Source organism: Pedobacter sp. B4-66, from assembly GCF_018492665.1.
GTDB lineage: Bacteria > Bacteroidota > Bacteroidia > Sphingobacteriales > Sphingobacteriaceae > Pedobacter.
In genome coordinates, this window is record NZ_JAFVME010000001.1 from 57,672 (window position 1) to 288,357 (window position 230,686).

Genomic DNA, 230,686 nt, shown 5'->3' on the forward strand with positions numbered 1-230,686 from the left:
AATTACTTCCTTTAAATTTCCAGCCATATCAAAACGCTTAAAGCAATTGCGGGTACGATCTGTAACCAGTAAAGTTGCTTCACCTTGTCTTTTATCTATACATACACCATGCGCATTATCCAGATTTTTTGTTTCCGTACCTCTTCCACCAAAAAAGCCTTGCAGTTTACCTGCGGCATTATAATGCATAACATATTGTAAGCCGTAACCATCTGCGATGAAGAAATCACCATTATCAGCAACAGCTACTTCAGTAGGTACAAATTCTTCATTCTTTTTATACACTCCGGTTTCCATTGGACAATCAAGTGTCATCAATATCTTCCCATCTAAAGTGGTTTTAAACACCTGATGTCTGTTTGTATCTGTAATAAAAAGAAATTCCTTATTGCCCTCTTTTGCAAGCGTTAATCCATGTGCTCCAGGAAATTCATGACCCCAAGAATCTAACAACTTACCCGATTTATTATAAATCAGCACATTATTTTTAGTCTCATTTGTCAGCAAAATAATCCTGCCTTTCTTGTCCTGTACCATCTCATGACAATCATTTACCGGATTTTTTAACGGGTTCAATTGTCCCCATTTATTATCCATGGTATAACGCATGTTATTATGACCATATTCAGGTCCTTTTGACTGAGCTAATGTATCCTTCATAATAAAAAATCCTGCAGAAACTGCCGCTGTAGTCTTAATAAATTCTCTTCTTTTCATAAAATATCGTTTATGCTATAATGTCTTTAATTACTGTGCCCGCTACATCCGTTAATCTATACCTGCGGCCTAAATGTTTAAATGTAAGCTTCTCGTGATTTAATCCCAATTGATTAAGAACGGTTGCATGAAAATCGTTAACATGCACTGGATCCTTTATAATGTTATACCCGAATTCATCCGATTCACCATACACTCCAGGTTTAATTCCGCCACCTGCCATCCAAATACTAAAGCAGCGTGGATGATGGTCACGACCATAATTATCTTTGGTCATTGCACCCTGACTATAATTGGTTCGTCCAAATTCGCCTCCCCATATTACCAAAGTTTCATCAAGCAACCCTCTTTGTTTCAAATCAGTGATTAAAGCTGCTGATGCCTGATCAACATCTTTAGCCTGACCGGCCATTTCGTTAGGTAAATTACCATGCTGATCCCATCCCTGATGATACAGTTGTACAAAACGCACTCCATTTTCACTTAACTTACGCGCCAGTAAACAATTGGCTGCAAAAGTTCCCGGAACCAAACAATCTGGTCCATAAAGCTTTATAATATCATCTGGTTCTTTAGAAATATCGGTAACTTCAGGAACAGCAGTTTGCATCCTATAGGCCATTTCATATTGCTGTACTTTGGCATTAATCTCCGGATCATTAAATTCCTGATACGACATTTCATTCATCTCGGCCAGTTTATCAAGCATTTTTCTACGCTCAAATCTGTTCAGCCCTTCCGGGTCTTTTAAATAAAGTACCGGATCCTCGCCACTGCTAAACTGAACCCCTTGATGTGTTGAATCCAGGAATCCATTTGTCCACAGTTTCGAGTATACACCTTGTCCGTTACCCTTACCACGTGAAAGCAGTACAGTAAAGGCAGGTAAGTTTTTGTTTTCGCTACCTAAACCATAGCTAAGCCATGCACCCATACTTGGCCTGTTTCCTTGCTGTGCACCTGTCTGGAAAAATGTTAGTGCCGGATCATGATTGATCGCTTCGGTATGCATCGATTTAATGATGCAAATGTCATCTACAACCTTGGCGGTATGGGGAAACAGATCACTAATCCATGCTCTTGATTGTCCGTACTGTTTAAAATCGTAATACGAGCCTACCAAAGGAAACGACGATTGACCTGCAGTCATACCGGTAAGGCGCTGATTTCCTCTAATGGATGCAGGCAACTCCTGCCCCATCATCTCTCTAAGCTTAGGCTTGTAATCAAAAGATTCCAATTGTGACGGTGCTCCATTCTGAAACAGATAGATCACCCTTTTTGCCTTAGGCGCGAAATCAGGAATCCCCGGAGGAAGACCAGCTTCTTCCATAGCTCCTGTAAACAAATCTGGAATTAATAACGATCCCAGTGCAACACTCCCTAATCCTAAACTTAATCTTGAAAGGAAACGACGTCTGTTAAAATTAAGCCCATGCTCCAAAATATTCTTTTCCATAAATCAGGATTTTGTAATGGTTTCTTCTAAATTATATATTGCGGCTATTACTCCCATCATTGCAGCCAATTCAGTTTTATTAGCTTTTGCAGAAATCGGATACTCTCCAACTGCCAAAACTTTATCGGCATTTGATTTTTGCTTAAATACCTTCACCTGATCTGCATAATACGATGCCAGAAGTTTTATTTCTTTATCCTTTGGTTTTCGACATACAATCTTTCTAAATGCTTTGCTAATTTTCGATTCAGCTGTTCCATTCTCCTGTAATAACCTATCTGCCAAAACACGCGAAGCTTCCAACACAGTTGGATCATTCATCATGACCAATGCCTGTAGCGGAGTATTGGTATTTAATCTTTTCACCTCACACTGATCTCTGTTACTGGCATCAAAAATTCCCATGGTAGGTGGTGGTACTGTTCTTTTAATAAAAGTATACATACCTCTACGGTATAAACTCTCATTATGATCTTGCTTATAATTAGCTAGTATTCCACGACCAGATGTAGCAGCTTCCCAAAGCCCTGCTGGCTGATATGGCTTAACACTTGGGCCTCCTATGGTATTCACCAACAAACCACTGCTTGAAAGTACCACATCACGAACCAATTCTGCAGCAATACGATAACGCGGCGCCCTTGCTAAAAGGATGTTATCCGGATCGGTTTTTAGTTTTTCAGGCGAGACTACAGCCGATTGCCTGTAGGTAGCAGATAATGTAATTTGTTTCACCAAACGCTTGATATCCCAACCATGATTCATGAAATCAACCGCAAGCCAGTCCAGCAATTCCGGATGAGAAGGCAGTTCTCCCTGCATACCAAAATCTCCGGAGGTTTTAACAATACCGCGACCAAAAAACTCTTGCCATACCTGATTTACAAATACTCTTGAAGTAAGCGGGTTTTTCTTATCAAACAACCACTGGGTAAGTCCTAATCTGTTTTTAGGATATTTCTCGTCGAATGAAAGCAATGACTTTGGAGTTCCTGCCTTTACTTCTTCTCCATGCGCATCATAAACACCGCGGTTCAGCACATAAGTTTTACGAACCGTGTCCTGATCGCCCATTATAGAAACGATTAACTTACCTGTATCCTGCTTATTTATGAATTTCATTATATCCTTTACATCAGCATTGCTGATTTCCATAAGAGGTTTCTTAGCATAAGTCTCCGGTCCACCAATAACCGATTCAAGACCTACCTCCTTTACATTATTAAAAAAGGCAAATACCTGATAATATTCTTTTTGTGAGAAAGGATCGTATTTATGATCGTGACAATGAGCACATTCAAGTGTAACACCTATAATAGCTTTGCCAAAAGTATTGGTACGATCAGTAACATATTCAACGCGATATTCTTCATCAATAACCCCGCCCTCTTCAGTGATTTTATGATTTCTGTTAAAGCCTGTAGCTAAAAGTTGTTCTTTAGATGCATTAGGCATCAAATCTCCGGCAAGCTGCCAGCTCACAAACTTGTTGTAAGGCATGTTTTCATTAAAAGCATGAATTACCCAATCTCTCCATGGCCATTGAGTACGGTAACCATCATCCTGATAACCATGAGAATCGGCATACCTGGCAACATCTAACCAATGCAAAGCCATTCTTTCGCCGTAAGCAGGACTTGCCAATAATGCTTCAACCGCTTTATCGTAAGCATTACTACTTGAATCAGCTAAAAATTTATCCATCACCTCAATTGAGGGAGGTAAACCTGTAATATCCAGACTAACGCGCTTCAACAATCTTTCCTTATCAGCCTCTGGGTTAGGTGCTATTCCCTTATGCTCCAATTTATCCAGCACAAAGTAATCTATTTCATTTTTAGTCCATTTAGCATCCTTAACCTTAGGCATTTGTGGTGCTTTTGGAGGAGTAAATGCCCAGTGCTTTTCATATTTAGCACCTTGCTTAATCCATTTCTCTATAATAGAAATCTCATGAGCCGTTAACTTAAGGTTTGAATCTTTTGGAGGCATCATGTATGCCGAATCTTTGGATGCAATTCTTAAAAATACTTCGGATGCATTAGGTTTAAAAGGAACAAGGGCATGTGCCGATGGGTTTTCTTTTAATGCCTTATAAGCCTCTTCGGCAATATCCAGTCTTAAATCTGCTTCCCGTTTATTAGGATCGGGGCCATGGCAAATAAAACATTTGTCTGAAAGAATTGGTCTGACATTAAAATTATAGCTAATGGTATCCGGCAGCTGTTCCTCAACAACCTGGCCGGTAGACGGGCTGTTGCACGCCTGTATAATGTATACAATAGCAAACAACGTCAGCATTAAATAAAAAAGCCTACGGTACATACGATCTAAGTTTGGTTTCAATTGTACGGACAAACTTTCGCTTGCCCTGTTTTATAAAGTTAAAACAAATACTTTAAATAGCAATTATTATTTCTATAAAACTTAAAAAAAGAACTTTTAAACGTTTAAATTGTTACAATATATATAGCACTAAATACTATAAAAAATGAACATAGAATTTAACGATTTACCTCTAACAAAAAATGTAGAGAAAAGCAGGTTTGAGCTTAAAACAGATGATTATGTGACTTTTATAGATTACAAAGAACATGCAAAAAAGATATGGCTAATCCATACCGAAGCTCCTGAAGAACTTAAAGGAAGAGGAACTGCAACTGCAATAGTAGAGAAGGCATTAGCTTATATAGAAGACAATGACTACAAACTAATCCCTTTATGTCCATTTGTAGTAACATACTTAAAAAGACATACGGATTGGAATAGAGTTTTGGATGAGAGCGTAACTCCTTTTTAAGCTTACCTGATAAAATATTTGGCTCCTTTAACCGTATTAAAGCTAACCAGGTTACTGGTTTCGGTATTTAGTGCCATCTTTTTACCTGTGTTATTGTAAACCGAAGTACCTGCGGGCAACTGAACATAACATTCAGCTCCACTCACAGACAATATTTCGGCTTTGACTAATTTACTATTCCTCCAACTAAAACTAAGCTCAAAACCGTTTCTTGCACGCATTCCCTTTACATTACCACTGCTCCAATCAGCATTTGTTGGCAATGCAGGCAATAAGCGTATCACAGAATGATTACCGTTACTTTGCAACAACATTTCTGCGATGGCAGCCGTACCGCCAAAATTTCCATCAATCTGGAATGGTGGATGCGCACAAAACAAATTGGCATAAGTTCCGGCACCACTGGTCATAGAAATCGTACTTCCGGCAACGGCAGGTGCCAGTAGTGCTTTAAAAACCTTCCATGCATGATCACCATCACCTAGTCTTGCCCAGAAGTTCACCTTCCAAGCTCTCGACCAACCAGTTCCTCCATCACCTCTTCTCTCCAAAGTCTTTCTTGCTGCAGTCATCAATAAAGGTGTTTCTAACTGCGTGATTTCATCATAAGGATATAAGCCATACAAATGGGAAACATGACGATGTGTTATCTCAGGATCTTCATAATCTCTAATCCACTCTTGGATACCGCCTGTTCGTTTACTAATCTGATTAGGAGCTAAACGTGCTTTCAATTGTTGTAAACTATCTGCCCAGCTTTTATCTACACCTAACAGCTTAGCCGCAGCGATGGTATTACTCATCATTTCTCTTCCAATCTGCATATCCATAGTTGGCCCCATTGTAGTTTGTCCCTCAAAGCCATCCTCAGTTTTATAGGAGTTTTCAGGAGAGTTAGAGGGTGCAGTTACCAGCCATTTGGTTACCGGATCTTCAATCAAGATATCAGTATAAAACTTTGTTGCTCCTTTTAGTACCGGATAAATCTCGGCTAATGTCTTTTTGTTTGGGTTATACAGATAATGTTGCCACAAATGACTGCTTAACCATGCACCACCAGAAAGTACTGAACCCCATGAGGCATGCTCGCCGGGAGCAGTAAATCCCCATGGATTTGCGATTACATGCGCTACCCATCCTGTGCTATTATAATAGGCCTTTGCCGTTTTCTGTCCTGGTGCAACCAAAAATTTAGTAAACTCAATTAGGGGTTTATGTACGTCAGCTAAATTTGTATTCTCAGCTAACCAGTAGTTCATTTGAACGTTTATATCTAAGTGATAATCTCCATTCCATGGAGTTTGATACTCTTCAGCCCAAATCCCTTGCAGGTTGGCAGGTAGGCCGCCAGGGCGGGAACTTGAAATCAAAAGGTATCTTCCAAAATTAAAATACAGTGCAGGTAAAGTTACATCACGATCTCCTTTAGCAAAACGCACCAATCTTTCGGCTGTAGATAACCCTGCAATACCGGCATCCTCTTTATCTCCAAGCTGAATCTTACAACGATTGTAGTAAGCTTGAAAATCTTCACGTTGCTTTGTCTGCAAAGTTAGCCATGGAAGTTTACTTGCCTCATCAACGTATTTTTTAGCTACAGGCAAAGGTGCAGGACCACGTTGCGTTACATTTGGCCAGTTCATATCTGTTGCCGCGCTAATTACAATAAGGCATTCGGTTGCACCATCAACTGTAAGTAAATTATTTTTAGCGGTTATTTTTCCTGTCGATGAAATGGCTTTTGCAAAGGCTGCGAAAAGAATTCCTTTGTCGCCGTCTCCAGCAGGTAATTGTCCTGTCATGGTAAGTCCATTTCCCTGCGCTGAAAACTCGGCATTTTCTTTTCTGCTTAACGACAGATCAAAATTTAATGCTTTTGCTTTGCTAGACGTTAAACGAATAATAATGGCTTGTTGAGGAGCACTTACAATTACTTCTTCTTTAAAGTTCACACCAGATCTGCTCCATTCTGTAACAGAAATGGCTTTGTCTATATTTAAAGTTCTTTTGTAACCCGTTACTTTTGCAGTGGTATCTCTCCAGTTGATGAACATATCTGAAAGTATCTGGTAACATCCAAACTTTACGTTTGCTCCATTACCAAAACCAGAACCGGCTCCAGCGCTTGTAAAATACTTCTGTAACAGCTCTTGTGCCTCTTTATTTTTACCATCCTTCAATAATTGCTGAATAACCGGTAGATGAGTGGCAGCATCGTTCCTATTCGGATTTTCTACCCCACCCGACCACATAGAAATTTCGTTTAAAACAATCCTTTCTTTGTTTGGATTACCAAATACCATAGCGCCTAGTCGACCATTGCCAACAGGGCTTGATTCGGTAAAATGGTTAGCCGGTGATTTAAATTTTACTTCCTGGTCGGTCTGTGCGAATAGCGACAAACCACCTAATGTGAAGCAGAAAAACGAAATGCAGGTCTTTTGGGACAAATTCATCTTTAGTAATTATTTTATTTGGTACTCAAAGAAAGGACATTACAGCTTTAGAAATTAGCTGTATTTGTCAAATTATTAAGCAATATTGGCATTCTTAAGAGCGCACTTATTCATAGCCATTTTTCAACACCAATACTGCACCTGGCTTAGCCGTCAATTCCAAAAATCCATTTCCATCAGCCTTTATTTTAAAATCATTGTTTGAGGCAATAAAATGTGTCTTAAATGGGAGCTTCAATTTTGTTACACCGCCTTTTTCGGAAACTATTTTAACTTCATCTACCTGTCCATCGGCTTCTTTAGCGCTTACCAAAAATGCCCCCTCAGTGCGTAAGTTTTCAAACGAAGCATCTTTCCATTCAGCAGGTATGGCAGGCATAATTTCAATAAATCCGGCGTAACTCTGTAATAGCATTTCTTGCATACCAGCTGCAAATGCAAAATTTCCCTCAAGCGTAAAAGGTCTGTATTGAAATTTCGACAAACCTGTTTTTGTTTGATCCCCGTTTAAATGAAAGCTATTTATAGAACAAAAGGCCTTTGCAAATATTTGCAGATTCTTTGCAGCCCCCTCTCCATCTTTGGCTCTTGCCTTCATATTTGCAAGCCAGGAATAAGAATATCCACACCAGTAATCTGGTCCGATTTTATCTAATAGCTGAATTGTATTTTTTATAACAGACTGTGCTTTCGCTCCATCTTCCCATTTTATTAACCCCAATGGATGAATTGCCATCATATGAGAAAAATGCCTGTGCGACTCTTTGTAATTTAAGCTAGGTGCAAATTTAAGTTCATCGTTATCCGTTATTGAAAAATCATCAAACTCATTTAGCAATTTGGTCCATTTAGCGGCCTCAGCTTTTAATCCAAGTTCAGTGGCTAATTCTGCCGCTGCCTTAAAGGTAAACTTCATTAGAGCAAGGTCATAGTTTGTATTCTCTGAAAACCATGCACTAAGGTCATTATCGTTAATTTCAGGACTTGAACTGATCTTTAATTTCCTGAGTCCATTTGCATCTTTAACAGTTATATTTTCCAGAAATATGGCGGCTTCTTTGATCCATGGATAAGCTTTATTTTTAAGAAAACCTCTGTCCATACTGTATCGCCATTGCAGGTAATAATGCTGACCTAACCATGAAGAAACAGTAGGTGATAATGAATATTGTATCCATCCGCCCATTTCTGTGCCATCCAAAGTAGTTACTCCGGGTACTGCAATACCATCTGTACCAAAATAAAGCTTAGTATAACGTTTATAGTTTGCTTTATTCTCCTCCATGTGATTAATGTAACCCATCGCCTCATCAAGGTGGTTACCGCTATAAGAAGGCCAATAACTAAGCTGGGTATTTAAATCATGATGATAATCACCTTTCCATGGTGGTATCCTGCCATTGTCTGCAGTCCACACAGCCTGCAATGAAATCGGCGGTGCATCGGCTCTGGCCACCGAACCAAACTTATACTGTTCTAAATACCATTGTTTTTCTATCAAAGTATCAGGCACATGAATTGCCGACTTACTCCAAAAATTACCCCACCATTTAGTATGGGCAATTAAGTCCTTATTAAAGTTAGCTGAAATGGCATCTTGAGTAACTACCGCTGCCTTTTTATTGACAGGTTTATTAGGATACTGTGAGGAAATGCTCCAAACCCCTTCAACAGTTTTGCTGTCAACCCTTTTCCATCTAACGTTAATATCGTAAGTAAACCCGCCCCATCCCTCTTGATGATAAGTGATGCTGTTCCCCTCTTGTTTAATCGTTCCCTGCTTATATCCTAATCTCGACAGGTCATCCCCGCCCACCGGATCACCGGAAACTTTAACTTCTCCCTGATATCTAGGTGCTATTAAATGTGGTTTAAAATAACCACTTACATTTTCAAATCTGAACCAGCCTAGTGGTTTTGCCGCATCAACAAAAGTTTTAAGTATAACTCCGTTTGCCCATTTAACTTCACAAACTGCATCTTTTATAGATAAATGAACATCTTGCGCCTTACCCCAATCTTTGGTTTCAAATTCAAGGGCACCGCCCGGTATTTTTGATGGCGCAGGCTCGTTATCATAAGGCGCATCAAAATACTGCTGTACAGGACTATAATCCTTTTTATTTACCTGATCTATTACCCATTGATAGCTGAATTCTTTGCGGTGTAAGCCTTTCATAGGGCGCATATCCCAAACATCCACCCTATCTAAAGAAAACCTCAATCGCTCTCCTTTTTGCCAAATTAAAGCACCTAATGTTCCATTTCCCAAAGGGATAGCCTCATCCCATTGGGATGCCAGTTTATTGAAACGTAAATCATGTTTTGGACTTTGCCCAATTGTGGTGATTGACGCAAAAGTAAAAAGGAGTAATGCAATTGTTTTGTTCATAAGATTTCCTAACCTATATTAAAAGTAAGTTATTTTCTTTCATTTTCATCATCATCCTTGGTTTCACTCAATTCTGTTTCTTGCTTGGTTCTCAAAACCGGTATTACTGGCGGAGTACCGCCTAATCCTATTCCAAAACAAGCCAATATTATCAATACAATGAGTCCCGAAAAACGCACTGCTTTTTTAAAGCGTTTCATAAAAAAAAATATAGGGAAAAGCCTTTCGGCTATAAACCTTCCGTGAAAAAAATAATTAATAGTATTTGAAAACTACACTAAAGCGGAAGGTTTAGTTTGATGTGCCAGATAAAAAAGAAATAGCACAGAGAATAGAAAACCTATTAGAAAATTGATGAATAATACTAGCAAAGAATTTGTAGTGAATTGAACATGGACGATATTGTCCTTCAGTATTACCAGATTTTTAAAAGCACTTTTTAATGAGATGAGATCAGGATAAACCCTGTTGAGCTTGTCAACAAAACTCTTATAAAATATATTGGCACCAGCTACAACCCTATTAACTACTTTTAATTCAGTTGTAGTACGCGTTAAGTTAACATAAGAAACACGGGAAACAGCACCAGAAAATGCAAATACATTTATCAATATAAAAAGCCCTGCTATCCAGCGAAACAGCAAAACTTTATTATCCATAGATTTGATTTCCATCATATTGCCACAAAGATAATCAATTTTAAAAACCTAAAGATGGTGTTAATTCCTCGCAATGAAAACCTTTATCTTTTAGGATGTAGTTGACCATTGGAGCGCATGGAACGGAACTTACTACACTCAATATTCTATCAATGCCATCAGTTTTGAACGACCAGTTACTTTCGCCAAATATGATATCCAATATAGGTCTGATAGAAATCAACTCATATTTATCTTTTACCGAGGTTTTAAAACTAATTGTGTTCATCGCTTTATGATCTGTCAAATGAATAACTTACCCTAAAGATGAGGGTAATTACCAAATCATACCAGCGGTATCCGGCCAAAACAGACAAAAAACTCGACGAATGGTAAGAAAACGTCGGTGAAAAAATTAGGCTGCAATTGAATTATTCAATTACAGCCTTTATGTTACTTTGCTTGTTTTACGGCTTTAGGAAAATAGTCTGTAGAGCTTTTACGCTTGTTGTTAAAAAACAAAGCATAACGAATTACCTCACCTTTTTTTAATGCAACCGGTTGCTTATATATTGGAGATTTCTCATTTACATCAGATCCATCGGTGGTAAACCTGATAGTGCTCGCCTTTGTAGGATCGGTTAGTGTTACTTTAACCGAGCTATCAGCGTTTACAACTGTTTCTCTAACCGGAACTGGAATTCTAAACTGCAATCCCTGTTTATCGTATCTCTGATATTGAGTAGTCAACCTGTTTTTAAAATCATCAAAATTTCTCAATGCTTTTGGTGTCCAATCAATTTCAGCCAAAGCTGCAATACGAGGAAAAACCATGTATTCTAAATAATCTTCAGTTCCGATAAATTCTGTCCACAAATTGCCTTGAGCGCCTAAAATATGCTTGGCCTCAGTTTCGGTTAACTCAGGGTGTACAGGTTCAAAAGCATATACACTGTCGAGCGGAACCCAATACCCAATGGCCATTGGCTCAATCTTAGGGTCTGCCTGATAGCCATCAATATACAAATGTGAATATGGCGACATAATTACATCATGACCACTCTTAGCAGCTTTTAAACCACTTTCAACTCCTAACCAAGAGTGAACGGTAGCATTATCAGCAAGGCCTCCCTGCATAATTTCTTCCCATCCAATTATCTTTTTGCCTTTGCTGTTGATGAATTTCTCCATGCGCTGAATAAACCAGCTCTGTAGTGCCGCCTCATCTTTTAAGCCTTCCTTTTTTATGCGAGCCTGACATTTCGGACAAGTATGCCATGCATCATGCGGAGCTTCATCACCACCAATATGGATATATTGAGAAGGAAACAATGGCATTATCTCATTTAGCACGTCTTCCAAAAATGTGAAAACCCTATCGTTTCCTGCGCAATACAAATCCTTAGAAACACCCCATACTTTTCTTACTTCAAATGGTTTTCCGTTTTCAAAACTAACATCACCACAAGCCAAATAAGGATAAGCGGTGATGGCAGCTACTGAGTGACCTGGCATTTCAATTTCAGGAATTACTTCTACAAATCTTGATGTGGCATAAGCAACAACTTCTTTAATCTGTTCCTGGGTATAGTAACCTCCGTATCTTATACTGTCAACATCTTTCTTTCTGTCTGGGCCAATCTGTGTTCCATTTCTGTAGGCCGCTATTTCCTGTAATTTCGGATACTTTTTAATTTCAATTCTCCAGCCCTGATCTTCAGTCAAATGCCAGTGAAACTTGTTTAATTTATGCTTAGCCAGTTGGTCAATAAATTTCTTAATGTAGCCTACAGAGAACATATGGCGACAATTATCCATTAACATACCTCTCCAGCTAAAACGAGGTTCGTCTTCAATGTAAACACAAGGCAGTTTTTTCGCACCGTTTACAGGCACCAACTGCAACAAAGTTTGTATGCCATAAAAAAGGCCATTTTCTGTCCCTGCGGTTATAGTGGCTCCGTTAGCGGTAACTTCAAGATTGTAACCTTCTTTTGCAGTAACCTTTGGATCGATATTAAGTTTTATGGTCTTTGCATTTCTCTGCATCCACAGGCCTGTACGCAACTCTGGTTTTATCCCCGCAGTTTCCTGTATTGATGATTGTGCAAAAATTGCTAATTCTTTTAAATCAGCTGTCGGATAACTGATGTATACATTTTTATCTAAGGTGAAACTCCCCTTTCGCTCTTCTAATTTCGCTGGTAAAGGGATGATAGAAATTTTGGTTTGTGCAGATAATTTGAAGGTGCAAATCATCAGCAAAGCGATTGATAACAGTCGATTCATGTGACGTTGTTTGGTTATTTTAAATTAACAGTTTTTATAAACTAATGCTAGTTAGCTGTTTTATTTTAAAGAATCAACCAAATACAATGCGCAAACCGTTGCGTAAATTTTTAATTAATAATAGACGTTTTCGGGGGATTCGGATTTTTTTTGGATTGAAAAAGGGTACGCTAGCATTTACTACACTTGAAGGGACCTTGTTCGGACCTCGTTCGACCAGGGGCGAACGAGGTCCCTATTAGGTAGGTACGAAAGCCGAGCTAGAACTAAGTATTAAGTAAATTGCAAACACAACCCGAAACCTCCTGAACAGAGGGAAATTTACCACCCGAATTAAATTTGAAAAGCAAGAAAAGCTGCTAGCTCAGAATTGACTTACCTTGTTCCGAAAACTTTATCCCAAATATCGGAGGTAACTCCGTATTTTGTGGTTGAGTCATCGTAATGGTGCAACATGTGCTGCTGTTTAAGCTTTTTCCAAAAAGCACTTTTAAACTGAGCATGGTGCAACATGTAGTGTGTCATGTCGTAGCATAAATATCCGAAAATAAATCCGGTAAAAAAACCATCCAGCATTCCGGGTGCAAGAATCCATTTAAATAGGAAAAAAAACGCCAATGCCAATGGGATACTCGCCGATGGAGGCATCACCAAACGCTGTGCATCATTGGGATAATCATGATGAACGCCATGAAAAATAAAGTGGATTCTTTTGCCCCAGTCAGATTTTGGATAAAAGTGGAATATAAAGCGGTGAAGTACGTATTCAGTTAGAGTCCAAATAAATAAACCCAATAGAAAATGTCCCAAAAAACCTAAAATTCCATTTTTGCTAAATGATTCCCAAGAGAAATATCCCACAACCGGTACATAAACGATAAGTGGAACAAAATATGGCACTTTAGATAAACCCTCAAAAAGTGGGTTTTTGAACATTCTGATTGATTCTTTAGAATTAGATATAAAATTCTTCTTCATCACTATTTATTTTTGAAGTTTTTTAAGCTAGGGAGCTAAATTACGGCTTTTCTTGCATTTCTCATTAGCATAAATAAGTAATTTACCGAATTCTGATACTTCTCAATATCTGAATTTCATAGCTACATAAGGATACCAGCCTTCATTAGAATGCCCCATTACAAAACGAAACACAGTTAATGAAGCAGGAGCAAAATATATTCCTCCTCCATACCCCTGATGCCATACATCAGATTTTTCGCCTTTTTTCCATACCCTACCTACGTCATGAAAACCCAAAAGGCCGAACTGACCGGGAAGTATGTAATTCATAAAGTTTGCAACTTTTATCCTTAATTCAAAATTATTGTACAAACTGTGTTCACCACCAAATCTAAATTCGCGATAGCCAAGCAAATTGCCCTGCCCTCCCAGAAAACTGGATTGATAGAATGCTTGTTTACCTACCGTAACCGCACCTCCAACCCTATCGGTTAAAACAAATCGGCTGTGCTTATCTATTTTTTTATAAACTGAGAATGCAGCGCTAAGCTGCGCCATAGAATTTGATACGCCATTTATGCCTTTATAAGCTTGAAATTTGCTTTCTAAAAAAGTCCCCGATGTTGGTAAAATATCGCTATTGCGGTTGTTGTTTACAAAATTTGCTACCACACCGGCGTACAACTTGTCTTTTGTGATGGTTGCACTATCCGGAGAGTGTAATTCTGAAGTGTTAGTAATAAACCGTCCCTCATTATCGTCCTTGCTATACCTATAATATTGCAAAGAAGGACCTGCGCTAAAGGTAGATTTTGGCGTGCTCCATCTTATAGAAGGATCGATTTGAAACAAGCTAAATCTTGCACGATAATACCTTACAAAATCGCCCGTTTTATTAAAGGTCGTTTCATTACCTAAACCATAAAAATTTTGGGAGTTCTCTGGTGCAAAAGCATCTGCTTGCAATACAATATCGGCATTGCCAAGTACTTTAAACAATTCTGCTTTATAATTAAACCTGAAGCCCGCCGTTGCAAAAGAATGTAAAAATGAAAATGAATGGATGCTTCCGTGGGGTAGTTTTCTAAATCCGGGCTGGATAATTTTATACGACAAACCTAGTAGCAGCCGGTCGTCAATATTATAGCTGGCATTTAAAAGAAGCATGTTTCTTTTATATAGATCTGTGTATACAAAGTGAGTATTTGAAGTATCGTTATCTAGCCGTTTAAGTAGCTTGCTTGTATTTCCGGTAAAGGTAATGTTATCGTCCTTGCCATAAACGCGAACCTTACGAAGTGAGTTTTCTACCTGGAAATTCTTTTTCCCTTCTACACTAATTATCCTGAGTTTAATGGCTGAGGTTTTATTGTTTAATATCAAGCTGTCGTTGCCATCCTTTACATACAACCTGATCTCTTCGGTTACTTTTGGATTAAAAGTTCGGTTAAAAATCACATCCTTAATATGCCCTTCTTTGGATATTTTGCGAATAGTTACATTTAAAGCATTATCGGGAGCATCTGTAATGTTAATGAGTTCATTCTTATTGCTAGCCTGTATATCTACTATCCTGTTAATAAAATGATAGTATTTGCTCATCAATTCCGGAAGGTTCTTCTGCCTTTCTTTGAGTTGGGCAAGTAACCTGTCATGGCGAAGCGAATACCCTGGCTCCGGAAGCTTTTTAAGTGCTTTTTCAAATACCTCGTCGTTTAGAGAATCGCAGAAATCTTTTACGATCTGATTCCATTCCTTTTCATCGATTCCAGAGAAATATTTGCCATAGATTGCTCTTCCTTCCCAAAAAAACCAGTTAATATCGGGCAGGCTCCTTTCGTAGCCCTGTATCATTGGCAATAGCCAGGATGATTGTGCATATCTGGGTACAAGCCCCTCTGACAAGTAAAAAACCTGATCTCGGTCTCTTGGTATGGCAATGTAATTAATGTGGCCTTCAGCGTTCTTTTCCGGCTTCCAACGCCACTGATCTTCGTGCCTATCCCAGTCGCCTAATAAAGCGTCTAATGCCTTTGCTCTTAATAATAACGGAGCATCATATGTGTTGTCGTTATCATCATTTAACTTGCGCATCATCTTTTCCGAATTATCAGTATCGCCGACTGGCTCTCTTTCTTCGAGTAAGCAAAGGGTATTTTGGAACACTTTTGAGAACTCACCTAATGCAGTATCAGGCACCACCCAGCCAATCATAGGATCGCTATGCGGCACATTTACGGCGTCTGCAATATCAGGAACAGCTAAAGCGGAAAAAGGGTTCTGGGCAGACATATTGTCTTTTACTACCGTACCTGCAAATGTTTTTCTGAATACCTCGGGCAACAATATCTCGGGGAATTTCTCTACACTTCTGAGCACCCACTCTTTGCCTTGTTTATCAACCAGTCTGAGCGAATGAGATTGATTACCTCCGCCCCTTTTAGTTGGAGTTAGTCCACCCTTAATAACCGACACCCTAATAATCGGCACTGTTGTGCTCAATGCATATTCTTTACGGTAATTCTCTCCAAACAAAAACCGATGAAATTTACTTACACTATCGTACTTAGGATAAATTTTCACGCTAATAGAGTCCTGCGCACTGGATGCCAGGCTTACCAGCAATAAAACAAGGGAGAGAATGAATTTAATCATGCCTAAATATCTATATCTAAAGTTAAGCATTTCTTAATCTATGGTAAGATTTAAAATAAAAGTTCGTCCTAAATTTGTAGTGTTATTTAATAAATAAGTAATCGAACCATTAAAATAGGTAGTTATGAACAACGAAATTTTAGGCCTGCACCACATTACTGCAATTGCAGGAAACGCAAAAAAGAATTATGATTTTTATACTCGCATATTAGGTTTACGTCTTATTAAAAAAACGGTAAACTTTGATGATCCTCACACTTATCACTTTTACTATGGTGATGAACAAGGAACACCTGGAAGCATTTTAACGTTTTTCCCTTGGGAAGGTATGAGTGCAGGCAGACGCGGTACCAGACAGGTAACCGAAATTGGCTATAGCGTACCGAAAGGAAGTTTAGAATTTTGGCAAAACAGATTTGAGCAAAATAATGTGATTTATAATAAACCTGCTGAAAAATTTGGAGAACGTTACCTTACTTTTTTGGATCCTGATGGGTTGAAGTTTGAGTTGACTGAATCTAAAACTCCAGATACTAGAGCACAATGGACTACGCCAGAAGTTGGCAAAGAAAATGCGACTCATGGCTTTCATCATGTAACTATAACCACCAATAAAATGGATGGTACCGCTAAAGTTTTGACAGATATTTTTGGTTATAAATTAGAAAAAACTGAGGTTAATCGTTCACGTTTTGTTACTGACACCGTAAGTTATGCTGCTATTGTAGACTTAGTTGAAGCACCTGGAGAGGCTGTTGGTCATGTTGCCGCAGGTTCTGTACACCATGTTGCCTTTAGGGTTAAAGATGAAGCGACTTTGATGTATTTTAGAGACAAAGTGGTTGCAATGGGATTGAACATTACGGAAAAAATAGACCGTAACTACTTCTACTCTTTGTACTTCCGCGAACCGGGTGGGGTGCTTTTTGAAATCGCTACTGATAATCCTGGTTTTACGGTTGATGAATCTTTAGAAGAATTAGGATCAAACCTTAAGCTTCCTGCACAATATGAAAGCAACAGAGCTGAAATTGAAAGCATTTTACCTAAATTAAACTAATATGTACACGCATAATAAAAATATTGTAACCGCAGGTGTTCCTGTTGCCGAAGCTAAAAGGGCCGTTGTATTTTTGCATGGCCGTGGATCCTCTGCTGAAGATATCATTTCCTTAAATAATCACTTAAAGATAGATGATGCTGCTTTATATGCGCCACAGGCCACCAATAATAGCTGGTATCCCTACAGTTTTATTGCCCCGGTTGATGAAAATCAACCGGCTTTGGATTCTGCTCTTGCCCTTATTAAAGACCTGGTTGCTGAGATCATTTCATCGGGCATCCCACAGGATAAAATTTACTTTGTCGGATTTTCTCAGGGTGCCTGTTTAACACTGGAATACATCACCAGAAACGCTGCGAGGTATGGTGGCGCAGTTGCCTTTACGGGTGGGTTAATTGGTAAGGAGATAAATATGAGGAACTATAAAGGTGATTTCCAGCAAACACCGATTTTGATCACCACCGGAGATCCGGATCCTCATGTTCCGGTAAGGCGAGTTGAGGTGAGTGAAGGGCTTATCAAAAAAATGAATGCTAAGGTTACTATGAAAATATATGCCGGGAGGGTTCATACAATTAGTCAGAAAGAAATAGAATTAGCCAGACAGCTTATCTTTGATGTGGTCTGATTAGGATTTGCTTAATAAAATTAAAATGGCACAAACAATATTACATAAAGCGGCAACACGCACGCTTGCAGATCATGGCTGGCTTAAAAGCTATCAGACTTTTAGCTTTGGCATGCAATATAATCCTGAAAGAATTCAGTTTGGCGCTTTAAGGGTGTTAAATGACGACTGGGTTAATGGTGGAAATGGATTTGGAGAGCATCCTCATGATAACATGGAGATTATTTCTATCCCTCTTGAAGGGGCTTTAAAACATGAAGATAGTCTTGATAACGAAGGTATAATTGAGGCCGGGGAGATTCAGGTGATGAGTGCAGGTACAGGGATTTATCATAAAGAGTTTAACAAAAACAAGGATATTCCAGCTCAGTTTCTTCAAATCTGGTTGTTTCCAAATCAGCGTAATGTAGAACCAAGGTATCATCAGGAAAGATACGACACCAGGATGAAGCCGAATCAGTTTACCCAAATTTTATCTCCAAATAAGGATGATGATGGGGTTTGGATCTATCAGGATGCTTGGTTTAACATCGGTAAATTTGATAAAGGGACAAAAACAGATTACCGCTTTAAAAACAAAGACAATGGTTTATATGTATTTGTTATTAAGGGGGATGTAAAAGTCAGCGATCAAATCTTGAATGAACGTGATGGATTTGGTATCTGGGATACCGAACAAATAAGCATTGAAGCAGTTAACGAAACGGAAATCCTATTAATGGAGGTTCCAATGAATTATTAATGATTATGAAAAAGACCGAGGTTTTGGTGGTTTGTACCCATCAGGAAATTCTAAATACTGTGGTGAGATTGGTAAATTCCAATACTGAGATGAGTGCTATTGGGGCAAATACCTTGGAGCAGGCAATTACAACATTCAGGTCGGCAAACTTTGATTTGGTATTGGTTGGTGCAGGTTTGGAGAAAACTGAAGAAACCGAATTGGAAAATGTGATTAGAAAAGTAAACAGAAAGATACCCGTTGTACATCATTACGGAGGTGGGAGCGGCTTGCTTTTTACCGAGATCTATGAGGCTTTAAAATAAAAAAGCAGCTGCAAATGCAGCTGCTTTTTAGTATAATCTTTATTGCTTACTTATCCAATTGGTAAAGTCTAAGCGTTCTCATCCTACAATATTGATCATTATGATTTAATGTAGCCACGAAACCAATTGTAATGTCTGATTTTGCAGGAACCTTAAAATATGTAGTAAATTTCTTCTGAGGATCATTCGGGCCATCTCCGGCAGAACCGAATGTTTTTGTAAACCCTAAAACATTAGCATTGTTCTCAATATTAGTAATATCAGGTAAACTCTTACCCTTTGCAGCTACGGTATAGAATTCATTCTTAATTTGATACCCTACAAATTCCTGTGCAAAATAATATTCACCGGCCTCAAGAGGTAATAAAGTTGTTTGCTCAATTTTTCCATTAACAATATCTGGTTCCTGACCCCATGATTCCATCGACATACTGTTATTATCAAACGAGTCCCAGCTTCCCATACCACCCTCACGTTGTTTAACTGCGTCATTAACAGTCCAGTCTGCTATAATTCCCCATCTACCTCCAAATCTTCTAGCAGGAACAAAATTAGGGCCAACGTTCAATAGATGATTGGATGTAATATCTTTTACTGTACCTCCGCTTGCTACTATCCTGGATACTGTAAATACAGAACCTTTTTCTGTTGTTACTCGTACTTTAGAGGTAAACAATTTAGTTGGAGCATACTCCTTAGTTGGAGTAGGATCTTCGGAACCCGCAGAGCCATCTCCAAAATCCCATAACAAACTCTTAACGACAACATTTGTGGTTTTAACACTGAACTTCACCTTATTACTACCTTGTGATTCTGCAACGAAACTCAAACCATCTTCAGGAAGAATTTTGAGGATATGTACCCTTGTTGCTGTTGATCCATCTTCGGCTATTGCCTTTAGATTAATTTCAAAAGTACCGGCGGTAGCAAATACGTGAGTTGGAGTTACCTCACGTGAAACACTATCGTCTCCAAAACGCCATTCAAGACTCTTATACTCTTTAGAGTTGTTCTCAAATGTGAAAGTAAAAGGATCATCACCAGGAACAAGTTTAAAATCAACCAATGGTCGTTTTTGTTCAGCCGGCTCAGCTTCGATGTCCTTATTTTTGGAACATGAAGTGAAAATAACTATGCTTAATAGCAAAATAAAAAGTTTGTTCATACTATTTCAAGTTTGGTATATTTTTTAAACAACAGCGATGAATGTAATATAGCCACCGCTGTTGCTGATTCGTTTATTATAATGTATTTACAAAATTATTATTTCTTTCTGGTAAAGATCCATCCTCTTACATCATACCTGCCATAATCTTCATAGAATTTCATGATATGTCTGCCCTTTTTAAGCTGAACAGTACTGTAATTTGGCTGTTGGTTGCCATAAGCCCCATCTGTTTGCTTGCCTTGTAATACAGGAGTAATAGCAACACCATCCATAAACAAGCTATATCTTCCCGGATCGTCAGGACAACCCAATAAAGTATTCAATTCATACTCACCATCAGCTTCAATATTTACAGTATAGGTTAACCACTCACCTGTATTACACCATCCAACTACACTACGAGGAGTATAATCTCCCACATCAACATTCTCTCCCGGGCGGAAGTTACTCACACCATCTTTACCACCATCATCATGGTATGCCACACCTTCACCGCCTTGATCATAAAATGCTGCTGGGATCATATCAGATACCTGACCAATGCCACCTTTAATTACAAACGGAACAGTATAAGGTCTGCTAAAAGCAACAGGATCGAAAACAACTACCATTGTTGCTTTATTTGCATCAAGTTGAAACTTGGTAGGATTTTTCAATCTCAATCCTATAGCTTTCTTGTTATTAACTCCTCCCATTGCTTCAGAAGTTCTAAGCAAAATTGAAGTTTCAACTTTTGCAGCTCCATCGCTAAATTTAACTTTTCCAACAGGAATGCTAAATTTTGGACCGGTATAAAGAACTGTATTTTTTAATGTTCCATTATTGATCAATTCAGTTGCCACGGCATCATCTCTTACGAAATCAACAGTAAAATCAGGACCGACATCTCCAGTAAGCGCCAATGAAAGCGGAATAGTGATATCTTGCGAACCAATTACGAAATTTCCACCTGTAGGCACTAAAAATGGTGTTTTCCCACCTGCAACAAATGAAATATAATGAACATCTTCAGCCGCTATCGCTTGAGCCGCATCAATAAGCACTACGATTGAATTTTTTCCAGATTCTACCGTGTTTGATTTTGATGGATCAGAAATCTTAACAGCGATTGCCATCTTTTTCTCATGATTTCTCTCCAGAAAGGTACGACTCACTAACAAATTGAAAGTTGTACTTGTTACTCCATAAGGAATATCAACCACCGGTGGGAAATTATACATCTGATCTCCTAGTGCGATTGTACCAGCCGGTAGTACACCGTCAGTAACTAATTTTGGAACTGTATCAATATTACCGGTAATCTGCACGTTAAAAGCTTTGCCTGATGCAGCTGATAAGTTAATAGTTACCGGAATAGTTAATTTATCATTGTCTAATGAATAATTATTACCACTTCCAATATCAATTTTGCTATCTAATGACAAACCTACTGCACTTGGATTCTCTTTGGACAGTACATCCTTCAATTTTTCCTTTTCACATGACACAATCAATGTTGTGATAACAACCAAAAGGCATACATGCATGTGGGTAAATATTCTTTTCATATTTTGATATATATAATGATCTGTTTAAATAATCTGTTGGGACTCTGCTAAAAAAGAGTCCCAACAGATAAGGTTAATTTGATATCCAAACTCTTCCATCCAATCCCCATGTTTCCTGACGTGGAATATTGAACCAACTTAAAATCTGTGTTGGCACATCAGAGTTTTTAGGAACTAGTACGCCTAAATTGGTATTATTAGGAGTACAGATTAAATCTGAAAATGTCTCCCAGGTATAAGTACCATTAATTGTAAAAGGGGCAGCAAAAGGTCCCTTGTCTTCAAATTTATCTCCTGAACCTTCATTTAACGGCCAGTAACCGGCTAGTTCATTGAAATTAGGGTGACTTTCTTCCATTGTTGCATCACAAGCGAATTGTTTAACAACATTTTCAGGCAATGCCACTTTCCAAATCTTAAATTCGGCCATATTTAAGTTGATTATACCAAAATCACCGTCCATTTCTCCATCTGCCCATCCTAAGCGTAACGGTGCATTGTTATCAAAATTAGGTTCCCCTCTAAGTTTAACGTCAACAGATACAGGTGCATCTTTTTTACCTTTAGGCCCATCATACTGACCTACATCACCCGGATCATTTGTAACGCCCTTAACTCCATCAGTATACATTCTAAGGTATCTTTTTCCATCTGCCTTTCTTTCAATTACAAAGGTAAGGTCATGCCAAATATCTCCACTAAAATCTAATCCTCCAACTTCAATACCATTGACAAAATCTTGTCCACCAGCAGCAAAGAAACGCCATCCGTTTTGGAATAAACAAATGTCCCATCCCGGGTTACCCGGAGCGTTATCACCGCCCCAACCTGCTCTATCTCTTTTACCTAAAATAGAAGGCCATTGATAATAATAATCTCCTCTTGAAGTATTTTTAGTTTTACCTTTCTTTACCTTAACAGATACTGAAAAGTCTGATGCTCCAAAATTAAATTCATTTGATATACCAGCACCTAATTTAGCGACGGTTTTTTCCGGATTTCCTCTAAACCTCACCGCATTTCCTGAAATAGGATTTCCAAGGAATGGTCTTGGAATAAATGTTGGGTTATACTTATTGTTATAAATAATGGTAAAGGTATTTACATTTGTATTGCTAAAAATCGTTTTATCATCTTCCGACACTGGCAGTGTATATTGCCCGCCCTTATTAGAAGTGACAATAATTAACCAATTTTCATTTTTATAATTAGCTCTTGATTTAATTGCAGCAAATATTTCTCCTACCTGACTATCGAATTTATTGATAGCAGTTTTATAAGGAGCAAATTTATTGTCGAATCCTGAAGCTTTACCAGCAGCTTCAACACCACCAAATTGACCCAAAATAAGGGATGCTGTATCAGATTTAACAAAATCTACTAATCTTGATGTTAGCGCTTCATCATTTCCAGCAAATGATTCTGTAACATCAGCTCCGCCGGTTAATTTTGATTTAAATAAATCAGATGAAGCAAAAGAAGCAATACGCATATTTGGTCTAAGAGATTTAATACGCTCAAATATTACCGGGTAACTGGCTAAATTATTCCCTGCAAAATTTTCTGTAAGGACATTATGTTTCTCCTTTTTAACCCCAGTCAACATATCAGACCAATTAGTTGCATCAGTATAATTGGTATTATCACTCAAACCTGTCCAGGTATAAACAGCACTGTCTATTAAGCCCCTTAACGTTGTAGTTCCTGCATCTCTTACAGAAGCACCACGTGCTCCATCAACAATAAGATAAAGAACTTTGGGTGCCTTATAAATAACATTCCCATTATTTTCCGGTGATTCAGGTATTACTTTATCGAAATCCTTATTACAGGATGTAGCAAACACCAGCAAGCATAGTGCTAGACTAACAAAATATTTGTATGGATGTTTTTTCATATTCTTTGATTTATAATTCATTTGGTTCAAGTCTGGATTAGACATATCTAATATAATCAATTATTCTAATGTTACCTTAACAAGGTTATTGGTTGTGAGATTGTCAAAAAGGAAGAATGAACCACCTATTACCAATGCTCTCTTATTATCAGCAGACTTGGTTTCAAATGCAGTAAGCACTGTACCTAAAAGATTACCTACGTTGTTATAACCCTCAGCTATTTCTCCTTTATCAGTTGTAATTAAGAAACCTTGTCTGTTAACTCCGTCATAAGTTTTAAAACTTCCACTAACCAAACATAACCCATCTTTAAGCTGCTTAGTAAAACCAGGATAACCACCACCAAATCTTTTAGGGACAAAAGACTGATCTACCGAGCCGTCATAATTCAACATTGCCATGCTTTCTACAGCTACGCCATTTATCTTTTTAAAGACACCAGTAACCAGGTACTTCTTAGTAGTCTCGTTATAACTTACGTAATTTACATAGTAATCTGCTCCTTCAGTCATATTAAATGTCGGATCGATTGTTCCATCAGCATTTAAACGTACCATATAACCTGCCGGTTGATCGTCGAATTTGGTAAAACTACCACAAAGCATAATCTTTCCGTCAGTATGCATAATTGCTTTGCTAATACCACCATTTCCTCCTGCCAAACCTCTTCCCTTAGCACCGCCATAACCAGTAGCATTTGGATCAAATCTCCAGGTTTTATCTAAAGTACCATTAGTATTGAAACGAGCAAGCTGACGCATATCTATAGTATCAATTACAGTACTGTCTTTAAATTTTGAAGTAGGCTGATCATAACGACGGGATACATAATATCTAAAATTACCTATTCCTATTAGTTTATTGTTAACTGCATACAGATCATTAATTGAACCATCAGTTCCTCCATTAAACTTCGGAACATATATCGACTTTTTAGTATATGTTTCAACACCTATTGTATCGATAGTTGCCTGATTACTTACTTTAGTTATATTGTTGATTCCACCTCTTTGAGCATAACCAGTAAATCCACCAGCTAAAAAATACTCTCCATTTACAATGCCTAACGATGTAAGCGTACCTGTTGTAGCGCTTCCACTTAATAATGATCTATCCCAGGTACCATCAGGAAATGTTCTTACAATACTGTTGATACGCTTAACAACACCTTTATTGTCGTAATTGGTAAAACTACCCAGAAGTAGCAAATTACCGGCCGCTACCTCATAAATATTGAAGATCGGTCCGTTTGTTCCCGCTACTACTTTATAGGTAGGATCCTTTTTAACAAAACCGCTAACTGTAAAATTTGGTCCAAACACCAATTGTCCGTCTATTACAAAGGCAGTAACTCCTGAACTGGCTCTTCCTGGTACCTTTACTTTAATCCCTGTTTCATCGATCTTGTCAATTTCCGCCTTTTCTCCATTGAATAAAAACTCTATTTTATCTTTATGAGGCATCAAACCTGTTGCTCTGAAGGTAATTAAAGTCCCCGGTATTCCAACCGCAGGGACAGGTACTTGCTGACGGTCAATTTGAATCCCCAGCGGAGCAATCCCTCCGTCGTAAGGATTCTCAAATGAATTCTCCTTTTCTTTACAACCACTGAAAAGCGCTGTAGTAAGGATCATCGATAGACTTATATATTTAAAAAATTTCATATGCTTATCTTAAATTTCTCTGTTAATATTTTAACTTTTCTAATCCTCTATACTACTTACTTAAGATGACTTCAATCATAAACTCCCTGTTAAATCCAAATACATTTGCACTTAATTGCGCGGGTAGCTCACCAATATCATTTCCAAGTGAAATTGCCAACACATGAACTACGCCATTGCTTGGCTGTATATCTGAGGTTGCCACGGCAGCTGTAATCAGGCTTCTAGGGTCTGAAGGAGCTGAAGGATCAGATAGATAAGAAAGAGCCAACTGACGATAACCCACATACTTAACTCCATTTACCTCATTAAACACAACCCCGATGTTCGAAATTTCACCATCATAGGTATAATAAAAAGAGCCTGGGAATAATTCTCTTAACTTAAAATCTATTTGAGGATAGTCTTTTAATTTATGTGTTCCTTTATAGATATATCTGGATAAAAATCTTTTCCAGATTTGCGGTTGTACATCAGAAAGTGTCTTAATTGTATCTTTTCCTATATCAAACAATTCCTGATTTAGCATGTTTCTCATATTAGGGACATCGGTATTTACCAATCCAATTGTTCTTCTGATCACCTCATCTGTTGGGGCAAAAAATGTAATATTTTCATTTTTAAAAACATCTTCCATTCCTGCCAGTTTAACAATCTGAGCAATCGTATCGAACTTATCATTAGATTCCAGATACTGCATTACATTCCCGTTAAAAACAGGATTAGCTTTACCTCCGTCGTTATAATACTCGTCCTTTTTACAAGAACTTATTACTGTGATCAGCAAAACAGTTAGTATTGCTGCAGGTTTAAAGTATCGTTTAATAATATTTTTCATGTAATTATCTATTATTTAAAATTAAAGACCTGAACCTATCCAATAAGAATTTAGACTCATTTTTGGATTGTTAAACAATGCACCCCCATCAATTGGCCAAGTCCACCCTCCCCTGTTAAACTTATCAGAGGTTAGTGGATTATCTGTCCACTCTTTACTTAATACTCTTTTTGTTCTCACAAGATCAAAGTAACGACTTCCCTCACCCATCAATTCTTTAGATCTTTCCAGAAAAATGGCATCTTTTAAAGGTAAATCATTCCCATTACCGTATTCCCTGGATCCTGCTCTACGTCTAACCTCATTTAAGCAGGCAATCGCTATATCGTCATTACCTAAATTTGCAGCAGCTTCAGCACGCAATAGAATTGCATCAGGGTACCTCATAATTAAATAAGTATTATCCGGATTTAAATCCAAATTAGGATTATTAGCATCGGCAAATGTGTTAAGGGCAAACTTTCTCAATTGGAATGTACTGGCATTCTGATCAAATGGAGCTACAAACCAAACTGATAATCTTAAATCTGTCGGATCATCTTCAGGATATAACTTTCTCATATATTCTGATGAGAAAACAGAGAAGCTATACCTATGTGTATACTCAGGCTGTTTGTATGGGAAGTGAATAAATGCATCTCCAAAAGGCGAATAAGCATTAGCTTGCGCAAAGGGATCATTTAAATCCTGATTATAATTCAATGTTCTGAATAGCTCAAAAAGACTTTCCTCAGAACGACCTTTTGCTACTTTAGCCCATTCATTAATAGGAAGTAAACGGAAAGCTTTACTATCCATGATCTCTTTTCCAAGTGCAGCTGTTTCCTGGTAATATGAAGTTCTGTTGGGAAGATCAAACCCTGCATTCCACATATTCATATTCATCAATAAACCAATTGCGGCACCTCTACTTGCTCTAACCCCTCTTTGTGATGGATCACTAAAAGTCGCAGGCAAATCATTTCTAAAATCTTTTAAATCTGCAATACATTTGGTTATCACTGAAACCATATTCTCTCTTGGCAATGGATCTTTTTGGAAGGCAGCAGTATAATAAACTACGTCTCCATATAACCTAACCATTTGAAAATAACAAAGGCAACGAATAAATTTAGCTTCCGCAATATAACGTTTAGATTCTTCTGCAGTAAGTGCAGGAATTCCATCTTCTACTTTACTGATCAAAAGATTAGCAGATTGGATAACCCTATAATACTCACCCCATCTGGTTAAATCAGAAAAATTATAACCACCCCAATCACCTGGGCCTAATGCTCTTAATAACAACCTGTCATTAACGGTTGTTAATGGCACGTTTTGCTTTTCAGTACTTCCCTGAGGGTTTGGCGTTTGTCGGGTATGGCCGCCTATCAATGCTGAGGCTGAACGTCCTAAACCTCCCTCTGCCGCCGGAATAACCTCACCAGAGCGAAACTCTCCTGTTGCTCCCGCAAATGAAGTTTTGGTATATTTATCAAATAACTCACCATACATATCGGTGATATTTGCCTCCATATCCTCTCTCGTCTTGTAAAAATTATTTCCCGTTAATTTATCAATAGGAGTAATATCCAAGAATTTCTTACACCCATATTGTGAAGCGCTTACAATAATAAATAAGCAAATAATATATTTTTTCATGTCTTATTAGTTTTGTGACTTCAATTAAAATTCTACGTTAAAACCAAGGTTATATACACGAGGTACCGGATAACCACCTGAACCATCTCTACCAATTGCAGTAACACCCTCAGGATTTGGTCCTGAATACGCAGAGAACGTAACTATGTTACTAGCCGAAAGGAAAGTACGGATATTGGCTAATCCAATTCTTTTCGCCATTTTCTTTGCAAAAGAGTAAGAAAGAGTTACCTGATTAATTTTGAAGTAACTTCCAGTTTCCATCCAAAGTGTTTGAGGATACCTGTAATTGTTAACATAATTCTCATGTGCAAAATCATAAACATTAGCAAATCTCGCGTTAGTAGAACCAGGAGTCCACATATTTAAATCATTAACAGGAACTACAGCTAGAGGGTTTCTGCCGGGAACGGCAATATCATTTATCACCTCATACCCGAATGGATCCCTTAATAACCTTAACCTATCTGCTAATGCGTTATTCAAGATGGAACGCTTCGCTGTATACGTAGCGTAAATATTAAATGACATGCTTGCTCCAGATGGGAAAGTATAGCTTATTGTATTAGACATACCACCAGTTAATACTGGCTGTGTATTACCTACAACCTGTAAATCTTCTGAGCCCAAAACATAATCACCATTGGCATCAAAGAAACGGGCATCACCACCCTGGAATGAATTTAAAACATTTGATGAACTATTATTTCTATACCTTAAACCGGTAACAGGATCCACAGGAACATCGCTTGTAGAATTATATACACCTTGATTAACATATAAGAAGTTAGCCAATGAGTTTCTTCCTACTCTTTTTGCCAGATGTTGCTCATAACCAGAATTGAAATCAAATTCAATAAACTGACCATTGTATTCATCAGGAAGTCTGGTTAATACATCATTATTAATTGCACCATTTACTGACACTGTCCAGTTAAATTTACTGTTCTTTGATAACGGTCTGCTGCTTAAAGATAGCTCATAACCATAGTTAGACAAAGCTGCATCATTACTTGTGTACTTTTGAAAAGCAAGTGTATTAGATAAAAAACTTGTAAACAATTCATTAGTAACTTTTTTGTAATAAGTATCAAAAATAACATCCAACTTTCCATCAAAAAGTCCAACGTCAAATCCTAAGTTAAACTGAGTTACGTTTTTTGGTCTAAGCAATGGATTAGGGATATACTCATAATCAATACCTACACGTGGATTGTTATTATAAAATCCTTTAGGACCATATTTACCGTAGATGTCTACCAGGGAACCAACAGGGAAGATATTTCTACCACCTGTTAACCTGATATCACCATAATTTAACCATTTAACATCTTTAAGCCAGTTTTCTTTGTTGAAATTCCATTTCAAACCAACTGATGGATTTTTGGCATATGGATCTTTATTTCCATTATTTGATGTACCGTCAATACGATAAGTAATATCCAAAATATATTTCTTTTGATAATCATAGGTAAAAGCACCAGCAAATGAAATTTGATTCTGATCGTAGAAAGTTGTCAGGATACCACCACCACGAGAAAAGTAACCATCATAACCCAATGGTCCCTGAAACTGATCGTTAGGAGATCTTTCTAATCTTGTAGTACTTCCTTGTCCTTTTTTAACATACATCTCACTAAAAAGGTTGAAAAACAAGTTATGCTTTTCTTCGAAAGATTTTACATAGGAAATATTATTCCTGTTATACAATTGAGATTGATATCCGTAATAAGAATAAATCTTAGCAAACTGACTGTTAGCAGCAGCAGGTGTAAAAGTATCCTCAGTATCCACATTATAGTCATAACTGGCTGCTGAAGTTATATTTAAGCCGGGAATTAATTCATAACGTCCCTCAATATAAGTATTTAAATTCTTAGGCCCGGCATCTGAAACTGTCTCTAACGCCGACAAAACACTACTGGTAGCCTGGAAGAAAGATGGACCAGGTAACAAAGAAGATTTTTGACCATCCTTAGCTACACCGGTTTGTAATAAACCTACACCATTTGCTTTTTTAATCTTACCAACGTTTCCTCTAATGGAACCAAAAAAACTAATTCTGGTAGTTGGTTTATAATCCATATTCATGTTCAAACTATATCTGTCAAAACCGGTATTTTTGATAATACCTTTATCTGAAAAGTAACTCAGGTTGGTTTTGTAGCTAAACTTAGAATCACCACCATCCAATTGAACGTTATGTGTCTGGTTATAAGTATTCTGATAAAAAACGCCTTGCCAATCAGTTGAATTATTATAGTAAGGATTCAAACTATCTGCTAAAAATGGCGTATTAGAAATTCTATAAAGATCATTAAACCTACCATAGTTAATGATTTGTGATAATTTCACATCGCGCTCCTTAGTACCACCTAAAATATTACGAAGCTTAGGGATTGCATTCATGTAAAAGTTACCGGTGTAACGGATACGGGGAATTTCAGAATTACCACGTATAGTTTGAATTAAGATTACACCATATGCACCCCTTGAACCATAAAGAGCTGTAGCAGTTGCATCCTTTAAAACTTCGATACTCGCAATATCTTCTTGTGGAATTAGCGAGATAGGGCTTACACCAGGACCTTGCTGCTGGAATCCAAACTCAGATGCTTTATCAGCATCCATCGGAACACCATCAATAACGTATAAAGGAGAAGTTGGTTGAAGGAAGGTCTCATTACCCGAACCTGTAGTACTGATGGTTGATAAACCACGAATATTTACAGTACCACGTAAACCCGGAGCACCTGTATTTAACTGGATATTTAAACCCGCAACTTTACCTTGAAGCAATTGCTCAACGTTAGATACCGGCACATCCTGAACCTCTTTACCAGAAACTATAAATGAAGATCCAGTAGTTACCTCTCTGGTTCTCTTTTGATAACCACGGATAACCACCTCTTCCATTGTCTTATTATCCTCTTTAAGGGATACATTCACGGTTGTTTGTCCGGGATTTAATTTAACTGATTTATTACTATAACTTACATATGTAAATACTAAAGTTGCACCATCGTCCACAGATATTGAGTAATGTCCCTTAGAATCCGTTTGTGCCAGTACTTTTAAAGGCTTTCCTGTTGCGACACTAACGCCAACCATAGTTTCCTTGGTTGTTGCATCCGTTACTGTACCGCTAACGGTTACTTTTTTTGTTTGCGCCACCAAATCCTTGCATAGAAAAATGCAGCTGAAAAAAATCGATAGCAAAATTATTTGTTTTCTCATTGTATTAATTTTTATCATTAACATTTCTATTCATCTTCAAATTTCGGATTCACTGTTTTAAAGTGAAACACAATCTCCCAATCACCTTTTTCAAAAATGGTGAAGTCCTGTGCAATCACGCCCTGCTCTCTAAATCCGCCAAACCCTTTGCGTGAATAAACAAACTCAACGTGCGCTGAGCCTCCGCCACCAACATTGTTGACACCACCTGAAGTGAAACGAGTAGGTATTCTGGCTACAGGAATAGGGTATGCTACTTCGTATTTTACATACTCATTAGTTTGCTCCTTGTTAAAGCCATGAACTAACTGATCCCATTTTGTTTCATTAAACTTGGCTGGATTGATAGCTACCGAATCCTTATCTAAAAATTTAAATCTTAATGAATTCCCTGTACCTCCTGGTACTTTTCTGATATAAGTATATACAACCCCTCTTTGTCCACCACCATTTGCTTCTAAATCAGCGTTGGTTCCTTCACCTTTCATCCCGTAAATAACTGGATGGTTGTGTTCCAGGGTAGTTCCGTTTGGAGTAGTAGTATTTGGTTTTCCGCTATATCTATTGATATCATTTGACGGCTCATAAGGACGTTCCCTGAAAGGATTAACGAAAAGATTTTTCATGATCCTTGTACCCCCAGAATTCTTAACTTTTACATCAAAGTATCTGATATCTTGTGGATAACTAACTGAATCTCTTGGCTCGAATACAGTGCTAGTAGCCGATTCCCAAAGAATAATATCTCCTGACGCTCTTACTTCAAGCATCGGGCGCTCTTCAATTTTTCTCTTAGCATCTATTTCGGCTACACTTTTTTCGTTTCCGGTATATTCAGCAGTCCATACCAATACCGGTCTTTTAGCTAACATATCATCGGCTGGTCTTCCATCACCGAACCTTGGATTGATAATTTCAAAGGTCATAGGGAACGATGAATTGTCAGCGTTAAAAATTCCCATCGCTAAATTCGTTCTACCCAATGTAACCGGAATCTCATTTATTACATATGCTGCTTTTGTACTTAAATAATTTTTTTCATCAGGCAGGTCAAAAATCTTCCTACAACCTGAAAAAGCAATTATCAAAGTCAAAATTAGAACTACTTTATATTTTAATATGTTGTACATAACATTTGTCAATTTAAATATGTCTCTCATTTTTATTGGTAAACTTTCCTAAAGTTCATTGTCCACTCAGACAATTGGAATAAATCATCACCTGCATTGGTAAGGATTACTATGCGATAATATTGATAAGCCACGTCATTTTTAAAATCATAGATTTTAGTCTGGAAGTTAGCTTCAAACTTCATATCCTGTCTGGTATCAAGTGTAACCCAATTCTCTTTGTCCTGAGAAGCCTCTAATCTCCAAGAAGTAGGATTACGAGGATATTCCTGTGAATCATTTGCTGTAGTAAATGTATACACATTGGACACAGTAGGGAAAGCAGGAGCCCAATTAAAATATATAGGCCTTACTGGTTGCCCATTATAATTATTAAAGTGCGATATAAACTTGGTTAATGAATTGCCATCATATATTTTTTCAAATTTCTCTCCCGGATTAACTATTCCGTCTCTATAACTAGCAAGGCCATAACTAACAGTCTTCTCTCCAATAACCGATTTAAACAAATTGGTAGGTGGCGGGATAAAAGTTAAACGTCTAACAAATTCATCGTAACCAAACACATGATCAGGTTGCACCAAATGAATTATACCATTTTTTGCCTGGATATTAACTGAACTGGTATAAGCAAAAGCCCAGTTGGGTGTAAATACACTTCTCTTGGTATTGGCAAACTCGATAACTTCCGGTCCGCCATTTTGCATACCCTGAGCATCAGCATACTGACGTTTTCCATGCATTGGAAAACTTCCGCGGACACTCAAAAGCTCACGACCATCTCCAATAGAAAAATCGGTAGATTTAAACAGTCCTTTTATGATATACCTGGAAACCATGGTATCAAGGTGAGAACTATCATTTTTAATCTTCTCTTCCTGAGAAGGGATAAGAACTTTACCCGAAGCCAGTTCAGCTAAAAATATAGCCGGCTTGCCATTTGCTCTTCTGGCATCGTTTAAATTTTTAATTGCTATCTGGAAACTCGAATTAGAAACTGCGAATAACGTTATAGCACTGTCTCTAAGTGTTCCTTCCATTTTCAATTTATCAATTACCAATAACAATGAATCGTAAACACCAGGTTTACTTTTCAGGTAATCATAGATGTCTAAATTTGTTTCCTGATTAATATTCTGGGTATCATAATAGCCCTTTTCTTTCTTACAGCCAAATTGAAAAACTATGGCGCTAAACAAGAATGCTACTAAATATCTACTATATAAATTTGATTTTTTCATATCTATCAATGCTTAGTTATTTCCAATAAGAATTTTGTACCAACTCTGGATTCTGATCAATAAGAGCTTGTGCTACAGGCCAATAAATACCTCCTGTATTAATTAATTCCGTGAACTTAGGATCCCTCTGTACTATTTTATTATACCTCACCAAATCAAACCATCTATAACCTTCGCCCATAAACTCCTTATTACGTTCATTAAAAATAGCATTGATAAGGCTTCCACTTCTCTCAGAAGAATATGGGACGTAACTACCAATTACAGCCCCGGCATTATCAACATTATACCTAAATGATCTGACAACGTTAAGTACTTCGATAGCTCCTTGTTTCTCACCTAAAACTGCAAGCGCCTCCGCTCTTAATAAAGCAATATCTTCCAATCTTGTAAAAAGTATAGCACTGGAGAAGATTCTGAAAGTAGGATCACTAGATCCATCTTGCATACATTTTATCTTGCTAAAAATCGGGTACTTACCTAAGAAATTAGTAAAGTAAAGCTGAGAGTGAGTAACACCTGTACTATCAATATTAAACCTACCATCGTTTGGTTCTTTAAATATTGATAAGATTGAATCTTTTGGAACGAAAATATCAGGCAGGTTTTTGTTTACAATTGGCTCCGCAAGTGTTAATGACTCAATATTACCAACAAACGTCGCATCCTGGTGTCCGAAGATAAAACCAAAAGCAAAAAGCTGATTGTTATTTTTATCGAAGAAAATTCCACGACGGTTAGTCAGGTAATCAGTAGTCGAATACCCCATTGCAGCTCTGGGAAACTCATCCAGTACTTTTTTGGTATATACAGTTACATCCGCATATTTACCCTGCCATGCAGCTACCTGAGCCAGAACGCCATAAGCACTTAACTTTCTAACTAATGTTCCATTCCACCTACTATCGCTCTCATTATAATACTGACCTGGTTGCTGAATATCATTCATGCTAAATCTGTACGGTAAAACTTCAGCTGCTGCAAGCATTTCAGCTTGAACAAATTCTAAGATCGCATTGTGATCAGATCTTTTGACATTCTCAAAACTGCCATCACGTGATGAAGTAATGAATGGTACATCACCCCAGATCCTAACCATATAGAAATAGGCAAATGCACGCAAAAACCTTATTTGCGCCACATCGACATTCATATTGTTTTCGGTATATCTTGGATCTTTTTCTTTAACCTCATGGATACGCTCAAGGAAAATATTTGCCGCATTTACTATTCTGTAAAATCTGGTCCAATTCGAAAGATCTTTAACCACTTCATATTCTGCTTTCAGATCATTCTTTATGATTGCTTTTAAATCCTGACGGAGCGGGCTTTCAAAATTACCCATACGGACGTCACCATATATCCAATGTCCGTTGTTATCTGCTAAAGCCGCCCTGGTTAACCCGTATACTCCCAACAATTTAGCTCTGGAATCTTCCAGATTATTCCAGGAATTCGCTTCATTTACCACACGGGTTGAGTTTATATCTAATGCTTTTTTACAGCCACCTGTTATCAGGGTAAAAAAGATAAGACTCAGCAAAACTATTTTTTTCATTTCGTCTATTTTAAATGGTACTTAATATTATTTGTTTATGTGTGATATTGAATTAAAAATCCATTTTAACACCCAACATATAAGTTCTTGGAATTTGCATTCCATATCCTGTATCGTAACCTGTGTAGTTTACAAGCTCTGGATCTTGTCCTGTATACTTAGTAAGGGTGAAAAGATTATGCACACTAGCATAAACATAAAATCTCTCTAGTTTTGGCATTTTCTTTTTCATCATTTGAGTTAAATCGTACCCCAATGACAATGTCCTTAGCTTTAAGAATGAAGCATCTTCAAGAAATAGATCCTGATTTACCTGGTAAGGTGCCGAAGAGCTCCATGGATTATACAAAGGGTATTTTGAATAATCTCCTCTTTTTTCCCAGTAAGTAACCTCTCTTACAGAATTAATGTTATTCAAACCTTCGCGATTAACGAAATCAAAACGGTTAGCCATTTCCTGATTCATTAAATCCCTACCTAAATTGAAATACATATTTACACTTAAAGTCCAGTTTTTATACCCAAAATCATTATTAAATCCACCAGAAACAACTGGAAGTGCATGTCCCATCAATGTTTTATCTTTATTACTGATCACATTATCACCATTAAGATCTTTCCATCTAGGGTCACCTGCTTTTAAAGTAATCGCATTGTAGCTCATTTTTTCGCCATTTGCAGCTACAGGAACTTCAGCATCGGTATTAAAGATACCTTGGTTTGTTAGTAACCAATAACTATCTACAGATTCACCAACTTTTAAAAGTCTATCGCCAATAACCAATTCAGATAAACCTCCTGGCAATGCTTTCAATTTATTTTTGTTGAAATTCAGATTAAGTGAAGAAGTCCACGAAACTTTATTTGTAGACGGTAAAATGTCAGCACTAATTGCAGCATCAATACCTGAGTTTGCAATTGACATTCCGTTTTTAATAATTGTATTATATCCGTATTCAGCCGCACCCGGTACCCCTAACAATTGATTCTTATCTTCTTTCGAATACACGTCAACAGAAGCTCTGATTCTATTTTTTAGAAACGCGAAGTCAACACCAACGTTTAGTTGATCCTGATATGCCCACTCTAAACCGTAAGGAACCGCACCTGCAGAATAAGGTCTTGTTAATGTACCGAAACCATTGTAACCAGGTGCAATTAAGTTACCTGTAAAGCCAATAAAGGCAGTATACTGAGGGCCTTGAGCATAATTATCAAATGCTTCTGCTCTACCCATACGCCCAAAACTTGCACGTAAATTCAAATCAGAAATAAAATCATTCTTATCCAGAAAATCCTTTTTCATATCCCAGTTTGCAGAGAATATTGGTGAATAGAACCAACGGTTAGTTGGTTGCTGATTTGATGATGCATCAGCACGTAACATTGCAGAAAAAGTATATACTTCTTTATAGTTATAGCTAGCTTTTCCTGTAAATGAAATCATATTATTTCTGGTTTTATCCAAAAACTTCCATACAAGCTCTCTTTTAAATACGAAAGGCTCCAAATAACTACCCTTATTCGGATCAGACTCCAATAAATTCAGTTTTACAAAATCATTAGCTCCTTTGTATGCGTAAGCATAATTATATTTATAGGTATCATATTGAAATGAAGAACCAACAGCGAAATTAAATGAATGTACATCGTTCAATTTCAGATCGTAAGTAGCGGTATTATCAAACATAACCCTTCTGCTAAAGCCATAATAGTTTGAAGCATAGTTTGTTGTTTGCAATAATGTTCTTGGATAGAATATATCTCTATATCCTTCATTATTGTCGACGCCAAATACAGAATTGAATTTAAATCCGCCCAAGTCTACACCTACCTTCACTAATCCTTCAACTATATTAGATCTGTTATTATCGAAACCGTTATCAAATTGATTCAGATAGTTTCCATATTTTGCACTATTGGGTGCAATTGGAGAACTTAAATCCGGTATATAATTTACTTGCGATAGCCTATCTCTAACATTTCTATTTCTCTGACGATCAACACGATTCGCATTAATAATAGCTGTAAACGACATCCAGTCAGTTGGTCGCATATTAATTTGAAAACGAGTAGTATAACGATCAGCACCAGTACCATCGCCAACTCCTCCACTTGTAGTGGTACCTACACCGAAACGGAAGTTAGCTCTTTCGCTACCTCCTGATATTCCGGCATTAACTGAGTAAGACAATGCATTTTTGTAATACAAGTCGTTCCAGTCAGCAGGTCCGTAGAAATCGTTATTTAATGAATCACTCAGATATAATGGATAGGTATCAATATCTGAATAACTTCCGTTGGCAGTATACTTATCATAAAATTGCCTTCTAAAGGTATTCTCGAATTTACCATTTACGGTTGTTACAGGACTAGGTGTTGCTACCCCTATATATGATTCAAAATTTATTTTTCTTACCGTAGAATTTCTTTTACTTGTAAGCACAATGACTCCGTTAGCCCCTTTAGGCCCATAAATAGAAGTAGAACCAAGATCTCTTAATATCTGAACAGACTCGATGTTATCCATATTAATATTAGAAAGGCTGTTGGTTGCAGGTCCTATTCTATCAAATTTATATTGTTGGATGTCGTAAGCAAAAGGATGCTCTCCAACTAAAGGTATTCCATCAAGAACAACCAACGGTTGAGTCGCAAATTGTTCGCGTGGAGATACAAGCGGTTGTGATGTTCCGCGAATAAACATATTCTGAACCGTACCTGGCTCACCAGACGATTCCTGAACATAAAGACCGGCAGCTTCACCTTTTAAATACTGCTGCAATGTAAACGCAGGAAAAATGGCGAGCTTTTTAGGGTCGACATTATCACCTTTAGATTCCAACGCCGAAAAAACGGTCCTCTTGGACTTAGGCTGGAAGCGTGTAGTATCTACTTTAAGTTTGGCAGAATCCTCTTCGGTAGAATCAGTCTGTTTTTGGAAGCTCATCTTAAAAGAAGAAACATCCGAATTACAGGCAGACCTAGCGGCATTACCAAATGAACATGTTGATGAACACAACAAACCCAGGAAAGTTATATTTGCAATAAAGCGCATAACAGATAATTAAGTATTAACTGATTGAAAACCTTTTTTTATTTGACTGTACAGAAAGAATAAATTAAATTTTAGATACAAGAATGCCGCCTCACCTGCCGCTCAAGCAGATTGAACAACAACAAGTAAATAATTTAAAATATTTTTTTAAAACGTTTTAGCTAGGGATTTTAGCGGCAATTTGTGCGCGCAGTCCAGCCTTAGCTTTTAAAGTCGGCACGTAATGCCCAAGAAAATAATCGTGTTTACGAGGCAAGAATTCACCCCACAGATTTTTAGTAAAAGTTTGATTCATAGTTTGGCTTATTAGGTTAGTATTTGGTTCCCGATAATGACTTATGGTGCTAAATCGATTATCTATAACAATAATACGAAAGAATATTTATAATCCAAATCTTTTACAACATTTTTTTTACACATTATTATTTTTATGCATTCGATTGTAAAATAAGCTGTTTCTTGCAGATAGAGCTAAACTACAACGATATCGTAACTAGGTGTCATTTATACACCTACTACCATCATTTTCAAGCAGCTACAAGATATAATTTTTTATATACATATATATAAGGTAGCCTTGCAATTTCTGAGATAACTCTAAAATTATCACGTTGTAGTAATTATTAAAATATAAATGCACAAACATTCCCTGTTTAATGGATGAAAATTTGTTATTTTGAAGTATATTAAAAAAGACAGGCCTTTTATATAAAACAGATATGCCAGTTAAGCAAAAAAAAGAAAGCGGAAACAACATTTTATCAATAGATATTGGTGGCACCAGCATTAAGGCTTGCATTTTAAGTTCAAAAGGAGACCTGCTCTCTGAATTCAAAAAACTTCCTACTCCAAAAAACTCAACGCCCGAAGAGGTCATCAAAACCATTAAAGAACTTGTGGCGTCTTTAGATGATAGTTTTGATAGAATATCAATTGGCTTTCCTGGCTATGTTAAATGTGGCAAAGTGGAAACAGCACCTAACCTAGCAAAAAATAAATGGACTAATGTTGACCTTGCTCAGCAGGTAAGTAATTTATTTAAGAGGCCGGTTCGATTAATAAATGATGCCGACCAACAGGCTCTTGGAATAGTTAGTGGCATTGGCTTCGAAATTGTATTTACGGTAGGTACTGGTTTCGGTACTGCACTTGTTTATGATGGCGAACTACTCCCCCACTTTGAACTCGCCCACTTACCGGTTACAAAAACCAAGGACTATGATGACTACATAGGAACTAAGGCTTTAGAAAAAATTGGAAAGAAAGATTGGAACGAACGCCTGGAGCGAATCATTCAAATCTACAAAACTGTATTTAACTACGATACCTTATTTATAGGCGGTGGAAATTCCAAGCACATTACTTTTGAGCTTGATCACAACATCCATTTGGTTACTAACAAAGATGGCATCAAAGGAGGTGCTAAGCTTTGGGAAGTAGCCGAAAAATATCATGTATTCACAACTCGTCCTAACGACAAATAAAATAATGAAGAATAAATATACTTTAGGAATGATCGGCCTCGGAACCATGGGCCGAAATTTATTGCTTAACATGGCCGATAATGGCTTTCAGGTTACAGGTTATGACAAAGATGCGCGCATGCTTCAAAAGCTTGAAGAAGATGGCAAAGCCCATAACTTAAAAGGATTTGAATCATTAGTCGATTTTGTACAAAGCTTAGAGCTTCCAAGAAGAATTATGCTTTTAGTACCTGCAGGTGCTATCGTTGACAGCGTAATTCAGGAAGTTGTTCCTTTGCTTGATAAAGGCGATATGATTATCGACAGTGGAAACTCACACTATACTGACACCAGCAGAAGAGCGATTGAACTTTCTGACAAAGGCATCCATTTCTTTGGAATGGGTATCTCTGGTGGTGAAGAGGGTGCACGTTTTGGACCAAGCATGATGCCCGGAGGAGATAAAACAGCCTACAATGCCGTAAAACCTATCCTTGAAGCTGTTTCAGCAAAAGTTAATGGCGATCCTTGCGTAACATACATCGGCCCTGGAGCATCAGGTCACTTTGTGAAAATGGTACACAATGGTATTGAATATTCAATGATGCAAATCCTTGCTGAAGCTTATGATCTTTTAAAGAATGTGCTTGGCTACAACAACGAACAGATATTCAGCACATTTGAGAAATGGAACAATGGCAGGTTAAAATCTTTCTTATTGGAAGTAACCCGCGACATATTTAAAGTTAAAGATCCAAAAACCGGCGGATACCTAATTGATGTGATCAAAGATCAGGCAAAATCTAAAGGCACAGGAAAATGGACTTCACAAGTTTCGATGGATTTACAGTTACCTATTCCGACTATCAACGAATCGGTAAGTGCCCGTGACTTGTCAAAATTCAAAACCCTTCGTGTTGCGCTTTCAAAAGCACTTCCTCATCAACAAACTAAAGTTGAGGATACAGCAGCGTTTGAAGTACAATTAGAACAAGCGCTTTACTTTGCGATGATCACTTCATATGCTCAAGGTTTACACTTGTTGGAGCAAGCTTCGGCAGAGTTCAAATATGAGCTTAATCTGAAAGAAATCTCTCAAATCTGGCGTGGTGGATGCATTATCCGCGCGGTATTACTTGAAGATATTTATCAGGCTTATAAAAAACAACCTGAGCTTCCTCATTTGTATTCTGATGAGAGCATCCAAAACCAGTTAAAAGAAATTATACCTGGTACAAGAAACGTAGTTATCACGGCATTGAGCAACGGTATTGCAATTCCATGCTTTGCCTCTGCCCTAACCTATTACGATTCTCTTAGAACAGAAAATTCTCCACTAAATCTTACCCAGGCACAGAGAGATTTCTTTGGCGCACATACTTTTGAGCGTATTGATGAAGAAGGTATCTTCCATGCAAACTGGAACGAAAACAATTAATTATATTATAACCTACACTGCATATATAATAACATTCTAATGAAAACTAGCCTCAACGTTAACCCAACCATAGTAGTAATTTTTGGAGGTACCGGTGACTTAAATTATCGCAAGCTTGCGCCCGCTCTTTATAACTTATATTCTGATGGCTATATGCCAGATAAATTTGCCATCATTGGAACTGCCCGCAGGCCACTAAATGATGAAAAGTTTAGAGAAAACTTAATGGATGGCGTAAACAAGTTCTCCAGATCTGGAAAGGTAAAGCAGGATAAATGGGACAAATTTGCAGAAAATGTTATTTATAATTCTGTTGATGTAGAAACTCCTGAAAGCTTTGGTTTACTTAAAAAAAGCATAGAGAAACTTCAAAAAGAATTTGGTCCTAAAACACAGGTTATTTACTACCTGGCTGTAGCTCCAAACTTGTTCCCGCTTATTGCTAAATGCCTTTCTGACTACGGGTTAGCAGGCACTGAAGATAATTGTCGCATTGTAATCGAAAAACCTTTCGGAAGAGATCTTGAAACTGCAAGAGAATTAAACACGATACTTACCGGCATATTTACAGAGAAACAAATCTATCGTATAGATCACTATCTTGGTAAAGAAACCGTACAAAACATCATGGCTTTCCGTTTTGCTAACTCATTCCTTGAGCCGCTTTGGAACCGCACTTATATAGACCATATCCAGATCTCGGTAACAGAGCAACTTGGTGTTGGTGACAGAGGTGGTTATTACGAAAGTGCAGGTGCTTTGAGAGATATGATTCAGAATCACTTGCTTCAACTACTTTGTTTAATTGGGATGGAAACTCCAATTAATTTTGATGCTGATGAAATCAGGAATAAAAAAGTTGATGTATTGAAAGCAATGCGTCCGTTTAGCCCTGAAGACATCCGTTTCAGCACAGTTAGAGGTCAATATACTAAAGGCTGGGTTGAAGGTAAAGAAGTACCAGGATACAGACATGAAAATGGTGTAGATCCTAATTCAAATACCGAAACCTTTGCTGCAATTAAGTTTTTTGTAGACAACTGGAGATGGCAGGGAATTCCGTTTTATGTACGTACCGGAAAACGTTTGTTCCAAACTTCTTCGTTAATCACCATTCAGTTTAAAGATGTTCCTCACCATATTTTCCCATCGGGAGTAACTGAGCACTGGCAACAAAACAGATTGATCATCAGTATTCAACCTGAAATGAGTATCCGTTTACAGGTGCAAGGTAAGAGACCAGGATTAGATATGGTATTGAACCCTGTTGACATGGTATTTGATTACAAAGGAACTTACAGTTCAGATACACCTGAAGCCTACGAAACTCTTTTACTAGACGTTATGACAGGCGACCAGACGCAGTTTATGCGTGCAGATCAGGTAGAAGCTGCCTGGGAATTATTAATGCCTGTAATCAACGCGTGGGAAAGCAAAAAATCGTTAAGCTTCCCTAATTACACTGCAGATTCATGGGGACCGGAAGACGCTGAGGCGTTAATCGCAAGAGATGGTTTCCACTGGTTTGCTTTACCACTAAATAAAGAATAATGAACTTATTAATTTATAAAACTCAAAGCGAATTATTTGAGGATCTGATAGATTACATAGTAACTATTGCCAACAAGTCAATCGCTGAAAACGATTGCTTTAATTTTGTATTAACCGGAGGTAATTCTCCAAAAGCGTTGTACGAATTATTAGCAACTACTTATCGTGATAAAATTGACTGGTCTAAAGTATATTTCTTCTTCGGCGATGAACGTAATGTATTGCCTACCCATGAGAGCTACAACGGCTTAATGGCTAAAAAGGCAATACTAGATCCGTTAAATATTGCTGCAGATCATATATTTTATGTAGATACTACTTTGGCTCCTGAAAAGGCTGCAATTGAATACAACAAAGCTATATCTGCTCATTTTAATGGTGCAGATATCATATTTGATCTGATCCTTTTAGGAATGGGTGACGACGCGCATACCGCTTCGTTATTCCCGGAAACAACAATTCTTGGCAATAAAGAAGTAGAAATCGATTCAGTGTTTGTTGAAAAGCTTTCGACCTACAGAATCAGCTTTACTGCACCACTTATTAACAAGGCTAAAAACATTGCATTCCTTGTTTTTGGAGAATCTAAAGCTCAAGCTGTAAAGCACGTTATTGAGGCACCTAAAAAGAATACAAAATTGTATCCTTCACAATTAATCAATCCTGTTGATGGTAGTGTAACCTGGTTTCTTGATGATGCGGCAGCAAGCTTGTTAGATAATTAATAAGGGCGAGATAGTTAATTCGTTAATAAACAACAATTATACTGAGGCAACACTAATGTGTTGCCTTTTTTTATGCACTTTTTTTTTATCATCGCTATCCTGAATTTACTATCTTGCAATTAAAACACCACCACCCCTATTCGTAATGAAAAAAGAAAACAATGCCCTACCACGCAGACAATTTCTAGGAAACGTTTCAAAAGTTGGAATACTAGGCTCATTAGCTGCTTTTTTACCCGGGAGTAGTTCAGCTGAAGTACTCGAATCCTTTGCTGCAATTCCCGAAGATGGACATGTTTTCTTAACAAAGCCTTATTTGCAATTACCATCAGCGGAAGGCATGACAATAAGATGGGTAACCAACAAACTCTCTTACAGTTGGGTAGAATATGGGGAAGGGATCAACCTAGATTTAAAAGCGCATCACGTAACCGATGGTCTTGTAGATGCCCACAACAGGATCAACTTTGTTAAGTTAAAAGACCTAAAACCAGGTACAAAATATAGCTATCGAGTTTTATCTAAGGAAATTACAGATTTCCAACCCTATTCTTTAAAATACGGAGATACAATAGCTAGCGAAACCTATTCTTTTAACACGCCTAAAACAAATTCTGAGTCAGTTTCCTGGCTTATATTAAACGATATACATGATCGTCCGGCCTCAATTCCACATCTTTTAAAATTAAACAACGAGGACTACGATTACGTATTTTTCAATGGTGATATTTTTGATTTCCAAAAGGACGAACAACAGATAATTGACAATATGCTTAAGCCATCTACAGATGTATTTGCCAGCACAAAACCGTTTATGTTTGTTCGTGGCAATCATGAAACCAGAGGGAAGTTTTCGCGTGAATTAAAGGACTATTTTTCTACTAAAGACGACAAGGGTTACTTTACCTATCAGTGGGGACCTGTTTTTAATATTGTATTAGATACCGGTGAAGATAAGCCAGACGATCACCCAGTATATGCCGGAATTGTAGACTTTGATGGTTACCGCAAAGAACAAGCAAAATGGCTAGAGGAAACCATGAAATCAAGCGCTTACAAAAAGGCAAAATTTCGAGTGGTTATGATGCACATTCCTTTGTATCATTCGGGAGATTGGCATGGGCCAATGCACTGCAGGGAACTATTTGCTCCGTTGTTCAAAAAGTATAAAATAGACCTGGTAATTTCAGGTCACACACATACTTATGGCGTTTGGCCTCCATCTACAGAACACCCCTACCCGGTTATTATTGGCGGTGGGCCAAAAGAGGGAAACCGTACGCTTATTAAAGTAAAAGCTGACAGTAAAACGCTGGATTTAGTGATGTTAAAAGATGACGGATCTGAAGTAGGAAAGTACAGTCTTTCTTAAACTTTTATTCGTTCTAAAACCGCAGCATTGTTTTCAGTGTTGACGCCTTTTAGCTCAACATATCTAACATTTGGAAGCCAAAATGAACCACCTTCTATTCGTACAAAAATCCTGTCGAGCTGAATCTTTTTATTGTTCACCGTAACGTAAACATGAAACTTTTTATCCTTATCAGATCTAAGCAAATACATTGGTAATTTTTTATGAGAAACAAACCTAAGTTCAAAATGATCTTTTCCTATTTCTTTTGCCTGAATTCCATAAGCGAATTTCCTTTGGATATAGTTTAAATCCTTTTTCTCGCCACTATCGCCATAGCGAATCCAATATACAAGAATTGGTTCCGTTCTATCCACTTCACCATTTGTATTGGCATTTAATTCACAAATAATGGTGTTGGTATTTGGATCTCTTTGCAAATAAAAAAGCTGATTCTCAATTCCTTTTGGAGTTGGAAACTTTATAGGAGATGGATCACTTTTATCGGTTGTTTGAGCGTATGTAGATGATGCAGCGAAATTCAATAGTATAGCACTCAATAAACTAAATAAAAATAGTTTATTAATGGTTAGTATTTTGGCGGTTTTCATTGGTAAGAATATTAAGGTTCAAAGATATACAGAGAATTCTAAACTCTTGAAATTCAATTGTCAAATTGCCGACATTATCTTTTACAATTAATTGCTCCAAAAGTTCTCTCTTTATAGCAAAAAAATTGTTTCTTTAACTTTATTAATCAATTAATGAATCTCAAATCCCTATTATTCATATTTCTTCTAGGCTCTTTCAGTTTTGCAACATTTGCACAAATAAAAGAGGAACCAAACGCACTACAATTGTTTCTTCAGGCCAATGCAGATAGCACAATAATTTTTCAGTATGCACCCTACACTGCCCAACTGTCGCCCTATTATATTTTAAGCAAAAAATCGGACACCATAACAGCCTATACCTATAAAGCTCTTCCCCGACTGGATAAGAGAATTAAACTCCCACGTTCTATAGGTTTGAAAATTCGACATAGGAATTATATCGCTATAAGTTCAGCTCCAATTGATGTTAATATTTATTTTGAACCTGTTTATTTTAGCTCTAAAAAATTACTCGATTTTTGGAAAAACGTTGGTAAAGAAAGCCCCTGGCAATTAGCCGATGATTCTGCTGATGGCCATGCGTGTGTTGATAAAGATGGCAATAGAACAGGAAATTATGTTTATGATGGAGGAGGAGTTTACCTGTATCTGATCACAAAAAATGAGATAAAAAAACTGGACTATTATGCGCCTCAGTTTTTTGAAAAAGAAGTATGTCCGGGTAGAAAAGGACGAATCTCCATTCTGAAAATTGAACAACTATTTGATAGACATTTTCAGCTATAGTATAATTTTGAAGCAGAACTGGTATATTGCAACAATTATGGGTTACGCAAAAGAAAGAGGAAAGCTTGAAAAGCTGTCAACAAAAACTGTTGGCATAAACAATTATGATGAAAAGAATTTAGCAATTCTTATTGATATTCATGAGCAGTACTCGCACACTGTGAGGATATTAAAAAATAAAGAACCTGAAACATTTGGTGATCTACACAAAAATGAATTGCAGGAAGTAAAAGATGGCAAAAAAGCACTTAGAGAAAGTGATTCAGAAGAAGCTCGTCTGGCTAATTTTGTGTTGTATAAAGATGCGGTACAACGTGCATTAGATAAAACCATAAAAGCCACATTAGCGTCTTTGTAAGCAAGAAATAACACGTTAATAAAATAATAAAGGCCATTCGCAACTTAAGTTAAGAATGGCTTTTAATTTATGCATTTTCCAGATCTGCTATAACCAATTTTTTCATTTTCATTAACGCCCCCATTACCCTTTGGCTACGTTCAGGATCGCTAACCAATTTACCCAGTGCTTTTGGTATAATTTGCCAGCTAATGCCATACTGATCAGTTAACCAACCGCAGGCAACTTCATGCCCACCGTTTGCTGTTAACTGTTCCCAATATTTGTCAATCTCGGTTTGTGTTTCGCACTCTACAACCAACGATATGGCATCATTAAATCCGAATCGATGGTCGGCAGAGCTATCCATAGCCATCGCTACAAGACCATTAATCGTAAATTGAGCATGTTTCACAAAATCAACATTCTCACCATCGGCTTCGCTATATTTCATGATTCCTTCAACATTCGAATTAGGGAACAATTTGGTATAAAAATGTAATGCATTTGCAGCCTCTCCTACCTTGGCACCTGTAAACATTAATGTAGGACAAAACTTCTGTGGTGCATCTGGTTTGTCACCAGTATACAATTGCCAGGAAACATCATATTTATCTTGTACCCAACCATATTTAGGGCTCCAATCGTAGCTATCAAGGGGCATTAATATACTGCCCCCATCAATTAATTTATTCCAGTATTTTTCGGTTTCTTCTCCGCTTTCGCACATAACCATAAATGAAATAGCCGGATTAGGTGTTGAAGATGGGCCATCATTAAGTAGCATAAACTTTTGTCCACTTAATTCAATTTGAATTACAAATGGTGAGGTTTGACCGACTTTTCCATCGCCAAATGTTTGGATGTAAAAATCAGATGCTTCTGCAATTTTACCTTTGAGCGTTAAGCAGGGATAAATTAAATTTTTCATAGTTTTAAGCTTTAGGGTTAAGCAATTTAACTATACTAAGTTACTACTCTTAAATGCAATTAACAGAGGGCATAACCGACAATTAGAGGGGTAAATTGTGACAAGGTTATTCTCTTACCTCGTATACCTGCATCAGGTAATCTGTAACTCTTTGTTTCATGTTCATTATCTCATCCTTAGTCACCAAAAGACCAGTCTCCTTTCCAAGGTCGTCCCACAAACGAATCTTAATATAAAGTTCCTTCATGGGATCTGCTTCGAAAGCGAGCGCCTCGGTAGCACTCATGGGGCCACCCTGAAATTTCAGGGTGATCTTACTGGCTTCTGAAAGCTCATTTAAATAATTCTGGTCTTTGAAGGTGAGATACCTTTTTGTACTCACATGACTGTTTACCAATTTTGCCAATCGCTCCGGGAAACCAGAATTCAGTAAATATTCTGCACCCAGATGGTCATGATCCTGCCTGCCGTATCCTCCCATATCTTCTTTACCCTCTAAAAAATGGCCTATATCATGCAGAAAAGCAGCAATCACCATTTCATTGGAAGCACCTTCTTTGATTGCACAATTTGCTGACTGCATCATGTGCATCAACTGGGTTACATCCTCCCCGTATTCCTCATTTCCATATTTTTCATACATGCTGAATATTTCATCAACTTTTGCTTCAATATCTGACTGATGTAAATGCATATTTATTGGATTATTCATAATTTAAAAACAACGCTCTATTCCAGCCCAACAGATAGGTTTTCAGGCTCATTAAAACCGACAAAAGCAGCCTTTACAGGACGCGATGTCCATGAATAAGGAACCTTTAGGTTCAAGGCAAATGCCACAGTAGCCGCCACATCATATTGGTATACAGGTTGCTGTATTTTATATCCTTTTTTAACTCCCTGCCCATAATAAATAACCGGGATGGTGATTTCTTCCGCAGATTCTCCGCCATGCCCTTTATTAATCCCTCCATGATCAGAAACAATCATCACCAAGGTATTGTCTTTCATTCCTGACTTTTCAATCGATTTTAAAACCATGCCTATTAAGCTGTCTGCTTTAGCAATAGATTGTAAATAGGCTGCAGACATATGCCCGTTTTTATGCCCTGCACCGTCAACATGATCTAAATGAAGTAATGCAAAAACAGGTTTTTTGGCGACAAGATATTCAGAAAACTTCACAGCTGCTTCTGTTTCTGTCTCAGCATGTTCATAATGATTAACCATTTCTTTTTGTAATAAGCGACCGTAATCATCCCAGTGAAAAACAATCCCTTGCTCCGCCTTAGGGAGCTGTTGACGTACAATATCGTAAATACTAGGTGAACGACCCACTTTATTAACCACAACAGGCTTCATGCCCTTACCATCAGGTTTCCAGTCGTTTGAAGTAATCCCTGTGATTTCAGGGCCTGCGCCAAGAATCATAGCTGACCAGTTCGACGAACTTGAAGATGGTAATACTGTTCTTGCGTCATACTTAAAAGCTCCTTCAGCAATCATCCTATGCATCACAGGAGCATCTGCTTTCATTAGTCCCTCGCTACTGAATCCATCAATTCCGATGATAACTACATGCTCAAACAATGGTTTACCCTTTGGTAGTTGCTGGGCTTGCAACTTCATGCAGCCCAGCAACAAAATCCCACATATACCTAAAATACGTTTCATATCTATTCTTTTATCAGTCAATTACTTTTAGTAAGCTACATAAAGCCCTGCCACTTCAGCCGCACTTAGTGCTTTTTTGTAAATCCTTACATCATCTACTAACCCGGTTAGCGTTTTTCTGGTATCATCACCTGCATTGTAAAGTCCTGTTCCATCTTCCCAAATTGTAAATGGATAATCATTCTTTGAATCCCAAACCGGGCCAAGCAAGGTATTAAGATCGTAGCTGGCAGGCTTCTCGGCCTGTATGTATTCCTTTGCATCAATATACACATGCAATCGTTTAGCTGTCTGATCAAGTACAGCTGTCACCATATGCCATTTATCATCAGACAGTGGAGGGGTTTTTGGTGTAGTTTCACCTGCTCTCCAGTCCATCCGGTTACTTGCTCCGGCAGCATCACCAGTTATCTTAAGCAGCCAGCCTCTACCAGATGTTCCTGTATAGGTGTCTCCTCCGTCAGTGGCTAACACAAAACCTGGGTTACCACCACTATCCCAATTAGAGTTAGAGAAGATTGCCGGATCTGATCCTATACCCTTCACTTTTACCCAAAAACTAAAACTGAAGCTCTGATTAAGTGTAGGTCTTAATAAATTATGTTTAGGTAATACGGCATAAGAGCCTGCAGCAAATGAAGCAACTCTTCCCCTAACAGCATCGGTAACAAAGGTAATTTTCGCACTGGCTGTTTCCCCGAGCATTGCATCTAACTTATTTCCACTAATATCCGACAGATCATTGTCCATCGGTAAATGTGCGATCAATGCGTTTGCACTACCGCTTGTAGTTGTGAAACTCCATGAAGTAGGTTCTGCAAACCCTTCGAATGCTTTTCCGTTGGCATCAGTAATGGTACCCGGATCGGCAAGCACATAGTAACTTGTAGAGAATTCCAAAGGTGCTGGCAGCTTAATAGTTACGCGTTTCCCTTCAATCACAACTGCTGGGCTGGTAACAGCCAATTCTGCAATCTTTTGATTACCTGGCGACTGGAATACCGTGATATTTCCTGCTCCTTTTTTTACATCCGCAGCAAAAGTCATCTCTAGCTTAAGCAATGAACCTTCTGTACTCCCCGGTATAGGATTGAGAGATGTTAGAGGAAGACCACTTTTCCCTACTGTTTTAAAGGTCCACGAGAATCCTTCAGGCATACCCATATAGGCATTCCCCAACAGATCCGTCACTATTCCCTTTTCCAGGCTAACGGTGTACTCTTCATCTCCCTCAAAATCTTCCGGATTAATGATCAGCACGCGCTTATCTGCACCAATCGTAACTTCATCAGAGGCAACATCTATACGTTTTGTACCTGTTTTTCCGGTAATTACAATCCCCCCCGTTCCTTTTTTGATAATCTCGTCAAATGTGATTACCAGATTGCTGGTAATCGCCACAGCTTCCACTCCTGAAGTTGGATTATAACTAATCACAACCGGGTTGCCAGTATCAACTGTATAGTCAAATTTCTCTTTGCATGACGTGAAAAATACAGCAAAAAGCATGATTAATGCTGATGGGGCAACAAATTTCTTGATAGTATTATTTATTTTCATATCCCTGTTTTCTATTGGAATTGGTTCAAAATATTTATTTCAGATCAGTATTACTGACGGGTCAGTGTAACGCTAAAGTTTCCTTTTCCTGTTTCCTTGGTATCCGTATTTTCCCATCCCATATAAAATGAAAGAATCAAGGAAGTTGAGGATACTTTTACATCGAAATCATTAACGGGTTCAACGCTAGTGAGGATAACTTTAGCTTTATTTTCGTCTCCGGATACTCCCCAGGTACCAGTAGTATTACCAAATATTACCGGACAGTCCTGTGCCATGAATTTAGATGGATTACCTGCTTCATCAGTAGTAAATACCAAACGCATTGCACCAAACACATCGGCAGGCACGTTTTTAGGAGTAACAATATCCTTTGGGTTTGCCCAGGTCCCATATATCCTGCCCGCAACGAGCTGTCCCGGATTAAGTCCTCCCTGCTGCAGAAGCTCCTTCTTGCAGGAGCTCATTCCTAGAGTGCCAATCAATGCAACCAGCATAGTAAAGGCGAATTTCAAATTCAATTTCTTTGCCATATCATTTAATGTTAGTTGTTCACTTTAAAAAGACGAAACGGAACGTTTGACTTCAGTACACTTCCTTCCAATCCCCAGCTGCCATCAACACGCATCCCCATGTGACCCAAAATATTTACAGATACATCTGTAAGGCCAATAGGATAATACGGGTGACGTTCACTAGCAGCCCCAACCAGTTCACCATTGTTTCCTTTGCCGCTATAATCTCTCACCACGGTACCTCTTACATCGTCCATTTTCAGATAAAGGTTCAGCGCAGTCCTATTTGGGTGATTGCTGTTTTCAATGTTGCGGAGGTACATATACTTTTGGATAGTTTCAGTAGAAAGTACGTCGGTCCATATCCTTACCTCATTAAAAGAACCAGCCCAGTTTGGTGCTCCACCACTATAGGTCTGTGTTCCATCTTGTGCAAGGCATAGATAATCGAATGGTGAGGCCATATTGTCTCCATCCTTGTAGGTCAGCACTGATTCCGTCACTTTTTCGCCATCTTGATAAATCTTAATTGATTTAGTTTTATCAAACGTAACAGCCAGGTGATGCCAATTACCATCTTCAATCGTTTTTCCCGAACCAACATCATAGCGTTCTGACTTAGTGTTGGCAATGTTGATTTTCCAGTTTGATCCACTTCTACAAATGGTAAAACCCGGCAAACCACCTGAATCCCAGTTTTTATCACCTATAATCGAAGGATCGCTTGAATTAGCGCCCGCTTTTATCCAGGTCTCAATGGTAAATTTATTCATGCCCTGTAGTGCCGTACCCTTAATAGGAATCCGTACATAAGTTCTATCGCCCGAAGCCGCTTTATTGATAGTAAGGATGTTATCAGCGTTTTCACGAGGAGGCAATGCTGCTCCAACCAATTCCTTATTGTCCAGCTCACCTCCAGAAAGAATAATAGGTACATTAACCTCTTCAGGACTAGTGCTCTGAGGCACCCCAGACTCTGTTCCTCCGTGTGTAGAGACAAAGAAAATATCCCAATCTTCATTGGCATAACCGCTACGTGACTGAATAGCAGCTTGTAGTCCTGCCACATACTCGTCGATCTTTTGGATGGCTAGTATATACCTTGCCTGACGAAGCTGGTATCCAACATCCACTCCGACTTCGGATGGACTACTGAACTGTAAGAATACCGCACCCATTTCCGGGAGTTTCAACATCTCAACAGATTTCTTATAAACATCCTCATCAGAACCAAACTGAAATTTATGATCAGCAGCTTGATTTAATAACGTGTTGATTTCAGGTGTCCGAACCACAGAAGCCAAAACAATAGCTGGAGCACCAGACTTAATTCTGCTAACAACAGATGGGTATTGGGCAAACTTGTTCCCAACAAAAGATTTGTTTATTGTTACTCCATGTTTATCAGAAGAAACACCGGTAAGCATTGTTGACCAGCCGGAACTAGCGTATGCAGGAATCCCTCCATAACCATTCATACTGTATGACGCATCTGCAGTAAGCTTGTCGATACCGGGTGTTGAAGCATAATCAATGGCAGAATTAATAATACCATCTACTCCGATCACAAGGATCTTTTTGCTTTTGCCCGTCTGTGCATAAGCAAACTGACCGGCCATCAGACAGACCGTCAGCATTAAGCGGGAATATTTAAAAAAGCTTTTCATTTTTCTTTATTTATATAATCGAATCACATAACTACCAGGAAGGCCTATCACAAAATTGAAGTTGAATGCTTCATAACTTACCGTATTGGTTCCTCCGGCGGAACTAACTATTCTCCATGTACAGTAAGTATCTGCCTCCTTTACCGGAAAATTCACGCTCCATATTTCGCCATCATTTGCGTCGTTCACAAATGTTCCTTTAAAACCTGCTGCACGGTTTTTCGTAAAATCAATCTGGTCGCCGGCAAGTGGGGCACCATCTAAATATCCTACAAACCGAATTTGGTTAGGTGTATCTCCTACCCGCTCTATTTCGGGTTGCTTTAGCATTCCAGACGCCCATGTTTTCACCTCAAACTCCTTAAATTCTATCACAAGTGCATCTTGCAATATCTTACTACCCGATTGGTTAGTTACCTTAATATTAAAATGGTACTCTCCTGCAGGAATCTTGTTGCCCTCCAAAACTTCCACCTGGCCTGTATACTTGTTAATGCTCAACGCAGGGGTCATAACCGTATCTGTTTTCAACGCCAATTCTGCGGGGGTTTCGTTACCTATAATAGGTGCTTTGTACTTAACAATTGGTATATTCTCATTTAAGGCACTTATGCTTTTACCACTAACCTCCTTAATATCTATAATTTCAAAATTCATCGGCAGTGTAGAAGTTGAGGATTGAAAAACACCTATATTCTGCTCTAAGCCGGAAGTTGCGTATTGCTTCCTGTTTTTATAGGTGATATCCGGGGCTATACTTCCCTCCTGTGGGATTTTAGTACAGGCACTCATCAGTAGTGATCCACATACTAAGATGGTACTTGTTAAAACCCTTGCTATTTTTCTTTTGCGTTTCATCTCCTTTACTCTAATTAAATCCAAAAATATGTGTGTTAGAATTCAGTAAATGCAACACCCCGTTTGTAGAACGTAAGTCTGATGTTGCAACATCAACCGGCATATAAAATGTAAACTGCTCTGAGGTACTGAGGTTCAAAGAAAAGATGATGAACTTTGCACCCAAGTTTACATTACCTAAATAATCGCCTTGCACAATATTAAACCGAGCTTTTGTACCACCTAAAGTTGTTACATAACTGTATGTTTTCGACAATTTACTGCGTACTATTTCTTCATTAGGAATGATGTAATTCTTTAGAATCTGAGTAATCTTGGTCATCTCTTCCGCGGGAATAGCATCTAATGTTTCAGGTTGCTTTGTAGGATCCGGGAATATCAATTTAAAATAATTATGTATAGAATAATCCCTTGGTGCCAGAAATGTATTTCCTTTTGCGTTAACAGCTTCTTCCAACCCGGTGAGGGTGATGAGCCTAGACAATGTATCATACTCACTTTTACTTTTCAGGTAATCCATAGTTGATACTCCTAAGACTCCAGATTGATCGATAGGCTGATTATCCCCATCGGCAAAATACTTGTCACTGCATCCTACAATAAACAGGATTCCAATGAATGCGATTGCTTTAATTAATTTTATCATTTCAACTGCGTATTTTGAGGTTATTGATTAAACTGCCAGTAATAAGTTTGTTCCATTCTGGGATTGTTTGCGAAAGCTTCGTCGCTGACAGGAAAAAATCCGGCTCCATCCTTTTCACCTTGCGCGGTGATAAATGGATTGAATTCATGAAGACGACCCACACGAACTAAATCATAAACACGATGAAACTCGCCGATTAATTCTCTCCGCCTTTCTTCGAGAATCTCGTCAATTACTACTGGTTGATCATCTCTTGTGAAGAGTGGAATGCCAGCTCGCAACCGAACCTTATTCAGGTTCTCAAGCGCATCGCTGATGCGGTTAAGTCTGGCATCAGCTTCTGCCTTTAAAAGCAATACATCAGCATATCGGAAAATTGGAACCGGTGCATCCATTAAGTTGTAGGTTCTGTCCTTTACCTTTCTAAATTTAGCAAACATGATTGCGCGCTCACCATTTTGTAGAGGATCAGCCAATACAGGACGAAGCTCACTGTTGCTCACTGAAACATCAATACTTTCAAAAAATGCAGGAACTCTTTTATCCGATTTGTCTTTAGCATAGTCAGGATAGATTTCTAAAATCTTTGATTTAGGCACAGCCAATGACAGTTCTCCTCTTGAAGTATAAGGATTCATTAGATAATAGGTCATAATGTGACCATAGTAGTCTGAATACTCGCCCTTTTTAACATCATAGTACATCTCGAATATTACCTCTTCCGACTCTCCTGTGTTAAATAAAACTCTCAATCCATCCATGGTTACCAGTTTAAAAATGTTGGAATCCATAATTTCTTTAATGGTATTCGAAGCACCCTGGTAATCCTTAAGCCACATCAATGCATGTGCCTTTAAAGCTAAAGCCGCACCTTTTGTACCCCTCGACATCGACTCTTTCCTTGTCCCTTTATACTGCCATGGAAGATTAGGGATAGCTAAATCAGCCTCACTAACAACCATCTCCATCACAGTTTTAAGAGGCTCTCTACCAATAGGATCCACATTACGGGCTTTAAGATTTATAGGTACATCGCCCCAAATTCGTGCAGCATAAAAATGTGCCATTGCTCTCAGGAAATGAGCCTCAGCTATTAATTGCGATTTTCTTTCCTGTGTTAGCCCATCGTTAATATTTGGGATTTTCTCAAGTATAAGATTGCATTGCTCAATTGTACGATAAAAGAGTCTCCAGTTTGTCATTGGCTCCAGCTCAGTTCGCTGGATCAAATGATTTTGGAAACCAGCTTCCCAATCCCCGTCGTTGTTTGGAGTAATCCAATCACCCGAACGTGCATCACCCCAGAAATAATAGTCGCCCCACGACCCATTACGTGTAGTTGATGGGGTATCGTCTTTCGTTAATCCAGACAATCCTCGGCGGAAAATAGCAAAGGCTGAAGCTATTGCGCCCTCAACATCACTTCCCGTCTTCCAAGCCTGGTCTTCTGTAACCGTATTGATAGGGAGCTCATCTAGCCAACGTTTACAGCCTGGCCCTGTAAGGATCAAAATGAGCAAACACATGGTAATTACCTTATTTTTCATCTTTTTATTTTTTTATAAATTATAAGCCTAAAGAAATCCCAAACAAGACCATTCTTCTCATCGGATAGCCTTTAGAATCGTCGAAACCATCTATTGTAACCAATTCTGCATCAGGACCACTGTATTTTTGGAAAGTAACCACATTGTCCATCGTGCAATAAACTCTTGCTCTATCAAAAGGAAGATGCTTCCACAGTTTCTTTGTAAAGTTGTAAGACAAAGTCGCCGATTTGATTTTGAAATAAGACCCGTCCTCAACGTATTCTGAATCATAGTTGATGATCTGCGAAGCATCGCCCCAAGGGTTTAATGTAGGGTACTTGGCGATATCGCCACTTTTCTCCCAGATAGCATAATTATCAAAATTTGGAAGAGAGGAGCCGCCGGCAAAATCCTTTCCTAACTTAAGCCTGTCCAGCAACTGGTTATTGACAATATCTCTACCTATAACAAAAGTTGAAACTACATTCAAACTGAATCCTTTATAGGATAAATCATTAGTCCATCCACCTGTCCATTTCGGATTAGGATCTCCAGAATATACGCGATCGGCAACATCTATCTTGTAATCACCATTCTGATCTTTGAAACTACGATCGCCAACCTTCAAGGCCTTGTTTTGCAATCCAATTAATCTTTTACCTGTTTTAGGGTTTACTGGAATCTGGCTTTCTGCCTGATAAATTCCCTGTGATTCATAAAAAAAGAATCCATTAAGCGGGGCACCTGTACGAACGATCGATCCAAAGTCCTGACCTGAAGTACTGATTTTAATAATGTCAGCATTTCCATCGGGAAGTGCTATAACACGATTTTTATTGTAGGCAAAATTCAAACCTGTGCTCCAGGTAACACTAGGACCAAGTTCCATATTGGTATTTAGCGTAAATTCCAATCCACGGTTAAGCACGTTTGCTGCGTTTCGATAAACCTCATTATATCCTGAAGTGGTGGGTAGAGAGGTGGTTAACAGCAATCCTTTTGTTAGTTTTTCATAAGCATCGAAGATGAATTCAATCTTGTTTTTGAATAAGGATAGATCTAAACCAATATTACCCATTGAAGTTTTAACCCAGGTAAGGTTCTCATTTTTGAATCCATTCTTCCAGGTAGGTGTAAAACCTCCCATTCCACCGTAAGTAATCTGAATAAGGGAATTGTACTGATCAAGTGAACCACCGTCCATGATTCCTAAGGCAAGATAATCATTGTCCCATGTCGTTCCGGATAGTCCATAACTTCCCCGTATTTTTCCACTTGTTAGCCAGCTTAAATCAGCCAACCCTTTTTCTTTGCTGAAATTCCATCCTGCCGAAACAGAGGGAAATACACCCCATCGGTTTGCCTTACCGAATTTAGAAGAACCATCAGTACGAATGGAAGCTCCAACCAAATACTTTTGCTTATAAGAATAATCCATGCGGCTGAAGTAAGACATCAGTGTATTGGCTGTATAATCGCTACTTCCAATGCTGCTTCCATTTGGCCAATTAACAGTTTGGGATAGGGTTTGAGCACTGCTTACACTGCTTACCTTGGTAATTTTAGACTCCAATTTCTCAGCACTTTGCCCTACCAGAATACTAAGGCTGTGCCCATCTCCAAACTTAGGTGCATAGGTTACTGTATTTTGAAAAAGCAGGTTTCGGTTTTCTCCTACCGCACTTCTGTTTGCCACTCTCAGTGTACGTCGGGATTCTCCAACAGAATCCTTCATCGCGCGAAGGTATTCCATACTCAGACTGGCTTTATAGCTTAGGTCCTTTGTTATGTTCAACGTAGCGTCTGAACTAAAACGTACACGGTCATTAACATCAGCGATGTTTCCTGACTCATATACTTCTGCACCTTTCACAGCCGGGTTGTTAGGAAGTGGAAGTAAGGAAGAGTAATTGCTTCCAAGCGCCCCAGGCGGCCTGGTCTTATCTGTGCGCGAAACTGCAAGTGTATTATTTATAATCAAGGCTTTATTAAAAGCATTAAAAGTAGTACTAGCCATAGTACTATATCTTTTGAACCCTGTATTAAACTTGATTCCTACATTATCCATATATCCCAAACTGATACTATACTGACCAAAGTCGCCAGCACCACGAATTGAACCATTGTAATCCTGAGTAATTGATGTATTATACAAGTAACCCTGCCAATCTGATGAATTGTGATAGAAGGGATTGGTTACATCAGTATACATAGCAGGCATAAATGTACCATAGGGTGCATAAAGATTGTAAAGACGTGCTACCTGTTCGCGCTCTTTATTACCACCTGCCACATCAAGCAATTGTGGAACAATATTAACACCTGTACGGATATTGAGGTTGATTTGAGGCTTACCAGTTTTTCCTTTTTTGGTAGTTATCAGAATTACCCCGTTAGCCGCCCTAGACCCATAGATAGCAGCAGCAGAAGCATCTTTCAGAACAACTACATCCTCAATATCACTTGGGTTAAGATCAGCCAGTACGTTGGTACTAGTAACTGCAAACTCACTACTTGTTTTTGAGATGATTGGAATTCCATCTACTACATACAAAGGCTCAGACATCTGAGATGCATCATCGCGGCTTACCGCTGCCAAACCTCTGATGATGATTACAGGAGTAGCACCGGGTTCACCGGAATTTAGCTGAATATTAACACCAGCTACTCTTCCCTGTAATAATGATTCGAAAGACTCAGCTGACTGAGTTTCGGTTATTTTGTCCATCTTCACAGAAGCGACCGAACCTGTGATCTCTGTCTTCGACTGACTTTTATATCCTACAACCAACACATCTCCCAGTGTTTTACTGTCTTCGTTTAAACGGATGGTTAAATCAGCATCACGCTTATAAACCACTTTAACAGGCAGGTAGCCTATATACGAACAGAGTAATACATCACCAACACTCAGCTGCAAGCGGAAATTTCCTGAAGCATCAGTGACGGCTCCTACGTTCTTACCTTGTACCTTAATTGTCGCCCCGACCACCGTTTCTCCGCGTTGATCGATTACCTTACCGGTCTTCACCGATTGAGCCATTACACTCACAGGAATCATCAATACTGCGAAAAGAAAACAAGCTATTTTAATTAATGTCTTCATTAGATTTAATTTTTCGATAACCAATAACTGTTTTGACTCAATGAATTATTCTTTAAGCTGTTGGCTGAAAGCGGCCAATAGGCAGCCCCTTTTTGCACATCGCTTTCGGTAAATACCGGGATATATGTACTTACTTTACCGAACCTGATCAGATCGAAAACGCGCTGTCCCCCACCAACCAACATGCGTCTGCGTTCTTGTAAAAGTGCATCTGGAAATGTTGCTTCGGTTAAGGCAGTATAATCTTCCTTTGCTCCAACCGCTGCCTTTACCAGATACGTTTTCCCTTCTTCCAGGTGCCCGCTCCTCCAGGCTGCCTCCGCAAAAAGCAGATTCAACTCACGTGCAGGCAGGAGTTGCAACATATCCTCATCTTGAATGATCAGCGTAGCTTTCTTATCACTGGTTGAAACATTAAACATTTGGCGACGGGCATCTCCCTCAGGATAAATCTCATTAAACCTATCCAGAGGCATACTAACAACAGATTCATCCAGAGGTAATTTAGGAATCTCAGTCCGCCTATCTACCCCAACCGATAAGCCGAAATTGGATAAACTATCAATGGTAGTTACTGTAAATGTCTTGTTTAGCATGTCGTATGCATTTTGTGATTTACCAAGCCATAATTCCTCTTGAGCCAAGAGTGAGCTAATTGCTGTTTTATTAAATCTCACAACCGTTAAAGCAATGCTTTCTATACCATCATCATTGATCAGCCTCCAAGGCAAAAGTCCTTGAGCTTCTGTAGCCCAAACTGCAGCCTGAGTAACTGACTCCTGAATAGTTAGACGCAATCCGAAATTATTCTTCTCGGCAGAGGGAACCTCTCCCCAGATTCGGGCAAGGTAGAAATAGGCCATAGATTTGAGTGCCAATGCTTCACCTTTAAACAAATTGCGATGATAGGTATCTAGCACACTGGCATCTGCCTTATTTACTATATCCAGTACATCATTTGCATCTTTTATCACGTCGTAGAAATATCCCCAGTCGGTAAGCTGTTTCACATTACGCTGATCAAAAGTAAGCTGCTGGTTTACTACCGATTGCTGGTAGTTAACGGCAACGTTCAGGTCTCCTGTTCGTGCCTCACCATACATTACCCAGGCATAATTAGCCAATAATGCTCTCCTAAGATTAACATACCCCCCAATAACAGCTTGTTCTACGCGTTGCGACGAATTATAATAGCCGCTAGCAACAGTCCTGTTTTCTAAATCATCGATCGTCAGGGAATCCTTACACGAAGAAAGGAGAGTTAGTGCTACGATCGGGATGAACTTCCAAAATTTCATATAGTCCATTTTTTATATCATCAATGTTAAAAAACCAATTTCAAACCCAATACAACCGAAGATGACAGTGGGGTACCAGTAAAACTCAAGTCGCTTTTCCTAATTCCGGCGATATTCTCTTCCGGATTAACGCCGCTATATTTTGACACTGTAAGCAAGTTATCTCCACGAACAAACACTACCACATCACTAATCGATGCCATACGTTTAAACATAGAACCGAAATTGTAGGAAACAGCTACCTTATTCAATCGAATAAAACTTCCGTCTTCAACCTGTCTAATTCCTTGATAAATGGTACGACCGTTAGCATCGGTACTGGTGGTATAATACGGGCTTTCTCCATTTTTAAGTGGAAAGTCGTTGCCCACATTGTCTGCGTAATATTTGCTTGTAAAAGATTCAGCTGAAACATCTGCACCCCATGCATAAGTTAATGTCATGCTGGCCGAAATATTTTTATACCTCAAAGTGTTACTAATACCTCCAAAGGCCTTAGGTTCGCTGTTACCAATTATTTTTAGTTGTTTACCTTGATAGGCAACTAAGGAAGTTAAAGCATCCCCCTCTGTTAGCGTGCTCAGGTGAACTAAATTGGTATTCTTAATATCGGCAGGCATAGTCCGTACTTTATTCTTATAGGCAGCTATATTCAGGTTACTAGACCAACTGAAGTCGCGCTTATTTATCCATTTTCCATCAAGATTAAATTCAAATCCTGATAGGCCAAGTGATCCGCCCATTTCATATTGATAATCAATACCATTAATATTAGGCAAGTATCTTTGGTAGATAAAATCCTTATAAATCTTATTGAAATAATTAACAGAAAAGTTCATAGATCGATTAATATCCACTGCAACTCCGGCATCAAACTGATAAACATTTATACTCTTTGCATCTTGAAAAGCCGGATAAAGCAGGCCTATACCCAATTCATTACCACCGAAATAATCTCCATATCCCTCCAATTGTCCTCTATAAATCTCAGGTTTATTCAATATTCCGGTTTTACCGATTGAAGCATTAACTCTAACTGGTATTTTTAAGCTGTTTTTCAAATCATAGTGAATACCTAACGCCGGATATAACGCCCATTTCTTTTCATAGAATGAACTTCCATCTGTACGAAGAACCATGTTTACCGTCATGTCTTCCTTATATTTGAATTTCCAGATTCCGTAAAAGGAAAATAGCTTTTCCATCTCGTGATCCGAAAATGCATTTGTCTGACTTGCATTGTATCCGGTAACTACTTTTACATAATTAGAGCCTCCGTTTTCCAGACTGCGCTTCCCATCCACCGAAGTCAATCTGTTATCGGTGTTTCTGAGCTCGTTTCCGATCGTCATGTCTAATTTTAAGGCGTCGGAGAAATCATGAAGATAGTTTAAGGAAGTATTTACGGTAAGTAACTGTCTCTTATATGTAGCGCTTGCTGCGTAAATATTGCCATCTAATACAGTTGAAGGAACATACATGTCGCGACTAGCACCTTCATAAGACAATCCGGCTACTGAACTGATTTTAAACTTAGGACTAAACTGATAGTTGAGTGCCATAGAAGAAACCAATCCAACATTTCTATTCTTATTCATGAAGAAACTCTCATCATTAACAACAGGCAGAAGAAGATCGCGATTAAATTCACCTGCATAGCGGCCATTCCTGTTCGCAAGTGCCAGGTTATTAAAGAAATGCACAGAAAACTCCTTTGAAATATTATACTTGGCATTTAGGAATAAAGACTGGCGTCCAAAACCGGAACCCTTTATTGTACCTTTATCCTGATAATTTGTTAAACCAAACAAGTAAGAACCGAAATCACCACCACCATCAACAATTATATTCTGCTCATTAACTACGCCTCCGTTCCCATAAACAGCCCTACGACCGCTGGTATTGAAATTATAGAAAGCATCTTTTTGATGGTCCATGTCCTCCAAGAAGTTGGCTCCGCCAAAAGCACTTCCTCTAACATGAATAGCTCCTGTTTTTCCTTCTTTCATGATGATATTAAGCGCTCCATTTGCCGCCAATACCCCATATTTAGCAAGGAGATCTATCTCCTTAATGACTTCGACTCGTTCAATCTGATCGGAAGAAAAATAACTAAGGGGGTTGATTCCAGTTACATTTGATGGACTTGAAATAATGGGGACACCATTAATCATGATAAGTGGCATCGTAGATTGATCAGTTGGATCCAGGTTTAATCCGCGAAGATTAATGATTGACTGGGCACCAGGAGTACCTGACCAGCTTTTTATCCTTAATCCGGCTATGTTGCCTTGTAAAACATTCTCAAGACCACTTCGGTTGGATAAGACCACACTATCTACCACCAGGGTATCCTGTGCGTGTACTTTCGATATTCCGAGGAATACGAGAAAAAGAAACATAGTTTTCCAAATACATTTGGGTAGTAATTCCATAATTTATTCTTTCAAAATTTGTTTAGGGAACAGGTATACTTTTCTATCAGCAAGAATTCCTTATTCCTTTTATACTTATTACTTGTTACTTATCTAAAGAGCCCTACACTCCTTTGTTTGATGATTGGTTTGGGTTTGTTTGGTGTTTGTTTATTTAGTGTTTGCTTGGTATTTGTTTAGTGGTTGTTTGGTATTTGTTTAGTAAATATAAACTTTATTTGGATTTGTTTAGTAAAAATAAACTTTTTTATTTGTTTAGCAAAACTAAACTTTGTTTATTAAGACAATACATCAAAAAGATTAAAGAATTATAAACTCTTCACCTACTTAAGTCCAGCCCGGTTAACATACAGAAAACACAAAACCACACACAACTCTATTAAACAGGTACTTACAACTAAATAATTAACTTAAAAGGCTATCCTTAATAGGTTCTGATATCAGTAATATATTTCTTATCTTGCTTTGGAAAAATTCTAACAGCTCTTATATTATGAAGCATAATTTCTCTTTTAACACCCACACTCAGGATTTTTGGCCTATTTACGATGCCATTAAGCACATCTACCCCATAGGAATTAAACGAATATCGAATGCATACTTTGATTACCCTGGAATAAAGGAACTGGTTGCCAAATTAGGTAGTGCTATTAATGAAGCAGAAACATATAAGTCATGGACTCAATTCACAGAGGAAATAAGCAAACACTATAATTTGGAAGTAATAGGAACTACCTACGGACAAGCTCCTAGTTATAGTGCCAATATAATAATTGAACAAACCGAAACAGAAACTTTCAAAACCGTAAAAAAGCTGAGCTTCGCAATAAGTTTAGTCGGTAATTTTTTCACAATTTATGGTGTGGATGAGACTTTCATAATAGAGAAAGGCGATGGCTTATACCCGATAAGTTATCCTTCAATAAATATAGTAACAGCATCCCCACTTAAAGAATTCGAATCGATCTTTAAGGAACTTAAAGAAACCATTGAAACTAAATTTAAAGGCTATAAGTTTATACCTTATGCTGTTAATTCTATGGTAATTGATGGGTTGCAAGTAACATATCTTGATGATAAAGAAGAATGCACAATATTTAACGCATTATTTAATCAGTTTCTTGATTCATATAACACCATGTTTTTAAGAGGGGATCAATATTTTGGTTATCAAGATTGGCAAACTGGGAACTCTGATACTTTTAAAAGCGTAACAGTTGTGCTTTCGCCCCCACCCCCACCTTTTTAGTGAAAAAACTCTACTTTTTTCTGCTACTTCTGTTGTGTACCCAGTCGGGACCGCTTGTATTCCCCGTCGCGAATAATGAGGCTTTCCTGAGGGGTTTCTCAGGCTCTTCTCAGGCCAACGTTAGTTAAATCGCTTATAGACACTACCGAAATCCTGCTTCCCCCTCGCTAATCTGTTCTGGCTATCGGCGTGATATCTGATCCTTAATGGATGTAATTATGTTATCAAGATTATGCAAAAAGGTAAAAACAGATTAAAGTTTCTGTCCAAAAAACCACACAATATATTATTCATGTTAACTTTCAATTAAGGAAAAGACATTCCCTTTTTAATTTTCGAAAAATTGCTATAAACTTTCCTGTTTACCCAGAAACGCAGATTTGAATTCTGAACGAAAATCCAAAGCATCTAGTATAATTTAGGCAGAAAATTGATCAACAGAATAAGTGAATAGAGACAACTTTGTCTAGGTTTTAATTGTGAACAAAATGAACAAATTCACAGACAAACTAAAACAATCTGTAAAACAATATATTAAAACAAAAAGAGTCAATTAAAAGTTCATTTACATTCTTAAAGCAGGTAGTCGTAAAGCAACAAAACTGAACGTAATGAACAAAAATCATTCAATGAACTGTAATAAGTTTGTTAAACTATACACCAGTGTAATTTTTTGTCCTAAAAATTATTCATGGATAGTATAGGTTAAACTAATTTACCGCTCGCTGTGTCGAAGATTTGCCGCTCATACTTTCCGCTCATAGCATTACTGTTCACGGTGATGTTATTGGTTTTTGGCGGTGACGTTAAGGGGCAGAGTTGTACCCCCCAAGTAAGGAAATACGCAACTACCACACAAGTTAATGAGGGTTTACTAACTTCGGTAGAAAATCCGAACTTCGCAGTAGATAATATTAAAGAAAATTATTCTAATTTAAATGCACTACTTGCAGTAGGAAATTTAATAACAGTTACCCAATATTTAAAATTTAGTACTCCTGTAGCCGCTGGCACACCTGTAACAGTTAAAGCTACATTCCCAACTTCAATACTAAGCCTTGTTGGAGGAATTGAACTTCAACCTTTTAAAAATTTAAGAGACATTGGGTTTCTTGGTCCAAACTGGATTGCAGACCCAGTCGGTCAGGTAACATCTAACTCAACATTATTAAGCCTAATAAATGGCGCAGGTGATATGGAGATAACCATTGTGCCTCAAACAGGAGGAACTACAAGTACACCACTAATTTATGACGGAGTTTGGATACGTTTATCGGGAGTTGCAATTGGAGCTAATTTAAATTTATTCCACGCATATATAAAAGAAGATGCAGCAGCAGGAAATCAATGCAATACATCTATAGATGTCCTGGCTGGAGTTAGAGCAGGAACTGCAGTCGGAGGAATAGCTAGTGCATTAGGTGCAGTCACCAATAAATGGAACGCCATCGATGGAAATTTATCTACTTATGCAGAAATGGATGTTACAGCGCAAGTACTAAGTGAGACATTTCACACAACCATATTTAAAACTGTAGCTCAACCTGGTGATGCCGTCCAAATTGTTTTACAAAAGCCTGGTGGTGGATTGCTGGATCTCAACGTCCTAAATGGATTCACAGTTCAAATGTACAATGGCAATACTCCTTCGGGCACTCCTTTTTCAAGTAGCTCAGGTTTATTATCTCTTAGTTTACTTCCTGGTAGCACAACTGGAAATGAAAAATACACGTTAACTATTCCTGTTCCATCATCATATGGCTCATTTGATAGAGTTGAAATTAAAATAGGTGGGGTTGCTACTGTAAGTTTGACATCAAAATTAAGGATATATGAAGTTAATCATATTATCTTCCCACTTACTCTTATTGATGGAGTAGCATCCACCTCTAAGTCAATTTGTCAAAACAATACCGCAACACTATCTATTAAAGACCCACAAGACTGCACTACCTATAATTGGTATAAGGTAGCTTCAGGTGGAACGAAAATTACAACATCAACGAACTACACCCCTCAAGTGTCAGATTTAGTTTTGGGGGATAATATATTTTATGTTGAAGCAATAAGAACCAATTGCTCCGAAACTTCCGGAAGAGTACCATTGACAATTAAAGTTAATCCACTACCTGATGCAGGAACTATAACTGGAAACACAGGTGTTTGTGTTACGCAAACAACTATACTTTCTAATCTAATATCTGGAGGCACTTGGACTAGCAGTGATATCACCAAAGCTACTATAAGCGCTTCAGGAGTAGTCACAGGAGTTGCAATAGGGCCAGTAGTTATTACATATACTGTTACTGATCCGATTACAGGATGCACAAGTTTTACTACTAAAAATATAACTGTAAATGCCTTACCAAATCCAGGCACTATTACCGGAAACACATCATTATGCGTAAATCAGACCATACTACTATCTAATACAGTTAGTGGTGGAATATGGGCAAGCAGTGATATTACCAAAGCATCCATAAATTCTTCAGGCTTAATTACAGGTATTGTAGCCGGAACTACCACAGTAACCTACACAGTGACTAATGCAGGGTGCTCTTCGGCTGCTGCAGTAGTTATAACTGTAAATCCATTACCTACTGCCACAATATCTGGGAGTGTAATAGCGTGTCAGGGCACTGCGCCAAAATTAATAACATTTACTGGGGGAAACGGGACCACACCATACACTTTCACTTACAAAATTGACAGCGGGCCTAACAAAACGATTTCAACAACATTGGGGAGTAATACTGCGACAATTACTATTCCAACCAGTACCCTTGGAACATTTAAATATACTCTTTTAAGCGTAATGGATTCCAGCTCAACTCAATGTAGTAATGCACAAACTGGAACTGCTACCATAACAATTAATGCACCGCTTCCGAAACCAATAGTATCTATAAATTAAACAAAATAAATTTCAAATTAAAATCCTAAGAATCATGAACACTAAATTAAAAAGCTTAAAATTAGGAATCTTTATGTTCCTTTTATTTGCACTGCCGATCGGGGCATTTTCTCAAACAGTTACAGCCTATCTTTGCGGTACCGGCACCGCTACTCTTGTTCCCGACTTCGGCACTTACATTCCAGTTAACGGTGACAAAATAGTATGGTCAGAAGTTGGAGGCGGTGCGGTAACTTATACTGTCGGCACAGACCCTACCCTTACCTTTACAACCCCAAGTAATCTATCAAATGGAGATCACAAATATACTGTACATGTTATTCCATTGGATCAAACTGTATGTCCGGGAAGTCCCTCTGATGAGTATCTAATCCATAAATTACCTGGAACAACAGTTGCTCTTGCTTCTCCTATAGCTAACTATTGTACTGATGCACCTTCAAGATCAGTGATCACAGCTACACCAGCTACACCGCCACCAGCAGGGGTAACACTTACTTATACATGGTCAGCAACATCTGGAGGTTCTCCTGTAACCATTACTGATCTAGGTACAAGTGTTGGAAATGTATTTACAATGAAATCAGGTGTAACTGATGGCACTTATATTTTCACTGCTGTAGCTAAATATGATACTGGAAGCGTTCCGTTAAAACCTACCACAAGCTGTGAATATACATCAACAACTCAATCAATAACAGTTACTGCTAAACCAGGTAAACCAACCGTTACAGTTCAGTAATAAGGATATATTCAATAAATTCATGATTAACAGAAAAATAAGTATTGTGTCAAGTATGCTGTTGCTAAGTGCAACGGCATGCTTTGCGCAAGCTGCTGATCCGCAAACCGTGAATCTCCCTCCGGGAGGTACTTTAAAGTTGCGGGCAAATTCTGTTAACGCATCTACTTACCAGTGGTTTAAAGACAACCAAATTATACCGGATGCTACGACTATCGAATACATTGTTACCATCCCTGGTATCTATACCGTAGTATCCTTTAATGCAGGAGGCTGCGAATCGGATGTTTCTGACAAAGTCATTATTTTAGGTCTACCGGTAAACTTACTAAGTGCCGATGTGATGATTACTAAAACATCAGAAAACCGCGCACTATCACTAAACGACGCATTTAACTATTCCATTAATGTAAAAAATAATGGAAGTGATAAGGCGACTAATATCAAAGTTACCGATCAACTACCACCAGAAGTAGAGTTTCAAGAGCTTACCCCTACCGCAGGCAGTAGTGCAAGGTATAGCTTTGCAACCAGAACCGTTCTATGGGAAATAGACAAACTGGAAAACGGTGAATCTGCCGATTTAAGAATAAAAACAAAGGCAGTCAAACCAGGTGCTATTACAAACACGGCAACGGTTTCGGCAAATGAACCAGATCCTATTCTAGCTAACAATACATCTACCGCTACAACATTAGTGTCAGATATCTTTATTCCAAATGTATTTACTCCTAACGGAGATGGAAAAAATGAAACCTTTACTATACGCGGCATAGACCATTATGAAAATGAAATCACCATCCTAAACAGATGGGGAGGAACCGTTTACTTTAAAAAAGGATACAATAATGAGTGGACTGGCCGCGGACTTAATGAGGGTACTTACTTCTACCTGTTAAAACTGAAAATAGGCAATGAGTGGAAAATATATAAGGGATACATCACTTTATTAAGAGGCAGACAATAATGAAGAGAATTTTACTCCTATTTTTTATATCTATCGGAATTGTTTGTACTTCTAATGCACAGCAAGACAGTCAGTTTACGCAATACATATTCAATACCATTCACATTAACCCGGCTTACGCAGGTTATAAAAAAGAACTTTATATACAAGCTTTTTACCGCGCCCAATGGGTTGGCGTAAGAGGCGCACCAACTACAGTTTCTGTAGCAGTAGATGGCGCTATCGAGGAAGGTGATGTTGGTCTCGGATTCATTGCATCAAACGACAAAATAGGTGCTCAAAAGAACCTTTCTGCATATGCCAATTATGCCTATAAAATCCAATTGGGTTATGATGAGAACTCTAAACTCTCGTTTGGTTTAGCGGCAGGCGTAATGCAACTGAGCCTCGATGGTGATAAATTAGACGCTATAGATCCAGGTGATGAAATTATCCCGGATGGAATGCAATCAAGGTTTTTCCCTGATGCCAGAGCCGGAATCTTCTATTCCAATGAAAAATATTTCGCCGGACTTTCTGCAAGTAACCTTATAGCGAGCTGGGCAGCAAAGAGCTATAGTAACAACCTTCTTGTTCCTGTTCCTCAACCGCACATATTTTTAATGGCAGGAACTATGATACCCATTACTTATGGATGGGCTATAAAACCTGTTATTTTATTGAAAGATGATATTAAAGGTCCAACTTCTTTGGACGTTAATGCCTTCCTCTTACTTAATGAAAAAGTATGGATAGGTGGTTTTTACAGAACAACAGTTCCATTGTACAATAAAAAGTATCTGCAAAACAACCTTACTAAAAAAAATGCATTAGGCATGATGTTCGAACTTTTTGCAACAGAGAACTTAAGAGTTGGCTATTCTTATGACTATTCGCTAAACAAGCTACAATATTACAATTATGGTAGTCATGAATTTTCTGTCGGTATTTATTTAGGACCTAGAAACATGAGAAAAATGAGATCATTAAGATGCTATGATTTTTAAAAGTATCTTCCCTACTTTATCACATCTTTAAAAACAATCAATATACACCGACACTTCAGGTGTTGTTTTGTCCGTTTCAGGACTAAACACCTTTAATTGATCCTCTTAAGCATTCATTTTTGTGGAAACACAATTCCATGAGGATTTTATTATTGTCATTATCGTTGGTTACCGGAGCAAGCACTTTACGTGCGCAGGATACACTTGAAAAAACTAAAACGATTCAGAAACGTTATCCTGTTTTTAAACTTGTAACTATTCAAAAAGATTATTTCGGCGATTCTGACTATAAAGTATATTCTAAAAATGGCAATTTGGAGTATGAAGGAGAACTTTCTTCCAATCGTTTCAATATTTCAGCCATCATTCCTCTTTATTCAAAAAACAAACTTTCTATGCACGCAGGTATTACATACACGCGTGAAAACACAACTTACTTTAACAAAACCACTCCTGATTTATACCGTAAATCGCACTGGAACACAAATGATTTTGATGCAGCCTTTTCCGTAATGTATAGTGGTAAATTGTTTAACAGACCTATCTTCCATAGAGTTTCCTTACTGTTTGGAAGCTCAAATTTCATTGGTATTAAAAAACTAACTGGCTCCTTTTCAACTTCAATGATCTTAAAAGCAAGCCCTGAAACCCTAACCACTCTAGGTGCTTTTGTAAATTTAGACCAGTCTAGCCTCATCCCTTTCTTTCCTTTATTCTCTTATTGGCATAAATTCAGTAATAGTCTTTGGGAATTGGATGCTGTACTTCCTCAAAAAATTATATTTAGAAGATCCAGTACATTAAATGGCTGGGTTAGCACTGGTGTTGAACTTAATGGCAATTCCTTTTTTCTGAAACAGAATACTCAAATGCAGTTCAGGGCAGGAAATTACGAATGGCTTTCAACCGATATTTACATGCATCTGGGTTATGATTATCTATTAGGGAAAAACTTGCTATTAGGTTTAAAAGGTGGCTACAAAAACTCGATGTCAACCCGTCTGATAAAAGTAAATGAAAAGGTAAATGATTACAGATCGAGAACTAAAATATCGGCACCCTTTTTTAATATAAACGCAGCCTTTGTTATAAAATAAAAGTTCTTCGCCAATCCTGAATATATTTGTACAAAATGAAAACGAAACTTCCCCTTAAAAATTTAATAAAAATAGGCTGCTGCTTTGCCACTGCGGTTAGTTTATTCTTACTTCTTTCTTCTTTTTTAGAAGATGGGGAACTATATAGCGCCTTGCTCAAATCTCTGTTTTTTGTGCTGCTGTTGATAATGATATTTTTATCTAACATTGGCTTACTAATGATTTTTAAGGATGACAAAAAACCAACTCTAGGTAAGTGTACAATTTGGTTTTATGTAGCTAGCTTTGCTATGAGTTCGGCTGTAATTCTATTCATTTATTGGCTTGGTTCATATCTTACCCGTCATGGCTTTATGCTCCACCAAACCTCCTTTAGGGTTAAAGGTAATGTAGTTTACCTTTACCTCAGTTTACAGGGATTTTTTATTAACGGCATTGTTCTACTCTTACAAAATTTTATCATTGTACAGGATTTCAATAGCCAGGTGCAATTGGAAAACTCACGTTTGGTAGCCGCAAAATCTCAGGCAGCCAATGAATTACTGCTTCAGCAAATCCATCCTCATTTTCTTTTCAATGCACTCAATATTTTAAAATCTTTAATTAAAAAGAGCCCTGAAAAAGCTGAAGATTATTTAATCCGCTTGTCTGACTTTCTACGTGTGTCTATATCAACCAATAAAAGTGGAATAGCACCGCTACACGATGAACTCAAACTCTGTGCTGATTACCTTGAAATGCAAAAAGTAAGGTTTGGTGAGGCATTGAGTTTTAATTTAGATATTCAGGAAGAAGAAAGTTTAGGTCTTGTGCTTCCGATCTTTTCTCTTCAGCCACTTTTGGAAAATGTGATTAAACACAATGAACTTACGGATGCTGCTCCACTTAATATAACAATAAGACAAGATGGCAAATGGATAAGTGTAACCAATAACATCCAACTTAAATCAAATCAGGAGCATTCTACAGGTAGTGGCTTGGCCAATCTTGCGGAAAGATATAACCTCTTATCGGGCGACGAAGTTGACATCAGAGATGATGGACTTACCTTTTCTGTTAGCTTAAAAATATTAAAACATGAAGATTGTAATTATAGAGGATGAGAAAATAACAGCTGAGGATCTTGCCGATCTGATCATTAGATTACAACCTAATGCTCAAATCCTGGTAACCTTAGGTTCTGTAAAAGAAGCTATTCACTATTTTAGAACGCATGCGATGCCTGATCTGATCTTTAGTGATATTCAACTTGGAGATGGGCTAAGTTTTGATATATTCAAATCTGTAGAGGTTACTGCGCCAATCATTTTCTGTACTGCTTATGATGAATATGCATTCAAAGCTTTTCGTACAACTGGTATCGACTATATCTTAAAGCCGATTATATCTTCATCAGTTGAACAGGCTTTAAAAAAATATCAAACCTTACGGAAAGAATTTACTACTTCGGCCGTTTCCTACGATTCGATTCTTGATCTATTTGCAAACAGGCCTCAACAGAAGGCATTTTCTATTTTAGTTACGTTTAAAGACAAGATCATCCCCATAAAAATGGAACATATTGCCTTGTTTTACATTAAACATGAAGAAACCTGCTTATTTACATTTGACGACAAGATGTATGGTGTCAATAAAAAAATGGAAGAGCTGGAACGCATGTGTGGCGATGATTTTTTTAGGGTTAATCGCCAGTGCCTGTTAAACAGAGCTGCTGTTAAAGATGCCGCACACTTTTTCTCTCGCAAACTGATCATAAACCTTTCCGTACCTTTTAAAGAAACCATTACCATAAGTAAAGAAAAGACTCCTCAATTTTTAGATTGGCTTGCCAGGAAATAGTTATTACTATTCAACTTCATTTTTGTCCGTTTCGGCACAAATTATCTTTTCTAATACATACAAATAGATCATCTTTAAATAACTATTAAGTTCAGGTAACCAAGGACTCAATAAATAAAAAATGATGGACATAACTATTTTTAAAACTTCGGTACGGGATATGCATGATCTGAGTACCATAAAACACAAAATGGACGATTTGCTTGGTACAAAAAACTGGACCTTTGCTTTCGAGGATGAGGATAAAATATTGAGAGTAGTTAGTGCCAGATCTTATATTCCTGCTGTGAGAAAAATTTTAATGAGGTACGGTTTTCTTTGCGAAGAGTTGCCTTATTCATTAGATGAGTTTAATGTTTAAGATTCTTAAAATTGAAACATAATTATTAACGAACAATATCGACTTTTATAGTGTTGTAATTACTAAACCCATTACTCACTATGAAATCCGAAAATGACGTAATTATAGTTGGTGGTGGTTTGGCTGGTTTAACTTGTGCCATTCACCTTTTAAAATTCGGGTTTAAGGTTACGCTAATTGAGAAAAACACCTACCCTCATCATAAGGTTTGTGGTGAGTATATTTCTAATGAGGTTCTACCCTATTTAAAATGGCTTGATCTCGACCCTGCTCAACTCGAGCCAACAACAATTAACCAATTATCAATTTCGTCTGCTTCAGGTAAAACAATACACAGCAAGCTGCCGCTTGGTGGCTTTGGAATTAGCAGATTTACGCTTGATAATTTCCTTTTTGAAAAGGCCTTGCAAAATGGGTGTGATATTATAACCGACTCAGTAACCTCTATAGATTTTAAAGATGATGCTTTTAGTATTGGCACAACAAAAAACGGCTTACTCAATGCCAGGATAGTAATTGGCGCATATGGGAAGCGCTCTTCTCTGGATCAAAAAATGGAACGGCTATTTATTAAAAAAAAGTCGCCATGGCTTGCGGTAAAAGCACACTACAATGGAGATTTCCCAGATGATTTGGTTGCACTTCATAATTTCAAAGGAGGGTATTGTGGGGTATCTAAAGTTGAGAATGACGCTATCAACATCTGTTACCTAACAGATTACCAAAGTTTTAAAACTCACAAAAACATTGCAGATTTTCAAAAGCATGTACTTTATCAGAACCCTAACTTAAAAGAAATATTTGAGAACTGTATTCCATTATTTGATCAGCCATTAACAATAAGTCAGGTTTCTTTTGAGAAAAAAGAGTCGGTCTTTAATCATGTTTTGATGATTGGAGATACTGCTGGGTTAATCCACCCCCTTTGTGGAAATGGTATGGCGATGGCCATACATAGTGCCAAAATTTGTGCAGAATTAACCATTCAATTTTTAAACGGAACAATCTCTTTGAGATCTGTATTTGAAACCAACTATAAAAAAGAATGGAATCGGAATTTTAAAAAAAGACTTGCTGTTGGAAAACTCATATCAGGTATTATAAGAAAAGAAAAACTGTTTGCTCCATTGTTAAATCTATTGATTAAATTCCCTTTAATATTACCTGCTATAATAAAAAAGACCCACGGAAAACCAATAATCTAAATGCTTGTAAACACCAGTCGAAGAAGCGAAGAGCCTGAAATAATGGATAATTTCTCTATGGAAGGAGAAATATTAAGGGATGCTTTAGACAAAATAGCAAGCATAAACAGGTTGCTGGGTGGAAATAAAGTGACGCTACAGGGTGTGAATTCTTTAATTAAAAACCATACGCAATCAGAGATCAGCATTTTAGATGTAGGCTGTGGCAATGGTGATATGTTGAGAACATTAGCAAGCTACGCCATCCACAACAACTTACAATTTAAACTAGTTGGAATAGATGCCAACAGCTATACCGTTAATCATGCTCAACAGTTGTCAAAAAACTACACCAACATCAGCTACGTATGTACAGATATTTTCGACGAAATTGAACAATACAAAAGGTATGATGTTATCCTTTGCACATTAACACTTCATCATTTCAAGGATGAGGAAATTCTGAAGCTGATGAGTAGCTTTAGAAAACAAGCAAGGATGGGCATTGTTGTTAATGATCTACATAGAAGTGCTGTTGCATATTATTTGTTTACCCTAATATGCTTTGTTTTCAGGCTCAATAAGATGTCTAAAGATGATGGATTAGTTTCAATACTTAGGGGATTTAAAAAGCATGACCTCCTATCCTATTCCAAAGAGCTAAACTTTAAAAAACATACCATAAAATGGAAATGGGCATTCCGGTATCAATGGATCATTCCAACATTCGATTAATAAAACCATAAAAATCTCCCATGAGTGTCAAGATCAAAACCGTTAGTAAGCTGCTGCCCCAGTATTCAAGAAAAACTGAAGAGATCGTTCCCTTTTTAGATTCATGGTTAAGTGGACAAGATGAACGCTTCATTAAAAAAGTAAAAAAGATATTTGAAAATGCAGGAGTAGATCAGCGCTATTCCGTCATGTCGCCGGAAGAAGTTTTTAGTGATTTGACTTTTGAAGAAAGGAATGATATATATGTTAGAGAAGGAATAAAGCTTGGCACAACATGTTTAAAACAAGCCTTAGAAAAAGCCGAATGGCTACCTCAGGATCTTGATTACTTGATTACGGTCAGTTGTACAGGCATTATGATCCCTTCATTGGATGCGTTCCTCATCAATAATTTAAAATTAAAGCAAGATATAGTTCGCTTACCGGTTACAGAAATGGGTTGTGCTGCAGGTGTTTCGGGCATGATATACGCAAATAACTTTCTGAAATCCAACCCAGGAAAACGAGCTGCTATAATTGCATACGAATCACCTACAGCTACGTTTCAGGTAAATGATTTTTCTATGGCCAACATTGTTAGTGCTGCAATTTTTGGTGATGGTGTAGCCTGTACATTGCTTTCTTCTCATATTGATGATGCAGGGCCTGAAATTATTGCGGATGAAATGTATCATTTCTACAACGCAGAGCAGATGATGGGTTTTAAACTGGTAAATAGCGGATTGCAAATGGTTTTAGATGTTAATGTTCCTGACACGATAGAAAGTCATTTCCCGGATATAATCCATCCTTTTTTGGCAAAACACAATTTGGTGATCGATGATATTGATCATTTGATTTTTCATCCGGGAGGTAAAAAAATTGTACAACTTGTTGACGATCTATTTGGTAAATTAGGGAAGAATATTGAAGACACTAAAGCTGTTTTAAGGTTATTTGGAAATATGTCCAGTGCCACGGTACTTTATGTTTTAGAACGATTTATGGAGGGTGAGCCAAAGCCCGGGGATTTGGGATTGATGTTAAGCTTTGGGCCGGGCTTTTCTGCACAAAGGATATTGTTGAAATGGTAAAGTAACCGTTAGGCAAGGCGGGCGATTTTATTTAGTTTTACATTAATATTAGCAAAGAATATTTTAACATGAATAAAGAAGAAATTTTAGCCCACTTACCTTACTCAAAACCATTTTTATTTGTAGATGAATTACTCCACATAGATGAAAACGGATCAAGTGGTACTTTTAACTTTGATAAAGACCTCGATTTTTACAAGGGTCATTTCAAAGATCACCCTGTTACTCCCGGAGTAATTTTAACAGAAACAATGGCTCAAATTGGCTTAGTTTGTTTAGGCATATACCTTACAGGAAGTGCAGAAGGCGGTGTACCGGGACACGTAATGCTAACCTCTACAGCTATCGACTTCATGAAACCTGTATTTCCGGGAGAAAAAGTAAAGGTTATTGCCGAAAAAGTATACTTCCGCTTTAAAAAATTAAACTGCACAGTACAAATGCTAAATGAACAACATGAAGTAGTTTGTAAAGGCACTATAGCCGGAATGGTAACCAATAAAATGAATGCATAACAGAGTTGTTGTAACCGGATTAGGTGTTGTTGCCCCAAATGGAGTTGGCTTAACTGCATTTACGGAGGCCATTAAAAATGGCACTTCGGGTATCAACCATGATCCACAGTTAGAACAATTGCAGTTTTCTTGTCAGATAGCAGGTAAACCTGAGCTATCAGATGAATTTATTGCACAATATTTTAGTCCTTTAGAACTAAGAAATTTTAATAGTACAGGCATCCTGTATGGCGTAATTGCAGGTATGGATGCCTGGAAAAACGCTGGACTCAACATCAATCAAGATAGTGATGAACCTGCTTGGGACAGCGGAACAATATTTGGAACAGGTACTTCGGGCATAGATAAGTTCAGAGAATCTATCTATAAAGTTGATGAGCTGCAACTAAAAAAACTCGGCAGCACCGCAGTGGTACAAACCATGGCCAGTGGCATTAGTGCTTACCTTGGCGGCAAGCTTGGACTTGGAAATCAAACCACCACTAACTCATCGGCCTGCATTACTGGCACAGAAAGCATTTTAATGGCTTATGAGCGAATTAAAACCGGTCAGGCAACGAAGATGCTTGCTGGCAGCACAGGTGACAGCGGGCCCTATATATGGGCTGGTTTCGACGCCATGAAAGTTTGCACCTATAAGCATAACCAATCTCCAATGCAGGGTTCAAGACCAATGAGTGCCAGTGCAAGTGGTTTTGTACCCGGAAGTGGTGCAGGAGCTTTGGTTTTAGAATCCTTGGATAGTGCATTTAAACGAGGTGCTACCATCTATGCCGAAATACTGGGTGGTCATATCAATTCTGGCGGTCAGAGAGGTTCCGGAACAATGACTGCTCCAAACAGTATTGCTGTGCAACGTTGTATTAAAGGGGCCCTCCAAAATGCTGGTATTAATGCGAGTGAGGTTGACGCGATAAACGGACACCTTACTGCAACCGCCAAAGATGCGACAGAGATTCAAAACTGGAGTTTAGCACTGGATAGAAAAAACAAAGATTTCCCTTACATCAACTCTTTAAAATCAACAATAGGCCATTGCCTAAGCGCAGCCGGAAGTATTGAATGCATCGCGTCAATATTACAATTGCATCAGGATTTTATATTCCCGAACATCAACTGTGAGGATCTAAATCCTGAAATAACTGACATTATAGATTTCAATAAAATTCCACAACAATTGTTGAACACAAATGTTAATATTGTGGCCAAGGCAAGCTTTGGGTTTGGGGACGTAAATGCTTGTATTATCTTAAAAAAATACACTTAAAAATATGGACAGAGCAGATTTAATAGAAAGGCTTACCCCTATTATTGCCACGTACGCGCAGGATAAGGATGCAGTAGCCTCAATAAATGAAACCACAGATTTCATTAAAGATCTGAGGATCAATTCTGCAAACCTGGTTGATGTCATTTTAGATGTGGAAGAGGAATTTGATATCGAGATAGACAACCTCTCGATGGAACGAATGCTTAATGTAACTGCAGCTATAGAAATCATTGAAGATAAACTAAAAACAAAATGATAGGCAATGACATAGTTGATCTGGAACAGGCTGCTATTGACAGCAATTGGAAAAGAAAAGGCTATTTGGATAAGATTTTCAATAACGAAGAGCAGTTTATGATCACCTCTGGTATTTGCTCTTCTCTTATGGTTTGGTTGCTGTGGAGTATGAAAGAATCTGCTTACAAAATCTATTCAAGGGAGATTAAGATTCGAGAGTTTGCTCCCCTTAAGCTTAAATGCAACAACCTGATTATTTATAAAGATAAGGCTACAGGAAATGTTTTTTATGAGAATGAGGTATATTATACCGAAAGCTTTTTCGATAAAAACTATGTTCATACTATAGCTTCTACTAAACAGGAAGAACTTGAAAGGGTTGAGATTAAAATTACCGATCAAACTCCTCCTGATTATAAAATGACTAACCCCAATTCGGTTAGTCATCATGGCGCATATCTTGCGCTTGTTTATCTTTAAGCCTATACGTAGGCCTCAGTTTTTAAGTTCTCTTCAATCAACAAGTTAATTATTCCATCTACCAGTCCAACTTTAGGTACATAGATTTGCTTGATACCTGTCCATTTCATTAACGTGATGTAAATCTCGCAGGCCGGGATAATTACATCTGCTCTATCAGGGTTCAATCCAAATACACTGATCCGTTCCTTTAAAGAATGACCATTTAATTGGTTATACAATCCCTTAAGTTTTAAAAACGACAAAGGCATTCCGTCTTTTTCGTCAGACATTCTGAACAACTTGTTGATGTTTCCACCGGTTCCAATACCTGCTACATTTTTAAGGTTCTTAGTGTTTTCCCTAACCCATAGTCTCATATCTTCCCAGGTTTCATCTTTGTCCTGATTGTCGAGGATCCTGATAGTTCCGATATCAAAAGATTTAGAAGCTACAGGTTCTTTGTTTACAAAAACAGAAAGCTCTGTACTCCCACCGCCAACATCAATATACAGGTAACTCTTTTTAGCGTCAAGATTCTCTTCAATATGGTTTGCATATATGATATTTGCTTCACGCTGACCTTCAATAATCTCGAGGTTGAGGTCTGTAATTTCCTTTATCCTTTTTATTATTTCAGCACCGTTTTCTGCTTCGCGCATTGCTGATGTAGCACAAGCCAGATATTCAGTTACATGATAAACATCCATTAAGTTTTTAAAGGCGCTCATCGTTTTAATAAGGTCTTCTGCTTTACGATCTGACAATCGTTGATCAAGAAACGCATCATCTCCAAGCCTTAATGGCACCCTAACTAAAGTATTCTTTTTATAACTATAGCCCTTTTCCGTTTTTGAGATATCGGCTATCAGTAACCTTACAGCATTTGAACCTATATCTATTGCAGCGTATCTTAACATTGCTTTATTGATGTTTATTTTTTAAGTAATTGTAGGTTTGCACCTGCGCCCTAACTTTTGTTGTGAGTCTGTTTTTATGGTATTTATTATTGTTTAGGCGGGTTATATCTCTTGCTTTTACATTGTCTTGTAACTGAAATTCAATGATATCTCTAATTTCCTGTCTTACTTCTTCATCTAAAACCGGAAAGCCTACTTCTACTCTATGTTCAAAATTTCTACTCATCAAATCTGCTGATGAGAGAAACATTTCTTCTTTATTATTATTGCCGAATATGAATACCCTGGCATGCTCCAGAAACTTATCAATAATGCTGATGACCGTAATGTTTTCACTGAAGCCTTTTATACCCGGAACCAAAGTGCAAATACCTCTAACTATGAGTTTAACAATTACTCCGGCATTACTAGCCTCGTAAAGCTTCTCCACTATACCTTCATCTGCAAGGCTGTTTACCTTTAAGATCAGGTAAGCCGTTTTACCTTGTTTTGCAAACTTTATCTCTCTTTCTATAAGTCCGTAAATTTTGGTTCTTGATTCAAGCGGAGAAACAATCAAATGCTTAAATCCTTTTATTACCATTCTTTTATTCAGCGCATTAAAGAGCTTCAGCAAATCAAGTGTAATTTCCTTTTTAGAGGTAAAGATGCTATGATCACAATAAAGCTTAGCCGTTTTTTCGTTGAAATTCCCGGTAGCTAAATTGGCATAATAAACTGCCCTTCCCTTTTCCATTCTTTTTACGAGGCAAATTTTCGAGTGTACTTTATAATCCGTTAATCCGTAATTAACATGTACCCCCTCTTCTTCTAATTTGCTTGTCCAGAATATGTTTGCCCGTTCATCAAACCTGGCTTTTAATTCTACCAGACAATGAACCTTTTTACCATTTTTAGCGGCATTTATTAATGCATTTACTACCCTGGAATTTTCTGCCAATCGGTACAGTGTAATGTTGATCTCTGTTACTTTAGGATCAATTGCTGCTTCACGTAAAAACAGAATAATATAATCGTAAGACTGATATGGTAAATTGATTAGATAATCTCTTTCACCTAACTTATTGAAAATACTTTCTGTACGATGTAGGCCTGCAACTTTTAAAGGTACGTTTTGTGCATACTCCAGGTCTTTAGACCCTACATTAGGAAAAGCAATAAAATCTCCAAACTTATGATACCTGTTTCCCGGGATTAAACTTTCGGCTTCTACTTTAAGTTTAGTTACCAGAACGGTAAGCATATCAAACGGCATTTCTGTATCATAAAGCAAACGCATCGGTTTACCTTTCTTACGTTTATCCAAACTCAATTTCAAGTCTTCAACAAACTTATCACTTATGTTTTTATCGATATCAAGCTCTGCATCTCTAGTCAGCTGAATCGAATATGCATCTATGACATCATAGTTAAAAACATAAAAAATATCATCCAAACAATACTTAATTATATCTTCTGCAAGGATGATAAATTTAAGTCCATTAGTTTCAGGTAACACAAGAAACCTTGGCAAGTCTGGAGGCAGCTCTATTAACGCATATTTTTCACTCTTTTTTGATGTCTTTTTTGAAAGCCGAACGAAGAAATATAAATACCGATCTTTAAGTTCTGGAAATGGTTTCTCCAAATCAATCATAATAGGAACCAGATTTGATAGTATCCTGTCTCTAAAATGATTACGCACAAACTCTCCACGCGAAACGTTTAGCTGTGTTTCGTTTAAAATGAAGATTCTGTTCTGCGCCAGCTCATTCATTAATGTTGCCTGGAACAGTTGCTCGAACTTACGCTCCTGTTTTACAACAATGTTCTTTATTTCGTTTAAAACCTTTTTGGGGTTAAAACCCAACAAGGCCTTTGCCTTATCATTTAGATTAGATAGTCGACTTAAAGTTGCTACCCTTACCCGATAAAACTCTTCAAGGTTTGATGAGAAGATAGATAAAAATTTTATCCGTTCTATGAGCGGTACTGTCTCATCGGCAGCTTCTTGTAAAACCCGCTCGTTAAAATATAACCAACTGATCTCTCTATTTAGAAACGGCGCCCTTTTTTTCATTAAATATTATTGTTCCTCAAAACTGCGAATTCTATTGTTAAGTAATTGTTAATTATTACTCAATTATTAAATTCAAACTTAACCCTTAATCTGCATACACACTCCAGATTGTTATTTTGTTTTTTCTGTTGTTGCTTTTGGTGTAGCAGGTTTAGTTGCTTTCTTAGCAGGAGCTTTACTAGCAACAGGTTTTGCTGCAGTTGTTTTAGCTGCTGGTTTTACTATAGCTTTTACTGTTGGCTTAGCAATTGCTTTTGGAGCAGTTTTTTCTGCTATTTTAGTTGCCACTTCATGTATTGATTTTGAAATTGCTTTAGCTGCCTTTTCTTCTGTAGCAATTGCTGCTACTTTAACACTTTGCGCAACAGGTTTTGCTTTTGCAACTGCTTTTTCTACAACTTTCTTAGCACTCTTAGCTCCCTTTAATGTACTTTTCTTTAACTCTTCAACCTTTTTAGCTACAGGCTCATTTGATGCAACTGCTTCATCAACTTTATGCTCTACAACTGATTTTACTTCTTTAAATTTTTTCGCTAATTTTTTGGCTACAAACTTACTTGCAATCTCAATATCCTTACCTATCTTTTCAGCATCGTGTCCCAGATGTTTTACAACTTCCAAAAATTTCTCTCTCAAACTTTTCTCTAATTCTTTTTTAGCTGCCTTTTTTGAGCCTTTTTTTTGCACCTTTGAGTTATTGGTTTTCATATGTTCTAAGTTTTAATGTTACAGTTTATGGATTGTCGCAACTATCGTAATAATTTCGTTTTTTTGTACTGGAAATCAATTTTCACTTAAATCTAATATATTTTTCACTATAAAGCTATAATCATGCCCACTTTCGATATTGTAAGTAAAGTAGATGCTCAAACATTTGATAATGCAATGAATAACGCAAAAAAAGAGATCCTTAACCGTTATGATTTCAGTACTTCAAAAAGCACTATTGACCACGATAAAAAGACCAATGTAATTACCATAGTTACAGAGGACGATATGCGCTTAAAAGCTATAGAAGACTCTATAATTTCCAGAATGATAAAGCAGAATCTTGACGCTAAAAGTCTGGACTTCGGCAAAGAACAATATGCATCAGGTAATATGATCCGCAAGGAGATTACCGTTAAAGAAGGTATAGATAAAGAAACTGCAAAAAAGATTGTTGCAAAAATAAAAGCTAGTGGTTTAAAAGTGCAGGCTTCGATGATGGACGATCAGGTTCGCGTACAAAGTAAAAGTATTGATGACCTGCAAGGTGTAATTGCACTTTGCCGTAAAGAAGATTTTGGACAACCTTTGCAATTCATTAACATGAGGAACTAATGGAAATTGAAGATCATGGTTTTATCTTTTCAGATGATAAGAATAAAATAGATCCTATTGCTATTCATCATTATCTGAGCACCCAATCTTACTGGGCAGAAAACATCCCTTTAGAGATTGTTGAAAGATCTATAGAGAACTCTTTGTGCTTTGGAATTTACAAAGACACTAAACAGGTTGGCTTTGCCAGATGGATAACAGACAAGGCAACCTTTGCCTACCTGGCTGATGTTTATGTAGAAGAAATATATAGAGGACAAGGCTTATCAAAAAAGCTGATGTCGCTAATGCTTTTCCATAAAGACCTGCAAGGATTAAGAAGGTATATGCTGGCTACTCAGGATGCCCATGGATTATATGCCCAATTTGGTTTTAAACCAATTGAACATCCCGACAGATTAATGGGAATTGCAATTAAAAACCCATACAAAGATCTATAGTATTTTGTAAAAACAGTTTCTTTTAAACTGTTTTTACATCATCATCACTATAATCCTGAATATCTTCGATATACCCGTTGAGAATCAAAAAGTCAAATAAAGGTTTCGCATCGGGAGTTACCGGCATATTTGCTGATGTAACTACTTCATTTGTTTTCTTATCAAGAAATGGATAAGCGAAAAGCTTTACATTTTTACTAAACATATCACTCACATAACTTAACAGCTGACTGCTATAGTTTTCGCCAAAGTTAGTTGAGTTAAACACAAATTTAAGGTTATTGATGTTGGTAGATATACCTACACTTTTTGGACGACAACGATCCAGATATTTAGCCAATTTATTATGTCGGGTAAAGTTGGAAACAATTACTTTATTTCCGGTTTTACACATTTCCTTTGCTCTTTTAGCAACAGAATTGAGATCTAATTCATGTAACTCATCTCCGGTTGATAACACATTAGTCATCAATACCTCTATCAGTACACTAAGATTATCTTCCTGTACATTTTCAGTCTTCACAAATTGATCGACTGCCTTATTGAGCATGCTAAAGTTAGGATGTGATTTTTGCTCATATTTTGTGCGCAAAATCATAATGTCCTTTTTATACAGCAAATCTTTAGGTAAACAAGGTTGCCCCTGCGAATCAAAAATAGCAGCATCAGAGAACTCCTTAACAATCAAGTAAAGGTTTAGCAAAATATTATCTGCACCTTTAAACACAGGGCCATTTACCGAGATTAAATCAATCTCAACTGAACCAACCGTTAAATTATCTGCCAACGATTCAATCATCGCCTTGCGATCCTGATTGTAGTAAAATGCTGCGTAAACAAGGTTAACACCAATTATCCCCAATACGTTTTGCTGTAGTGCAGCATCGGTATCAAGCAGGCGCACATGGAAAAATATTTCGTTAGGCTCTCCATCCGGCTCCGATTGGAAACGAAGTCCAATCCAGCCATGCGGATCGTTGGATTTGTTATAGTTAAGTGTAGTTACTGTATCTGCAAAGGCGAAAAAAGTTCGGTCATCATACTTCTCTCCGCTTAATCTTTCAGTCAGTAAATCAAACTCGTGATTTAACATCTTCAATAGTCTGGATTTACTTACGTATCTACCAGACTCTTCCACACCGTAAATTGCATCACTAAATGTCATATCGTAAGCCGACATTGTTTTTGCAACAGTACCGGAAGCTGCACCTGCAGTAAAAAAATTACGCGCCACTTCTTGTCCTGCACCTATCTCTGCGAAGGTCCCATAAATCCTGGGATTTAAGTTAATCTTTAGGGCTTTACGCTTGGTATCAAGGATTTCTCTTTCCATTTTGCAAAAATAGCACAATCAGATGGATTTAGACGATAAAATCCCTATCTTGATGGCAATTATTTTCACCCTGAAAATCTGTTCCATTAAATCAATGCTGAACGTTAAAAACCTCGACATACAATTTCTTAATAAAGAGGATAAAACCTGGCTTAAAGCAGTTAACAATGTGAGCTTTTCTATCGAAAAAGGCAAGGTACTTGGCATTGTCGGAGAATCGGGATCTGGCAAATCCGTAACTTCTTTCTCCATCATGAGACTTCATGATCCGCAAAGCACAAAAATTGGCGGTAAAATAGAGTTTGACAAAATCGATCTGCTAAACCTGACGACTGAAGAAATTAGAAAATACAGAGGCAATAAAATTGCAATGATCTTTCAGGAGCCTATGACTTCTTTAAACCCTGTGTTTACATGTGGGGCTCAGGTTAAAGAAGCTATTGTACTACATCAAAAGCTCGATAAATATACGGCAAAGGACAAAACCATAGCGCTATTCAAAGAAGTCCAACTGCCTCGTCCGGAACAAATATTTGATAGCTATCCTCATCAGCTTTCAGGTGGACAAAAGCAAAGGGTAATGATTGCCATGGCGCTTAGCTGCAATCCTGAACTTTTAATTGCTGATGAGCCAACCACAGCACTTGATGTAACAGTTCAAAAAACAATCCTGGAGTTACTGCTTAAACTTAAACAGGAACGTGACATGGCCATGATATTCATTTCTCATGATCTTGCTGTTATTAGTGAAATTGCTGACGAAGTAGCAGTAATGTATAAGGGAGAAATTGTTGAACAAGGCTCGTCTGAACATATTTTTCTCCATCCAAGACACCCTTACACCAAAGGCTTACTAGCCTGCCGACCAGCACCAAATAAACTACTAAAAAGGTTACCTGTAGTGTCCGACTTTCTGAATGAAGATGCTGATCAGGCAATGACCCATTTAATGGAGCAAAATAGTTATACTTCTGCGGAAATAGCTCAGAGAAGAGCTGATCTTTATACTCAAAAACCACTGTTAGAGGTTAAGGATCTTTGCACCTGGTATCCCATTAGGAATGGCTTATTTGGCAAAACCACCGATTATGTAAAGGCCGTTGACCATATAAGCTTCAATGTTTTTCCTGGTGAAACACTTGGTCTGGTAGGTGAATCAGGATGTGGAAAAACTACTTTAGGTCGCAGTATTTTAAGGTTGGTTGAACCTACCTCCGGACAGATTATTTTTGATGGCAACGATATTACTTCTTTAAACAGAAAAGACCTTAGGGGAATGAGAAGGGATGTACAGATAATTTTTCAGGATCCATATTCATCTTTAAATCCAAGGCTTACTATAGGCAATGCTTTAATGGAACCTTTACAAGTGCATCAGATATTTGACAATGATGCAAAACGGAAGAGCCATGTCCTAGGCTTACTAGACCGCGTCGATTTAAAAGCGGAACATTTTAACAGATACCCACACGAGTTTTCTGGTGGCCAACGCCAGCGAATTGTTATTGCCAGAGCCCTTGCTTTACAGCCCCGTTTTATTATTTGTGATGAATCTGTATCTGCACTAGATGTTTCAGTACAAGCCCAGGTATTAAACCTGTTACGCCAGTTACAACAAGAATTTGGACTTACATATATCTTCATCTCTCACGATTTGGCTGTTGTAAAGCATATTTCGGATAGAATGATTGTAATGAACAAAGGAAAGATTGAGGAACAAGGATATCCTGAAGATATTTACAATAATCCGCAAGCCGAATATACACGAAAGCTTATAGCAGCCATCCCTGGTTCAGGGTCTTTAATATAATTAGGGTGTTGTTTCTTTATCAGTTTTCAAAACTGCCGATAGTCTGATCAATGCAGTATTAATTGCCCTTCTTATTTCTCTTTCTTTAACCTTATCATATCTTTTCAATAAGATCATCACTTTAAAAATAACTACATCTTTATTGATTGCTATGGTTTTAACAGTAAGGCCTCCCGGCATCACATTGTCTGAATAATTTTCTATAGCCTTATTTAAGTGGTTTTCTATAAACTCTGGAGTATAGCCATTAGCCAAAGACATCTCAAACTCAATACTTAGCTTTTTGATATTTTGCTTAGACTGATTTACAATAACCGAACTAAAAGCCAAGGAGTTAGGAATGATCACCATATCGCTATCTTCATTTTGCAGAATCATATTGATCAATGTAATGTCCAATATCTTACCCTCATGCTCCCCTACTTTAATGTGATCCCCTAATGAGAGTCTATCTGAAAACATGATAATTAAACCGTTGATCATATTGGCTACATAATCTTTAAATGTAACCGCTAATGCAGCTGCGACAATGGAAACACTAAAAACCAAGTCCTCTAACTTCACATCCCAAAACGAAGTTAAGGCAAGCATAAAAAACACGGTATTTAATATCGACTCAATCCTGTTAATCCCCAGAATGAAATTATCCTTGATATTACTTTTAAATTTATGCTTTTTGATGTACCAATAGATCATTACCAACCTAACAACAGAAATTGCCAGACTTGGACCCAGAAAAATCATCAAACCACTTGTTACTCTTACCAAACGTGGATAGTCAACATAGATTTGCGGCCTATTAACGTAACAATAAACCAACAGCAAATAAATTACTGCCTTTATCAGGATCATTAGCAATTCCTTACCGGTCTTTCTTTCTCTGTCTTCTATCATTTTATGTTGTAAAGCTACCTAATCAAAGGTACAAAATAGAACAATCTATCGGTTCAAATTGTTACCTTCGGGTGATTCATATTTTTACTATGGCAAAAAAGAAATCATCGCACTTAGAACTTGTTTTAATACAATTGATTAGTGATGTTTTGGAGAAAAACAGCAATGGAGCCCTGAACTACAAACAGGTTTCAGCTAAATTAAATATAACAGATCCTGCCGGAAAAGAAACAATTCTTGAAGTGCTTAAAGAGCAATCGAGAAAAGGTATTTTCTTAGAGCCTGAAAAAGGGAAATTCAAACTAAAGGATTTGAAGACTTTTATTATTGGTAAGGTAGACATGACTGCTGACGGCTCTGCATTTGTAGTGCCTGAGGACGAGTTTGAGAAAGATATTTTTGTATCAGCACGCAAACTTCACAATGCTCTAAATGGCGATACAGTAAAAGTTTATATCTACGCCAAAAAGAGTGGCCGTAAAAATGAAGGTGAAGTAGTTGAAATCATTACCCGCGCTAAAACGGATTTCATTGGGGTGATAAAAATCTCTGATCGTTTTGCTTTTGTAAATATCGATGACCGTAAAATGCTTCATGACATTTTTGTTCCATTAAGCGACCTTAATGGCGCTAAAAATGGACAAAAAGTACAAGTAAGCATTACTGATTGGCCTGAAGGTGTAAAAAATCCAATTGGAAAAGTGACCACTATACTTGGTGAGCAAGGTGAGAACAATACTGAAATGAACGCCATTCTGGCTCAGTTTGGCTTCCCTTTGGTATTCCCTCCTGAAGTTGAAAAAGAAGCCAATGCAATACCGGAAGAGATTACAGCAGCCGACTTAAAAGGGCGCAAAGACTTCAGAGAAACGGTAACATTTACCATTGACCCTGCCGATGCAAAGGACTTTGATGATGCCATCTCTTTTAAAACATTGCCAAATGGAAATTATGAAATAGGTGTTCACATCGCAGATGTATCTCACTATGTAACACCTAATAGTCATCTTGATAAAGAAGCATATTCCAGAGCTACTTCAGTTTATTTGGTAGATCGCGTAATCCCTATGCTTCCAGAACGCTTAAGTAACGGAGTATGTTCATTGCGACCTAATGAGGATAAACTTTGTTTTGCTGCTGTCTTTGAGCTTGATAAAGAAGCCAACATAGTTACAGAATGGTTTGGTCGCACGGTAATCCATTCGAACAGACGTTTTAGTTATGAAGAAGCTCAGGAAGTAATTGAAAATAAAGAAGGTGATTACGCTGATGAAATCCTTAAACTTAATGAGCTTGCCTATATATTACGCGACAGGAAGTTTAAAAATGGAGCCATTAGCTTTGAAAGTACCGAGGTTAAATTTAAACTCGACGATACCGGAAAACCAATTGGTGTATACGTTAAAGAACGAAAAGATGCCCATAAACTTATAGAGGACTTTATGCTACTTGCTAACAAAAAAGTAGCAGAGTTTATTGCTAAAAAAGGAAAAGGCAAGCAGAAATACACTTTTGTGTATCGTTCGCACGACTCACCTAACCTTGAAAACCTTGGCAATTTCGCACTTTTTGCAGCCCGTTTTGGTTATAAGATCAACATGAAATCGGATAAAGAGATTGCAAAATCTTTGAATTATCTGATGGAAGATGTTGAAGGCAAAAAAGAACAGAATGTACTAACACAACTAGCCATCCGTTCTATGGCTAAAGCAGTTTATACAACAAAAAAGACCAGTCATTATGGATTGGCTTTCGACCATTACACCCACTTTACCTCTCCTATCAGACGATATCCTGATGTTATGGTACACAGACTTCTGGCTTCGTACTTAAACAATGAAAAATCAGCAAATGAAGAGGAATATGAAATAGCAGCTTCTCATTCTTCAACAATGGAAAAACGTGCTGCTGATGCAGAGCGTGCCTCCATAAAATACAAACAGGCTGAATACCTGGAAGAGAACATAGGAAATACATTCATGGGCCTCATCTCTGGAGTTACCGAATGGGGTATGTATGTAGAGATTATTGAGAACAAATGCGAGGGAATGATTAGACTTCGTGATATCTCTGATGATTTCTATGTACTTGACGAAAAGAACTACTGTATAGTTGGTCAACGTAAAAAGAAAAAGTACCAGTTAGGCGACGAGGTAAAAGTTAAAGTAAAAAAAGTAGATCTATCTAAGCGTCAAATAGATTTCATTTTAGTACAGGATTAGATAACAACAATAAAAAGAATGCATTCTCCTTCAGAATTATTAAAGCACGTAGAGCAAGCAATAAGCGAAATCCAATACCCAACATATCCTGGAAACTTATACGAGCCCATAAGTTATATTATGAGCTTAGGCGGAAAAAGAGTAAGACCAACCATGCTATTAATGGCAGTTGATCTATTTAGTGGCGATATCATTAAAGCATTGCCGGCTGCAATGGCTATTGAAACATTCCACAACTTTACACTTATTCATGATGACATTATGGATAATGCCCCACTTAGAAGAGGCAAGCAAACTGTGCATGAAAAATGGGGCACCAATACTGCCATACTTAGCGGAGATGTAATGATGGTAGAAGCTAACAAACACATCACAAATGTGGATGTAAGCATATTAAAGCCTGCCTTAGATACTTTTAACGCTACTGCACAAGGTGTTTGCGAAGGTCAGCAACTAGACATGGAGTTTGAAAACCGCAGTGATGTAAGTATTCCCGAGTATATTGACATGATACGCCTTAAAACAGCCGTTCTATTAGGCGGGGCTATGAAATTGGGTGCAATTGTAGCAAAAGCTAAATCAGAAGAAGCTGACCTTATTTATACTTTTGGAGAGAACCTTGGGATTGCCTTTCAACTTCAGGATGATATATTGGATGTGTTTGGCGACCCTGAGAAATTTGGGAAGCAAATAGCGGGTGATATTATCGCAAACAAAAAAACCTTCCTGTTACTAAAACTACAGGAACTAGTGAATATAGAGGATCACACCATACTTACAGATCAGTTCGCCAACAAAAACATAGAGGATAAGATCAAAAACATTACTGATTTATATCATAGCTATAAAATCAGAGAGCTGGCCATACAGGAAATGAAAAGCTATCTGGACAAAGCATTTACAGCTTTAAATAAAATTACGGCCCAGGAATCCAGAAAATCAGAAATTATTATGTTAGCAGAAGAGCTAATGAGTAGAGAGTATTAATACTCAGAAACAGTAACACAAAAAAAGGGTTTCAACATATGTTGAAACCCTTTTTTATAAGGTTAATATCTTATTATTCTGCAGATTCAGCTTTAGCTTCTACTTCAGCTTTAACAGCTTTTTTAGCAGGCGCTTTCTTTGCAGGTGCTTTTTCAGCTTTAGCTTCTACATCAGCTTTAACAGCTTTCTTAGCAGGTGCTTTTTTAGCAGGCGCTTTTTCTACAACTTCTTTAGCTACTGTAGGTAACACCGAAACATAAGATTTGTTATCTTGTTTCTTTTTGAAGATTACAGTACCATCAACCAAAGCGAATAAAGTATGGTCTTTACCAATACCTACACCTTTATCTGGATGATGTTTTGTACCACGCTGACGTACTAAAATGTTTCCAGCGATAGCATCTTGACCACCAAAGATCTTGATACCTAAGCGTTTGCTATGCGACTCGCGTCCGTTTCTCGAACTACCGGCTCCTTTTTTATGTGCCATTGTTTTATATTTTATTAATTACCTGATTAACCTGGTAATCCTTGTTTAACAACTAATTATAAACTGATACCAGAAATCTGGATTTTGGTGAAATACTGACGGTGACCGTTTTTCTTTTTGTAACCTTTTCTACGTTTCTTTTTGAAAACGATTACTTTATCACCTTTTAAATGAGACACGATTTTAGCTGAAACTGTAGCACCTTTCAAAGTAGGAGCTCCTACAGTGATTTTACCACCATCTTCAACCAACAATACATTGTCAAATTCAATACTAGCGCCTTCATCTCCTTGCAAACGGTGTACAAAAAGGTGCTGGTCTTTTGCAACTTTGAATTGCTGTCCTGCTATATTTACTATTGCGTACATTGTTAAATATTTATTATTTTAAATTGTTTATTTTTATCGAGGTGCAAATATAGAATTATTTTTTCTAAATCCACAACAGAATTACTTTTTATTCCCATAACGTTCTTCAGCATCAAATATGCTTTGTCCAATAAGCTTTTGCATTTGAGCCGCAACATCTCTAAGTTTAGGTATTTCATTGTAATCAGTCAAATAAATTACTTTCTTAGACTTGGTTTTGTAATTAAACTGGATTTCATAACGCAGTATCTTTGGCGAATTTAAATCCGAGCCACTATTTGCAATTACATCAGGGAAATTCCATAAACCCAACTCATTTGCCTTACTGTGTAAATAGATCATATCATTCTTTCTAAGCTTCACATGGGTCTTAATCAAAGAATCCTTGTCGTTTAGGTATTGATAATCACCGGTAGCAGAATTATAACTATTGGCAAGGATCTTCCCTACTCCCCATTTATACTCAAATGAAACAAAATCAGCTGATCTGAACGGTGCATTTTTTATCATTGGGGTATAATAAACTATGCAATAAATCAAGAATGGTACTACAATGCTTAATGCTAAAAAAATCTTTTTTCCTTTGCTCGTCATAAATTATGCTTCTATTGGTTCCTCATAGTCAGGATTATATTCTCCCTCCCATTTCGCTATTACCACTGTTGCTAAACAGTTTCCTATTACATTTAATGATGTCCTACCCATATCCATCAACTCATCAATCCCTAAAATTGCAGCAATGATAAAAGTCGGAAGGCCAAATTGATCCGCAGTAGCGATCAAAATAATTAAAGATGCACGAGGTATTGCAGCTACTCCTTTACTGGTAATCATAAGCGTAAAAACAATCAACAACTGATCGCCGAACGACAAATGCATTCCTGCAGCCTGAGCCACAAAAATCGAAGCTAATGAAAGATATAGTGTTGTTCCATCTAAATTAAAACTATAACCAGTTGGAATCACAAATGATACAATTTTACGGGGAACCCCAAATTTCTCCATTGCGCTCATTGCTTTAGGTAGTGCTGCATCAGAGCTGGTTGTTGCAAATGCAATAGATACTGGTTCTTTTATTGCATTAATAAATTTCCGTATAGGTAACTTAATATATAAGGCTATTGGCAGTAATACAATAAGAATAAAAGCCAGTAAAGCTACATACAGGGTTGCCACGAGCATAAACAGATGTTTTAAGATATCTACTCCCATGTGCCCAACTGTATAAGCCATAGCCGCACCTACTCCAATTGGAGCAAAATACATGATCACATTTGTGAACTTAAACATCGTTTCTGATAAGCTCTCACAAAAATCAACCATGGGCTTTCTTTTCTTTTCGTCTACCATCGCCAAACCTATGCCGAAAATCACTGAAAAGATTACGATCTGTAAAATCTGAGCATCATAAATAGATTTCGCAATATTCTCGGGGAAAACATTCCTAAAAAAAGCAAGTGTCTTATATAACCAATGTACGCTGTCCGGCAAACTTTGCAAAATACTCTCATCAGCCAGGTCCTTAACTGGTTTTGGTAATTCATTGTGAGGCATATTTTGAATATTTACTCCTACCCCCGCTTGCGAAATATTGATTGCTGCCAGCCCAATAAACAATGCCAATGTGGTGGCACAATAGAAATACAACATAGACTTCCAGGCCATTCTACCTACTTGTTTCAAATCAGAATGACCAGCAATACCATATACCAGGGTTGCAAATAATATAGGGCCAACTATAGTTTTTACCAATTTGATAAAACCTTTGCTTAATGGCTGTAATGCTACAGCTACATGTGGATAATCTATTCCAATAAACACACCTAAAATCATACAAACCAGTATCCAGGTAGTTAGGTTTTTTTTGATAATGGCATAAATAAACAATTCCAAAGCAAGAATCCAACGAACTGCCATCATCATGTTATCCGGAACAGCAACAATGTCAAAATCTTTCAAAACTCCGAGCAAAGTAGCTATTGTAATAAATATCAATGTAATTAGCCCGATACGGTTTTGTTTCATATACTAGTTTTTAGTGGCAACAAAAGTAATTATTTGTGGTAAGCCCGCAAACATTTATTATTTTTGATTGCACCATCAAGTGTAACAATCATTCATAAATGACCTCTAAGGGTTATCAACTTAATTTTAGTGGAACAAAAGGACCAGTTATTTAAACAAATTTTCGACACAAACTCCAAGAAAATATTCCATTTATGCTATGGTTATACTGGCGATGAAGACTCCGCCAATGACCTCCTTCAGGAAACATTTTTAAAAGTTTGGCAAAATTTAGACAAGTTCCGTAATAAATCTTTGATTTCGACGTGGATCTATCGCATCGCTGTTAATACCTGTTTAACCTACTTAAGGTCTGAAAAAAGGCAGGCTAAAGATGAACTTACAGACAATATTATAGAAAACCGTCCGGAGGAATTCTCAGAAAAAAACGAACAGGTTGCGCTGCTTTATAAATCAATATCAAAATTAGAAGAAAACGATCGCCTCATAATTACAATGGTACTCGATGAACTACCTTATAATGAAATAGCAGATATATCTGGTATCAGTGAAGGGAATCTTAGAGTAAAAATTCATCGCATTAAACAAAAACTTACAGAATTATACAATCAGCATGCAGGAATTTGATCATATACAATCGCTTTGGCAATCACATTCGGTTGAAGTAAAAATCTCATCTGAGGAAATGCTTTCGCAAGCAAAAAAAGAGGTATCAGGTATAAAAACAAGATCTCTATTGAACATTTTTGGAATGATTATCTCTTTTGCAGCTTTGGTTGCACTTTTGATATTCTTCCCGTTCACTTCCTGGACAACACAGGCAGGCTTGAGTATCATCATTATTGCCATAGCTGTATCTACCTTTATTCTTTATAAAGACTACAAAATAATATCACGTAATGATTTCACTCAACATCCAAAAGAATTCCTATCACAGCTAAAGATTTACCAGTTAAATAAGTTCTCGATCTACAATAAACTGTATTGGTTTTATGCAGCAGCCTTGTGCCTCGGCTTTATACTTTATTTCTATGAGATGCTGAACAATCTGGACCTTTGGTTTCAAATCGGAATCTCTGCCTTTACAATTTTCTGGATGGCATTATGTGCAACCTTTTTGCGTAAAGCATATTTAAAAAGGGAGAAAGAACGTTTAGATCTCCTGATTGAGAAATTCGAACGTATTAGTAGTCAGTTTAAAGAACAGGCATAAAAAAAGTCATCCTACCTAAGGGATGACTTCTATTATTAACTAACCCAAATTTAAATCTATCCAAATTTACTAGTGGGTTTCCTAATTCAAATATAAGACGGGGTACTTTATTAAGGATAAGCGAAAATCACCAAGTTTCTTTATCCGTTAAATCTGTTGATCTGACTTATTTTCCAAACGCCTTCCTCATCTTTTACAATAGTTACATAATTTTGTTGTGTAAACAGAGGATATTTAAAATCTACCCTTACCATAACCACATTATCGCAACTTGATAAGATTTCGAAATTTGGGGTACAATTCAATGTAATGTCACCTCTTTTTTTGTAAAAGTCCACCAATTCTTTTTTAGTTTGGTCAACAATTTTGCCTTGTCTGGTTATTTTTAACACGGCCTCATTATGCATCACCTGATTAAGCAAAGCAGCATTACAGTGCACATTCGCATCAATGTAAGCCTCTATTACAGAGCTTGATTTTAAATTCACGCTTGCTGCTGGTTTACCATTATCAGCAAATGCAAAAGTGAAGGAGATACTTAGTATCGCCACACACAATAGGATTTTCCTTTTCATGATCTTTCTTTTATTTTTTCAATTAAACATTTGTGATGTGCTGTAAAAGCACCTTGTAATACGGCACAGATTATCTGTACTGGCCGGGAGTAACTTTAAATGAATTTCTAAATAGTCTGATAAATGAACTTGGGCATTCAAAGCCCACCATATCCACAATCTCACTAACAGGATAGTCTGTATTCTTTAAATAGTATTTGGCTTGTTGCAATCTGATTATTGTTAAAAATTGATGCGGCGACTGCTGGTAAGCTTGTTTACACGTTCGCAGTAAATGGTTTACAGACAAGCAAGCCATTTGTGCAATATCATCCAGTCGGATGTTCTTATTGTAATTGCTAATGATATAATCTTTGGCAATAGACAAACGCCTTAATATCTCAGATTTGGTAATATGGCTATGAAACTTTAATGAGGCCGCCCTGTTTACAACTTCTGAATTGTAAACGCTATAGTAATTCAGCAAACAATTATGCAGACAATCATTTAAGAGCAATTGGTTAGTCGAATTACTTTTGATAAGTGACCATAGACTTACCAGATTATCTTTTAACGCCCCTTGCAATGGATAAATAGATTCTACAAAAACCGGAGCTTCATACTTGTAATCAAATGGACTATCCAATAAAAATCTTTCTCCCCTTCTTGAATACTCAAAATCTCGTATAAAATAAGGGTCAAAAAATATGGAAAGTGTATTTACTTTTGTTGTTGAATCAATTCTGCTAGAGTAATTAGTATTGCTGTTTAAAAAAATAAAATTCTCAGGATGCAACCGTAATTCTCGCTTACCCAGTTTAAAGTCAGCCGCTCCATTGAATGTCACATTAATAGAATACTTTCCTGTTAGACCGGTGTAACTGGTATTATAAGAAGTTTCGCTTCTAATTTCATTATTACCAACAAGTATTTTCTTCCTATCCATCACAATTAAATGTCAAAGTTTCTACTCAAAATTAAACCGGGATATCGTGTTTCTTTTCACCCCTAAAGGGGTATTTTGAGGTAAATGAAAAAAATACCCCTTCAAGGGTGATTTTTTAATAGTATATTGATAAATATATTTACAGTCAGATTAACTTACTATTTCTATATCCAGTGGGCAAAAAGCTATTAATACTTTTTCTCATCCTTTTCATCTATTGTCTCGATGGTTTTTCTCAGCGTTACAATTTCGAACAATATGACATAGAGGATGGACTTACGCAATCACAGGTAACTGCAATTACGCAGGATAGCAAGCGTCGATTGTGGATTTCAACACTTGGAGGGCTCAGCTGTTTTAATGGCAAACAATTTATCAATTACACTAAAACAAGTGGGCTAAGCAGCAACTTCATTCTGTCTTTGGCAGCGGGAAAAAACAACGAAATATGGATAGGATCTGCCAGAGGCCTTTCAAAATACAATGGCAATAGCTTCAGCAATTATGCTGATACAAAAAAATGGGTAAATGTATTAGCCACAGATAAAAATGGAATTGTCTACGGCTTAAAGGGCAAGCGTTTGATTAATGCCGAAAAGGATGAGGTAGTAACTATTTCAAATGATACCTCCGAAGTAGTTACCACCCTTAAAACAGATTATTCTGGCAATATTTGGGTAGCCATTTACGGCAAGGGAATATATCATCTGGAAAAAGGCAAATGGTTGCGCTCGCCTTTAAATGATAAAATTAAAAACCTAATCGTCACCGATATTTTAGTAGACCAACTTAATGTAGGAAAAGTGTGGCTATTAACACAACAAGGTATCTACATAGCGCAGAACAACATCATTAACAAAGTCTATAATGAAATCACAACCAAATGCAACTCTATAGCTCAAGATAGCAAAGGCTCGGTATGGATAGGTACAAACAATGGAGCTTATTATATCACCCCAACCAATCTTATCCATTTCAACTCTAACAATGGATTTACCGACAATATTGTTAATGAGATATTTAAAGATATAGAAAACAACATTTGGCTGGGAACAGATGGTTCGGGATTATTTAGGTTTACCAATAACAGCTACGTAACATTTGATGAAACACAAGGAATAGATAGTAGAATTGTAATGTCAATTGCTAATGGACCTACTCCCGAAACAATATGGTTAGGTTCATATGGTGGCCTATATGAATACAAACAGAATCAAAAAATTAAGAGCATAAAAATCCCTTCAGACAACCCCGATTCATACCGCATTAATTTCTTATATAACGATCATAAAGGTAATGTATGGATAGGTACTCCAGGCGGTGGACTGTGGATGCACAATGGCCAGCGAATGGAGCGTATGGATACTGAAAAGGAACATATGGCTTACAATGCAATGATTGAGGATAGCAGCGGCACAATATGGCTATCAACCAATTATGGATGCTTAACCTTTGATGTTAAAAGCAGAAAATTCAACAGAGTAACCAAACAATTTGGAGGCGGATTAATGGAACTGGGGCGCGACTCAATAATTGCAGGCACTCAGGATGGAGCATGGTTAATCGTCAACAAAAAAACAATTACTCCATTAAATATCAAGGGATTATCAGGTTCCAGCATACTTTGTATGCTTAAACACAGAGATTACGTACTTTTTGGAACTGCAGATTATGGGTTATTAATCTGGAATGTCAAAACTGGAACAACCAGGTTCATTAATACAAAATCAGGGCTTGCCTCCGATCATATCTATAGCATATTAGAAGATAAAAGAGGAACAATATGGTTAGGAACCGGAAGAGGTATTAATAGAATTAATAGTAAAGATTTCTCTGTCATACAACCAAACAACCAAGATGAACTGTTAGTAGAATGCAATCAAAATGCGATACTTCAGCAAGACAACAATGTATGGATTGGTACTACCAAAGGCGTTATTGTTTATGGAATAAACCCAAGCTCTGAAAAAAAAGTTAATCCTTACATTTATATCAATTCTATAAACGTTTCACCTGATTACAAACAAGAATACGTTAAGGGGATACTTACACTGCCCTACTACCACAACCACATCAATATCAATTACACAGGCATTTACCTGAGTAACCCTAGCGCTGTAATGTATAAATACAGATTAATTGGCTTAGATAATAAATACAGCCAGCCGAGCAGCAATTCATCAATGAATTTTACCGCCATCCCGCCGGGAAAATATACTTTCGAAGTGAAGGCAGTAACAAAAGACGGACTTTTATCAGTTAATACAGCATCAGTTTCTTTTGAAATACTCATGCCCTATTATCAAACCTCGATTTTTAAATTTTTCACTATCATATTTATCCTTTTATTAATCCTGTTGGCTGTATACATAATCCTAACCCTCAATGAACGTAAGCGTAAATTAAGACTACAGATAAAGCTTGAAGAACAATTTAAGATCAGGAAGCAAACCGCAGAAGATTTCCATGATGACCTGGGCAACAAATTAACCCGAATTACAGTACTATCAGAAGTGTTGGGGAGTATGATCGATAAGGATGACACAGAAAAAAGAAACATTCTAAAAAAAATCCGATGTAATGTGGATGAGTTGTACAACGGCACTAAAGATATATTGTGGTCGCTTAATCCAAAAAATGATTCATTAAGCCAGGTTTTAAACCATATCAAAGATTTTGGCCAGGAGATGGTTAATGAAACCCCTATCCTATTTAAATATGATATTGAACTCAACAATAAAGACACAAAGCTATCATTAGATATGAGCAGAAACATATTGATGATATTCAAAGAATCAATCCATAATGCACTCAAACACGCCAAAGCAAAACAAATTAATTTTGAAGCAAGATTAAACAATGGAATGCTGCTAATTACGCTTCAGGATGATGGAATTGGTTTTGATATAGAACATGCTAAAGATGGACATGGGATGAACAATATGTATGTAAGAGCTAAGAGAATTAATGCCGATTTAAATATTACTTCTAATGACAAGGGAACTAGTGTACTTTTACTTGTTAATTTTTCGACCTTAAAATACTTTAAAAATGCATGACCAGGAAGCAGCAAGAATTGTAATTATTGAGGATGATAAAACCATTAGAGAAGGCTATCACTATCTAATTGACAACACCTCTCCATATACGGTAGTAAATGCATATGCATCATTTGATGCAGCAAAGCTTAAGATTACAAAAGACAATCCGGATGTAATTATACTAGATATACAACTCCCAGGAACAAATGGCATCGATGCTTTGCCTCTGTTAAAAAAGATGCTACCTAATGTTTACATCATTATGCTTACCGTTTATGAAACCGAAAAAATAATACTTGATGCATTGGCAAATGGAGCTTCTGGATATTTCACTAAAAACACTCCTTCATCAAAAATAATTGATGCCATTAAAGAGGTAATGCATGGTGGAGGCCCTATGAGCCCTGATGTTTCAAAAAAGGTCATTATGTCGCTTCAAAAAAATCAACACTCACCACTTACTAAAAGAGAAACACAGATACTGGAATTAATAGCAGAAGGAAAAGATAGAGGACAGATAGCCAATCAATTATTTATTGACGTGGAAACTGTTAAAACCCATGTAAAGAACATTTACATTAAGTTAGACGTCAACTCGAAAGCTGACGCCATAAATGTGGCCAAAACCAATAAATTAATATAGGCTTATTCCTTTACTTCAGAAACTGAGAAGCTATTACCGCTAAGTTTGTATTGAAGCGTTTTTAAAGTACCGTCTTTTTCAGTACTATCCTTTGAATTTACGATAGGAAAAGTGCGGAACAAATCGCCGTTCTTAATTACAAACTTATCATTTCCGGCATATTTCTTTTTCGCATTATCACTTAATCCCGGAAAGGTAATTTTATTAAAATTCCCATCCGCATATTCAATAACATTTAGATCCCGAACATTCGTTTTACTTAACAGTTCAATATAGATCTCCGGATTACCATCATTATCCAGATCCATGTTCCAGGCATCAGTTATAATGCCTTTACGCTCATTAGATAATGATTTGTAATTGCTTTTAAGTGAGTCAGACATTAATATCAGATAACCACCTATACTATCAACACCCTTACCCCAGCTAACAACTTCAAAATTGATACCCGGTCTTATCGCTATATCCTTATAAAAAGCAAACTGACCTTTTGGCTTTTCTACAGCTGTATTATTTTGCTTTACAGTATCATCCTTCTTAGAAGAATCACCACAGGAAGCTAATAAAAGCAGCCCCGAAAACAAAAGGGACTGCTTTATTAAGTATTTCATCAATTTCATCGTTTACTTTTTAATGTAAATACAAAGTTTTACAATGCAAACTACTATTTAGTTTTTACATCCGGAGCACCATTGTTCAAAATTGTTTCAGTAACAACGCTGCGTTTACCACTTGGAGTAATTACAATAGTTTTTAAAACACGTTTTTCTCCTTTAGGAACAATGACTTTAACAGGAGTATTAACTAAAGTAGCTGTTTCAGACGGACGAGTAAGATCTAAAGTATAGTATATTTTTGAACCCGGTATCGGAGCTTTCAAATCAATACTAAAATCTTCGCCATTCATTATTTTATCAGTTGTTAATCCTAGTGGAGTTGGAACCCAGTAATTAGTATTGGTTTTATCTATTCTGGCCAAGTGCACTGGAATACGCTCTTCAGAGAAGTTTTTAAAATCTTTACGATCAAGCTTACTCCATGCAATCTCTGCTAATGAGAACATTCTTGGTAAAATCATATACTCAACTTTTGCAGGAGTTTGAATGTACTCAGTCCATAGGTTAGCCTGTACTCCAACTACATGTTTTTGTTGATCTGGAGTTAACTCTTTTGGCATTGGATCATAAGCATAAGCTAAAGAATATGGTGCTAAACCACCAATATTAGTTGGCTCATCAACAGAATTTGATTGTTTATGGTCAAAATAAAGTCCGATTGGCCCACCTGGAGTCATAATCACATCATGATTTTGTTTTGCTGCTGCAATACCACCTTCTGTACCTCTCCAAGACATTACAGTAGCATTAGGTGCTAAACCACCTTCAAGAATTTCATCCCATCCAATGATAGAGCGACCTTTTGAATTAATGTATTTTTCAATTCTTTGGATGAAATAGCTTTGCAATTCATGCTCATCTTTTAATCCAAGTTTCTTAATTAAGTTCTGGCAAAATTCACTTTCTTTCCAATATTCTTTAGGGCTTTCATCACCACCAATGTGAATATATTTAGATGGGAAAATTGCAATTACCTCATCCAATACATTTTCTAAAAATTTAAAGGTATTGTCGTTAGGAACAAAAACGTCATCAAATACACCCCACTGTTGTTGTACTTGTTTTCCTTTTCTAGAACCAGACCAAGGTGTTTTTGCATCAACAAAAGTATCTCTGTCAGGGAAACAGCTCAACTCAGGATAAGCTGCAATTGCTGCTGAAGCATGCCCTGGCATTTCAATTTCAGGAATTACGTTAATAAATCTTGCTGCTGCATAAGCAACAACTTCTTTAGCTTCTTGTTGAGTATAAAAACCTTTATACTCTTTGTTATCTGTACCAACACCCGGATGGTGACCAATAATAGTACCACTTCTGGTTGCACCAACAGTTGTTAGTTTAGGGTATTTCTTGATCTCAAGTCTCCATCCCTGATCTTCGGTTAAATGCCAGTGGAAATTGTTTAATTTATATTGAGACATTAAATCGATGTACTTTTTAACTAAGGCTACCGGGAACATATGGCGTCCGACATCAAGATGCATTCCTCTGTATTTAAAGCGAGGATAATCATTAATTTCTGCGGCACCGATTGTTACCTCATTGTTTTTCTTTTCCGGCATCAATTGGATCATAGACTGAACCGCATAGAACAAACCTGCCTCTTTACCTGTTACTGTAATCTTTTTATCAGTGATATCAATAGTATAACCTTCTGCAGGTAATTTATCAGCTCCTGCCGAAGTTAACACTATTGCTCTTTCATTAGCTTTTAAAGCTTTTGTCTCTCTTAGTGCAAATCCTGCTTTGGTGGTAATGGAGGCATTTAGTAAATCTGCCATCTTTGCATTGGCTGCATCGGCAGACATCAATACAACCGTTTTATCCAGTTTAAACGATCCACTTTTCTTTTTCACAGATACTGGTGCCGGAATAATGCCCATGTTGGCATCCGTTTGTGCAAAAGCACCAACAGACATAAATGCCACTAGAGCAACTGATAATAGTTTCTTCATGTGTTAGGTTAAATAATTTATTTTAAATCAAGCCCCAAGATAAAAAATCTTATAAAAAGATGAGCAAAAAAAAGGCAGAATCGTATGATTCTGCCTATATATTTATTAAAGTGTATTATATCACTTCTTTCACTTCATGTTCTTTAGCCGCAAGGAAGCGCTCTGCATCTAGAGCTGCCATACAACCAGAACCTGCAGCAGTAACCGCTTGTCTGTAATAATGATCCTGAACATCTCCACTGGCAAAAACACCTTCTATATTGGTTTTAGTAGTTCCAGGGATAGTTTTCAAATAGCCAGTTTCATCCATTTCCAACCATCCTTTAAAGATATCGGTATTTGGTTTGTGACCAATTGCTACGAAGAAACCTTCAACAGGCAAATCAGTTTCTGCACCTGTTTGATTGTTTGCGATTCTTACAGCGGTTACATTTTTACCATTACCTAAAATCTCTTTAGTTTCTGAGTTATAGATTACTTCAATGTTTGGTGTATTCAATACCCTATGTACCATCGCTTTTGAAGCTCTGAATTCATCTCTACGCACAATCATGTATACTTTTCTACAAAGTTTAGCTAGATAGGTAGCCTCTTCAGCAGCAGTATCACCGGCACCAACTATAGCTACGTCCTGTCCTTTAAAGAAAAAGCCGTCACATACCGCGCATGCCGATACACCGAATCCATTATATTGTTGTTCGCTAGGTAAACCAAGCCATTTAGCTGTAGCACCTGTTGAGATAATTACAGTATCAGCAGTGATGGTTTTAATCTCATCAACTACTACTTTATGAGGCAAAGATGAAAAGTCTACAGAACTTACATATCCAAAACGGATATCAGTTCCAAAACGTTCAGCTTGCTTACGGAAATCTTCCATCATCTCAGGACCCATTATACCACCAGGGTAACCCGGGAAATTATCAACATCGGTAGTCTGAGTTAATTGACCACCTGGCTCCATACCAGTATACATAACCGGCTTAAGATCTGCACGGGCTGCATAAATAGCAGCAGTATATCCTGCAGGGCCTGAACCTATAATTAAACATTTAACGTGTTCTATTTCTTCTGACATATATGTTTCTTTCTTATTAAAATACAAAATTACGCTTTATCCTGCTATCCATCAAACGGTAGTACACAACAAAGGCAACATTGTGATTTCTAAATTATAAATCCGATCAAGTCTGTATTACACCTACACTAAACTGCTTCTTTATAGGCGATTGATTAGCTGCCTCTATCCCCATAGAAATTACTTTCCTGGTTTCTGAAGGATCAATAACCCCATCCACCCATAACCTGGCCGCAGCGTAATAAGGTGTAGTCTGACTGTCATACCGATCGGTGATTTCTTTTAATAACTCTTCTTCTTTCTCAGGAGTGATCACCTCCCCTTTAGCTTTTAGTGATGCCTCTTGAATTTGCAATAATACTTTAGCAGCCTGTGAGCCACCCATTACAGCAATTTTAGCACTTGGCCAAGCATAAATCAATCTCGGATCATAAGCTTTACCACACATGGCATAATTACCTGCACCATAAGAGTTTCCTACCACAATAGTAAACTTAGGCACAATGGAGTTTGCAACAGCATTTACCATCTTAGCACCATCCTTAATGATGCCTCCATGCTCAGATCTGCTACCCACCATAAAACCGGTAACATCTTGTAAAAACACCAATGGGATTTTCTTCTGATTGCAGTTCATAATGAAGCGCGTGGCCTTATCAGCACTATCAGAATAAATTACACCTCCAAACTGCATCTCGCCTTTTTTAGATTTAACAACTTTACGCTGATTGGCAACTATACCAACCGCCCAGCCATCAATTCTTCCTAATCCGCAGATGATGCTCTGTCCATATAGCTGCTTATATTCTTCAAATTCAGAATTATCCACCAAGCGATGGATTACCTCCAACATATCATAAGGTTTCTCCCTGTTTTCGGGTAGTATTCCGTAAATCTCTTCCGGATCAAGTTTAGGTAATGCAGGTTTAATTCTATCAAACCCGGCAACCTGAGGCGCACCTAACATGCTCATGATGTTACGAATACTATCCAGGCAAGCCTGATCATTAGGATGCTTATAGTCGGTAACGCCTGATATTTCGCAATGAGTAGTAGCTCCACCCAAAGTTTCATTATCCACATCTTCGCCAATTGCCGATTTAACGAGGTAAGATCCAGCTAAAAACACAGAACCTGTGCCATCAACAATCATCGCCTCATCACTCATAATCGGCAGATAAGCACCTCCCGCTACACAAGAACCCATTATTGCAGCAATTTGTACAATCCCATCAGACGACATCAAGGCATTGTTTCTAAACATTCTTCCGAAATGTTCTTTATCGGGAAAAATCTCATCTTGCATCGGTAAATAAACCCCTGCACTATCTACCAAATAGATTACAGGCAACCTGTTTTCCATGGCAATTTCCTGCGCTCTAAGATTTTTCTTAGCTGTCATAGGAAACCAAGCACCTGCTTTTACAGTTGCGTCATTGGCAACAATCATGCATTGTCTGCCCGACACATAGCCAATGCCACAAACAACACCTGCAGATGGACAGCCACCTTGCTCAGCATACATATCATCGGCAGCAAAAGCTCCGATTTCTAAAAACTCGCTCTCTTTATCTATCAGGTAAGAGATACGCTCTCTTGCCAATAGTTTACCCTTGTCCTTTTGTTTAGCCGCATTCTTCTCCCCTCCACCTTTATATATCTTTTTCAGCCGTGTTTTTAATTCATAAACCGATTGTTTGTTAACATCTTCATTCTTATTGAATTCTATATTCATGTAGCCAAGTTAAATTCTTACGACTAAGTTATATCTTTATTTTTAGGGTAGCAAAATACCAATTCGGGCTTTGGTATAATACTGCATTAAAAAAACAAAAAAGCAGTCTCAAAATTGATAAGCAATTTAGCTAGTCAAAAATAAAACAGTTGTATATTGCCAAAGCGACTTAATCGATTTTTTTATTGTTCAATAATATATTTTTCTTATATTTACTTTGGAAAAGTAATTGAATGTCAGATGGTTGAGAAACGAACTGAATTCGTAGTGTTCTTTCAATGTAATGGTTTGGTTTCAGATCCTATAAGGATCCAATTTTCGACCTAAAATATAGTCGTCTTTTGCACCACCTTTAAACCGACCTTGTTCGTACCTCGTTCGACCAGGGCCGAACAAAGGGCGAACAATATAGGTAGCAAAGCCGAAGGAGAAATAGAACCCAAAAAGCAGCAAATTTCTTTAGCTTATAAATCTTAAATAAATACATAAAAAAAGAGGCTGCCTTTTTTGACAGCCTCGTTACTATGTAAATACTAAAAAAACAGCTACCTACCTACTATGCTTCATATTTTTTAAACACCGAAGTTGCAGTGTGACCACCGAAACCAAATGTATTATTCAGCACGTAATTAACCGGCTGATGAATAGATTTACCCAATACAATATTTAATCCTTGCGGAATTGCAGGATCAAGGTTTTTAGTATTGATAGTTCCAGGAATAATACCATCTCTAATAGCAAGTATGCTAATTACACTTTCTATTGCGCCAGCACCACCAAGCAAATGCCCGGTCATAGATTTAGTTGCACTAATTTTAACAGGCAAGTCGCCAAATATCTTTTTAATCCCGCTTAACTCTCCAGAATCACCTAAGCCTGTAGAAGTTGCGTGTGCATTAATGTAATCGATTTTATCAGGAGTTATCCCTGCATCTGCAAGCGCTTTAGATATGCCTAAAGATGCGCCTAAGCCATCCGGAGGAGTACCAGTAAGGTGATAAGCATCAGCTGCCATACCACCGCCAACAATTTCCGCATAAATATGTGCGCCCCTTTTTTGAGCATGTTCCAGTTCCTCTAAAATCAAAGCACCAGCACCTTCACCTATTACAAAGCCATCTCTGTCAACATCAAACGGACGTGAAGCAGTTTCCGGATCATCATTTCTTTTTGATAAGGCATGCGCTGAATTGAAACCACCTACTGAAGACTCAGTAATACCAGCCTCAGATCCACCAGCAACCATAATATTGGCTTTACCTAAACGAATGGTATCAAAAGCACTGATAATTGCAGTATTAGAAGATGCACAGGCCGAAACCGTAGCATAGTTAGGTCCATGAAGTTTATGACGTATAGAAATTACACCAGCTGCAATATCAACAATCATTTTTGGAATAAAGTATGGGCTAAATCTAGGTGTACCATCACCCAGGTGATACTCTTTTAATTGTTCTTCAAAAGTACCAATACCACCATTTCCTGACGCCCAAATCACACCAACTTCATAGCGTTCAGTTTCAGGCATTGTAGTAAAATCTAATCCTGAATCTTTAATAGCCTGATCACTTGCTGCAATAGCATATTGGGTATACAGGTCATATTTTTTAATTTCCTTTTTATCAATGTAGGCTTCGGCATCAAAGTTTTTCACTTCAGCAGCAAAATTGGTTTTGAATTTTGAGGTATCAAATTTTGTAATTTTAGCGGCGCCGCTTTTGCCGGCAACTATATTGTCCCAAAATTCATTTACTGTATTTCCCACAGGGGTTACAGCGCCCAAACCTGTTACTACTACTCTTTTCATATTCACTTTAAATTTATATTTAACGGTGTGTTGTTTTAAACTCACCGAGTTATTTCTTTATTAATTTGTAATTGCACAAAATTACCATAAATACTTAAATCTGGCAGGCATTTATTTGTTACAATATGCTTTTAATATTCAATATTTCCATTATCCCCTCATTTTCTTTTATCCACATACCCATTCGCTCATCGGTTATACCTTCTTTTAATTTATGAGTAAACATCGGTTTTCCATCAACCATTGAGGTTTCCAGAAAACAAAAGTTAATATTATTGTTTTTATTAAGCTCTTTAGCCACTTCAACAATATGTGTAGAAATGATAAAAAAACTATTTCTGATTTGGCTAAATGCTGTTATAATTGAGAGTGAAGCATCGTAGGCATCCTTTACATTCGTCCCTCTAAACAACTCATCAAATATAACCACCATATTTTTTGATGCAGTTACTTTCTGAGCAACATGTTTTACTCTTAATACCTCATTGTAAAAATGACTATATCCTTGATTTAAATTATCAGAAAGATTGATCGTAGTAATTAAGCCGTCAAAGATACTCGTTTCCATGCTTTCAGCTGGAACAGGAAATCCCAAATGAGCCAGATATATGGATACAGCAGCAGATTTGAGGAGTGTCGACTTGCCTGCCATATTTACTCCTGTAATGAAACAAACATTCTTATCCGTATTAAAATAGATATCATTAGGTACTGGATGTTTCACAAAAAGATGAAATACCCCCTTTATTTCAATTGATCTATGATTTGATTTTATAAATAAAGGAAATGATAAGTTATAAGTTTTTGCAGATTTTGCTACTGATAAGTAAGCATCTAGTGAATAACAAATTTCAAGCAATTCCTTAATTTCTAAAACCTCTAAATTTCTTATTAGAAAATCATATTTCTCCAATTCAAAGAATTTAAATTTTTTAGGTCTTAATTGATTGTGACGCTCAATATCGGCTTGTCTGTTTATAATTCCTTGAATTTTTTCGTTGAGTGTCTGTAATAATTTAGGAGCTATATCTATAATTAATTCACTGCAAAAATCGTACAATAAGTGAATTAATTCCAGTACTTCCTGAGCGCCACGCTGTCTTAAATATTGTTCTTGATTATTCTTTAAGAAAAACCTGGTAGTAACCCCTATAATACCCAAAGTTGATGCCTGGCGGGGCTTATCATTTTGTCGTATATAATACTCAATAAAATCAAGAGATTCTTTATTGAATGCTATAGTTTTATCATACTTCAATAGATATCCAATTAGACTTTTTCTCTCTTCAATAATTTGAATATCAGCCTGAGGATGATTAAAAAGACTTCTTAATTTCTCTTTCCCTCCAATTGTTGATGTAAAATCGAAAAAAGAGAAAATGCTCTTCTCATTGGAAGCACTTTCAAATATCTCCAGATCATTTAAAGTTTGATTATCTATATCAAATAGCCCCATTTACAAAGTATGCTGATTTTTCATCAATGAACATACAATAATTTATACTCTTTAGTTGTATTTATTTTCCAGTTTTTAAAGACTTTTTATAGTACTTCGCTTTGAGTTTCTTCGTAACTTCTACACAGGTAATGTGTTCAAGGATTGCATCAAGAAACAAAAAGAGGGCGCATCATAAAATTGACACACCCTCTTTTACTCTAAAAAAAACTCCGTTTTCTGTACTTACTGCTTACCAGTAAGCATTTTTATAGAATCAACTTCTGCTTTTTTATATGGACTACCATCTTTTCTGAAAATATCATGAAACCAAAGTTTAGGTTCTTTTCCGTCAGGCATTGGACTATCCCATGCATAAATAGTATTGGTTTTTCCGGCAACTAGGCCCCAGTTGTAAGCACCAATATTTTCCTTTTTAAGGATGGGCATAATGTTACTAAACAAGCTGTTTCTTGATCTGGCCATGTATTCGGTACAGATGAGAGGGCGTTTAGAAACACTTCTAAGCGTATCAATCCACTTTTGGTGATCTTTTACATCTCCATAATTATGGTAAGTGGTAACATCAGAATTTTGAATCTGATAATCTGACAATTCTTTCAGGTCAAGCTTCCATACACCCACAGAAAGTGGCTGACTAGGATTAACTGTACGTCCCCATTCAAACACTTTTTTCAGAAGATCCATACTCTTGTTTCCGTATCCTGAATTTCCAGGTTCATTATAAAGATCCCAAAGTACAATCCGCTTATCGTCTTTAAATGTCGTTAATACATCTTTAACATAAGTTTCAAGAGTATCAACCAAGGTTGAATCCTGATAGTACAAATCTCCCGGGTCTCTTACCCAACCAGAGTTGTGGATTCCAACTTTTGGCTCAGGCTGTTTTCCGGTTTTAAAAGTTGGATTCCAGCAATCATCAAATAGCACAAACAAAGTCGACATGTGATGTTTTTCTGCGATATCAAGATACTGCGTTACCCTATCTTTAAACCCAGCTTTATCCTGTTGCCAAGCTGCATGGTGTAAGTAAACGCGCATTGAATTCATTCCTATTCCTTCAGCATAACCTAGTTCTTTATCAATAGTTGTAGGATCAAAAGTTTCTTTTTGCCACATTTCTAATTGATTAATTGCGGAACTAGGTATAAAATCGCTACCTCTTAACCAGCCCCATTGTTCATACCATTTATTGGCCTGTTCAACAGTCCATATTTCTCTGGGTTTTTGTTCTGTTTGCGATGTTTGTTCAGCTTGTTTTTGCACGCATGACTGAAACGTGAGCCCTAGCAGGCATAATGCTAAATAATAGTTTTTTAGGTTTCTCATTTTAAGTGATTCTAGTTAAAATTTAGTAATTTGTTCATTGTATATGGTTATTAAATTTGGTACTATTATTTGGCAGCAGCACTAGTATAAAGAAGCTTGAATGTTGATTCATCAGCCTCCAGCACATCGGTTTCATTTCCGTTTTCTTTGGCAAACTTTACGTCTATAATTCCTGTAGATCGTGGGGATACCTTTACAGAAGAATGATGAGTATGCATTACGTACTTGTAATTTCCGTCTTTGTCAGTAAACAAATCGCCGTGCCCTGTTCCATTATATTTCAGCTTTTCTCTACTTACAATTGGACTGCCGGCATATTTTTTCCACGGTCCTAGAGGGGAATTTGATGTGGCATAACCTACTGCATAATCCTTATTTCGAAAGTCGTTTGCAGAATAGATCATGTAATAAAGATTTTTATGTTTTATTACTGTTGGCCCTTCCGTAACTGGCCAATCTGTTTTCTCTGTATTTTCCCATGGTAGCTCTCCGCTGATACATTCTTTGGTGGTTTGTTGTATTACATCTGAAAGATCAGCCTTCATTTCTGAAACAAAAATCCTATTGCCTTCTTTAAGTTTCACATGATACATGTACGTTTTACCATCAGTATCAAAAAACACAAAAGGATCAATCTGTTTCCCAATGCCCGACAGAGATTTTATCTGTTCCTGCTTAAAGGGGCCAAGTGGACTATCACTTTTTGCTATGGCTATTTGTTCATCAGCAGTATATGCCATGTAGTAGTTGTTTTTATGCTTATAGACTTGCGGGGCCCAAAAGCCCTTGCTACCAAAAGATTCTCCCTTTACAAGAGCTAATCCGTTGTTTTTACCAACAGGTCCTTTCCAGCTTTTTAAATCTGATGATTCGTAAACCTCAAATCCCTTATCACTGCTTGTACCATAGAGATAGTAAGTACCATTGTCCAAAAATATAGTAGGATCGGCAAGTGCTATTGGATCTTGCACCAGACGCCCTTTTATCATCCAGATTTCAGATTGGTTGGAATAAGCATTTGTACTGGTTACTGCAACTATGGTATTATCATTTAAAACAGTTACACTACTCCATAAGCACGATTTGTTTGCCGGAATAATAAAAGGCGTAGATTTTCTATTAAAATTACGAGCCTGATCATCTCCAACAACCACCTTCATGTCTGCAAATTTCATTTCATTGGTACGCCCTTCGGTACCTTGATAAGAAAGTATGGTTTCTCCGGTTTTTAATTGCCTTAAATAAGGCGCACCTGCATAGATTTTGTCTTCAATTTTATCGGCCAATGCATAGCTTCGGTTAGTACTATTGGCATCTACTGTACTTGCCCAATTGTCTTTTATAGAATTTCTGATGATGTAAGGTTTAAAAGCATCAAAGCCATTGTCTTCTATAGCAAATACGATTTCCTTTCCATTATTAAGCAATAAAGGCACAGGCATACCATCCCGCTTCCCTGCCCTGAAACTTACAATTTCAGGCTTTTTAGTCCATGTTAAACCGTTGTCATTGGAACGCAGCATAGAGATATTTTGCTCGTCAGAATTGAGATAATCTCCTTCGTTAGCAAAATATAGCTGAACCTCTCCATCAGGCAATTGTATTGCAGATGGTTCCCAACATCCGTTCTTAAATTCATAACCGGCTTCATAAAGCAGCTCCTCATCTTTCCAGGTTAATCCGCCATCATAGCTTTTCTTGGTACGGATACCGAACTTTCTAGAAGGAGAGATATCGTAAGGTCTTGGATTATAGCAAGCAAGCAAAGAATGATCTTTCAACTCCAATATATCCGGCACTGACATATTGATTCCATCAGCACGCTGGGCAACAGAAACAGGTGCCGACCAGGTAGCTCCAAGATCAGTGCTTTTTACGCTGACAATATTTCCACTTGCCTCATAAATGGCTAATAACGATTGATCGTGCAATTGAATCATCCTTGCATACCCACAATACCTTTCGCCGGCGGCAGATGATGAAACCTTTTTCAAGGTGCTATAATCCCATTCGACATGACTATTGACAGATATTTTTTGCGGAGCAACAACCGTTTCATTCTTTTTACCACATCCAAAAGATAAAAATAGGCAGAACTGTGCTGCCGCGAAAACTTGAATCACAACTCTCATTCACCCGATGGTTTTAAGATTGGCGTATTGATTTTTACAGGTTCACCAAAATTTGGTGTTCCATCGGCATTCCAGGTAAATTTCTGCATCCTAGGACTGCGGTCGTTAGAACATGCTAATCCCCCTCTGGGATTAGCATGATAAAGTATCCAATCTTCCGTTCCATCGGGTGATTTGAAAAAGCTATTATGACCAGGGCCATAAGCTCCATTTTCTGGTTTTTTAGTAAACACCGGTTTATCTGTTTTTGTCCAATCAATCGGTTTCAATGGATCGCCATTATCTTTTAAAGTAATCATCCCCAAAGAATAATCATCGGTCCAGCAACCACTGGCAGAAAAGATAAGAAAAGTTTTTCCTTTCTGGTTCTTCAGGATTTCAGGACCTTCGTTTACATGAGGCAACCCTATCTTTTCCCAATCATATGTAGGAGTAGAAATCTCGACTCTTGCTGTTGCCATCTTCCATGGATCATTAGCTAACTGAGCAATATATAATCGCTGCGTATTATCACTAGCTGAAATATGCCCACTCCAGATAATGTAATTTTTACCATCACTGGAAAATACAGTAGCATCTATAGCAAAGAAATCAGCATTATTATCCTTTATTTGTCCCTTTACAACCCAGGTACCTTTTGTCGGATCGGCATTGCTGTTTTCGAGAACAAACATACGCTGGGTAGCTAAATCTCCTGAGGATCCTGCAGTATAATAGATGTACCATTTATTGTTCAGAAAATGTAGTTCCGGTGCCCATATATTCTTTGAATCTGCTCCCGTAGCTGGTGCCTTATAGGCCACTGTAACCTCTGCCCTATTTAACTGCGAAAGCGTTTTTGTTTTAAGTATAGAAACCTGGCTTCCCTGGGTATTCATGTAATAGTAATACCCGTCCTTTTGGATAACCCAAGGATCGGGGCCACTACTCAGCAAGGGATTTGTGAAGGTGGTTATAACAGGTGCTGGCTTGTCTATATTCGGTTCAGACTTTTTCTGGCTCTTGCTACAACCAATTACAGCTTGCAATAGTAGAATAACGGTTACACTTCTTAAAAACATAGTTTTTGAATTAATAATTAGGGTTCTGTGAAAGATTTGTGTTATTATCTACTTCAACCTGAGGCAATGGTAATCTGATATGTTTTCCTACAACAAAGTTCTTAAAGTCAGGATCGCGTAATGCCACTTTATCTACATTCACTTTAGTATCAAGATCACCCCAACGCTTTAAATCCGCCCATCTAACGCTTTCACCACAAAGTTCTAAACTCCTTTCAACCTTCAATCGATCTCTGAATAGATCTTTATCATTTCCAATTGTGGGGTAAGCAGTAGCCAAAGCGGCCATGTTTGCTCGGGTGCGTACACGGTTTACGTATTGATAAGCATCGGCTGTTTGCCCCAGCTCATTCAATGCTTCAGCATACATTAATAAAACATCGGCATAACGAATCACCCTGTTGTTAACCTGATTAAAATAATCTTCATTATTACGCATATAGTCTCTCGAGTATTTTTTGAACCAAGCTTCATCAGCTCCCCATTCCCAACTTCTGCCATAAATTTTATCGCCAAAATCAGCTTCAAGACCAGGATAGAACAGTGTATATCTTAATCTTGGATCAATTTTATTATCAACAGTTTTTTCTTTTTTAAACTCATTAACCAACCAGAATCTGGCCTGTCCATCTGACCAACCTATACTTCTTGGCGCAAAAAACTGAGCTCGGTTACTACCCATATTAGAACTTGGCCCATCACCTTCACCTGTCTTATTTGCATCAGAAAACTGAATTTCAAATACAGACTCTTTGTTGTTTTCGTTTTCTGCCCTGAAGTTATCTTTATAATCAACAAGATCATAATAATTTTTTCCGGCACCAGTAACAAGATAATCAAAAGTGGTTTTAGCATCAGACCATTTGTGTTGCTGCATTAATGCTTTACCCAATAGTGCCTGTGCCGCTCCCTTTGTAGCCCTTCCGGCTTCATCTCCAGTCCACTGCTCAGGCAAATCGGCACTTGCCTCAGAAAGATCCTTTTCTACCTGTGTCCAAACTTGAGCTAGTGAGCTTTGCTCTGGTAAATCTGTTGGTTTCTGAAGTGTAGTTACTATAGGAAAGTTCTCCCATAATATAGCGGCATAGTAATAGTAAAATCCTCGCAAAAATTTTGCTTGCGCCAATATCTGCGCTTTCTTCTTAGCATCAGCAAATGGTATATCCGGCACGTAAGTGAGTACCTGATTACATCTAAAAATTGCCTTATAAGTATCTCTATAGGTCTGTACATTCCCTTCCCAGAAATTATAATTAATGTATTGAAAACGCGTCCAATCGCCTAATTCTATCCACGGACTATTGCTCCATCCCTCATCAGAAGTCAGATCAAGTCTGAAATAGATCCATCTATTCCAACCTCCATTTTGAAAAAACATTGCATATGCTGCATTTACACCTTTCTGAGCATCACTCTCAGTTTTCCAAAACTGATCGACAGTAAGTGTATTGGGATTATCTTGATTTAACAGATCTTTTTTACAGGAGAACATCAGTGTCAACCCGACTAATATTATTAATTTTGAAGCTATCTTTTTCATCTTTTGTAGTATTAAAATCCGAAGTTTAAACCAAGTGATACCGTTCTCAAATTAGGGAATGCTCCATAATCAAATCCCTTTTCAAAAACACTTTTATTGCTAAATTCAGGATCAAGGCCAGTATACTTAGTAATAGTAATCAGGTTTTGTCCAGACAATATTACTTTTGCATTATTAAATCCTATTTTCTTAAGTAGACTAGTTGGAATATTATAAGAAATACCGATGTATTTCATTCTTGCAAAACTTCCGTTTTCCAGCCAACGATCTGTGTCTCCTCTTGAATTAATTGTACTTGCATAATAAGCACGTGGCACATTGGTGTTTGGATTTTCTGGTGTCCATGGCTGTACTCCTGCACGGTAATTTGAGTTATCAGAAAAGTTATCCATTACACTTCTCGGCCCATTAAATACTTTAGCACCAAAGGAGCCAAACCAATCCATCGAAAACTCGAAGCCTTTATAGGATGCTCCAAAGTTTAAACCCAATTCATAATCTGCCCATGGACTTCCTACTACCACCCTATCTTTGCTCGTGATCTCTCCATCACCATCATTGTCTTTATATCTAATATCGCCTGGTTTAGAAGCCGGTTGAATTACCTTACCATCAGCATTTTTGTAGTTATCAACCTCTTGCTGGTTTTGAAACAAACCATTAGTCTGCAACACATACCACATACCTATTGGTTGCCCAATTTCGGTAACAGTATTGCCTACAAAAGTCTTATTTTTATTATAGCCCAAACTAACCACCTTATTATTGAGTGTAGTTAGATTTGCACTCACATTATATTTAAAATCACCCGAATTTTCGGTGTATGTTGCAGTAAACTCGAAACCTCTGTTTCCAAGCGTACCCCCATTTACAAATGGATTGCCACCATCATTACCGGTTGAAATGGGTAGCGGATAGCGAATGAGGACTCCTTTAGTTTTAGAGATGAAGTACTCAGCATTAATGGAAAGCTTATTATTTAAAAAAGCAGCATCAAGACCATAGTTTTGTTGCTTTACTTCTTCCCAATGAAGATCACGGTTAGCCAATTGTACCTGCGTTGCTCCCGGCTGAATACTTTGGTTCGGACCCATTGGAATTGTAGAAAAGGTATTCACGAAGGCCATGTATTCATACGGTCCGATATCGCTGCTACCTAAAGTCCCATAGTTTGCCCTTACTTTTAAATCATCAATCCATGAGGATTTAAAGAAATCCTCTTTACTGATGCGCCATGCAACCGAAACGGAAGGAAAGCTACCAAACTTATAATCAGGACCAAAACGGGAAACGCCATCCGTTCTGATAATTGCATTCAGCAAATATTTATCTGCATAACTATATTCAAGTCGTCCAAAATAAGAGATCAAATCTGTACGATGTCTAAACCCTCCGGTTAAGGATTCGCTTCCTTGATCCAAAACATCAAAATAATGATTATCAGAAGGGTTTACGAGAATCCCACGTTTTGTTCCCCAGATTTGCGCGTACTTATCTTTCTGATAAGATTGACCACCGATAACAGTAAGGGCATGCTTTCCAAAATCTTTATTAAACGTTAATGTATTTTCAATTAGCATCGACGATGATTCTCCTCTGTTTTCATTTAATATAGATGGATCATATGACTGATTAAGTGTCCAGAACCCATCTTTCTTTAAATAGGTATAATGGTCTCTACTGGTTTCATAACCTAAACTTGTTTTGAATTTCAGAGATTTAAGTAACTGCAGTTCTGCAAATAAATTACCTCTAATCCTCAAGTTCTCATTGATCCGGTCTTCCAGATTGGCAATAGCGAGAGGGTTAGTTCCGAATGTGCGTGCCTTAGCTTCGTCTCCATAACCATATCCCCCGGAGTGACTGGGATCGTAAACGGGAATAGTTGGCAACATACGTATTACATCAATGATAGGATTGCCTGACATCTCATTAACTTTGGCATTGCTAATAGCAAGATTTTCTCCTATGGTAAAAATACCTTTGGTTCCTTTAGTATTAACCCTAAAATTTACTCTATCAAAATCCGTACTTATTACTGTTCCTTTATTTCCAAAATAACCTCCCGATACGTAATAGGTCGCATCTTTAGTTCCCCCAGAAAAGCTCATATTATAATCCTGTATATTTCCGGTTCTAAATGCCACATCCTGCCAGTCAGTATTGGTATTTAGATCTAGACTCTGTCGGTTAACCCCAGCATTATCGTAGGCCATAAAGTTCAATCTTGCAAATTCTTCAGTACCCGCAACATCATATCTTGGGATGGTCTGCAAACTACTCTTTCCAGAAAACTCTATTTTCATTGGACCTTGCGAACCCTTTTTTGTAGTAATAATAATTACACCATTTGCGGCCCTTGAACCATAAATAGCTGCTGCTGAAGCATCTTTAAGAATTTGAATAGACTCAATATCCGCAGGATTAAAATCTCTATTGGCACTGGTTATCAACCCATCAACTACATAAAGAGGTACATTGTCGCCAAAGTTTTTTAATCCTCTGATCTGTATCTGGGCCTCAGAACCAGGCTGTCCTGCTGCTCTTACCTTAATACCGGTAGCCAGCCCCTGTAAAGATTCTGCAACGGTAGTCCCCTGTCTTTTCTGAACATCAGCTGCTTTTACCACAGAGATTGCTCCAGTAAGGTCTTTCTTTTTCTGCGTTCCATAACCAACAACTACTACCTCATTTAAATCTGAAGCAAATTCGATTAAGGATACATTAACGGTAGATCTGCTCTTAACTACAACCTCTTGAGTTGTATAACCGATGTAAGAAAACACCAGAACTGCACTTCCGGCGTCTGGAACTGAAATGGTATAAACACCATTTTCATTCGTGGTGGTAGAGGTGGACGTTCCCTTTACCTGCACCCCAACACCTATTAATGGTCCTGACTTATCAGATACCGTTCCGGTTACATTACTCTGAGCAAACACAGTTTGACAACAGAGGATAAATAATGAACTAAGAATAAAGCAGAGCTTTAACTCTTTGCTAAAGTGTAATTTTTTTTTCATGCTCATTTGTTATTTATATTTGGTTGGTTCAATTCACTGCATAGCGCCACGAATTGTTATGCTAATTGAGGAATTAACATTTGATCTTACTGATCAAACATTGTTCAATTTGTCTCAAATGGCACTAGAATAATAGGAATAGGGAATTTAGATTCCTTATTGCCAATTTTTTCGATCTATCTTTATATTAACCAATATTAAATAGCCTTGAACAAATTTTTATTGATATTATCCTTACTCATGGGTATGCTGGTTTCAGCATTCTCACAATCGTATACCTTCAGACATTATCAAGTCGAAAACGGTTTGTCTTATAATTCTGTGATCTGCAGTTTACAGGATAGAAAAGGATTCTTATGGTTTGGAACTAAAGACGGTCTGAACAGATTTGATGGTTACACGTTTAAAATCTTTAGAAATGACCCCGACAACCCTAAGAGCATTGGTAATAATTTTATACATAGCTTGTACGAGGATAAGAATGAGAACATTTGGGTAGGCACGCTACTTGGTTTATATAAATACAATCCTTTAAATGAAAGCTTTGACCTTATTGCCGCAACAAAAAACAGAGATATAAGAGACATTAGGCTAGATAGTAAAGGCAATATCTGGTACATTGCCGGGCTAATGCTCTGCAAGTATAATGAACAAACCAAAAAGTTAAATACTTTTGAATCAAGAGTACATTCTGGGGCTACATCATTAAGTATTAGTGCAAACGACGAGGTGTGGGTTTCAACAACTGATGGCTTTATCCAAAAATATAACGACGTAAAGGATACGTTTGAAAGCTATAATGTGTTTAGCAACTCCAAACCGACCATCTCTGCCTGGATAGAGAAACTCTATGATACAGGAAAAGGTTTCTTTTTAATTGGAACATCTAATCAAGGTGTAAAATCTTTTGATACCAGCACAGTAACTTACAAGGATATTTTAGTTGCAAACTCAGATCAAACTGCTATTTATGCAAGAGATTTTATTGCTAAAAATGATGATGAATATTGGATAGCTACAGAATCCGGTTTATTCATTTACAATGTAAAAACAGGCAAGTACAGAAATCTGCGCAACCAGTTTAACGATCCGTATTCAATTTCGGACAATGCAGTATATACTTTAGCCAAAGATAAAGAAGGTGGAATATGGGCTGGGACTTATTTTGGCGGTGTAAACTACTATCCTAATCAATACATTTCCTTCGAAAAATTTTTCCCGCAAGGTGGAAGCAATACTTTAAGCGGATATGCTGTTAGAGAAATCTGTAATGACAAAGAAGGTAACATCTGGATTGGCACTGAAGATGGCGGGTTAAATAAACTAAATCATAAAACTGGTCATTTTGAACATTTTAGACCTACAGGAGATAAGACGAGTGTTTCACATACAAACATTCACGGGTTACTTGTTGTAGATGATGAGCTTTGGATTGGTACTTTTGAGCGTGGTCTGGACGTGATGAATATAAAAACTTCGAAGGTTATCAGACATTATAGTGCCGGGCATGCCCCAAATGAATTGAAAAGCAATTTTATTGAAAGTCTGCTTAAAACCCGGTCAGGCGAAATTTTGGTGGGCACCTCATTTGGCTTGTACCGCTATAATAGAACACACAATGATTTCACCTTGTTAAATGAAGTACCTGGAAATCTACACTATTCAAATTTGATTGAAGATAACCAAGGCACTATTTGGGCGAGTTCCTTACGAGATGGATTATACTTTTATAATCCGAAACAGAGAACCTCTGGCTATTATAAACACGAAGAAAACAACAAAAAAAGTTTAAGTTCTAATGCCGTAAATAGCACGTTTGTAGATGCAAAAGGGGGATTATGGGTGGCCACAGAGAATGGTTTAAACCAGTTCAACGAAAAGGAAAGAAACTTTAAAAGATATAACAGCAAAAGCGGCTTTTTAAGTAATGTATTTTATAAAATTCTCGAAGACCGAAATGAAAATCTTTGGATAAGTACCTCAAGAGGTCTTGTATGCTTTAACCCTGCCTCCAATCAAATTAAATCATACACTAAGGCTAATGGACTACTGAGCGACCAATTCAATTATAGTTCTGCATTTAAAGACACTACCGGAAAAATGTATTTTGGCAGTGTAAAGGGGTTAATTAGTTACTTCCCAGACCAGTTCAGACAGAATAATTTTGTCTCACCGGTTTACATTACCGGCTTTCAGATTTATAATAAAGAAATTGAAATTAATAAAAAGGATTCTCCTCTAAGTCGCTCCATTAACTTTACAGACCAGATTGAGCTGGCTCATGATCAATCCACTTTTAGCATAGACTTTGCCGCCTTGGGTTACACTGCACCGGAGATGACAGAGTATACCTTTAAAATGGAAGGGCTAGATAAAAGCTGGACTTATTTAAAAACTAACAGGAAGGTATATTTTACAAACTTGTTTCCGGGCACTTATGTATTCAAATTAAAAGCCACAAACAGCAGTGGTGTATGGAGCAACAAAGTTACCGAGCTAAAAATCATTATAAAACCTCCCCTATGGGCTAGCCCACTTGCTTTTTTATTTTATGCTGTAATAATTGCAATTGGGATATATTATGCTATCCGCTATTATCATCAGCGCATAAGCAATAAGAATAAACGTAAAATTGAGTTATGGGAATCAAAAAAAGAGAAAGAACTGTATCATGCTAAGATTGAGTTTTTCACCTATGTTACTCACGAGATTCGTACCCCATTAACCTTAATTAAAGGCCCCTTAGAGGAAGTAATGAAAAAAGCTGAGGAAATACCTGCTATTACAGACGACCTGGTAATAATGAGAAAGAATACCAATAGGTTAATTGAGCTAACAGACCAACTACTGGACTTCAGAAAAACAGAGATTAAAGGCTTTAATCTCAATTTCGTAAACATTAACGTAAGCAGGTTATTGGAAGAAAACTACTTAAGGTATAAATCTGCTATGGAACAAAGGGGGCTTAGGTTAACTGTTCATTTACCGGAGAAACCACTTTATGCTTATGCAGATCCTGAAGCCCTAAATAAAACACTAAGTAATTTGATTGACAACGCAGTAAAATATTCTTCAGGTCAGATTGCAATTACCTTAAAATCAGATATAGATATATTTAAAATCGAAGTAAAAAGTGATGGAGATCTTATTCCATTTAACCTACATAAAAAAATCTTTGAGCCATTCTATAGAATGCAAAGTAACAAAGACCAAAGAGGCACCGGAATAGGCTTGCCATTAGCTCGTTCATTAGCTGAACTGCATGAAGGAACATTGCAGCTTAGAACTGACGATGGCATTTGGAATACCTTCACACTTATTTTACCTAAACATCACGAAAGGGAATTTAAAATAAATGCTGACTTACAAGACGAAGTTCTAGTAGTTAAAGAGGTTGTCAATGAAAATAAGAACATAGAATCACCAGTTATTTTACTAGTTGAGGATAATATTGAGATCAGGGAATTTATAGCTGATAAATTAATTAAGGATTTTCAGGTGATTCAGACTGGCAACGGAATGGAAGCTTTAAACATCTTAAAAGAAAGAAGCATCCATCTAATTATTAGTGACATTATGATGCCTGTAATGGATGGATATGAATTATGTAAAGCAGTTAAAGATAACCTGGAATATACTCATATCCCGATTATCCTGCTAACAGCAAAAAACACGCTGCAATCTAAAATAGAGGGGTTGGAAGTTGGTGCGGATGCTTACCTGGAAAAACCATTTTCTCCTGATCATTTGCTTACTCAGATTTCAAACCTGCTGGCCAGTCGTGATAAGATTAAGAACTACTTTGCAAGTTCGCCTTTGGTTCATATTAAAAGCATGGCCTACAATAAAGCAGATGAAGCATTTCTTGAAAAATTAAATGAAATCATTAATAAAAATATTGACAATAAATCTCTGGATGTAGATCTGCTTGCAGATGCAATGAACATGAGTAGGCCAACACTGTACAGAAAGATAAAGGTTATCTCTAATCTTTCGCCCCATGAATTGATTAATATAACCAGGCTAAAAAAAGCTGCAGCATTATTAGTAGAAGGGAATTACAAAATATTAAAGATTGCTTCTCTAACAGGATTTAACTCACAGGCACAATTTGGAAGATGTTTTGTTAAACAGTTTGGAATGACCCCATCTGAATACGCGGGATCAAAACACTTGGTAAATAATGAGGCAGAGTAAAAACTCTGCCTCGGCAACAATATCTTTTTGTCCTATTTAAAAAGTATAAATGCAATAATCAAGGTAACTATGATATTAAAACCTTGAGCAATTAAAAACGCATAGAAAGGCTTCTTGCTGTTTTTACCAAACAGATCTGCAAAGTTGGTTTCCAATCCTATACTGGTAAATGCCAATACAAACCAAAGCCCCTGCAAGTTCTTTAAACTGCCCTTAACTTCTGCATTTACCTCTGGGGTAATGAAGAACGAGAACAGTAAAGATGCTCCAATAAAACCGATTACAAATTTCGGGAAACGCTCCCAAATCACTTTAAGTGTTGGTTTAGTTTCTTTGTCCTTACCGGCTGGATGTTGCGTATAAGTCCAGTAAATAGAGATTGCAAATGCTGCAATTCCTAATAATACATTCTGAGAAAACTTAACAATGGTACTAATTTTTAAAGCTTCCTCTCCTACCAATGATCCTGATGCAACAACAGCCCCGGTAGTATCAATACTACCACCTAACCATGCGCCTGTAACAGCTTGAGGAAAATGAAAATAAGAGGCAATATACGGCATAAAGATCATCATAGGTATCGCTGTAATAAGCACCATAGAGATCACATAAGATAGTTTTTTTGAATCGCCTTTAATTGCTCCAGATGTGGCAATTGCTGCTGATACTCCGCAAATAGAAACTGCACTGGAGATCATCATAGTCAATTCATCATCGATCTTTAGTTTTTTGCATAACCAAAAGGCGAAATACCATACCGATAGTACCACAACCAAAGCCTGAATTAACCCTAAAGAGCCTGCTTTTAGCACGTCTGAGAAGATAACGCTGGTTCCCAATAATACCAATCCTATTTTAACAAAAAGCTCCGTAGATAAAGACGATTTAAACCATTCGGGCAAAGTAAAAAAGTTACTGATGGCTAAACCTATAGCCAAACTAAAAATCACTGCTTCTAAATTCAAAGCTTTAACCTGACTGTTCCCAGCAAGCACGAGCGCTATCATTGTTAAGATGTACACTGATGGAAAAGTTAGCACTGCGCTTTTAACAGATTTACCGGTTAAAAAGGCACCTAATGCAGCAATAATAATTACCAGTATAAATTGTAATCCGATATCCTCCAGATTAGAAGCGGTTAGAACTGATGACGTGAGATCCGTAATGCTTGTCCAGTTAAATACAGGAACTGGTAACAGGAGTCCGGAAAGAGTTAAAATAATTGTTAATGCTCCAAGGATAACAACGACCCAGTCTTCATGAATGTTTAGTTTTTTAGTTTCTGACATTAGAATTTTGTTTGATTTGTGTGTTGTGTTTGTTTTGTTTTAAATATTAAATTGAGATTGAAAAAATGTCTTTTAAAGCACGTTTTGCAGCATGATAACCACACATTCCATGTACACCTCCTCCTGGAGGAGTTGATGAGGAGCAAAGATATAAACCCTTTGCAGAAGTACGGTATGGTGAACTACGCAAAGCTGGACGCGTAAAAATCTGCCCCAGATCAATTACACCACCATTAATATCACCACCAATATAATTTGGATTGTAAGCCTCAACCTGTGCGGTATTCATGGTATGTTTTGCCAGTATCCGTTCTCTAAAACCCGGGGCAAATCGTTCCACTTGTTTTTCAATAACTTCAGACATATCTGTTACTGAGCCATTTGGAACATGACAATAAGCCCAGGCAGTATGTTTCCCTTCCGGCGCTCTTGATGCATCAAATAAACTCTGCTGCGCAAGTAATACAAACGGCTTATCTGCATGCTTGCCTTGCCAGCTAAGCTTTTCAGACAAAGTAATTTCTTCGAGGGTATTGCCAATATGCACTGTTCCTGCTCTTCTTGCCTCTTTGGCAGTAAAGGGAATAGCTTCATCTAAAGCCCAATCCACTTTAAAAACTCCCATTCCGTAGCGATACCTTTCTAATTGCCATTTATAAAGGGCAGAAAACTTATGACCAGCTATCTGTAATAATTGCTTAGGTGTTACATCAAATAGCACTGCTTTAGAAGATGGCAATTCATCTAACGACTTTATAAAACGTCCTGTTTCAATTTTACCACCTAAAGAGATAAAATAAGAAGCCAGGGCACTTGCTATTTCTTTAGATCCCCCTACGGGAATTGGCCAGCCTTTTAGATGTGCCGCAGCCATTAACACTAATCCTATCGCTGATGTAGTTAAGTTGGCTAGTGGCTGAATGGAGTGTGCAGCCATCCCTGCCCATAGTCCTCTGGCGGCTGCAGTCTTAAATCGTTTAGCTAAAAAAGTAGCGGAGGTAAGTGCATTTAATCCAAATTTAGCCATAGCAACAGGATGCTTAGGAAAATGCAAAGGTCCCAGGACATCGGCAGCGATATTTGGCCAGTCTTTAACGAGAGGCTTTAATAATTTGAGGTAAGCCTGTTCATCAGTACCGAGCAATCTGGCAGTTTCTTCAATAGAACTACCAAGCACAGCAGCGGTACCATCATCAAATGGATGGGCCGCTGCCAGGTCAGGAAAAACATACGACAGTCCATGATCCTCAAGTGGAAGCGTATTAAAAAATGGAGAGCCAATTGCAAGAGGATGAATTGCTGAGCAAACATCATGTACAAAGCCTGGCAAAGTCAGTTCTGCAGATCTTAATCCACCACCAATCTCATCTTTTCCTTCTATAATTAACACCGATAATCCTTGTTGCTGTAATGCGATAGCAGCCGCTAAACCATTTGGTCCGGAACCAACCACTACTGCATCAAAATCTGGTTTTCCCACCATATTGTATGTCTTTCTTATTGATAATTTATTCTAATTTAACTGTCTTATTACTGCCTTGTGAAGGTAGGAATATATAATTATTGTTCCGAATTACCTTTTCTCCTTTGCAATAATGGATACTTTTTATCAGACTTATCTAACACTACATAAATAGAATCTTTAAACTCATTGGTTCCCTGCAAGATAATTCTGTTTGCATTTGGGCGACTATAGTGCAACACTTGCTTTTGCGCTCTGTCTGACTTGTTTTTATTCTGTAGATATAACACATGATTTATGGTATCAGCCTTGTAATAATACCAAATTCTTCCACTTATACCCGATAATTCCCAGGTAACATTAATGTCTCTTAGTGAATCAGCACGTTTTTTACGTTTGTGAGGCTTACCATATCTTCTAACATCTCCTCTCCAATCTATCCTCCATTTCCCGTCGTAAACTTCCTCTCTTGCAGGATAACTACCTGCTGCAAACATTTCTATATCCTGAGGTCTGTCTGCCACTTTAAAGCTCATAGACGACCAATCTTCGAAAGTTACATCCTGCCAGCGAACAGGATCAAAAGGTGAATAAGGGAGTGTTTTATTATTTAGTTTGAACTCCGTAACCTCATAATAGCCCCTTGATTTAGGTAAGCCCGGTGTATTCGGAATTTTATAAAAATCGTTATGTGTATAGGCATACACTTCAAAAACAAAAAACAGGAAAACGAAAACAAAGTTAAAGGCATATTTTATGAAACGTTTTGTGTATTTCTGCCATTTTGCTTTTAGTTCGGGGTAAAAATGTACAATTCTTGAATCTTGTTCTTTCACAATCAAACTCCATATTCCAGGTATATCGTACCACAAAACAAAAATCGACAACATTGCCATTCCTGCGCTTGGCACCTGTTCACCAATATCATACGCATGATTAGAAATTGCTATGTTTCCGAATACTACGAAGGTGATGGCAGCACCAATACCAGTGGTACGTCTGAACAGTAGTAGAAATCCTCCAATAAATTCTGCAAAGCCTAGAAACACTTCATAACTTGGTGAGACACTGATGACCTCCCAATAAAGTCGCTTCGCAAAGAAATCGATTAGTTCAGTATTCCATAATCCTTCATTCTGAGTAGGCATCTGCATTACAAACAGTTTTTTATAACCCCAACCTATACCTGCGTATGCAACTCTATACCTAGCTACAACCCGAAGCCAGTAATACAACGATCGGTATTCCTTTCTTTCTTTATCAAGTTTTGTCCAGATAAAGCCTCCTAATAAAGCAATTAAAAGTACAAAGGGTAAATTAATATAACTGGCTGGTCCAAAAAAGCCACTTTCAGAGAATATATTAATGAACTGAGGATTAAAAAAGGCAACAATTTCTGTAAGATGCCTGTAATTAAGATGCGCATAATCCATGTTGATGAGCATCTGATAAAACCCCAAATCAAGCGGAATTGAAAACAGTCCGAAGTAGATAAATGCGATGCGAAAAGCTACTTTTTGGAGTTCGGTCCAATCATTATGATCGTGAGGTACCTCCTGAACATGGGATATATATGATGGTTCTGCTATTGCTGGTTCTTTTGCCATTTGATTTTCTATTTTAATAAATGGTTATTTAAGGATTCCAGACAACACCTTGCCTGCGATTTTGATAGAGCGGATATGTTTTATCTTTCTTATCCAACACTAGATAAATGGAATCCTGATATTCGTTTAAACCTGATAAGATGATCCTGGAATCAGTAGGCCTTGAGTAGTTAAGTTTTAACTTTTGATTCTTATAAACCTTGTTCTTGTTTTCTAAATAAAGCACATGGTTTATTGTATCAGCCTTGTAGTAAAAATGCCTTCTTCCACCGCCTGTTCCGGCAGACTCATAAGTCCTATCTACATCCTTAAATTGCTTACCTCTGCCAGCCTCGCCATGAATCATAAAAGTATTGAAGACTGTAAACGAGATGGTAGACCATTTTTCGAATGTTACATCTTGCCATCTTAATGAATCAACCGGGGAATACGGTACTGTTTTGTTGTTCAGTTTAAACTCTGTTACTTCATAAAAACCCCTGGAATTTGTTAAGCCTTTCTGAGCAGGAACCTTATAAGAATCATAGGTGTAATTTTGCCAGTGTAAGTAGGCACTTAATACAAAAAACATCAGGAATACAAATGACTTAAAAGCAAGCCTGAAGTATTTTTGCCATTTCTTTTCAAAAGGATAATGGTAAATAGCAGGATTCGTATCTTTTTCATTAACCACTAAATTCCAGATATTAGGTAGATAACGCCACAATACAAACGCACCACCCAATGCATAAAATGCAGCAGCCAAATGAATTCCTCCATCATAGGTATGGTTAGAAATTGCAATATTTCCAATCATAGCGATTGCCAGTGCTGCTCCTACCGCTCTTGTTTGTCTAAAAAACAACAGCAACATGATTAGAAGTTCTGCTAATCCTGCAAACACCTCATAACCATGAACAAAGCTAAACTGTATCCAATACAATTTTTGATGGGTAAAATCACCTAAAGGGGTATTTAATTGTGTAAGTGCCAGATTAGGCATTTGTGTTGGAAATACTTTGGAAAACGTAAGTCCTTGTAGTTTAATAAGCATAGAATAGCTTACTGCAACAATAAGGAAATAATAAAGGGTACGATAATTTGTAGTTTTTCTATCGAGCAATGACCAAATCACGGCTCCTATAAGGCCAAGTACAAAAGCCAATCCCCAGTTAATATAGCTTGCTATTCCAAAATTAGCACTCTCTGCACTGATCTTCAAAAAATCCAATGAAGAGTCTTGAATAGAGCCCAGATCGCCAGAACCCGGTTGAGCAGGCTGAACCTTAATTGGGCTAAACGATGATCCACTTAATTTCCCAATATCACGAATGTGTAGATGCGACCAGTCTGTTGTAAACCATTGCTGATAATAATCGGCATCTAATGGCACTACCAATAAAAAGAAAAATATGAAGGCTACACGAAAAGAGAACTTTTCGTAGCCGTTCCATGTTTGTATGTTATTTTCTAATACAGTCATTTTTGAGAGATTTAAAGTTTAACAGGTTTTCTTCTACCCTCAAACAACATGTACTTTCTATTTATCTTATCCAAAATAGCAGATATGGAGTCTCGTTTTTCATTTAGGCCAGTTAAAACAATTGTTGAATCATTTAGCTGTTTATATTGAAGTGTAAAACCTTCGCCAGAATAGTTTTTATTCTTATTCCTAAGTACAATTTTCTTATTGACAGTATCTGATGTATAAGCAAAATACTGTCTTCCTCCTACGCCGGCCGACTCGTAATTCCTATCGATATCATTGGCAAAATATCCATCACCAGTTGATGGATCCAGCTTAATTGGTCGTGCTATTTTAATACTGATGGTTGCCCATTTTTCGAAAACCACATTTTGCCACCTATTTGGATCTGTTGTAGAATAAGGGATCAATTGGTTATTAAACCGGAATTCTCTAACGTTATAATATCCGTATGTTCCTGCCAGCCCTTTACTTCTGGGTATTTTATAAGGTGCTTTACTGTAATTGGCATAAGTAGCCCCTCCTAACAGGATTACAAATGCAGCAAAGGCTGTTTTTAAAACTATCCTCAGGTTACGGATTCCTTTAGTTACAAATATAGGCGTAAACTTATTAGCTATAGTTTGGCGCTCCAATGCAAGTAAACTATATAAACGTGGCACATCGTATACAAAAAGAAAAAGTGCTATGACTACTAAATAAAGACTATAAACTTGCTCCCCTGCATCATAAGCAATATTGGCAACAACTACGTTTCCAATAAAACCAAGAATTAAACCACTGCCAAACGTTGCTGTTCTTCTGAAGAAAAGAAGCAGTCCGGCAAGAATTTCTACAAAACCTAAAAACACTTCATAAGGTTGTGCAATACCTACCGTATGGAAATAAATCTTCCAGGCAAAAAAATCGCCATAGTTCGTATGTAGGTTACTTAATGATGGATAAGGCATCTGCAATGGAAAAAGCTTGATAAATCCGTAAGCAATTATTCCGATAGCCAATCTGTAGCGCAATATTACCCTTAAGCCATAATAAAGGCTATTGTAATCAAATTCTCTTTTTAGGTTACCCCAAATTAATGTACCTATGGCCGCCAAAACCGCTGCCACACCCCAGTTGGCATATCCCGTAAGGGAAAAGAACTGAGGCGCATATTTTGTAAGTTTAAACAGATCGTAAAAAGAAAACTCTACGGGATTTATAGAAAAAAGGTCTCTGTAAAATTTCCAATCGAGTGGAACTACCTGGATAATAAAATATAGGATAAAGAAACGTAACACAATCTTTTCCTTGCCGGACCATTGTGAATTATTTGTATTAAAAAAACTCATGACGTATGGTTTATTTGTCTAACAATAAATTATTTACCCGAATAACCTGGATTCGGATCTAAACTATGATCCAACTGTATTTGGGTTATCGGAATTGGGAATAAATACTCATAATCCTCTACATGTGTATTTTGATCTAATGCTTCCAGTACAGCTTTTGCCCTTCCTGTTCTTGCCAAATCGAACCAGCGATGTGCTTCAAAAGCAAATTCTACCCTTCGTTCGTTTTCTATTGCCAACAAAATATCCGCCTGCGTTAAAGCAGTTGAAGGAAGTATTTCTGCACGTTCTCTCACTTTATTCAGGTCAAATAAAGCACCTGCTGTAGCCGACAAGTTATCCAGATGAGCTTTTGCTTCTGCTCTTATCAAATAAAGCTCCGCAATCCTGAATATGTAGGCAGGATCTGTAGCAGGCAATCGGTAATATAGGTTACCGAACCAAATGGTGGTTCCGCCTTGCGTTACACTACCGATCAGTGCTTTTCTGCCACCAGAAATATTTGGATCATTAAGTAATTGAACAAAACGATCATTAGGTGCGTACCTGTAAGTACCCCCATTTGTTGGGTGCTGCATTTGAGCTCTGATAGCACTTGGATTAATCGCACTATACTCTAATTCGAATACAGATTCAGAAGTACCTACCGCATTACCTGCAAACCAAGCGCTATATGGTTTAATTAAAGTATAGTCCGACGAAAGGTTGATCAGTTTTGTAGCATACTCTTCTGCCAGTGCCCATTCTTTTTTATACAAGTGAAGTCTGGCTCTTAAAGCCCATACTGTGCGTTTAGTTGCTCTTATTCTGTTAAGGGTGTTCGGCAATAACTGCTCTGCATCTTCAAGATCTTTGAGCACTTGTGCATAAGTTTCATTCAACGTGCTTCGTTTTACTTCTCTACGATTTTCTAATGAAGTAGTAGGCTCAAGTACAATTTGCACCCCTCCCCAGGCTCTTGCTAAATCAAAATAGGCTAAGGCCCGGATGAACTTTGCTTCGCCTACATATTGATCTTTCAATTGTTGTGTAAGTAATGGATCCTGCACTTTAGGCACCTTACTAATTACATTGTTTGCTCTGTTTATGGTGATGTAAATAGCCGACCATGCAGTATTGAAGTTCGTATCATCTGCTCTGAAGTTTACATTTACAAGATTCGCTGCACCTCCTGTAGTAAGGTTTTTGATATCTCCACTTGGAAAATAACCTAAGGTAACATAACCTTCACCATAATAACCAGTCGATGCCAATTGTCTATAAACTCCTCTCAGCGCTGTTTCGCTTGATGTTTTATCAAATATTGGGTTTTCATCTGATACTGCATTAATAGGATCTATGGTTAAAAATTTCTTGCAGGAGATGAGAGTTGATACCGCTGTTAATAAAACTATAATGTATTTTAAATTTTTCATTGCTATATAATTTTAATGTTCGATTATAGAGTTAAGTTTAAGCCAAGCTGAATGGTACGAGGTTGTGGTGGTGTACCATAATCGTACCCCTGAATGTTACCTGTTCCAAGGTTCGACTCCGGGTCGGCACCTGTATATTTGGTAAATAATAACAGATTGCTTCCTGTTAGGTAAATCCTTAACTTATCTATTTTCGCCTTTTTTGTTAGTGCTTTTGGCAGTACATAACCAACTGTAAGTGAGCGCAACCTTAAGAATGAGCCATCTTCCAGAAAGCGACTATTCTCTTGTCTTGAATAATTAGCAGCGGTTAATTTTGGTGTATTGGTTATCTGTCCCGGTGTTGTCCATCTATCTAACTGGCTTGCTAACAATACTCTGTTAGCATCAAGAGTACCTCCTGTTTCGCCAAGCATTCTATTGTGGTTCCAAATTTGATTTCCATAAGAATAGGTAAAGAAAATACCCAGATCAAAACCTTTATAGTTTAAAGTATTATTAAATCCACCAAAAAATTTAGGCCAGGTGTTGCCTACAATTTGTCTGTCATCAGCCGTAATTTTGCCATCACCGTTTACATCTTCAAATACCGCATCTCCTGTGTTTTTATCAACGTAGAGCTGCTTATAAACCCAATATGAGTACAGAGAACTCCCCTGCTGTAACCTGATCAGATCTCTACCTGCAAATGGAATATCCGCTGGTATTTTCTCTATCCTATTGATATTCTGGGATACATTAAAATCAGTTTTCCAAGTAAAATCAGCAGTCTGAATATTTGTTGAGTTTATAGCCAGTTCAAACCCTTTGTTACTAATCTCCCCATAATTGGTTAAGTAAGATGAAAAACCTGTTGTGGCTGGTGTTGCAATCTGCAGCAATACATCTGTAGTGTATTTATTGTAGTAATTAAATTCAAAGGATAGCCTTTCTTTAAACAAACCTAAATCCAAACCCGTACTAAACTGTGCCGTTTTTTCCCATTTTAAGTTCGGATTGGCAATTTGCAATGGTGCAATACCAGGCCCTTCACTACTACCAAGCTTATCAGAATATCCGTATCCTCCATTCCATAATCCTTGCGACGCAAAATCATCTATACCACTTTGGTTACCGGTTAAACCATAGCTGATTCTAAATTTAAGGTTGCTAATCTCTGATACATTTTTCAGAAAATTCTCTTGATTAATTCTCCAGGCAGCACCTATAGCTGGGAAATAACCCCATTTATTGTTCTTTCCAAATCTCGATGAACCGTCGGCACGCACTGTAAATTCTGCGTAGTATTTTTTATCATAGTTGTAGTTTAACCTCGAAAAGAAGGATGCCAACGCACTTTTACTTCTAAACTGTGCTGCTGTCTGTGTAGCAGCTGATGATATTTGTGTGTAAGAGTTGTTAGGAAAATTGGTTCCGGTTGCTGAAACATTTTTAATCTCAACACCTTGTAAGGTATTACCAATTAATGCACCAATACCATGCTTGCCCAATTGGGTAGTATAAGATAAAGTCTGCTCGTTAATTAAAGTACTTGATTGCGTGATCGCCTGCGTACCACGTCCTCCCGAAGCACCTAAAATAGTTCGGGTATCCCAATACTCATTTTCTTCATAATTGTTATAATCTACACCAACACTAGAATGAAATTTTAAATTCTTAAGGATATCTATATCCAAATAAGTGTTTCCAATGTAATGATAGCTGTTCGACCAAAGGTTTACTTTGCTAGTTAATACGTCAATATTATCAAAGTTTACCCATTTAAGAGGAGTTCCATCAGCTGCAAAAATTGGTAGGTAGGTTGGTATATTTAACGAAGCTTGCAAAAGTGTTCCATTACCTCCATTTGCAGGACGAGCCTGATCTCGGTGGCTTTTAGAAAGTGTATTACTGGTTCCTATGGTAACTTTATCGTTTAATTTTTGATCAATATTGACTTTAAAACTAGCTCTATCAAACGACATTGGTTTCCAGATCGACTCCTGATAGGTATAACCTCCACCTAAATAATATCTTGTTTTTTCAGAACCTCCCTGAACAGATAAATCATAATTACGTAGATCAGCTGTTCTGTTCAAATAGCTCATTCTATCGTAAGTAGGTTGCTGCTCTGGAAGTCCACGACCAGGAACACCATTGATGACCTCAGTGGCAGGTCTGAACGGGAGTGCATTACCCATATTCTTATTGTATTCATTTACCAGTTGTGCATGCTCAACCCCGGTTGTTGTTTTCCAAATGCGATCTTCTGGAGCCCAGCCTCTTCCTTCTGATACGTTAAAATCAATTTTAGATTTACGGCCATAGTCGCCATGCTTTGTGGTTACAATTATTACTCCATTAGCCCCTCTGGAACCGTATATGGCTATTGCGCTCGCATCTTTTAACACTTCGATACTCTCTATATCTGATGGATTTATATCAGCCAACGGCGATGTTGCCCTGTCCTGTGCAATACTCTGAAGACTTGTGTTATTAATAAACACACCATCAACCACATATAATGGATCATTACCTGCGTTAATTGATGTTGCTCCTCTTACTCTAATAAATACATCAGAACCGGGAACACCTGTATTTGTGTTAATCTGTACTCCCGCACCTTTTCCTTGTAACTGTGCATCAAAACTAGCCTCAGGTATTGTTTTAGTACCGGCAAGGTCAATTTTTGAAACCGATCCGATCAGATCCTTCTTATCCTGCTTGCCATAACCAACAATTACTACATCATTAAGCTGACTCGAGGCCTCTTTAAGCTCTATAAAAATCGGGCTTCCGTTGGCGACAACCTCTTTCCTTTCGTAGCCGATATATCTGATTTCTAATGTATAAGGAAACTTCTGTCCTGTTACAAAATCGAATCTACCGTCGTTATCCGTTTGTACAGTATGGGTTGTTCCAATGATATGGACACTAACTCCGGGTATTCCCTGCTTGGTAGTTGCATCTACAACCTGACCTTTAAGAGTAGAGTTAATAAGGGGTTGGGTTTGTGAAAAAGAAATAAGTGGTAACAGAAATAATACCACGATACTGCTATTCAATAGCAGCGTCTTTTTTAACAAGGAATAAGCACTATAGAAATGCTTACCCTTTTTAAAATTTTGCATAACTTTAAAAAGTTTTAATTAATAAAATTCTATTGGTTGAAACGAGTTGGCATTTCAGTAAGTGATTGGCGTTGCGTACTGAGTGCCCTGATAAAGGCAGGATGCTAATCCTGTCTTTATTAATAATTTATAGCGTGAAATGCTATTGCATAGAACAGCAACAACAGTGAGAAGAATATCTCAATTGATTTGGACTGCAGAGCGCAATTTCTTTTTTTAAGTGTAAAAATTTTTCCATTGTTTGGTTTGTGTTTCTTATCAATTCAAAGCAAATGTAATTGCATTTTTTTATAAAACAAATAAAATCTATGGATTTAATAGGATATTAGTTAAAAAGGATATAAAATGATACCTTAGGTTCTAATTAAATTTGAACCAATTACACTATCCTAACACACTAAAATGAAGAAGTATCACCTTTTGCTCTGCCTTTCGTTCATAGCACTTTCCTTATCCGCACAAAAAAAATCAAAAGAAACTTCTGGTAATCCAATATTTCCGGGTTGGTATGCAGATCCTGAAGGAGCAATTTTTGGCAAAGAATATTGGATTTACCCTACCTACTCAGATAAATATGAAGCTCAAACCTATATGGATGCTTACAGCTCAAAGGATTTGGTTACATGGAAAAAGCATCCCCATATTCTTGACACAAGCAATGTTAAATGGGCTAAAAAAGCAGTATGGGCACCATCAATAACCAAAAAAGGAAATAAGTATTATTTGTTTTTTGGCGCTAACGATATTCAAAACAATAATGAATTAGGTGGCATAGGTGTTGCCGTTTCAAATAAACCGAATGGCCCATTTAAAGACCTTATCGGAAAACCGCTAATCGATAAATTTCACAACGGAGCACAGCCAATTGACCAATATGTTTTTAAAGATAAAGACGGACAATACTATTTATTTTATGGCGGCTGGTCGCATTGCAATGTCGTAAAATTGAGCGATGACTTTAAAAGCATAGTACCTTTTCCTGATGGAACAATTTATAAAGAAGTAACTCCGAAGGGATATGTTGAAGGTCCTTTTATGTTTATCAGAGATGGAAAATACTATTTCATGTGGTCTGAAGGCGGATGGACCGGTCCGGATTATTCTGTAGCTTATGCAATAGCAGATTCACCATTAGGCCCATTCAAACGTATAGATAAAATCTTGAAACAAGATCCATCTATTGCTACGGGTGCTGGTCATCATTCAGTAATTAAAAATCCAAAAACAGGTGACTATTACATTATATACCACCGTCGTCCATTAGGAGAAACACATGGTAATCACAGGGCTACTTGCATAGAGAAAATGGAATTTGATGAAAACGGTTTGATAAAACCTGTAAAAATCACTTTCGAAGGTGTTGGTGCTAATCCTTTATAAAAAGGATTAGCTATAATTATTCCCAAATATTATTTACGGCGGTAAGTATAACCGGCTTATCGTCAGTAACTATTATGGTGTGTTCATGTTGTGCTACATAGCCACCTTTATTCCCAACCAATGTCCAGCCGTCTTTTTCCTGATCTGCATAAGTTGATGCAGTAGCAATAAACGTTTCAATAGCTACAACAGAATTTTTTCTAAAGCGGGTATTATTGAATCGATCATAGCAGTTTAAAATATCATGAGGTTCTTCATGTAAACTTCTGCCTACACCGTGCCCAGCAAGGTTTTTAATTACCTTATAACCAGATTTACGAGCTTCCGTTTCAATTAATTTGCCAATATCTGCAATCTTTACCCCTCCCTTGATCTGATTAATAGCTTTACGCAATATTTGTTTCGAAGCATCTACAAGTGGCTGAAGATCATTTAAATCTTCGCCTAAAATAAAAGAACCACCATTGTCGGCCCAAAAGCCATTTAACTCGGCAGATACGTCAATATTAATAAGGTCGCCCTCTTTTAAAACTTTGTCGTCTGTTGGAATACCATGAGCAATCTCGTTATTCACACTAATGCAAGTCCATCCGGGAAAATCATAAGTAAGCTTTGGTGCCGACTTTGCGCCCAATGAATTTAAAATTGCTCCTCCAAAATCATCCAATTCTTTAGCAGTCATACCCGGGGCAGCATGTGCCCTCATTTGTTTAAGGGTTTCCGCTACAGCATTACTGATCTGTTGCATTCCTAAAAGTTCTTCGTCTGAGGTAATTGACATGGTCTTTTTTTATGCAAAGGTAGAATTATTTGGCTTAACCTGCTTCCTTGTTCAACAAACTGTAGAAGAACTCCACAACTTTTTTAAAGCCTCAACAAAATAAACTACTGTAAATCAGCTGTGTGCCAAAAAAACTATATTCAGGCACTATTATGTAGCCTAGTCTAAACATAATTAACAAGAATATTTAATTGAAAACTTAAAATAAGTATTATGAAAAAGATCATTTTATCAGCAGCATTTTTAGCAGTAGCCGGATTAACAACAGTAAAAGCAAGCGACATTAAAAACTCAGTAGAAGTTGCTGTAAGACAAGATAGTACTACGAAAACTCCAGTTGAATTAAAAGACCTTCCAGAAGCGGTTCAAAAAACTTTACAAGCTGAACCGGCTAAAGAATGGACGCCAACTGCAGCGTTTCTTGTTACTAACGCAGACAAGTCTCAGTACTATCTGATTAACGTTAAAAAAGGTGAAGAATCGGGATCTCTTAAGATCGACAAAGACGGTAAAGTGGTTCAATAAATCACGATACAAATATAGCTAATACCCACAAAAGCCGGAGGATTCCGGCTTTTGTGCTTTTTATTGAATCGGCACTTAGAATAAATCACCATATTTAATCGTTGTATAGAAATATGAGAATAAGACTAATTGCGCTTTTATTATTTTGCTACTCTGCTTCGCAGGCTCAATCTTTTAAGTATCCGAAACTTAACCCTCAAGGAAAAACAATAAAATCGCTCATTCCCGCACAGTGGAAAGTTATAGATTCCGTTTACGGAGATTTAAACAATGATAAGGTTGAAGATTTAGCCTTGATATATGAGTTTTATGCTGCAGTTAAAGAAAACAGAGCATATGGAGATAATACTACCGAACTCATTACAGAAACACAAAGACCCAGAATGCTTGCTGTATATTTTAAATCGGGCAGAAATTATAAGTTGGTTACCCAAAACAATGATTTCGTTTTAAGATCAGAAGAAGGTGGCGCTATGGGCGATCCTTTACGTCCTCTGGCAATTATTGACAACATACTTAACCTTGCTTTTGAAGGTGGTGGGAATTGGAGATGGAAACTTAATTATAGTTTTAAATACCAGGACAAAGACTGGCAACTTACCAAAGCGAGTAATTACTCCTACCATAGTGGGTCAGGTGATATGAATAGCAAAAAGTATGACTTTGTAAATAAAAAACGCATTACAACTATTGGGAAAATGAGCAATACAGATTCTGCGAACGAGATTATTGAACAAAATTTAACGCTTAAAACGCTTAAGAATTTTTCAAATTTTAAAAAGCCATGGACCTGGGAATTGGGACCTGATGAATTTCTATAAAATCAGATTTAAAACAAAAAAGCTCCTGAATCAATGCTGATGCAGGAGCTTTTTAAAATTATCTATTCAAATTGTTAACGTGAATAATTTGGAGCTTCTTTAGTGATTGAAATATCATGTGGATGACTTTCTCTCATTCCCGCAGCGGTGATACGTACAAATTTAGCTTTCTGTAAATCTTCGATAGTTGCAGCACCACAGTAGTGCATACCTGCTCTTAAACCACCTACATATTGATAAATCACCTCAGCCAATGTTCCTTTATAAGGTACACGACCAACAATACCTTCTGGTACTAATTTGGTAACTACATCTTCCTCGTCCTGGAAATAACGGTCTTTAGAACCTTGTTGCATTGCTTCAACAGACCCCATACCACGGTACGATTTAAACTTACGTCCTTCGTAAATGATGGTTTCACCTGGCGACTCCTCTACTCCTGCGAATAAAGATCCTGCCATGATAGAGCTTGCTCCAGCTGCAATAGCTTTAACAATATCTCCTGTTTGTTTAATACCACCATCAGCAATTACAGGGATTCCTGTGCCAATTAATGCTTGTGCACATTCAAAAACTGCATATAACTGAGGTACACCAACACCGGCAATGATTCTTGTAGTACAGATAGAACCTGGACCGATACCAACTTTTACTGCGTCAGCTCCGGCAGCAGCTAATGCTCTTGCAGCATCTGCAGTTGCAATATTACCTGCAATAACCTGTAGATCCGGGAATTTAGCTTTAATGGCCTTAACCATGTCGATAACACCTTTAGAGTGACCGTGAGCAGTATCAACTGTAACCACATCAACTCCTGCTTGTACCAATGCAGCAACGCGATCAATGTTATCAGCAGCTACACCTACAGCAGCACCTACACGTAATCTACCACGTTCGTCTTTACAAGCTTTAGGGTAATTTTTATATTTTTGAATGTCCTTAAAAGTTATTAATCCTGCTAGTTTACCATCTTTACTAATTACAGGAAGCTTTTCAATTTTATAATCTTGTAAAATTTCCTCAGCCTGTAAAAGGGTTGTACCTTCAGCAGCGGTGATCAGATTTTCACTGGTCATCACTTCAGAAACTTTACGTTGCATATCTTTTTGGAAGCGTAAATCTCTATTGGTAATTATACCAACCAGTTTACCATCTGAATCTATAACAGGAATTCCACCTATTTTAAATTCTTTCATAATCTGGAAAGCATCGGCAACTTTAGCATCTTTACTTAAAGTAACTGGATCCTGGATCATTCCGCTTTCTGAGCGTTTTACTTTTCTAACCTCCTCTGCCTGACGCTCGATGCTCATGTTTTTATGTAGCATACCGATACCACCTGCCTGAGCAATGGCAATAGCCAAACCAGATTCAGTTACAGTATCCATAGCTGCAGAAACTACAGGAACATTAATGCGTATTTTTTTTGTAAGGAAACTTCCGGTATCCACATCACGTGGCAGAACTTCAGAATAAGCAGGTACTAATAATACGTCATCGTATGTTAGTCCTTCGGCGATAAATTTATTGGGATCGAGTTGCATAGCAAATAATTTATGAGTTACTATTTGCGAGGCAAAGGTACGATTATTACTTACACTACGCAACTGTTTTGCAAAAATCGGCAACAAGCATCAAAAGTTTACAATTAAATTAAATAGCTCCTGAGAATCATAATGAATAAATTCTTTTCTACATTTGGTAAAAAAATTAACGACATGAAGAAAACGCTCTTTTCAATTGCACTTGCAATTGCTGCTACGGCATGCTATGCCCAAACCTCAAAGGTTATTGTTGATACAGTATCAAAAAACATCAACAAAGACCAACAATCTTTCAAACCAACCACTGGCTCAATCGTTACCGAGCTAAATTTCAATCCTTTCAAAGGAAACTTAAGTTTAAACAACTCTCTTAATCAAATTAAGGTAAGGTACTTTATTAGCCCCGACGTAGCTTTAAGATTAGGTTTTAATGCCAGCAAGAAAGACTCTACCGCTAACATCAACAATCCTTATGGTACTCAAAGTATTTTCATTAAAAACGAAAGAGAAAGTACTTTAATTGGGTTTAATTTTGGTGTGGAAAAACACTTTAAAGGTACCAAACGGCTATCTCCTTATGTTGCAGCTGACTTTTCAATAAGCAGTAAATCAGCAAGTCAGGAAATTAAGGATAATGGTTCTTCTACCTCTATTAAAAATGGTTGGCTTGAAACTATTTACATACCGAACAGCTCAAACTATTATAATCAGCTACAAGAAAATGCATACACACGTTATGGTCTAAACTTAATTGCGGGTTTTGATTTTTATGTCGCTAAGAACTTCTTTGTTGGTTATGAATTTAACTTCAATATATCAAAAACGGAATACAAAAACGTAGAAGTAACTTTTACAGGTCAAAATCCCAATACAGGTCAACCTAATAACAACTTCAATGATACCGGCAAAAAATCGGCATCAACTTTTGGCCCAACACTAATAAACGGTGTTCGCGTTGGTTATTCATTTTAATTGCAGACCTTAATATGAAAAAGAATATATTCTTAATAGCGATAGCTTTATTCGCATTTTTTCAGTTACAGAGCTGTAAAAAAGACAATCTTACCGGCCCTGAAATCCAAACACTATCTGCCATTGCATTAGCACCTAACGCAGCAACTTTTACAGGCAGTATTGTAAGTAAAGGTAACTTTAACCCATTTGACTATGGTTTTATATATAGCGCATCACCAGATGTTGGCGAAGGAAAAGGCACAAAAATATCTTTAGGTAAAACCATCCCCCAAGGAGAATTTACAAAAGAAGTCCGCAATCTTAATCTCAGTAGTCCTTACTATTCGCCCGTTGTTTATGTTAGAGCATACATAGCTGATGAAAAAGGAACTGCATTAGGGAAACTAATACAGATGACCTTACCTAACCAACAGGTTGGAAATATTATACCTTCCACAGGAAAATCAGGTGATCAGGTTAAAATTTCAGGCAAATTTTATGCAGAATCTGATAGTGCAATAAATGTTATGTTTAATAATACCAAAGCAAAAATTCTATCTGTTTCTGAAACTGAAATAACTGCCGAAGTACCTACAGGAATTCCAGCTTCACATGGCAATCAATTCAATGTAGAAGTAATTATTGGAGGACAAAGGGTATCTAGCTCAAATGGCTTTACAATACTTGCCAACATAAAAGATTTTACACCGAAATCAGGTCCGTTAGGAACAGTAATTTCCTTTTCAGGAGATAATCTTCCTCAGCCGTATTATTACCCTGATAACTTTAGCGTATTTTTTGGTGACCAACGTGTAGACCCAATAAATGCAAACCCTTTTCAAATATCGGTACCGCCTACGGCTAAAGTAAAATCAGAGTTATCTGTAACGATCAGCAATAAAAAGGTTGTTTTACCTGGAGAATTTACGGTTACTCCTCCGGTATTTACCGGCATATCGACGGAAACTACATTGCCTGGAACTATAATTTCTATTTCCGGAACCAATTTGCCAGTAAACTACCAATATAATTATATACCTACTGCTAAAATTGGAAGTACAGAGGTTACAATTAATCCTAATTATCAGGGCGATTATGAGATCGTTGTTCCGGATGATTTATCACCAGGAGAATATACAATATCAGTAACGTTAGGTCCACATACTGTAACGGTTCCTAAGAAACTTAAGGTATTATCTTATGCATTTACCGATTTTTCTCCTACAACTGGCGGTCCTGGTAAAGAAATAAATATAACCGGAAACTTTATTAAGGATAGACAATATACTATATATTTTGGTGATATGGCTACAACCGGCACCGGTACATCTGCCACAAACTTAAAGGTAGAAGTGCCAACTGGAGTAAATGAGGGAAATGTAAAAATCTATTTAGCTTTTGGTGGCAAGAAAATTACTATTGCCAAAGAATTTAATGTTATTGGCCCCTCTATTACCTCCTTCAGCCCTACATCGGGTAATGCCGGAACTGTTGTAACCATAAAAGGCAATGGTTTTGCACCATACTATGGTACTAATGTTAAATTCGGTACTATTGACGCACCTGTTACCAGTATTACTGGAAACACAATTACTGTTGCTGTACCATCAAATTTAAATCCGGGTACAATGAAGTTAACTATAATGACTAATGGACAAACTGTAACAAGTTCAAGCAGCTTTACAGTTACTAATTAGAAAGAGATATCTGTTTTTTACAAAAGAAAACTTAAAAGTAAAAGGGTTCGTGGTTTTAAACCACGAACCCTTTTACTTTTTAATGGCGTTAAAACTTTACCTACCCATCCATCCACCGTCAACCGTCATTACAGTACCATGCATATAAGAAGATCCTTCTGAAGCCAGAAAAACCACAGGTCCTTTAAAATCTTCGGGGTCACCCCATCTACCTGCCGGAATACGCTCCATAATAGAACGGCTACGATTCTCATCGGCCCTTAACGCTGCTGTATTATCTGTTGAAATATACCCTGGGGCTATTGCATTTACATTTACCCCTTTAGCGGCCCACTCATTTGCAAAAGCCTTTGTTAACTGGCCAATTGCCCCCTTACTGGCGGCATAGCCTGGCACTGTAATGCCTCCTTGAAATGTTAATAACGAAGCGGTAAAAATAACCTTGCCACTTCCTCTCAAAACCATTTCTTTTCCAATTTCCCTTGTCAGGATAAATGGAGCAGTTTGATTTACGGCAATCACCTCATCCCAATATTCATCAGGATGTTCAGCTATCGGCTTTCTTAAAATAGTGCCGGCATTATTCACCAAAATATCTATTACAGAATGGTTTCTTTTTACCTGATCTATAAATTGTTTAAGCGAATTACGATCATTAAAATCACATTGATAGGCATAAAACTTCTTACCACGAGCGTTGATAGATTTTTCTACCTCGCTACCTGATAGCTCTAAGTTTGCTGATACACCTATAATGTCGGCACCGGCTTCTGCAAGCGCTTCGGCCATAGCTTTACCTATGCCTCTTTTACAACCTGTTACTAAAGCTATTTTTCCTTTTAAATTGAATAAATCAAGTACTGCCATTTTTTTATTTTTCTTATTGCACTTTTACAGTTAGGGGCTGCTTTAATTTCTGATTAAAAGTATCCAGAAGCTTAAACCATGCCTTTGCATTGGTAATTTCGTTACCCTTACTCCATGCCGAACCATTATAATACACTATTGGCTCATCACTTTTCACAGAAGTATGAGTAAGCAAATGAACTTTATCTGTATTCATTTTCACTTTTCCATGAGGAATGATGATTACTGCAACTCCTGTAGTTCCATCTACACCATGCTCGGGCTCCCAATAACCTAACACACCGTGTTGTTCATCCATTAAAATAGCTCCAGGTTCAGTACGCTTAACTATACCTATCACTACAGGTAGTTCTGAACCTCCTGAATAAGAATAATCTGCTTCTATACGATTAAAGTGAGATCCTGCATCCAGAGCTATTGTTTTCACCACTTTTACAGATTTACCTGCCACATCCCATTCGTCGTAATACAGTTTAAAAGAAGTACGCAAAGGGCCATTATCTAACACTTTCCAATTGTGATAATTTTTAGAGTAATAAACAGAATCCTTAACATAAGGAGCTATGTCGCCTGCTCCTAATGTTAAGCCTACACTATAATAATCCATTCCATCACCATGATCAGTATGGTAATCTCCTCTTTTGTACCAATCGTTAATTACAAGTTTATTGGTTTTCTTTACCCAGATATCTATACCAAAAGCATTATCTTTTCTGGTTTCCAAAGCCTTTCCATACATACGATTGGCCACTTTGTCATTTTCCCATGCAAAATCGTCGTAACGTTCGGGAACGTAGCGTCCGTAGGTTTTTTTAACCATAGCAGTAGGTTTCCCTGCTACAATTAGGAGCTTAGCATTTCCTTTTGCTTTAATGCTAACCTGTACCAGTAAATTCTGAATGGCTACTTCTCCTTTATGCTCCAGCTGAAACTGGACTTCTTTTTTAGTAGTAGCATCCAATACTTTGAAATTTGCAGTATCAATACCCGGATACTTTGTAATGATGCTTGCCCAGTTAACTGACAATACCTCTCCTACCCGATCCAGATCAGATGAGTTGTTAATAACAATGGTTGTTTTGACTGTATTTGTTTGTGCTTGTCCAAAGATTGATGCACCTGATAACAACAATAAAAACGCAAATACCTTTTTCATAATTGTTACTTAAGCTCATTAATTGCACAATGATCCATATCGCCATAATCAAGATTCTCACCAGCCATACCCCAAATAAAAGTGTAATTACTAGTACCGGCACCTGAATGTATAGACCAGTTAGGCGAAATTACCGCTTGTTCATTTTGCATCCAGATGTGTCTGGTTTCCTCCGGTTCTCCCATAAAATGACAAACACTTTGGCCTCGTGGAACTTCAAAATAAAAGTAAACCTCCATACGTCGGTCGTGAGTATGGGCAGGCATTGTATTCCAAACACTTCCACTCTTTAACTCAGTCATCCCCATTTGCAGTTGACAAGTAGGTAAAACACTATTCACCAACAGTTTATTGATAACACGGTGATTTGCTGTTTCCGGGCTTCCTAATTCAACAATTTCGGCTTCTGCTTTTGATACCTTTTTGGTAGGATATTTATGGTGAGCAAGGGCCGAATTGATATAGAATTTTGCAGGTTTCAATTTATCCGCAGAAGTAAAAGTTACATTTTTAGTTCCCTTTCCGATATAAAGAGCCTCTTTAAAATCAAGAGCATAACTTGCTCCATCAGCAACTATAGTACCTTTACCACCTACGTTGATAATGCCCATTTCTCTTCTTTCTAAAAAATAGGCTGCTTTTAAGCTATCAGGATTTGAAAGCTCAATGGTTTCATTTACAGGCATTATCCCTCCGGCTATATATCGATCATAATGAGATAAGGTAAGATGAATATGATCAGCTTCGAATATTTCTGGGATTAGAAAATTTTTACGCAGATCTGCTGTAACCATTTGCTTAGTTTCAGTTGGACTTAATGCGTAGCGGCTTTCAAAATGTGTTTGCATATTTTCTTGTTGTTTTTTTATAAATACCAGTTTTTATAACGGTGTAAGGCTTCTAAAAAGTAGTAATCGGCATAAGTTAAGGGAACATCAATTTCCGAATTGTGAGGTATTGAACCTACACTGTGTTTCAACAAAAATCCGCCATTCTCTCCTAATTTTGCACGATAGGTATCAGAAGCCAAGGTTTTCAATGCTGTTTCTGCAGCACTTAAATATTGTTTACGTTCTGCTTTATCAGCATACTGAGCAAGTTCTAATAATGCCGATGCCATAACAGCTCCAGCAGAAGCATCACGGTAGGTATTAGGTATTCCTGGCGCATCGTAATCCCAGTAAGGAATCATATCTGCAGGCATATTAGGATCATTCAACATAAATTTAGCAATATTTTTTGCCTGTTTTAAGTATTGTTTGTCTTTAGTAAAACGATACATCATTGTATAACCATACAAGCCCCAGGCCTGTCCTCTGCTCCATGCAGATGAATCTGCAGCACCTTGTGCTGTTATTTTCTGTAATACCTTACCCGTTTTCATATCATAATCGACAACATGATATGAACTGAAATCTGGTCTGAAATGATTTTTGATGGTTGAATTAGCATGAGTAATTGCAATCTCTTTGTATTTTTTATCACCTCCATGATCGCTAACCCAGCTTAACAATTCCAGATTCATCATGTTATCTATAATGACAGGACCAGCCATTTTTTTACTTGAATTCCAGGACTGAATTACTTTCGCTTCTGGATGGTAGCGTGTAGATAAAGATTCTGCAGCAGTATCTATTGTTGTTTTATACGATGGATCTTTAAAGATGCGATAGGCATTGCCAAAGCTGCAATACATCATAAAACCAAGGTCATGGTTACCTGTATAATGCTTTTCCTTTTCTAGAATGGCAAGGCGAGCTTTAGCTTCCTTCAGGATTTCTTCATCTTTTGTGTATTCATAAATATAAAGCAGTGTGCCCGGAAAAAAACCACTGCACCACCATTTGGTATCACTAGTTTCTACTTTACCTGTTTTTTCATAATAGGTTTTGGGCATTACATCGGCAGGAACATTTTTTGCAAGAACTTTGTATTGCTGATCTGCAAATTTAAATTGCTCATCTATCAATTGACTCATTTTTCCGCTCTTGTTCTGAGCGCTTAGCATGCCATTATTTATCAGTAAAAAACAGACTGCGATTAATAGTTTTTTCATCATCTATATGGTTTTATATTCGGTTTTCAGGTTGTCATTCTTCTAATTAACTGCACAGGTATAGTTATGGGTTGAATTCTCTCATCAACATTATTTCCGCCAGACTTTAGTAAATCCATCAGCGTCTCCACTATTTTTTCACCCACTTCTTCAGGAAATTGTTCTATCGTAGTTATTGAAGGCGTAATTATTGAAGTTCGCGGATCATTTGAGTAACCTATAATTTTTAAGTTGCCAGGAACGTTGATTCCCTTTTCTCTCGCAAACTCAAGGGCCGCTATAGCACTGGTATCGTTATCTGTAAATATGCCGTCAGGAGTTACCGCTCCTTCAAACATTTTCCGCATGGCTTCTCTCGCATTGGTATGGGTTAATTCCTGATGAAACACCCAATTTTTATTCACAGGAAGTTTGTGCTGTTCCATAGCTTGCTGAAACCCGGAGGAACGATCCTGATATAAATTTGAGGTTAAAGGGCCGGAGATATGAGCAATCCTTTTGCAGCCTGTTTCAATAAGATGAGTCGTTGCAATATATCCTCCCCTAAAATCATCGCCTTTTATTATTGCCGCATTTTGCTCATTTAGAGGTACACGGTCGTAAAAAACTACAGGCGTACCGTTTTGTAAAAGCTTATCGAAATGACTAAAATCTATAGTGTGTAATGTACAGGCCGCAATTAAAGCATCAACTCTCGAAGACAAAAGTATTTCAGCAAGTTCTTTTTCCATATCTAATGAATCGTTAGACTGGCATATGATCAGGTTATAACCATACTTATGTAAACCATTCTGAATGGTGGTAATTACCTCTGCATGAAAAAACATAGAAATCCTTGGCACAATAAGTCCGATGGTGTGGGTTTTATTGCTTCTAAGACCCGAAGCCATCTTGTTACGTCTATACCCTAGTTGTGCAGCCATTTTTAGCACATCATTTTTTGTTTTCTCCTTTACATAAGGATGGCCACTAAGCGCGCGGGAAATTGTTGCAGGTGAAAGCTTTAAAGCTTCTGCAATATCCAGAATTGTATTTTGTTGTGCCTTTTTTGGATTGGCCATTTAAATATGAAATAGGGTTACCGGCTTAAGCTTATATAATTTCCAAGCTAACCAATAATACAATAATATGAAAACGTTTTCATAAATACCAACAAATGAATTTATCGGTATTTATGATGTATAATTAACTCTAGTAATTCTAGTTAAATTCTTTAGATTAAGTTTTTCTGATTTAAATAACTTAATCTGAATATCATTATATGAAATCGTTTCCTTTCTAAATAACAAACTATTCTGCATAATATTCTTAATAACCTTATATTTACCGCATAGCATAATTATATTTGCTCAAACACACAACCTAAACCAAGTAAGACCAGATACTTTTAACCATGACTGTTGGACTTTTTATCCCCTGTTACATCGACCAGTTCTACCCAAATGCCGCAATTGCAACCTTAACTTTACTGAAAAAACTAGGCGTTGATGTGGTTTATCCCACTAAACAAACCTGTTGCGGTCAACCAATGGCCAATTCCGGTTTTGAACACCTTACGCAAGGATGCAACGATCTGTTTATAGAAAACTTTTCAGAATTTGATTATGTAGTATCCCCTTCCGGGAGCTGCGTACTTCACATTAAGGATCACCTTCATGCCGAGAAGGCTGAAGATAAAGCCCTTGGGATCAGAAAAAAGATTTATGAACTAACCGAGTTTCTTACCGATGTTCTTAAAGTTGAGAAATTAACTGCAAGCTTCCCACATAAAGTTGGCGTACACCAAAGTTGTCACGGGCAGCGTGGATTAATGCTGGCTCAAATGACAGAACTTGTTGAGGCTCCTTTCTCTAAACCTTTACATTTGCTAAATATGGTTCAAGGTCTGGAACTCATTGACCTAAAACGTCCTGATGAGTGCTGTGGTTTTGGTGGTACTTTTTGTGTTGCTGAAGAAGCTGTTTCTGTAAAAATGGGTAAAGACAGAGTTGCAGATCACCTTAATGGTGGCGCGGAGTACATTACCGCAGCAGACATGTCTTGCCTGATGCATATGGAAGGTATTTTACGCAGACAAAACAGCAATGTTAAAGTAATACACATTGCAGAGATATTAAACGCACAGGAATTTTAAACCCACAAACCAACAGTAATAAAATGAGTACAGGAGCAAAAGATCACGCTCAATTATCCGACATCTTTAATAAGGATGAAGCGCGTGTAGACTGGCATGATGAAACGCTTTGGTTTGTGAGGGCCAAACGAGATAAGGCTGCACACAGTTTACCTGAATGGGAAACCTTACGTGAAACCGCATCACAAATAAAAGACAATGTGTTATCAAACTTGCATGAATACCTGTTGCAATTTGAAGCCAATGCAGAAAAGAACGGCATAAAGGTTCATTGGGCTGCAAACGGTGAAGAACACAATAAAATAGTGCATTCCATTTTAAAGGAAAACGGTGTAAACCGCATCGTTAAAAGCAAATCAATGCTTACTGAGGAATGCCATTTAAATGATTACCTCCATAAAAACGATATTGAAGTTATAGATACTGACTTAGGCGAGCGCATTGTGCAATTAGCAGAAGAACCACCTAGTCATATCGTACTTCCTTGTATCCATAAGAAGAAAGAAGAAATTGGCGAGTTGTTTCACAAACATCTTGGCACTCTTGAGGGGGCGTCAGATCCTGTATATCTAACAGCAGCAGCCAGAGACCACTTACGCGAAAAGTTCATAACCAGAAAAGCCGCGATTACAGGAGTAAATTTTGCAGTAGCAGAAACCGGTGAGTTTGTAGTATGTACAAACGAAGGTAATGCAGATATGGGTGCGCATCTTGCCGATGTACACATCGCCTGTATGGGAATCGAGAAGTTACTACCTCTACGTAAACACCTTTCTGTATTTTTAAGAATACTTACCAGAAGTGCAACCGGACAACCTATCACTACTTATTCAAGTCATTTCAAGAAACCAAGACCCGGACAAACCATGCACATCGTTTTGGTGGATAATGGAAGAACTACGCAACTTGGAAGAAAAGATTTCCGCAACTCACTTAAATGTATCCGCTGTGCAGCTTGTATGAACACCTGTCCGGTTTATCGCAGAAGCGGTGGCCACAGTTACCATACTGCAATTGCAGGCCCTATAGGCTCTATATTGGCTCCAAACCTCGACATGAAGAATTACGCCGATCTTCCATTTGCGTCTACCCTTTGCGGGTCGTGCAGCAATGTATGTCCGGTAAAAATAAACATTCACGAACAGCTTTATAAATGGCGTCAGGTGATTGTAAAAGAGGGATATGCTGACCCGAAAAAGGCATTAGCCATGAAAGCGATGGATTTTACATTATCAAATCCAACTATATATAAGTTTGCCGGAAAAGCAGGCCGATTTGTACTAAAACATGCTCCTTTCACGGTAAACAACAAATTAAATCTTTGGTATAAACACAGAGAAATGCCTGAACCACCGAAACAATCATTTGGAGAATGGTATAAACAAAACAATAAAAATGACTAGCAGAGAAGAAATACTGGCTAAAGTAAAAACCAATCAACCAGGCCCACGACCACTACCTGCAGACCTAAGTACTGTACCTGGCGGAATGGATAGCCTAACGCAGTTTAAAACTGTGCTGACAACCATAGGTGGAGCTGTAGTTGAGGTTACCAATTTTGAAGAGATCGCACAATATATTCAACAGGAATTTAAAGACAAGAAGAGACTGATTTCTACCCTACCTGAGCTTACCTCAGTAACAGAATCAGGATGGGAGAACAAAGATCCTCATAGCTATGAAGATGTTGATCTGGCCATAATAAAAGCCCACTTTGGTGTTGCAGAAAATGCAGCACTATGGATTACTGAAGACCTGATGCACCAAAGAGCTGTGCCTTTTATTTGTCAGCAGCTAGCTGTTGTGGTAAATAAGGCTGACATTGTTGCCACCATGCACGATGCTTATAGCAAAATAGGTGATGCTGAATATGGATTCGGATCTTTTATAGCAGGCCCATCCAAAACTGCAGATATTGAACAATCTTTAGTACTTGGAGCTCACGGGCCTAAAAGTATGACCGTATTTTTATTAGGTTAGGGATTAACCCCTAACCTAATTTAAAATATTCTTTAGCATTATAATAGCAGATATCACTAATGATTTGCCCAATCCACTTCTCGTCATTCGGCAATATTCCATTCTCCATTTCTGCTCCGAAAAGATTACACAATATCCTTCTGAAATACTCGTGACGAGAATAAGAAAGGAAGCTACGTGAATCTGTAAGCATACCTACAAAATTACTTACCATCCCCATGTTAGATAATGCGTTCAATTGCTTTTCCATGCCATCTTTCTGATCTAAGAACCACCAACCGGAACCGAACTGCATTTTACCTTTCATTCTTCCATCGGCAAAATTACCAGTCATGGCAGCAAAAACTTCATTATCTGCGGGATTAAGATTATAGATAATGGTTTTAGTAAGCTGATCTGTAATGCTCAGATTCCCTAAAAACCCTGATAGTCTTTCTGCGTGTTTAAAGTCGCCAATAGAGTCGTACCCTGTATCTGCGCCTATTTTATTAAACATGCCCAGGTTATTATTTCTAATTGCCCCCAGGTGAAATTGTTGTACCCAATCTCGTTCGTGATATAGTTTGCTCAATTCTGTTAAAACATAACCCGTAAAAGCATCAGGATTAGAAAACACAGCACCATCAGTTTTTAAAAAACTAGCAAATTCCTTTTTCTCTGTGTCAGTTAAGCTATAAGTTGCAGGCAATGTAGCTAGTCCATGATCAGAAACACTGCAATTATGCTGAGCAAAATAATCAACACGCTGTTTTAAAGCAGCAAGCAACTCATTTATATCAGTTATTACAATTCCTGAAACTGCAGAAAGTTGCTTTATGTAGTCTTTAAACTGAACTGTTTTATCAATCAGCAAAGCTTTATCTGGCCTAAATGAAGGTTTTACCTTTACTGAAAAATCACTTTCGCTTAATTGTTTATGATATTTAAGATCATCACAAGGATCATCTGTGGTACCTACCATTTCTACTTTAAAATGATTCAGTAAGCCTTGGGTAGAAAACTCATCTTTAGTAAGTAATGCATTACATTGCTCATAAATTCTTCTACCGGAATCAGCATTTAAAAAAGAGTTTATACCAAAAGGATTTTGAAGCTCCATATGAGTCCAATGGAACAATGGATTTCTTACTGTTGAAGGTGCTACCCTGGCCCAGGCCATAAACTTATCCTGATCTGGAGCCTTGCCGGTAATCAGCTCTTCACTAACCCCCAAAGCACGCATACCTCTCCATTTATAATGGTCCCCTTTAAGCCAGATTTCAGTTAGATTAGCAAAATTTTTGTTCTCCGCTATTTCCTGTGGAGGCAAATGATTATGATAATCAATTATAGGAAGGTGCTTTGCATATTCATTAAAAAGTACTTTCGCTTTTTTGCCTTGCAGCAAAAAATCTTCAGGTATTACTGCTCCTTCTTTCATATTATTTATCTGATAACTGGTTTATTATTGCGAATTCTAATCCTCTTAATTCAGCGAGGCCTTTTAATCTTCCTATAGCAGAATAACCGGGATTAGTTTTTTTCTTTAAGTCATCAAGCATCTGGTGACCGTGATCTGGTCGCATTGGAATACTCAACTGTCTTCTTTGTTGTACCAGCAGAATTTGCTTTACAACATGATACATATCTACATCACCTTCCAAATGATTGTCCTCATAAAAATCACCTGCATCATTTCTTTTTGTACTCCTTAGATGAATAAAATGAATTCTTTCGCCGAATGCATCAACCATCTCGGGAAGGTTATTATCCTCTCTTACACCAAACGAGCCTGTACAAAAACAAAGTCCATTATTTAATGAAGGAACAGCAGTAAACAATTTTTGAACCTGTGGCGCTGTGCTAACCACCCTTGGCAAACCAAAAATAGGATAAGGTGGGTCATCAGGATGAATGGCAAGCTTTATTCCTACTGCATCAGCAACCGGAACAATTTCTGAAAGGAAATGAATAAGGTTTTGCGAAAGCCGTTCTTCATCAATCCCTTTATACTTATCCAAAGCTTCCTGAAACTGGTTTAACGTAAAACTCTCTTCGCTTCCCGGCAGGCCGGCAATAATGTTTCTTTGCAGTACTAAACGTTCCTCTTCAGACATCTGTTCAAAACGCAACCTACCATTTTCAAGTTCCTGATAGGTATAGTCATCAGTCGCTTTTGGCCTATTGAGCATATACACATCAAATGCAACAAGTGCTGCTTTCTCGAACTTTAAAGCTTTAGCTCCATTTTCAAGTTCAAAAGCCAGGTTGGTTCTTGTCCAATCCAGTACCGGCATAAAATTGTAGGTAACAACTGATATACCGCAAGAAGCCAGATTCTTTAAGGAAGTTTTATAATTAGATATATAATTTTCAAAGCCTTTATCCTGAATTTTTATAGCTTCGTGAACGGGTACACTTTCTACCACATCCCACTCAAGACCAGCTTGTTCAATTATATTTTTATGTTTTAAGATTTCTTCAACAGTCCAGATTTCTCCATTTGGAATATGATGAAGTGCACTAACAACTCCGGTGCAACCAGCTTGTCTTATATCTGATAAGCTTACCGGATCTTTGGGCCCAAACCAACGCATGGTTTGAGTCATTCTGTGTATTTTACTGCCTTGGCTCATATTATATTTAGTTTCTTTATGCCACTATTTACTAATGCAGTAATAAAGGGTATAAAAACTAAATATAATTCTTGTTTAGAACATTAAATGCATGTTAATCAGCATTTATTATCGAAAACGTTTTCGACAGATTAACTAAAGGCTATTATGCCGGAACTTCCTCTTTCTCAAAGAAGGCCATTACATCATTCCAGTTATCTACTCTTTCATGATGGGTTTTGTAAACATTGTGTGCAGCAGTAAACATAATCGGTTTACCCTTAAAGAAATCAAGGTTTTTACAATGGTCATCTATCATATAATCCGTGTTGATAATGCTTTTATCTCCACAAAAAACGATGTTTCTCCAGCTAATAGATGGAAAATGCTCAGCTAACCATTCTTGTTTTTCAGATAAGCATTGAGGGAATTCTGTTGCTGCCGATACCACATAAACATCGTAAGTCTCCATTAATTCTTTTACTGCTTCTATTGCTCCTGGCATTACAGGTATTGTTCTGAAAAATCCGGGAGTATAAACAAATCTTTGAACCGCAGTCTTATCCGGAAACCCTTCAGATTCAAGTACACCTAACATATCTTCACGGTTCACCTTAACACCGTAGTCTCTTTCATACCAGTTTATGAAATGGTTCTCAATATCTGCGAGTACACCATCCATATCAATTGCTATTGTTTTTCTCATAATTAATTTAATTAGTATCTTGTAATAAGTTGCAACAAAAATACTACAATTTGCAATATATTGCAAATTAATTTTCTTAAAATTGCATAATATTGCAAAACAATTATGATAAAGGCCGAAAGATTACAACAGATAATAGATCACATTACCAAAGAAGGCAAGGTACTTTTAGGGGATTTAAGCAAACTATTAAATGTTTCTGAAGACACCGTAAGGAGAGATATTAAAGAGTTATCTGATGAAGGTTTGCTTAAAGCAGTACGTGGTGGGGCAGTTCTGCACTCCCCTATTCCAAGACACTATAGAGAACGGGAGAATTATGATGTTGGTCACAAAGAGATAATTGCTGCCAAAGCCTTAAAGTTCATTAAAGATGGCCAGGTGATTATATTCGACGCCGGAACATCTGCATTAGCAGTCGCAACTAACTTACCTAAAGAACTAAATATAACTGTAGTAACCAACAACTTCCCCGTAGCCAACGTCCTCGAAGATCATCCAAATGCTGAGGTTATTTTTGTTGGTGGCCGATTAAATAAATCATCATTTTCTACCATAGGGCATGATGCTATACAGGCCATTAAAAATGTGCGTGCCGACATTTGCTTTTTAGGCATTTGCAGTATCGACCTTAACCTCGGGGTTACGGGCCTAAATTACGAGGATAGCCAGATGAAGAAAGCCATGGTTGAAACATCAAAGCACATCATTGCACTTTCAACATTTGAAAAATTAGATACAGCTGAAAATTACTACATCTGCGCAACAAACGAGCTAGACACAATAATAACTGACATAGATCCAAAAGAAGGGAATCTACAGCAATATAAGGATGCAGGGATTGAAATTATCTAACCTCGTATCTATACACCTGCCTACCCAATAAACCATCGGCATTAATTCCTTCAACAGTTACACGGTAAGTTCCTTTATTATCCGAATTGAAAAAAGTGATTTTAGCTTTACCCTCCTTATTAGTAACTGTTGCAGGATTCCAGTAAATGGTACTTCTTAAATCTGCCAGAGGGCTATTCACTTCATTATTATCATATCTAGGTACATAAAACTCCTTTACTGAAGAATAGCCTTTCGGAGCATAATACACTAAAGAAGGATCATATCCTGATCGAAAATTACCATTTCGTGTATAAATTGCCATCACTGGAGGAGGCTTTGCTCCACTAAACCTCCCTCCGAGCAACCTGGCTCTTGCAGCATAACTATCATATACAAAATACACTTTACTAATATTTGATCCATCCCCTAATAGTAGTTCCTGAAAATCGCAACTTTCAAGCAACCATCCATCAATAGTTACCGCATAACCTCCATCAGATATGCTCCGTGGCACCCACATAGGCCCACAATCTTCCGACATGACCTGATCAAAACGCACACTTTTGTTATTATCCATTTTCTCCAGACAGTCTTTAAACGTCCCACAATTTTGTCTGGGATCTGGTCTAAAAACCTGGTCTGCCTGGCTTTCAAGTATGGTATTACCAAATTTAGGCAACTTGCTTGCCTGAATACGGACTTCTTTCAATTGCTGATTACGCCCCATTCGGCCATGCTTTTGCATATCCAAGTCTTGCTTAACACTATTTTCTATAGATGCCATGAGCACCTTAGGAATATCTGAATTGATATCACCAATATTAACATTTGGCGTAACATTTTGTCCAACGACCTTGTCAATTTGTATCTCTAATCTTTTGCCATCTTTTGCTGTCCTACCCTGAATCGTAAAATCAATTCCTTCAGTAATCAGAAGATTACTGAACTTAAACTGTCCTTTGCTATCAGAAACCGTATCTAAAACTAAGCCTAGCTTGTTATTAATTAGCGTAACCTTACCACCAGCCATAGGTTTACCGTTCAATGTCATTAGCTTTCCGGTAATGTTGGTTACCAACTTTTCTGCTTTATATACCGGAGGTATTTGTTTACCTGAAATCACGTCTTTCCAAACAAATCTTCTATAACCTTGAGTAAGCATTAAAATATCAAGGTTTGATTTGGTTTCCTCCGTTGGGTTATAAAAATAATAATTAGGTTTCTCTATATAACCTTTTACATCAGCGCTCAATAACAATTGAGAGAATATAGAATTCTCGTTAGTTTCATCTGAAGGAACTACCCCCTCATCAATTACCGATACCGAAAAATTAACCACTAAAGGTTTCCCCACAGCATCTTTAGCATCCAGGTCTATTTCTACTTTCTCTCTTAGCGAATATTCTTTTTTGGAGCTACTAACTTTCAAATCCATACGATCATCCTTTTGTACAAAAACAATCCTTTCATTGAGTGGATCACCGGATTTAGAAAAGAGTGTAAATTGTAAAACACCAGAGGGGAATCCCTTTGAAGGAATTGGAATTGAAGTAACGGATTTACTAATAGGGATGTCAACAGCATACTGCAGATCACCTCCTGATTGCGCCACTAAACTAACAACCTGGCTACCTTTTTTCAACATAGAACTACCCGCTCCTATTCTTACCAAAATGGTGTCAGCCCCAGAATTATTGTATACAGAAAGCGTATAAGTATCACTAACTGCTTTAGGAAGCTTTAACATATTTATGGATCCATCGGGATAGGTTATTTTTGCCTGATATACTTTACCTTGTTCTGGTTTCAAACTAAAATATCCCATACCAAAATGTTCCGTTTCCAATTTGGCAACCTCATTATTTTCATTGTCAATTACAACTCCCTGTACCGACACACCTAAACCATTTGCCCCAATTGCCTTTACCCCCACCTTTGTTACTACATCATTTACAAGATTGCCACCCTCTGGAAAAAATTGAACATCTGTTTGCTGCGAAGCTCTTTTAATAGGAAATGATTTGGGAACGTTTTCTCCATCAGCGATAGTAATCCTTGTCAAAATATAAGTGCTGCCTGTACTTTCTTTCTTAGAATCTGGCAGATTTACGCTCAACTCTCCTAACTCATTGGTTTTACCTCCACCGGTAGCAATTGATTTATAGCCTTCTTTTAATTCGTACCTAACAGCCTTATCAGCATATGGTTTTCCCTTTTGATCAGTATATTTTATCAGCGCCTTTACTTTTGTTTGTGTTCCATCTTTGGTATAGATATAATCAATTTTTGCAAACACAGTATTTGCGGCAGAGTTACCTACACTAAAAGTTCTGTCGTAGAAGTATTCTGGCCCTGCATTACGCATCCATTGGGTATAAGCTCTTAAACGATAATTCCCTTCGCGAATAGCGGTATCAGAGAGCACAATGCTCCCCTTAGCCATTCCTGCCATAAGCGGCAACTTAAGCGATTGAGCAAGAGAATCACCTTCATTAATCAGATCTACATACACCGCACCACTTAATGCAGATAGCTGATGCTTGGCTCCTATTGTTACATAGGCTTTAAACCAAATGGTATCACCAACAACATAATAGGGTTTATCTGTATGGAGGTAAACCTTTTCCTGAGGATTATTATCAGCCCAGCTCTGTAGAGATGCTAAAAGCTTCTCTATCGGATCTTCGTCTTTTGGTACAAAGCCCAAAAAGATGAGTATAGATAGTGTGAAAACAGCAACAAGAGAACGTTTCATTTTCATAATTACATTATTAAATAAGATTACTCAATCAATTCACGGTATAACGATAAACCTGCATACCCAATAAACCATCGGCATTAATTCCTTCCACAGTTACACGATAAACGCCCCTATTATCCGAATTGAAATAATTGAGTTTAGCCTTGCCATCATTTCCTGTTAAAATAGCGGGGTTCCAGTAAATCGTACTTCTTAAATCTGCGATTGGGTTATTAACTGCAGGATTATCGTATTTAGGTGCATAAAATTCTTTTACTGCACTAAAACCCTTTGGGCTATAATAAACCACAGAAGGATCATACTTTTTACGAAAATTACCACTTTTAGTATAAATTGCCATAACTGGAGGAAGTTTTTCAGGTGGAAATCTGGCCATATAGCTAGCTAATAATCTTGCGGTTATAGCCTTACTTTGATAGGAAAAATATATCTTTCTTATATCAGAAACATCAGATAAAAGAAGCTCCTGATAATCCTCAGGTTCAATCAGCACATCATCTATTAATGTAACGTAACCTCCATTTAACTGCCAAAGCCCATCTTTAAGCGCAAATGAAATCCTTGTTTTATCCATTTCTTCTAAACACTCTTTAAGTGTTGCGCATGGCCTCCGACTATCCGGCTTAAACACCTCATCTGCCTGGTTTTCATTGATATGATTTCCAAACCCCCATTTTTTGCTTGCACTTATCTGAACTTCTCTTAGCTGCTGCACTCGTCCAGTCTTTCCATGTTTTTGCAAATCCATATCCTGCCCGATATTATTTTCTATTGAGGCTTTAAGTACTGCCGGTATATTGGTATTGATGTCACCTATATTCACGTTGGGCGTTGCCTCATGCTGAGTTACTTTATCAACTTGAAGCTCCAATTTTTTCCCATTTTTCAATGTTCTACCCTGAAGCATGAAATCAATTCCTTCGGCAATGAGCAGATTACTGAACTTAAATAATCCATTCTTATCTGATACCGTATCTAAAATCAAGCCTAGCTTATTATTCACCAATGTAACCTTTCCCCCTGCTATCGGCTTATTAGCCAATGTAGCTAACTTACCTGTAATGTCAGAAACCAGCTTTTCCGCTTTAAATATTGGCAGCACTTGCTTTCCCGATATCAGATCTTTCCAAACAAATCGTCTATACCCTTGGGTAAGCATTAAAATATCAAGATTTGCCTTAGTTTCATCTGTAGGTTTATAGAAATAATAATTAGGTTTCTCTATATAGCCTTTGATATCTGAGCTTAATAGCAGCTGAGAGATTATCGTATTTTCAGTAGTTTCATCGGAAGGAACTACAGCCTCATTAATTACTGACACTGAAAAATTCCCGACAAGAGGTTTGCCCGAAGCGTCTTTAGCATCAATATCTAGCTCTACTTTTTCCCTCACACCATATTCCTTTTTTGAGCTATTGACTTTCAAATCCATCAGATCATTTCTCTGCAAAAAGACAATTCTTTCATTCAGAGGACTACCCTCTTTAGAGAATAAACCAATTTGCAAAATCCCTGATGGAAAATCTTTAGCAGGAATAGGAATAGAAGTAGTAGATTTATTAATTGCAATACTAACCGCGTATTGAACAACACCTCCACATTGAGCTACCAAACTTACAACCTGACCTTCCTTTTTTAAGGCAGAACCACCTGCATTTACCCTTACCAATATGGTGTCTGTTTCCAGGTTGTTATATACAGAAAGTACATAACCATCATTAACTGCATCAGGTAGCTTCAAGGTATTAACTGATCCATCAGGGTAAGTTATTTTTGCCTGATAGGTTTTGTCCTGCTCAGGTATCAGTTGAAAATACCCCATCCCAAGGTGCTTACTTTCCAGTTCAGCAACTTCTTTATTATCGTTATCTATCACTACCCCCTTTATAGGAACTCCTAATCCATTGGTACCTGTTGCCTTAAATCCTATTCTAGACCTTATTCCATTAACCAAACTCCCACCTTCAGGAAAAAACTGAACATCTGTTTTTAATGAGGCTGTTTTTATTGGAAATGATTTGACAATATTTGCGTCCTTGGCAATAGCAATCTTTGTTAATAAGTAGGAGTTCAAAACTTCTCCAGGTTTTGGGCTGGGAATATTTACAGAAATTTCGCCAAGTTCATTGGTGCTACCTCCCCCAGTTGCGAGTATTTGATAGCTTTTTTTAAATTCATACCTAATAGGCTTATCTACATAAGGCTCACCTTTTTGATTGGTATATTTTAATAGCGCTTTTACTTTGGTACTTGCCCCATCTTGAGTATAGATATAATCAATTTTTGCAAAAACAGCATTAGCTACGGAATTACCAACGCTAAAGTTTCTGTCGTAAAAATAATCGGAACCGGCATTACGCATCCATTGAGTATAAGCCCTCAAACGATAATTCCCTTCTCGTAAAACTGTATCAGATAATACAATATTCCCTTTACCCATGCCGGCAGTCAGTGGCAGCTTAAGCGACTGGGCAACTGAATCACCCTCATTAATAAGATCAACGTAAACAGCCCCACTTAATGCCGAAAGCTGATTTTTACTTCCAATGGTTACATAAGCTTTAAACCATATGGTATCACCAACAATGTAATAGGGTTTATCAGTATGCAAATAGATTTTTTCTTGCGGATTCGTATCTGCCCATCTCTGCAAAGCAGTTACCAGCTTTTCAACAGGCTCTTCATCCCGGCTTGTAAAAGCCAATACACCGATTAAGGCTATGGTACAAAATAAAAAGAGGGAGCGTTTCAATTTCATAGTTGTCTTTGTAGATGATAATAACCTGTACTCAAATACAAAGACAACTATGAGGTCCCCATTGGGGACAATCATTCAAGAAAAATATCTTTTATTTAACTTCGTATTTATAAACTTGTCTACCTAATAAACCATCTCCATTAATACCTTCAATAACTACACGGTAAACACCTTTGGTATCTGCATTAAAAAAGCTGATCTTTCCTTTTCCATTTGCACCAACTAAAACACCTGGATTCCAGTAAACAGTACTTCTTAAATCAGTAATACGGCTATTGCTATCATAAACCGGAGCATAAAATTCCTTTACAGGATTAAAACCTCTTGGCGAGTAACTTACCACTTCAGGATTGTATCCGGAGCGCAATATTCCAACGCCTCTTTTCGTTGACAAAAACAAGCTGGGTCCTCCCGTCATACTCATTATGGCCGCATTGGTACGAGCAACATCAACTCTTTCAACATCCAGCGGATCTAAATAAAACAGATCCTGAACTTCACATTCATTAATTTCTCTACCATCAACAAATACTTTCATTTTTTCATTTCTTGAAAATGGCATTGTAACAGGTCCACAATCAGCTTCCGATTGTATAAATTGAACATTAGTAACTGTAGCTCTTAGCCATTCCAAAAGCGTTCCAAATGCCTGCACATTATTAGGCCTGTAAGTAAAATCTGCATGTCCATCCAATACCAGATCATAACCAAATTGTCTCTTACGCTTTTTGGCACTAATAACCACCTCCTTAAGCTGCTGAGCTCGTCCCATCTGCCCGTTCCTAACCATTTCAGCATCCTGCTTTTTACTATTCTCCAGCGAAGCTAACATTGACTTACCCAGATCAGTATCCAAATCACCAATATTAAAATTTGGTGTTCTGTCCTGATCACGAATCTTATCAACTTTTATTTCTACGTTTTTACCACCTTTTGCGTTTCTACCCTGAACAGTGAAGCTGATCTCATTCGTAATTAAGAGATCACTAAATTTATAATAACCCTGTGCATTCGTTACGGTATCAATTATCACCCCTAGTTTATTATTGATCAGGGATACCTTTCCACCTGCTATAGGCTTCTCTCCCAAACTCAATAATCTTCCTGTAACATTAGTGGTTAATTTCTCCGCTTGAAAAGCAGGCTGAAATGGCTTAGCAGCCGTTATATCTTTCCACACAAATCTTCTGTAGCCTTGAGTAAGCATTAAAAGATCAAGATTTGTTTTGGTTTCTTCAGTAGGGTTATTAAAATAATAGCTTGGTTTCTCTATGTAGCCCTTAATATCAGAACTCAACAATATTTGAGAAAATATAGTATTCTCTTTAGTCTCGTCAACCGGAACAGCATCTTCACTAACTACAGATACTGAAAAATTACCTCCTACAGGAGCGCCGCTTCCATCAGCTACATTTAAGTCAATCTCCACCTTTTCTTTTGCTGTATAAACTTTTTTAGCTGTAGATAATTTAACATTCATCTGATCATTGTTCTGGATAAAAATTACCCTTTCGTTCATCGGATCACCGGTTGAAGAGAACAATGTAAATTGAGTTATCCCAGATGGCAAATCTTTTGCTGGTATCGATAGAGAAGTTTGAGCCTTACTTATGGGCATACTGCTTGCGTAACTTACGCTACCACTAGCTTGGGCAATTAGACTAACAGTTTGACCACCTTTTTCAACAATTGAAGGATTAGCTATAATACGCACAAGTACAGTATCTGTTTCAGTATTGTTAAAAACAGAAAGAACGTATCCGCTTTCCTGAACTGCCGGTAATTTAATCGATTTTTCAGAACCATCAGGATAAGTCACTTTTGCCTGATAAGATTTACCTTTCTCAGGAAGCACTCTAAATTGGCCCATTCCAAGATGGGTTGTCTCAAAAGTTTCTACTTCCTTACTATCATTATCAATGATAACCCCTTTAATTGGCACACCTAATCCATCAGTCCCTGTTGCTTTAAACGCAACCCTAGTGCGTATTCCGCTTACTAACGGTCCGCTTTCCGGAAAAAACTGAACATCCGTTTGTGTTGATATACTTTTAATTGAAAAATCCTTGACCACTATTTCCTTTTCTCTGGTTTGAAGCTTCGCTGTCAAATGTTTATCCTGTAATTTCCCAGATTTACCGCCCTGTAATTTTATCTTTAGCTGCCCATAATTATCCGTTTCTTTATTTCCACTAAATACTTTTTCATAGCCATTCTCTAAAAGCGCATAGTCGACATGCCTGTTACTTAAAGCCTCACCTTTATCATTAGAATAGGTTAAAACAGCGGTTACAACATCTTTAGATCCATCCTTACTATATTCATAGCCTATTTTACAGAAAACATTGTTTGCTACCGAATTACCAACACCAATAATTTTATCATAAAAAAAGGCAGGATCAGAATTACGCATCCATTGTGTATAGGCCCTGATCCGGTAATTACCATCGTGCGAACTACTATCAGGCAATACAAAACTACCTTTGGTCATACCGGCTATAAGAGGTAGCTTTAATGATTGAGCAAGTGAATCTGCCTCATTATAGAGATCAACATATACTGCACCACTAAGTGCAGAAAGCTGGTGCTTACTGCCAATAGTTACATATGTTTTAAACCAGATGGTATCACCCACCATATAATAAGGTTTATCAGTGTGAAGGTATACTTTTTCCTGAGGCTGGGTTTCTGTCCATTTTTGTAGCGCAGCTACTAATTTCTCTACAGGATCGGTATCCTTTGGTGTAAAGGAGAAAGCGCCAATAACTAAAAGCACAGGAATTGCAATTTTAAGAGCGTTTTTAAATTTCATACGGTTTGTTCTGGTTGGTTTGAATTTCATAAATATAAAAAAATATTGCGAAGGGCATACTTATTCGGTGTAAAAATTAAGCGATAATCACTTGCTAACTGGTTTAGGTAACAGCAGTTTATATCGACTACTTCCAATAACGCCATTCATATTACTACCCTCAATGGTTACAGTATAAGATCCTGGAATATCAGCAGTATAAAAAGACACATTTGCTTTTCCCTGGGCATCCGTTACAACGTTTGGCTCCCAATGTATAGTAGCCCTAAGATCTGGATTCATATCTGATACATGAGTATTAACATATTTTGGCCTGTAAAATTCCTGCGGGTACATAATAGGTAGAGGTCTATAAAAAGCAACATCAGGCTTGTCAATTCTACGCCAACCTGCACCACTATAAGTTGTTAACAATGCTACAGCCTGATCAATATCTCTTCTTGAGGTATTTGGTTGTTTTCCGCCGTCTTCTCCAAATTTCGCTGCATAGTTAGCCATATTAACCGCTGCAGATCCCGTACCACTCCGCTCTGCAGATCCCGCACCACTCCCCCCCGTAAATGCAGATGTAGCTGCTCTGGTATAGAAAACCTCCAACCCCCTAAAAGTGGCAATTTTAAAGTCTTCCAAATCCTGTTTAATATCCTCAACTCTTGGATCAACTACATCATGTACATCACTATAAAACATGGGAAGTGGTTTTCCATCAATACTAATCATCAAATCATAATTATTCACCTTCATCTTTGCAAAGCCATCTTCAAAAACCACTCTAAATCCGGGCACTTTTTGTTTAAGTAACTGATACAGACTCATCACCGCAGATTCTTTGATGTCCTTTTCATCAAAAACCAAATCAGCTGGTTTACCCTTATTAAATGAACCCTTTATGACCTTTTTATCAACAATCTTAACCTCTTTTAAAGGAATACCTCCAACATTCAACTTTTCTTCTTTTAATAGGATAGCTTTATTTTTAACGTAGTTCAGTTGGGTACTATCGGTGTTTACATACCAGGGCATTATTTTATTTCTAAACATTTCTTCGGCCGGAGGAAACAGTTGTCGATCAACTTCTACTTCTCCAAAATTCATAGTTTTCCCTTTTGGAGTTCTTGCCTGAATAAAGAAAGATCCGGAATCGATTTGCGGCAAAGCCGAGAACATAAACTTACCTTGTGAATCAGTTGTTGCTGTGGTAATAAAAGCCGGTTTTTGTGAAGATATCAGCATTTGAGCTCCTGGCACAGGTTTCTTCAAGAGGTTCGTAACTCTACCTGTCACTTTAAACTCCTTCTCGGCAGTAAATTTAGGCACTACTGATTCGTTAAATACATCATCCCATTTATACCCTGTCCATCCCTGAGTGAGCATAAGGTTATCAAGAGCTGTCCAGACTTGCTTATCTTTCTTACTTAAGTAATAGCCAGGAGTTTCTATTGTACCCTTTAATCCTGCATTTAATAACAAACTAGCTGCAATGTCATGATTCCCTAAACTATCTGCCCTAACCTGCGAATCATCAGTTACCGACAAAGAGAAGCTCCCTGATACCGGATTTCCGTTTACATCTTTTACCTCAATAGACAAAGCAACACTATCTCTTTTTAGGAAATTTCTTTTATTGGGCACTACATTAACAGTGGCCAGATCCTGATGATCGACAAATAAAATACGCTCATTTAATGGCTGCGTTCCTTTTAACAATGTAAACCTGGCAATACCTGTTGCAAATTTACTTTTACCTATCATCAGCTTAGGTTTCTTAAAATCGACTTGTTCTGCATAACACACTATTCCTCGTGAAGTACCTATTACATAATAAGTACTATCAGAATTAATGGCGCCCGAAGTAGCCATTACACTAATTTCAAGAGAATCGCTTTCCCAATTATTAACCACATGTAAACCAGTTCCAGTGGGTTTTACCAATGGCAAAGAATAACTTTTATCAATTTCTAAAGGCTTACTTAACCTGGCTGTATATTTTTCGCCATCCTTAGGCGTAAATTCAAATGATCCCATCCCATTAACTAAACTGGCAATTGGAGCAATCACGTTTCCTTTACTATCATAAACATCCCCTTCAACATTCACACTCTTTCCATCTTCACCTACTGCCTTAAAACCAACAACCGTTTTGAATCCTGCTACCAGCCCGCCACCCTCCGGTAGAAATTGCAGATCAATATTTTGCTGACGTTTAATATTCAACGGAACACTTAATACCTGGCCCCCATCATTTTTTGCTAAACTTTTAATATCTATTCTTATGTTTTTACCATCAGCCTTTTCTTTGAGATTAAACATCAGCGCCAAATCACCCTCATTAGTAGTTCTGAGCTCTTCCTTAAAGAGCAACTTATCACCCTCCATCACTCTAATCCCTACATCGCGTAATCCAACGGCAACTTTATCAGAACGCATCAGGTTAATATTTACTTTAACTTGATCTTTGTCTGCCACTTTATCAATTGTTGCCTCCGATTTTACCAGCCATATATTCTGACTAGGCTTACCTAAATAAAAACGCTTATTAAACAAATAATCACCTCCAAAATTCTGCATCCAATTGGTATAAGCACGTAATGTGTATCCCCCTTCATGAAAAATCTTTGCAGGTAATGGGATTTGTCCCCAGCCTAAACCTTGCTTTATAGGAATACTTATTCTTCTAACTACTTCAGCACTATCATCATTGATCTCAACATACAGCAACCCACTTTTTTCTGAAGCAGATAAATAAGAAGGATCAAATAAATAAGCTTTAAACCAAATCGTATCACCCAAATTATAGTAGGGCTTATCCGTATGTAGGTAAACCTTCTCTCCTGGCAGTTTACTATGAAAATTCTGTAATGCCGAAACTACGCCTTTAGCATTCTGAGCTATCGGTTGCTGAACCTGAGCCTCCCCACCTTCTACTTTATACCTATAAACGTGTCTACCTAATTCACCCGCAGCATTAATTCCTTCAACAATCACCTTATAGTTCCCTGCTACATCTGAATTAAAGAAATCGAATGTGGTTTTCCCTGCATCGAAAGTTCTTACTCCCGGATTCCAATACACAGTTGATCGGTAATCTGGAGCCTCACTATTGAGTCCCGGGCGATCATATCTTGGCGAGTAAAATTCACGTGCTTTATTAAAACCTCTAGGCAAAAAATTAACTATACTTGGATCATACTTAGTTTTCCTTGATTTATAAGTTGTGATTAACAAAGCAGCTCCTTTTAAATATGATTTCAAAGCAGCATTTTGTCTAACAACTTCAATTTTAGCCACATCTTTAGCATCCAATGAGTTTGCGGCAAATATGTCAGCCGCTTCACTAATGTCAAGTTTTCGACCATTTAAAATAACCTGCATGGGCATCCATGCTGGAGGAACTTGATCTGTATCAAGAAAATGAGGATAAAAAACAATCGTTTCATACTCTGTTTTATACTCCCTAAATTGAACTCCATTTAATCTCCCTTCTATACAATCCCTAAACCTTGCACATATTTCTGGATTATCGATTATATAAGTTTGATCAGCATGTCCTTCAGGAATTACCATCGCACCTTGAGGAGAGTAATTTTCAGTTTGCAGCTTTTTTGCACTGATTTTCACTTCCCGCAATCTCTGTACCCTATCCAGTTTACCCATCTTTACCAATACTTCCTCCTGCTTTCTGCTATTTTCCAAATAAGCTTTAGTCGTACCTGTAATGTCTGTATTTACATCAGGTAGGTTTTTGTTTTTACTTAGTTTTTGTGCATGAATACTATCCAAAATCACCTCTACCTTATTTTTATTCTTTTCTGTCCGGGCCTGTATGCTAAATTTCACACTATCCGTTAAAACCAGCTGATCAAACTTAAATCGTCCGAGCGTATCAGTAGTTGTTCCTTCCAGTATTCCGGCTCTCATCGAGATTAAGGTAACTTTGCCTTTAACTATAGGCTTATTGGTAAGCGACACCACCTTTCCAGAAATCACAGTTCCTAATTTTTCAGCCATAAATGTTGGTTTAACCGAGGTGCCATTCAAAACTTCTTTCCAGGTAAAGCGTCGATACCCCTGTGTCATCATCAGGTTATCCAATGCTTTGTTAACAGATTCATTTTCCTCATTAAAATAATAATTAGGTTTTTCTACATACCCTTTAATATCCGAAGTAAGCAATGTTGACGATAATATAGTATGCTCATTACTTTCATCCAGAGGCACTTTGTCTTCATTAATAACAGTTACCGAGAAATTTCCGGCCACAGGTTTACCCTTTGAATTAAAGGATTGAAGTCCTACACTTACATTTTCTCTCGATTTGTAGCTCTGCTTTGCTGTGGTAATTTCCAATTTCATTTGGTCGTTGTTTCTTATAAAAGCAACCCTTTCATTTAAAGGCTCACCACTTTCATTAAACAAAGTAAACTGAGCTATTCCTGTCGGGAAATCTTTCTTCAAAAGCCAAATTGAGTTTACCGATTTAGTGATATTAAGCGATGTAGCATAAATTGTTTCACCACCGGATTGTGCAACAAGACTAACGTTTAATGGAGTACTAGACATAACAGGCGACGTATTTACCCTTACCAGTACACTATCTTTATTTGGCTGATAAACAGCAAGAACGCACCCCCTATTTTCTGCTTTAGGCAAAGCAATAGAACCTTCCGACCCATCAGGATAGCTCATTTTTGCTATATAGGCTCTTCCTTCTTCTGGCCTCAACTTAAAAACCCCCATTCCGGCATGCTCGCTTACAAAATCAGCAACTTCATTTCCTTGCTCATCTATCACTCTTCCTTTAACCTGAATACCTTTCCCATCCATTCCCACAGCTTTAAAACCAACTCTTGAAGCAACCCCATTTACCAAACCACCACCTTCTGGAAAAAATTGAATGTCACTATTTAAAAACCCTGCTTTTATTGCAAAATCTTTGGTAATCTTTAATTTACTATCAGTTTCTATAGTTGCCTGGATATAAGCTCCCTGTAGATTTGCAGCCTTATCATTCTGAACATTTATGTAAATGACTCCATTAGCATCTGTTTTTACAGTTTTGGTTGTTATGGTTTCCCCATGCGCTACTACCCGATAACTCACCGATCGTCCTGAAATGGCTTTCCCCTCATCGTCACTATAACTCAATTGGGCAGTTATTACCGGTTTGTTATCAATTACCTTATACTGATAATCAACTTTAGAAATAATCTCATTGCTATATGGGCTACCGACAATAAAAGTACGGTCATAGAAATAATCCTCACCTGCATTTCGCATCCATTGGGTATAAGCCCTTACCCGATAATTCCCTTCTTTAAGCTCTTCATTTAAACTAAAATTACCCATTGCCATACCAGCAGTAACAGGTAGTTTTAAGGATTTCTCTATAGAGTCTCTTTCATTTATTAGATCTACATACAGTGCACCACTTAATGCAGATAGCTGATGCCTGCTACCAACAGTTACGTAGGCTTTAAACCAAATGGTATCGCCTAATGCGTAATAAGGTTTATCAGTATGTAGATACACTTTTTCCTGTGGATTAGTTTCTACCCATTTCTGCAATGCGGTTACTAATCTCTCAACCGGCCCTTGATCCTTTGGCACAAAGGCCAGAAAAGTTAGGACTGACAACATCAGTCCAATCCTAAGGAATTTTATGAAGCTTTGATTTTCCATTGTTTTAAATGTGATTGCGTAATTATAAACAAAGACATCTCAGAACAACAGAATGGGGACAACAACTTAAATTATTTCACTGTATACCTATAAACCGATCTCCCTAATTCACCTGCAGCGTTAATCCCCTCAACAACAACTTTGTAAATTCCTGGTTCACTCGCATTGTAGAAATCAAAATATGCCTTACCATCATTATTAGTTTTCACAGTAGCATTCCAGTAAATTGTAGAACGGAAATCCGGGATCTTATTATTTTTATCTCCATTTTCATATCTGGGCTCATAGAACTCACGTCCTTTATCAAAACCCTTTGCCGAAAAATTGACAACGTTTGGAATATATTTTTTATTTCGCAGAGAAGCCTTTTTAGTGTAAATAAGAATAGAAGATCTCCCCAATATCCCTATTAACGCCAAATTGACCCTAACCACCTCTATTTTAACAATATCAACGGGGTCTATTTCATTATTATCAAATATTCCAGCAATCTCCATTGGATCCTCAATTTTTCTTCCATTAACTATAATCTGCATATGTGACGATGAATCGACTGCATTAGGTCTAGAGAGTGGATAATTCTGAACTATTCCTACCTTTCTGAAAGTCACCCCATGTAATCTTCCTTGTAAACAAATCCCCAAATTGGCACAAACCTCAGGTTTTTCAAAAAAAAACGTTTGATCAGCATGTCCTTCCGGAATCCTCAACATTCCTTGGGAAGCAACTATTTCACTTTCTCTTTTCCTGGCTATTATTTTTACTTCTCTAAGCCTTTGAACACGACTTAACTTACCGAACTTAGGCAATGCCTGATCCTGATTCCTACTATTTTCAAGATACACTTTGATGTCTGTACTAGTGCCATTACTAACATCTGGCAAATTTTTATTCTTAGTAATACCCTCCACAAGCGCGCTATCTAATATTATCTCAACATTTTTTCGATTGTCATGCGTTCTGGCTTGCACTACAAACTTAAAACCATCTTTAAACATTAAGTCATCAAACTTAAATCTTCCATCAGAATATGTCCTGGTATCTTCCATTATACCTCCATTTAATGAAAGCAGATTCACCTTGGCATTTACAAGTGGCTTATTTCCAAGTGTAACTGCCTTTCCAGAAATCTCTATACCCGACTTTTCAGTTTTGTAAACTGGAGTAAAAGCCTGACCAAGACTCTTCCATACAAACCTTCTATAGCCTTGTGTCAACATCAGGTTATCCAAAGCTCTACTAGTTTCTTCGGTTTCATTAATGAAATAATAATTCGGCTTTTCTATATAGCCTTTCAAATCAGAGCTAAGCAATAGGTTTGACAGTATTGTACTTTCCGAAGCCTCATCAGATGGCACCTTACCCTCGTTAATTACAGTAACAGAGAAATTTCCAGCCACAGGTTTTCCTGATGGATCCTTTGATTCCATCTCTATCCAAACATTTTCTTTAGTATTATAGCTTGTCTTTTCAGTTTTCAACTTCAATTGCATCAAATCTCTACTTCTAACAAATGCTATCCTTTCATTTAAAGGCTCTCCTTCATTGTTAAACAAGGAAAACTGAGCAATTCCAGTCGGAAAGCTACCTTTGGCTAGTCGTATTGATGTTATCGGTTTGCTTATTTTTATTGAAGAAGAATAAATAACCTCCCCAGAAGATTGAACGATTAAAGCAACAGTTTTCGCCGACTGATACAAACCTGAAGAAGCTTTAATACTGACACTTAAACTATCTTTATTATCCTGATTAATTGAAACAGCGTAACCATCATCACTCACTTTAGGAAGCATTATTCGTTTTTCTGATCCATCCGGATAAACTATTTCTGCCACGTAACTCTTCCCTAATTCTGGCTTCAGATTAAAAGCGCCCATCCCGGCATATAAGCTAGAGAAATCAGCAATTTCCTTACCCTCATTGTCTTTTATTTTGCCTTTAATACTTATTCCAGCACCATTAACTCCAATAGCTTTAAAAGCTACTTTGGATGTTATTCCATTAATTAAGTCTCCACTTTCTGGAAAAAACCGAACATCACTCTCAGAAAGTTCGCCTTTTAAAACAGCCTTTTTACTTACCTTTTCTTTAGTTCCCTTCTTTGCAATCCGGGAATTCGTTTTGCCATCTATACTGTTAAGAAAGGGATCGCCTACAATGAAAGTACGGTCAAAAAAGTAATCTTTATCCGAATTACGCATCCATTGCGTATAGGCTCTCAGCCTATAGTTACCCTCTTTAAAATCATCTGCTAATATCAAATCTCCGGCCGACGTTCCTTTAGTCAATTGAAGCTTAAGCGTTTTTTGTATGGAGTCTCTTTCGTTAATCAGATCCACATAGAGTATTCCACTATGGGTTGATGGCTTATGCCTGCTCCCACTTGTTACATAAGCTTTAAGCCAAATGGTATCACCTATTGCATAATAAGGCTTATCAGTATGTAGGTAAACTTTTTCCTGTGGATTAGTTTCCACCCATTTTTGCAAAGATGTAATTAGTTTATTAACCGGATCATTATCCTCGGGAATAAATGCTAAAACCAGAATTACAACGGAAAAGAAAGGAATATAGAGCGCTCGTTTCATAATATTTAATAATAAATAATCTCTCTTTTGGTTAAGTAAGTACTTGCTTTGTTTTTGTTCTTAAGTGTAAGCCAATTACCTTTTTCATCATACTCGTATGAATATTTCCTTCTCCAGTCAACAAAACCTCCTCCGGTATATCGAATCTCTTGAGTTATATTATTGTTATCATCGTATTCATAAATAATTGAGTATTTTAAATGTCCATTTGGAGCATAAGCCCGTTCGCCACTACACAGTAAATTGGATTCAATTGAGTAGGCAATACTTCCGCTGTTTAAAGCAGTATCATAATCATTCCATTCCTTTAATATGAGGTTATTTAAGTCATCGTATTTATATACCTCCTTAAGCTTTAATTCTCCATACCCATCATAACAAACGCGTAAGCTCCTATTATTTTTGTCGTCATACTCATAGCGCTCCAGGCTTTTCACCGAATCAGAAATATATTTTTTTGCCATCATCTTTCCGTTATCATAATACATGTATTTAATCCTGTAACCATCTTCACCATCTCCTCGTTCTTCTGAGAGTTCCTTATCCTCATACACATAACTTATGGTTTGTTCGATGGCGTTACTATCTATGGTATTATATATTTTTTGCTCAATCAGTTTCCCATTTAAGTCATAGGCATAGCTTCTTTTTTGAACCAAAGTTTTTACACCACCGGTAGTTTCGTAGCACTTCTCAGTAAATGACTTCACTTTCCCTTTAGGTTTTCGCATGTCCCCATAAAAAGGAAGCTGAGCGAGACAATTAAAGAGGGGAAATGTCAGTAAAAACAAAACCAGAATGATAACTTTCATTTGTCCTTTCTTTTCCATTAAATTAATCAATTTTATATCTATAAACTAACCTTCCTAACTCACCCGCTGCATTAATACCCTCAACAACAACCTTGTACACCCCAGGCCCATCTGCATTAAAGAAATCAAACTTCACCTTACCATTTTCACTTGTTTTCAAAGTTGGATTCCAATAAATGGTGGAACGAAGATCAGGCAATTTCATATTAGCATTCTGTTGATCATAACGAGGAGAATAAAACAGACGGGCTTTATTAAAACCCTTTGGCGAAATATTGGCTATCGAAGGAGTATATCTTGCATTATCACTTCCACCTCGTCTTGTATTGATTAATATCACCCCATTCATTCCTTTGTTTCCATAAATACTAGTTAGCCCCGGAGTTCTTAAAACCTCAATACTTTCTATATCTGCAGGCGGTGGATCTCCAAAATCAAAAATCCCACCTATTGCATTACAATTACCATCACTGGGACTATACTGAACTCCATCAAGAACAATTAACATTGCCGACCCCGCGTTATACTCTGTAGTTGAGGTTCTCCCCGAAAATGCACAGGTAACGGGAGGACACATTGCTGAAATTGAAACCTTTCTAAGAATAATATTAGTTAATCTACCTTCCAAACATCCTGCTAAAGTTGCGCATGCTTTAAGCTCCTCTGCTTTGATAATTTGATCATAATGATCCGGCCCATTTAAGTTATGCACTCTAACTATTGGTTTTATTTTTTTAGCTTGAATATTAACTTCTTTTAACCTTTGGGTTCTACTTAATCCACCAACATTTGCTAAAGCTTCATCTTGTTTTTTACTGTTATCCAGATATTCTTTAATACTGCCCGAAATATTGGCATTGATATCTGCCGTATTCTTATTTTTAGTTAGTTTCTGTGTTGCAATACTGTCCAATATTACTTCTACATTCTTACCATTCTTCCCTCTTCTTGCCTGCACAGCTAATTTTATACTATCAGTAAGTACGAGCTGATCAAAGTTAAACCGGCCTGATTCATCAGTAATTGTATCTCTTACAATTCCGGCGCGCAAGGATAATAAAGTCACTTTTCCTTTAGCAATAGGTTTACCACCTAAACTCACTACCTTGCCTGATATTTCTGAAGTAAGCTGTTCAGCTTTATAAATAAGAGGACTCTTATTTTCTTTTATCAGATTGTTCCAGGCAAATCTTCTGTACCCCTGTGTCAACATTAAGTTATCAAGCGCTCGGTTTACTTCTTCCGTTTCTTTTGCAAAATAATAGCCGGGCCTCTCTATGTATCCTTTTAAATCAGAATTAAGCAGTGTATTTGAAAGCAATGTATTCTCAAACACCTCATCATACGGCACTTTCGTTTCATTAATTACACTTAAAGAAAAATTACCAATAACGGGATTTCTTTTAGAATCCAAAGCCTCCAATTCCATTTCTACCTTTTCTTTGGCAGTGTAATTATCCTTTACTGTATTTAATTTAAGCTCCATCAGATCCGGATTCTTTACAAATACAATCCGCTCATTTAAGGGCTCTCCATTCCCATTAAAAAGAGTAAACTGGGCAATTCCTGTCGGGAAATCTTTCTTTTGTAACCATACAGAGGTTGAGGGTTTAATTACTTTCACTTGTGAAGCATAAATCAATTCACCTCCCGATTGTGCAATGAGGCTAACAAATTGCTGGGCTTTAACCTGATCTGCTGAAGCATTAATCCTAACCAATAAACTATCATTTAAGGTTTGATAAACAGCAAGTACATACCCTTGATTTACAGCCTTTGGCAGATCTAATTTCATCTCTGATCCGTCAGGATAAAGAATAACTGCATGATAGCTTTTACCAGACTCCGGCTTTAAATTAAACATTCCCATACCGACATGAAAACTCTCAAAGCTGACCACTTCCTTATTCTCACTATCCTTCACAACACCTTTAATCGGCAGTCCTAACCCATCAACACCTACAGCCTTAAAGCCAATCCTCGAAGTTATTCCATTAACAAGGCTACCGCTTTCAGGAAAAAACTGCACATCACTCTGTGAAAGCGCAACCTTTATCGGAACTGTTTTAGTAACGCTTTTCTTTCCATCTATTTTTATTGTAGTTTGCAGATAAGCACCTTTTAAATCCATTTTTGGGTCATTAAGAATGCTAACTGCTATATTTCCTTCATCATCAGTCTTCACTCTTTCAGTTGTCACTACTTCCTTGTCCACAACAATTTCATAATTTACTACCTTACCTGAAAGTGCTTCACCTCCTTCATTCCTATAGTTTAATTGAACCACTACTGCCGGTTTATTTTCAATAGTTTTATACTGGTAATCAACTTTAGCTATCACCTCATTATCGAAAGCATTTCCAACCATAAATGTCCGATCGAAGAAGTAGTCCTCACCGGCATTGCGCATCCATTGAGTATAAGATCTTAGCCTGTAATTCCCCTCATTTAAAGTATCACTTAGAACAAAATCTCCAATAGCCATCCCTGCCATAACCGGAAGCTTCAAGGTTTGTTGTATCGAATCTCTTTCATTAATCAGATCTACATATAAGGCCCCACTTAATGCAGAAAGCTGATGTCGGCTACCAATGGTTACATAAGCCTTAAACCAAATCGTATCACCCAATGCGTAGTAAGGTTTATCGGTATGCAGATATACTTTTTCCTGAGGATTAGTTTCCGACCAATGCTGCAAAGAGCCGATCAGCTTTTCAATAGGATCATCATCTTTTGGTACAAATGCCAAAAAAATCAAAAGAAATAACAATAATCCGAACTGAGCGCGCTTCATAGATATTGCTTGGTTATAATGAAAGACAACTAAGTGATGCTCAATGGGGACAAGACCTAAAATTATTTTAACAATATCATAATCTTATACTTAGGCAATGGTAATCTGCTTACGATACTTTCGCAGCATAAACATATTCGATACATGAAAAAAACGCTACTATTTAGTTTACTTGTAATTGGCCTACTCAGCTGTAAAAAAGAGAAATCAACAACAGATCAGGAAGTTGTTTTAAACGAAGATCCTTCAACCTATGCTGAGATTGGATCCCTTGATATTGGAGAACTAGGCGCTGCCGAAATCTCTGCATTTGACCCCGCTACAAACAAACTGTTTGTCGTAAAAAACGAGAATGAGGATCAGCCAAATCAGATTAACCGAATTGAGGTGGTTGATTTTGTAAATCCATCAAACATGAAAGCTGCTGGTTTTATAAGCGTTAGCCCTTACGGAGGAGCAGTTAATAGCGTTGCCGTGCATGATGGTAAACTAGCCGCAGCAATCCAGGCCACCAACAAACAAGCAAACGGCAAAGTTGTTGTTTTTAAAACCAGCGACCACAGCAAAATCAGTGAAATAAACATAGGTGCCTTGCCCGATATGGTTACCTTTTCTCCTGATGGAAAATACATTTTAACCGCTAACGAAGGCGAGCCTAGCACCGATTACAAAAACGATCCGGCAGGAACAATCTCTATCATATCTGTTAACGACAACTATGCGGTAACTACTATCGACTTCTCATCTATGATCGGTCAGCAAGCTGCTCTTACAGCTAAAGGATTTAGAGTTTTTGGCATAGGTAAAAACTTCGTAAACGATATAGAACCAGAATACATAACCATATCTAGCGATTCGAAAACTGCCTGGGTAACTTTGCAGGAAAACAATGCAATAGCCAAAATTGATATTGCTTCGAAAACCATAACCAACATATTCCCTCTTGGGTTTAAAGATTACAACACAGATGGTAACGAAATAGATCCTAGTGATAAAGACGGTGGTTTTGCTGCTGCAAAGTGGCCGGTAAAAGGTATTTATATGCCTGATGCTATTGCCGTACTTGAGCAAAACGGAACTCCTTACCTATTTACCGCCAACGAAGGTGATGCAAGAGAATACGATGCCTTTTCTGAAATTAAAAGAGTTAAGGACATTACGCTTGATCCTACAGCTTTCCCAAATGCAGCCGAGCTAAAAAAAGATGGTAAACTTGGTCGCCTTAACATTACAACAACCTTAGGCGATGCCGATGGTGATGGAGTTTTTGATGCATTATATTCATTAGGTTCTCGTTCATTTAGCGTTTGGAATGGCATCAATGGAAGTCAGATTTTCGACAGTAAAAACGAACTGGACGCCAAATGTGTTGCCGCTAACACTTATGAAGACAGCAGAAGTGACGACAAAAGTGTTGAACCAGAAGGAATAACTATTGGAACCGTTGGAACCAAAAAAGTTGCTTTTGTAGGTATGGAAAGAGCTGATGCAGTAGCCGTATATGATGTAACCAATCCGGTTAAACCTGTTTTCTTACAACTTTTAAAATGTGGAGATGCTCCTGAAGGAGTATTGTTTATTTCTGCAAAAAACAGTCCTACCAAGAAAAGTTTATTGGTAGTAAGCAGTGAAAACGATGGTGTAATTAAAGTCTATACCCCTAAAACTATATAACAATTCTTAATTGCGTGTTTGTGCCCCATCTGGGTACAAACATGCAATTATAACCAATACAATAGCCAAAGTAGATGTAACTGCCCGAATGGTATTTAATGAATTCCAAGTGGCTTCAAACCCAATCCTATGCGCCTTCATTGCCTCAGCAGTTGCTGATTTCAAATCAAAAACATCTAATGCATTGTTAAGGGGCACATTCCCAAAAATAGTAACTCCAAAAGTTCCAATAATATAACACAAAGCTGCTGCAACCAACAACCAGAATTTAAGTTGTAAAGGCTGACCATAGTGCAGATATGCACTTAGCGGCAACAACACCAATGCTCCAAAAAATCCTGCGAAAAATACCGGATTTAATATGGCCCTGTTAATTTCCTGCATTGCGGTTAAATAACCTTCATCCGACAGCTTTGCCAATCCCAGATTTACTGAGCAAGACCAGGCATAAAATAATCCTGCCATTAGTGCCGTAGTGGTACCCGCAAGTACCAAAACTATATTCGTTAAAGACATCATACGATTTAACTTTTCCATAAATTACTAAAGATTTCTTAGATATTCCTTAAGCTCAAATGGTTTACGCTTTAATAAATTCTCCAGTGTAATATCAACATAAGAAAACTCATCAGCTTTAATACTATCGGCCAAACTCAACTGCCAGCCTATCTGATCATCAGGCATTTGAAACTTATCCAGTTCTTCAGCTAAAACTACATTAGGGATATTCACATAAGAAACCTCGACTCCCTTTTCCGCGGTTAAAATTGCCGCCAGGTCTTTAAAAGTATAAGCCTTTGAACCCGTTATTTCATACCGCTTATTTTCATGACCATTGCTTGCAAGCACATTACTTAGCGCCTCAGCAATGTCCATACGCAATACAAAACTTACTGCTCCATTACCTGCCGGATAGTAAATATTGCCATGTTCCAGCGCCTCGCCAATAAACATTGGGATGGTTTCCATATACAAACTATTGCCAAAAAAAGTATGAGGTATTCCTGAATCCAAAATAGCCTTTTCTGTTGCCAAACATTGTTGCGTTGCCATAAAGCGCGCATCCAATTTTGGCTTTACAGCACCTGTATAAACAATGTGTTGCACGCCCTGCTGTTTTGCGGCCTTAACCACATTAGTTTCCTCTTTAACTCCCTGCTCGCCTATACTTATTGCCGATATTTGCAATAGCTTATCAACTCCTTTCAATGCTTCATTTAATGATTCAAGATCGTCATAATCGGCAATGCGAATTTGAATACCTGAATCTTTTAGATCCTCCATTTTCTTTGGATCTCTTACTATCGCCACGATCTGCTCTGGCTCAATCTTGTTCAATAGAAAACCTATAGTTGCTTTACCAAGGTTTCCGTTTGCTCCTGTTATTGCTATCATAATTTCTTTTTTTACCAAAATTATGTGCTATACAAAACCATGAATAGAACAAAACCGACACTAAATATTATTTAAATAAAAGATGAGTTATTTAATGAGTTCAGGAAAATTCTCTACCAGCTCATTTGATTGTTTTTGATATTGCTCCGGACTAAATCCTGTAAATTCTTTAAAAGAACGGATAAAATGAGATTGATCAGCGTAGCCATTTTCAAAAGCTACATCTGTAAGGATATTATATTTATTGTTTCTCAACTGACTTAAAGACGCCTGAAAACGACATACTCTGGAAAACAATTTCGGACTAATTCCTATATTTTGGTTAAATCTGCGCTCAAAGCTTCTTTCTGATATTCTTAAATCCTGCTGCAATTCTTTTAAAGTGATATTACCATTTGAACCGATCATTTTAGACGCAGCATACTCTGTAAGGGTATCGGGTACATTACCGTTTTTACGAATCAAATTAAACAGATAATCTGAAATTAGTTCTATTTGATGGGCCAGAGATGAAGCATTCAAAAGTCTTTCAGACAAGTTATAATCGGTCTTTTTTGAGGTCAAATCCACATCCAAGCAGGCATTTGTAATTTCAACTGCACTAAATCCAAATATAGATTTTACCGCATCTGGATAAAAATAGACCCCAATAGTATTGAATTTTCCTGCCGTACGAATTTCCGTGTGTTTAGTAGTTTGTCCGTATAAAAACACTTCCGGCAGTTTGTAATTGTGAGATTCCAAAAACGACCCCTGCTCTGCCTGCCCAAAAATCATTCCCGGACAACCGTCTGGAAGCGCAACAAATGTTGTAGGCGCGCAACCATTACTTCCGCCCTCTAAAATCCAGAAGTAGCGAACATATCTTTTAAGATAATCAGGAGGCTGTACCAGTTTGCAATTCATTATATTCGTTTGACTCGAATCTTAGTCTAAAATTACAAATAATTTATAAAGCTATAAGATAGTCCATCCAAACCTACATCTTCTTCAGCTTTGGTTCAGGATTTCCTTTGGGGATCTTCTGGATCAATAACATTACATCTACGTTTCGGAACGAAAGTGTATCGAAGGGCAGAGTGAGAATTCAACCCGCAACTACCTAGCAATTATTACACTACGCTGTTTATACTATTTTGTACAAACAGTTATTACCCCGTATATTTGATATATATTAATATTTCAATTAATTAATATAGGCTACTATGAAAGAAAAACCAGATACTCTGGAGCAGGCCGTATTAACCGAATACAAATACGGTTTTGTAACAGACATAGATACAGATGTAATTGCCAAGGGCCTTAACGAAAACACCATCCGACTTATCTCAAGTAAAAAGAACGAACCGGAATGGCTGCTAGATTGGCGACTTAAAGCTTATAACCACTGGTTAAAGCTAGAGGAACCAAAATGGGCAAACATTAAGTACCCCATCATCAATTACCAGGACATTATATATTATGCGGCTCCCAAGCCTAAAAAGCAATTAAACAGCCTTGATGAGGCCGATCCGGAATTACTAGCCACTTTTGAGAAGTTGGGAATCTCCTTAAACGAACAAAAACGACTTACAGGAGTTGCCGTTGATGTGGTGATGGATAGCGTTTCGATAGCTACCTCATTTAAAGAACAACTTTCGGAAATCGGGGTGATCTTTTGTTCCATCAGCGAAGCGGTACAGCTACATCCCGAATTGGTAAAACAATACCTTGGATCGATAGTTCCTATGACGGATAACTACTTTGCTGCGTTAAACTCGGCGGTATTTACCGATGGCTCATTCTGCTACATCCCTAAAGGAGTGCGCTGTCCGATGGAACTCTCAACCTATTTCCGTATCAATACAGAAAATGCGGGTCAGTTTGAGCGTACGCTAATTATTGCAGAAGATGAAAGCTATGTGAGTTACCTTGAAGGCTGTACAGCCCCAATGCGTGATGAAAATCAGCTACACGCCGCTGTAGTAGAGCTTGTTGCTCATACCAAGGCAGAAATTAAATATTCAACTGTGCAAAACTGGTATCCGGGCGACAAAAATGGCATGGGTGGTATTTACAACTTCGTAACTAAACGTGGGATTTGTAAAGGCGATCATTCCAAAATCTCCTGGACACAGGTTGAAACAGGTTCGGCTATTACCTGGAAATACCCTAGTGTAATTCTAAAAGGTGATTATTCTATTGGTGAGTTTTATTCGGTTGCATTCACAAACAACCATCAACAGGCAGATACAGGTACAAAAATGACCCATCTTGGTAAAAATACAAGGAGCAGAATTGTGTCTAAAGGGATCTCTGCAGGTCATAGTCAGAACAGCTACAGAGGATTGGTTAGAGCCAGTAAACAAGCCACTAATGCGCGTAATTATTCGCAGTGCGATTCTTTGTTGCTTGGCGATAAATGTGGTGCACACACCTTCCCATACATAGAGGTTAAAAACAAAACGGCAATTGTAGAGCATGAGGCTACTACTTCAAAAATTGGAGAAGATCAGCTTTTTTATTGCAAGCAAAGAGGCATCGATGCAGAAACCGCAGTGGCGCTTATTGTAAATGGTTTTGCCAAAGAAGTAATGAATCAGTTGCCCATGGAATTTGCCGTAGAAGCACAGAAACTACTGGCCATTAGCATGGAAGGCAGTGTCGGTTAAACAAAATTTATAAGAATTATGCTATCAGTAAAGAATATACACGCAAACATCGACGGAAGAGAAATTTTGAAAGGAATTAACCTCGATATTAAACCAGGGGAAGTTCATGCTATTATGGGGCCAAATGGTTCCGGAAAAAGCACCCTTGCCTCCGTACTTGCCGGCAGAGAAGAATATGAAGTTACAGAAGGTGCCGTTTCTTTTTTAGGCAAAGATCTGCTGGAATTATCAACCGAAGACAGGGCTCGGGAAGGTCTGTTTCTTGCCTTTCAGTATCCGGTAGAAATACCGGGTGTTAGTACCACAAACTTTATTAAAGCTGCTGTAAATGAAAAGCGCAAATACCTGGGGCAAGAACCTTTGGATGCGGTTGCCTTTTTAAAGATGATGAAAGAAAAGATGGCTTTGGTTGAAATAGATCAGCGTTTATTGAGTCGCTCTATCAACGAAGGTTTTTCTGGCGGAGAGAAAAAACGCAATGAGGTTTTTCAAATGGCCATGCTTGAACCTAAACTTGCCATCATGGATGAGACTGATTCTGGCTTGGATATCGATGCACTTCGTATAGTTGCAAATGGCATCAATAAGCTGAGAAGCCCCGATCGCGCAATATTACTGATTACCCACTATCAGCGCTTGCTTGATTATATCCATCCAGATTTTGTACATGTACTTTACAACGGTCGTATTGTTAAATCGGGCAAAAAGGAACTGGCGCTTGAACTGGAAGAAAAAGGTTACGACTTCATCACTGATGATATTGATTTAACTGCCAATCAGTAGCAGTCCATTTAAAAGACTTTACAATGAACAACATAACTTATTTTAAAGATCAGTTTGAGCAGCTACAAGAGGCAAATCCGAAAGGTACAATTGCCAATTTGAGGCAGAATGGATTTGATGCGTTCACTAAAGATGGCGTACCTACCTATCGTGATGAGGATTGGAAGTACACCAATGTAAGCAGCCTGTTCAACCAAGAATATCAAATAGCAGAGAACTCTTCGGTTACTTTAGCGGAGGTTAATGCTATAAGATTACCGGGTTATAAACAAGCAAACGAGCTTGTGTTTGTAAACGGTCGCTTTATGGCCAATCTTTCTACTATCCGTTCGGAGGCTACTGACCTTATCGTATTGCCCCTTGAAGATGCCGCTAAAGACGAATATAAAGACATTGTTGCCGCTCATTTGAATCAGAGCAGCAATTACTTAAATAATGGAATTCATGCCTTAAATACCTCTTTTATTGATGGTGGGGTTTTCGTTCATGTGCTTAAAGGCAAAGAACCTGAACATGCCGTTTATTGCTATCATATTTTAGATGCCAGAGAAAATCCTTCGTTGGCATTGCCAAGAAGCCTGGTTTTGGTTGATGAAAGCAGCAAACTCCAACTAACTGAAAGCTATACTACCCTTGGCTCGTCGGACAGTTTTAACAACCAGGTGATGGAAGTGGTGGTTAAGGAAAACGCTTACGTGGAGTATTATAAAATCCAAAATGACGTGGCAAATGCCAGTCAGGTAAGCAGTACTCATATTAGACAAATTGGAAAAAGCCACGTGCATACCGTTACCATTACCTTAAATGGCGGCATAGTACGTAACAATATGAATCTGGTACTTGATGCCGCAGGTAATGAAACTCACCTTTATGGTTTGTACTTATTGAAAGGTAAAAGTCATGCAGACAACCATACACTGATAGACAATTTAAAGCCAAATTGCTTTAGCAATCAATTGTATAAAGGAATTGCTGATGATACCTCAACAGCGGTATTTAATGGTCGTATTATGGTTCAGCCAGATGCGCAAAAAACCAATGCTTACCAGAGCAATAAGAATATCCTGTTATCAGAAAATGCAACCATAAATACAAAACCTCAGCTAGAGATTTTTGCAGACGATGTTAAATGCTCACACGGTTGTACCATTGGTCAGCTGGACGAAGAAGCGATGTTTTACTTAAGGGCAAGAGGCATTCCGAAAGAAAGCGCCGCAGTGCTTTTATTGCAAGCTTTTGCTGCCGACATCATTGATCAGATTAAACCAGAGCCTTTACGTTCTTATGTATCTAAACTTATCTATGAACATTTAGCTATTCAATAACATGGGCATATTAGATCTCAGACAGCAGTTCCCTATACTTAACCGCATGGTTAAGGGCAAGCCTTTGGTGTATTTTGATAATGCGGCCACTTCTCAAAAACCGCAGCGAGTTATTGATGCGCTTACCCATTATTACACCCATTACAACGCCAATATCCACAGAGGCATCCATACCCTTGCCGAAGAAGCGACTATGGCTTATGAAGCTACCCGTCGTACCGCCCAAGAGTTTATAGGTGCTTTGCATGAAGAAGAGATTATCTTTACCAGAGGTACTACAGAAGGGATTAATCTGGTTGCTTACACCTGGGGCCGACAAAACATAGGGGCTGGCGATGAGATCATTATTTCGGGCATGGAGCATCATTCTAACATTGTTCCATGGCAAATACTTTGTGAGGAAAAAGGTGTTGTTCTAAAAGTTATTCCTGTTAATGATGACGGTGAACTTTTGATAGATGCTTATAAAGCTTTGCTTAATAACAAAACTAAACTGGTTTCTGTTGTTCATGTTTCCAACTCATTAGGCACGGTAAATCCTGTTAAAGAGATTATCTTGGCGGCACATCAGGTTGGTGCAAAAGTGTTAATAGATGGCGCACAGTCGGCTGTACACCTCGACATAGATGTACAAAAAATGGACTGCGACTTTTTTGCTTTTTCTGGTCATAAAGTATATGGTCCAACAGGTGTTGGCGTGCTTTACGGCAAGAAAGAATTACTGGAAGCTATGCCTGTTTTTCAAGGTGGCGGAGAGATGATTAAGGAAGTTACTTTCGAAAAGACCACCTACAACGACCTGCCTTATAAATATGAAGCGGGCACACCAAATATAGCAGATACTATTGCACTAAAGGCAGCTCTGGATTTCATTAAAGAAACCGGGAAACCTACGATAAGGGCTCATGAAGAAGAACTCCTTGCTTATGCTACAGCTCAGCTACAAGCCATTCCGGGTTTAACCATTATCGGCAATGCCAAAGAAAAAGTAAGTCTGGTATCTTTTATAATTAAAGATATACACCCTCAGGATGTGGGAGTTTTACTGGATAACCAAGGGATTGCAGTTAGAACGGGACACCATTGCACACAGCCTTTAATGGCACGTTTTGGTATTCCGGGTACCATAAGAGCATCGTTTGCTCTTTACAACCAAAAAGAAGAAATAGACGCACTAATTACAGGTTTACATAAAACTATAAAAATGCTTTCGTAATGAATATTAAGCCGATACTGGAAATAGAAAAAGAGATAATTGAGGACTTTGCACTGTTTGATTCATGGGAAGATAAGTACGAGTACATTATTGATATGGGCAAAAAGTTGCCTCCCCTTGAAGATGAACACAAGCTCAATGAAAATAAAATAAAGGGATGCCAGAGTACGGTATGGCTGGTTGCTTCTTACAATGACGGTCGCGTGTTCTTTAAAGCTGATAGTGATGCGGTAATTGTAAAAGGCTTGATCAGTATGCTCATAAAGGTATTATCTGGCCACACTCCTACCGAAATTATTGACGCCAGATTGGATTTTATAGGAGAGATTGGCATGATGACCCATTTGGCACAAACCCGCTCTAATGGCTTGTTGTCAATGATAAAACAAATGAAAAACTATGCTATCGCCTTTCAGGCAATTGGCAGTCAAAAAACTGATCATAAATAAATTGAAGGTCATGGATAAAGAAGAATTAAAACAGAAAGTGATTGATTGTTTACAAACTATATACGATCCGGAAATCCCTGTAAGTATTTATGAGCTAGGGCTTATCTATGAAACGGAGATAATGCCTCCGCTAAACAATGTACAAATTGTGATGACCCTTACTGCTCCGGGATGTCCTGCTGCGCAATCTATCCCTTTGGAAGTAGAGCAAAAGGTAAAACAAATTGAAGGTGTAAATGAGGTTATTGTTATTGTAACCTGGGAACCTGCGTGGAACAGAGACATGATGTCGGAAACAGCGCGGTTCGAATTAGGAATGATGTAATATGAAAATCACTGCTCAGGAAGAATATGGCTTAAGGATACTACTCCATATAGCCCGACACGGAGATAAAGAAGGAGCAAGCATTCCTATGATTAGCGATGCAGAAGGACTTTCTGCGGCCTATGTAGCCAAGCTTACACGTACGCTTCGGCTTGCCGGTTATATAAATAGTACACCTGGTAATAAGGGTGGTTATATTTTGGCTAAACCTGCCGAAGAGATCAACATCAATCAGGTGATGAAGGTGCTTGGCGGCTCTCTTTACAGCAATAAGTTTTGCGAGGATTACTCTGGTTCGCTAAAACTATGCACCAACTCGGTAGATTGTTCTGTGCGCTCTTTGTGGCAAATGATCCAGTTATCTGTAGATCAATTGCTGGATAACATTTCACTTAAAGAATTGATTAGTACAGAACAGGAATCTAACATTCATATCATCAACAAAATAAACGCTTTAAAAATGGCAAAGCTGTAAGTCAGTTATTTTTTATTTTTCAGGAACTTTTCCCTTTTCTTTTGTTATAAGTAAAAACACTAACTCAATTTACTATGAAAAAGAAACTACTACTTGCAATTTTTATGGTTATTTCTGGCTTGTCTTATGCTCAGGATATCCCTACCAGCGAAGTTCCTATTGCTGTATTAAACTCATTTAATAAATCGTTTCCGAAAGCTACCAGAGTTGAATGGGAACGAAAAGGCGACTTATACAATGTGGAATTTGATGTAGCCAGAAGGGACAATGAAGTTTGGCTAAATGACAAAGGGGCAATCGTTAAGCATAAGAAAGAGCTTCGCTCTTCAGAATTGCCCCCAGCAGTGTTAAATACACTAAAACAAAACTATAAAGGCTTCAGAATTGATGATGTAGATCGTTATGAAGAAGCTAAGAAGTTCTATTATAAAGTTGAATTGAAGAAATTACTTGAGGAACGTAAGGTTGTGTTGGATCAGAGCGGCAAGGTAATAAACAAGGTATATTAACTAGCTTATTTGGCCTCAGTAAGAAATATAAAAAGGGCAGCCTACTTTATAGTAGGCTGCCCTTTTTATATTTTATTTACTACTTAAAGATTCTTCATACTAATCGCTTTTAAGCGAGCCGAAGGCTCCGTAAACACAAAGTAAACATTGTATTTACCTTTAAGCGATTCAATATTTGCAACGGTATTTAAACTACCGCTTTCCTTAACAGATGATTGCCCGATAAGTTTTCCTTCAGGTGAGTCTATACGAATCTCAATTTTACCTGCCGATACTTTATCTGTACCAACAAATTCAATCTGTTTAATATCCGTTAAATCAACCCTGTTAAGTTGTAAATAAGCTCCTTTAATCTTAGCTGTAGCAACAGATTTATCGTCGTTAAAGCTAATCTCATTTGAGTTATCTGTGTTGTTAACAAGCACATAAGGATGGCGCAACACAACAACATCTTCTCCAAACTGTGCCGGAGCTAATTTAGTTCCATGATCTTTGTATGCAGCTCTGAAAATAAAGCTTCCTTTATTAGGTTGATCGGGCTCAACATTTGTAGTGTAAGAACCTGTAACCGGTAATGATTTCTGAGCAGCTTTCTTTTCGCTAAAGCTCAACACATATTTAACGATAGAGTTTACTTCGGCAGTAGACATTGATGAGTGCGCTGGCATCATTGCATCGCCCCAAACACCTGAACCACCATCAATCACTTTTTTAGTAAGCTTTCCTTCTGCTGTTTTATCTCCTTTATACTTTAAAGCCACCTCAGTAAATGATGGGCCTAAAGATTTAGTATCTACAGCGTGACAAGCATTACAATCACTTTTTTTGATTAATGCTTTCGCTTTAGCATACTGAGCAGAAACATCAAACTGATTCTGGTTTTGTGCCACAACTGTTAAGTCATATCCTTCAGACAAATAGTTGATGGCTACAGAAACCTGAGAAGCTGGTATTCTTTTATTAGCAAGGCTTCCATCCTCTTTATCTGTAACACTAACCGCATAGTTGATAATGCTGGCTGGAAAATAGAAAGTTGAGTTTCCTTTAGTGAAGTTAAATTTAACTACAGGAGTTGCGTTGCCTGCTACTAATTCAACCGATTTACTGTTTTTTGCTCCATGTGGATCGGTAACAGTAAGTGTAGCTTTGTAAACTCCTGCTGCAATAAGCTGTACTTCAGGATTTGCAGTTTTAAACGTTTGTTTTAACACACCACCTTTGGTAATTTTCCATTCGTATTTTAATGCATCACCATCACTATCAGTTGTACCTTCTGAAGATAATTTCACTTTTAAAGGTAAAGAGCCCGCAGTTTTATTTGCTGCTACCTGTACCTGAGGTTTACGATTACCGCCATTGAATTCAATTTTGATAAGCTCAGCTTCAGGATTGTCTTTAAAGTATCCGTTACCATATTCAAGCACATATAAACTACCATCTGGACCGAATTTCATATCGATGGCCCCTCTTAAAGTAAGTTCAGGCAAGAAACGCTCCATAGATTTGTACATGCCGTTTTCATCAAGAGTTACCGCTAATATCCAACCACGTACCCAGTCAGTGATTAACCATTTACCCTCGTAATAAGCAGGGAATAAGTTTTTAGCATTGGCAAAATCAGATTTATGAAATACCGGACCACCTACAGCACTTCTGCCACCGCTTCCCATTACCGGAAACTCTTCGCTAGCTGCATAAGGATACCAGATCATTGCTGATTCTGCAGGAGGTAATACTTTTTGTCCTGTGTTGTTTGGCGAATTGTTTACCGGCTTAAGCACATCGTAAAGTTCTCCAGATTTCTTGGTTGCAAAATCATATTGACGATATGCCTGATTGTTACCGATAAAGTAAGGCCAACCGTAGTTACCCGACTTTTTAGCCACATTAAACTCATCGTAAGACCTTGGACCTCTTGACTCTGAAGAATTTGAACCATCCGGACCTACCTCACCCCAATACAACCAACCTGTATGGCTATCAATTGTTAATCTCCAAGGGTTTCTATTACCCATGGTATAAATCTCAGGACGGGTATTTGGTGTTCCTTTAGGGAATAAGTTACCCTCAGGAATGGTATATGAACCGTTTGGCTCTGGATGAATACGTAAAATTTTACCTCTTAAATCATTGGTGTTACCGGATGATTTTTGGGCATCACGCGGAGCCTCTCCCGGACGTTCATCAGTTGGAGTAAAACCATCTGAGGATCTTGAAAAGGTATTATCACCGGTACTTAGGTACAAGTTGTTGTCCTTATCGAATAACATACCACCACCTACGTGACAGCATTCTTCGCGTTGAACAACTACATCTAACACTTTCTTTTCTGTAGCCATGTTCAGTTTACCGCCAGCCCAGGTAAATCTAGAAAGTCTGTTTACTGATTCCTCTTTTGGAGAATAGAAAATGTAGATCCATTTGTTTTTAGCGTAATTAGGGTCAAGGATAACTCCCTGCAATCCATCTTCACCTTCAGAGCGTTCGCCAGTTTTACTTACATACTCTCTACTAACAGTAAAATCAGCTATTACATCCATTTTATTGGTTGCAGGATCGTATATTTTTAATTTCCCTTTGCGCTCTGCATACAAAACCTTACCTCCATCGAGGATTTGGAATTGCATTGGCTCTTCTAATTTTTGCTGAAGCACAACTTTGGTAAACCTGTTATCGTCAGGTTTTTCCGGCGATTGTGCCTTTGCTATACATGAAGAAACCAATAACAGCGACAGTGCTGTTATTGGTTTCAATAATGACAATTTTATCATGTTTGTTGTTTATTACAATTTAGATACAAGGTTACGGAAGTTAACTACACTTGCAGCTACATCGGCACTATTGCTTTCCCAGTTATATTCGTACTCAGCTGAGATTGCTCCTTTAAAGTTTTGTCTTTTTAATTCAGCGATAACTGCAGGGATGTTAGAAACACCTTCTCCCCAATGTACATCATGTCCACCTTTACCTTTTTCATGAAGATCTTTCATGTGTGAGTGTAATACGTGTCCATCAAGTTTTTTCAAGCACTCAACCGGATCTAAACCAGAACGTACCCAGTGACCTATGTCAGCACATGCACCTAAGCGTTTGCTTTTTCCTTTAATAGCGTTTAACACGACATCAGGATTCCAGTAGTGAGAAGGCTCAGGGTGATTATGAAGAGCAACATTGATTTGATACTTATCGCATAAATCTGAAATCATTTGCAAGTCTTTCTCATTCGGCTCAGAAGTAATGGTATGAATACCCATCGCTTTGCAGAATTCGAATAATTTAACCCATTCAGCTTCGCTGTTAGCACCTGTAACACCAAATGCTACAACTTTCACATTGCTTTCTTTAAGTTTTGCTAAAACAGCTTTTCTCTTAGCGTCGTCCATATCAGGACCCATTGTTCCTTCTATACCACCACCTATCTTCTGACCAGGGAAAGCTTCTACATATCTTAAATTACAACTATCGATCTTCTTAATTGCATCTGCAAAAGAGAATAGTCTGAAAGTATACGCTTGAGAACCAAGTTCCCAGCCCAATTTTGCTTCAGGATTTTTAGTAGAAGCATTAGATGCACCTGTTTTTACACTTTTACAGGCAGTAAGACAAGCCAATAAAACAACGGCAAATTGTAGTTTTAAGGCAAATCTATTTGTTAATAAATTCATGTTTGGTTAATTAAAGTTTGAAAATTATCTAGGTTACATTTGTTATTCTATCTCTCCAAAATACTCCCGACTATAATTAAGTTAGTCGCTATCTCTTTTGTAAAAAGACGCCAACAATATAGTTATTATTGAAGTTTTTCCTTTTACTAATGAATCGAAATATTTTGGTTACTAAAAATCGTGTTTTATATAAGCTCTAAAAATGGACTTATTTTATTAAATCATGGACAATATTACCAGTAAAAAACAGGCACTGGTTACAATAAAGAGGATTTGCTCCTCTCCATTTCAAACTCTGTATCAATACCTAATGCACTTCTGTTTTTAGATGCAGCAACTGCAAGCTCGTCGCAACGCTCATTTTCAGGGTGATTATTGTGTCCTTTTATCCAAACAAATTTAACATGGTGTAGTTTGTAAACGTTAAGAAAGCGCATCCAAAGATCTTTATTCTTTTTGCCTTTAAATCCGGTTTTCACCCAACCGAACACCCACTTCTTTTCTACTGAATCGATCACGTATTTTGAATCTGAGAATACAGTAATTTCTTGCCCTGGACTTTTTAGTGCATTTAAGCCTACTATCACCGCCAGCAATTCCATTCTGTTATTTGTAGTTAAACGGAATCCTGCACTCAGTTCCTTATAATGGGAACCTGAGCGTAAAATCACTCCATATCCACCCGGCCCTGGGTTTCCGCTAGCTGCTCCGTCAGTATAAAGTTCAATCATATGTTAGGCAAATCTAGCTTTTTAAGCTATAAAAGCAATTTATAAGGTACTTTTTATATTTACAGTAAAAATTAATCGACTGAGATTTAAAGGATTAAAAAAAAGATTTAATCTAACTGAAAAAAGATTTGAATAAAATATTTTAAATCGTACTTTTGTACCGTTGAAAACACATGGTGGTTTTAGCTCAGTTGGTTAGAGCATCGGTTTGTGGTACCGAGGGTCGTGGGTTCGAGCCCCATATTCCACCCCAAGTTTTGAAAGCAGTTCTGAAAAGAGCTGCTTTTTTTGTTTCAAACTATTTCTGTCTAGCCGAAAAGTCTTGTTTAGGCTTTCCATAAATCTTCAAAGAATCGATATTTTGCATTTCATCCACTTATCTTTTTGCTGTATTTATCAATCCATTATTTTTTGTCACTTCTATATCAAGACAAGCAACACTTTCGGTTAACAACCAAACTAAAAGCCCAAATGAAAGGATAATCAATAAGAGTCTAATCGTTATATACTGATAGATTGAATTATAATCTTTTAGATTCAGTTAGTTCAATCTTTTTCTCTCCGGAAGGTCTCTTCATCTCACCTCTACCTTTGGGTATACCAAAAACAGGGCTACCATCCTTTCCGAAGGTAAATTGTTGTAGATACACCTCTCTATTATCCCAACCGCCATCCAACGCAGCTTTAGAATGATAATAAATCCAGTATTCACTGTCATCAGGTGAAGTTGTCATACTTGCATGTCCTAACCCATGAACAGTAGCAGTACCTTGAAATACGGGTTTAGCAGATTTAACCCACGAAAGAGGGTTCAGTGGATCTTTACCACTTGTTAAACGAAGCTGTCCTAATTTATAGTGCTCAGTCCAGGAACCGCGGGTAGAGTAGATGATAAATACATCATCATTATGTTTCAATATTTGAGGTCCCTCTTGCAATACGATATGCTCACCCTTTTCCCAGTCACGTTCGGGTCTCGATAACAACACACGCTTCCCTATTGTCGAGGGATTTTTCATTTCTGCGATATAAAGATTCTGGTCTACATCATGATGGTCATGAAGTGTTTCCCAGCCAGACCAAACAGCATATTTTTTACCATTCAACTCCAAAACAGTCATGTCGATAGCCCAGCAATTGTCCTTCTTTTGATTAGGATCATCACCAGTGTAAAGCATTCCTTTATCAGTATATGGTCCAAATGGGCTATCGCTTTCCAGAACCCCGGTCCGTTGGGCATAAAAAGGCACTCCGTTGTGGACTGAGCCAGCATAATAAATACACCATTTACCATCAACATGATGGATTTCTGGCGCCCAAAGGTTAAAACTGTTCCACTTGCCTTGAGGAGGCGTCCATACTACTTCTTTCTTTTCGAATTTGGTTAGATATCTGGATTCCGTAACTGCAAACCCTCCTTTTTCATTAAAAATGGTATAGTACTTACCATTATGCTTCGTAACATATGGATCAGCTCCTTTACGAAGTGGATTCATAAAGGTTTCAGAGACTTTACCCTTATCGGTTTGTTGAGCAATTAGGCTCGATGAGAATGGGATTAACAGGAAAATGACCCAAAGGATTTTGTTCATAACGGAATACTTTGGCTAAATATACAAAAAGCCCAGAAAGCTCATAACGAGTGCATGAATTTAAAAAAATATTATTTGTAGGTTAGAAAAGCCTGATTAGATCATTTCAATTATTGTAGTATGCGGCTCTGGATTATACCGCCAAATTAGAATAACAACCAATAGCAGCACAGCAACTAAAGCAATTGCAGCATACCTGCTTGAGGTTGATTGTCTATGTTCTTTCCTACCTTCAATTCCTGTCCAATAAGCTACGCCCTGAACAATTCCGAAAAGCAATTCTAGAATAAAGCACATATAGTTAATGCCTAATTTATAGCAAGATAAATAAAATAATTCACGGAACCAATATTCTAAACTAGCAAAATAATAGTTTAATAAAAATAAATCAATAACTTAAGTTCATTAAAATATTGCCTTATATTATCTAACCAAAATCAATTAACGTGACTCATACTTATTCAATCTCCACAGAAGGTGATCTCTTCATTAAGAATCAAATCAAGAAAAGCCTTATCCTTTTCATAGGCATGTGCATTATCTCTCTAATAGCATGCATTGTTTTCATGCTTGAAAAATTCCAAACCATAGATGGAGGTGCTATTTTTCTTTGCACGCTTTTTTATCTCTTTCCACTTTCTATCAGTATTAGCGTATTCCGCAAAACAATAAAACTTCATCAGCACTTAATAAAAGAAGTTAAAATAGAAGGTAATATAATTACCCTAACCGGATATAAATCGTACGGAAAAGAAGTGCCTTACTACACGCTAAATTTAATAAACTACCAGTTTAAAAAGGGCACCCAAAATTTAATGCAGAAATCATCAAATACATTCAAAACAAAAAACACTTATATTTTAATATCTAAAGAAGATGCTAATCAACATTTTTACTTCATCAGCTCTTTTTGGAAACAATGGAATGAAATCCAGGGTTTATTTCTAAATGACTTTTTAGAATCTAAAGCAGGTTAGTTTATAAAACCTAACTATGAATCAATGAAAGAATATATAAAACTTACCAATCCATCAAAAAAAAGAACAATTTGGACCTATATAAATTGCATTGTAATTATCCTTTGCATTTATGCTGGAATTTTTCATCAATACCATAAGGTTAATATGGTAAGTGCAAGTGTTCTCCTAATTATTAGTTGGCATACACTAAACGCATTAAAAAGATTGTGGATAGACACCAGCGAAATGAATGGGATCAAATACCTAATACCAGTTACAATATTAGTTACATTAGCACTATCTGCCGTAGTAATAGGCAAACTAGAGAAAGTCTACCTTGCCCATCAACTGACAAATCACGGCCAAACGATTACTGGAAAAGTAGAAATTGTAAACACGCGTGAATTCCCTATACTTTACCCTTATTACAGTCGCTATGCCTTAGTTCGCTACAAACTTAACAATAAGTACTTCATGAAAGAAATAGACAACAAGAAGCAAAAGCTTATTCAAGGGGATAGCATAAAACTCAAAGTATCAACTCAACATCCTGAAATAGTTGAAGCGGTATATTAAACCGCCTCATACTTTATATATTCATGATCAAAACTCCCATCCTCATAGAGATTCAAAAGAGAATATCCTGGTACAGTTTCCCTGTAAGCACTTTTACCATCATCACCCGGCTCCCACCAGAAACCACTTGTAGCACCATTGCACAGATAAGTCACATCATTATACCAAACTTTATCAAGCAAGTGAATATGCCCACTTAAACAAAGTTTAATGTTCTTATTCTTGTTAAAAACCTCAATAAACTTCAAAATATCCAAATGGTTGTAGCTTCCACTTACTTTAAACGGCCCTCTAAAGTCTGGTTTGTTATCTACAATACCTGTACAGCTCAGTAAAGGATAATGCGACATAATCAATGTAGGTTTATCCTTAGTGTTCTTTTCTACGTCCTTTACAAACCAATTCCACTGTTCATCATCAAGCATCCCCGGGTTTGTAGGATGGTTACTATCCAACATAATAAAATGCCAGCCGTTTTTGTCAAAGCTGTAATAATTATGCTCCATTCGCAGTATCTTTAATACTCCGGCTTTGCCTCCCAACTCGTCATCTTTACCTTGCCACCACATATCATGATTTCCTAACACATGATACATAGTGATATTTTTAACCACCTCAACACTTTCATTCCAGCAAGCCCATTGCTGCTCTACCCTATCCTTAGTAATGTTGTCATAATCCGCAGCGTAAATAGTATCTCCGCCGTTAAGAATAAAATCTACCTTGTCTTTCTTAATCATTTCCAGACATTTCTTAAAACGAGCTACCGCATTATGTTCTGGCCTGATATGCACATCAGTGATATGTGCGACTTTTAAAACTTTCTTTTTCTTTACTGGAGCAGCAGTTGATACCTCTGCAACACTGCTCAATGCAACAGTCCCTACTGTAACTCCAAGTGATTTAATTAAATCTCTTCTTTTCATTTGGTTATTTTGTGTGTTAAACTTTAGTTATTGAGGTTAGCCAAGCTTCCTATCTGAAATATAGGGAACAATAGGGTAAATATAATCATCCATTTTTACTCCTAGTTTTTCTGGAGATGAACCTACAAAAACAGTCTTTTTACCTTTAATAGTAATTTTCCCTTTATGGTCAATTTCAATCATTGCCCATATTGGATCTTTGTAAGGCACGGTATACTTGAGATTTGGATGCGCTTTATCAACCTCCTCAGAATAACGGATTTCTTTGTAATTGTCTCCAAGCCACTGGTACGATGCACTGTTGATTTGGACGTAATGAATACCATTGATGTGATTATAATAATCCTGATGATGGTGGCCGCTCATAACCAGAATAACCTTTTGCTTACCAGCCTTTTCATTTGCTTTCTCCAGGGTATATCTCAGCAAGGTACCGTTTTCAAGCCCACCTGCGTCATTATCTAACCCTTGGTGACAAAAGATAACAGTTGAAAAAGAAGTCTCATCAAGATCTTTTCTCAACCACTCTAATTGAACAGGAGAAATATAACGTGCGTATCCCTTTGGGCGGTCGGCACTTTCATTATGCTCATTCCCATCAAGAACCACAATATGAAATCCATTAGCATCAAATGAATAATATTTTGCTTTAGCATTCCAAAACTCGACCACCTGATCACGAGTATATCCTCCATCATTATCATGATTGCCAATTACATGATATTTAGGCCCCTTAAATTGATTCCAAACATCCAATAATGGGGCATTACTTTTTTTAGGTATACAGAAATCTCCTCCTTGTATGATAAAATCGGGTTTCTCTGCATTCATTTCCTTAATAAAGGCCGACAAGCGTTCTATACCATCATGCATAATATCATGATGAAGATCAGTGATCATTCCAAACCTGATTTTTTTATCTGCCGGACTTAGCTCAGGATAATATGCGAAAAGCAAAGTGCCACCCGCTAACCCTGTTGTTTTTAAAAATTCTTTTCTGTCCATTTTTTATTTTTTTTAATTTAAACACCGTCATTACTGCTGCATGATCTGAAGGAAAGCAAAGATTATGGCTATTCTTAGCTTCATGGGATTTGATTCGTGCGAAATACATTAAACCTCACGCCTTAAAGATACAAATACTAAACAAATGTTTAATATTTGTATCTTTAATTTTATAACAACTATAAGTAAAGGTTTTGTGAAGACTAATTATTTAACCTAATCATAACTTCAAATCTTATTTACTTAACTCCAACAATCTTATTATTGCTATTTTTAATAGAAATAACATTTCTAAAGTTTCACTATGTCGAACAGAAGAATTTTCCTTAAAGGCAGCCTCGCAAGTATCTTACTTGCAGGTCTTTCAAAAGGTGTTTCCGCTTTAACACCTAAAATGCATACTAACTTACCTGTGGGTGCAAAAGCGAAACTTCGCTTTGCAATTGCATCAGACGGTCATTATGGTCAACCGGGAACGGATTATAAAAAAGACCATGATAATATCGTTCAATGGATTAATGAAGCCCATGACATAAACCCGATTGATTTTGTGATCATTAATGGAGACCTTGTTCATGATCGCCCAGAACTGCTCTCTGAAGTAAAAACCAACTATTTTGATAAACTCAAAGTACCATTTTATGCTATCCCAGGCAATCACGATCATGCTGATACCGCCCTTTGGAAATCTGTTTTTGGCTACGAGGATAATTACTCATTTGAAAAAAATGGTGTAGGTTTTATTCTTGCTAATACCTCAGATACAAAAGGAGCTTATTTATGCCCGGACAAAAACTTTATAAAACAAGAACTTGAAAAACTTAAAAACTTAAAGACTGTGCTGGTAGTTTTACATATCCCTCCACATTCCTGGGTGCCAGAAAGTCCGTTTATTGATTGTCCAGACACAATAAGCCTCCTGCATAGCTACAGTAATGTTAAAGCCGTTTTTCATGGGCACGACCATAGCCTTGACGCAGTATTTTACACTAACAAATTACCACATTTTTTTGATGCCCATTTTGGTGGTAATTGGGGGACAAAATATAAAGGATACAGAATCGTTGAAATAGACGAAACAAATAAAATAACTACGTATCAGGTTAATGCAAGCAAAAACCCAATACTTAACGAAACTACTCTTTAGAACTACAGATCCTATATTAAACCTTGCAAAACACAAGCCTTAACCAATTGTGCTGAATTCTTACAATCGGACTTGCTCAATATATTGCAGCGATGCTTTTTAACAGTTAAATCACTAATAAAAAGTTTCTCTGCAATTTCATTATTATTAAGCCCATTGCTTATACACCTGATAATGTCTATCTCCCGTTTAGAAAATTTCATGGTATTCTGCATGGTGCTTCCCGGATTGATATTCATATAAGATGGCTCACCATTTATTCCCAAAAGTGAATACTGATACGTATTATAATTACTCAAATGATCTATCCTTGTGTGAATATTAAGACATTTACCGTACCCCCCATGGCTATCTAATGTAAGCATTAATGCCTGGTGATTAATTAAGGCGTAATCTCCATTACCTAGTCGGCCCCTTAAATTATACACCTTTTTATATTTCAACAGCTTTTCCCTTTTAATATTCTTATGAAAAAAATTTGCAATGGTCGATTCCGCCAGAGCGGTAAACTCTACATCTTCAGGATGAATTGCGTCAAGAACATCATTAAAAGTTACCTTTTCAGGATCAAAGCCAGGAATATCTCTTATCCCAGGACTAATATGCGATAAGGACATGTCATAGAAATCGATAACATAATAATAAAATGGGCCCGGGCTAATGATTGAATTCGTTAGATCATCAAAAGTTAATTGAGGCAGTTCGGTGCTTTCCATACCTACATTATGCGGCTGCAACCAAACATCGCGGAGTTTTTGTAACTGAGAACTCATAGAGAAGAGATATAATTTAGTATATATTAAGTACGGGATTATTTCTGGATAAAGCAAAATATAAATACTTGCCTAAGAGACATATTTAGCTACAAGCACAAATTAAAAAGACTACCTTCACCAGCCTACGGTTTTACTCTCGTATTAACCCCTATCCTTTTTGGAAAACACATTTAATTGCCTTATCGATTCTTTTATAGACCAACAAGTAGGCATCGCCGATCACTTTTTAAGTGAAAGCCTTGCGGCTGATCTAAAGGAAAACCTTATTTCCCTTTATAGCAATAAAATGCTTCTTTCGGCAGGAACCGGAAATGACAAAGTAATCAGACATAATTCGGAAGTCCGGGGCGACCGTATCTACTGGCTCGACCGAGAACATGACACACCTTGTGAAAATGCTTTTTTTATACTGATGGATAACTTTGTAAAGCATTTAAATGAAACATGTTATACAGGAATCACCGGCTATGAATTTCACTATACCTTATACGAAAAGGGCAGTTTCTATAAAAAACACCTCGATCAGTTCAAAAATAACGACAGCAGAAAGTACTCAATGATCATCTATTTAAATTCAGATTGGGTATTAGCTGATGGTGGCGAACTCTGTATCCATCATGATGATCATTTGCAAAACATATCACCACAAAATAGAAAAGGCGTCTTTTTTAAAAGCAACGAAATTATGCACGAGGTATTACTCACCCACCAACCAAGGATGAGTATTACCGGGTGGCTAAAAATTTAATACTATTGAGCCGAGGGAGGCGGCGCATCTGCACCCCATTGCTCATTAGGCTTTGCGCCCATTACCAACACCATTTTTCCGCCCTTCATCAATTCATCTCTGTATAGCCAGCAATTGTTTAGTGGTTTACCATTAAACTCTGCCGACTGCACATATACGTTCTCTGCTGAGTTATTTTTTGTTTCTATTATCAATCGTTTTTCACTACCCAATTCAATTGTTGCCCTTTCAAAAAGAGGGCTACCCAACTCAATTATAGGCCGGAGATCAGTAAACCCTTTCACATCAAACAGACCTAAAGCAGACATTACATACCATGAGCCTAATTGTCCTTGATCTTCATCTTGTCCATAGCCATAACCATGAATCGTTTCTGTACCATAAAACTCATCGCAGATGGCTCTTGTCCATTTTTGAGTAAGCCAAGGTTTACCGGAGAAGTTAAACAACCAGCTAACATGTAAATTAGGCTGATTACCGTGGTTATAAACTGATTTTATACCGGAGAAAGCATCTATTTCTTTACCTCCACCAAAACCACTTTTTTGTGCAATGATAAAAATACTATCTAAACGAGTGTTAAATTCAGACTTGCCAATTTCAGCTATTAAGCCTGAAGGATTATGAGGGATATAAAAAGTGTACTGAATGGCATTTCCTTCCTGAAACCCTCTCCATGGCTGATAAGGATCAAACTTATCAATAAAAGAGCCGTCAGCATTTTTAGGGTGGATCAGTTTATTTTTAGGATTAAATATTAGTTTCCAACCATTAGATCTTTCAATCAAATTTTGATAATCGTCTTTCTTACCTAAAGCTTTAGCCATTTGTGCCGCAGCAAAAGCGCTAAAACTATATTCCAACGTATGTGATGCAGAAAAATTAGAGCCTAGAGAATCTGTTTCCCCCTTAGCATATGGCACAAAACCGCGTTCAATAAATTGCTTGGTATCCATTTTTCCTGATCCCGGATTACGGTTAATCCATTCCAATTCATTTGCTTTTACAGCTTTATAGGCCAAATCTACATCGTAATCTCTGATTCCTAAATTATAAGCAGCACCAATGGTAAGTCCGATAAAGTTTGTTCCTACGCCTGAGGCAAATTGCCCATTTGCAATCCCATCACCAAACCAGCCTCTGTGTTTATAAACCTCTAATTGAGTTTGCACAAAGTCCTTATACCTATCAGGATATGCTAGAGCCCACAACTGTGTGAGATTCCAAAAAGCTCCCCAAATAGCATCTGTATTATAGAAATTATACTTAGGTTTTCCTTTTTCATCAGGCGGAAGTTGCCCTATTGTGCCTCCGTATTGAGGAAATGTCCCACTCACATCGCTTGCCGTCCCCCTACCCAGTAGACCATGAAATAGACCCGTGTAGAATTTCACCTTGTTATTCCTATCCTTTCCTTCAACATAGATCTTACCCAACTCGCGCTCCCATATTTTTTGAGCATTTACCTTGGCTTGATCAAAGGAAATACCTGTAGCTTCTGCCGCAAAATTCTTCTTTGCATTTTCTGTTGAGGTATAAGACAAGCCTACTTTCATCTCAACAATATCCTTATCCCCGGTCTTATATTCAAGAAATAAACCTGCCCCCTTACCTTTTGCCGCATCACTATTCTGAGAAATACCTTCCGTATTAAATGAACCTATATTTATTGGCTTTTTACTTGTTTCGCCCCAAAAATACATAGTGATCTGACCTTTAGGGTCGTACCCCTTAATATACAGAGGATAAGTAGTTACGAAACCCTCAAAATGGGTATCATCAATCATGCGGACAGTGGCATCCCGTACCTCACCACTTTCACCTTGTTTATTACCAATATCAAGAATAATCCTCGACTGATCATTTTTAGGAAAAGTATATCGATGAAAACCAACATGTTCGGTCGCTGTAAGCTCAGCTGTAATGTTATAATCATCTAGTAGCACCTTGTAATAACCAGGCTCTGCTATTTCATTTTTATGATCAAAATGAGAACGATAGCCATTCTCCTTTCCTTCCAGATCTCCAGGCTTCACTTTTAAAGGTCCGTTTGCAGGCATAAAAGAAACCCCTCCAATTTGCCATTCATGAAAATGAACAAATCCTTCTATAGAAGTATGCCTTGTATCGTAGCCTACGGCCTCCCAACCTGATTTATTTCCATAGTGACCATTAGTTGATGGCGCCAATTTTGCCATACCATGAGGTAAAGCAGCCGGGGTAAAAAAGAACCAGCGACTGTGCGCCGTTCCAACCCCTGAATCTACATACTTCAATACACTCTCTTTCTTTACCTTACATGAGGAAAGTACAGAGACAGCTAAAAAAGCAATTACTATAATATTAAGATTTCTTCTCATCCCAAAACGATTCTATTTCTTCCAATGATTTGCCTTTAGTTTCAGGGAGCAACTTATACACTATAAAAAAGGCGATCAAACAGAAAAAGGCAAACACCCAAAATGTAGCAGGTGTCCCAGCCTCCTTTAATAATATAGGCGTAACCTGCCCCATTATAGTATCGGCAACCCACATTACCATAATACTTACTCCTAAGGCTTTACCTCTTATGTTTGTTGGAAATATCTCGGAAGCAACCACAAACTTTAAAGGGCCAATTGAAAATGCAAAACAAGCTAGAAAAAGTGTGACACTAATAATTAAGAAAATGCTTGTTGTTAAACCCATATAAAAAAGAAAACCTGTAGCAAATAAACTTAGGGTAGCCCCAATGGTACCTATAAGATAAAGTGGTCTCCTGCCCCAATCATCAACTTTCCATATTGCAATAAAAGTAAATACCAAATTAGCCACTCCAAAAATGATCTGTCCTAAAAAAGAATTACTTAAGGCAATCCCCGCATCATTTAGTATTGATGGGCCATAGTAAATGATGGCGTTTATACCACTTAATTGAGAAAACAAAGGCAGTAAAATACCAAGTAACATAGCCTTTCTCAATTTCGGCGACAACAATTCTTTATAAGAGCCACCATCATCATGTTTTTCTCCAATTAAAGCTGCTTCTACGGCTTCTTCTTTGCCGTTATTAATACTTTTTAAAATGGCTAATCCTTCTAGGCTTCGTCCTTTCTTTATTAACCAACGAGGACTTTCTGGCACGAAAAATAAACCAATCAAGAATAATATAGCAAGCACCGCTCCTATACTAAACATACCACGCCATACTTCCTTAATATAAATAAGGTCGATTAATCCAGTAGTAGCAGTATGCTGCTCGGAATAACTTAACAGCAAAGAATTGGTGATATAAGCCAATAAAATCCCTACAGTGATAGCCAATTGATAAAAAGTAACCAACCTACCCCTAATAGCTGCCGGAGATATTTCTGAAAGATATAATGGCACCACAATAGATGCAATACCTACGCCGATACCACCTAATAATCTGGAAGCAATTAGCCAGTCGAGAGACGTTACTAAAGAACAGCCCACTGCTGAGAAAAGAAATAAAACAGCGGAAAGAAAAAGTAGTTTCTTACGTCCAAGTCTATCACTTAAATCTCCTGAAAATGCCACCCCTCCGATACAACCAACTAGCGCTGAAGAAACAAACCAACCTTCCTGTAATGGAGTCAAATTAAATTGCTTCTCCACAAAAGGTAAAACTCCTGATATTACCGCCATATCGAAGCCAAAAAGCAGCCCTCCTAATGATGCGACCAGGGTTATTAACCCCAGGTAGGTTTTATAATTATTATTCATACTGTTTGGTTTATATTTGGTTAGGGGTTATTTGGTGGATTATTTTTTACAATTCAATATCATTTTTAAGAAAGGCTTTAATCACTTTGGCTTTCCCTTTTCCGTTGTTAATCAGTTTATATCTTCGAGTTGCTGCAGGAATAATAAAGGTTTCTGCATAATGAAATTTACTGGTCTCATTTTCTGCTACCTCTACAGAAATAGAAGTACCTTCTACAAGCATCAATACGTGACAAGTATCTTCGGTTTCAATAACCACCTCCGTATCAAACTCTATACGGTGAACATCATAAAAATGTTCTTTATGCGTCGGCAAGTGAAGAATTTCCCAATCGCTGCCTCTATCAAACAAAACTTGTTTAGCAATCAACTCTTTTGGTACTAATGCACCTTTTCTCTCAAACCTAAGGTTATTGAAGGCATGCTCAATATTTATTGGTCTTGGTTGACCATTAAGATCTAACGCTAACCAATCGTACATTTTAAAAGTAAAAATATATGGGGTTGCACTAATTTCAAGCACCATATTATTTATACCTGAGCTGTGTACAGTACCATTGGGAATTAAAAACAATTCGTGCTTGCGCGAAGGGAAACTACGTACGTATTTCTCGATTAAAATCTCTTGTTTTTTAAGTTGACTAACCTCTAGTGCTGTTCTGAATTCCTGACGATCTATATCTTCCTGAAAGCCTAGGTAAACTTTTGCGCCAGGCTCGCAATCCAGAATATAATAAGTTTCATCCTGAGTAATGGTTTCTCCGAATTTCTCTCTGATATATGATTTGGATGGGTGACACTGAATAGATAGATTTCCTCCTTTAAAGGTATCTAAAAAATCAAATCGGATCGGGAAATAGTTACCAAACTGTTCAGCGTGTTTACCTAATATAGCCTGATATTCAATTGTCATTAAAAGATCGAAGGGTATTTCAAGTAAGTTCCCATCGCTTTCCAATACCACGCCATTCTCAGGAGTAATTAGTTCAAATGACCATGCATAATTAACCTCACTGGCATTTAAACCATTAAGATGTTCTTTCATCCATTGTCCTCCCCATGAACCGCTTTCAAACCAGGGGCGTGCACGTAAAACAGAATGACTAAGTTTATGTAAGCCTTCAACAAGGTCACTTTTAAACAGCCAATTTGGTCTACCTACTCTTTGTCCATCTGCAATAACAGCGATCTTTTTAAGCAATTCGGTTTTATAGTGGTTTAATACTACCCAATCAACAAAGTAAAAGCGCTTATACATTTTAAAGGGCTTGTCCTGAACACTAGTTCCAAGATTACTGACTGACCCGGCGCGCATACGATACTGTATCTCATTTTTAGGAATATCAAAATACACTACAGGAGCATCCCAATTGAGTAAGCCAGCTCCAATACCAATTACAATATTAATATCAGCCTGGTCGTCTTTTTCAACGGCTAAAAATTCATCAAGCTTAAAAAAATCTTTAAGGCTAAGATTCGTTTTAAAACCCCAAACATCTTCTGATCCACCTAAAAATGGCTTAACCATTTCTTCTACATCAGCTTCACTTTTAAGGTAATCAGACGTAAAGTGCCACTTCACAGAAAAGCCATTCTCTTCAAGTTTCTGCTGAACTTCTTGCTGGATTTCGTTAAAAAACACGCCACCATAGCCATCAATAAGTACATCTTTCTGTTCAATGATCCATGCCACCAAACTACCAAAACCACTATATATTTTACCTTTACCTAGCTTATGATAAGGGATTGAATTGTAATCACTTTCTATATTGGAACCTTCATACACATGTTGCTGCAACAATGGTTGCATACTATTCCGCCATTTATACTCATTCATACTTTTGCCTGCTTGTATTTTATCTTTTTCAGTAGCCTCAGAAGCTTCAATCATATTTTTCACAACAATTTACTAATTTAATAACCAACAAATGTATAAACATATAAATCAACAGAAGCAGCTTTAAAACAATCAATAAGCCGTAAAATTGCTAAAAAGCTCAACTGTTGAATTTAATATGTACAAACATAGTGATTTAATAATCCAATACAAATATATTTTCATAATATTGCAATAGAGAAAAAATACCTTAAGGGTAACCTAAAAAGACGCATAAAATATGAAAATAGCACTCAATCATAAAAGCCCAATCCCTCTACACATACAGGCAGAGGAGTTGCTGCGTAGAATGATAGCAGACCCTCAATTTCAAAATGGTAAATTACTACCTAACGAAATAGATCTTGCCAATCAGTTGGCCATTTCCCGAACTACTCTTAGGCAAGCATTAAACAAGCTGGTTTACGAAGGCTTGCTCATTCGTAAGAAAGGAGTTGGAACCAAAGTAGCAGATGCAATGATTAGCTCTAAATCTGTAAATTGGTTAAGTTTCTCGCAAGAAATGAAAGCCAGAGGTATTCCAATCAAGAACTTTGAATTACATGTAAGCTGGATCTATCCTGAAGAGGTGATTGCCAATTTCTTTAACATAAAGACAGACCAAAAAATACTAAAACTCGAACGTTTAAGAGGCAGGCCTGAAGGCCCGTTTGTATATTTCGTTTCCTATTTCCACCCGCGCACAGGATTAACAGGTGAAGAGGATTTCAAAAGACCTCTGTACGATATTCTACAAGCTGATTACAACATCATTTCTGAATTATCCAAAGAAGAGATCAGTGCAAAAGCAGCCGATAAATTCATTGCAGCAAAACTTGAAACAGAACCAGGAAGCCCAATATTATTCCGTAAACGATTTGTTTACGATCAGGCAGACCGTCCTATTGAATATAACTTAGGGTATTACAAAGCCGATAGCTTTGTATATACCGTTGAAAGCAGAAGAGGTTAAAACTATAGGCCCCAATTTTTATTGGGGCTTGCTCCCATCTTTAACACTAACTTACCGCCTTTAAGTAGTTCCGATGCAGGAAACTTAAATGAGCTCAATACCTTTCCATTAAGGGTTGCACTTTGCACATACTTATTAGCTCTCGACACATTTGGAGCTTCAATGCTAAATGTTTTCCCCCTTCCATATTGCTCACCCAAATCTATGGTCACGTTTGAAAAAAGCGGACTTCCAATTTCGTACACAGGATCAGTGCTGCATCCTCCATCAGTCTGGAAAAGCCCCATAGACACCATAATAAACCATGCACTCATCTGTCCCTGATCCTCATCTCCCAGGTAAGCATTGGCTACATCAAATCCGTAATAGCGATCTATAATTGCTCTACTCCAATATTGCGTAAGCCAAGGTTTTTTTACCCAGTTAAACAGGAAAGCAAAATGCATAGACTGTTGATTCCCCTGAATTACAGGATAATCCCAGTATTGATCTCCCGGAGCATTAAACCGAAGTTTCTCACTCTCTTTAAAACCCCATTGAAGGCGTTCTATAAATTTATCTTCTCCAATTTCCTTAGCCAAACCAGGCACATCCTGTGGTACAAAATAGGTTAATTGCCATGCATTTCCTTCTACATATTGCTCATTGGCACCTGACTTAAATGGATCAAAATCAGGAAACCAGCTGCCATCAGATTTACGCATACGCGCATATCCTGTTTCTTTATCAATTGCATTTTTCCAATAATCACCGCGAAGTGCAAACTCTTCTGCTGCCTCCTTTTTACCTAATGCTTTTGCAAACTGTGATACCGTCCAGTCATCGTATGAATATTCTAATGTATTTGAGAATCTACCCTGATCATATGGCACATATTTATGTTTCAAGTAAGGCACAAGATCTCTATTTCCGGCAAAGCCTAATCCTACCTTTTGTGCCGGTGTAGCCTGCATTTTATAAACAGCCTCGAAAGCTTTTTGAGCATCAAAATCCCGAATACCCATTTGGTATGCTCCAACTATTAAAGGGATTTCATGCTCGGCAACCATTACTGGCACATAGTTCATCCCTGCTGGACCTTTAGCGAGCCAGCCATTGGCATCATACATCGCCAATTGAGATTTAACCCATTTAGACGACCATTCCGGAGTAACTAAATTCCAAAACTGATTTAGATTCCAGAAAGTATTCCAAAAAGCATCACAACCTAAAGCTAAAGCCTTTGGATCTTTAAGCTTTTGGATCTTCTGTGTGGCATCAACCCAACTACCATCCAGATCACTCCAGGTGTTACGACTAGCCAATGCACGATACATATTACTATAAAATCTTACTTTCTCACGTCTATCACTAGTAGCAATTGTTAAACGGCCCATTAGTTTATCCCATGCTTCATGTTGTCCTTTACGAACCTTATCGAAGCTCCAACCATAAGGCTTTGTCACTTCTTCCTGTAAATTCTGAGAGGCATTCTCTATGCTAACCAACGAAATACCAGTACGCGTTTGAACTACCTGATTCTTTCTGGTATCAAATTCCACATACGCTCCGGCATCTTTAACCGCGCCGGCGTTTACGATATCCTTATCACTCAAGTCATCATTTAACCAGGTACCAAACTTTTTAATGGGCTGATCAAATTCAATCACAAAGTGAACTTTATAATCCTGATTCACATCACCAGACCAGGCATTAGGTGTAAACTGTCTTGTAAAACCTTCGATCCTATAATCGCTTACTTTTCTTAACGAAACATCCTTCAATTGATAAGTATATTCAGCAGGAATTTGCAAATCAATCATTACCCTCGAATTTTCTGCCTTCGGATAAGTGTATCGCTGAAAACCACATCTTGTTGTAGCCGTTAACTCGGCTTTGATATTATAATCAGTAAGCATTACTTTATAATAACCTAAAGGAGCTTCTTCAGTCGATTTATCAATTTTAGATCGATAACCATCTTCCCCTTTACGCTCATCACCAACCTTAATTTTTAATGGTCCATTAACTGGTAACATACCCAAACCGGCCATTGTCCACTCATGAATGTGACTAAAAACGCCAACACTCTCAAAAGTTGGATCATAGCCACTACTCCATCCTGCGTTCTGATTATCAGGACTCAATTTCACCATACTAAAGGGCATCCATGGACCGGGAGCAATCATCCAGCGTGAATGGGCAGTCCCCATTGTCGTGTTTACGTAATCGGCTGAAGTAAATTGTTGCTTTTTTGATCTCTTAACTGTTCCACGTTCCAACAGTACTCCGTTACTAAAAATCTCATAATTACTTTGTTTTGCAGCAATTACAGCTGGCATTGGAACTTCAAATTGATATCTGGAAGTATCCAACTTCTGCTTAAACAATAACTTTCCGTCCAGTTTAACACTGAGTTCAGGATTTCCTGAAAGATGCTCTGCATCTACCAGTAGTGGTTGAATCTGTTTACCATTCAGCGTTAGCTCGTATTCAGCTGCCTTTACATTCCTTAAAAAAACGTCTTTACTATTAACCAACACTGTATTTTGAGGGCCTTCCAATCTTACCTGATCAAATACCATCCAGGAGCCTTCCAGTGTAGTTAGCACAATTTCATTCCCGCCTTTACGGAGCATCCCCGATTGAACCGGAATTTCTATTCTATATTCTTTTGCATCATTCAAGTCACCTTCAACCACACGACCTGATTTATATTTTGGCAACTGTTTTACAAAAGCTTTACCATTGATGATCACTTTAAGCATTGGCGGCAAATCACCCTGATAACCCATCAAATCGATAACAAAATTCCATTGCCCTTGTGAAGGCTGATTTGCTAACCCGAAAAGTATGTTTGCTGAGTTAGTTCTTAAACCGGAAGTACCACCTGTACCTCCCCAACCATCTTTTGGGCCAGGCAAAACATATGGCCAATCCTTGTCTGATTTAGAAAAACCAATAAGGAAAAACCTGTCCTCCCATCCAAAATCATGATCCAGAAAGTGCTTATACCCCGAAGGAGCAAGCGCCATATCTCCATTCTTGTTATCTGAAGCCCCAATCTCCCAGATCACTTTTTTCTGTGCAAACAGTGGCTCTACCGCAACACTCAAGAGCGTCATCAGTAATAATATCTTTAGGTTGTTGCGGTAGTTACTCATCATTTGCAGTTAAAGTTATTTTTTTGTTTTTTGTTCAAGCTCAGTAATTGCACTCCATAAAACACCAGCCTCTCCCCTAAAACTAGAGGAGCCTTGAGGCTTGTTATCCGGGGTGTACCACTCATAAAACCCTTTGTTTTTTATTACACGATCCAACATCGGCTCCATTGCCTCGCAAGCCTCATCAATAAGATTGTAACGGATAAGTTGAGATACCATTCTGCCTCCAAACCATGTCCAATCTCCACCATTCTGATAAGAATATGGTCCCATACCTTTATTCTTAAAAAAACCTTGAGGATACACTGGATATATCGTTAAACCTATAGTAGCTGCATTGGCTTTCTTCACATTTTCCTGCATCTTTTTATAGGCGGTTTTTACCTCTTCCTTACTTAATAGGCCGGCTTCAATAGCGATTGCAGTCCCACCATGATAATAAATTTCTGATTCATTGAATGACGAAGGAAATGGCGAACCGTTCAAATAAATATGTGGAATATACTTTTGCTGAGCTTTATCCCAAAGGTGTTTACGAATGTTTGTTGCTATGCTGGTTTTGATGCCTTTCCAATATTTTTGTGATTTTTGCGACAGGTCGGCCATGCTTAAAAAATCGTTAATAGCAATAATGAACATCGCATTATCATAAATATCGATCGTTCTGTGCGAGTTAGAATCTAAAACAACGCCCCAATCATGCTCTGGCTGAACATCGCCCCAATCTACAGTTGTTGCGCCCCATACCAGTCCATATTTTTTCTCGAAACGTTTGGTAAGCAAGAACTGCATGGCTTCTTCCAGATGTTTCTGTACAGATGCTCCTGCAACAGTATCCTTAAGGATGGTTTTATCGCCGGTACCTCTTATATATTTAGCTATTGCTTGCACAAGAGAAGTCTCCTGATCTGTTTCTACTGTATTTTTGTGTCCTGCGTAGTTTGGCGCAAGAGCAGAATGATAAAAATTATATGGAACACCTCCTGTTTTTACTGGGATATAGCCATCTAATATTCCACCGTCAGGTTGCTGAAATTGGAAAAAGGTAATCAGGTGTTTCTTTATAAGGTCTTTGTCGTTTACTTTACAGGCAACAGTCAAAAAAGTATTGAGATCTCTTATCCATACCTCACCGTAACCATCACCGGCAGTAAAACCTTTTTTAATTAATGTTTCTGCCATGTCTTTTACTGAATCTGCTGCAGGCTTAATCGCTTCAATCCTTTTAGCAGCATCGGCAGACAAGGCCGTCTGCCCATTGGCGTTATTGTTCAGTGCAAAAGCACTTAAACAAGTTAGCACTAACATTTTTATCTTCATTTGTGTGTTTTATTATACTTGGTTAAAATATTAAAACTATTGGCAGTGCATTAAAAATACAAGCGCATTCATCTTCATGAAGCTAAAATCTCTTCGGTTTTCCAACATTTTAAACCGAAGATAGTAACCGAAAAGTAAAAATTTTTCACTATCTTTCTTTCTGGTTAAGCTTACCCATGAAATGTTTGTACATACATAGTTACATATTAATTTTATAGCATCAAATTTTTTTGATAAAAAAGTGACCACTTAACCCTGATTGCTCATAAAACAGACTATTGATTTTATGACCGGTAGCTACTTCATCTTAGACTCAACTCAGACTCACCTTAGACTCAACTCAGACTCAAGTCAGACTATTGTCTAATTAGACGCTCTTTTTACACGATATACAGGCTGATGTCAGACAGATATAAAAAGAGCCTGATCAGCTAATGATACAGGCTCTTTATTTACGCAGTCGTAATTCTGAATTATTTTATTTTCTACCTAAAGTGATTTCAGGCCAGCTATCGGTTCTAAACGGCGAAGCCGGAAGCCCAGCACCATTAACAAAATTACATACCGGATTATTGGCCCAGGCATATCTTACGGCAACCGGATTAGCTACATCAGGACTACTAACAACCACTTGATTTCCTTTTACTACAGCTTTGGCCCAATAAAATTTCTGATCCGAGCCTGCAATAGCAAAACCTTTCAGTTCAGCGCCATCCTTAGCCTTTAAACCACCATCAGCAGATTTAAAAGTTAAATTAATAGCCGCACCATCAATTTTTTGAGACTGATATATTGGACCGCTATAAGGAATTTTAACTCCATAATCTTTAGCAAGGGCTATAAATGCCAACCTCTTACCAACATCTTGTTTGTTTTTTGGATGAATATCTACCGCATCGCCGATATCAATAGAAACCGCCATACCTGTATTTGGTAGCAAAAGTGTTTCGCGTTGTGCATCTCTCAATTCAGCCCATTCAGAAGAAACAGGCTCTGCATCCACTTTCATAAAATTAGCCAATTGAACGAAGTAGAAAGGGAAATTTGGCTGATTCCAGCTTTTTCTCCAATCCTTAATCATAGCAGGGAAAAGTGTACGATACTGATTTGCACGACCAGCATTACTTTCTCCCTGATACCAGATGGCACCTTTAATTGGAAATTGCAGATAAGGATTAATCATTGCATTGTACAATACGGTCGTTCTGTTAGGCCCATCATTTGAAGTAGGTATAGGCGCCACATCTTTAAAATTCAATCCTACTTTGTATTGCCATTCACCATCAAGAGATAACCTTTCGCCGCTTGCCGAAACAAGGGATAAGATATTTTTATCTCCAAAAATACCACCATTACCCATGCCATCTAAAACCCTTACTACCAATGCAAATGTTCCTGCTTTTACTTTATTCCCTGGAATAGTATAAACACGTGGGACATTAAACCCCTCCGTTTGCCCTATCATTTCACCATCAAAAAAAGTAATGTCATTATCATCTATGGTACCAAGATTAACTTTTAAATCTTTACCGGCCCAGGATTGAGGGATAGTAATTTTTTTTCTAAACCAAACAACACCATCAAAACCAGGCATTCCCGCTTCTTCCCACAATGCAGGGAGTGACATAGTTTTCCACGATGAAACATCAAGTGAACCCGCCAACCATGCCGGTTTACCACCAACTATACCTGCATCTTTATCAAGTACTGATTTGTTCCAGGCTGCCAATTTATCTTTAAAATCAGAACCATCATTACTTGCATTTTCAATTGCTTTTACCGCTTCTACAAAATCAGGGATAGTTTTAAGTGTAGTTGCACTAGTCCACGCTTCAGCAATGGTACCACCCCATGAAGTATGAATCAAACCGATTGGAATACCTGTTTTTTTGCTGATTTCACGGGCAAAAAAGTAACCTACAGAAGAGAACCCTGCAACATATTGCGGAGTACATTCCTGCCAGCCACCATTATCAACTTTTGCATCATCTAATAGCGTGTTGCTGGTTACATGAACGGCTTGCAATAGTCTGATTTTTGGATAATTTGCATCCTTTATTTCCTGTTCGTAATTATCAATTTTCCCCCATCCTGCCAATGGCATTTCCATGTTAGACTGACCTGAGCAAACCCATACATCACCAACCAACACATTATTTAATTTCGTAACCTCACCATCAGAAATGCTAATATTATAAGGTCCGCCATACGAAGGAGTAGGCAACACTACCTTAAACTTTCCATCCCGACCTGCTTTACTGGTATAAGTTTTATTATTCCAGGTAGAAATAACTGTTACAGTTTTTCCTGCATCAGCATTTCCCCAGATCGCAACATTGGTTTTCTGCTGAAAGACCATATTATCACTAAATACAGTTGGTAAGACTACTTTAGCCTGTGTTACAACGCTAAAAAAAATGGAAGCAAGCAATAAGCCGCCCTTAAATAATTTAATGGAATTGGGTTTCAACATGTTTGTGGTTTAATTTGGTATACACAAACATACAAAAAACATCTATTAGTCAATACCCCCAACAACCCCCATTTGCTCCAATTTATCCTCAACCCCAGAGATATACCGCGAGCTAGACTTCCTATCGGAAGAATATTCCATCATTAACGATTCTGCTACATGCACCATGTGTTCAGATCCAATAAATATAGCGGTACGCTGATGTAATTCCGTTGGTTCTATTTCCAATATCCTATTAAAACCATCGGAAGCCACTCCCCCAGCCTGTTCAACTATAAAAGCCATCGGATTACACTCATACAATAACCTTAATTTTCCTTTAGGAGAACGCGCGGTGGTAGGATATATATAAATGCCCCCTTTTATTAAATTACGATGAATATCGGCCACCATAGAACCAATATATCTTGATGTATATGGCCTATTGGTAGACTCATCTTCTACCTGTACATATTTCAGATATTTCTTTACTCCTTCAGGGAAATGCACATAATTCCCTTCATTTAAGGAATAGATATTTCCATTTGGAGGTATCTTCATATTTGGGTGTGATAAGCAAAACTCCCCAATAGAAGGATCTAAAGTAAAACCGTTTACTCCTTTACCGGTTGTGTACACCAACATAGTTGATGATCCATAGATCACATAACCAGCCGCAACCTGCTCTGTTCCTTTTTGCAAAACATCATGCAGGGTAGCTTCTCCCCTCGTCGATTTTCTTCTATAAATTGAAAAAATAGTTCCTACTGCTACATTGCAATCAATGTTTGAAGAGCCATCAAGTGGATCAATACATACAATGTATTTAGCATTTTTAGATACCGGAGAGTCAATTTTCACAAACTCATCCTCTTCTTCAGTTGCAACGATACAACACTCACCACCACTTGTTAAAGCGCTTATAAATTGCGTATTTGCATACACATCCAGCTTCTGCTGCCCCTCTCCCTGAATATTCATAGTTCCGGCAGCTCCCAATATATCAACCAGACCTGCTTTATTCACTTCCCGGTTCACAATTTTGGAGGCGATACCAATGTCCCTCAGTAGTCTTGAAAGCTCACCTTTTGCATAGGGAAAATCGGCCTGTTTTTCGATGATAAACTGCCCCAGTGTTTTTATACCCGACATATACTTAGTGTATTTAATACGTTATCTATTACCTATTTCTATAGCCTCTAAGTTATGTATTTTTTCATCAGAAACACTAAATCTAATTAAAGTTTTAACCTTATGCCAGCCCGAATTACCTGCTGCACCTGGATTTATATGCAAACAATCGATTTTCTTGTCATACATCACCTTCAAAATATGTGAATGTCCGGTTATAAATAATTTCGGAGGCTTAGTGTATATCTCACCCTTAACATTAGGAGAATATTTACCGGGATAACCACCAATATGAGTCATCCAAACATCAAGCTTTTCACAGTTGAAACGCAGGTGTTCCGGATAAACACTTCTAATCTCTTTACCATCGATATTTCCATAAACACCACGTAGTGGTTTAAAGGCAGCGAGCTCTTCTGCAACATTAGCTCCAAAGTCGCCAGCATGCCATATTTCATCGCAATCCGCAAAGTGTTTAAAAACCGCTGGGTCCAAAAACCCATGCGTATCAGAAATCAAGCCTATCTTAGTCAAAGTATATGTTCTTAATATGAATCAAACAAATTAGTATGTATCAAACAAAGCTATGTATAATGATATTTATACGACTAAAAAGCCAATAAGAAATCTTTAAGTAATCGTTTATAGTCGGAAGTATACACTTTCTCCGACTCATAAATAAAGAAGTTACTCACTTTTGTCTCAACGACTTTTCGCTGCAAGCAGATGATATGACGAAAAACCGGCTTACTTTCATCAGAGCAAACATTTATTCTTTCGCCAAGTACTAAATTAAACGCCGAAGCCCGTTCTGCCACAAACTCAGCCTGCTTAACCGGAAGTATTAACCAGATACACCCATCATCAGCCAATAGTTCTGAAGTTTTTAGCAACAGTAACTCAAAAAAGTTCTCATCGGCATGTCTAGCTATACCTTTTCTTTGCTCCGGATTCTTAAGATCATTCACAAAATAAGGAGGATTGGAAACAATCAGATCGTATTTAACATCAGTATTATATAATGCTATAGGAAAATGATGAGCCTTAATCCTTTCAGAAAAATCTGAATTACTAAAATTAGCAGAAGCAGCCAATGCCGCCGATTCATCGATTTCTACAGCATCAACCAATGAATTTGGAAAGCGTTGCGCCAACATTAATGCAATAACACCTGTTCCAGTGCCAATATCGAGTATTTGTTTAGCGTCATTTTTTTGAACAATTGCCCCCAATAATACTCCGTCAGTGTTAATTTTCATGGCACAACCGGCCTGATTTACCTCAAACTGCTTAAATTTAAAAATACTTCCCATACGCTTCTGCGAATATATTACATTCTACCCTCGCGGTTTTAAAATTTTAACGCTAAATTTGCGGCTCAAAACACTACAATGATTTATTTCTTCTCCAATCAATCCAATACAGTTTTCGCTTTACAAACCGCGCAAAACTTATCCGATACTGATATTACAAAACTAGAATGGCTGTTTGGCGGTGCAAAATTAAAGCAAGAAACCGTATTAACAGATTTTTTTGTTGGACCTCGAGCAGCAATGGTAACTCCTTGGAGCACTAATGCGGTAGAGATTACGCAAAATATGGCCATCGAAGGAATCATCAGGATTGAAGAATTCCATAAAGTTGAAGAGAACTTTGCTGACTTTGACCCAATGTTATCTCAAAAATACAAGGAACTTAATCAGGATATATATACTATTAACATACAACCGGAATCTATTATTGAGGTTAGCAACATCGCTGCTTACAATAAACAGGAAGGTTTATCACTAAGTGATGATGAAGTAGGTTATTTAGATGGTCTTTCTAAAAGACTTGGAAGAGCGCTTACAGATTCAGAAGTATTTGGTTTTTCTCAGGTTAACTCAGAACACTGTCGTCACAAAATCTTTAATGGTAAATTTGTTATCGATGGCGTAGAGCAACCAACCTCACTTTTTAAACTGATCCGTAAAACATCAGAAGAAAACCCTAACGATATCGTTTCTGCATACAAAGACAACGTTGCCTTTATTAAGGGGCCTGTAGTTCAGCAGTTTGCACCTAAACGTGCAGACATACCTGATTACTATGCAATCAGCGATTTCGAATCAGTAATTTCAGTAAAAGCAGAAACACACAATTTCCCAACAACTGTTGAACCATTTAATGGTGCTGCCACAGGATCAGGTGGTGAAATCAGAGACAGACTTGCAGGTGGACAAGGCTCATTGCCTTTAGCTGGTACTGCGGTTTACATGACTGCCTTATCAAGATTAGAAGATAATCGCCCTTGGGAAAAAGGTGTTGAAGAAAGAGAATGGTTATACCAAACTCCAATGGATATTCTAATCAAAGCTTCGAATGGAGCAACTGATTTTGGAAATAAATTCGGCCAGCCACTAATCACTGGATCTGTACTTACGTTTGAACATGAAGAGGATGGTCGTAAACTTGGTTTCGACAAAGTAATCATGCTTGCAGGTGGTGTTGGTTACGGTAAAGCTAGCCAGGCTAAGAAACAAAAGCCTTCTGAAGGTGATAAAATTGTAGTTCTTGGTGGAGAAAACTACAGAATTGGTATGGGTGGTGCTGCAGTATCATCAGCTGACACCGGCGCTTTAGGTAGTGGAATTGAATTAAATGCCATTCAGAGATCTAATCCTGAAATGCAAAAAAGAGCAGCAAATGCTGTACGTGGCATGGTAGAAAGCGAGCATAACAGTATCGTATCTATACATGATCACGGCGCTGGTGGTCACTTAAACTGTCTTTCTGAATTGGTTGAAGAAACCGGCGGAAAAATAGATCTTGATAAATTACCTGTCGGAGATCCTACCCTTTCAGCAAAAGAGATTATCGGTAACGAATCTCAGGAGCGTATGGGTCTGGTAATCGGACAAGAACATATAGAAACACTTCAAAAAATTGCAGATCGTGAACGTTCTCCAATGTATACTGTAGGTACAGTTACAGGCGATCACCGCTTTACTTTTGAATCTGCGACTACTGGTGCCAAACCAATGGATTTAGAACTGAAAGACATGTTCGGCAGTTCTCCAAAAGTAGTAATGGATGATAAAACCATCGATAGAAAATACCAACCAGTTACTTATGATAAAGCTCAGTTAAATACTTATCTGGAGCAAGTTTTACAATTGGAAGCAGTTGCTTCTAAAGACTGGTTAACGAACAAAGTAGACCGTTGTGTAGGTGGTCGCGTTGCTAAGCAACAATGTGCTGGCCCGCTACAATTACCGCTTAACAACTGCGGTGTGATGGCGTTAGACTTCCAAGGAAAAGAAGGTATTGCTACTTCAGTAGGCCACGCTCCCCTATCTGCTTTAATTGATCCGGCAGCAGGAAGTCGTATTGCTATTGCTGAATCTCTTTCTAATCTTGTATGGGCACCATTAAAAGATGGACTTAAGAGCGTTTCGCTTTCAGCTAACTGGATGTGGGCTTGTAAAAATGAAGGTGAAGATGCCAGGTTATATGAAGCGGTAAAAGCTTGTTCTGATTTCGCAATCAGCTTAGGAATCAATATCCCAACAGGTAAAGATTCACTATCAATGAAGCAAAAATACAAGAACGATGAGGTTATTGCTCCTGGTACTGTGATTATCTCAGCTGCAGGAAATTGCAACGACATCACTAAAGTTGTTGAACCTGTTTTACAAAAAGATGGTGGTTCAATTTACTACATTAACTTATCTGATGATACCTATAAACTTGGCGGTTCTTCATTTGCACAAATCTTAAACAGAATTGGCAACGAAACTCCAGATGTTAAAAACGCAGACCAACTTAAAAATACATTCAACACACTTCAGGAATTAATAAAAGCTGAAAAAATACAAGCAGGACATGATATAGGTAGCGGTGGTTTAATCACTACTTTATTAGAACTTTGTTTTGCTGATCGTGATCTTGGCGCATCATTAGATCTTTCTTCTCTAGGTGAGCAAGACATCATCAAGTTGCTTTTTGCTGAAAACATAGGTATCGTATTCCAGGCAACTGAAGATGTTGAAGCTATCCTTTCCGCAAATGGCGTTGCTTATCACAAAATTGGTGAAGTTACTTCAACTGCCAGCTTACAGCTAAAAAACAATTCAGATGAGTTATCTTTTGACATTGATCACTTACGTGATGTATGGTTCAAAACTTCTTATCTATTAGATAAAAAACAAAGTGGACCTGTAAAAGCAAAAGAACGCTTTGACAACTATAAAAACCACATACTTAACTTTAACTTCCCGGCTCAATTTGACGGCAAGAAGCCAGTTTTAGATGCTTCGAAACCAAGACCAAAAGCAGCTATTATCCGTGAAAAAGGAAGTAACTCAGAGCGTGAAGTTGCTAATGCCATGTACCTTGCCGGTTTTGATGTTAAGGATGTTCACATGACTGACCTTATCTCAGGAAGAGAGACTTTAGAAGACATTCAATTCATTGGTGCTGTTGGTGGTTTCTCTAACTCTGACGTTTTAGGATCAGCAAAAGGATGGGCAGGTGCTTTCATGTACAATGAAAAAGCTAAAATTGCTCTTGAAAACTTCTTTAGCAGACCAGATACTTTATCTGTAGGAATTTGTAATGGTTGTCAGCTTTTTGTTGAGCTTGGCCTGATTAATAAAGACCATGCAGAGAAACCAAAAATGTTGCATAACCAAAGTGGTAAACACGAAAGTATATTTACTTCATTAACCCTACAAGAAAACAATTCAGTAATGCTTTCTACATTAGCAGGCGCTACATTGGGTGTTTGGGTTTCACATGGTGAAGGTAGATTCCAATTGCCTTACGCAGAGGATAAATACCAAATCGTAGCTAAATATGCTTACGAAACTTACCCAGCTAGTCCAAACGGATCTGATCACAACACAGCAATGATGTGCGATGAGTCTGGTCGTCACCTGGTAATGATGCCTCACATTGAGCGTTCATTGTTCCAATGGCATTGGGCAAACTATCCAAAAGGACGTAAAGATGAAGTTACACCTTGGATGGAAGCTTTTGTGAACGCCAGAAAATGGGTTGAAGATCATAAAGGATAAAACTTAAAAAATAAATTAGCAAATCCGAATGAACCAGAAGTGGTCATTCGGATTTGTTGTTTTTAGAGCGTTCTTGATGTAACATATTTATATCCGCTCTTGATCAACCAAATTATTCCTTCTTGATATAAGAATTGTTTCACTAAATTTATTTTATAACCATAAATAAACCATGAGCAACAATTCAAGAAGAGATTTTATAAAAAAGATAGGTATTGGCACTGCAGCGTTATCTGTTGGGAATAGCATATTCGGTGGAACTGCATCAGGCTTTAGCGCTAAAAGCTATAGAAATATTATCGGCGCAAACGAAAGAATAAACGTAGCAACTATCGGAGTTAATAGTCGTGGTAATAGCATGGGTGGCACTTTTGCCCAGCAAAAAAACACGCAAGTAGTTTCAGTTTGCGATGTAGATTCAAGAGCAATTCCTAATGCAATAAACACAATAATGAAGGCTGGGCAAACCACCACGCCCAAATCTGAAAAAGACTTGCGCAAAGTTTTAGAAGATAAATCAGTTGATGCAATATATACGGCAACACCTGATCATTGGCATGCCCCACTAACCATTATGGCTTGCCAGGCTGGGAAACATGTTTATGTAGAAAAACCTTTAAGCCATAATCCAAGAGAAGGTGAAATGGCTGTAGCCGCAGCAAGGAAGTACAATAGAATAGTGCAAATGGGTGCACAGCGCCGCTCTGCCCCTACCCTTACTAAAGGAATCGAGCGACTCCATGAAGGGGTAATTGGTCGCATCTACATGGCCAAGACCTGGTATACGAACACAAGAAAGGAAACATTTTTAAAACCCGGAAATGTGCCCGACTGGCTGGACTATGATTTATGGCAGGGCCCCGCTCCTCGTGTTGATTACAAAGAAGGCCTAATCCATTACAACTGGCACTGGTTCTGGCATTGGGGAACAGGCGAGGCATTAAATAATGGAACTCATGAAGTTGACGTTGCCCGTTGGGGTTTGGGAGTAGATTTCCCAACTCGGGTTAGCTCTTCCGGTGGCAGGTATCAATTCAATGATGATTGGGAGACCCCAGACACTCAAATAGCAACTTTAGATTATCCCGGAAAGGTAACTTTGCTTTGGGAAAACAGAAGCTGTAACGGAAGAAAAGTTGAAGGTCAGGAACGTGGAATTATCTTTTATGGCGAAAAAGGAAGCCTCGATACCGGGGATGATGCCTATAAAATATATGATCTCCAGGGCAAATTAATTGAGGATGTAAAACCTAAGTCAGGTGGCGAATCATTAGAGGGAAGAAACACTGCCAGCCCAAGTTTAGGATTGGATAGTTTACATATAGCAGATTTTTTAGATGCAATAAGAAACAACAGACAACCTAACTGCGATGTTGAACTTGGTTACAAAAGCACAGTTGCCATGCAATTAGCAAATATATCATGGCGAGTTGGTCGTGACTTAAAAATCGATCCTAAAAACGGCCACATCGTGGGCGACAAAGAAGCCCAGAAGCTATGGGGTCGTTCGTACGAAAAGGGATGGGAGCCTAAAATTTAAGTGAATGTGAGGCAGCTCTCCCCACATTCACTTAAATCTCCTTTATAAATCAACCTTACACCTTTCATTTTTAAGTGTAATTAAGCAACTTTCATTATTGTAGTTTTCTCTTAAGCTAGCTTCATTTTTTTTATACTCAGTTTTGAGGTTCTTTCTATTTAGACCCTGCGCAAATCTTCTAACATCTTCTTCACTTTTCAATATCAATCCAGGCACCTCTTTAGGTTTGTTATTATCACCTATAGCGACCATAGTAAAGTAACTCGTATTGGTGTGCTTGATCACATGGGTTTTCAAATTTTCTGAAACAACTCTTATCCCTATAATCATGGAGGTGTTACCCACGTAATTTACGGATGCCATTAAAGAAACCAATTCACCAACTTCAACAGGTGCTAAAAAATCAACAACATCAATAGAAGCCGTTATACAATAACCATCTGAATGTTTTGCCGCACATACATAAGCAACCTTATCCATTAAACTTAAAATAATCCCTCCATGTATTTTACCCCCAAAATTAGAATAAGAAGGTATCATAAGTTCTGTAAGTGTTGTTTGAGAATTTTCTACTGGTTTAAAATCTTGCATAAATGAGTCTTTTGATATGCAATTTAGTTTTTTATCAATAAAAAAGGGGCTGCAAACTTAATTACATCCCCTAACCCCATTCTTAATACTGAGAGCGTATCGAATACGCTGTATTGGTTACCTGCTTATAGTAAATGAAAGCGGCATATTATACCTAACCCTAACATTTTGATCATTTTGTTTACCTGGTTTCCATTTTGGCGATTTACTAATTACCCTCACAGCCTCTTCATCACAACCATAACCGATTCCTCTCAAAACACTAACATTAGAAACAGAACCATCTTTTTCTACTACGAAACTGATATAAACCTTACCCTGTGCATCAACTTCCTGCGCTGCATTTGGATACCTTAAATTCCTTTGTATAAACTTAGCCCAAGCCTTCATCCCTCCCTCAAACTCCGGATAAGACTGAATATCGGTCATATCATGGATTCCGTTATCCTCCTTAACCCCGTTTCCTTCGCCACTACCGGTACCTATTCCATTCCCAGTACCCTCAACAGGAACCGAACCAAGAGAAGTTTCAACACCCGACTGTGTAACAGGCCCTACTGCTGCATGATCCATCTCCACTAAAGTTGGCGGGTCTGCAAGCACTGGCCTATCTACAACTATTGGATTAGAAACTGGCTTAACAGTTTTAATTTTCTCTTTTATAGGCTCAGTTTTCAGCATATCCATCTTTTCCTGAGGTTTTGGTTTCTCAATTTTACGCTCAGCCAGAGTTAAAGAAATAATCCGATCAGTATTTATAGGCTCTACTATTGTACTCGCATTTTCACCAATAAAATATTTATAAATCATTGGTCCGGCAAAAAATAGCACAAATAACGGAGCAGCAATAAATAAAGCGCGTGCAGTGGTGCCAGATGATTGAGATCTTAAGGAGTAAGCACCATAGTTTTTGTTTCTGTTTTTAAATACAAGATCGAGCCACTCTGTCTTGTGTAAATTGGATGAGATGTTAAGCATAATTTCGAGTATTAGTTTTAAACAGGATGTAGAACATCCATATATTCCATAACACTTTAAAAAAAACTTAAAAAGAAAGAGTTTTTCAGAAAAACAGATAAAAATGATCTCTCTGTTAAAAAACGGCTAAAACAATAGTTTTAGTAACTTTCACTGCTTTTAGGGGAAAATATTGGAAATTTTAAGACAAAAACCTTTAAAAACGAAAAAATACCCTCCAAAAATATAAAAATAAATGAACAAACAGTATATTTACCCTTCGAGAGGCCGACTTAAACGTCATTTTACAAAATGACACAGAAATTAGACAAATCGTCTAACACCCCTAAAAAAGCCACCTCTTTAACTTATTCCTCTTCTCAAAAACTGGTTTTCATCAAAAATGTTCAATTTTTGCTTCAAATTTTGTCAACATTTGTATTTTTACAAACAATTTGATGGAAATAATTAATTAATAATCCTATTTTTGGTAAAATTTTAAACAAATAAATGAAAAGCTTAAGAACAATTGCATTAAGAGAGGCGCAAACGAGAGTTTCACCAGAGGTAAAGGCTCCTGCTGCCAAAATCTCTGATTTTTTCGGCGTTAATGTTTTTGACAAAAGAAAAATGAAAGATTTCTTGTCAAAAGAGGTTTATCAAAAATTGGTTTCATCCATTGACTCGGGTGAGCTAATTAATCATGAAGATGCCAATCACATCGCAACAGCTATGAAAGGCTGGGCAATGGCTAAAGGTGCTACTCACTATACTCACTGGTTTCAACCATTAACCGGTACTACAGCTGAGAAACATGATTCATTTTTTGAGCCTAGCGGCGATGGTGCAATTGAGAATTTTGCAGGTAGCGCATTAGTTCAACAAGAACCAGATGCATCAAGCTTCCCTAATGGTGGTATCCGTAACACTTTCGAAGCACGCGGATATACTGCATGGGATCCTTCTTCTCCAGCATTTATTATGGAAAGCAAAGCTGGTAAAACACTTTGTATCCCAACTGTATTTGTTTCTTATACCGGTGAAGCATTAGATTACAAAGCTCCTTTGTTAAAAGCACTTGCTGCTATGGACAAAGCTGCTGTTGATGTTTGCCAATATTTTGATAAAAGCATCACTAAAGTAAATGCATCTTTAGGTATTGAACAAGAATATTTCCTTGTAGACCGTTCATTATATAACGCTCGTCCAGATTTAGCTTTAACTGGCCGTACACTATTTGGTCATATGTCTGCTAAAGGACAGCAATTAGAAGATCATTATTTTGGATCTATCCCTGAGCGTGTATTCACGTACATGGTTGACTTCGAAAATGAGGCTTTAAAATTGGGTATTCCTTTGAAAACCCGTCATAATGAGGTTGCTCCTTCTCAATTTGAGTGTGCTCCTATTTATGAAGAAATCAACCTTGCAATTGACCACAACCAATTGTTAATGGACTTAATGGAAAAAGTTGCTTTAAGACATAACTTTAAAGTGCTTTTACATGAAAAACCATATGCTGGCATCAACGGTTCAGGTAAACACAACAACTGGTCGTTAATTACTGACACTGGTAAAAACTTATTATCTCCAGGAAAAACTCCTAAAAACAACTTGATGTTCTTAACATTCTTTGTTAACACCATCAAAGCTGTTCATGAGCATGCTGATTTATTAAGAGCAAGTATTGCTTCAGTAAGCAACGATCACCGTTTAGGTGCTAACGAAGCTCCTCCTGCAATCATCTCTATTTTCCTTGGTTCTCAATTAGCTGAGGTATTAGACGAGATCGAATCATCAAGAAGCATCATTAAAAAAGTTAAAAATGAAGATTCTTTATGGTTAGGTATCCCTAAAATCCCTCAGATTTCTTTTGATACTACTGACCGTAACCGTACTTCACCTTTCGCATTTACAGGAAACAAATTTGAGTTAAGAGCAGTAGGTTCTTCTGAAAACTCTTCAGCTCCAATGACTGTTTTAAATGCTATCGTTGCTGATCAGCTTACTAAATTCAAGGTTGAGGTTGATAAACTGATCAAAAAAGGCGAGAAAAAAGATGTTGCGCTATTAACAGTTATCAAAAAATACTTAAAAGAGTCTAAAGATATCCGTTTTGAAGGAAATGGTTACAGCGATGAGTGGGCTGAAGAAGCTGCAAAACGCGGTCTATCTAACATCAAAACTACTCCCAAAGCTTTAGATGCTTATGTATCTGAAAAAACTGAAGAATTATTTGCAAATACAAATATCTTCAGCAAAAGAGAGTTACATGCTCGTCATGAGATCTTATTAGAGAGCTATTACAAAAAACTTCAAATCGAAGCAAGGGTAATGGGCGAAGTAACCAACAGCATGATCATCCCTGCTACAATTGCTTACCAAAACTCTTTAATTGAGAACGCTAAAGGATTAAAAGAACTTGGTTTAAGTGGTGATGCTTTAGCAACTCCGCTATCAATCATCAACAAAGTATCTGAGCACTTAAACATCGTTAAAACTAGCATTGATGCAATGCTTGAGCAACGTAAACAAGTAAATACTATTGAAGATTCACGTGATAAAGCAATTGCTTATGATGAGAAAGTAAAATCTTACTTCGATACTATTCGTTACCATACAGATAAGTTAGAACAAATTGTAGATGACAGCGTTTGGCCTCTACCTAAGTTCAGGGAATTATTGTTTTTAAAATAAACCAAACCCCTAATAACCAACTATTTTTTAGTTTTATAACCTCCGCTTTAATTAGTGGGGGTTATTTTTTTATCAGTTAGTGTGTTTTTTTTCTACATTAAAGTTTTAACATTAAGGGGTTTCCCTATCTTTGCAGCAACATGAGTGATAACAGGTACAACCAGCGTGGCGTTTCTGCCTCGAAAGAAGATGTGCACCAGGCCATCAAAAACATAGATAAAGGTATTTTTCCGCAGGCTTTCTGCAAGATTATCCCTGACATTTTAGGCAATGATGAGTCATTTTGCAATATTATGCACGCTGATGGTGCAGGTACAAAATCTTCCTTAGCTTATGTTTACTGGAAAGAAACAGGTGATATTTCTGTTTGGAAAGGCATTGCTCAGGATGCAATCATTATGAATATTGATGATTTGATCTGCGTAGGCGCTACAGACAATATTTTATTGTCATCAACAATTGGTCGTAATAAAAACCTGATTCCTGGAGAAGTAATTGCTGCCATTATTAATGGTACCGAAGAAATTTTAGCTGAGCTTAGATCTCAAGGCATCTCTATTTACTCTACTGGTGGCGAAACAGCTGATGTTGGCGACTTAGTACGTACAATCATTGTTGATTCAACCGTAACATGCCGTATCGAGCGCGATAAAATCATTAGTAATGATAAAATACAGGCTGGCGATGTAATTGTTGGTTTGTCTTCTTCTGGACAAGCTAGCTACGAAACTGAATACAATGGTGGTATGGGATCAAATGGTCTTACTTCTGCCCGTCATGATGTATTCGATAAATCTGTAGCTAACAGCTACCCTGAAAGTTTCGACCCGGCTGTTCCTTTCGACCTGGTATTTTCTGGTGGAAAGAAATTAACTGATCTTGTTAAAATTGATGAGCAAACTGAGGTAACTGCCGGTAAATTAGTACTGTCACCTACGCGTACTTATGCTCCTGTTATTAAAAAGGTATTAGAAGGTCACAGATCTCAAATTCATGGTATCGTTCATTGCAGCGGTGGTGCACAAACTAAAGTACTTCACTTTGTTAATGACGATGTTCATATCATAAAAGATAATCTATTTCCAATTCCACCACTGTTCCGTTTAATACAGGAACAATCTGGTACAGACTGGAAAGAAATGTATAAAGTATTTAATATGGGCCACCGTATGGAATTGTATGTTCCGGCTGAAATAGCTGAGGATATCATTGCCATCTCTAAAAGCTTTAATATTGATGCGCAGATTATTGGCCGTGTTGAGGCTTCGGCGCAGAAACAAGTAACAATCGTTTCTGAAAACGGCGAGTTTGTTTATAACTAGTAAGCAAGCTGAGCATTCAGCTTAAAAATAAAATCAATTGCCATAGGCTTTATAAAATTGATTATTAAAAATTTCCTGCGGATCATAAGTTCTTTTGAGTCCAAAAAATACAGATGCTTGAGGATATGCCTCAAGCATTTGTGCTTTAGTAGAATGCAAACGATAAGGAAGATAATAAGTCCCTTTTAAAGACGCAGCTACCCCAATTAACTCACGTGTTAAAGCACTCATTTCGGCCTCTGCTGTTTTATTTCTTTCTTGATTAAATAACATCACAAAACCAAATACTTCTGTTCTTGCATAGTTTAAGTAAGTATCATTATCCTTTTTCACATTCCTTAATGTGATGTTTAACAGATCAACTTTATACCTGGGTATTATATTTTGAATCCTTTCAATAAACATAGAAACAGATTCCTTTGGAATAAAGTATTCATGCAGAATATCGGTAAAGTCCGTATCTCTATTTTCAAAAACCTCCACTCCTTCATTCAATATTCTATTTCTAGTAAATCGCTTTCCGTTGACAAGGCTTACTACTCCCTTTTCCATTTTCCATCGCAAATTCTTACCGTAATTACTATTTGCCGACCCTCTGAACAAAGTCCTTCTAAATGCCGAATAGGTATTTTCATTATTAAGTTTTGCTGGCTCCTCCTTTTCAATTAGGTACACAGAAAGGATTGCCTCTTCCATAAAATGATCAGGATTAACATTTATCCTTCCATATGCCAAACCAATGTTACTATTGTTCTTGGTTAACTTTTCAAATTCAACAACGTAATCCTTACTCTTGATAACAGCTTGCTGAACCTTGTAGGTTTTATTATCAACTACTTTTAATTTTAAATCCAGTATAACTCCGAACAAACCATATCCACCTAAAACAAGTGAAAAAAGTTGTTGATTTTCTGTTCTGCTACAATTGACTACCTCGCCATTTGCATTAATTAACCTTAAGGAAATCACGGTTGAGGAGATTGGTGGAGAGTTTAGTTGCCAACCATGACAGTTAACACTAACCGATCCTCCAACTGAAAAAGAATTATTTGATTGCATTATTGAAACAGATTTTCCATAATGATCAAGATATGGTATAATTTTACCCCATAAAGCTCCTGAACCAACTAACAGCACATTATTCGAGCTATCTAACTCCATGTAATTGAAAGGCTTCATATCTAACAATATTCCATTGGGATAAATGGTATGCCCCCCCATACTATGCTGTGCTCCTGCTATAGAAATCTTTTTCCCTGAAACTTTTGCTTGTTTTATTAACTCAGATATCTGATGGATAGCTTCATCAATCTGTTTAGATGGCCTTACGATTGAATCAATGGTTGTTTCATTAAGATTACTTGCATCTTTTGTTTTTCCTAGATATACATATTTTAAGCTTTTTTTATCCTTAAAATATGTATATGTAAGAAAACCAACTGGCCTGACAATTAATATTACTAAGATTACAAAAATCGTAAGAATTAACTTCTTAAAAGTGAATCTGAATTTCATAATAAATAATTGCCAGAAACCTTATTACTTCTGTTTTAATGCTTTTGCTATCCCCTGCTCCACAAGTGGCTCCATGATAGCATAACCTGCTTTATTTGGATGAATACCATCCTCTGCCAAGCTCTTAGGTAAGCCATTTCTTTCATCTTTCATCGCCGAGAAATAATCAACATAAATGAGTTTATTTTTTTCTGCATAGGCTTTAATCCATTTATTTAAGGCAATTACCTTATTCGCAGGCTCAACCTCTGGTTTCCATGGGAAAGCGAAAGCAGGTAACACCGAAGAAAGCACTACCTTGATATTGTTTGCACGCGCTATCTCAGCCATAGCCGATATGTTATCTTCAATCATTTCCAATGTTGAAGGACCAGTATTGCCAGCGATATCATTGATTCCGCAAAGCATTACAACAACTTTAGGTTTTAATGCCACTACATCCTGATGAAAACGGATTAACATTTGAGGAGTTGTTTGTCCACTAATCCCACGACAAATGTAAGGTTTGCTGGTAAAGAACTCTGGATGATTATTTTTCCATCCCTCAGTGATAGAATTACCCATAAAAACGACTCTATTTTCATTTTTAGCAGGTGCGCTTAACTTAGCATTCTCTTCCTGATATCTTTTTAAATTAGCCCAGTCCTGTGCCTGAGAGAATTGAATGGAGAATAAAATGGCTGGAATGACCAGCCATTTTTTAGAAATTATTTTCATACTATTTATTTGGTTAAAGTTATTTTCTAGTGTTTTACCTTATAGAATTTATAAGCAAACATAAAGATCACAATATAACAGATTATTGGCGTATAATATGCATGTGCTGTACCATAAGAGTCTGCTACTACCCCCATTAGAAGTGGGAAAAATGCACCACCAACAACCCCCATCGATATAAATGAAGAAGCTTGTTGCGTATGTGAACCCAGATTTTTAAGTCCAAGACTAAAAATAGTCGGGAACATGATACTAAAGAAGAAGTTGATCATCAAAAGCGCACCAAAAGAAACCATACCTAAGCCTTGGGCAACGATGATACACATTACTATATTCCCCAATGCAAATGCAGCCAACAACTTGTTAGGCGCTATAAAACGCATAAGGAAGGTCCCAAGAATACGCCCAACAAGCATCATACCCATAAAAAAGAATCCCATAACATAAGATGCTTTAGATGAGCTAAAACCAACTATTTCATGAGTATAGTTGATAAAAAACGCCCAGGTTCCGGCTTGTGCAGCAACATTAAAGAATTGAGCAGCAACCGCCCAAACAAAATGTTTATGCGCAAACAATTTCTTACCTGGCTCAACATCAACGTTAACCGCATCAGCATCAGCTGAAGAAACTACATGAGGATCTATTAATTCTGGTACTTTAACAAAAGAAAACGACACTGCAACAAGTAGAATAACAGCACCAATAACAGCATACAATACCTTAACAGATGTAAGATCAGTACTTCCTTCAACATTGTTAGATAACAAAAAATACCCCCCTATAACCGGTCCAATCATAGTGCCGACTGCATTAAAAGTCTGTGCAAAATTGATACGCAAGTCACTGGTGCGTTGATCTCCTAAAGAAGCCACAAATGGATGGGCAACTGTTTCAAGAGTAGACAATCCACAACCAACAATAAACAATGCGATCCCAAAAAAAGCAAAAGAAGAAATATTTGCGGCTGGAATAAACAAAAAAGCCCCTGCAGCAAAAAGCGACAAGCCTAAGAGCACTCCTTTTTTATACCCAAAACGCTTCATAAATAATCCAGCCGGTATCCCCATCACTGCATACGCTCCAAAAACTGCAAACTGAACAAAGCCTGATTGAAACTTAGACAAGCTCATCGTTTGCTGAAAATGTTTATTTAATACATCAGCCATTGTAATTGCAATACCCCAAAACATAAAGAGGGACGTAACAAATACCATAGTTACCAAGAACTTCTTCTGGGTAAGGGCTACTTTAACTTTTAATTCACTCATGGTTCTATTATAAATGGTTAATTTATTGGTTGTTTGGTTAGTTTATAATTATTTGCTTTGCTCTACACCCCAGGTTTTGTTTGGTTTAGGACCCATTTCCAGTTCTAATTTGCCACCTGCAACCAATTGCTCATGCGTAAACCACGGTGTATTTAGCACTTGTCCGTTGAACTTAGCACTCTGGATGTATTTATTTACAACTGAACAATTGTTAGCTATCAATTGAAATTTCTTTCCGTTTGAAAGATCTATGCTAACATTTTGAAATAATGGACTTCCGATAGTATACACTGGAATACCCGGAGTAACAGGATAAAATCCCATCGAAGAGAATACCACAAAAGCAGTCATACCACCCCCATCTTCATCACCAGGGATACCAAATACATTATCTTTAAACCAGGTATCTAAAAGGAATCTAATGTGCTTTTGAGTTTTCCATGGCGAGGCAGTGTAATTGAACAAGTAAGGAATGTGGAAGCTAGGTTCGTTACCCATAGAAAACTGACCAACCATACCTGTTGCATCCGGAAACTTAGCCCAGTTTTCATATTTACTTCTGCCAAGTGGCTCTCTATAAAGCTGATCTAACTTATTCTCAAAGCTTTTTGCACTACCAAACAAACCAATCAAGCCTTTAACATCTTGTTGTACCTGCCATAAATAAGTCCAGCCGTTATTCTCATCATAATAATCTCTACCGCCCATACCACCGTCAAACTTAGGATCAATATCTACCCAATTGCCATCTTTATCTTTTGGTAAAAACATTTGAGTTTTGCTATCCCATAAGTTTTTGTAGTTGTTACTTCTTGCAATAAACTTGGTATAATCTTGCTCTTTTCCAAGTTCTTTAGCCATTTCTGCAACAGCCCAATCGTCATAACTATGACCTAAGGTTACAGCAACCGCCTGACGTTTTTCCCAGCTATGTACATTTGGATCAGTTTCCTTTTCGTCCTTTTTCAAAGATGGGAAATAGCCTTTTGCATAATAGAAATCTTCCAACTCACCTTTTGGACCGTTTTTCCAAGGCAACATTGTCGCTTCGTTTGCATTTTTAAGCATTCCTTCATAAGCCGTTTTAACATCAAAACTTCTTATCCCTTTGCGATATGCATCAAGAAAAGTAATTGAAGAGTGAAATCCATTCATACAAGGATTATCACCAAACAACAACGGAAACGTAGGTACCCAACCACTTTGCGTATACATGTTTACGTAAGAGTTCATCATATCACCCTCTTGTTCAGGGTTAAGGATGGAGCGAAGTGGGTGATGCGCCAAATAAGTATCCCACGACCAATCGTCTACATAAAACGGACGTGTAGTTTTATGAACTTGCTTGTCATAGCCGCTATAATACTGGCCATCTTCGGTTATATCAACCATACGCTCGTAGCAACGATACAAAGCAGTATAGAATGAACGCTTTTGAGCCTCAGTACCACCAACTGTTTTAATTTGGTTAATTACTTTCGACCAAGCTTCTTCTCCTTTTTTAACTTGCTGCTCAAATGTTGAGTTTTTTAACTCGTTATCGAAATTCTTCTTAGCCTGTTCAGCACTTACATAAGAAATAGCATACTTAAACTCTATAGCTTTTGGCGCGTTTTTAGAGAAACTTACCCATGCTTTTAAGTCTTTATCATTAACAGAATTAGCAGCAACAGCTTTACCGTCTTTTAAACCACCCAATGTAATATCAGTATTAAAAGCACCATACATGTACACTTTAACATTTCCACTATAGGTTTCAACACCAGTTAACTCTTTCTTTGAAATTGATTTATACTCATGCTCTCCACCATTAAATACATCAAGCAATAATCCTTTTTCACTATTGGCAGGAAACTCAAACCTGAATATACCTGTCTTTTTTCCAGGCGTAAATTCAACTTTTATCTCTTCATCAATTAACCAGGTGGTATAATACCAAGGGCGATTGATTTCTAAATCATGATCATAAGTCATTCTTTTACCCCAATCAGATGCTTCAATAACCTTAACAGTTGGCTTAATGGCAAAAACTTGCCCCATTCTATGAGAAACAACATTTAGAGGGAAGCTGGAAATCTGATCGGACATGTAATCAGATCTTTGTGGAAACATCCTTATCATTTGATTAGGAAGTTGTATTGTTGGTCTGGTAGGCTCCAAAAGCTGACCTACGTTCCCAATTAATGGGTCGACATATTTTAGGTTACCAGTTCCTTCATACTGGTTAACCTGGGCCATGGCTATACCCTGTCCAAAAAGCAAAGCCGCTGAAAAAGCAACCTTAAATTTGGACGTAATTGTTCTACTAAAAATTAAGGACATAATACTGATTAGTTTATAAGTTTGGTTCTTAAGTATTCACAATGTGTGCAACGCTAAAGATATAAAACTCATTCCATAAAAAAAGCATTATTTACGTTACTAAACCCTTATAGCAAACCAATAAAGCGCCATTAAAAAAGGCCGGTTGCAAATGCAACCGGCCTTTCCTCTCCTTTCTCTCCTCTTTCAAGAAAAAATTATTCCTCTTTTAAGACATGCGAATTTTTGCCATTCAGCAAAGATTCGAGGATGAGAAGAGTGAATATTTTTTTTCCCTTTACTTTCTCAAATCAAGTTCGTCAATCAAGTTCTTAGCACCACCAAGCACATCAATACACCATAACACATAGCGCACATCAACACATATCGTACGTTTAAACTGCTTATCAAAAGCGATATCACCGCTCATTGCTTCCCAGTTACCATCAAATGCCAAACCGATCAACTCACCTTTACCATTAATAACAGGCGAACCAGAGTTACCACCGGTGATGTCATTATTAGTAATAAAGCCAACCGTTAAAGTTCCATCATTACCGTACTGACCAAAGTTCTTTTTGTTATAATTCTCGATCAGGTTAGCTGGCAAATCAAACTCACTGTCGCCAGGAATATATTTCTGCATTACCCCATCAATAGTGGTAGTAGTTTTATAAACAATACCATCCTTTGGAGAATAATCCTGCACATTACCATAACTCAAGCGCATTGTTGAATTCGCATCAGGATACATTAATTTCCCTGCATTTTTCTCTAGAATTGCTTTAAGATATAAGTTATCCAATTCCTCTTTTTTACTTTCAAAATCAGCAACTACAGAACCGAAGTTAGTCTTCACATAATCAGGAAGATAAAGATTAACTGCATACTTATACCCTGGATCATTTTTAATCGCATCAAGAGAAGGGTTAGAAGCAATAAATGCTTTCAATTTCTCTGGCTTAATAAAATTACTATTCTCCCAAAGGTAGTCCGCATACTTTTGGAAAGTAGCTTCAGGATTTCCCGACCAATATTTCTCAGCAATTTCACTAAAGAACTTAGGCTGAGATTTTACAGGAACATCATTATAGAATGAAGCTAAAATCTGTGCAAAAATCTTTTTATCAGCAGTCTCATTATAAGTTTCCTGATAAGTATCGATAGCTTTAACAGCACCAGCTTTTACCTGAGCAGCAAAAGCATCATCACCTTTCTTTTGCGCTACCGCATTCCAGCCACGACCAATTGAAATGGCATTTGGAACCCATGCAGAAGCTAAGAAACCTTCATTAATGTAAGTACGTTGAATAGATATCGGATCAATGCTTTTATAAATCTGATCATATTGCTCCATTAAACCGGCAAACTCAGTTTTTTGAGCAGCCCATTCCGTAAATGCTTTTTCGTCTTTTCTTTTAGATTCAGCAACTTTTAAGCGTTTCAATTGCTCAGTCTGACCGATATAATACTTCCAATAATTTGCGATGTTAGCATATTTAGAAGACAATTTTAAGCGTGTTTCAATACTTTTATCCATCTCCGCTTTCCACGCTTTAAGGCGAATATCACGAAGTTTAACGATAGTAGGACTTACTTTTTCAGTAGCCAAATCAACTCCGTAAGAAGTTAAATATCTATCTGTACGACCAGGGTATCCATAAACAATTGAGAAATCACCATTCTTTACCCCTTTAATAGATACCGGTAAAAATTTCTTTGGTTTAAATGGAACATTTTCTGGTGAGTATTTTGCAGGAGCATTGTTTTTAGAAGAATAAACCCTAAACACAGAAAAATCTCCTGTCTGACGAGGCCATTCCCAGTTGTCAGTATCACCACCGTATTTACCAATATTTTG

General features: G+C 37.6%; 173 protein-coding genes and 1 tRNA gene (2 of these 174 only partly in view). 66 read left to right on the forward strand and 108 right to left on the reverse strand.

Annotation, left to right across the window (positions count from 1 at the left end):
- The 3 genes in view from J1905_RS00260 to J1905_RS00270 are tightly spaced (at most 10 nt apart) and all read right to left on the reverse strand, a layout consistent with a single transcriptional unit that may run on beyond the window.
- A protein-coding gene (locus tag J1905_RS00260; protein ID WP_214225086.1) for an NHL repeat-containing protein crosses the window boundary here: on the reverse strand, nucleotides 1–717 show its 5' portion. The gene continues 309 nt to the left of window position 1, outside the view; 717 of the gene's 1,026 nt are visible here — the first part of the coding sequence; its start codon is at nucleotides 715–717; its stop codon lies beyond the left edge, outside the window.
- A gap of 10 nt (nucleotides 718–727) precedes the next feature.
- Nucleotides 728–2,176 (reverse strand): DUF1501 domain-containing protein, encoded by a 1,449-nt coding sequence (locus J1905_RS00265; protein ID WP_214225087.1) that lies wholly within the window; start codon nucleotides 2,174–2,176, stop codon nucleotides 728–730.
- A gap of 3 nt (nucleotides 2,177–2,179) precedes the next feature.
- On the reverse strand, nucleotides 2,180–4,501 hold the full coding sequence (locus tag J1905_RS00270) for a PSD1 and planctomycete cytochrome C domain-containing protein (RefSeq protein ID WP_214225088.1): 2,322 nt from the start codon (nucleotides 4,499–4,501) through the stop codon (nucleotides 2,180–2,182).
- Nucleotides 4,502–4,667: 166 nt separating this feature from the next.
- Here J1905_RS00270 and J1905_RS00275 point away from each other — a divergent pair, with 166 nt between their 5' ends.
- On the forward strand, nucleotides 4,668–4,976 hold the full coding sequence (locus tag J1905_RS00275; protein WP_214225089.1) for a GNAT family N-acetyltransferase: 309 nt from the start codon (nucleotides 4,668–4,670) through the stop codon (nucleotides 4,974–4,976).
- Between the two features lie 2 nt (nucleotides 4,977–4,978).
- On the opposite strand, the gene J1905_RS00280 is transcribed toward J1905_RS00275, so the two are convergent.
- The 8 genes from J1905_RS00280 to J1905_RS00315 form a co-directional block, all read right to left on the reverse strand.
- Complete coding sequence (locus tag J1905_RS00280) at nucleotides 4,979–7,432, reverse strand: glycoside hydrolase family 95 protein (RefSeq protein WP_214225090.1); 2,454 nt, start codon at nucleotides 7,430–7,432, stop codon at nucleotides 4,979–4,981.
- Between the two features lie 106 nt (nucleotides 7,433–7,538).
- Nucleotides 7,539–9,824 carry a glycosyl hydrolase family 95 catalytic domain-containing protein gene (locus tag J1905_RS00285; RefSeq protein WP_214225091.1) on the reverse strand — a complete coding sequence of 762 codons (2,286 nt, stop codon included), beginning with the start codon at nucleotides 9,822–9,824 and terminating at the stop codon, nucleotides 7,539–7,541.
- Between the two features lie 29 nt (nucleotides 9,825–9,853).
- Nucleotides 9,854–10,024 (reverse strand): hypothetical protein, encoded by a 171-nt coding sequence (locus J1905_RS00290; RefSeq protein ID WP_214225092.1) that lies wholly within the window; start codon nucleotides 10,022–10,024, stop codon nucleotides 9,854–9,856.
- A gap of 72 nt (nucleotides 10,025–10,096) precedes the next feature.
- Nucleotides 10,097–10,501, reverse strand: coding sequence for a hypothetical protein (locus tag J1905_RS00295; RefSeq protein ID WP_214225093.1), 405 nt, complete (start codon nucleotides 10,499–10,501; stop codon nucleotides 10,097–10,099).
- 22 nt (nucleotides 10,502–10,523) lie between these two features.
- A complete protein-coding gene (locus J1905_RS00300; protein WP_108203843.1) occupies nucleotides 10,524–10,751 on the reverse strand; it encodes a hypothetical protein in 228 nt (75 codons plus the stop codon).
- Between the two features lie 164 nt (nucleotides 10,752–10,915).
- On the reverse strand, nucleotides 10,916–12,751 hold the full coding sequence (locus tag J1905_RS00305; protein WP_214225094.1) for a beta-N-acetylhexosaminidase: 1,836 nt from the start codon (nucleotides 12,749–12,751) through the stop codon (nucleotides 10,916–10,918).
- Between the two features lie 375 nt (nucleotides 12,752–13,126).
- Nucleotides 13,127–13,729 (reverse strand): sterol desaturase family protein, encoded by a 603-nt coding sequence (locus J1905_RS00310; protein ID WP_108203841.1) that lies wholly within the window; start codon nucleotides 13,727–13,729, stop codon nucleotides 13,127–13,129.
- A gap of 102 nt (nucleotides 13,730–13,831) precedes the next feature.
- A complete protein-coding gene (locus J1905_RS00315) occupies nucleotides 13,832–16,366 on the reverse strand; it encodes a BamA/TamA family outer membrane protein (protein ID WP_214225095.1) in 2,535 nt (844 codons plus the stop codon).
- A gap of 124 nt (nucleotides 16,367–16,490) precedes the next feature.
- On the opposite strand from J1905_RS00315, the gene J1905_RS00320 reads away from it, so the two are divergent.
- From J1905_RS00320 to J1905_RS00335, 4 genes are read left to right on the forward strand one after another with little or no spacing between them, the layout of a single operon-like run.
- Complete coding sequence (locus tag J1905_RS00320) at nucleotides 16,491–17,426, forward strand: ring-cleaving dioxygenase (protein ID WP_214225096.1); 936 nt, start codon at nucleotides 16,491–16,493, stop codon at nucleotides 17,424–17,426.
- A 1-nt stretch (nucleotide 17,427) separates the two neighbouring features.
- The gene (locus J1905_RS00325; protein WP_214225097.1) at nucleotides 17,428–18,057 is read left to right on the forward strand and encodes an alpha/beta hydrolase; all 630 of its coding nucleotides are present in this window, start codon (nucleotides 17,428–17,430) and stop codon (nucleotides 18,055–18,057) included.
- 25 nt (nucleotides 18,058–18,082) lie between these two features.
- Complete coding sequence (locus tag J1905_RS00330) at nucleotides 18,083–18,799, forward strand: pirin family protein (protein WP_214225098.1); 717 nt, start codon at nucleotides 18,083–18,085, stop codon at nucleotides 18,797–18,799.
- 5 nt (nucleotides 18,800–18,804) lie between these two features.
- Nucleotides 18,805–19,104, forward strand: a complete 300-nt coding sequence (locus J1905_RS00335; RefSeq protein WP_214225099.1) for a hypothetical protein — start codon at nucleotides 18,805–18,807, stop codon at nucleotides 19,102–19,104.
- A gap of 46 nt (nucleotides 19,105–19,150) precedes the next feature.
- On the opposite strand, the gene J1905_RS00340 is transcribed toward J1905_RS00335, so the two are convergent.
- The 11 genes from J1905_RS00340 to J1905_RS00390 all read right to left on the reverse strand — a co-directional run bounded on the left by J1905_RS00340 (nucleotide 19,151) and on the right by J1905_RS00390 (nucleotide 38,084).
- Entirely contained in the window at nucleotides 19,151–20,269 is a 1,119-nt protein-coding gene (locus J1905_RS00340) for a DUF5013 domain-containing protein (RefSeq protein WP_214225100.1), read from the reverse strand.
- Nucleotides 20,270–20,367: 98 nt separating this feature from the next.
- Complete coding sequence (locus tag J1905_RS00345; protein WP_214225101.1) at nucleotides 20,368–21,819, reverse strand: carbohydrate-binding protein; 1,452 nt, start codon at nucleotides 21,817–21,819, stop codon at nucleotides 20,368–20,370.
- A 73-nt stretch (nucleotides 21,820–21,892) separates the two neighbouring features.
- Entirely contained in the window at nucleotides 21,893–23,716 is a 1,824-nt protein-coding gene (locus tag J1905_RS00350; protein ID WP_214225102.1) for a DUF4983 domain-containing protein, read from the reverse strand.
- Between the two features lie 60 nt (nucleotides 23,717–23,776).
- Complete coding sequence (locus J1905_RS00355; protein ID WP_214225103.1) at nucleotides 23,777–25,381, reverse strand: DUF5008 domain-containing protein; 1,605 nt, start codon at nucleotides 25,379–25,381, stop codon at nucleotides 23,777–23,779.
- Nucleotides 25,382–25,433: 52 nt separating this feature from the next.
- The gene (locus tag J1905_RS00360) at nucleotides 25,434–26,219 is read right to left on the reverse strand and encodes a fasciclin domain-containing protein (protein WP_214225104.1); all 786 of its coding nucleotides are present in this window, start codon (nucleotides 26,217–26,219) and stop codon (nucleotides 25,434–25,436) included.
- A gap of 21 nt (nucleotides 26,220–26,240) precedes the next feature.
- Nucleotides 26,241–27,860 (reverse strand): RagB/SusD family nutrient uptake outer membrane protein, encoded by a 1,620-nt coding sequence (locus J1905_RS00365; protein ID WP_214225105.1) that lies wholly within the window; start codon nucleotides 27,858–27,860, stop codon nucleotides 26,241–26,243.
- Nucleotides 27,861–27,884: 24 nt separating this feature from the next.
- A complete protein-coding gene (locus J1905_RS00370) occupies nucleotides 27,885–31,097 on the reverse strand; it encodes a SusC/RagA family TonB-linked outer membrane protein (protein WP_214225106.1) in 3,213 nt (1,070 codons plus the stop codon).
- Nucleotides 31,098–31,123: 26 nt separating this feature from the next.
- Nucleotides 31,124–32,227 (reverse strand): DUF5007 domain-containing protein, encoded by a 1,104-nt coding sequence (locus J1905_RS00375; RefSeq protein WP_214225107.1) that lies wholly within the window; start codon nucleotides 32,225–32,227, stop codon nucleotides 31,124–31,126.
- 32 nt (nucleotides 32,228–32,259) lie between these two features.
- Nucleotides 32,260–33,468 carry a hypothetical protein gene (locus J1905_RS00380; protein ID WP_214225108.1) on the reverse strand — a complete coding sequence of 403 codons (1,209 nt, stop codon included), beginning with the start codon at nucleotides 33,466–33,468 and terminating at the stop codon, nucleotides 32,260–32,262.
- Between the two features lie 16 nt (nucleotides 33,469–33,484).
- Nucleotides 33,485–35,026: a RagB/SusD family nutrient uptake outer membrane protein gene (locus tag J1905_RS00385; protein ID WP_214225109.1), complete on the reverse strand. Its 1,542-nt coding sequence runs from the start codon at nucleotides 35,024–35,026 to the stop codon at nucleotides 33,485–33,487.
- A gap of 52 nt (nucleotides 35,027–35,078) precedes the next feature.
- Complete coding sequence (locus J1905_RS00390; RefSeq protein WP_250317944.1) at nucleotides 35,079–38,084, reverse strand: SusC/RagA family TonB-linked outer membrane protein; 3,006 nt, start codon at nucleotides 38,082–38,084, stop codon at nucleotides 35,079–35,081.
- Nucleotides 38,085–38,803: 719 nt separating this feature from the next.
- Here J1905_RS00390 and J1905_RS00395 point away from each other — a divergent pair.
- The 5 genes from J1905_RS00395 (at nucleotide 38,804) to J1905_RS00415 (ending at nucleotide 44,633) form a co-directional block, all read left to right on the forward strand.
- The gene (locus tag J1905_RS00395; RefSeq protein ID WP_214225110.1) at nucleotides 38,804–39,568 is read left to right on the forward strand and encodes an ROK family protein; all 765 of its coding nucleotides are present in this window, start codon (nucleotides 38,804–38,806) and stop codon (nucleotides 39,566–39,568) included.
- 4 nt (nucleotides 39,569–39,572) lie between these two features.
- Nucleotides 39,573–40,985, forward strand: coding sequence for an NADP-dependent phosphogluconate dehydrogenase (gene gnd / locus J1905_RS00400; RefSeq protein WP_214225111.1), 1,413 nt, complete (start codon nucleotides 39,573–39,575; stop codon nucleotides 40,983–40,985).
- 39 nt (nucleotides 40,986–41,024) lie between these two features.
- Nucleotides 41,025–42,536, forward strand: a complete 1,512-nt coding sequence (gene zwf / locus J1905_RS00405) for a glucose-6-phosphate dehydrogenase (RefSeq protein ID WP_214225112.1) — start codon at nucleotides 41,025–41,027, stop codon at nucleotides 42,534–42,536.
- A complete protein-coding gene (pgl, locus tag J1905_RS00410; RefSeq protein WP_214225113.1) occupies nucleotides 42,536–43,261 on the forward strand; it encodes a 6-phosphogluconolactonase in 726 nt (241 codons plus the stop codon). The genes zwf and pgl overlap by 1 nt, the downstream gene beginning before the upstream one ends.
- Nucleotides 43,262–43,406: 145 nt before the next feature.
- Entirely contained in the window at nucleotides 43,407–44,633 is a 1,227-nt protein-coding gene (locus J1905_RS00415) for a purple acid phosphatase family protein (RefSeq protein WP_214225114.1), read from the forward strand.
- On the opposite strand, the gene J1905_RS00420 is transcribed toward J1905_RS00415, so the two are convergent.
- On the reverse strand, nucleotides 44,630–45,223 hold the full coding sequence (locus tag J1905_RS00420) for a DUF4833 domain-containing protein (protein WP_214225115.1): 594 nt from the start codon (nucleotides 45,221–45,223) through the stop codon (nucleotides 44,630–44,632). The two genes, J1905_RS00415 and J1905_RS00420, sit on opposite strands and share 4 nt — an antisense overlap.
- Nucleotides 45,224–45,376: 153 nt before the next feature.
- Between J1905_RS00420 and J1905_RS00425 the strand changes: the two genes are divergently transcribed.
- Together J1905_RS00425 and J1905_RS00430 are read left to right on the forward strand one after the other, a co-directional pair.
- Nucleotides 45,377–46,012 (forward strand): hypothetical protein, encoded by a 636-nt coding sequence (locus tag J1905_RS00425; RefSeq protein WP_214225116.1) that lies wholly within the window; start codon nucleotides 45,377–45,379, stop codon nucleotides 46,010–46,012.
- A 37-nt stretch (nucleotides 46,013–46,049) separates the two neighbouring features.
- Nucleotides 46,050–46,370, forward strand: coding sequence for a hypothetical protein (locus J1905_RS00430; RefSeq protein WP_214225117.1), 321 nt, complete (start codon nucleotides 46,050–46,052; stop codon nucleotides 46,368–46,370).
- Between the two features lie 67 nt (nucleotides 46,371–46,437).
- Here the strand turns inward: J1905_RS00430 and J1905_RS00435 are convergent, their stop codons facing one another.
- From J1905_RS00435 to J1905_RS00490, 12 genes are all read right to left on the reverse strand, one after another.
- Nucleotides 46,438–47,280 (reverse strand): VOC family protein, encoded by an 843-nt coding sequence (locus tag J1905_RS00435; RefSeq protein ID WP_214225118.1) that lies wholly within the window; start codon nucleotides 47,278–47,280, stop codon nucleotides 46,438–46,440.
- A gap of 106 nt (nucleotides 47,281–47,386) precedes the next feature.
- Nucleotides 47,387–47,992: an HD domain-containing protein gene (locus J1905_RS00440; protein ID WP_250317945.1), complete on the reverse strand. Its 606-nt coding sequence runs from the start codon at nucleotides 47,990–47,992 to the stop codon at nucleotides 47,387–47,389.
- Between the two features lie 17 nt (nucleotides 47,993–48,009).
- Nucleotides 48,010–48,954, reverse strand: a complete 945-nt coding sequence (locus J1905_RS00445) for an alkaline phosphatase family protein (protein ID WP_214225119.1) — start codon at nucleotides 48,952–48,954, stop codon at nucleotides 48,010–48,012.
- A gap of 27 nt (nucleotides 48,955–48,981) precedes the next feature.
- Nucleotides 48,982–50,514, reverse strand: a complete 1,533-nt coding sequence (locus J1905_RS00450; RefSeq protein WP_214225120.1) for an Ig-like domain-containing protein — start codon at nucleotides 50,512–50,514, stop codon at nucleotides 48,982–48,984.
- 50 nt (nucleotides 50,515–50,564) lie between these two features.
- Nucleotides 50,565–51,047, reverse strand: coding sequence for a hypothetical protein (locus J1905_RS00455; protein WP_214225121.1), 483 nt, complete (start codon nucleotides 51,045–51,047; stop codon nucleotides 50,565–50,567).
- A gap of 11 nt (nucleotides 51,048–51,058) precedes the next feature.
- Nucleotides 51,059–52,696: a LamG-like jellyroll fold domain-containing protein gene (locus J1905_RS00460; protein ID WP_214225122.1), complete on the reverse strand. Its 1,638-nt coding sequence runs from the start codon at nucleotides 52,694–52,696 to the stop codon at nucleotides 51,059–51,061.
- Nucleotides 52,697–52,702: 6 nt separating this feature from the next.
- Complete coding sequence (locus tag J1905_RS00465; protein WP_214225123.1) at nucleotides 52,703–53,554, reverse strand: DUF5007 domain-containing protein; 852 nt, start codon at nucleotides 53,552–53,554, stop codon at nucleotides 52,703–52,705.
- 10 nt (nucleotides 53,555–53,564) lie between these two features.
- Nucleotides 53,565–54,200: a fasciclin domain-containing protein gene (locus tag J1905_RS00470; protein ID WP_214225124.1), complete on the reverse strand. Its 636-nt coding sequence runs from the start codon at nucleotides 54,198–54,200 to the stop codon at nucleotides 53,565–53,567.
- 20 nt (nucleotides 54,201–54,220) lie between these two features.
- Nucleotides 54,221–55,747: a RagB/SusD family nutrient uptake outer membrane protein gene (locus J1905_RS00475; RefSeq protein ID WP_214225125.1), complete on the reverse strand. Its 1,527-nt coding sequence runs from the start codon at nucleotides 55,745–55,747 to the stop codon at nucleotides 54,221–54,223.
- 19 nt (nucleotides 55,748–55,766) lie between these two features.
- Complete coding sequence (locus J1905_RS00480) at nucleotides 55,767–58,835, reverse strand: SusC/RagA family TonB-linked outer membrane protein (protein WP_214225126.1); 3,069 nt, start codon at nucleotides 58,833–58,835, stop codon at nucleotides 55,767–55,769.
- 5 nt (nucleotides 58,836–58,840) lie between these two features.
- Nucleotides 58,841–60,133 carry a RagB/SusD family nutrient uptake outer membrane protein gene (locus J1905_RS00485; RefSeq protein WP_214225127.1) on the reverse strand — a complete coding sequence of 431 codons (1,293 nt, stop codon included), beginning with the start codon at nucleotides 60,131–60,133 and terminating at the stop codon, nucleotides 58,841–58,843.
- Nucleotides 60,134–60,159: 26 nt separating this feature from the next.
- Entirely contained in the window at nucleotides 60,160–62,568 is a 2,409-nt protein-coding gene (locus tag J1905_RS00490) for a TonB-dependent receptor plug domain-containing protein (RefSeq protein WP_214225128.1), read from the reverse strand.
- 493 nt (nucleotides 62,569–63,061) lie between these two features.
- Between J1905_RS00490 and J1905_RS00495 the strand changes: the two genes are divergently transcribed.
- The 16 genes from J1905_RS00495 to J1905_RS00570 all read left to right on the forward strand — a co-directional run bounded on the left by J1905_RS00495 (nucleotide 63,062) and on the right by J1905_RS00570 (nucleotide 78,217).
- Nucleotides 63,062–63,817 (forward strand): hypothetical protein, encoded by a 756-nt coding sequence (locus J1905_RS00495; protein WP_214225129.1) that lies wholly within the window; start codon nucleotides 63,062–63,064, stop codon nucleotides 63,815–63,817.
- A 781-nt stretch (nucleotides 63,818–64,598) separates the two neighbouring features.
- Entirely contained in the window at nucleotides 64,599–66,731 is a 2,133-nt protein-coding gene (locus J1905_RS00500; protein ID WP_214225130.1) for an immunoglobulin domain-containing protein, read from the forward strand.
- Between the two features lie 34 nt (nucleotides 66,732–66,765).
- Nucleotides 66,766–67,473, forward strand: coding sequence for a hypothetical protein (locus tag J1905_RS00505; RefSeq protein ID WP_214225131.1), 708 nt, complete (start codon nucleotides 66,766–66,768; stop codon nucleotides 67,471–67,473).
- Nucleotides 67,474–67,495: 22 nt separating this feature from the next.
- Nucleotides 67,496–68,440: a T9SS type B sorting domain-containing protein gene (locus J1905_RS00510; protein ID WP_214225132.1), complete on the forward strand. Its 945-nt coding sequence runs from the start codon at nucleotides 67,496–67,498 to the stop codon at nucleotides 68,438–68,440.
- Nucleotides 68,440–69,426, forward strand: coding sequence for a PorP/SprF family type IX secretion system membrane protein (locus tag J1905_RS00515; protein ID WP_214225133.1), 987 nt, complete (start codon nucleotides 68,440–68,442; stop codon nucleotides 69,424–69,426). The genes J1905_RS00510 and J1905_RS00515 overlap by 1 nt, the downstream gene beginning before the upstream one ends.
- Before the next feature lie 137 nt (nucleotides 69,427–69,563).
- Nucleotides 69,564–70,523, forward strand: a complete 960-nt coding sequence (locus J1905_RS00520) for a hypothetical protein (protein ID WP_214225134.1) — start codon at nucleotides 69,564–69,566, stop codon at nucleotides 70,521–70,523.
- A gap of 35 nt (nucleotides 70,524–70,558) precedes the next feature.
- On the forward strand, nucleotides 70,559–71,626 hold the full coding sequence (locus J1905_RS00525) for a sensor histidine kinase (RefSeq protein WP_214225135.1): 1,068 nt from the start codon (nucleotides 70,559–70,561) through the stop codon (nucleotides 71,624–71,626).
- A complete protein-coding gene (locus tag J1905_RS00530) occupies nucleotides 71,601–72,362 on the forward strand; it encodes a LytR/AlgR family response regulator transcription factor (protein WP_214225136.1) in 762 nt (253 codons plus the stop codon). Before J1905_RS00525 ends, J1905_RS00530 begins: the two co-directional genes overlap by 26 nt.
- A 121-nt stretch (nucleotides 72,363–72,483) precedes the next feature.
- Complete coding sequence (locus tag J1905_RS00535) at nucleotides 72,484–72,723, forward strand: hypothetical protein (RefSeq protein WP_214225137.1); 240 nt, start codon at nucleotides 72,484–72,486, stop codon at nucleotides 72,721–72,723.
- Between the two features lie 80 nt (nucleotides 72,724–72,803).
- Complete coding sequence (locus J1905_RS00540; RefSeq protein WP_214225138.1) at nucleotides 72,804–73,928, forward strand: NAD(P)/FAD-dependent oxidoreductase; 1,125 nt, start codon at nucleotides 72,804–72,806, stop codon at nucleotides 73,926–73,928.
- Nucleotides 73,929–74,642 carry a methyltransferase domain-containing protein gene (locus tag J1905_RS00545; RefSeq protein WP_214225139.1) on the forward strand — a complete coding sequence of 238 codons (714 nt, stop codon included), beginning with the start codon at nucleotides 73,929–73,931 and terminating at the stop codon, nucleotides 74,640–74,642.
- 20 nt (nucleotides 74,643–74,662) lie between these two features.
- Entirely contained in the window at nucleotides 74,663–75,715 is a 1,053-nt protein-coding gene (locus J1905_RS00550; RefSeq protein WP_214225140.1) for a type III polyketide synthase, read from the forward strand.
- 68 nt (nucleotides 75,716–75,783) lie between these two features.
- A complete protein-coding gene (locus J1905_RS00555; protein ID WP_214225141.1) occupies nucleotides 75,784–76,230 on the forward strand; it encodes a 3-hydroxyacyl-ACP dehydratase FabZ family protein in 447 nt (148 codons plus the stop codon).
- Nucleotides 76,223–77,497 carry a beta-ketoacyl-[acyl-carrier-protein] synthase family protein gene (locus tag J1905_RS00560; RefSeq protein ID WP_214225142.1) on the forward strand — a complete coding sequence of 425 codons (1,275 nt, stop codon included), beginning with the start codon at nucleotides 76,223–76,225 and terminating at the stop codon, nucleotides 77,495–77,497. The genes J1905_RS00555 and J1905_RS00560 overlap by 8 nt, the downstream gene beginning before the upstream one ends.
- 4 nt (nucleotides 77,498–77,501) lie before the next feature.
- Nucleotides 77,502–77,756, forward strand: coding sequence for an acyl carrier protein (locus J1905_RS00565; RefSeq protein ID WP_214225143.1), 255 nt, complete (start codon nucleotides 77,502–77,504; stop codon nucleotides 77,754–77,756).
- A complete protein-coding gene (locus J1905_RS00570; protein ID WP_214225144.1) occupies nucleotides 77,753–78,217 on the forward strand; it encodes a 4'-phosphopantetheinyl transferase family protein in 465 nt (154 codons plus the stop codon). The genes J1905_RS00565 and J1905_RS00570 overlap by 4 nt, the downstream gene beginning before the upstream one ends.
- A gap of 2 nt (nucleotides 78,218–78,219) precedes the next feature.
- Here J1905_RS00570 and J1905_RS00575 read toward each other — a convergent pair whose 3' ends face one another.
- The 3 genes from J1905_RS00575 to J1905_RS00585 form a co-directional block, all read right to left on the reverse strand.
- On the reverse strand, nucleotides 78,220–79,116 hold the full coding sequence (locus tag J1905_RS00575; protein WP_214225145.1) for a Ppx/GppA phosphatase family protein: 897 nt from the start codon (nucleotides 79,114–79,116) through the stop codon (nucleotides 78,220–78,222).
- Nucleotides 79,117–79,120: 4 nt separating this feature from the next.
- Nucleotides 79,121–81,175: a polyphosphate kinase 1 gene (ppk1, locus tag J1905_RS00580; protein ID WP_214225146.1), complete on the reverse strand. Its 2,055-nt coding sequence runs from the start codon at nucleotides 81,173–81,175 to the stop codon at nucleotides 79,121–79,123.
- Nucleotides 81,176–81,286: 111 nt separating this feature from the next.
- Nucleotides 81,287–81,883, reverse strand: coding sequence for a hypothetical protein (locus J1905_RS00585; protein WP_214225147.1), 597 nt, complete (start codon nucleotides 81,881–81,883; stop codon nucleotides 81,287–81,289).
- A gap of 123 nt (nucleotides 81,884–82,006) precedes the next feature.
- Between J1905_RS00585 and J1905_RS00590 the strand changes: the two genes are divergently transcribed.
- Together J1905_RS00590 and J1905_RS00595 are read left to right on the forward strand one after the other, a co-directional pair.
- Nucleotides 82,007–82,498 (forward strand): YajQ family cyclic di-GMP-binding protein, encoded by a 492-nt coding sequence (locus J1905_RS00590; RefSeq protein ID WP_173089010.1) that lies wholly within the window; start codon nucleotides 82,007–82,009, stop codon nucleotides 82,496–82,498.
- Nucleotides 82,498–82,938: a GNAT family N-acetyltransferase gene (locus J1905_RS00595; RefSeq protein ID WP_173089009.1), complete on the forward strand. Its 441-nt coding sequence runs from the start codon at nucleotides 82,498–82,500 to the stop codon at nucleotides 82,936–82,938. The genes J1905_RS00590 and J1905_RS00595 overlap by 1 nt, the downstream gene beginning before the upstream one ends.
- 22 nt (nucleotides 82,939–82,960) lie before the next feature.
- On the opposite strand, the gene J1905_RS00600 is transcribed toward J1905_RS00595, so the two are convergent.
- A complete protein-coding gene (locus J1905_RS00600; protein ID WP_173089007.1) occupies nucleotides 82,961–84,271 on the reverse strand; it encodes a nicotinamide mononucleotide adenylyltransferase in 1,311 nt (436 codons plus the stop codon).
- 22 nt (nucleotides 84,272–84,293) lie between these two features.
- On the opposite strand from J1905_RS00600, the gene J1905_RS00605 reads away from it, so the two are divergent.
- Nucleotides 84,294–86,081, forward strand: coding sequence for an ABC transporter ATP-binding protein (locus J1905_RS00605; RefSeq protein ID WP_502928684.1), 1,788 nt, complete (start codon nucleotides 84,294–84,296; stop codon nucleotides 86,079–86,081).
- On the opposite strand, the gene J1905_RS00610 is transcribed toward J1905_RS00605, so the two are convergent.
- On the reverse strand, nucleotides 86,082–86,975 hold the full coding sequence (locus J1905_RS00610) for a mechanosensitive ion channel family protein (protein WP_214225148.1): 894 nt from the start codon (nucleotides 86,973–86,975) through the stop codon (nucleotides 86,082–86,084).
- An 89-nt stretch (nucleotides 86,976–87,064) separates the two neighbouring features.
- Here J1905_RS00610 and rnr point away from each other — a divergent pair, with 89 nt between their 5' ends.
- On the forward strand, nucleotides 87,065–89,197 hold the full coding sequence (rnr, locus tag J1905_RS00615) for a ribonuclease R (RefSeq protein WP_214225149.1): 2,133 nt from the start codon (nucleotides 87,065–87,067) through the stop codon (nucleotides 89,195–89,197).
- 18 nt (nucleotides 89,198–89,215) lie between these two features.
- The gene (locus J1905_RS00620) at nucleotides 89,216–90,184 is read left to right on the forward strand and encodes a polyprenyl synthetase family protein (RefSeq protein ID WP_214225150.1); all 969 of its coding nucleotides are present in this window, start codon (nucleotides 89,216–89,218) and stop codon (nucleotides 90,182–90,184) included.
- A gap of 73 nt (nucleotides 90,185–90,257) precedes the next feature.
- Here the strand turns inward: J1905_RS00620 and rpmA are convergent, their stop codons facing one another.
- The 4 genes from rpmA to J1905_RS00640 all read right to left on the reverse strand — a co-directional run bounded on the left by rpmA (nucleotide 90,258) and on the right by J1905_RS00640 (nucleotide 93,067).
- Complete coding sequence (gene rpmA / locus J1905_RS00625; protein WP_214225151.1) at nucleotides 90,258–90,674, reverse strand: 50S ribosomal protein L27; 417 nt, start codon at nucleotides 90,672–90,674, stop codon at nucleotides 90,258–90,260.
- A gap of 56 nt (nucleotides 90,675–90,730) precedes the next feature.
- Nucleotides 90,731–91,042, reverse strand: a complete 312-nt coding sequence (gene rplU / locus J1905_RS00630) for a 50S ribosomal protein L21 (protein WP_074605730.1) — start codon at nucleotides 91,040–91,042, stop codon at nucleotides 90,731–90,733.
- 81 nt (nucleotides 91,043–91,123) lie between these two features.
- Complete coding sequence (locus J1905_RS00635; RefSeq protein WP_250317946.1) at nucleotides 91,124–91,552, reverse strand: hypothetical protein; 429 nt, start codon at nucleotides 91,550–91,552, stop codon at nucleotides 91,124–91,126.
- Between the two features lie 87 nt (nucleotides 91,553–91,639).
- Complete coding sequence (locus tag J1905_RS00640) at nucleotides 91,640–93,067, reverse strand: dicarboxylate/amino acid:cation symporter (protein WP_214225153.1); 1,428 nt, start codon at nucleotides 93,065–93,067, stop codon at nucleotides 91,640–91,642.
- Nucleotides 93,068–93,196: 129 nt separating this feature from the next.
- Here J1905_RS00640 and J1905_RS00645 point away from each other — a divergent pair, with 129 nt between their 5' ends.
- Nucleotides 93,197–93,694 carry an RNA polymerase sigma factor gene (locus J1905_RS00645; RefSeq protein ID WP_108203788.1) on the forward strand — a complete coding sequence of 166 codons (498 nt, stop codon included), beginning with the start codon at nucleotides 93,197–93,199 and terminating at the stop codon, nucleotides 93,692–93,694.
- Nucleotides 93,681–94,280, forward strand: coding sequence for a hypothetical protein (locus J1905_RS00650; RefSeq protein WP_173088987.1), 600 nt, complete (start codon nucleotides 93,681–93,683; stop codon nucleotides 94,278–94,280). The genes J1905_RS00645 and J1905_RS00650 overlap by 14 nt, the downstream gene beginning before the upstream one ends.
- Nucleotides 94,281–94,420: 140 nt before the next feature.
- Here the strand turns inward: J1905_RS00650 and J1905_RS00655 are convergent, their stop codons facing one another.
- Nucleotides 94,421–94,855 carry a nuclear transport factor 2 family protein gene (locus J1905_RS00655; RefSeq protein ID WP_214225154.1) on the reverse strand — a complete coding sequence of 145 codons (435 nt, stop codon included), beginning with the start codon at nucleotides 94,853–94,855 and terminating at the stop codon, nucleotides 94,421–94,423.
- 70 nt (nucleotides 94,856–94,925) lie between these two features.
- The gene (locus tag J1905_RS00660) at nucleotides 94,926–95,780 is read right to left on the reverse strand and encodes a helix-turn-helix transcriptional regulator (RefSeq protein ID WP_250317947.1); all 855 of its coding nucleotides are present in this window, start codon (nucleotides 95,778–95,780) and stop codon (nucleotides 94,926–94,928) included.
- Nucleotides 95,781–95,953: 173 nt separating this feature from the next.
- On the opposite strand from J1905_RS00660, the gene J1905_RS00665 reads away from it, so the two are divergent.
- Together J1905_RS00665 and J1905_RS00670 are read left to right on the forward strand one after the other, a co-directional pair.
- Nucleotides 95,954–98,839 carry a ligand-binding sensor domain-containing protein gene (locus tag J1905_RS00665; RefSeq protein ID WP_350027956.1) on the forward strand — a complete coding sequence of 962 codons (2,886 nt, stop codon included), beginning with the start codon at nucleotides 95,954–95,956 and terminating at the stop codon, nucleotides 98,837–98,839.
- Nucleotides 98,832–99,464 carry a response regulator gene (locus J1905_RS00670; protein WP_214225156.1) on the forward strand — a complete coding sequence of 211 codons (633 nt, stop codon included), beginning with the start codon at nucleotides 98,832–98,834 and terminating at the stop codon, nucleotides 99,462–99,464. Before J1905_RS00665 ends, J1905_RS00670 begins: the two co-directional genes overlap by 8 nt.
- 2 nt (nucleotides 99,465–99,466) lie before the next feature.
- On the opposite strand, the gene J1905_RS00675 is transcribed toward J1905_RS00670, so the two are convergent.
- The 11 genes from J1905_RS00675 to J1905_RS00725 form a co-directional block, all read right to left on the reverse strand.
- Nucleotides 99,467–100,075, reverse strand: a complete 609-nt coding sequence (locus J1905_RS00675) for a hypothetical protein (RefSeq protein WP_250317948.1) — start codon at nucleotides 100,073–100,075, stop codon at nucleotides 99,467–99,469.
- A 53-nt stretch (nucleotides 100,076–100,128) separates the two neighbouring features.
- Entirely contained in the window at nucleotides 100,129–102,036 is a 1,908-nt protein-coding gene (locus J1905_RS00680; RefSeq protein WP_214225158.1) for a beta-N-acetylhexosaminidase, read from the reverse strand.
- A 115-nt stretch (nucleotides 102,037–102,151) separates the two neighbouring features.
- Nucleotides 102,152–103,114 (reverse strand): thioredoxin-disulfide reductase, encoded by a 963-nt coding sequence (trxB, locus tag J1905_RS00685; protein WP_214225159.1) that lies wholly within the window; start codon nucleotides 103,112–103,114, stop codon nucleotides 102,152–102,154.
- A 106-nt stretch (nucleotides 103,115–103,220) separates the two neighbouring features.
- Entirely contained in the window at nucleotides 103,221–104,849 is a 1,629-nt protein-coding gene (locus tag J1905_RS00690) for an acyl-CoA carboxylase subunit beta (protein WP_214225160.1), read from the reverse strand.
- A gap of 556 nt (nucleotides 104,850–105,405) precedes the next feature.
- Nucleotides 105,406–106,656 carry a beta-ketoacyl-ACP synthase II gene (fabF, locus tag J1905_RS00695; protein ID WP_214225161.1) on the reverse strand — a complete coding sequence of 417 codons (1,251 nt, stop codon included), beginning with the start codon at nucleotides 106,654–106,656 and terminating at the stop codon, nucleotides 105,406–105,408.
- Nucleotides 106,657–106,774: 118 nt separating this feature from the next.
- Nucleotides 106,775–108,112 (reverse strand): MutS-related protein, encoded by a 1,338-nt coding sequence (locus J1905_RS00700; RefSeq protein WP_214225162.1) that lies wholly within the window; start codon nucleotides 108,110–108,112, stop codon nucleotides 106,775–106,777.
- A gap of 225 nt (nucleotides 108,113–108,337) precedes the next feature.
- Nucleotides 108,338–109,441, reverse strand: a complete 1,104-nt coding sequence (locus J1905_RS00705; protein ID WP_214225163.1) for a cellulase family glycosylhydrolase — start codon at nucleotides 109,439–109,441, stop codon at nucleotides 108,338–108,340.
- A 65-nt stretch (nucleotides 109,442–109,506) separates the two neighbouring features.
- Complete coding sequence (locus J1905_RS00710; protein ID WP_214225164.1) at nucleotides 109,507–111,573, reverse strand: family 43 glycosylhydrolase; 2,067 nt, start codon at nucleotides 111,571–111,573, stop codon at nucleotides 109,507–109,509.
- Nucleotides 111,570–112,634, reverse strand: coding sequence for a glycoside hydrolase family 43 protein (locus J1905_RS00715; protein WP_214225165.1), 1,065 nt, complete (start codon nucleotides 112,632–112,634; stop codon nucleotides 111,570–111,572). The genes J1905_RS00710 and J1905_RS00715 overlap by 4 nt, the downstream gene beginning before the upstream one ends.
- Before the next feature lie 10 nt (nucleotides 112,635–112,644).
- On the reverse strand, nucleotides 112,645–114,174 hold the full coding sequence (locus J1905_RS00720) for a RagB/SusD family nutrient uptake outer membrane protein (protein WP_214225166.1): 1,530 nt from the start codon (nucleotides 114,172–114,174) through the stop codon (nucleotides 112,645–112,647).
- Between the two features lie 11 nt (nucleotides 114,175–114,185).
- Nucleotides 114,186–117,197, reverse strand: a complete 3,012-nt coding sequence (locus tag J1905_RS00725) for a SusC/RagA family TonB-linked outer membrane protein (protein ID WP_250317949.1) — start codon at nucleotides 117,195–117,197, stop codon at nucleotides 114,186–114,188.
- Between the two features lie 207 nt (nucleotides 117,198–117,404).
- Between J1905_RS00725 and J1905_RS00730 the strand changes: the two genes are divergently transcribed.
- Nucleotides 117,405–121,394, forward strand: a complete 3,990-nt coding sequence (locus tag J1905_RS00730) for a hybrid sensor histidine kinase/response regulator transcription factor (RefSeq protein WP_250317950.1) — start codon at nucleotides 117,405–117,407, stop codon at nucleotides 121,392–121,394.
- Nucleotides 121,395–121,426: 32 nt separating this feature from the next.
- On the opposite strand, the gene J1905_RS00735 is transcribed toward J1905_RS00730, so the two are convergent.
- The 7 genes from J1905_RS00735 to J1905_RS00765 all read right to left on the reverse strand — a co-directional run bounded on the left by J1905_RS00735 (nucleotide 121,427) and on the right by J1905_RS00765 (nucleotide 133,073).
- Entirely contained in the window at nucleotides 121,427–122,683 is a 1,257-nt protein-coding gene (locus tag J1905_RS00735) for a YeiH family protein (RefSeq protein WP_214225168.1), read from the reverse strand.
- Nucleotides 122,684–122,729: 46 nt separating this feature from the next.
- Nucleotides 122,730–124,166 (reverse strand): phytoene desaturase family protein, encoded by a 1,437-nt coding sequence (locus tag J1905_RS00740; protein ID WP_214225169.1) that lies wholly within the window; start codon nucleotides 124,164–124,166, stop codon nucleotides 122,730–122,732.
- A gap of 77 nt (nucleotides 124,167–124,243) precedes the next feature.
- On the reverse strand, nucleotides 124,244–125,752 hold the full coding sequence (locus J1905_RS00745) for a hypothetical protein (RefSeq protein WP_250317951.1): 1,509 nt from the start codon (nucleotides 125,750–125,752) through the stop codon (nucleotides 124,244–124,246).
- Between the two features lie 28 nt (nucleotides 125,753–125,780).
- A complete protein-coding gene (locus tag J1905_RS00750; protein WP_214225170.1) occupies nucleotides 125,781–127,214 on the reverse strand; it encodes a hypothetical protein in 1,434 nt (477 codons plus the stop codon).
- 11 nt (nucleotides 127,215–127,225) lie between these two features.
- Nucleotides 127,226–128,548 carry a DoxX family protein gene (locus tag J1905_RS00755; protein ID WP_214225172.1) on the reverse strand — a complete coding sequence of 441 codons (1,323 nt, stop codon included), beginning with the start codon at nucleotides 128,546–128,548 and terminating at the stop codon, nucleotides 127,226–127,228.
- A 29-nt stretch (nucleotides 128,549–128,577) separates the two neighbouring features.
- A complete protein-coding gene (locus J1905_RS00760; protein ID WP_214225173.1) occupies nucleotides 128,578–129,963 on the reverse strand; it encodes a RagB/SusD family nutrient uptake outer membrane protein in 1,386 nt (461 codons plus the stop codon).
- Nucleotides 129,964–129,986: 23 nt separating this feature from the next.
- Nucleotides 129,987–133,073, reverse strand: a complete 3,087-nt coding sequence (locus J1905_RS00765; protein WP_214225174.1) for a SusC/RagA family TonB-linked outer membrane protein — start codon at nucleotides 133,071–133,073, stop codon at nucleotides 129,987–129,989.
- A 402-nt stretch (nucleotides 133,074–133,475) separates the two neighbouring features.
- On the opposite strand from J1905_RS00765, the gene J1905_RS00770 reads away from it, so the two are divergent.
- Nucleotides 133,476–134,453 carry a glycoside hydrolase family 43 protein gene (locus J1905_RS00770; RefSeq protein WP_214225176.1) on the forward strand — a complete coding sequence of 326 codons (978 nt, stop codon included), beginning with the start codon at nucleotides 133,476–133,478 and terminating at the stop codon, nucleotides 134,451–134,453.
- 16 nt (nucleotides 134,454–134,469) lie between these two features.
- Here J1905_RS00770 and map read toward each other — a convergent pair whose 3' ends face one another.
- Nucleotides 134,470–135,234, reverse strand: coding sequence for a type I methionyl aminopeptidase (map, locus tag J1905_RS00775; RefSeq protein WP_214225177.1), 765 nt, complete (start codon nucleotides 135,232–135,234; stop codon nucleotides 134,470–134,472).
- 213 nt (nucleotides 135,235–135,447) lie between these two features.
- Here map and J1905_RS00780 point away from each other — a divergent pair, with 213 nt between their 5' ends.
- Both J1905_RS00780 and J1905_RS00785 read left to right on the forward strand, forming a co-directional pair.
- Nucleotides 135,448–135,759 (forward strand): hypothetical protein, encoded by a 312-nt coding sequence (locus tag J1905_RS00780; RefSeq protein WP_173088944.1) that lies wholly within the window; start codon nucleotides 135,448–135,450, stop codon nucleotides 135,757–135,759.
- Between the two features lie 113 nt (nucleotides 135,760–135,872).
- Complete coding sequence (locus J1905_RS00785; protein ID WP_214225179.1) at nucleotides 135,873–136,580, forward strand: hypothetical protein; 708 nt, start codon at nucleotides 135,873–135,875, stop codon at nucleotides 136,578–136,580.
- A 74-nt stretch (nucleotides 136,581–136,654) separates the two neighbouring features.
- On the opposite strand, the gene guaB is transcribed toward J1905_RS00785, so the two are convergent.
- Nucleotides 136,655–138,124 (reverse strand): IMP dehydrogenase, encoded by a 1,470-nt coding sequence (gene guaB / locus J1905_RS00790; RefSeq protein ID WP_214225180.1) that lies wholly within the window; start codon nucleotides 138,122–138,124, stop codon nucleotides 136,655–136,657.
- Nucleotides 138,125–138,298: 174 nt separating this feature from the next.
- On the opposite strand from guaB, the gene J1905_RS00795 reads away from it, so the two are divergent.
- Both J1905_RS00795 and J1905_RS00800 read left to right on the forward strand, forming a co-directional pair.
- Complete coding sequence (locus tag J1905_RS00795) at nucleotides 138,299–139,096, forward strand: hypothetical protein (protein ID WP_214225181.1); 798 nt, start codon at nucleotides 138,299–138,301, stop codon at nucleotides 139,094–139,096.
- A 14-nt stretch (nucleotides 139,097–139,110) separates the two neighbouring features.
- Nucleotides 139,111–140,775 carry an IPT/TIG domain-containing protein gene (locus J1905_RS00800; protein ID WP_214225182.1) on the forward strand — a complete coding sequence of 555 codons (1,665 nt, stop codon included), beginning with the start codon at nucleotides 139,111–139,113 and terminating at the stop codon, nucleotides 140,773–140,775.
- A 96-nt stretch (nucleotides 140,776–140,871) separates the two neighbouring features.
- Here the strand turns inward: J1905_RS00800 and J1905_RS00805 are convergent, their stop codons facing one another.
- Genes J1905_RS00805 through J1905_RS00825 form a run of 5 tightly spaced genes read right to left on the reverse strand, consistent with a single transcriptional unit; the run spans nucleotide 140,872 to nucleotide 145,915 of the window.
- Nucleotides 140,872–141,642, reverse strand: a complete 771-nt coding sequence (locus J1905_RS00805) for an SDR family NAD(P)-dependent oxidoreductase (RefSeq protein ID WP_214225184.1) — start codon at nucleotides 141,640–141,642, stop codon at nucleotides 140,872–140,874.
- Between the two features lie 13 nt (nucleotides 141,643–141,655).
- Nucleotides 141,656–142,798 (reverse strand): BT3233 family polysaccharide utilization protein, encoded by a 1,143-nt coding sequence (locus tag J1905_RS00810; RefSeq protein WP_214225185.1) that lies wholly within the window; start codon nucleotides 142,796–142,798, stop codon nucleotides 141,656–141,658.
- 5 nt (nucleotides 142,799–142,803) lie between these two features.
- Entirely contained in the window at nucleotides 142,804–143,646 is an 843-nt protein-coding gene (gene kduI, locus J1905_RS00815; RefSeq protein WP_214225187.1) for a 5-dehydro-4-deoxy-D-glucuronate isomerase, read from the reverse strand.
- A gap of 17 nt (nucleotides 143,647–143,663) precedes the next feature.
- The gene (locus J1905_RS00820) at nucleotides 143,664–144,857 is read right to left on the reverse strand and encodes a glycoside hydrolase family 88 protein (protein WP_350027957.1); all 1,194 of its coding nucleotides are present in this window, start codon (nucleotides 144,855–144,857) and stop codon (nucleotides 143,664–143,666) included.
- Nucleotides 144,858–144,880: 23 nt separating this feature from the next.
- A complete protein-coding gene (locus J1905_RS00825; protein WP_214225189.1) occupies nucleotides 144,881–145,915 on the reverse strand; it encodes a LacI family DNA-binding transcriptional regulator in 1,035 nt (344 codons plus the stop codon).
- Nucleotides 145,916–146,247: 332 nt separating this feature from the next.
- On the opposite strand from J1905_RS00825, the gene J1905_RS00830 reads away from it, so the two are divergent.
- Genes J1905_RS00830 through J1905_RS00840 form a run of 3 tightly spaced genes read left to right on the forward strand, consistent with a single transcriptional unit; the run spans nucleotide 146,248 to nucleotide 148,968 of the window.
- A complete protein-coding gene (locus tag J1905_RS00830) occupies nucleotides 146,248–146,988 on the forward strand; it encodes a (Fe-S)-binding protein (protein ID WP_173088920.1) in 741 nt (246 codons plus the stop codon).
- Between the two features lie 23 nt (nucleotides 146,989–147,011).
- Nucleotides 147,012–148,391 carry a lactate utilization protein B gene (locus J1905_RS00835; RefSeq protein ID WP_214225190.1) on the forward strand — a complete coding sequence of 460 codons (1,380 nt, stop codon included), beginning with the start codon at nucleotides 147,012–147,014 and terminating at the stop codon, nucleotides 148,389–148,391.
- The gene (locus J1905_RS00840) at nucleotides 148,384–148,968 is read left to right on the forward strand and encodes a LutC/YkgG family protein (protein WP_214225192.1); all 585 of its coding nucleotides are present in this window, start codon (nucleotides 148,384–148,386) and stop codon (nucleotides 148,966–148,968) included. The genes J1905_RS00835 and J1905_RS00840 overlap by 8 nt, the downstream gene beginning before the upstream one ends.
- Nucleotides 148,969–148,978: 10 nt before the next feature.
- On the opposite strand, the gene uxaC is transcribed toward J1905_RS00840, so the two are convergent.
- From uxaC to J1905_RS00855, 3 genes are all read right to left on the reverse strand, one after another.
- Nucleotides 148,979–150,388 carry a glucuronate isomerase gene (uxaC, locus tag J1905_RS00845; RefSeq protein WP_214225198.1) on the reverse strand — a complete coding sequence of 470 codons (1,410 nt, stop codon included), beginning with the start codon at nucleotides 150,386–150,388 and terminating at the stop codon, nucleotides 148,979–148,981.
- 1 nt (nucleotide 150,389) lies between these two features.
- Nucleotides 150,390–151,556, reverse strand: a complete 1,167-nt coding sequence (gene uxuA, locus J1905_RS00850; protein ID WP_250317952.1) for a mannonate dehydratase — start codon at nucleotides 151,554–151,556, stop codon at nucleotides 150,390–150,392.
- 172 nt (nucleotides 151,557–151,728) lie between these two features.
- The gene (locus tag J1905_RS00855) at nucleotides 151,729–152,268 is read right to left on the reverse strand and encodes a 5' nucleotidase, NT5C type (protein WP_173088905.1); all 540 of its coding nucleotides are present in this window, start codon (nucleotides 152,266–152,268) and stop codon (nucleotides 151,729–151,731) included.
- A gap of 105 nt (nucleotides 152,269–152,373) precedes the next feature.
- On the opposite strand from J1905_RS00855, the gene J1905_RS00860 reads away from it, so the two are divergent.
- Nucleotides 152,374–153,123, forward strand: coding sequence for a DeoR/GlpR family DNA-binding transcription regulator (locus J1905_RS00860; protein WP_214225200.1), 750 nt, complete (start codon nucleotides 152,374–152,376; stop codon nucleotides 153,121–153,123).
- On the opposite strand, the gene J1905_RS00865 is transcribed toward J1905_RS00860, so the two are convergent.
- The 7 genes from J1905_RS00865 to J1905_RS00895 form a co-directional block, all read right to left on the reverse strand.
- Nucleotides 153,116–155,866 carry a TonB-dependent receptor gene (locus J1905_RS00865; RefSeq protein WP_214225202.1) on the reverse strand — a complete coding sequence of 917 codons (2,751 nt, stop codon included), beginning with the start codon at nucleotides 155,864–155,866 and terminating at the stop codon, nucleotides 153,116–153,118. The two genes, J1905_RS00860 and J1905_RS00865, sit on opposite strands and share 8 nt — an antisense overlap.
- 28 nt (nucleotides 155,867–155,894) lie before the next feature.
- Nucleotides 155,895–158,624 (reverse strand): carboxypeptidase-like regulatory domain-containing protein, encoded by a 2,730-nt coding sequence (locus J1905_RS00870; RefSeq protein ID WP_214225203.1) that lies wholly within the window; start codon nucleotides 158,622–158,624, stop codon nucleotides 155,895–155,897.
- Nucleotides 158,625–158,715: 91 nt separating this feature from the next.
- Nucleotides 158,716–161,436: a TonB-dependent receptor gene (locus J1905_RS00875; RefSeq protein WP_214225205.1), complete on the reverse strand. Its 2,721-nt coding sequence runs from the start codon at nucleotides 161,434–161,436 to the stop codon at nucleotides 158,716–158,718.
- An 87-nt stretch (nucleotides 161,437–161,523) separates the two neighbouring features.
- On the reverse strand, nucleotides 161,524–167,115 hold the full coding sequence (locus J1905_RS00880) for a carboxypeptidase regulatory-like domain-containing protein (RefSeq protein WP_214225207.1): 5,592 nt from the start codon (nucleotides 167,113–167,115) through the stop codon (nucleotides 161,524–161,526).
- Between the two features lie 71 nt (nucleotides 167,116–167,186).
- Nucleotides 167,187–169,703, reverse strand: a complete 2,517-nt coding sequence (locus tag J1905_RS00885) for a carboxypeptidase-like regulatory domain-containing protein (protein ID WP_214225213.1) — start codon at nucleotides 169,701–169,703, stop codon at nucleotides 167,187–167,189.
- Nucleotides 169,704–169,708: 5 nt separating this feature from the next.
- Nucleotides 169,709–170,533, reverse strand: coding sequence for a hypothetical protein (locus J1905_RS00890; RefSeq protein ID WP_214225215.1), 825 nt, complete (start codon nucleotides 170,531–170,533; stop codon nucleotides 169,709–169,711).
- A gap of 4 nt (nucleotides 170,534–170,537) precedes the next feature.
- Nucleotides 170,538–173,309 (reverse strand): carboxypeptidase-like regulatory domain-containing protein, encoded by a 2,772-nt coding sequence (locus J1905_RS00895; RefSeq protein WP_214225216.1) that lies wholly within the window; start codon nucleotides 173,307–173,309, stop codon nucleotides 170,538–170,540.
- Between the two features lie 144 nt (nucleotides 173,310–173,453).
- Between J1905_RS00895 and J1905_RS00900 the strand changes: the two genes are divergently transcribed.
- Nucleotides 173,454–174,983, forward strand: a complete 1,530-nt coding sequence (locus J1905_RS00900; RefSeq protein WP_214225218.1) for a choice-of-anchor I family protein — start codon at nucleotides 173,454–173,456, stop codon at nucleotides 174,981–174,983.
- Between the two features lie 6 nt (nucleotides 174,984–174,989).
- Here J1905_RS00900 and J1905_RS00905 read toward each other — a convergent pair whose 3' ends face one another.
- The 3 genes from J1905_RS00905 to J1905_RS00915 form a co-directional block, all read right to left on the reverse strand.
- Nucleotides 174,990–175,520: an anthrone oxygenase family protein gene (locus J1905_RS00905; protein WP_250317953.1), complete on the reverse strand. Its 531-nt coding sequence runs from the start codon at nucleotides 175,518–175,520 to the stop codon at nucleotides 174,990–174,992.
- Nucleotides 175,521–175,526: 6 nt separating this feature from the next.
- Entirely contained in the window at nucleotides 175,527–176,378 is an 852-nt protein-coding gene (locus tag J1905_RS00910) for an SDR family oxidoreductase (protein WP_214225219.1), read from the reverse strand.
- An 87-nt stretch (nucleotides 176,379–176,465) separates the two neighbouring features.
- Nucleotides 176,466–177,284 carry a helix-turn-helix transcriptional regulator gene (locus J1905_RS00915; RefSeq protein ID WP_214225221.1) on the reverse strand — a complete coding sequence of 273 codons (819 nt, stop codon included), beginning with the start codon at nucleotides 177,282–177,284 and terminating at the stop codon, nucleotides 176,466–176,468.
- A gap of 299 nt (nucleotides 177,285–177,583) precedes the next feature.
- Here J1905_RS00915 and sufB point away from each other — a divergent pair, with 299 nt between their 5' ends.
- The 8 genes from sufB (at nucleotide 177,584) to J1905_RS00955 (ending at nucleotide 184,111) form a co-directional block, all read left to right on the forward strand.
- On the forward strand, nucleotides 177,584–179,029 hold the full coding sequence (gene sufB, locus J1905_RS00920; protein ID WP_214225222.1) for a Fe-S cluster assembly protein SufB: 1,446 nt from the start codon (nucleotides 177,584–177,586) through the stop codon (nucleotides 179,027–179,029).
- An 18-nt stretch (nucleotides 179,030–179,047) separates the two neighbouring features.
- Entirely contained in the window at nucleotides 179,048–179,812 is a 765-nt protein-coding gene (sufC, locus tag J1905_RS00925; RefSeq protein WP_214225227.1) for a Fe-S cluster assembly ATPase SufC, read from the forward strand.
- A gap of 23 nt (nucleotides 179,813–179,835) precedes the next feature.
- Entirely contained in the window at nucleotides 179,836–181,137 is a 1,302-nt protein-coding gene (gene sufD, locus J1905_RS00930; RefSeq protein ID WP_214225228.1) for a Fe-S cluster assembly protein SufD, read from the forward strand.
- Nucleotide 181,138: 1 nt separating this feature from the next.
- On the forward strand, nucleotides 181,139–182,353 hold the full coding sequence (locus J1905_RS00935) for a cysteine desulfurase (RefSeq protein WP_214225230.1): 1,215 nt from the start codon (nucleotides 181,139–181,141) through the stop codon (nucleotides 182,351–182,353).
- Nucleotides 182,353–182,802: a SufE family protein gene (locus J1905_RS00940; RefSeq protein WP_214225232.1), complete on the forward strand. Its 450-nt coding sequence runs from the start codon at nucleotides 182,353–182,355 to the stop codon at nucleotides 182,800–182,802. Before J1905_RS00935 ends, J1905_RS00940 begins: the two co-directional genes overlap by 1 nt.
- Nucleotides 182,803–182,812: 10 nt before the next feature.
- Nucleotides 182,813–183,127 carry an iron-sulfur cluster assembly protein gene (locus J1905_RS00945; RefSeq protein ID WP_173088857.1) on the forward strand — a complete coding sequence of 105 codons (315 nt, stop codon included), beginning with the start codon at nucleotides 182,813–182,815 and terminating at the stop codon, nucleotides 183,125–183,127.
- A gap of 1 nt (nucleotide 183,128) precedes the next feature.
- Nucleotides 183,129–183,602 carry an RrF2 family transcriptional regulator gene (locus J1905_RS00950; protein ID WP_214225237.1) on the forward strand — a complete coding sequence of 158 codons (474 nt, stop codon included), beginning with the start codon at nucleotides 183,129–183,131 and terminating at the stop codon, nucleotides 183,600–183,602.
- Nucleotides 183,603–183,676: 74 nt separating this feature from the next.
- Complete coding sequence (locus tag J1905_RS00955) at nucleotides 183,677–184,111, forward strand: PepSY-like domain-containing protein (RefSeq protein ID WP_214225239.1); 435 nt, start codon at nucleotides 183,677–183,679, stop codon at nucleotides 184,109–184,111.
- A gap of 83 nt (nucleotides 184,112–184,194) precedes the next feature.
- Here the strand turns inward: J1905_RS00955 and J1905_RS00960 are convergent, their stop codons facing one another.
- The 3 genes from J1905_RS00960 to rnhA all read right to left on the reverse strand — a co-directional run bounded on the left by J1905_RS00960 (nucleotide 184,195) and on the right by rnhA (nucleotide 188,507).
- On the reverse strand, nucleotides 184,195–186,882 hold the full coding sequence (locus tag J1905_RS00960) for a PQQ-dependent sugar dehydrogenase (RefSeq protein ID WP_214225243.1): 2,688 nt from the start codon (nucleotides 186,880–186,882) through the stop codon (nucleotides 184,195–184,197).
- A 12-nt stretch (nucleotides 186,883–186,894) separates the two neighbouring features.
- Entirely contained in the window at nucleotides 186,895–187,776 is an 882-nt protein-coding gene (locus J1905_RS00965) for a sugar phosphate isomerase/epimerase family protein (protein ID WP_214225244.1), read from the reverse strand.
- Nucleotides 187,777–188,033: 257 nt separating this feature from the next.
- The gene (rnhA, locus tag J1905_RS00970) at nucleotides 188,034–188,507 is read right to left on the reverse strand and encodes a ribonuclease HI (RefSeq protein ID WP_214225246.1); all 474 of its coding nucleotides are present in this window, start codon (nucleotides 188,505–188,507) and stop codon (nucleotides 188,034–188,036) included.
- 176 nt (nucleotides 188,508–188,683) lie between these two features.
- Between rnhA and J1905_RS00975 the strand changes: the two genes are divergently transcribed.
- A tRNA-His gene (locus J1905_RS00975) sits at nucleotides 188,684–188,760 on the forward strand.
- 268 nt (nucleotides 188,761–189,028) lie between these two features.
- On the opposite strand, the gene J1905_RS00980 is transcribed toward J1905_RS00975, so the two are convergent.
- Nucleotides 189,029–190,099: a glycoside hydrolase family 43 protein gene (locus tag J1905_RS00980; RefSeq protein ID WP_214225248.1), complete on the reverse strand. Its 1,071-nt coding sequence runs from the start codon at nucleotides 190,097–190,099 to the stop codon at nucleotides 189,029–189,031.
- Between the two features lie 96 nt (nucleotides 190,100–190,195).
- On the reverse strand, nucleotides 190,196–190,396 hold the full coding sequence (locus J1905_RS00985; RefSeq protein WP_214225252.1) for a hypothetical protein: 201 nt from the start codon (nucleotides 190,394–190,396) through the stop codon (nucleotides 190,196–190,198).
- 269 nt (nucleotides 190,397–190,665) lie between these two features.
- Between J1905_RS00985 and J1905_RS00990 the strand changes: the two genes are divergently transcribed.
- Both J1905_RS00990 and J1905_RS00995 read left to right on the forward strand, forming a co-directional pair.
- Nucleotides 190,666–191,076, forward strand: a complete 411-nt coding sequence (locus J1905_RS00990) for a hypothetical protein (RefSeq protein ID WP_214225254.1) — start codon at nucleotides 190,666–190,668, stop codon at nucleotides 191,074–191,076.
- A 24-nt stretch (nucleotides 191,077–191,100) separates the two neighbouring features.
- On the forward strand, nucleotides 191,101–191,634 hold the full coding sequence (locus J1905_RS00995; RefSeq protein WP_214225256.1) for a hypothetical protein: 534 nt from the start codon (nucleotides 191,101–191,103) through the stop codon (nucleotides 191,632–191,634).
- Here the strand turns inward: J1905_RS00995 and J1905_RS01000 are convergent.
- Nucleotides 191,631–192,560 carry a metallophosphoesterase family protein gene (locus J1905_RS01000; protein ID WP_214225258.1) on the reverse strand — a complete coding sequence of 310 codons (930 nt, stop codon included), beginning with the start codon at nucleotides 192,558–192,560 and terminating at the stop codon, nucleotides 191,631–191,633. The two genes, J1905_RS00995 and J1905_RS01000, sit on opposite strands and share 4 nt — an antisense overlap.
- Before the next feature lie 36 nt (nucleotides 192,561–192,596).
- A complete protein-coding gene (locus J1905_RS01005) occupies nucleotides 192,597–193,565 on the reverse strand; it encodes a metallophosphoesterase family protein (protein WP_214225259.1) in 969 nt (322 codons plus the stop codon).
- A gap of 304 nt (nucleotides 193,566–193,869) precedes the next feature.
- Between J1905_RS01005 and J1905_RS01010 the strand changes: the two genes are divergently transcribed.
- Complete coding sequence (locus tag J1905_RS01010; protein WP_214225261.1) at nucleotides 193,870–194,712, forward strand: metallophosphoesterase family protein; 843 nt, start codon at nucleotides 193,870–193,872, stop codon at nucleotides 194,710–194,712.
- A gap of 11 nt (nucleotides 194,713–194,723) precedes the next feature.
- Here J1905_RS01010 and J1905_RS01015 read toward each other — a convergent pair whose 3' ends face one another.
- Nucleotides 194,724–195,485 (reverse strand): response regulator transcription factor, encoded by a 762-nt coding sequence (locus J1905_RS01015; RefSeq protein WP_214225263.1) that lies wholly within the window; start codon nucleotides 195,483–195,485, stop codon nucleotides 194,724–194,726.
- Between the two features lie 160 nt (nucleotides 195,486–195,645).
- On the opposite strand from J1905_RS01015, the gene J1905_RS01020 reads away from it, so the two are divergent.
- Nucleotides 195,646–196,236, forward strand: a complete 591-nt coding sequence (locus tag J1905_RS01020; RefSeq protein WP_214225264.1) for a 2OG-Fe(II) oxygenase — start codon at nucleotides 195,646–195,648, stop codon at nucleotides 196,234–196,236.
- Nucleotides 196,237–196,238: 2 nt separating this feature from the next.
- On the opposite strand, the gene J1905_RS01025 is transcribed toward J1905_RS01020, so the two are convergent.
- From J1905_RS01025 to J1905_RS01035, 3 genes are read right to left on the reverse strand one after another with little or no spacing between them, the layout of a single operon-like run.
- On the reverse strand, nucleotides 196,239–198,596 hold the full coding sequence (locus J1905_RS01025; RefSeq protein ID WP_214225266.1) for a GH92 family glycosyl hydrolase: 2,358 nt from the start codon (nucleotides 198,594–198,596) through the stop codon (nucleotides 196,239–196,241).
- A complete protein-coding gene (locus J1905_RS01030) occupies nucleotides 198,580–199,962 on the reverse strand; it encodes a sugar porter family MFS transporter (RefSeq protein WP_214225268.1) in 1,383 nt (460 codons plus the stop codon). Before J1905_RS01030 ends, J1905_RS01025 begins: the two co-directional genes overlap by 17 nt.
- A 46-nt stretch (nucleotides 199,963–200,008) precedes the next feature.
- Nucleotides 200,009–201,853 carry a class I mannose-6-phosphate isomerase gene (locus J1905_RS01035; protein WP_214225273.1) on the reverse strand — a complete coding sequence of 615 codons (1,845 nt, stop codon included), beginning with the start codon at nucleotides 201,851–201,853 and terminating at the stop codon, nucleotides 200,009–200,011.
- A gap of 226 nt (nucleotides 201,854–202,079) precedes the next feature.
- Between J1905_RS01035 and J1905_RS01040 the strand changes: the two genes are divergently transcribed.
- Nucleotides 202,080–202,811: a GntR family transcriptional regulator gene (locus tag J1905_RS01040; RefSeq protein ID WP_214225275.1), complete on the forward strand. Its 732-nt coding sequence runs from the start codon at nucleotides 202,080–202,082 to the stop codon at nucleotides 202,809–202,811.
- Nucleotides 202,812–202,813: 2 nt separating this feature from the next.
- On the opposite strand, the gene J1905_RS01045 is transcribed toward J1905_RS01040, so the two are convergent.
- From J1905_RS01045 to J1905_RS01070, 6 genes are all read right to left on the reverse strand, one after another.
- On the reverse strand, nucleotides 202,814–205,957 hold the full coding sequence (locus tag J1905_RS01045) for a GH92 family glycosyl hydrolase (RefSeq protein ID WP_214225276.1): 3,144 nt from the start codon (nucleotides 205,955–205,957) through the stop codon (nucleotides 202,814–202,816).
- A 12-nt stretch (nucleotides 205,958–205,969) separates the two neighbouring features.
- Nucleotides 205,970–207,274, reverse strand: a complete 1,305-nt coding sequence (locus J1905_RS01050; protein WP_214225277.1) for a GH36-type glycosyl hydrolase domain-containing protein — start codon at nucleotides 207,272–207,274, stop codon at nucleotides 205,970–205,972.
- 478 nt (nucleotides 207,275–207,752) lie between these two features.
- The gene (locus J1905_RS01055; RefSeq protein WP_214225279.1) at nucleotides 207,753–209,747 is read right to left on the reverse strand and encodes a sialate O-acetylesterase; all 1,995 of its coding nucleotides are present in this window, start codon (nucleotides 209,745–209,747) and stop codon (nucleotides 207,753–207,755) included.
- A 45-nt stretch (nucleotides 209,748–209,792) separates the two neighbouring features.
- On the reverse strand, nucleotides 209,793–210,878 hold the full coding sequence (gene fbp / locus J1905_RS01060; protein ID WP_214225281.1) for a class 1 fructose-bisphosphatase: 1,086 nt from the start codon (nucleotides 210,876–210,878) through the stop codon (nucleotides 209,793–209,795).
- A 21-nt stretch (nucleotides 210,879–210,899) separates the two neighbouring features.
- On the reverse strand, nucleotides 210,900–211,391 hold the full coding sequence (locus tag J1905_RS01065) for a metallophosphoesterase family protein (RefSeq protein WP_214225282.1): 492 nt from the start codon (nucleotides 211,389–211,391) through the stop codon (nucleotides 210,900–210,902).
- Nucleotides 211,392–211,465: 74 nt separating this feature from the next.
- Nucleotides 211,466–212,170 carry a tRNA1(Val) (adenine(37)-N6)-methyltransferase gene (locus tag J1905_RS01070; RefSeq protein WP_214225283.1) on the reverse strand — a complete coding sequence of 235 codons (705 nt, stop codon included), beginning with the start codon at nucleotides 212,168–212,170 and terminating at the stop codon, nucleotides 211,466–211,468.
- Nucleotides 212,171–212,248: 78 nt separating this feature from the next.
- Here J1905_RS01070 and purL point away from each other — a divergent pair, with 78 nt between their 5' ends.
- Both purL and J1905_RS01080 read left to right on the forward strand, forming a co-directional pair.
- Nucleotides 212,249–215,914, forward strand: coding sequence for a phosphoribosylformylglycinamidine synthase (purL, locus tag J1905_RS01075; RefSeq protein WP_214225284.1), 3,666 nt, complete (start codon nucleotides 212,249–212,251; stop codon nucleotides 215,912–215,914).
- A 172-nt stretch (nucleotides 215,915–216,086) separates the two neighbouring features.
- A complete protein-coding gene (locus J1905_RS01080; RefSeq protein ID WP_214225286.1) occupies nucleotides 216,087–217,454 on the forward strand; it encodes a Gfo/Idh/MocA family protein in 1,368 nt (455 codons plus the stop codon).
- Between the two features lie 42 nt (nucleotides 217,455–217,496).
- Here J1905_RS01080 and J1905_RS01085 read toward each other — a convergent pair whose 3' ends face one another.
- Entirely contained in the window at nucleotides 217,497–218,045 is a 549-nt protein-coding gene (locus J1905_RS01085; protein WP_214225288.1) for an acyl-CoA thioesterase, read from the reverse strand.
- Nucleotides 218,046–218,162: 117 nt separating this feature from the next.
- Nucleotides 218,163–219,023: an energy transducer TonB gene (locus J1905_RS01090; protein WP_214225290.1), complete on the reverse strand. Its 861-nt coding sequence runs from the start codon at nucleotides 219,021–219,023 to the stop codon at nucleotides 218,163–218,165.
- Between the two features lie 489 nt (nucleotides 219,024–219,512).
- Between J1905_RS01090 and J1905_RS01095 the strand changes: the two genes are divergently transcribed.
- On the forward strand, nucleotides 219,513–221,699 hold the full coding sequence (locus J1905_RS01095) for a glutamine synthetase III family protein (RefSeq protein WP_214225295.1): 2,187 nt from the start codon (nucleotides 219,513–219,515) through the stop codon (nucleotides 221,697–221,699).
- A 140-nt stretch (nucleotides 221,700–221,839) separates the two neighbouring features.
- The gene (locus tag J1905_RS01100; RefSeq protein WP_214225297.1) at nucleotides 221,840–223,021 is read left to right on the forward strand and encodes an AIR synthase related protein; all 1,182 of its coding nucleotides are present in this window, start codon (nucleotides 221,840–221,842) and stop codon (nucleotides 223,019–223,021) included.
- A gap of 33 nt (nucleotides 223,022–223,054) precedes the next feature.
- Here J1905_RS01100 and J1905_RS01105 read toward each other — a convergent pair whose 3' ends face one another.
- The 5 genes from J1905_RS01105 to J1905_RS01125 form a co-directional block, all read right to left on the reverse strand.
- Complete coding sequence (locus J1905_RS01105; protein WP_214225299.1) at nucleotides 223,055–224,536, reverse strand: FAD-binding oxidoreductase; 1,482 nt, start codon at nucleotides 224,534–224,536, stop codon at nucleotides 223,055–223,057.
- Nucleotides 224,537–224,560: 24 nt separating this feature from the next.
- Nucleotides 224,561–225,253 (reverse strand): SGNH/GDSL hydrolase family protein, encoded by a 693-nt coding sequence (locus J1905_RS01110; RefSeq protein ID WP_214225300.1) that lies wholly within the window; start codon nucleotides 225,251–225,253, stop codon nucleotides 224,561–224,563.
- A gap of 26 nt (nucleotides 225,254–225,279) precedes the next feature.
- Nucleotides 225,280–226,524: an L-fucose:H+ symporter permease gene (fucP, locus tag J1905_RS01115; protein WP_214225301.1), complete on the reverse strand. Its 1,245-nt coding sequence runs from the start codon at nucleotides 226,522–226,524 to the stop codon at nucleotides 225,280–225,282.
- Between the two features lie 48 nt (nucleotides 226,525–226,572).
- On the reverse strand, nucleotides 226,573–228,846 hold the full coding sequence (locus J1905_RS01120; RefSeq protein ID WP_250317954.1) for a GH92 family glycosyl hydrolase: 2,274 nt from the start codon (nucleotides 228,844–228,846) through the stop codon (nucleotides 226,573–226,575).
- A 277-nt stretch (nucleotides 228,847–229,123) separates the two neighbouring features.
- A protein-coding gene (locus J1905_RS01125) for a S46 family peptidase (RefSeq protein WP_214225302.1) crosses the window boundary here: on the reverse strand, nucleotides 229,124–230,686 show its 3' portion. Its footprint extends 600 nt past the window's final position; only the last 1,563 of its 2,163 coding nucleotides appear in the window; its start codon lies beyond the right edge, outside the window — the gene reads right to left on this strand; it ends in the stop codon at nucleotides 229,124–229,126.

Bases quoted from the DNA above. Each gene is read 5' to 3' on its own strand.
- J1905_RS00605 (WP_502928684.1), top strand. From the start codon at position 84,294: ATGGATTTAGACGATAAAATCCCTATCTTGATGGCAATTATTTTCACC.
- J1905_RS00880 (WP_214225207.1), bottom strand. From the start codon at position 167,115: ATGGAAAATCAAAGCTTCATAAAATTCCTTAGGATTGGACTGATGTTG.
- J1905_RS00445 (WP_214225119.1), bottom strand. From the start codon at position 48,954: ATGAAACGTATTTTAGGTATATGTGGGATTTTGTTGCTGGGCTGCATG.
- J1905_RS00820 (WP_350027957.1), bottom strand. From the start codon at position 144,857: ATGATGAAAAAACTATTAATCGCAGTCTGTTTTTTACTGATAAATAAT.
- J1905_RS00290 (WP_214225092.1), bottom strand. From the start codon at position 10,024: ATGAAACGCTTTAAAAAAGCAGTGCGTTTTTCGGGACTCATTGTATTG.
- J1905_RS00270 (WP_214225088.1), bottom strand. From the start codon at position 4,501: ATGTACCGTAGGCTTTTTTATTTAATGCTGACGTTGTTTGCTATTGTA.
- J1905_RS00350 (WP_214225102.1), bottom strand. From the start codon at position 23,716: ATGAAAAAACATCCATACAAATATTTTGTTAGTCTAGCACTATGCTTG.
- J1905_RS01105 (WP_214225299.1), bottom strand. From the start codon at position 224,536: ATGAAATTCAGATTCACTTTTAAGAAGTTAATTCTTACGATTTTTGTA.
- J1905_RS00470 (WP_214225124.1), bottom strand. From the start codon at position 54,200: ATGATAAAATTAATTAAAGCAATCGCATTCATTGGAATCCTGTTTATT.
- J1905_RS00660 (WP_250317947.1), bottom strand. From the start codon at position 95,780: ATGGATAGGAAGAAAATACTTGTTGGTAATAATGAAATTAGAAGCGAA.
- J1905_RS01110 (WP_214225300.1), bottom strand. From the start codon at position 225,253: ATGAAAATAATTTCTAAAAAATGGCTGGTCATTCCAGCCATTTTATTC.
- J1905_RS00720 (WP_214225166.1), bottom strand. From the start codon at position 114,174: ATGAAAAAGATAGCTTCAAAATTAATAATATTAGTCGGGTTGACACTG.
- J1905_RS00385 (WP_214225109.1), bottom strand. From the start codon at position 35,026: ATGAAAAAAATAGTTTTGCTGAGTCTTATCTTTTTTACCCTGATAACA.
- J1905_RS00830 (WP_173088920.1), top strand. From the start codon at position 146,248: ATGACTGTTGGACTTTTTATCCCCTGTTACATCGACCAGTTCTACCCA.
- J1905_RS00315 (WP_214225095.1), bottom strand. From the start codon at position 16,366: ATGATTAAATTCATTCTCTCCCTTGTTTTATTGCTGGTAAGCCTGGCA.
- J1905_RS01000 (WP_214225258.1), bottom strand. From the start codon at position 192,560: ATGAAAAGAAGAGATTTAATTAAATCACTTGGAGTTACAGTAGGGACT.
- sufB (WP_214225222.1), top strand. From the start codon at position 177,584: ATGAAAGAAAAACCAGATACTCTGGAGCAGGCCGTATTAACCGAATAC.
- J1905_RS01090 (WP_214225290.1), bottom strand. From the start codon at position 219,023: ATGCTTAACATCTCATCCAATTTACACAAGACAGAGTGGCTCGATCTT.
- J1905_RS00890 (WP_214225215.1), bottom strand. From the start codon at position 170,533: ATGGAAAAGAAAGGACAAATGAAAGTTATCATTCTGGTTTTGTTTTTA.
- J1905_RS00740 (WP_214225169.1), bottom strand. From the start codon at position 124,166: ATGGTGGGAAAACCAGATTTTGATGCAGTAGTGGTTGGTTCCGGACCA.
- J1905_RS00560 (WP_214225142.1), top strand. From the start codon at position 76,223: ATGCATAACAGAGTTGTTGTAACCGGATTAGGTGTTGTTGCCCCAAAT.
- J1905_RS00460 (WP_214225122.1), bottom strand. From the start codon at position 52,696: ATGAAAAGCTTTTTTAAATATTCCCGCTTAATGCTGACGGTCTGTCTG.
- J1905_RS00800 (WP_214225182.1), top strand. From the start codon at position 139,111: ATGAAAAAGAATATATTCTTAATAGCGATAGCTTTATTCGCATTTTTT.
- J1905_RS01085 (WP_214225288.1), bottom strand. From the start codon at position 218,045: ATGCAAGATTTTAAACCAGTAGAAAATTCTCAAACAACACTTACAGAA.
- J1905_RS00395 (WP_214225110.1), top strand. From the start codon at position 38,804: ATGCCAGTTAAGCAAAAAAAAGAAAGCGGAAACAACATTTTATCAATA.
- J1905_RS00610 (WP_214225148.1), bottom strand. From the start codon at position 86,975: ATGATAGAAGACAGAGAAAGAAAGACCGGTAAGGAATTGCTAATGATC.
- J1905_RS00380 (WP_214225108.1), bottom strand. From the start codon at position 33,468: ATGAAAAAATCAAATTTATATAGTAGATATTTAGTAGCATTCTTGTTT.
- J1905_RS00995 (WP_214225256.1), top strand. From the start codon at position 191,101: ATGAAAGAATATATAAAACTTACCAATCCATCAAAAAAAAGAACAATT.
- rnr (WP_214225149.1), top strand. From the start codon at position 87,065: ATGGCAAAAAAGAAATCATCGCACTTAGAACTTGTTTTAATACAATTG.
- J1905_RS00505 (WP_214225131.1), top strand. From the start codon at position 66,766: ATGAACACTAAATTAAAAAGCTTAAAATTAGGAATCTTTATGTTCCTT.
- J1905_RS00840 (WP_214225192.1), top strand. From the start codon at position 148,384: ATGACTAGCAGAGAAGAAATACTGGCTAAAGTAAAAACCAATCAACCA.
- J1905_RS00550 (WP_214225140.1), top strand. From the start codon at position 74,663: ATGAGTGTCAAGATCAAAACCGTTAGTAAGCTGCTGCCCCAGTATTCA.
- J1905_RS00575 (WP_214225145.1), bottom strand. From the start codon at position 79,116: ATGTTAAGATACGCTGCAATAGATATAGGTTCAAATGCTGTAAGGTTA.
- J1905_RS00725 (WP_250317949.1), bottom strand. From the start codon at position 117,197: ATGAAAAAAAAATTACACTTTAGCAAAGAGTTAAAGCTCTGCTTTATT.
- J1905_RS00555 (WP_214225141.1), top strand. From the start codon at position 75,784: ATGAATAAAGAAGAAATTTTAGCCCACTTACCTTACTCAAAACCATTT.
- J1905_RS00330 (WP_214225098.1), top strand. From the start codon at position 18,083: ATGGCACAAACAATATTACATAAAGCGGCAACACGCACGCTTGCAGAT.
- J1905_RS00535 (WP_214225137.1), top strand. From the start codon at position 72,484: ATGATGGACATAACTATTTTTAAAACTTCGGTACGGGATATGCATGAT.
- J1905_RS00985 (WP_214225252.1), bottom strand. From the start codon at position 190,396: ATGTGCTTTATTCTAGAATTGCTTTTCGGAATTGTTCAGGGCGTAGCT.
- J1905_RS00585 (WP_214225147.1), bottom strand. From the start codon at position 81,883: ATGAAAACCAATAACTCAAAGGTGCAAAAAAAAGGCTCAAAAAAGGCA.
- sufD (WP_214225228.1), top strand. From the start codon at position 179,836: ATGAACAACATAACTTATTTTAAAGATCAGTTTGAGCAGCTACAAGAG.
- J1905_RS00980 (WP_214225248.1), bottom strand. From the start codon at position 190,099: ATGAACAAAATCCTTTGGGTCATTTTCCTGTTAATCCCATTCTCATCG.
- J1905_RS00680 (WP_214225158.1), bottom strand. From the start codon at position 102,036: ATGAAGAAACTATTATCAGTTGCTCTAGTGGCATTTATGTCTGTTGGT.
- J1905_RS00335 (WP_214225099.1), top strand. From the start codon at position 18,805: ATGAAAAAGACCGAGGTTTTGGTGGTTTGTACCCATCAGGAAATTCTA.
- J1905_RS00835 (WP_214225190.1), top strand. From the start codon at position 147,012: ATGAGTACAGGAGCAAAAGATCACGCTCAATTATCCGACATCTTTAAT.
- J1905_RS00670 (WP_214225156.1), top strand. From the start codon at position 98,832: ATGCATGACCAGGAAGCAGCAAGAATTGTAATTATTGAGGATGATAAA.
- J1905_RS01100 (WP_214225297.1), top strand. From the start codon at position 221,840: ATGAGTGATAACAGGTACAACCAGCGTGGCGTTTCTGCCTCGAAAGAA.
- J1905_RS00590 (WP_173089010.1), top strand. From the start codon at position 82,007: ATGCCCACTTTCGATATTGTAAGTAAAGTAGATGCTCAAACATTTGAT.
- J1905_RS00915 (WP_214225221.1), bottom strand. From the start codon at position 177,284: ATGAATTGCAAACTGGTACAGCCTCCTGATTATCTTAAAAGATATGTT.
- J1905_RS00360 (WP_214225104.1), bottom strand. From the start codon at position 26,219: ATGAAAAATATTATTAAACGATACTTTAAACCTGCAGCAATACTAACT.
- J1905_RS00735 (WP_214225168.1), bottom strand. From the start codon at position 122,683: ATGTCAGAAACTAAAAAACTAAACATTCATGAAGACTGGGTCGTTGTT.
- J1905_RS00705 (WP_214225163.1), bottom strand. From the start codon at position 109,441: ATGAGAAACCTAAAAAACTATTATTTAGCATTATGCCTGCTAGGGCTC.
- J1905_RS00525 (WP_214225135.1), top strand. From the start codon at position 70,559: ATGAAAACGAAACTTCCCCTTAAAAATTTAATAAAAATAGGCTGCTGC.
- J1905_RS00910 (WP_214225219.1), bottom strand. From the start codon at position 176,378: ATGATAGCAATAACAGGAGCAAACGGAAACCTTGGTAAAGCAACTATA.
- J1905_RS00280 (WP_214225090.1), bottom strand. From the start codon at position 7,432: ATGAATTTGTCCCAAAAGACCTGCATTTCGTTTTTCTGCTTCACATTA.
- rplU (WP_074605730.1), bottom strand. From the start codon at position 91,042: ATGTACGCAATAGTAAATATAGCAGGACAGCAATTCAAAGTTGCAAAA.
- ppk1 (WP_214225146.1), bottom strand. From the start codon at position 81,175: ATGAAAAAAAGGGCGCCGTTTCTAAATAGAGAGATCAGTTGGTTATAT.
- J1905_RS01045 (WP_214225276.1), bottom strand. From the start codon at position 205,957: ATGATGAGTAACTACCGCAACAACCTAAAGATATTATTACTGATGACG.
- J1905_RS01070 (WP_214225283.1), bottom strand. From the start codon at position 212,170: ATGGGAAGTATTTTTAAATTTAAGCAGTTTGAGGTAAATCAGGCCGGT.
- J1905_RS00490 (WP_214225128.1), bottom strand. From the start codon at position 62,568: ATGGAATTACTACCCAAATGTATTTGGAAAACTATGTTTCTTTTTCTC.
- J1905_RS00545 (WP_214225139.1), top strand. From the start codon at position 73,929: ATGCTTGTAAACACCAGTCGAAGAAGCGAAGAGCCTGAAATAATGGAT.
- J1905_RS00455 (WP_214225121.1), bottom strand. From the start codon at position 51,047: ATGGCAAAGAAATTGAATTTGAAATTCGCCTTTACTATGCTGGTTGCA.
- J1905_RS00480 (WP_214225126.1), bottom strand. From the start codon at position 58,835: ATGAAGACATTAATTAAAATAGCTTGTTTTCTTTTCGCAGTATTGATG.
- J1905_RS00750 (WP_214225170.1), bottom strand. From the start codon at position 127,214: ATGACTGTATTAGAAAATAACATACAAACATGGAACGGCTACGAAAAG.
- J1905_RS00935 (WP_214225230.1), top strand. From the start codon at position 181,139: ATGGGCATATTAGATCTCAGACAGCAGTTCCCTATACTTAACCGCATG.
- J1905_RS00900 (WP_214225218.1), top strand. From the start codon at position 173,454: ATGAAAAAAACGCTACTATTTAGTTTACTTGTAATTGGCCTACTCAGC.
- J1905_RS01035 (WP_214225273.1), bottom strand. From the start codon at position 201,853: ATGATTGAAGCTTCTGAGGCTACTGAAAAAGATAAAATACAAGCAGGC.
- J1905_RS00430 (WP_214225117.1), top strand. From the start codon at position 46,050: ATGGGTTACGCAAAAGAAAGAGGAAAGCTTGAAAAGCTGTCAACAAAA.
- J1905_RS00905 (WP_250317953.1), bottom strand. From the start codon at position 175,520: ATGGAAAAGTTAAATCGTATGATGTCTTTAACGAATATAGTTTTGGTA.
- J1905_RS00700 (WP_214225162.1), bottom strand. From the start codon at position 108,112: ATGGGGCTATTTGATATAGATAATCAAACTTTAAATGATCTGGAGATA.
- trxB (WP_214225159.1), bottom strand. From the start codon at position 103,114: ATGTCAGAAGAAATAGAACACGTTAAATGTTTAATTATAGGTTCAGGC.
- J1905_RS00540 (WP_214225138.1), top strand. From the start codon at position 72,804: ATGAAATCCGAAAATGACGTAATTATAGTTGGTGGTGGTTTGGCTGGT.
- J1905_RS00755 (WP_214225172.1), bottom strand. From the start codon at position 128,548: ATGAGTTTTTTTAATACAAATAATTCACAATGGTCCGGCAAGGAAAAG.
- J1905_RS00595 (WP_173089009.1), top strand. From the start codon at position 82,498: ATGGAAATTGAAGATCATGGTTTTATCTTTTCAGATGATAAGAATAAA.
- J1905_RS00825 (WP_214225189.1), bottom strand. From the start codon at position 145,915: ATGGCCAATCCAAAAAAGGCACAACAAAATACAATTCTGGATATTGCA.
- J1905_RS00375 (WP_214225107.1), bottom strand. From the start codon at position 32,227: ATGTACAACATATTAAAATATAAAGTAGTTCTAATTTTGACTTTGATA.
- purL (WP_214225284.1), top strand. From the start codon at position 212,249: ATGATTTATTTCTTCTCCAATCAATCCAATACAGTTTTCGCTTTACAA.
- fbp (WP_214225281.1), bottom strand. From the start codon at position 210,878: ATGTCGGGTATAAAAACACTGGGGCAGTTTATCATCGAAAAACAGGCC.
- J1905_RS00420 (WP_214225115.1), bottom strand. From the start codon at position 45,223: ATGAAAACCGCCAAAATACTAACCATTAATAAACTATTTTTATTTAGT.
- J1905_RS00355 (WP_214225103.1), bottom strand. From the start codon at position 25,381: ATGAAATTTTTTAAATATATAAGTCTATCGATGATCCTTACTACAGCG.
- fucP (WP_214225301.1), bottom strand. From the start codon at position 226,524: ATGAGTGAATTAAAAGTTAAAGTAGCCCTTACCCAGAAGAAGTTCTTG.
- J1905_RS00300 (WP_108203843.1), bottom strand. From the start codon at position 10,751: ATGAACACAATTAGTTTTAAAACCTCGGTAAAAGATAAATATGAGTTG.
- J1905_RS01080 (WP_214225286.1), top strand. From the start codon at position 216,087: ATGAGCAACAATTCAAGAAGAGATTTTATAAAAAAGATAGGTATTGGC.
- J1905_RS00500 (WP_214225130.1), top strand. From the start codon at position 64,599: ATGTTATTGGTTTTTGGCGGTGACGTTAAGGGGCAGAGTTGTACCCCC.
- J1905_RS00895 (WP_214225216.1), bottom strand. From the start codon at position 173,309: ATGAAGCGCGCTCAGTTCGGATTATTGTTATTTCTTTTGATTTTTTTG.
- J1905_RS00860 (WP_214225200.1), top strand. From the start codon at position 152,374: ATGATAAAGGCCGAAAGATTACAACAGATAATAGATCACATTACCAAA.
- J1905_RS00760 (WP_214225173.1), bottom strand. From the start codon at position 129,963: ATGAAAAATTTAAAATACATTATAGTTTTATTAACAGCGGTATCAACT.
- J1905_RS00870 (WP_214225203.1), bottom strand. From the start codon at position 158,624: ATGAAATTGAAACGCTCCCTCTTTTTATTTTGTACCATAGCCTTAATC.
- J1905_RS00635 (WP_250317946.1), bottom strand. From the start codon at position 91,552: ATGATAAAAAATGCACCGTTCAGATCAGCTGATTTTGTTTCATTTGAG.
- J1905_RS00310 (WP_108203841.1), bottom strand. From the start codon at position 13,729: ATGAAGAAGAATTTTATATCTAATTCTAAAGAATCAATCAGAATGTTC.
- sufC (WP_214225227.1), top strand. From the start codon at position 179,048: ATGCTATCAGTAAAGAATATACACGCAAACATCGACGGAAGAGAAATT.
- fabF (WP_214225161.1), bottom strand. From the start codon at position 106,656: ATGAAAAGAGTAGTAGTAACAGGTTTGGGCGCTGTAACCCCTGTGGGA.
- J1905_RS00785 (WP_214225179.1), top strand. From the start codon at position 135,873: ATGAGAATAAGACTAATTGCGCTTTTATTATTTTGCTACTCTGCTTCG.
- J1905_RS00765 (WP_214225174.1), bottom strand. From the start codon at position 133,073: ATGCAAAATTTTAAAAAGGGTAAGCATTTCTATAGTGCTTATTCCTTG.
- J1905_RS00515 (WP_214225133.1), top strand. From the start codon at position 68,440: ATGAAGAGAATTTTACTCCTATTTTTTATATCTATCGGAATTGTTTGT.
- rpmA (WP_214225151.1), bottom strand. From the start codon at position 90,674: ATGGCACATAAAAAAGGAGCCGGTAGTTCGAGAAACGGACGCGAGTCG.
- pgl (WP_214225113.1), top strand. From the start codon at position 42,536: ATGAACTTATTAATTTATAAAACTCAAAGCGAATTATTTGAGGATCTG.
- J1905_RS00285 (WP_214225091.1), bottom strand. From the start codon at position 9,824: ATGAACAAAACAATTGCATTACTCCTTTTTACTTTTGCGTCAATCACC.
- J1905_RS00865 (WP_214225202.1), bottom strand. From the start codon at position 155,866: ATGAAAATGAAACGTTCTCTTGTTGCTGTTTTCACACTATCTATACTC.
- J1905_RS00745 (WP_250317951.1), bottom strand. From the start codon at position 125,752: ATGGCAAAAGAACCAGCAATAGCAGAACCATCATATATATCCCATGTT.
- zwf (WP_214225112.1), top strand. From the start codon at position 41,025: ATGAAAACTAGCCTCAACGTTAACCCAACCATAGTAGTAATTTTTGGA.
- J1905_RS00475 (WP_214225125.1), bottom strand. From the start codon at position 55,747: ATGAAAAATAAGGTAATTACCATGTGTTTGCTCATTTTGATCCTTACA.
- J1905_RS00875 (WP_214225205.1), bottom strand. From the start codon at position 161,436: ATGAAATTTAAAAACGCTCTTAAAATTGCAATTCCTGTGCTTTTAGTT.
- J1905_RS00675 (WP_250317948.1), bottom strand. From the start codon at position 100,075: ATGAAATACTTAATAAAGCAGTCCCTTTTGTTTTCGGGGCTGCTTTTA.
- J1905_RS00305 (WP_214225094.1), bottom strand. From the start codon at position 12,751: ATGAATCGACTGTTATCAATCGCTTTGCTGATGATTTGCACCTTCAAA.
- J1905_RS00640 (WP_214225153.1), bottom strand. From the start codon at position 93,067: ATGAAACAAAACCGTATCGGGCTAATTACATTGATATTTATTACAATA.
- J1905_RS00955 (WP_214225239.1), top strand. From the start codon at position 183,677: ATGAAAAAGAAACTACTACTTGCAATTTTTATGGTTATTTCTGGCTTG.
- J1905_RS00950 (WP_214225237.1), top strand. From the start codon at position 183,129: ATGAAAATCACTGCTCAGGAAGAATATGGCTTAAGGATACTACTCCAT.
- J1905_RS00795 (WP_214225181.1), top strand. From the start codon at position 138,299: ATGAAGAAAACGCTCTTTTCAATTGCACTTGCAATTGCTGCTACGGCA.
- J1905_RS00390 (WP_250317944.1), bottom strand. From the start codon at position 38,084: ATGCGCTTTATTGCAAATATAACTTTCCTGGGTTTGTTGTGTTCATCA.
- J1905_RS00885 (WP_214225213.1), bottom strand. From the start codon at position 169,703: ATGAAACGAGCGCTCTATATTCCTTTCTTTTCCGTTGTAATTCTGGTT.
- gnd (WP_214225111.1), top strand. From the start codon at position 39,573: ATGAAGAATAAATATACTTTAGGAATGATCGGCCTCGGAACCATGGGC.
- J1905_RS00340 (WP_214225100.1), bottom strand. From the start codon at position 20,269: ATGAACAAACTTTTTATTTTGCTATTAAGCATAGTTATTTTCACTTCA.
- J1905_RS00325 (WP_214225097.1), top strand. From the start codon at position 17,428: ATGTACACGCATAATAAAAATATTGTAACCGCAGGTGTTCCTGTTGCC.
- J1905_RS00770 (WP_214225176.1), top strand. From the start codon at position 133,476: ATGAAGAAGTATCACCTTTTGCTCTGCCTTTCGTTCATAGCACTTTCC.
- J1905_RS00940 (WP_214225232.1), top strand. From the start codon at position 182,353: ATGAATATTAAGCCGATACTGGAAATAGAAAAAGAGATAATTGAGGAC.
- J1905_RS00345 (WP_214225101.1), bottom strand. From the start codon at position 21,819: ATGAAAAGAATATTTACCCACATGCATGTATGCCTTTTGGTTGTTATC.
- J1905_RS00710 (WP_214225164.1), bottom strand. From the start codon at position 111,573: ATGAGAGTTGTGATTCAAGTTTTCGCGGCAGCACAGTTCTGCCTATTT.
- J1905_RS00415 (WP_214225114.1), top strand. From the start codon at position 43,407: ATGAAAAAAGAAAACAATGCCCTACCACGCAGACAATTTCTAGGAAAC.
- J1905_RS00450 (WP_214225120.1), bottom strand. From the start codon at position 50,514: ATGAAAATAAATAATACTATCAAGAAATTTGTTGCCCCATCAGCATTA.
- J1905_RS01025 (WP_214225266.1), bottom strand. From the start codon at position 198,596: ATGAGAAGAAATCTTAATATTATAGTAATTGCTTTTTTAGCTGTCTCT.
- J1905_RS00495 (WP_214225129.1), top strand. From the start codon at position 63,062: ATGAAGCATAATTTCTCTTTTAACACCCACACTCAGGATTTTTGGCCT.
- guaB (WP_214225180.1), bottom strand. From the start codon at position 138,124: ATGCAACTCGATCCCAATAAATTTATCGCCGAAGGACTAACATACGAT.
- J1905_RS00435 (WP_214225118.1), bottom strand. From the start codon at position 47,280: ATGAAAAATTTAATTTATCCCTGCTTAACGCTCAAAGGTAAAATTGCA.
- J1905_RS00650 (WP_173088987.1), top strand. From the start codon at position 93,681: ATGCAGGAATTTGATCATATACAATCGCTTTGGCAATCACATTCGGTT.
- J1905_RS00265 (WP_214225087.1), bottom strand. From the start codon at position 2,176: ATGGAAAAGAATATTTTGGAGCATGGGCTTAATTTTAACAGACGTCGT.
- J1905_RS01050 (WP_214225277.1), bottom strand. From the start codon at position 207,274: ATGAAGATAAAAATGTTAGTGCTAACTTGTTTAAGTGCTTTTGCACTG.
- J1905_RS00510 (WP_214225132.1), top strand. From the start codon at position 67,496: ATGATTAACAGAAAAATAAGTATTGTGTCAAGTATGCTGTTGCTAAGT.
- J1905_RS00810 (WP_214225185.1), bottom strand. From the start codon at position 142,798: ATGAAAAAGGTATTTGCGTTTTTATTGTTGTTATCAGGTGCATCAATC.
- J1905_RS00440 (WP_250317945.1), bottom strand. From the start codon at position 47,992: ATGAATAATCCAATAAATATGCATTTACATCAGTCAGATATTGAAGCA.
- uxaC (WP_214225198.1), bottom strand. From the start codon at position 150,388: ATGAAAGAAGGAGCAGTAATACCTGAAGATTTTTTGCTGCAAGGCAAA.
- J1905_RS01095 (WP_214225295.1), top strand. From the start codon at position 219,513: ATGAAAAGCTTAAGAACAATTGCATTAAGAGAGGCGCAAACGAGAGTT.
- J1905_RS01030 (WP_214225268.1), bottom strand. From the start codon at position 199,962: ATGAATAATAATTATAAAACCTACCTGGGGTTAATAACCCTGGTCGCA.
- J1905_RS01015 (WP_214225263.1), bottom strand. From the start codon at position 195,485: ATGAGTTCTCAGTTACAAAAACTCCGCGATGTTTGGTTGCAGCCGCAT.
- J1905_RS00520 (WP_214225134.1), top strand. From the start codon at position 69,564: ATGAGGATTTTATTATTGTCATTATCGTTGGTTACCGGAGCAAGCACT.
- J1905_RS00275 (WP_214225089.1), top strand. From the start codon at position 4,668: ATGAACATAGAATTTAACGATTTACCTCTAACAAAAAATGTAGAGAAA.
- kduI (WP_214225187.1), bottom strand. From the start codon at position 143,646: ATGCAAACACATTTTGAAAGCCGCTACGCATTAAGTCCAACTGAAACT.
- J1905_RS01010 (WP_214225261.1), top strand. From the start codon at position 193,870: ATGTCGAACAGAAGAATTTTCCTTAAAGGCAGCCTCGCAAGTATCTTA.
- J1905_RS01040 (WP_214225275.1), top strand. From the start codon at position 202,080: ATGAAAATAGCACTCAATCATAAAAGCCCAATCCCTCTACACATACAG.
- J1905_RS01055 (WP_214225279.1), bottom strand. From the start codon at position 209,747: ATGTTGAAACCCAATTCCATTAAATTATTTAAGGGCGGCTTATTGCTT.
- J1905_RS01120 (WP_250317954.1), bottom strand. From the start codon at position 228,846: ATGTCCTTAATTTTTAGTAGAACAATTACGTCCAAATTTAAGGTTGCT.
- J1905_RS00425 (WP_214225116.1), top strand. From the start codon at position 45,377: ATGAATCTCAAATCCCTATTATTCATATTTCTTCTAGGCTCTTTCAGT.
- J1905_RS00295 (WP_214225093.1), bottom strand. From the start codon at position 10,501: ATGATGGAAATCAAATCTATGGATAATAAAGTTTTGCTGTTTCGCTGG.
- J1905_RS00990 (WP_214225254.1), top strand. From the start codon at position 190,666: ATGCTTGAAAAATTCCAAACCATAGATGGAGGTGCTATTTTTCTTTGC.
- J1905_RS00465 (WP_214225123.1), bottom strand. From the start codon at position 53,554: ATGAAACGCAAAAGAAAAATAGCAAGGGTTTTAACAAGTACCATCTTA.
- J1905_RS00565 (WP_214225143.1), top strand. From the start codon at position 77,502: ATGGACAGAGCAGATTTAATAGAAAGGCTTACCCCTATTATTGCCACG.
- J1905_RS00570 (WP_214225144.1), top strand. From the start codon at position 77,753: ATGATAGGCAATGACATAGTTGATCTGGAACAGGCTGCTATTGACAGC.
- J1905_RS00960 (WP_214225243.1), bottom strand. From the start codon at position 186,882: ATGATAAAATTGTCATTATTGAAACCAATAACAGCACTGTCGCTGTTA.
- map (WP_214225177.1), bottom strand. From the start codon at position 135,234: ATGTCAATTACCTCAGACGAAGAACTTTTAGGAATGCAACAGATCAGT.
- J1905_RS00485 (WP_214225127.1), bottom strand. From the start codon at position 60,133: ATGAAATTTTGGAAGTTCATCCCGATCGTAGCACTAACTCTCCTTTCT.
- J1905_RS00365 (WP_214225105.1), bottom strand. From the start codon at position 27,860: ATGAAAAAATATATTATTTGCTTATTTATTATTGTAAGCGCTTCACAA.
- J1905_RS00320 (WP_214225096.1), top strand. From the start codon at position 16,491: ATGAACAACGAAATTTTAGGCCTGCACCACATTACTGCAATTGCAGGA.
- J1905_RS00370 (WP_214225106.1), bottom strand. From the start codon at position 31,097: ATGAGAAAACAAATAATTTTGCTATCGATTTTTTTCAGCTGCATTTTT.
- J1905_RS00945 (WP_173088857.1), top strand. From the start codon at position 182,813: ATGGATAAAGAAGAATTAAAACAGAAAGTGATTGATTGTTTACAAACT.
- J1905_RS00780 (WP_173088944.1), top strand. From the start codon at position 135,448: ATGAAAAAGATCATTTTATCAGCAGCATTTTTAGCAGTAGCCGGATTA.
- J1905_RS01005 (WP_214225259.1), bottom strand. From the start codon at position 193,565: ATGGACAGAAAAGAATTTTTAAAAACAACAGGGTTAGCGGGTGGCACT.
- J1905_RS00965 (WP_214225244.1), bottom strand. From the start codon at position 187,776: ATGAATTTATTAACAAATAGATTTGCCTTAAAACTACAATTTGCCGTT.
- J1905_RS00620 (WP_214225150.1), top strand. From the start codon at position 89,216: ATGCATTCTCCTTCAGAATTATTAAAGCACGTAGAGCAAGCAATAAGC.
- J1905_RS00600 (WP_173089007.1), bottom strand. From the start codon at position 84,271: ATGGAAAGAGAAATCCTTGATACCAAGCGTAAAGCCCTAAAGATTAAC.
- rnhA (WP_214225246.1), bottom strand. From the start codon at position 188,507: ATGATTGAACTTTATACTGACGGAGCAGCTAGCGGAAACCCAGGGCCG.
- J1905_RS00855 (WP_173088905.1), bottom strand. From the start codon at position 152,268: ATGAGAAAAACAATAGCAATTGATATGGATGGTGTACTCGCAGATATT.
- uxuA (WP_250317952.1), bottom strand. From the start codon at position 151,556: ATGACTCAAACCATGCGTTGGTTTGGGCCCAAAGATCCGGTAAGCTTA.
- J1905_RS00655 (WP_214225154.1), bottom strand. From the start codon at position 94,855: ATGAAAAGGAAAATCCTATTGTGTGTGGCGATACTAAGTATCTCCTTC.
- J1905_RS00805 (WP_214225184.1), bottom strand. From the start codon at position 141,642: ATGGCAGTACTTGATTTATTCAATTTAAAAGGAAAAATAGCTTTAGTA.
- J1905_RS00690 (WP_214225160.1), bottom strand. From the start codon at position 104,849: ATGAATATAGAATTCAATAAGAATGAAGATGTTAACAAACAATCGGTT.
- J1905_RS00530 (WP_214225136.1), top strand. From the start codon at position 71,601: ATGAAGATTGTAATTATAGAGGATGAGAAAATAACAGCTGAGGATCTT.
- J1905_RS00715 (WP_214225165.1), bottom strand. From the start codon at position 112,634: ATGTTTTTAAGAAGTGTAACCGTTATTCTACTATTGCAAGCTGTAATT.